The 230686-nt window shown below is 66.9% G+C and carries 186 protein-coding genes, 6 tRNA genes, 3 rRNA genes and 2 riboswitches (2 of these 197 only partly in view); of the genes, 92 read left to right on the top strand and 103 right to left on the bottom strand.

The window, feature by feature from the left end; translation table 11 throughout:
* Both AC4EEV_RS15315 and AC4EEV_RS15310 read left to right on the top strand, forming a co-directional pair.
* Window positions 1-2275: the 3' portion of a helicase-associated domain-containing protein gene (locus AC4EEV_RS15315; protein ID WP_491329356.1), read on the top strand. 203 nt of this gene lie to the left of the window's left edge; 2275 of the gene's 2478 nt are visible here — the last part of the coding sequence; its start codon lies beyond the left edge, outside the window; the stop codon is at window positions 2273-2275.
* A 13-nt stretch (window positions 2276-2288) separates the two neighbouring features.
* Entirely contained in the window at window positions 2289-3935 is a 1647-nt protein-coding gene (locus tag AC4EEV_RS15310) for a DNA repair helicase XPB (protein ID WP_018762145.1), read from the top strand.
* Between the two features lie 20 nt (window positions 3936-3955).
* Here the strand turns inward: AC4EEV_RS15310 and AC4EEV_RS15305 are convergent, their stop codons facing one another.
* Together AC4EEV_RS15305 and AC4EEV_RS15300 are read right to left on the bottom strand one after the other, a co-directional pair.
* On the bottom strand, window positions 3956-4825 hold the full coding sequence (locus tag AC4EEV_RS15305; RefSeq protein WP_109863863.1) for an FHA domain-containing protein: 870 nt from the start codon (window positions 4823-4825) through the stop codon (window positions 3956-3958).
* Between the two features lie 5 nt (window positions 4826-4830).
* Window positions 4831-5088 (bottom strand): hypothetical protein, encoded by a 258-nt coding sequence (locus AC4EEV_RS15300; RefSeq protein WP_026264693.1) that lies wholly within the window; start codon window positions 5086-5088, stop codon window positions 4831-4833.
* 165 nt (window positions 5089-5253) lie between these two features.
* Here AC4EEV_RS15300 and AC4EEV_RS15295 point away from each other — a divergent pair, with 165 nt between their 5' ends.
* From AC4EEV_RS15295 to AC4EEV_RS15280, 4 genes are all read left to right on the top strand, one after another.
* A complete protein-coding gene (locus AC4EEV_RS15295) occupies window positions 5254-5754 on the top strand; it encodes a DUF427 domain-containing protein (protein ID WP_133832526.1) in 501 nt (166 codons plus the stop codon).
* A 73-nt stretch (window positions 5755-5827) separates the two neighbouring features.
* Window positions 5828-6538 (top strand): response regulator transcription factor, encoded by a 711-nt coding sequence (locus AC4EEV_RS15290; protein WP_018762141.1) that lies wholly within the window; start codon window positions 5828-5830, stop codon window positions 6536-6538.
* Between the two features lie 2 nt (window positions 6539-6540).
* Entirely contained in the window at window positions 6541-8055 is a 1515-nt protein-coding gene (locus AC4EEV_RS15285) for a sensor histidine kinase (RefSeq protein ID WP_026264691.1), read from the top strand.
* Window positions 8056-8157: 102 nt separating this feature from the next.
* Window positions 8158-8445, top strand: coding sequence for a WXG100 family type VII secretion target (locus AC4EEV_RS15280; protein ID WP_018762139.1), 288 nt, complete (start codon window positions 8158-8160; stop codon window positions 8443-8445).
* Between the two features lie 4 nt (window positions 8446-8449).
* On the opposite strand, the gene AC4EEV_RS15275 is transcribed toward AC4EEV_RS15280, so the two are convergent.
* The gene (locus tag AC4EEV_RS15275) at window positions 8450-9565 is read right to left on the bottom strand and encodes a ribonuclease HI family protein (protein WP_133832527.1); all 1116 of its coding nucleotides are present in this window, start codon (window positions 9563-9565) and stop codon (window positions 8450-8452) included.
* A gap of 273 nt (window positions 9566-9838) precedes the next feature.
* On the opposite strand from AC4EEV_RS15275, the gene AC4EEV_RS15270 reads away from it, so the two are divergent.
* Window positions 9839-11149, top strand: coding sequence for an ABC transporter substrate-binding protein (locus AC4EEV_RS15270; protein WP_491329355.1), 1311 nt, complete (start codon window positions 9839-9841; stop codon window positions 11147-11149).
* Window positions 11150-11229: 80 nt separating this feature from the next.
* Here the strand turns inward: AC4EEV_RS15270 and groL are convergent, their stop codons facing one another.
* From groL to AC4EEV_RS15245, 5 genes are all read right to left on the bottom strand, one after another.
* Window positions 11230-12864 (bottom strand): chaperonin GroEL, encoded by a 1635-nt coding sequence (gene groL, locus AC4EEV_RS15265; RefSeq protein WP_018762136.1) that lies wholly within the window; start codon window positions 12862-12864, stop codon window positions 11230-11232.
* A gap of 289 nt (window positions 12865-13153) precedes the next feature.
* Complete coding sequence (locus AC4EEV_RS15260) at window positions 13154-14416, bottom strand: ABC transporter substrate-binding protein (protein WP_491329354.1); 1263 nt, start codon at window positions 14414-14416, stop codon at window positions 13154-13156.
* Window positions 14413-14619, bottom strand: coding sequence for a cold-shock protein (locus AC4EEV_RS15255; protein WP_123059240.1), 207 nt, complete (start codon window positions 14617-14619; stop codon window positions 14413-14415). Before AC4EEV_RS15255 ends, AC4EEV_RS15260 begins: the two co-directional genes overlap by 4 nt.
* A gap of 162 nt (window positions 14620-14781) precedes the next feature.
* Window positions 14782-15414 (bottom strand): LytR C-terminal domain-containing protein, encoded by a 633-nt coding sequence (locus AC4EEV_RS15250; protein ID WP_491329353.1) that lies wholly within the window; start codon window positions 15412-15414, stop codon window positions 14782-14784.
* Window positions 15415-15465: 51 nt separating this feature from the next.
* Complete coding sequence (locus tag AC4EEV_RS15245; RefSeq protein ID WP_018762132.1) at window positions 15466-15795, bottom strand: DUF3263 domain-containing protein; 330 nt, start codon at window positions 15793-15795, stop codon at window positions 15466-15468.
* A gap of 129 nt (window positions 15796-15924) precedes the next feature.
* On the opposite strand from AC4EEV_RS15245, the gene AC4EEV_RS15240 reads away from it, so the two are divergent.
* Entirely contained in the window at window positions 15925-16701 is a 777-nt protein-coding gene (locus AC4EEV_RS15240) for a uracil-DNA glycosylase (protein WP_491329352.1), read from the top strand.
* Window positions 16702-16710: 9 nt separating this feature from the next.
* Window positions 16711-17550, top strand: a complete 840-nt coding sequence (locus tag AC4EEV_RS15235; protein WP_491329351.1) for a siderophore-interacting protein — start codon at window positions 16711-16713, stop codon at window positions 17548-17550.
* Here AC4EEV_RS15235 and AC4EEV_RS15230 read toward each other — a convergent pair.
* The 3 genes from AC4EEV_RS15230 to AC4EEV_RS15220 all read right to left on the bottom strand — a co-directional run bounded on the left by AC4EEV_RS15230 (window position 17547) and on the right by AC4EEV_RS15220 (window position 21647).
* Window positions 17547-19034 carry a threonine/serine exporter family protein gene (locus tag AC4EEV_RS15230; protein WP_018762129.1) on the bottom strand — a complete coding sequence of 496 codons (1488 nt, stop codon included), beginning with the start codon at window positions 19032-19034 and terminating at the stop codon, window positions 17547-17549. The two genes, AC4EEV_RS15235 and AC4EEV_RS15230, sit on opposite strands and share 4 nt — an antisense overlap.
* 34 nt (window positions 19035-19068) lie before the next feature.
* Entirely contained in the window at window positions 19069-20385 is a 1317-nt protein-coding gene (locus tag AC4EEV_RS15225; RefSeq protein ID WP_491329350.1) for a peptidoglycan bridge formation glycyltransferase FemA/FemB family protein, read from the bottom strand.
* Between the two features lie 128 nt (window positions 20386-20513).
* Window positions 20514-21647 carry a lipid II:glycine glycyltransferase FemX gene (locus AC4EEV_RS15220; protein ID WP_133832532.1) on the bottom strand — a complete coding sequence of 378 codons (1134 nt, stop codon included), beginning with the start codon at window positions 21645-21647 and terminating at the stop codon, window positions 20514-20516.
* A 121-nt stretch (window positions 21648-21768) separates the two neighbouring features.
* On the opposite strand from AC4EEV_RS15220, the gene AC4EEV_RS15215 reads away from it, so the two are divergent.
* Entirely contained in the window at window positions 21769-22311 is a 543-nt protein-coding gene (locus AC4EEV_RS15215) for a TspO/MBR family protein (RefSeq protein ID WP_491329349.1), read from the top strand.
* 37 nt (window positions 22312-22348) lie between these two features.
* On the opposite strand, the gene AC4EEV_RS15210 is transcribed toward AC4EEV_RS15215, so the two are convergent.
* The 4 genes from AC4EEV_RS15210 to AC4EEV_RS15195 form a co-directional block, all read right to left on the bottom strand.
* Window positions 22349-23788, bottom strand: a complete 1440-nt coding sequence (locus AC4EEV_RS15210) for an L-serine ammonia-lyase (RefSeq protein ID WP_491329348.1) — start codon at window positions 23786-23788, stop codon at window positions 22349-22351.
* 70 nt (window positions 23789-23858) lie between these two features.
* A complete protein-coding gene (gene gcvT / locus AC4EEV_RS15205; protein ID WP_133832535.1) occupies window positions 23859-25007 on the bottom strand; it encodes a glycine cleavage system aminomethyltransferase GcvT in 1149 nt (382 codons plus the stop codon).
* A gap of 71 nt (window positions 25008-25078) precedes the next feature.
* Window positions 25079-27958 (bottom strand): aminomethyl-transferring glycine dehydrogenase, encoded by a 2880-nt coding sequence (gene gcvP, locus AC4EEV_RS15200; RefSeq protein ID WP_491329347.1) that lies wholly within the window; start codon window positions 27956-27958, stop codon window positions 25079-25081.
* Window positions 27959-28146: 188 nt separating this feature from the next.
* A riboswitch (glycine riboswitch) is annotated at window positions 28147-28243 on the bottom strand.
* Between the two features lie 109 nt (window positions 28244-28352).
* A complete protein-coding gene (locus AC4EEV_RS15195) occupies window positions 28353-28889 on the bottom strand; it encodes a TetR/AcrR family transcriptional regulator (RefSeq protein ID WP_109863889.1) in 537 nt (178 codons plus the stop codon).
* 83 nt (window positions 28890-28972) lie between these two features.
* Here AC4EEV_RS15195 and AC4EEV_RS15190 point away from each other — a divergent pair, with 83 nt between their 5' ends.
* Window positions 28973-30532: an MFS transporter gene (locus tag AC4EEV_RS15190; protein ID WP_491329346.1), complete on the top strand. Its 1560-nt coding sequence runs from the start codon at window positions 28973-28975 to the stop codon at window positions 30530-30532.
* A 75-nt stretch (window positions 30533-30607) separates the two neighbouring features.
* On the opposite strand, the gene AC4EEV_RS15185 is transcribed toward AC4EEV_RS15190, so the two are convergent.
* Window positions 30608-31087, bottom strand: coding sequence for a Dps family protein (locus AC4EEV_RS15185; RefSeq protein ID WP_018762120.1), 480 nt, complete (start codon window positions 31085-31087; stop codon window positions 30608-30610).
* Window positions 31088-31308: 221 nt separating this feature from the next.
* On the opposite strand from AC4EEV_RS15185, the gene AC4EEV_RS15180 reads away from it, so the two are divergent.
* Window positions 31309-32865, top strand: a complete 1557-nt coding sequence (locus tag AC4EEV_RS15180; protein ID WP_018762119.1) for an APC family permease — start codon at window positions 31309-31311, stop codon at window positions 32863-32865.
* Between the two features lie 154 nt (window positions 32866-33019).
* Here AC4EEV_RS15180 and AC4EEV_RS15175 read toward each other — a convergent pair whose 3' ends face one another.
* From AC4EEV_RS15175 to araB, 6 genes are all read right to left on the bottom strand, one after another.
* Entirely contained in the window at window positions 33020-33322 is a 303-nt protein-coding gene (locus AC4EEV_RS15175; RefSeq protein WP_018762118.1) for a DUF4193 domain-containing protein, read from the bottom strand.
* A 105-nt stretch (window positions 33323-33427) separates the two neighbouring features.
* Window positions 33428-33619 (bottom strand): hypothetical protein, encoded by a 192-nt coding sequence (locus AC4EEV_RS15170; RefSeq protein WP_109863891.1) that lies wholly within the window; start codon window positions 33617-33619, stop codon window positions 33428-33430.
* Window positions 33620-33700: 81 nt separating this feature from the next.
* The gene (locus tag AC4EEV_RS15165) at window positions 33701-34723 is read right to left on the bottom strand and encodes a LacI family DNA-binding transcriptional regulator (protein WP_491329345.1); all 1023 of its coding nucleotides are present in this window, start codon (window positions 34721-34723) and stop codon (window positions 33701-33703) included.
* Window positions 34724-34727: 4 nt separating this feature from the next.
* On the bottom strand, window positions 34728-36248 hold the full coding sequence (gene araA, locus AC4EEV_RS15160; protein ID WP_491329344.1) for an L-arabinose isomerase: 1521 nt from the start codon (window positions 36246-36248) through the stop codon (window positions 34728-34730).
* 26 nt (window positions 36249-36274) lie between these two features.
* Window positions 36275-37003, bottom strand: a complete 729-nt coding sequence (locus tag AC4EEV_RS15155) for an L-ribulose-5-phosphate 4-epimerase (RefSeq protein ID WP_491329343.1) — start codon at window positions 37001-37003, stop codon at window positions 36275-36277.
* A complete protein-coding gene (gene araB, locus AC4EEV_RS15150; RefSeq protein WP_491329342.1) occupies window positions 37000-38748 on the bottom strand; it encodes a ribulokinase in 1749 nt (582 codons plus the stop codon). Before araB ends, AC4EEV_RS15155 begins: the two co-directional genes overlap by 4 nt.
* A 269-nt stretch (window positions 38749-39017) precedes the next feature.
* Here araB and chvE point away from each other — a divergent pair, with 269 nt between their 5' ends.
* The 3 genes from chvE to mmsB all read left to right on the top strand — a co-directional run bounded on the left by chvE (window position 39018) and on the right by mmsB (window position 43059).
* Window positions 39018-40145: a multiple monosaccharide ABC transporter substrate-binding protein gene (chvE, locus tag AC4EEV_RS15145; protein ID WP_206073960.1), complete on the top strand. Its 1128-nt coding sequence runs from the start codon at window positions 39018-39020 to the stop codon at window positions 40143-40145.
* Window positions 40146-40244: 99 nt separating this feature from the next.
* Window positions 40245-41774 (top strand): multiple monosaccharide ABC transporter ATP-binding protein, encoded by a 1530-nt coding sequence (gene mmsA, locus AC4EEV_RS15140; protein WP_018762111.1) that lies wholly within the window; start codon window positions 40245-40247, stop codon window positions 41772-41774.
* Between the two features lie 4 nt (window positions 41775-41778).
* Window positions 41779-43059, top strand: coding sequence for a multiple monosaccharide ABC transporter permease (gene mmsB / locus AC4EEV_RS15135; RefSeq protein WP_285249049.1), 1281 nt, complete (start codon window positions 41779-41781; stop codon window positions 43057-43059).
* A gap of 114 nt (window positions 43060-43173) precedes the next feature.
* Here mmsB and AC4EEV_RS15130 read toward each other — a convergent pair whose 3' ends face one another.
* The 5 genes from AC4EEV_RS15130 to AC4EEV_RS15110 form a co-directional block, all read right to left on the bottom strand.
* Window positions 43174-44427, bottom strand: coding sequence for an MFS transporter (locus AC4EEV_RS15130; protein ID WP_018762109.1), 1254 nt, complete (start codon window positions 44425-44427; stop codon window positions 43174-43176).
* A gap of 42 nt (window positions 44428-44469) precedes the next feature.
* The gene (locus AC4EEV_RS15125; protein ID WP_491329341.1) at window positions 44470-46641 is read right to left on the bottom strand and encodes an elongation factor G-like protein EF-G2; all 2172 of its coding nucleotides are present in this window, start codon (window positions 46639-46641) and stop codon (window positions 44470-44472) included.
* Window positions 46642-46725: 84 nt separating this feature from the next.
* A complete protein-coding gene (locus AC4EEV_RS15120; RefSeq protein WP_285318381.1) occupies window positions 46726-47151 on the bottom strand; it encodes a ChaB family protein in 426 nt (141 codons plus the stop codon).
* Window positions 47152-47269: 118 nt separating this feature from the next.
* Window positions 47270-47343: transfer RNA gene (locus AC4EEV_RS15115), tRNA-Thr, on the bottom strand.
* Window positions 47344-47493: 150 nt separating this feature from the next.
* A complete protein-coding gene (locus AC4EEV_RS15110; protein ID WP_491329340.1) occupies window positions 47494-48381 on the bottom strand; it encodes a DsbA family protein in 888 nt (295 codons plus the stop codon).
* 178 nt (window positions 48382-48559) lie between these two features.
* Here AC4EEV_RS15110 and AC4EEV_RS15105 point away from each other — a divergent pair, with 178 nt between their 5' ends.
* The 4 genes from AC4EEV_RS15105 to AC4EEV_RS15090 all read left to right on the top strand — a co-directional run bounded on the left by AC4EEV_RS15105 (window position 48560) and on the right by AC4EEV_RS15090 (window position 53739).
* Entirely contained in the window at window positions 48560-50062 is a 1503-nt protein-coding gene (locus AC4EEV_RS15105; RefSeq protein ID WP_018762105.1) for an alpha,alpha-trehalose-phosphate synthase (UDP-forming), read from the top strand.
* Window positions 50052-50888, top strand: coding sequence for a trehalose-phosphatase (gene otsB, locus AC4EEV_RS15100; protein WP_018762104.1), 837 nt, complete (start codon window positions 50052-50054; stop codon window positions 50886-50888). The genes AC4EEV_RS15105 and otsB overlap by 11 nt, the downstream gene beginning before the upstream one ends.
* 219 nt (window positions 50889-51107) lie before the next feature.
* Window positions 51108-52190, top strand: coding sequence for an ABC transporter ATP-binding protein (locus tag AC4EEV_RS15095; RefSeq protein ID WP_018762103.1), 1083 nt, complete (start codon window positions 51108-51110; stop codon window positions 52188-52190).
* A 130-nt stretch (window positions 52191-52320) separates the two neighbouring features.
* On the top strand, window positions 52321-53739 hold the full coding sequence (locus tag AC4EEV_RS15090; RefSeq protein WP_285318377.1) for a DUF4032 domain-containing protein: 1419 nt from the start codon (window positions 52321-52323) through the stop codon (window positions 53737-53739).
* A 2-nt stretch (window positions 53740-53741) separates the two neighbouring features.
* Here the strand turns inward: AC4EEV_RS15090 and AC4EEV_RS15085 are convergent, their stop codons facing one another.
* Window positions 53742-55139 carry an FAD-binding oxidoreductase gene (locus tag AC4EEV_RS15085; protein WP_491329339.1) on the bottom strand — a complete coding sequence of 466 codons (1398 nt, stop codon included), beginning with the start codon at window positions 55137-55139 and terminating at the stop codon, window positions 53742-53744.
* Window positions 55140-55290: 151 nt separating this feature from the next.
* Here AC4EEV_RS15085 and AC4EEV_RS15080 point away from each other — a divergent pair, with 151 nt between their 5' ends.
* Both AC4EEV_RS15080 and AC4EEV_RS15075 read left to right on the top strand, forming a co-directional pair.
* Window positions 55291-57033, top strand: a complete 1743-nt coding sequence (locus AC4EEV_RS15080; RefSeq protein ID WP_491329338.1) for a glycoside hydrolase family 13 protein — start codon at window positions 55291-55293, stop codon at window positions 57031-57033.
* A 2-nt stretch (window positions 57034-57035) separates the two neighbouring features.
* The gene (locus tag AC4EEV_RS15075) at window positions 57036-58076 is read left to right on the top strand and encodes a LacI family DNA-binding transcriptional regulator (RefSeq protein ID WP_491329337.1); all 1041 of its coding nucleotides are present in this window, start codon (window positions 57036-57038) and stop codon (window positions 58074-58076) included.
* Here AC4EEV_RS15075 and AC4EEV_RS15070 read toward each other — a convergent pair.
* The 7 genes from AC4EEV_RS15070 to AC4EEV_RS15040 all read right to left on the bottom strand — a co-directional run bounded on the left by AC4EEV_RS15070 (window position 58073) and on the right by AC4EEV_RS15040 (window position 72285).
* On the bottom strand, window positions 58073-58576 hold the full coding sequence (locus tag AC4EEV_RS15070; protein ID WP_491329336.1) for an SRPBCC family protein: 504 nt from the start codon (window positions 58574-58576) through the stop codon (window positions 58073-58075). The two genes, AC4EEV_RS15075 and AC4EEV_RS15070, sit on opposite strands and share 4 nt — an antisense overlap.
* Window positions 58577-58824: 248 nt before the next feature.
* Window positions 58825-58941 (bottom strand): 5S ribosomal RNA (gene rrf / locus AC4EEV_RS15065).
* 170 nt (window positions 58942-59111) lie between these two features.
* Window positions 59112-62240 (bottom strand): 23S ribosomal RNA (locus AC4EEV_RS15060).
* Between the two features lie 529 nt (window positions 62241-62769).
* A 16S ribosomal RNA gene (locus AC4EEV_RS15055) occupies window positions 62770-64294 on the bottom strand.
* The 16S, 23S and 5S rRNA genes sit together here, the layout of an rRNA operon.
* A 491-nt stretch (window positions 64295-64785) precedes the next feature.
* Complete coding sequence (locus AC4EEV_RS15050; RefSeq protein WP_491329335.1) at window positions 64786-68451, bottom strand: 1,4-alpha-glucan branching enzyme; 3666 nt, start codon at window positions 68449-68451, stop codon at window positions 64786-64788.
* A gap of 1 nt (window position 68452) precedes the next feature.
* Window positions 68453-70246: a maltose alpha-D-glucosyltransferase gene (treS, locus tag AC4EEV_RS15045; RefSeq protein WP_018762301.1), complete on the bottom strand. Its 1794-nt coding sequence runs from the start codon at window positions 70244-70246 to the stop codon at window positions 68453-68455.
* Window positions 70243-72285, bottom strand: coding sequence for an alpha-1,4-glucan--maltose-1-phosphate maltosyltransferase (locus AC4EEV_RS15040; RefSeq protein ID WP_491330897.1), 2043 nt, complete (start codon window positions 72283-72285; stop codon window positions 70243-70245). Before AC4EEV_RS15040 ends, treS begins: the two co-directional genes overlap by 4 nt.
* A gap of 192 nt (window positions 72286-72477) precedes the next feature.
* On the opposite strand from AC4EEV_RS15040, the gene glgP reads away from it, so the two are divergent.
* Complete coding sequence (glgP, locus tag AC4EEV_RS15035; RefSeq protein WP_208294438.1) at window positions 72478-75096, top strand: alpha-glucan family phosphorylase; 2619 nt, start codon at window positions 72478-72480, stop codon at window positions 75094-75096.
* Between the two features lie 68 nt (window positions 75097-75164).
* On the opposite strand, the gene AC4EEV_RS15030 is transcribed toward glgP, so the two are convergent.
* The 8 genes from AC4EEV_RS15030 to AC4EEV_RS14995 all read right to left on the bottom strand — a co-directional run bounded on the left by AC4EEV_RS15030 (window position 75165) and on the right by AC4EEV_RS14995 (window position 82699).
* Window positions 75165-75521, bottom strand: a complete 357-nt coding sequence (locus AC4EEV_RS15030; RefSeq protein ID WP_491329334.1) for a barstar family protein — start codon at window positions 75519-75521, stop codon at window positions 75165-75167.
* A 7-nt stretch (window positions 75522-75528) separates the two neighbouring features.
* Window positions 75529-76017, bottom strand: a complete 489-nt coding sequence (locus AC4EEV_RS15025; RefSeq protein ID WP_491329333.1) for a guanyl-specific ribonuclease — start codon at window positions 76015-76017, stop codon at window positions 75529-75531.
* 32 nt (window positions 76018-76049) lie between these two features.
* A complete protein-coding gene (gene glgX, locus AC4EEV_RS15020; RefSeq protein WP_026264732.1) occupies window positions 76050-78158 on the bottom strand; it encodes a glycogen debranching protein GlgX in 2109 nt (702 codons plus the stop codon).
* Between the two features lie 92 nt (window positions 78159-78250).
* Entirely contained in the window at window positions 78251-79240 is a 990-nt protein-coding gene (gene rlmB, locus AC4EEV_RS15015; RefSeq protein ID WP_109044715.1) for a 23S rRNA (guanosine(2251)-2'-O)-methyltransferase RlmB, read from the bottom strand.
* Between the two features lie 104 nt (window positions 79241-79344).
* Window positions 79345-80811 carry a cysteine--tRNA ligase gene (gene cysS / locus AC4EEV_RS15010; RefSeq protein ID WP_491329332.1) on the bottom strand — a complete coding sequence of 489 codons (1467 nt, stop codon included), beginning with the start codon at window positions 80809-80811 and terminating at the stop codon, window positions 79345-79347.
* 9 nt (window positions 80812-80820) lie between these two features.
* Entirely contained in the window at window positions 80821-81321 is a 501-nt protein-coding gene (gene ispF, locus AC4EEV_RS15005; RefSeq protein ID WP_026264734.1) for a 2-C-methyl-D-erythritol 2,4-cyclodiphosphate synthase, read from the bottom strand.
* 8 nt (window positions 81322-81329) lie between these two features.
* On the bottom strand, window positions 81330-82109 hold the full coding sequence (ispD, locus tag AC4EEV_RS15000; RefSeq protein ID WP_018762310.1) for a 2-C-methyl-D-erythritol 4-phosphate cytidylyltransferase: 780 nt from the start codon (window positions 82107-82109) through the stop codon (window positions 81330-81332).
* A gap of 107 nt (window positions 82110-82216) precedes the next feature.
* A complete protein-coding gene (locus AC4EEV_RS14995; protein ID WP_011690592.1) occupies window positions 82217-82699 on the bottom strand; it encodes a CarD family transcriptional regulator in 483 nt (160 codons plus the stop codon).
* A 271-nt stretch (window positions 82700-82970) separates the two neighbouring features.
* On the opposite strand from AC4EEV_RS14995, the gene AC4EEV_RS14990 reads away from it, so the two are divergent.
* Entirely contained in the window at window positions 82971-83534 is a 564-nt protein-coding gene (locus tag AC4EEV_RS14990; protein ID WP_018762312.1) for a hypothetical protein, read from the top strand.
* A 105-nt stretch (window positions 83535-83639) separates the two neighbouring features.
* Here AC4EEV_RS14990 and AC4EEV_RS14985 read toward each other — a convergent pair whose 3' ends face one another.
* Complete coding sequence (locus AC4EEV_RS14985; RefSeq protein ID WP_026264738.1) at window positions 83640-84320, bottom strand: response regulator transcription factor; 681 nt, start codon at window positions 84318-84320, stop codon at window positions 83640-83642.
* On the bottom strand, window positions 84317-85558 hold the full coding sequence (locus AC4EEV_RS14980; RefSeq protein ID WP_491330896.1) for a sensor histidine kinase: 1242 nt from the start codon (window positions 85556-85558) through the stop codon (window positions 84317-84319). Before AC4EEV_RS14980 ends, AC4EEV_RS14985 begins: the two co-directional genes overlap by 4 nt.
* A 205-nt stretch (window positions 85559-85763) precedes the next feature.
* On the opposite strand from AC4EEV_RS14980, the gene phoU reads away from it, so the two are divergent.
* On the top strand, window positions 85764-86426 hold the full coding sequence (gene phoU, locus AC4EEV_RS14975; RefSeq protein WP_026264739.1) for a phosphate signaling complex protein PhoU: 663 nt from the start codon (window positions 85764-85766) through the stop codon (window positions 86424-86426).
* Between the two features lie 140 nt (window positions 86427-86566).
* On the opposite strand, the gene AC4EEV_RS14970 is transcribed toward phoU, so the two are convergent.
* On the bottom strand, window positions 86567-87313 hold the full coding sequence (locus AC4EEV_RS14970; protein WP_491329331.1) for a phosphoglyceromutase: 747 nt from the start codon (window positions 87311-87313) through the stop codon (window positions 86567-86569).
* A 101-nt stretch (window positions 87314-87414) separates the two neighbouring features.
* Between AC4EEV_RS14970 and AC4EEV_RS14965 the strand changes: the two genes are divergently transcribed.
* Window positions 87415-88269, top strand: a complete 855-nt coding sequence (locus AC4EEV_RS14965) for a class I SAM-dependent methyltransferase (protein WP_491329330.1) — start codon at window positions 87415-87417, stop codon at window positions 88267-88269.
* On the opposite strand, the gene AC4EEV_RS14960 is transcribed toward AC4EEV_RS14965, so the two are convergent.
* Entirely contained in the window at window positions 88254-88607 is a 354-nt protein-coding gene (locus tag AC4EEV_RS14960) for a DUF2516 family protein (protein WP_018762318.1), read from the bottom strand. The two genes, AC4EEV_RS14965 and AC4EEV_RS14960, sit on opposite strands and share 16 nt — an antisense overlap.
* A 9-nt stretch (window positions 88608-88616) precedes the next feature.
* Entirely contained in the window at window positions 88617-89807 is a 1191-nt protein-coding gene (locus AC4EEV_RS14955) for a trans-sulfuration enzyme family protein (protein ID WP_491329329.1), read from the bottom strand.
* 135 nt (window positions 89808-89942) lie between these two features.
* Here AC4EEV_RS14955 and tmk point away from each other — a divergent pair, with 135 nt between their 5' ends.
* The 5 genes from tmk to AC4EEV_RS14930 all read left to right on the top strand — a co-directional run bounded on the left by tmk (window position 89943) and on the right by AC4EEV_RS14930 (window position 94152).
* Window positions 89943-90635 carry a dTMP kinase gene (gene tmk / locus AC4EEV_RS14950; protein WP_491329328.1) on the top strand — a complete coding sequence of 231 codons (693 nt, stop codon included), beginning with the start codon at window positions 89943-89945 and terminating at the stop codon, window positions 90633-90635.
* A complete protein-coding gene (locus AC4EEV_RS14945) occupies window positions 90632-91795 on the top strand; it encodes a DNA polymerase III subunit delta' (protein WP_491329327.1) in 1164 nt (387 codons plus the stop codon). Before tmk ends, AC4EEV_RS14945 begins: the two co-directional genes overlap by 4 nt.
* Window positions 91792-93360 (top strand): alpha/beta hydrolase, encoded by a 1569-nt coding sequence (locus AC4EEV_RS14940; RefSeq protein ID WP_491329326.1) that lies wholly within the window; start codon window positions 91792-91794, stop codon window positions 93358-93360. The genes AC4EEV_RS14945 and AC4EEV_RS14940 overlap by 4 nt, the downstream gene beginning before the upstream one ends.
* 105 nt (window positions 93361-93465) lie before the next feature.
* Window positions 93466-93538: transfer RNA gene (locus tag AC4EEV_RS14935), tRNA-Thr, on the top strand.
* A gap of 113 nt (window positions 93539-93651) precedes the next feature.
* Entirely contained in the window at window positions 93652-94152 is a 501-nt protein-coding gene (locus AC4EEV_RS14930; protein ID WP_491329325.1) for a DM13 domain-containing protein, read from the top strand.
* Window positions 94153-94230: 78 nt separating this feature from the next.
* Here AC4EEV_RS14930 and AC4EEV_RS14925 read toward each other — a convergent pair whose 3' ends face one another.
* Window positions 94231-94968 carry a PspA/IM30 family protein gene (locus AC4EEV_RS14925; RefSeq protein ID WP_491329324.1) on the bottom strand — a complete coding sequence of 246 codons (738 nt, stop codon included), beginning with the start codon at window positions 94966-94968 and terminating at the stop codon, window positions 94231-94233.
* 383 nt (window positions 94969-95351) lie between these two features.
* Between AC4EEV_RS14925 and AC4EEV_RS14920 the strand changes: the two genes are divergently transcribed.
* Together AC4EEV_RS14920 and AC4EEV_RS14915 are read left to right on the top strand one after the other, a co-directional pair.
* A complete protein-coding gene (locus AC4EEV_RS14920; protein ID WP_491329323.1) occupies window positions 95352-96266 on the top strand; it encodes a polysaccharide deacetylase family protein in 915 nt (304 codons plus the stop codon).
* A gap of 123 nt (window positions 96267-96389) precedes the next feature.
* A complete protein-coding gene (locus AC4EEV_RS14915) occupies window positions 96390-97028 on the top strand; it encodes a hypothetical protein (protein ID WP_491329322.1) in 639 nt (212 codons plus the stop codon).
* Window positions 97029-97044: 16 nt separating this feature from the next.
* Here AC4EEV_RS14915 and AC4EEV_RS14910 read toward each other — a convergent pair whose 3' ends face one another.
* Window positions 97045-98286: an NAD(P)/FAD-dependent oxidoreductase gene (locus AC4EEV_RS14910; RefSeq protein WP_491329321.1), complete on the bottom strand. Its 1242-nt coding sequence runs from the start codon at window positions 98284-98286 to the stop codon at window positions 97045-97047.
* A gap of 128 nt (window positions 98287-98414) precedes the next feature.
* Between AC4EEV_RS14910 and AC4EEV_RS14905 the strand changes: the two genes are divergently transcribed.
* The 4 genes from AC4EEV_RS14905 (at window position 98415) to AC4EEV_RS14890 (ending at window position 102149) form a co-directional block, all read left to right on the top strand.
* Window positions 98415-99389 carry a hypothetical protein gene (locus AC4EEV_RS14905; RefSeq protein ID WP_491329320.1) on the top strand — a complete coding sequence of 325 codons (975 nt, stop codon included), beginning with the start codon at window positions 98415-98417 and terminating at the stop codon, window positions 99387-99389.
* Between the two features lie 181 nt (window positions 99390-99570).
* Complete coding sequence (gene gad, locus AC4EEV_RS14900) at window positions 99571-100971, top strand: glutamate decarboxylase (RefSeq protein WP_109044731.1); 1401 nt, start codon at window positions 99571-99573, stop codon at window positions 100969-100971.
* 18 nt (window positions 100972-100989) lie between these two features.
* Window positions 100990-101859, top strand: a complete 870-nt coding sequence (locus tag AC4EEV_RS14895; RefSeq protein ID WP_491329319.1) for a class II glutamine amidotransferase — start codon at window positions 100990-100992, stop codon at window positions 101857-101859.
* Between the two features lie 104 nt (window positions 101860-101963).
* Entirely contained in the window at window positions 101964-102149 is a 186-nt protein-coding gene (locus AC4EEV_RS14890; protein WP_491329318.1) for a hypothetical protein, read from the top strand.
* A gap of 180 nt (window positions 102150-102329) precedes the next feature.
* On the opposite strand, the gene AC4EEV_RS14885 is transcribed toward AC4EEV_RS14890, so the two are convergent.
* The 9 genes from AC4EEV_RS14885 to AC4EEV_RS14845 form a co-directional block, all read right to left on the bottom strand.
* A complete protein-coding gene (locus AC4EEV_RS14885) occupies window positions 102330-103175 on the bottom strand; it encodes an aldo/keto reductase (RefSeq protein ID WP_491329317.1) in 846 nt (281 codons plus the stop codon).
* Window positions 103176-103292: 117 nt separating this feature from the next.
* Window positions 103293-103736 carry a hypothetical protein gene (locus AC4EEV_RS14880; RefSeq protein WP_018762369.1) on the bottom strand — a complete coding sequence of 148 codons (444 nt, stop codon included), beginning with the start codon at window positions 103734-103736 and terminating at the stop codon, window positions 103293-103295.
* Between the two features lie 7 nt (window positions 103737-103743).
* On the bottom strand, window positions 103744-104370 hold the full coding sequence (locus AC4EEV_RS14875; protein ID WP_491329316.1) for a bacterial proteasome activator family protein: 627 nt from the start codon (window positions 104368-104370) through the stop codon (window positions 103744-103746).
* 78 nt (window positions 104371-104448) lie between these two features.
* Window positions 104449-104652, bottom strand: coding sequence for a YbdD/YjiX family protein (locus AC4EEV_RS14870; protein WP_018762371.1), 204 nt, complete (start codon window positions 104650-104652; stop codon window positions 104449-104451).
* On the bottom strand, window positions 104652-106949 hold the full coding sequence (locus tag AC4EEV_RS14865) for a carbon starvation CstA family protein (RefSeq protein WP_491329315.1): 2298 nt from the start codon (window positions 106947-106949) through the stop codon (window positions 104652-104654). The genes AC4EEV_RS14870 and AC4EEV_RS14865 overlap by 1 nt, the downstream gene beginning before the upstream one ends.
* Window positions 106950-107126: 177 nt before the next feature.
* A complete protein-coding gene (locus tag AC4EEV_RS14860; protein WP_491329314.1) occupies window positions 107127-109982 on the bottom strand; it encodes an FtsX-like permease family protein in 2856 nt (951 codons plus the stop codon).
* Window positions 109982-110719, bottom strand: coding sequence for an ABC transporter ATP-binding protein (locus AC4EEV_RS14855; RefSeq protein ID WP_461839186.1), 738 nt, complete (start codon window positions 110717-110719; stop codon window positions 109982-109984). Before AC4EEV_RS14855 ends, AC4EEV_RS14860 begins: the two co-directional genes overlap by 1 nt.
* Window positions 110716-111321 carry a PadR family transcriptional regulator gene (locus AC4EEV_RS14850; protein WP_018762375.1) on the bottom strand — a complete coding sequence of 202 codons (606 nt, stop codon included), beginning with the start codon at window positions 111319-111321 and terminating at the stop codon, window positions 110716-110718. Before AC4EEV_RS14850 ends, AC4EEV_RS14855 begins: the two co-directional genes overlap by 4 nt.
* A 118-nt stretch (window positions 111322-111439) precedes the next feature.
* On the bottom strand, window positions 111440-112423 hold the full coding sequence (locus tag AC4EEV_RS14845; RefSeq protein WP_109044737.1) for an NAD(P)H-quinone oxidoreductase: 984 nt from the start codon (window positions 112421-112423) through the stop codon (window positions 111440-111442).
* 109 nt (window positions 112424-112532) lie between these two features.
* Here AC4EEV_RS14845 and AC4EEV_RS14840 point away from each other — a divergent pair.
* Together AC4EEV_RS14840 and AC4EEV_RS14835 are read left to right on the top strand one after the other, a co-directional pair.
* Window positions 112533-112620, top strand: a tRNA-Ser gene (locus tag AC4EEV_RS14840).
* Window positions 112621-113041: 421 nt separating this feature from the next.
* Window positions 113042-117559, top strand: a complete 4518-nt coding sequence (locus AC4EEV_RS14835; RefSeq protein ID WP_491329313.1) for an ExeM/NucH family extracellular endonuclease — start codon at window positions 113042-113044, stop codon at window positions 117557-117559.
* An 87-nt stretch (window positions 117560-117646) separates the two neighbouring features.
* Here AC4EEV_RS14835 and AC4EEV_RS14830 read toward each other — a convergent pair whose 3' ends face one another.
* Complete coding sequence (locus tag AC4EEV_RS14830) at window positions 117647-119578, bottom strand: FAD/NAD(P)-binding protein (RefSeq protein ID WP_491329312.1); 1932 nt, start codon at window positions 119576-119578, stop codon at window positions 117647-117649.
* 83 nt (window positions 119579-119661) lie between these two features.
* Here AC4EEV_RS14830 and AC4EEV_RS14825 point away from each other — a divergent pair, with 83 nt between their 5' ends.
* The 4 genes from AC4EEV_RS14825 to AC4EEV_RS14810 all read left to right on the top strand — a co-directional run bounded on the left by AC4EEV_RS14825 (window position 119662) and on the right by AC4EEV_RS14810 (window position 124393).
* Entirely contained in the window at window positions 119662-121911 is a 2250-nt protein-coding gene (locus tag AC4EEV_RS14825; protein ID WP_491329311.1) for a prolyl oligopeptidase family serine peptidase, read from the top strand.
* Window positions 121912-122442 carry a GNAT family N-acetyltransferase gene (locus tag AC4EEV_RS14820; protein ID WP_491329310.1) on the top strand — a complete coding sequence of 177 codons (531 nt, stop codon included), beginning with the start codon at window positions 121912-121914 and terminating at the stop codon, window positions 122440-122442.
* Between the two features lie 135 nt (window positions 122443-122577).
* Window positions 122578-122666, top strand: a tRNA-Ser gene (locus AC4EEV_RS14815).
* 245 nt (window positions 122667-122911) lie between these two features.
* Entirely contained in the window at window positions 122912-124393 is a 1482-nt protein-coding gene (locus tag AC4EEV_RS14810; protein ID WP_491329309.1) for an MFS transporter, read from the top strand.
* On the opposite strand, the gene AC4EEV_RS14805 is transcribed toward AC4EEV_RS14810, so the two are convergent.
* Window positions 124317-126512: a RecQ family ATP-dependent DNA helicase gene (locus AC4EEV_RS14805; protein WP_491329308.1), complete on the bottom strand. Its 2196-nt coding sequence runs from the start codon at window positions 126510-126512 to the stop codon at window positions 124317-124319. The genes AC4EEV_RS14810 and AC4EEV_RS14805 overlap by 77 nt on opposite strands.
* Before the next feature lie 152 nt (window positions 126513-126664).
* On the opposite strand from AC4EEV_RS14805, the gene AC4EEV_RS14800 reads away from it, so the two are divergent.
* From AC4EEV_RS14800 to AC4EEV_RS14785, 4 genes are all read left to right on the top strand, one after another.
* Window positions 126665-128083 carry a phosphomannomutase/phosphoglucomutase gene (locus tag AC4EEV_RS14800; RefSeq protein WP_491329307.1) on the top strand — a complete coding sequence of 473 codons (1419 nt, stop codon included), beginning with the start codon at window positions 126665-126667 and terminating at the stop codon, window positions 128081-128083.
* A 6-nt stretch (window positions 128084-128089) separates the two neighbouring features.
* Entirely contained in the window at window positions 128090-128587 is a 498-nt protein-coding gene (locus AC4EEV_RS14795) for a hypothetical protein (protein ID WP_285247422.1), read from the top strand.
* A gap of 13 nt (window positions 128588-128600) precedes the next feature.
* Window positions 128601-129050, top strand: coding sequence for an RrF2 family transcriptional regulator (locus AC4EEV_RS14790; protein ID WP_491329306.1), 450 nt, complete (start codon window positions 128601-128603; stop codon window positions 129048-129050).
* 140 nt (window positions 129051-129190) lie between these two features.
* Window positions 129191-130351, top strand: a complete 1161-nt coding sequence (locus AC4EEV_RS14785; protein WP_491329305.1) for a globin domain-containing protein — start codon at window positions 129191-129193, stop codon at window positions 130349-130351.
* A 97-nt stretch (window positions 130352-130448) separates the two neighbouring features.
* On the opposite strand, the gene AC4EEV_RS14780 is transcribed toward AC4EEV_RS14785, so the two are convergent.
* Complete coding sequence (locus tag AC4EEV_RS14780) at window positions 130449-132275, bottom strand: phosphoenolpyruvate carboxykinase (GTP) (protein ID WP_491329304.1); 1827 nt, start codon at window positions 132273-132275, stop codon at window positions 130449-130451.
* A gap of 277 nt (window positions 132276-132552) precedes the next feature.
* Between AC4EEV_RS14780 and AC4EEV_RS14775 the strand changes: the two genes are divergently transcribed.
* From AC4EEV_RS14775 to AC4EEV_RS14755, 5 genes are all read left to right on the top strand, one after another.
* A tRNA-Arg gene (locus AC4EEV_RS14775) sits at window positions 132553-132629 on the top strand.
* A gap of 76 nt (window positions 132630-132705) precedes the next feature.
* The gene (locus AC4EEV_RS14770) at window positions 132706-134160 is read left to right on the top strand and encodes a dihydrolipoyl dehydrogenase family protein (RefSeq protein ID WP_491329303.1); all 1455 of its coding nucleotides are present in this window, start codon (window positions 132706-132708) and stop codon (window positions 134158-134160) included.
* Window positions 134161-134227: 67 nt separating this feature from the next.
* A complete protein-coding gene (locus tag AC4EEV_RS14765; RefSeq protein ID WP_491329302.1) occupies window positions 134228-134977 on the top strand; it encodes a P-loop NTPase family protein in 750 nt (249 codons plus the stop codon).
* On the top strand, window positions 134974-137010 hold the full coding sequence (locus AC4EEV_RS14760; RefSeq protein WP_285320561.1) for a YhgE/Pip domain-containing protein: 2037 nt from the start codon (window positions 134974-134976) through the stop codon (window positions 137008-137010). Before AC4EEV_RS14765 ends, AC4EEV_RS14760 begins: the two co-directional genes overlap by 4 nt.
* Window positions 137007-137651, top strand: a complete 645-nt coding sequence (locus AC4EEV_RS14755) for a TetR/AcrR family transcriptional regulator (RefSeq protein ID WP_285320560.1) — start codon at window positions 137007-137009, stop codon at window positions 137649-137651. The genes AC4EEV_RS14760 and AC4EEV_RS14755 overlap by 4 nt, the downstream gene beginning before the upstream one ends.
* Before the next feature lie 601 nt (window positions 137652-138252).
* Here AC4EEV_RS14755 and AC4EEV_RS14750 read toward each other — a convergent pair.
* On the bottom strand, window positions 138253-139257 hold the full coding sequence (locus tag AC4EEV_RS14750; protein ID WP_491330895.1) for an EamA family transporter: 1005 nt from the start codon (window positions 139255-139257) through the stop codon (window positions 138253-138255).
* 73 nt (window positions 139258-139330) lie between these two features.
* Here AC4EEV_RS14750 and AC4EEV_RS14745 point away from each other — a divergent pair, with 73 nt between their 5' ends.
* Entirely contained in the window at window positions 139331-140275 is a 945-nt protein-coding gene (locus tag AC4EEV_RS14745; RefSeq protein WP_491329301.1) for a LysR family transcriptional regulator, read from the top strand.
* Here the strand turns inward: AC4EEV_RS14745 and AC4EEV_RS14740 are convergent.
* The 3 genes from AC4EEV_RS14740 to AC4EEV_RS14730 all read right to left on the bottom strand — a co-directional run bounded on the left by AC4EEV_RS14740 (window position 140253) and on the right by AC4EEV_RS14730 (window position 143234).
* Window positions 140253-140780 carry a SixA phosphatase family protein gene (locus AC4EEV_RS14740; RefSeq protein ID WP_026264758.1) on the bottom strand — a complete coding sequence of 176 codons (528 nt, stop codon included), beginning with the start codon at window positions 140778-140780 and terminating at the stop codon, window positions 140253-140255. The genes AC4EEV_RS14745 and AC4EEV_RS14740 overlap by 23 nt on opposite strands.
* An 89-nt stretch (window positions 140781-140869) precedes the next feature.
* Window positions 140870-141733 (bottom strand): winged helix-turn-helix domain-containing protein, encoded by an 864-nt coding sequence (locus AC4EEV_RS14735; RefSeq protein ID WP_018762395.1) that lies wholly within the window; start codon window positions 141731-141733, stop codon window positions 140870-140872.
* A gap of 571 nt (window positions 141734-142304) precedes the next feature.
* The gene (locus tag AC4EEV_RS14730; protein WP_491329300.1) at window positions 142305-143234 is read right to left on the bottom strand and encodes a hypothetical protein; all 930 of its coding nucleotides are present in this window, start codon (window positions 143232-143234) and stop codon (window positions 142305-142307) included.
* Between the two features lie 229 nt (window positions 143235-143463).
* Here AC4EEV_RS14730 and AC4EEV_RS14725 point away from each other — a divergent pair, with 229 nt between their 5' ends.
* The 6 genes from AC4EEV_RS14725 (at window position 143464) to AC4EEV_RS14700 (ending at window position 152415) form a co-directional block, all read left to right on the top strand.
* A complete protein-coding gene (locus AC4EEV_RS14725; protein ID WP_387457721.1) occupies window positions 143464-144204 on the top strand; it encodes a response regulator transcription factor in 741 nt (246 codons plus the stop codon).
* A gap of 13 nt (window positions 144205-144217) precedes the next feature.
* A complete protein-coding gene (locus tag AC4EEV_RS14720; protein ID WP_109044753.1) occupies window positions 144218-145693 on the top strand; it encodes a sensor histidine kinase in 1476 nt (491 codons plus the stop codon).
* A gap of 82 nt (window positions 145694-145775) precedes the next feature.
* A complete protein-coding gene (locus AC4EEV_RS14715; protein ID WP_491329299.1) occupies window positions 145776-147203 on the top strand; it encodes a bifunctional glycosyltransferase family 2/GtrA family protein in 1428 nt (475 codons plus the stop codon).
* Window positions 147200-149314 (top strand): glycosyltransferase family 39 protein, encoded by a 2115-nt coding sequence (locus tag AC4EEV_RS14710; protein WP_491329298.1) that lies wholly within the window; start codon window positions 147200-147202, stop codon window positions 149312-149314. The genes AC4EEV_RS14715 and AC4EEV_RS14710 overlap by 4 nt, the downstream gene beginning before the upstream one ends.
* 6 nt (window positions 149315-149320) lie before the next feature.
* Window positions 149321-151396: a glycosyltransferase family 39 protein gene (locus AC4EEV_RS14705; RefSeq protein ID WP_491329297.1), complete on the top strand. Its 2076-nt coding sequence runs from the start codon at window positions 149321-149323 to the stop codon at window positions 151394-151396.
* Window positions 151397-151541: 145 nt separating this feature from the next.
* Window positions 151542-151702, top strand: a riboswitch (cyclic di-AMP (ydaO/yuaA leader).
* A 5-nt stretch (window positions 151703-151707) separates the two neighbouring features.
* On the top strand, window positions 151708-152415 hold the full coding sequence (locus tag AC4EEV_RS14700; protein WP_026264763.1) for an aggregation-promoting factor C-terminal-like domain-containing protein: 708 nt from the start codon (window positions 151708-151710) through the stop codon (window positions 152413-152415).
* A 67-nt stretch (window positions 152416-152482) separates the two neighbouring features.
* Here AC4EEV_RS14700 and AC4EEV_RS14695 read toward each other — a convergent pair whose 3' ends face one another.
* The 3 genes from AC4EEV_RS14695 to AC4EEV_RS14685 are packed head-to-tail and all read right to left on the bottom strand — an operon-like array spanning window position 152483 to window position 154380.
* Entirely contained in the window at window positions 152483-152884 is a 402-nt protein-coding gene (locus tag AC4EEV_RS14695; RefSeq protein ID WP_109044757.1) for a glyoxalase superfamily protein, read from the bottom strand.
* Between the two features lie 44 nt (window positions 152885-152928).
* Window positions 152929-153564, bottom strand: a complete 636-nt coding sequence (gene upp / locus AC4EEV_RS14690) for a uracil phosphoribosyltransferase (protein ID WP_109044758.1) — start codon at window positions 153562-153564, stop codon at window positions 152929-152931.
* Window positions 153565-153576: 12 nt separating this feature from the next.
* Window positions 153577-154380: a phosphatase PAP2 family protein gene (locus AC4EEV_RS14685; protein ID WP_243835555.1), complete on the bottom strand. Its 804-nt coding sequence runs from the start codon at window positions 154378-154380 to the stop codon at window positions 153577-153579.
* A 55-nt stretch (window positions 154381-154435) separates the two neighbouring features.
* On the opposite strand from AC4EEV_RS14685, the gene AC4EEV_RS14680 reads away from it, so the two are divergent.
* Window positions 154436-154942: a nucleoside deaminase gene (locus AC4EEV_RS14680; protein WP_285242263.1), complete on the top strand. Its 507-nt coding sequence runs from the start codon at window positions 154436-154438 to the stop codon at window positions 154940-154942.
* 78 nt (window positions 154943-155020) lie between these two features.
* On the opposite strand, the gene AC4EEV_RS14675 is transcribed toward AC4EEV_RS14680, so the two are convergent.
* The 4 genes from AC4EEV_RS14675 to AC4EEV_RS14660 form a co-directional block, all read right to left on the bottom strand.
* Complete coding sequence (locus AC4EEV_RS14675) at window positions 155021-156130, bottom strand: glycosyltransferase family 4 protein (RefSeq protein ID WP_491329296.1); 1110 nt, start codon at window positions 156128-156130, stop codon at window positions 155021-155023.
* Window positions 156131-156132: 2 nt separating this feature from the next.
* Window positions 156133-156528: a 6-pyruvoyl trahydropterin synthase family protein gene (locus tag AC4EEV_RS14670; RefSeq protein WP_491329295.1), complete on the bottom strand. Its 396-nt coding sequence runs from the start codon at window positions 156526-156528 to the stop codon at window positions 156133-156135.
* Window positions 156529-156542: 14 nt separating this feature from the next.
* On the bottom strand, window positions 156543-157571 hold the full coding sequence (locus AC4EEV_RS14665) for a zinc-dependent alcohol dehydrogenase (protein ID WP_491329294.1): 1029 nt from the start codon (window positions 157569-157571) through the stop codon (window positions 156543-156545).
* 163 nt (window positions 157572-157734) lie between these two features.
* The gene (locus tag AC4EEV_RS14660) at window positions 157735-159354 is read right to left on the bottom strand and encodes an HNH endonuclease signature motif containing protein (protein WP_491329293.1); all 1620 of its coding nucleotides are present in this window, start codon (window positions 159352-159354) and stop codon (window positions 157735-157737) included.
* Between the two features lie 241 nt (window positions 159355-159595).
* On the opposite strand from AC4EEV_RS14660, the gene AC4EEV_RS14655 reads away from it, so the two are divergent.
* Window positions 159596-159685: transfer RNA gene (locus AC4EEV_RS14655), tRNA-Ser, on the top strand.
* 135 nt (window positions 159686-159820) lie between these two features.
* On the opposite strand, the gene AC4EEV_RS14650 is transcribed toward AC4EEV_RS14655, so the two are convergent.
* Window positions 159821-160840 (bottom strand): zinc-binding dehydrogenase, encoded by a 1020-nt coding sequence (locus tag AC4EEV_RS14650; RefSeq protein ID WP_491330894.1) that lies wholly within the window; start codon window positions 160838-160840, stop codon window positions 159821-159823.
* Between the two features lie 248 nt (window positions 160841-161088).
* Here AC4EEV_RS14650 and AC4EEV_RS14645 point away from each other — a divergent pair, with 248 nt between their 5' ends.
* Window positions 161089-161448: a DUF7793 family protein gene (locus tag AC4EEV_RS14645; RefSeq protein ID WP_491329292.1), complete on the top strand. Its 360-nt coding sequence runs from the start codon at window positions 161089-161091 to the stop codon at window positions 161446-161448.
* A 29-nt stretch (window positions 161449-161477) separates the two neighbouring features.
* On the opposite strand, the gene AC4EEV_RS14640 is transcribed toward AC4EEV_RS14645, so the two are convergent.
* The 11 genes from AC4EEV_RS14640 to AC4EEV_RS14590 form a co-directional block, all read right to left on the bottom strand.
* Window positions 161478-162212 (bottom strand): hypothetical protein, encoded by a 735-nt coding sequence (locus AC4EEV_RS14640; protein WP_285320549.1) that lies wholly within the window; start codon window positions 162210-162212, stop codon window positions 161478-161480.
* Between the two features lie 76 nt (window positions 162213-162288).
* Window positions 162289-164568: a gluconokinase, GntK/IdnK-type gene (locus tag AC4EEV_RS14635; RefSeq protein ID WP_491329291.1), complete on the bottom strand. Its 2280-nt coding sequence runs from the start codon at window positions 164566-164568 to the stop codon at window positions 162289-162291.
* A gap of 31 nt (window positions 164569-164599) precedes the next feature.
* A complete protein-coding gene (gene manD, locus AC4EEV_RS14630) occupies window positions 164600-165829 on the bottom strand; it encodes a D-mannonate dehydratase ManD (protein ID WP_109044767.1) in 1230 nt (409 codons plus the stop codon).
* A gap of 36 nt (window positions 165830-165865) precedes the next feature.
* Window positions 165866-167278 (bottom strand): mannitol dehydrogenase family protein, encoded by a 1413-nt coding sequence (locus AC4EEV_RS14625; RefSeq protein WP_491329290.1) that lies wholly within the window; start codon window positions 167276-167278, stop codon window positions 165866-165868.
* Complete coding sequence (gene uxaC, locus AC4EEV_RS14620; RefSeq protein WP_285320546.1) at window positions 167275-168678, bottom strand: glucuronate isomerase; 1404 nt, start codon at window positions 168676-168678, stop codon at window positions 167275-167277. Before uxaC ends, AC4EEV_RS14625 begins: the two co-directional genes overlap by 4 nt.
* 3 nt (window positions 168679-168681) lie before the next feature.
* Complete coding sequence (locus AC4EEV_RS14615) at window positions 168682-169587, bottom strand: sugar phosphate isomerase/epimerase family protein (RefSeq protein WP_109044770.1); 906 nt, start codon at window positions 169585-169587, stop codon at window positions 168682-168684.
* A 4-nt stretch (window positions 169588-169591) separates the two neighbouring features.
* Window positions 169592-170752, bottom strand: coding sequence for a Gfo/Idh/MocA family protein (locus tag AC4EEV_RS14610; RefSeq protein WP_491329289.1), 1161 nt, complete (start codon window positions 170750-170752; stop codon window positions 169592-169594).
* Entirely contained in the window at window positions 170749-171597 is an 849-nt protein-coding gene (locus AC4EEV_RS14605; RefSeq protein ID WP_018762442.1) for a sugar phosphate isomerase/epimerase family protein, read from the bottom strand. The genes AC4EEV_RS14610 and AC4EEV_RS14605 overlap by 4 nt, the downstream gene beginning before the upstream one ends.
* Before the next feature lie 2 nt (window positions 171598-171599).
* The gene (locus AC4EEV_RS14600) at window positions 171600-172523 is read right to left on the bottom strand and encodes a carbohydrate ABC transporter permease (protein ID WP_018762443.1); all 924 of its coding nucleotides are present in this window, start codon (window positions 172521-172523) and stop codon (window positions 171600-171602) included.
* On the bottom strand, window positions 172520-173530 hold the full coding sequence (locus AC4EEV_RS14595) for a carbohydrate ABC transporter permease (protein WP_018762444.1): 1011 nt from the start codon (window positions 173528-173530) through the stop codon (window positions 172520-172522). Before AC4EEV_RS14595 ends, AC4EEV_RS14600 begins: the two co-directional genes overlap by 4 nt.
* 6 nt (window positions 173531-173536) lie before the next feature.
* Complete coding sequence (locus AC4EEV_RS14590) at window positions 173537-174895, bottom strand: ABC transporter substrate-binding protein (RefSeq protein WP_491329288.1); 1359 nt, start codon at window positions 174893-174895, stop codon at window positions 173537-173539.
* 218 nt (window positions 174896-175113) lie between these two features.
* Between AC4EEV_RS14590 and AC4EEV_RS14585 the strand changes: the two genes are divergently transcribed.
* On the top strand, window positions 175114-176166 hold the full coding sequence (locus tag AC4EEV_RS14585) for a LacI family DNA-binding transcriptional regulator (protein ID WP_491329287.1): 1053 nt from the start codon (window positions 175114-175116) through the stop codon (window positions 176164-176166).
* A gap of 92 nt (window positions 176167-176258) precedes the next feature.
* Here AC4EEV_RS14585 and AC4EEV_RS14580 read toward each other — a convergent pair whose 3' ends face one another.
* The 3 genes from AC4EEV_RS14580 to AC4EEV_RS14570 all read right to left on the bottom strand — a co-directional run bounded on the left by AC4EEV_RS14580 (window position 176259) and on the right by AC4EEV_RS14570 (window position 179779).
* Entirely contained in the window at window positions 176259-177137 is an 879-nt protein-coding gene (locus AC4EEV_RS14580) for a phosphotransferase (RefSeq protein ID WP_133832665.1), read from the bottom strand.
* A 115-nt stretch (window positions 177138-177252) separates the two neighbouring features.
* Window positions 177253-178500: an FAD-dependent oxidoreductase gene (locus tag AC4EEV_RS14575; RefSeq protein WP_491329286.1), complete on the bottom strand. Its 1248-nt coding sequence runs from the start codon at window positions 178498-178500 to the stop codon at window positions 177253-177255.
* The gene (locus tag AC4EEV_RS14570; protein ID WP_491329285.1) at window positions 178493-179779 is read right to left on the bottom strand and encodes an MFS transporter; all 1287 of its coding nucleotides are present in this window, start codon (window positions 179777-179779) and stop codon (window positions 178493-178495) included. Before AC4EEV_RS14570 ends, AC4EEV_RS14575 begins: the two co-directional genes overlap by 8 nt.
* Window positions 179780-179827: 48 nt before the next feature.
* On the opposite strand from AC4EEV_RS14570, the gene AC4EEV_RS14565 reads away from it, so the two are divergent.
* From AC4EEV_RS14565 to AC4EEV_RS14530, 8 genes are all read left to right on the top strand, one after another.
* On the top strand, window positions 179828-180634 hold the full coding sequence (locus tag AC4EEV_RS14565; RefSeq protein WP_491329284.1) for an IclR family transcriptional regulator: 807 nt from the start codon (window positions 179828-179830) through the stop codon (window positions 180632-180634).
* Between the two features lie 118 nt (window positions 180635-180752).
* Entirely contained in the window at window positions 180753-181883 is a 1131-nt protein-coding gene (locus tag AC4EEV_RS14560) for a cupin domain-containing protein (protein WP_491329283.1), read from the top strand.
* Entirely contained in the window at window positions 181883-182725 is an 843-nt protein-coding gene (locus AC4EEV_RS14555) for a fumarylacetoacetate hydrolase family protein (protein ID WP_491329282.1), read from the top strand. Before AC4EEV_RS14560 ends, AC4EEV_RS14555 begins: the two co-directional genes overlap by 1 nt.
* The gene (locus AC4EEV_RS14550; RefSeq protein WP_491329281.1) at window positions 182725-183477 is read left to right on the top strand and encodes a maleylpyruvate isomerase family mycothiol-dependent enzyme; all 753 of its coding nucleotides are present in this window, start codon (window positions 182725-182727) and stop codon (window positions 183475-183477) included. Before AC4EEV_RS14555 ends, AC4EEV_RS14550 begins: the two co-directional genes overlap by 1 nt.
* A gap of 232 nt (window positions 183478-183709) precedes the next feature.
* The gene (locus tag AC4EEV_RS14545) at window positions 183710-185305 is read left to right on the top strand and encodes a PucR family transcriptional regulator (RefSeq protein ID WP_491329280.1); all 1596 of its coding nucleotides are present in this window, start codon (window positions 183710-183712) and stop codon (window positions 185303-185305) included.
* On the top strand, window positions 185302-186261 hold the full coding sequence (locus AC4EEV_RS14540; protein ID WP_491329279.1) for a glutaminase: 960 nt from the start codon (window positions 185302-185304) through the stop codon (window positions 186259-186261). Before AC4EEV_RS14545 ends, AC4EEV_RS14540 begins: the two co-directional genes overlap by 4 nt.
* A 44-nt stretch (window positions 186262-186305) precedes the next feature.
* Window positions 186306-187823, top strand: a complete 1518-nt coding sequence (locus tag AC4EEV_RS14535; RefSeq protein WP_491329278.1) for an amino acid permease — start codon at window positions 186306-186308, stop codon at window positions 187821-187823.
* Window positions 187824-187861: 38 nt separating this feature from the next.
* Window positions 187862-189601, top strand: coding sequence for a thiamine pyrophosphate-dependent enzyme (locus AC4EEV_RS14530; RefSeq protein ID WP_491329277.1), 1740 nt, complete (start codon window positions 187862-187864; stop codon window positions 189599-189601).
* A gap of 100 nt (window positions 189602-189701) precedes the next feature.
* Here the strand turns inward: AC4EEV_RS14530 and AC4EEV_RS14525 are convergent, their stop codons facing one another.
* Together AC4EEV_RS14525 and AC4EEV_RS14520 are read right to left on the bottom strand one after the other, a co-directional pair.
* Window positions 189702-190481, bottom strand: coding sequence for an SDR family NAD(P)-dependent oxidoreductase (locus AC4EEV_RS14525; RefSeq protein ID WP_285320397.1), 780 nt, complete (start codon window positions 190479-190481; stop codon window positions 189702-189704).
* 95 nt (window positions 190482-190576) lie between these two features.
* Window positions 190577-190924 (bottom strand): hypothetical protein, encoded by a 348-nt coding sequence (locus tag AC4EEV_RS14520; RefSeq protein ID WP_018763796.1) that lies wholly within the window; start codon window positions 190922-190924, stop codon window positions 190577-190579.
* Window positions 190925-191156: 232 nt separating this feature from the next.
* Here AC4EEV_RS14520 and AC4EEV_RS14515 point away from each other — a divergent pair, with 232 nt between their 5' ends.
* The 4 genes from AC4EEV_RS14515 to AC4EEV_RS14500 all read left to right on the top strand — a co-directional run bounded on the left by AC4EEV_RS14515 (window position 191157) and on the right by AC4EEV_RS14500 (window position 198212).
* Window positions 191157-191366 (top strand): hypothetical protein, encoded by a 210-nt coding sequence (locus AC4EEV_RS14515; protein ID WP_133831432.1) that lies wholly within the window; start codon window positions 191157-191159, stop codon window positions 191364-191366.
* 197 nt (window positions 191367-191563) lie between these two features.
* Window positions 191564-192217 (top strand): DUF4232 domain-containing protein, encoded by a 654-nt coding sequence (locus tag AC4EEV_RS14510; RefSeq protein WP_026265151.1) that lies wholly within the window; start codon window positions 191564-191566, stop codon window positions 192215-192217.
* 99 nt (window positions 192218-192316) lie between these two features.
* Window positions 192317-197389, top strand: a complete 5073-nt coding sequence (locus AC4EEV_RS14505) for a DNA glycosylase AlkZ-like family protein (protein WP_491329276.1) — start codon at window positions 192317-192319, stop codon at window positions 197387-197389.
* Window positions 197382-198212 carry an Fpg/Nei family DNA glycosylase gene (locus tag AC4EEV_RS14500; protein ID WP_491329275.1) on the top strand — a complete coding sequence of 277 codons (831 nt, stop codon included), beginning with the start codon at window positions 197382-197384 and terminating at the stop codon, window positions 198210-198212. Before AC4EEV_RS14505 ends, AC4EEV_RS14500 begins: the two co-directional genes overlap by 8 nt.
* Window positions 198213-198234: 22 nt before the next feature.
* Here AC4EEV_RS14500 and yczE read toward each other — a convergent pair whose 3' ends face one another.
* Window positions 198235-198855 carry a membrane protein YczE gene (yczE, locus tag AC4EEV_RS14495; RefSeq protein WP_491329274.1) on the bottom strand — a complete coding sequence of 207 codons (621 nt, stop codon included), beginning with the start codon at window positions 198853-198855 and terminating at the stop codon, window positions 198235-198237.
* Between the two features lie 61 nt (window positions 198856-198916).
* Here yczE and yczR point away from each other — a divergent pair, with 61 nt between their 5' ends.
* Window positions 198917-200395 carry a MocR-like transcription factor YczR gene (gene yczR / locus AC4EEV_RS14490; protein ID WP_491329273.1) on the top strand — a complete coding sequence of 493 codons (1479 nt, stop codon included), beginning with the start codon at window positions 198917-198919 and terminating at the stop codon, window positions 200393-200395.
* 115 nt (window positions 200396-200510) lie between these two features.
* On the opposite strand, the gene AC4EEV_RS14485 is transcribed toward yczR, so the two are convergent.
* Window positions 200511-201203 (bottom strand): SRPBCC family protein, encoded by a 693-nt coding sequence (locus tag AC4EEV_RS14485; RefSeq protein ID WP_491329272.1) that lies wholly within the window; start codon window positions 201201-201203, stop codon window positions 200511-200513.
* Window positions 201200-201835, bottom strand: coding sequence for a helix-turn-helix domain-containing protein (locus AC4EEV_RS14480; RefSeq protein ID WP_491329271.1), 636 nt, complete (start codon window positions 201833-201835; stop codon window positions 201200-201202). Before AC4EEV_RS14480 ends, AC4EEV_RS14485 begins: the two co-directional genes overlap by 4 nt.
* Before the next feature lie 113 nt (window positions 201836-201948).
* Here AC4EEV_RS14480 and AC4EEV_RS14475 point away from each other — a divergent pair, with 113 nt between their 5' ends.
* Entirely contained in the window at window positions 201949-202929 is a 981-nt protein-coding gene (locus AC4EEV_RS14475) for an RluA family pseudouridine synthase (protein ID WP_491330893.1), read from the top strand.
* Here AC4EEV_RS14475 and AC4EEV_RS14470 read toward each other — a convergent pair.
* On the bottom strand, window positions 202901-203431 hold the full coding sequence (locus AC4EEV_RS14470; protein ID WP_491329270.1) for an O-acetyl-ADP-ribose deacetylase: 531 nt from the start codon (window positions 203429-203431) through the stop codon (window positions 202901-202903). The two genes, AC4EEV_RS14475 and AC4EEV_RS14470, sit on opposite strands and share 29 nt — an antisense overlap.
* A 119-nt stretch (window positions 203432-203550) precedes the next feature.
* Here AC4EEV_RS14470 and AC4EEV_RS14465 point away from each other — a divergent pair, with 119 nt between their 5' ends.
* On the top strand, window positions 203551-204174 hold the full coding sequence (locus tag AC4EEV_RS14465; RefSeq protein ID WP_043424487.1) for a DedA family protein: 624 nt from the start codon (window positions 203551-203553) through the stop codon (window positions 204172-204174).
* Here AC4EEV_RS14465 and AC4EEV_RS14460 read toward each other — a convergent pair.
* Window positions 204171-204476, bottom strand: a complete 306-nt coding sequence (locus tag AC4EEV_RS14460; RefSeq protein ID WP_109045907.1) for a hypothetical protein — start codon at window positions 204474-204476, stop codon at window positions 204171-204173. The genes AC4EEV_RS14465 and AC4EEV_RS14460 overlap by 4 nt on opposite strands.
* 345 nt (window positions 204477-204821) lie before the next feature.
* Complete coding sequence (gene ppc, locus AC4EEV_RS14455) at window positions 204822-207629, bottom strand: phosphoenolpyruvate carboxylase (RefSeq protein ID WP_491329269.1); 2808 nt, start codon at window positions 207627-207629, stop codon at window positions 204822-204824.
* A 191-nt stretch (window positions 207630-207820) separates the two neighbouring features.
* On the opposite strand from ppc, the gene AC4EEV_RS14450 reads away from it, so the two are divergent.
* The gene (locus AC4EEV_RS14450) at window positions 207821-208645 is read left to right on the top strand and encodes a DUF1684 domain-containing protein (RefSeq protein WP_491329268.1); all 825 of its coding nucleotides are present in this window, start codon (window positions 207821-207823) and stop codon (window positions 208643-208645) included.
* Window positions 208646-208660: 15 nt separating this feature from the next.
* On the opposite strand, the gene AC4EEV_RS14445 is transcribed toward AC4EEV_RS14450, so the two are convergent.
* Window positions 208661-209869 (bottom strand): acyl-CoA dehydrogenase family protein, encoded by a 1209-nt coding sequence (locus tag AC4EEV_RS14445; protein WP_491329267.1) that lies wholly within the window; start codon window positions 209867-209869, stop codon window positions 208661-208663.
* Complete coding sequence (locus AC4EEV_RS14440) at window positions 209866-210660, bottom strand: SDR family NAD(P)-dependent oxidoreductase (protein WP_133831089.1); 795 nt, start codon at window positions 210658-210660, stop codon at window positions 209866-209868. Before AC4EEV_RS14440 ends, AC4EEV_RS14445 begins: the two co-directional genes overlap by 4 nt.
* A gap of 136 nt (window positions 210661-210796) precedes the next feature.
* On the opposite strand from AC4EEV_RS14440, the gene AC4EEV_RS14435 reads away from it, so the two are divergent.
* Entirely contained in the window at window positions 210797-212116 is a 1320-nt protein-coding gene (locus tag AC4EEV_RS14435) for a glycoside hydrolase family 76 protein (protein ID WP_491329266.1), read from the top strand.
* 34 nt (window positions 212117-212150) lie between these two features.
* On the opposite strand, the gene AC4EEV_RS14430 is transcribed toward AC4EEV_RS14435, so the two are convergent.
* Both AC4EEV_RS14430 and AC4EEV_RS14425 read right to left on the bottom strand, forming a co-directional pair.
* Window positions 212151-213827, bottom strand: coding sequence for a glycoside hydrolase family 32 protein (locus tag AC4EEV_RS14430; protein ID WP_491329265.1), 1677 nt, complete (start codon window positions 213825-213827; stop codon window positions 212151-212153).
* 131 nt (window positions 213828-213958) lie between these two features.
* The gene (locus tag AC4EEV_RS14425; RefSeq protein WP_491329264.1) at window positions 213959-214561 is read right to left on the bottom strand and encodes a YdeI/OmpD-associated family protein; all 603 of its coding nucleotides are present in this window, start codon (window positions 214559-214561) and stop codon (window positions 213959-213961) included.
* 108 nt (window positions 214562-214669) lie between these two features.
* On the opposite strand from AC4EEV_RS14425, the gene AC4EEV_RS14420 reads away from it, so the two are divergent.
* The 10 genes from AC4EEV_RS14420 (at window position 214670) to AC4EEV_RS14375 (ending at window position 223957) form a co-directional block, all read left to right on the top strand.
* On the top strand, window positions 214670-215398 hold the full coding sequence (locus AC4EEV_RS14420) for a VOC family protein (protein WP_491329263.1): 729 nt from the start codon (window positions 214670-214672) through the stop codon (window positions 215396-215398).
* A gap of 9 nt (window positions 215399-215407) precedes the next feature.
* Window positions 215408-215947, top strand: a complete 540-nt coding sequence (locus AC4EEV_RS14415) for an NUDIX hydrolase family protein (protein WP_018763774.1) — start codon at window positions 215408-215410, stop codon at window positions 215945-215947.
* 88 nt (window positions 215948-216035) lie between these two features.
* Window positions 216036-217055 (top strand): DUF6707 family protein, encoded by a 1020-nt coding sequence (locus tag AC4EEV_RS14410; RefSeq protein WP_491329262.1) that lies wholly within the window; start codon window positions 216036-216038, stop codon window positions 217053-217055.
* Between the two features lie 72 nt (window positions 217056-217127).
* Window positions 217128-217856 (top strand): SRPBCC family protein, encoded by a 729-nt coding sequence (locus AC4EEV_RS14405; protein WP_491329261.1) that lies wholly within the window; start codon window positions 217128-217130, stop codon window positions 217854-217856.
* A gap of 66 nt (window positions 217857-217922) precedes the next feature.
* Window positions 217923-219218: a tRNA guanosine(34) transglycosylase Tgt gene (tgt, locus tag AC4EEV_RS14400; RefSeq protein WP_109045926.1), complete on the top strand. Its 1296-nt coding sequence runs from the start codon at window positions 217923-217925 to the stop codon at window positions 219216-219218.
* A gap of 34 nt (window positions 219219-219252) precedes the next feature.
* Window positions 219253-220002, top strand: a complete 750-nt coding sequence (locus tag AC4EEV_RS14395; RefSeq protein ID WP_491329260.1) for a dienelactone hydrolase family protein — start codon at window positions 219253-219255, stop codon at window positions 220000-220002.
* 185 nt (window positions 220003-220187) lie between these two features.
* Window positions 220188-221126, top strand: coding sequence for a type IV toxin-antitoxin system AbiEi family antitoxin domain-containing protein (locus AC4EEV_RS14390; RefSeq protein WP_491329259.1), 939 nt, complete (start codon window positions 220188-220190; stop codon window positions 221124-221126).
* Window positions 221127-221348: 222 nt separating this feature from the next.
* Entirely contained in the window at window positions 221349-222005 is a 657-nt protein-coding gene (locus tag AC4EEV_RS14385; protein ID WP_109045896.1) for a TetR/AcrR family transcriptional regulator, read from the top strand.
* A 28-nt stretch (window positions 222006-222033) separates the two neighbouring features.
* A complete protein-coding gene (locus AC4EEV_RS14380) occupies window positions 222034-222945 on the top strand; it encodes a TIGR01777 family oxidoreductase (RefSeq protein WP_491329258.1) in 912 nt (303 codons plus the stop codon).
* A 154-nt stretch (window positions 222946-223099) separates the two neighbouring features.
* On the top strand, window positions 223100-223957 hold the full coding sequence (locus AC4EEV_RS14375; RefSeq protein ID WP_133831098.1) for a hydroxymethylpyrimidine/phosphomethylpyrimidine kinase: 858 nt from the start codon (window positions 223100-223102) through the stop codon (window positions 223955-223957).
* 94 nt (window positions 223958-224051) lie between these two features.
* Here AC4EEV_RS14375 and AC4EEV_RS14370 read toward each other — a convergent pair whose 3' ends face one another.
* Together AC4EEV_RS14370 and AC4EEV_RS14365 are read right to left on the bottom strand one after the other, a co-directional pair.
* Window positions 224052-225800 carry a pyruvate dehydrogenase gene (locus AC4EEV_RS14370; protein ID WP_285320417.1) on the bottom strand — a complete coding sequence of 583 codons (1749 nt, stop codon included), beginning with the start codon at window positions 225798-225800 and terminating at the stop codon, window positions 224052-224054.
* A gap of 100 nt (window positions 225801-225900) precedes the next feature.
* Window positions 225901-226515: a TetR/AcrR family transcriptional regulator gene (locus AC4EEV_RS14365; protein WP_018763764.1), complete on the bottom strand. Its 615-nt coding sequence runs from the start codon at window positions 226513-226515 to the stop codon at window positions 225901-225903.
* Between the two features lie 99 nt (window positions 226516-226614).
* Between AC4EEV_RS14365 and AC4EEV_RS14360 the strand changes: the two genes are divergently transcribed.
* Window positions 226615-226920 (top strand): hypothetical protein, encoded by a 306-nt coding sequence (locus AC4EEV_RS14360; RefSeq protein WP_285320418.1) that lies wholly within the window; start codon window positions 226615-226617, stop codon window positions 226918-226920.
* A gap of 93 nt (window positions 226921-227013) precedes the next feature.
* Here the strand turns inward: AC4EEV_RS14360 and AC4EEV_RS14355 are convergent, their stop codons facing one another.
* Complete coding sequence (locus AC4EEV_RS14355; protein ID WP_491329257.1) at window positions 227014-228408, bottom strand: MFS transporter; 1395 nt, start codon at window positions 228406-228408, stop codon at window positions 227014-227016.
* A gap of 252 nt (window positions 228409-228660) precedes the next feature.
* Here AC4EEV_RS14355 and AC4EEV_RS14350 point away from each other — a divergent pair, with 252 nt between their 5' ends.
* Together AC4EEV_RS14350 and AC4EEV_RS14345 are read left to right on the top strand one after the other, a co-directional pair.
* Window positions 228661-229329 (top strand): response regulator transcription factor, encoded by a 669-nt coding sequence (locus AC4EEV_RS14350; protein ID WP_285320420.1) that lies wholly within the window; start codon window positions 228661-228663, stop codon window positions 229327-229329.
* Window positions 229326-230686 carry the 5' portion of a sensor histidine kinase gene (locus AC4EEV_RS14345; RefSeq protein WP_491329256.1) on the top strand. Its footprint extends 88 nt past the window's final position, so the window shows 1361 of its 1449 coding nt (coding positions 1-1361); its start codon is at window positions 229326-229328; the stop codon falls past the right edge of the window. The genes AC4EEV_RS14350 and AC4EEV_RS14345 overlap by 4 nt, the downstream gene beginning before the upstream one ends.

The raw sequence follows: 230686 nt of genomic DNA, 5'->3' as shown, positions 1-230686 counted from the left end.
GCACCTGTGCACCAACACCGACACCGGCCACAGCGCGTCCGCGGAAAGCCTGCAAAAACTGGTCCGGGGTTCGTCCCTGGCCACCATTCAACAGATCCTTGGCACCTTGCAGGAACTTGCCTTGGTGCACCCGGCCGCACCACCGCACGGCTCCCCGCCCGCAGCGTCCGGACATGTCTTCTACCTCCCGGCGGGCGCCCTGAAGGACGTGGTGGGAATCTACCCGGCCGGACTGGGCCGCAGCTACACGGAACTGGTGCGCCTGCAGCCGGCGTTCGCCCAACGGGCAGTACCGCTGGTTGCCGAACTGCACCGCAGCGGCTTCGCCGTCCACGAGGCCACGACCCCCATGGACGCGGCACTGGCCCTCCAGCACTGGACATCATCTCCGGAGGGGCTGCGGGACATCCTCGCCGGAGCCCCGGAACGGACGACGGCGCTGCTCGCCAGGTTCCGGAACTGGGCCATGGGTGCCGTCCCCCAGGCGCAACGGAAAGCCTCGGTCCTGACGGAACCGGCCGACGTCGGCCCGGTGGACTGGCTCCTTGCCCGCGGCCTGCTGGTCCCGCTCGACGCCGCGCACGTCGAATTGCCGCACAGCGTGGGGCTGGCGCTCCGCGGCGGTGCCATCATCGACGACTTCACCCTTGCGCCGCCTGTCCCCGAGCTCGGCCGGACCACCGCAGCGCTGCGAAGGAACGCGGCCCTGAGCGCGATTTCGGAGACCCTGAGGCTCGTCTCCGAACTGCTGCATGCCGTCCGGGACCAGCCGCTGGCCACCTTGCGCAGCGGCGGGGTGGGGGTACGCGAAATGCGCCGGCTCTCCGAACAGCTGCGGATCGACCAGGGCGCGGTGGGGCGGCTTCTTGAACTGTGTGGCCTGGCAGGCCTGATCCGCCTCGACGTCGACTCGTCGTGCTGGGTGCAGCCGCCCCAGCTCGAGTGGCTCCTCCTGCCGAGGCAGGAACAATGGCTGTGGCTGGTCAACGCCTGGCTGGCCAGCGAGCGCGTCCCCTCGATGGTGGGCCAACCGGTCAGTACCTCGCCCGGCACACCTGCTGCCCGGCCCGCGTCCGGCACCACCATCGCCGCGTTGTCCGCCGGAGCGCAGCGGCCCGATGCCCCGGTGGTCCGTAAACGCATCCTGGAAATCCTGCATGAACTCACGTGCGAGGCATCCGCCCCGGACGGCGCCGCCCCGGTACTCGATGCCGCCGCGGTCCTCCAGCGGGCGGAATGGTCACAGCCCCGGATGGCAAGGCGGTTCAGTTCCCTGATCCGCGGCGTCCTGGCAGAGGCCGAACTGCTGGGCCTCGTGGGATCCGGCGCGCTGAGCCAGCTCGGAAGCGCTTTCGCCGAAGACAATCCCGACGCCGCCCTTGCCATCCTTGGCGAGCACCTCCCGGCAGCGCTGAACCACGTGCTGCTGCAGGCGGACCTTACCGCCGTCGCGCCGGGCTACCTGGCCCCCGCGCTCACGGAAAAACTGCTGGTCATGGCCGATGCCGAAGGGCAGGGCCCGGCCACCATCTACCGGTTCTCCGCCGAGTCCATCAAACGGGCGCTCGACGACGGCTACGACGCCCCCGCCCTGCTGAGCTTCCTGCGTGAGCACTCGGCCACCGCAGTGCCGCAACCGTTGGAGTACCTGGTGGAGGACACCGCCTCCCGGCACGGCAGGCTGCGTGTGGGCCAGGCAGCGAGCTTCATCCAGAGCGACGATGAGGCGATGCTCGCCGGACTGCTGGCCGGCCCGAAAGCGGCGCAGCTTGGACTGGTCCGGCTTGCCCCCACCGTCGTGTCGTCCTCCGCCCCGCAACGCGACGTTGCCGCCGCGCTCCGCAGCCTGGGCCTGTCCCCCTCGGTGGACGGCACCGAGCCAGCCGGCCACCTCCGCCGCGCTCCCTCCGCGCAGGAAAGCCTCCGCCCTGTCTATACCGCTCCGCGGCTGGCGCCTGCGGCGGAGGACGTGGATGCCCAGCTGCACCTGCTGCGGCAGTCGCGTGACGCCGTCGGACACTCCCCGGGACCTGCCGCGGGCAGCGAAGCCGCCACGCAGCTGGGGCTGGAGGCGCTGCAGCGGGCCATCCGGCTGAAGCAGCGGATCCACATGAACGTGGTGGACAGCCTGGGGAATGCCAGCATGGAAGTGGTTGTTCCGCTGTCTGTCAGCGGAGGACGGGTCCGTGTGTTCGATCCCGCCAAGGAAACTGAACGGGTCCTGTCCGTCCACCGCATCATCGATATCGAAGCCGCCGAGGAACTGCGGCAGTAAAGGACTTCCCCGCGTGACCGACGGACCCTTGATCGTCCAAAGCGACAAAACCATCCTCCTCGAAGTGGACCACGAGCTGGCCACCGAAGCGCGGCACGCCATCGCGCCCTTCGCCGAACTGGAACGGGCTCCCGAACACATGCACAGCTACCGGCTGACCCCGTTGGGACTGTGGAACGCACGCGCCGCCGGGCTGGATGCGGAAAAGGTACTGGATGCCCTGCTGAAATACTCGCGTTTTCCGGTTCCCCATTCGCTGCTGGTCGACGTCGCGGAAACCATGTCCCGGTACGGCCGGCTGCGCCTGGAGAAAGACCCGCGCCACGGTCTGGTAATGCGGACCGATGACTACCCCGTGCTCGAGGAAGTCATCCGGGCCAAGAAGATCGCGCCGCTGCTGGGGCCTCGGATCGACGGCGAAACCGTGGTGGTGCACGCATCCCAGCGCGGCCAGCTCAAGCAGCTGCTGCTGAAGATCGGCTGGCCGGCCGAGGACCTGGCCGGCTACGTGGACGGAACTCCGCACCTGATTTCGCTCCACGAGGACGGCTGGAAGCTGCGCCCCTACCAACGACTGGCCAGCGAAAACTTTTGGGCGGGCGGCAGCGGGGTGGTGGTATTGCCCTGCGGTGCCGGGAAGACGCTCGTGGGGGCCGCGGCCATGGCCACAGGTTCCACCACCACGCTCATCCTGGTCACCAACACCGTTGCCGCGCGGCAATGGAAGGACGAACTGATCAGGCGCACGTCGCTCACGGAAGAGGAAGTGGGCGAATACTCGGGCGCCATGAAAGAGGTCCGTCCGGTCACCATTGCCACCTACCAGGTGCTCACCACCAAGCGCGGAGGCATCTATCCGCACCTGGAACTGGTGGACGGCCACGACTGGGGGCTGATCATCTACGACGAGGTCCACCTCCTGCCGGCACCGATCTTCAGGATGACGGCCGACCTCCAGGCCCGCCGCCGCCTTGGGCTGACGGCCACCCTGGTCCGGGAGGACGGGCGCGAAGGCGAGGTCTTCAGCCTGATCGGACCCAAGCGGTACGACGCGCCCTGGAAGGACATCGAGGCGCAGGGCTACATCGCGCCGGCGGACTGCGTCGAGGTTCGCGTCGACCTGCCGCAGGACGAGCGGGTTGCCTACGCCATGGCCGATGACGCCGACAAGTACCGGCTGTGCGCCACCTCCGAGTCCAAGACGCAGGTGGTGGAGCAATTGGTGGCACGCCACAGCGGCGAGCAGCTGCTCGTGATCGGGCAGTACATCGACCAGCTGGACGAACTCGGCGAGCGCCTGCAGGCACCGGTGATCAAGGGCGACACCTCCGTGAAGGTGCGCCAGAAGCTCTTTGACGCCTTCCGCGCCGGTGAGCTGCAGACCCTGGTGGTGTCCAAGGTGGCCAACTTCTCGATCGACCTGCCCGAAGCCTCGGTGGCCATCCAGGTATCGGGCTCCTTTGGGTCCCGGCAAGAGGAGGCTCAACGGCTCGGGCGCCTGCTGCGGCCCAAAAAGGACGGCCGGGCTGCCAGGTTCTACTCGCTGGTGGCCCGCGACACCCTGGACCAGGAGTTCGCCGCGAAGCGCCAGCGGTTCCTGGCCGAACAGGGGTATGCCTACCGGATCATGGACGCCAAGGACGTGGAGGCTGCCGGATAGGGTCCGGCAGCCGCACACCGTCAGCTCACGCCGTAGGAGCTGTCGCGTTCCATGGTTCCAGTGCGCGGATCGAACTGCGGACGCTCGTAGGCCAGTTCGCCGCCGCTGCGGCCGCCGTAAGGGCGGCCGTGGTCTGCGAATTCTTCCCGGAAGAACGCAAGGCACCATTGGCCCATCTGCATCCGGGCGCCGGTCCTGAGCAGGGAAGGACCGGAGGTGGCAACGCTTCCGCTGACGGGGCCATGCGGCACCAGGACATACTCATCCTGCTCGTCGTGCCTGATCTCTGCGTGCAGCCCCTCCAAGCCCTCAAGCCTGATATCGGACTCCGGGCTGCTGCCGATCGTGGTGACCTCGCCCGCCAACGCCACTTCACGCGGGATCTGGCCGGTCCAGGTGGTTGCGTCCTGGACAAAGATGAGCCGTGGCCGGCCGCTCCCCCGCGTGTAGTGGGTGGTGGTGATGCGTCGGGGAATACGCCGCCGCACCGTGGGGAGCAGTGGCAACGGCGTCGCCGGCGGAAGAAGGGGAATGCCGTTTGGCCGGCGCCGTCCCTGCCGGAGGAGCGGCAGGAGGGTTCCGAGTTTCCCGAGCTTGATATGCGGGGACCTGGTGACGAGCCGCTGCGATGCAGGACTCTCCACGGCTCCCAGGCTGATGAGGTTGCCCTGCGGACCGGAGATGTGGACACTGATGCCTTTCCTGGCCAGTACCTCGGCCAGGGGCTTCACTTCGTCCAGGGACGGGAGCCCGCCTCCCGACAACGGGGCCAGGTCCGCGAGTGATACCGTCAGCTCCGTGCCGGCGGCCTTGGCGCTTCCCCGGGTGACCGCCCCGGACTCGTCCGAGAAGGAGAAGTCAAGGTCCACATCCAACCGGTACTCAGCCATGTCTGTCAGCCGCGGTTCAGATCGGATCCGGCGGCATCCTTGTCGCTGGTGGTGACCCGCAGGCTGCCGTTGAGCTTCCAGGTGGCCCGCGGCGCGTCAGGACCAATGTCGCGGGGCACCTCGATGGTCATGTCCACGAACTGGTAGTTGATGGCAGCACCCTTGCCGGTGAGATACGACCACATTTCCTCCGCCAGGTCAGCCCAGTCGCGGATGCTGCGGTCCGTGGATGTGGTGTTTTCAGATGCGCTCAGATCAGTCATGATGGTCAATCCCTTCACATGGGTCAGGAGCGATGGAACCCTGGAATCAACACTGTATTCCCGAGCCCCTGACGGCGGAAGAGATCGGGCGCTGAACGTTCTCACCCTGATTTCGGTTCCCGCCGGAGTGTGCCGCACGCCACGGATCCGGGGGACACTGGATGTATGAGCATACGCATCATTCCCGCCGTCCCCGGGCCAGGCCAGGAATCGGTCTGGGACTACCCCCGCCCGCCCCGGATCGAACGCAATACCGAACACATCAGGATCTTCCTGGGCGGTGAACTGATCGCCGACACCACCGAGTCGCTGCGCGTCCTCGAGACCAGCCATCCGCCGGTCTACTACCTGCCGCGGTCGGCGTTCGTGCCTGGCTCGCTGGAACCGGCGGCAGGCAGCAGTTTTTGTGAGTTCAAGGGGTCCGCCGAGTACCTGACCGTGCGCGGCGGCGGGGAGGAAGCCGAGGGGGCCGCCTGGTCCTATCCGGAACCGTCGTCCGGATTCGAGGCCCTGGCAGGCCGGGTGGCCGTCTACGCGGGCAGGATGGATTACTGCGAGGTGGACGGTGAACGCGTGCTTCCGCAGCCAGGCCGCTTTTACGGCGGCTGGATCACCCAGCGGATCGTAGGCCCCTTCAAAGGGGAGCCGGGAACGATGGGCTGGTGAACACAAGCGCACCACCATCATGCTCACAACGAATATCCAGACAACTCCCAGAGACTGGGAGCATGATGGGAGCATGAACAAGAACGGTCCCGAAGCCAGGCTGCTCGTCGTCGATGACGAACCCAACATCCGTGAGCTTCTCTCCACGTCCCTCCGGTTCGCAGGCTTTGAAGTTGTCTCCGCAGCCAACGGGCGCGACGCGCTCGCCGCCGCGGACACCCAGGCGCCTGACCTGGCCGTATTGGACGTCATGCTCCCGGATATGGACGGGTTCACCGTTACCCGCCGCCTGCGCGCCGCCGGAAAGCACTTCCCTGTCCTTTTCCTGACAGCGAAGGACGACACGGAAGACAAGGTGACCGGCCTGACCGTTGGCGGCGACGACTACGTCACCAAGCCGTTCAGCCTCGATGAGGTGGTGGCCAGGATCCGCGCGGTGCTGCGCCGGACCCAGCCCCTGCTGGATGACGACGCGATCATCCGGGTTGACGACCTTGAGCTCGACGACGACGCCCACGAGGTCCGCCGCGGCGGCACGGTCATTGAACTTTCCCCCACCGAGTTCAAGCTGCTGCGCTACCTCATGCTCAACCCCAACCGGGTCCTGTCCAAGTCCCAGATCCTGGACCACGTCTGGGAGTACAACTTCAACGGCGATGCCTCCATCGTGGAGTCCTACATTTCCTACCTCCGGCGGAAGGTGGACATCGATCCCGAAGCCCCGGCCCTGATCCAGACCAAGCGCGGCGTGGGCTATGTGCTGCGGACGGCTGAAAAGCGCTGACCTTGTTGAAGCGGTGGAAGTCGGCCTCGCTCAGATCGCAGCTGGTGGCCATGATCATGGCCCTGCTCATCGTGGCCCTGACGGTCACCGGCGCCGTCACCCTCACGTTGCTGCACAGCTACCTCCAGGGCCAGGTGGACGACAAACTTAACGCCGCCGTCGACTCTGCCCGGCAACAGCGCTCGTTCACGCAGTTGCAGGCGCCCAGCCCCATTCCCACCGACTATTCGCTGATGCTCTTCGCCCCCGGCGAGCAGCCGTACACGTTCGGCGGCGACCCCGACGACCATCCGGACATCTCGTCCATCACTGTCGAGCAGGCCCAGGCCCGGCAACTTGCCCCGTTCCAGGTCCGCGGGACGGACGGGCAAAGCTGGCGCGTGGTGGCGGTGACCGTCCAAAACGGCCAAACAACTGCCGTGGTGGTCATCGGGCTGCCCCTGGCGAGCGTGGACGACGTCCTCAAGCACGCCACCCTGGTGGTCACCGGGGTGGGCCTGCTAACGCTGCTGCTGGCCTCCCTCATCGCGAGCTGGACAGTATCGCGCGCGTTCCGGCCGCTGGCACGGGTGGAGAAGACCGCCGCAGCCATCGCCGCCGGTGACCTCTCCCGCCGCGTTGAGGTGGAGAATCCTGCCACCGAGCTGGGCCGGCTGAGCAGCTCACTGAACGCCATGCTGGCCCACATTGAGACCGCATTTGCGGCCCGGACCGCGTCCGAGGCCAGGATGCGCCGCTTCGCCGCGGACGCCTCCCATGAACTCCGCACACCGCTGGTGACCATCCGCGGTTTCTCCGAGCTTTACCGCCATGGCGCCCTGTCCACGGACGAGGACGTGGCCACCGCGATGGGCCGGATCGAAAGCGAAGCCAAGCGCATGGGTTCCATGGTCGAGGACCTGCTCCTGCTGGCCCGCCTGGACGAGCAGCGGCCGTTGCAGCAAAAGCCCGTGGACCTGCAGCTGATCGCCCACGACGCCGTGGTGGACACCCAGGCCAGCGACCGCTCCAGGACCATCTCGCTGGCCGGCCTCAACGGCGGCCCGGCCACGCCTGCCCCGGTGCTTGGGGACGAGGCCAAGCTGCGCCAAGTGGTGGGCAACCTCGTGGGCAACGCGCTGCGCTACACCCCGGACGGCAGCCCCATCGAACTGGCCGTGGGAGTCCGCAGCACTAACGGTGAGGCCCGTTCCATCATCGAGGTACGGGACCACGGGCCCGGCATTTCGGAAGAGGACGCGGCCAAGGTTTTTGAACGGTTCTACCGTGCCGATACGTCCCGCACCCGGGAGACGGGCGGCAGCGGCCTGGGCCTGGCCATCGTGGCCGCCATCGTGGGTTCGCACGGCGGTTCAGTGCGGGTGGAGAAGACCGACGGCGGCGGGGCCACGCTGGTGGTCAGCCTGCCGCACCGTGACGAAGCACCCGCGGATGACGCAGCGGGTGCGGAGGAAGCGGCGGAGGGCGGCGCCGCCCAGCGTGGCGCGGGCAGCGGCAGCTCGGTTATCCACATATAGAGCTCAGGCCATGACTCCGCCCCGCGCGGCTTCCTAGGCTCGTCTCATCAGCCCGGAACCGCCGGGCCGGAGGCGCCTCCCGCCGTACCGAAAGGCATAGCCATGAGCATCATTTCCGTCGACACCGAGCTACTGCAGCTGAAGTCCGCGAACGTACAGTCAACCGTGGACAGGATCAGCGCTGACGTCCAGGCCATGAAGCGTGGCCTGGACGAGCTGCAAGGCTCGTGGCGCGGTGCGGCGGCCAGCAACTTCCAGGCGCTGGTCACCGAGTGGACCATCACCCAGGGCCGGGTGGAAGCGTCGCTGGCCTCCATCAACGCGGCCCTGGCCTCCGCCGCGGCCACGTATGCCCAGGCCGAGCAGGGCAACGCGCAGCGGTTCAGCTGACAGGTCAGGCTTCCGGGGTTCCTTGATGGAACCGCAGCCGCCACCGTTCGCCGTCGAGGACCCACAACGAGCTTCGCAGTGTGGTGCCGGCGCGGGCAAAGCTCCGATACGTCAGCAGGACAGCACCGGGGCCAATGCGCTCAGCGCCCAGAACCTCGATGTCGGTCCTTTCTCCGGGGTCCTCTTCGAGGGCCATCATCATGGCGTCCCGGGTCCACACCCTTCCCGAGCTGCCGATTTCCATGAAGTCCGGGTGGAGGAGGACTGCTGTCCGGCCAATGTCGCCGCGCACCAGCGGGCCCAGCAGTTCACGTTCGAGTTGCTCCACCAGGGCCTCGGGCGCGACCGCACCGGCCTGCTGCGCTGCCTCCGCATCCTCCTGGGCTTCCGTGTCCAATTCGCTGAACAGGTCAAGCTCGTCATAAGCCGATACCGGCTGGGGCATGGCCCGCTGTTTGCCGTTTCCCGCTGCAGGACCTTTTTGGCCGGCCGCTGCCGGGCGGCTGTCCGCACGGGTTGGGCCTGCCTCCGGGCGGCCGGCGGCGGCCGGGCGGGCGGGCGCAGGGGCGGGGATGTCGAGGGTGGCCGGCTGGAGGCCACTGCCGGCCTGAGGCTGCGCCTCAAAGCTGTGCCCGGAGGCGCCCGGATGGTGCGCCCCCGGAAATCCCGGACCAGACCGGGCGGCCACGCCCTGCTGGTAGGCGGTTGCCGCGGCCCGGGCGCGTTCATCGGCGGCCTCGTTCAGGCTGTGGCCGGCATGGCCCTTGACCCATTCGAAGGTATACGTCCGGCCTGCCAGTTCGCGGTCCAGTTCCTTCAGCAGTTCAACGTTCAGGACCGGCTTCCCGTCAGCTTTGCGCCATCCCTTGCGCTTCCACCCGGGCATCCATTTGGTAATGGAGTTGATGACGTACTGGCTGTCACAGAGGATGCGAAGGTCCTCCCCCGGAAGATGCGCGGTGGCCCGCAGCAGATCCAGGACAGCCATCAGCTCCCCTTGGTTATTGGTGCCGTGGGGCCAGCCGCCGGCCCGCCAACAGTTGTCATCCACGTACCAGGCCCAGCCGGCCGGCCCCGGGTTTCCCAAGGCCGAACCGTCAGCCGCTGCAGTAATCGTCACCGGTCCATCCTGCCAGAAGCCAACGACAATGGGCCGCCGCCGTGGCGGCTCAAAGGCCGCCCGGCGGTACGCCGGACGAAGTGCTGGTCCCGCAAGCGCCGGGGCAGCCGGCCCGAAAAACAGCTCAGAAAACGTTTACCGAAACTCTTGACGCAACCCTTCCGCTCACGAAACAATCGCAGAATCACACTGAGAAAGCGCTTTCCCGCAGAGTCGGGCTCCCGCAACGACGTGGGATCGACCCAGCGGCGACAAAATACGAAAGGAACATCAATGACGAGTCCAGTCTTCAGCCGGCGCAGTTTCCAGCTCGGCGCCGCCGCCTTGGCCTTTTCCTTGCTGGCGACAGGCTGCGGAGCTCCCGGCAGTTCCGGGGACAACGGGCAGGTGACCCTGCGGTTCGCATGGTGGGGCAACGAGTACCTGAACGCACAGACCCAGAAGGTCATCGCCGCGTTTGAAGCATCGCACCCGAATATCAAGATCAAGGCGGAGCCCGGAGAATGGGCCAGCTACTGGGACAAACTGGCCACGAAGACAGCTGCCAATGATGCACCGGACGTCATCCAGATGGACCAGAAGTACATTGCCGAATACGGCGGGCGCGGGGCGCTTATGGACCTGTCGAAGCAAAGCGGCATCGACACCTCGAAGCTGGACAAGGAGGCCTTGGCCTCCGGCCAGTACGGTGGCGCCCAGTATGGTCTCAGCACCGGCCAGAATGCCTACGTCATCATGGCCAACACCAAGGTGTTCGACGCTGCAGGCATTCCGCTGCCGGACGACAGGACGTGGACGTGGAAAGACTTCACGGACACCGCAGCCAAGATCAGCGCCGCTGGTGGCGGGAAGAGCTACGGCGCCGCCTACGGCAGCAACGAAGCAGACCTGATCATCTGGCTGCGCCAGCACGGACAGGACCTGTACACGGGTGACGGCGGGCTCGGTTTCGAGACGGCCACCGCCGCGTCCTTCTGGGCACGGCTCAAGGACCAGCGGGACTCAAAGGCCAGTCCCCCTGCCACCGTCGCCACCGAGGACGCCGGCGCGGGGCTGGAGGAGAGCCTGTTCGGCACCAACCGGGTGGCCATGGCCTGGTGGTGGACCAACCAGCTGGGCTCCCTGGAGTCCACCACGGGCAGCAGCATCAAGATGCTGCGGGCCCCGAGCATCAGCGGCGCATCGGCCGGCAACGGGATGTACTACAAGCCCACCATGTTCTGGTCGGCTTCGTCCCGGTCCAAGCACCCGCAGCAGGCGGCTGAATTCATCGACTACCTCACGAACAGTCCGGAGGCCGGCGGCATCCTGATGACGGACCGCGGTGTGCCCACCAACAGTGCGATCGTCGCGAGCATTACTCCCTCGCTCAAGCCGGCCGACACCACGGTGGTGGGCTTCCTCAAGGACATAGCACCGGACGTCAAGGGCGCCCCGCCGGTCCCGCCGGTGGGTGCGGGAAGCGTCCAGAACGTCATCAAGCGCTACACGGATGAAGTACTGTACGACCGCCTGACACCGCAGGCAGCCGCGGACGCCTTCAAGAAGGAAGTCGAAGGGATGCTGGCTTCCGCCAGGAAGTAGCCTTTGGAACATAAAAATGCGGCCCCCTCCCAAGGAGGGGGCCGCATTTCGTGTCAGCGGGACAGGTCCCGGCAGTGGGCTTAGAAGCCGCCCATGCCGCCCATGCCGCCCATGTCGTCTCCACCGGCGGGAGCAGAAGCCTTCTCGGGCTTGTCTGCCACTACGGCTTCGGTGGTGAGGAACAGGCCGGCGATGGACGCTGCGTTCTGCAGGGCAGAGCGGGTGACCTTGACCGGATCATTCACGCCGGCTGCCAGCAGGTCGACGTACTCGCCGGTGGCTGCGTTCAGGCCGTGGCCTGCGGGCAGGCCGCGGACCTTGTCGACAACCACGCCGGGCTCGAGGCCGGCGTTGAAGGCAATCTGCTTCAGCGGGGCGTCAATGGCAACGCGGACGATGTTGGCGCCCGTTGCTTCGTCGCCGGAGAGCTGCAGGTTGGCAAATGCCTTGGCACCGGCCTGGATGAGGGCAACACCGCCACCGGCGACGATGCCTTCTTCAACCGCAGCCTTGGCGTTGCGGACGGCGTCCTCGATGCGGTGCTTGCGTTCCTTGAGCTCAACCTCGGTGGCGGCACCGGCCTTGATGACTGCAACGCCGCCGGCCAGCTTGGCCAGGCGTTCCTGCAGCTTCTCGCGGTCGTAGTCGGAGTCCGAGTTCTCGATCTCGGCGCGGATCTGGGATACGCGGCCGGCGATCTGGTCGGCGTCGCCTGCACCCTCGACGATGGTGGTCTCGTCCTTGGTGACAACAACCTTGCGGGCCTGGCCCAGCAGTTCGAGGCCTGCGGTCTCGAGCTTAAGGCCGACTTCCTCGGAGATGACCTGGCCGCCGGTGAGGACGGCGATGTCTGCCAGCTGTGCCTTGCGGCGGTCGCCGAAGCCCGGGGCCTTGACGGCAACGGACTTGAAGGTGCCACGGATCTTGTTGACGATCAGGGTGGCCAGGGCCTCGCCCTCGATGTCTTCGGCGATGATCAGCAGCGGCTTGTTGGACTGCATGACCTTTTCGAGGACAGCAACCAGTTCCTTGACGTTGGAGATCTTGGAGTTGACGATCAGGATGTACGGATCCTCGAGGACCGTTTCCTGGCGCTCGGCGTCGGTGACGAAGTAGGCGGAGATGTAGCCCTTGTCGAAGCGCATGCCTTCGGTGAGTTCAAGCTCCAGGCCGAAGGTGTTGGACTCCTCGACCGTGATGACGCCTTCCTTGCCGACCTTGTCCAGGGCTTCGGCGATGAGGGCACCAATTTCGTCGTCACCGGCGGAGATGGAGGCGGTGGCCGCGATCTCTTCCTTGGTTTCGATTTCCTTGGCGGAGGCCAGGAGTTCGCGGGTGACGGCTTCAACGGCCTTCTCGATGCCGCGCTTGAGGGACAGCGGGTCGGCTCCGGCGGCAACGTTGCGCAGGCCTTCCTTGACCAGCGCCTGGGCCAGCACCGTCGCAGTCGTGGTACCGTCGCCGGCGACGTCGTCCGTCTTCTTGGCAACTTCCTTGACCAGCTCTGCGCCGATCTTCTCGTAGGGGTCGTCCAGCTCGATCTCCTTGGCGATGGAAACACCATCGTTGGTGATCGTGGGGGCGCCCCACTTCTTTTCGAGGACGACGTTGCGTCCACGCGGGCCGAGGGTGACCTTAACGGCGTCGGCGAGGGTGTTCAGGCCACGCTCAAGGCCGCGGCGTGCCTCTTCATCAAATGCAATGATCTTGGCCATAACGGCAGTAGTCCTTTCGGGACAGTCGTTAAGAATGAACCTTCGCTGCAGTGCCCGCGACGGACGATCCTTCGACAGCGGCCTCTGTATGCCTCCGCCTGGGGATCTCACTGAAGTGAGGTGTTTCTTTCGCTCTTCGACCGGTGCCTTGCGCGGCCGGCCGGAACCGGGCGTTGCTTAGCAGTCGGTACGTCAGAGTGCTAACTCCATAATTAGCACTCCCCCGGTGAGAGTGCAAGCGAAAAGACACCGGAGGGGCTGCTGGCGGCGGTCGCTTCGCCGAGGGCGATCAGCCCTGATGTCCGGCTGTCTCCCGGCCGCTCGGAGTGGGCAGGTTGTCCGGCCCGTATGTAAAGACGGAGAAGGACGCCACGGTGATATCCCCGTTCGCGTCGAAGGCAATGGGGCCCGACTCGCCGTCGTAATTGATGTCCGGGCCGGCAGCCAAACCGCCCAGGCACGCCTTGTAGGTCACGCACGGCGCAGCGGCCGTTCCGGCGCCTGGTGCCGCTGTTCCGCCCGATACCGGGATCAGGTTGGCGGCGATCGAGCGGCCGGCGTCGTCCTGCGCGCGGGCCGCTGCCAGCGCGGCCAGGGTCACGGCGTCGTAGGTCTCGGCAGCGTAGGAGACGTCCTTCAGCGACGGGTCCACCGCCAGGAGTTTTTGCTGGAAGGCGGCGGAAGGCAGCTGTCCCGGTACCACCGCGCGGGCGCCATCCAAGACCTTGGAACCGAGGCCTGAGCCGTAGCGGGCGAAAGCGCCGTCGCTCATGACGATGCGTGAACCGCCAACGCCGGTACCGTTCAGCGCGGCCAGTGCGCCTTGGGCGCCCTCACGGGCTATCAGGACGACGGCGTCCGGCTTGGCTTTGGCGATGGAGCTTGCCGCCGCGGCGTCCCCGGTCGTGAAGCCGGCACCGGGAAGGACGGTAAGCCCGGACTGCTTTGCCGCTTCCGTGACGGCGGCCTGCAGGTCCTTGCCGTAGGTGCCTTCCTGGTACAGCACGCTGACGGTGGCAGCCCCGGCGTCCTTGGCGAGTTTGGCCAACACAGGCCCTTGCGCGACGTCGGCCGCCGCGGTGCGGAAGTAGTAGCCGCCGCTGGCCATTCCGGTCAGGCCGGCAGCGGTGTTGGCCGGGGAGATGAGCGGTATGTGCGCGCGGGACAGGACGCCTACGGCTGCCTCCGCATGGCTGGAGTCGGTGGGTCCGATGACCACGTCCGCCTTGGCGGCGAGCAGGGCTTTTGCCTGCCCGGCGGTGTCCTGTTCCAGGTGTGCGGGCAGCAGTTCGACGGGACGGCCCTTGTGTCCCCCGGCTGCGTTGATGTCCTGGACGGCCAGCTTGGCGGCGGCGAGCTGTGGCTGGTTCAGGAAAGCGTTGCCGCCGGTGTTGTCCAGGACCAGGCCCACCCGGAGGACGCCGTCGCCGGATGCCTCGGCGGATTCCACCCGGGCGTTTCCGCCTGTCCCGGAGCAGGCTGTGGCGCCGAGAACGGCTGCCAGGGAAACGGCCAGGGCAGTGCGGACGGCGGGACGGTGCTTCGGCTTCACTCGGCGGGCCGGACGTTTTCCGCCTGCGGGCCCTTGTCGCCCTCGCCGACCTCCAGCTGCACCCGTTGTCCTTCCTCAAGGGCCCGGTAGCCTTCGCCCCGGATCGCAGACCAATGGACAAAGATGTCATCACTGGAGCCGTCAACGGTGATGAAGCCGTAGCCTTTTTCAGCGTTGAACCATTTGACGGTTCCCAGTGCCATGGTGACCAACTCTTTTCCGTTGCGGCCGGGTGGGCCGGTGCTGTTGCGTGCAGCCCCGCGGGCCGTGGCCTGGAATCACTCTAGCCAAAGGCCGCCACGGGCCGCAGGCTGCGGCAGGCCCCGGGCCGGGAACGTTATGCAGGCGTAACTGAGGCCGGCCGGTTACCGGTACCCGGGGCCCAGGACCACCACGAGCGGCACCTGGAACTCGGTGCTGCTGACGACCGTGGGGATGTTCAACAGTGCGGCGAGCTCCTGGGCACTGGCCAGTTGCTGGGGACCGGCGTAGTAGATCACGGAGGATTTCTGCGGTGCGCCGGACCAGTTGCCTACCTGTCCGAGCTTCCAGCCGTCAGCCTGGACTGTTCCGCCAATGCGGCTGGCCAGCCCGGCGGTACCGGCCGCGTTGTAGACGGCCACTGCCTGCGTCCGGTCGACGACGGCCTGCTGGGTGGCCGACTGCGTCGGCTCCGGGCTGCCGCTTGGGGACGGCCCGGCGGTGGCCGAAGGTTCTGAAGCGGCCGGGGGCGTGGGTGCCTGCGTGGTGGACGGGGTGGATCCGGTACCCGCCAACGCGGTGGATTCCACACTGGCAGAGTCCTCGGTTGCCGTGGCGTTGAACCCCAGCTTGGGGAGGATCAGGAAAGACACCAGCCCGATCGCCAGCGCCGCGACGCCCACGGCGAGGATGGGCCACAGCCGCACCCGGGACGGGGCCGAGGCCGTCCGGTGGACACCTTGTCGCGACGCGGCCTCGGGGACCTTGTCGAATTCATCGCGGGCGTATTTGGTCATGGTGGAAGGACATCCTTGTTGATTGCTGCCAGGGTCCCGGCCTGGGGCGTGCTAAGCGTCGGATCCCAGGCGGCGGGCGGTGCGTGCACGGTGGCGCGACGTACGTAGTCTACGCAATCTCTTGACCAGCATGGGATCGTGGGCCAGGGCATCCTCGCGGTCGATCAGGGCATTGAGGAGCTGGTAGTAATGGGTTGCGGAGAGGTCGAACAGCTCCCGGATGGCCTGTTCCTTGGCCCCCGCGTACTTCCACCACTGCCGCTCCAGCGCCAGCATCTGCTGTTCGCGCTCGGTGAGGGAGGAGTCACGGAGCAGAAAATCCGCCAGCAGGGAATTCCGTGGATCCTGCTCCGGCAGGTGTTCCCGGGCCGGTTCCGCCACGGCACACTCCTTCGCTGGTTACGGTAGATGTCTTACCCCCATGCTAGCGGGCGAATCACAGGAGTGTCATTCGGCCCGGCCGTCGACGCACGTTCCCGACCGGCGGGCTCCTGCTGCAAGAATGGACCGATGTTTGAATCGGATGCGTTGTTCGACCTGCAGCAGGACCCGGCGGACGCCACCAGCTTCAGCGACCTGGCCAAGCTGCCCCTGGCGGAGCTCATGGCGCCTGACTGGGCGGCGGCGCTGCAGGGCGTCGAAGCGAAGCTGCGGTCGGTGCTGGACTTCCTTGCCGGCGAAGAGGCGGCCGGGCACCAGGTCCTCCCGCCGCCGTCGAACGTCCTGCGCGCGTTCCGCCAGCCGCTCGCCGGCGTGAAAGTCCTCATTGTGGGGCAGGACCCCTACCCCACGCCGGGGCACGCCGTCGGCCTTTCCTTCTCCGTGGACGCGCGCACGCGCCCGCTCCCCCGCAGCCTGGCGAACATCTACCGTGAACTCGAATCCGACCTGGGCATTTCCCCTCGCGTCCACGGCGACCTGTCCGCCTGGGCGGATCAGGGAGTCCTGCTCCTGAACCGGGTGCTCACCGTCCGGGCGGGGTCCGCCGGCTCCCACCGCGGCAAGGGCTGGGAGGACATTACGACGGCGGCAGTCACGGCAGTGGCCGGACGTCGGGCCGCGGACGGGTCCAGGACGCCCCTGGTAGCCGTCTTGTGGGGCAAGGAGGCGGAGGGGGTAAGGCCCCTCCTTGCCGGTGCGCCCGTCTTCGCCAGCGCGCACCCCAGTCCGTTGTCCGCCTCGCGCGGCTTCTTTGGTTCCCGGCCATTCAGCCGTGTGAACGAGCTGCTGCGGGAACAGGGTGCGCCGGACGTAACCTGGGAGCTCCCGCCGGTGCCCCTGGCTTAGGCTTGCCTGATGAGCACTGTCCCCACCGCCACCAGCGCTACGAAAAACAACCGCCCCCAGGTCAACCTGACGGTACTGCGCAAAGAGCAGTTGTCCCCGCACATGGTCCGGGTCATCGCAGGTGGGGACGGATTCAGGGACTTCGTCAACAACGCATTCGTGGACCGTTATGTAAAGATCGTGTTCCCACAGCCCGGCGTGGACTATCCCTCCCCCCTGGATCTGTGGACGGTCCGGGAAACCATGCCGCGCGAGCAGTGGCCGTATACCCGCACCTACACGCTCCGCTGGGTGGATCCCGGGGCCAAGGAGCTCGCCATCGACTTCGTGGTCCATGGCGACGAAGGCCTGGCCGGTCCGTGGGCGGCCAACGCCCGGCCCGGCGAGACGCTCACCTTTACCGGCCCGGGCGGTGCGTACAACCCCAATCCCGAGGCTGACTGGTATCTGTTCGCCGGTGATGAGGCCGCCCTGCCGGCCATTGCCGCGTCCATCGAGGCACTTCCTCCCACCGCAGTGGGGCTGGCCTTCCTGGAAGTCGGGGCCGAGGCCGACATCCAGCCCCTGAACGCTCCGGCCGGACTCGAGGTCCGGTGGCTGGTCCGCGGCGAAGTCCCGGCGGGCTCGAGCACGTTGCTGGTGGATGCCGTGGCGGGCGCGGAGTGGCCTGCCGGCACCGTGGATGTCTTTGCCCACGGCGAGCGGGGCTACATGAAGTCCCTGCGCGAGGTCTTCTTCAAGCAGCGCGGCCTGGAGCGGCGCCAGGTGTCATTGTCCGGGTACTGGGCGCAGGGCCGCGTGGAAGACGTGTTCCAGGCAGAGAAGAAGTTGCCGGTAGGGCAAATCTAGCGCCGCCGGGCGCGGCGGCGCTCGTTGCTCGCCAGGCTGCGGGTCAGGGGCCTGGCCAGCACGTCGCCCAGGACGATCCCGCCGGCTGTTCCCAGCACGATGGCGCCGGCGCTGAGCATGCCGCCCGCGCCGTTCAGGATTTCCGATTCCTCGACCGTGAGCACATACATGGACCGGAAGATGGTGAGCCCTGGCAGCAGGATCAGCGCCGCGGGCACAGCCACCACCAGCTGCGGCGCGCCCATCCGCAGTGCCACCACACGTGCCAGGAGGCCGATGACAACGGCCGCCAGCGCCGGGGCGAAGCGGTCCCCGATCCCCAGCAGGCCGCCGCCCAGCAGCACCAGGTAGCCTGCCACGCCCACTCCCGCCGTTGGCAGCAGGAGCTGCCAGGTGGTCTGCTCGGTGATGCCGATGGCCATCACCGCAGCGGCCACGAACAGGATAAGGACCCACAGATCGTAGGCGGGTGGGAAGGTCTGCGTGACGTCGATCCGCTGCAGCCCTGTCAGCTCCCCCACCACGAAGGCCACGGCAATGCCGGCCACGATCGCACCGAAGGTCAGCAGGGTTGACAGGAACCGGCCCGCGGCGGTGACCGGGAAGCCGTTGATGGCGTCCTGTACGGACGAGACCAGCCGTCCGGTGGGCAGCAGCAGCAGGATGCCGCCCACCACCACGATCGACGGTGACGCGGTGAGGCCGAACTGCCAGAGCAGCAAGGCAAGGATGGTGACGACGAACGAGCAGCTGGCCGTGGTGAAGAAGTCCGGGACCCGCCAGCGGCCCAGTTGCCGGGCCAGCAGGCTGATCCCGATGTTGGCTACGAACGCGATGGCCGAGGACACCACGCCGCCGCCCAGCACACCGACGAACACGGCGGCGAAGACACCGAATGCGGCGGTGACCATCCAGCGCGGATACGGTTTGGGACTGGTGATGGCCTCGTTGAGCCTGCGGATGGCTTCCTCGCGGCCCACGCCGCCAGCCACGATGTCCGTGACCAGCTGGTGGACTTTGGCCAGGCCGGCGTAGTTGTTGGTCCAGGACCGCACCACGCGCAGCAGGGCGATGGGCGTCTGGTCCTTGGGGGCGTAATTGATGCCCACGGACTGGTTGGTGATGTCCACCTCGATGTTCTTCAGGCCCAGGGCGGCCGTAACGGCGATGATGCTGGTCTCCACCTCCAGGGCGCCCGCCCCATAGCGGAACATGGTCTCTGCCAGGTGGAGCGCGAAGTCCAGGGTCTTGCGGGCCGATGTGTCCACACCGCCCACCTGGATGGTGGGGTTGGCGTAGGGGCTGCCCGCCAGGCGGTCCACGATGCTCAAGGGGGCGGTGGGCGGGTTCTCGCCCTGCACCAGGCGCCGCAGCATCCTCCGGGCGGCTGCGTCCTGCCGCATCTGGGCAGGGGTCAGCGGCTCAGTCTTGGGCAGGCCGTCAGTCTTCGGCCTGGACCCTGGCCGTTCGTGCCGGTCGGTCATGCCCGGTTCCTCCCTCTGCGCGGCGTGTGGACGGTCAGGCTGCGCGCTTCAGTGGCAGCTTGCCAAGCAGGGTACGGGCAGCGGCGGCGGCTGATCTGGCCAGCCGGTTGGCATGGAAGACCGCGGGCCGTACGGGCATGGTGAAGTCGCCCACCAGCTGGACCACTTCGCCGCCGAATCCCTTCTTGAATTCGTAGCCGCCGTGCCCCTCCTCGTCCTGTCCGGAGATGCCGAACGTGCCGTAGAAGTTGTACCGCGGGTATTCCTTCTCCAGGGCGTGCAGCATCATGCCCCAGTACAGTGAGGTGGCGCCGTTGAAGTAGATGTAGTCCTGGACGGTGCCGCCGATCACGCACACCACCTCATCGCCGTAGCAGACGAAGTGGATGGCTGCCACGGTGGCGGTCCCGACCGAATCCGGGAACCTCTCGATGTCCTTGAGGCTCCGCTCGTAGCTGTCCACGAGGTCCTGGACCACTTTGAGCCGGTTGGCTTTCTTCTTGCTGCCCGTTTCTTCCACTTCACGCCGGAGCTCCGCGGCGGTGGCAGACTCAGCTGCCAGGCGCTCGGTGATGGATTTCCGGTACGCGGGGATGTCGATCTTGGCCATCATGAGCTTGGTGAATTCCGCCGAGGTGGTCCTGAGCAGGTGCTCGTAGTAGGCGCGCTCGCGGTAGGTGAATCCCTTTTCGTCCCCGGCCCGGCTCAACGCCCCGTAGAAGTCGTCCAGGGTTTCCAGCGTGGCCTGTTCCAGGAAGACGCCGTTCTTTTCGGCCTTGCGGATGGCCTTCCGGGTCCGGTAACTGGTGCCCATGATGAGTTCTTCGGCGTCCTGGATTCCGACGAGGCTCTTGATGAACATCCAGTTCACGTTGACGAAGTTCATATCCAGGCCCTGGTGCCGGAACCCGAGCCGCTCCAGGTCCGCCACGAGCGGACGGTTGTCCTCGACGTCCGGGTGCTCGGCGCCGTCGGCGTCCCGTGCGATGTACCTGATGTTCGGGGAGATCCGCAGTTCAGCGGCTTTGCGGCCGGCGGCGTGCTTGCGGAGGAGTTCGACGACGCCACTCACCAGGTTGCGGTCCTCGTAGTCCATGAGGGGGCCCTTGGCGCATTCGCAGATGGTGTAGCCAAGCCTGGTGGTCGAGTAGTTGAGCTTGCCGGCGGCGACGAGTTCGCCGCCGCGCCGGACGCCGAAGAGTTCCACCTGCTGGCCCCGGGCGCGCTGGAAACGGGCAAAGTCGATGGACTGCAGGAAGCTGTTTTGCGGGTGCTTTACGGCGAAGGCCTCAAACTCGGCGTCGCTGAGCGTGGCATATTCAAGTCCGGTAGCGGCGGAAACAGGATTCAAGGGGTGACCTTCTTCGGGACTCTTCGCGGCCTGGTGGGCACGCGCTGGGCGGACGGTGTTCGGGGCGGGCTGCACGGGACGTACGGTCCGGCCGTGGGCTGCGGTGGATGCATCCCACGGGATGCCGGTCAGTAGAACTGCTGGCCGGTCCGGGCGGTTTCAATCCGGCGGAGCACCTTTTCGCCGCCACTGGTCCAGAGCTTGTGGCGCAGCGGGGAAAGGACGTAGTCGTAGCAGCCCACAAAGTCGGTGACGGTCTTGGTGAAGCTGGTCTTGAACATTCCCATCCCGTACAGGTTGTGGGTTTTGTCCTTGATCCGGGCCGCAGGCGGGGTGCCGCAAAAGTCGTATTCGGTGCAGCCGAGTTCCTGCATGCGGCGGATGGCTTCCCACTGCACCAAATGCGAGTCGCCGTACTGCTTGCGGTTTTGGGTGGACCCGCCGTCCTTGTAGGTTGCCTTGGCACCGTAGTTGATCACGAAGGCTCCGACGCTGGGCCTTCCATCCTCATAGACGAAGAAGAAGTTGCCTTGGCCACGGTTGCAGAATTCGTCCCAGAACTTGGCGTAGTAGTCGTAGCTGCGCAGGGGCATGGAGCCCTTGGCGTTGACGGTGTCTGCCATCAGGTCGTAGAGGGCGCGGTAGGTTTCCGGGCCTTGTTCCTGCCGTACCACCTGGCAGCCTTCGCGTTCGGCGCGCCGGATGGCGTTCCGGGCGCGCGAGGAGATCGCTTTGAACACGTCCTCGCTGCTGCCGGAAATGTCCAGCAGCGCGGTGGAGTCGTTGGACTGGATATTGGGGGCTTTGACAAGGCCCGCGGCCTGGATGTCCCGGTGCGCCTCGGCGGTGTCGATGATGTCCGGTTCCACCTTGATGGTAAAGACGTTCAGTTTCCGGCTGCGGGCAAAGGCCGCGCAGGCTTCGAGGGCGGCTTTCAGGTCCGCGGCGGCGGCAACGTCAGGGCCTTTGATGAGATACCAGAGCCGACCCAGGACCGGAAATGACTTTTCCAGGACCAGGTTGTAACTGGAGTTTCCCGGGGCTTCCAGGACAAGGAAGCGGACTTTCCAGCCGGACCCGTTCTTGACCGATGCGTAGGCGGCGGACTGCAGCATGTTGCCGCCGTTGGGGTTGGCCGTGACGTGCTTGTCCCAGTTCTCAATTTCCTCGGCTGTGGCAAAACGTGCGGTGAATTCTCGCAAGGGGGCCGTGTCCAATCGGGTTTGTGCGCGGTTTCGGTGGGTCTGGATGCGTGCGGACATGCAGCATCAAGTCTAAAGCCTCAGCCGCTGGAGCCTTTCTCCCGGCGATGCCTGGCATGGCGCCGACCGTCCACGGGGCGGCGCCTTGACGGGGCTGCCCCGGGTCCGCAAGGGTTGGAGGATGAGGCCGGACCGGGACCAGAGCAGCACTTCCGCGGAGCGCGGACGGCCCTATGGCGCCGGGATCCAAATCGCCGGGCTCGCCGCCTTCCTGGTGGCGTCCTTGCTGGTGGCGGCGCTGGGCGGATTGGCGTCGGCCAGCAACGTCAACGGCTGGTATGCAACGGCGGACAAGGCGCCATGGTCTCCGCCCAACGGCGTGTTTGGCCCGGTGTGGGGAATCCTCTACACGGCGATGGCTGTTGCCGGCTGGCTGGTGTGGCGCAAACGGACGGAGCGGACCCGGAGCGCCCTCACCGCCTACGGGATCCAGTTGCTCCTTAACCTTGCCTGGACCCCTGCGTTCTTTGCCCTCTACCCCGTTTTTGGAACCGTTGCACTGTGGTTTGGGCTTGGCATCATCCTGGCGCTCATTGCCGCCGTCGGAGTCACCGTTCTCTATTTTGGTCCCATCAGCCGGACCGCCGGGTTACTCCTGCTGCCGTACATTTCCTGGCTGGTGTTTGCCGCCTCCTTGAACTGGTGGGCCGCCGCCTACAACTAGGGAGTGGGCGCCGGGTTCCGGGAAGAGGCGCCTGCGGTCAGCATTCGACGACGTTGACGGCGAGGCCGCCCATGGCGGTTTCCTTGTATTTGTGGGACATGTCCTTGCCGGTTTCGCGCATGGTGATGATGACTTCGTCCAGGGAGACCCGGTGGGTCCCGTCGCCCCAGAGCGCCATTTTCGCGGCGTTGATCGCTTTCGCGGCAGCGATCGCGTTCCGTTCGATGCAGGGCACCTGCACCAGCCCGCCGATCGGGTCGCAGGTCAGGCCCAGGTTGTGTTCCATTGCGATCTCAGCGGCGTTCTCCACCTGCGCCGGGGTGCCCCCCATGACCTCGGCCAGGCCAGCGGCGGCCATCGAGGACGCGGACCCCACCTCGCCCTGGCAGCCGACCTCGGCCCCGGAAATCGAGGCTTGTTCCTTGTAAAGGACTCCCACGGCGGCGGCGGCGAGCAGGAATTTGACCACGACGTCATCGCGGTCAGCGCCGGTGGCTTTGTCCATGCCGGGAGCGAAGTGCAGGGCGTAGAACAACACCGCAGGGATGATCCCGGCTGCCCCGTTCGTCGGGGCGGTGACCACCCGGCCGCCGGACGCGTTTTCCTCGTTCACGGCCAACGCCACCAAGTTAACCCACTCCTGCCAATACCGGGGATCGAACGGGCCCGCGTCCCACGCGGCGTCCTGGTCCGTGTCCTGCCCGTCGGCGCATTCCTTCTTCAACCGCTCAAACCAGTCAGGGGCGCGGCGGCGGACCTTCAAGCCGCCCGGCAACACCCCCTCACGCTTCAACGAGGCCGCCACGCAGGCTTCCATCACGGACCAGATGTGCAGCAACCCGGCCCGGATCTCCTCCTCCCCGCGGGAGGCTTTTTCGTTCACCAGCATCACATCAGCGATTCCCAGCCCGGTCGCTGCGCAGTGCTCCAGCAGTTCCGCGGCGGTCCGGAACGGCAGCGGAAGCTCCTTCTTGGACTCCTCCAGTTCCTGCCGGGCCGCGTCTTCCTCACCCTCCCGGACGATGAACCCGCCACCGACCGAGAAGAAGGTCGCGGTATGCACCACGGCACCGTCAGCGTCCGTGACGGTGAACGTCATCCCGTTCGTGTGCCGCGGCAGGACGGTTAACGGCCGCAACACCATGTCCTTCACCCCATAGGGCAGCGGGACGGCGCCGGCGAGGTTCAAGGTCCCGGTCCCGGCAATGCCGGCCAGCCGCTCCTCCACCTCCGCCGGGAGGATCAACTCCGGATGAAACCCCTCCAAGCCCAGCAGGATCGCGGTCATCGTCCCGTGCCCATGACCGGTGGCCGCCAACGAGCCATACAAATCCACCCGCAACGACGCCACGTGAGCCAGCACCCCCGAGGCCTTGAGTTCCTCCGCAAAAACGGCAGCAGCCCGCATCGGCCCCACAGTATGAGACGACGAAGGCCCGATCCCGATCGAAAACAGATCAAAAACGCCAACAGCCATGCGATTGGTTCCTAACTAAAACGGGTGGTGGGGCGGGGTTTCGACAAGCGAAACTCCCGGCTGTCCGGCGCTATTTTTGGCGCTTGTAGAACGGGAGGCCGACGACTTCGAAGGGTTCGGCCTTACCGCGAAGGTCGACTTCGAGGGAAGTTCCCGGCGCCGAATGCTCCACGTCGACGTAGGCCATGGCGATGGGGTAGCCCAGAGTGGGCGAAGGCTGGCCGGAGGTGACCTCACCGACGGTGGCGCCGTCTTTCAGGACCGGGTAGTGCGCGCGGCCGGCCCGGCGTCCCCGGCCCTTGAGCCCCACGAGGCGGCGGCCGGAGGTGCTGCCTGCACCGGCTTCCTTCTTGGCTGCCAGCGCGGCCTTCCCGACAAAGTCGCCTTCCTTGGACAGCGCGACGACGGCGCCCAGGCCGGCGGCGAACGGGTCGCCGTCCAGCGAGAGTTCGTTGCCGTAGAGCGGCATTCCCGCTTCGAGGCGGAGGGAGTCGCGGGACGCGAGCCCTGCGGGGGTGAGCTGGCCCTCGTCGGCAATGGCGATCAGCGCCTGCCAGAGGCCCGGGGCGTCCCCGTTGTCCACGAAGATCTCGAAGCCGTCCTCGCCGGTGTACCCGGTCCGGGCCAGCAGCAGGTCCAGGCCCGCACCGCCCACCAGGAAGGGGACCTCGACGGCGGCGTAGTACTTCAGCCCTGTCACCAGGGAATGCCGGGCTGCCGGAACCAGCCGCAGCAGGATCGATTCTGCTGCCGGGCCTTGGACGGCGATCAGTGACGTGCGGGCTGAGGCGTCCTCCACCTTCACGTCGAACCGGGCGGCACGTTCCTGCAATGCTGCCGCGACGGTGTCTGCGTTTCCTGCGTTGGGGACCACCAGGAAGACGTCGGTGCCGTCCGGCGCTGCCGGCCGGCGGTAGGTGATGAGGTCGTCGATGATGCCGCCATCGGCGTTGCAGATCAGCGAGTACTTTGCCTTGCCCACGGCCATGGCGGAGATCTTGCCCGCCAGGGCGTAGTCCAGGAACGCGGCGGCCTCGGGGCCGGTCACCCAGACTTCTCCCATGTGGGAGAGGTCGAACAGCCCGGCGGCCTTGCGGACCGCGTGGTGTTCGGCCAGTTCGGAGCTGTACTTCAGCGGCATCTGCCAGCCGCCAAAGTCCGTGAAGGAGGCGCCGAGCTTTTTATGCTCGTCGTAGAGCGCGGTGTACTTCTCAGTCATTGAAAGTCCTTTGGGAGCGGTGGTTGAGCTGGTCGAAACCGGGTGCCGGCCGGCTCAACCACCGGAGCGGTCTAGTTCTCGAACCCGGCTGTGCTGTCCTCGAACGCTTCGAGGGGCGGGCAGGAGCAGATGAGGTTGCGGTCGCCGGCGGCGCCGTCGATCCGGCCGACGGGCGGGAAGTACTTGTCCTGCTTGTGGTGGGCCGGGAACGCTGCCTGCTCCCGCGGGTAGGCGCGGTCCCAGTCAGAGGAGACGACGGCGGCGGCCGTGTGGGGTGCGTGCCGCAGCGGTGAGTCGGTGACGGCGAAGTCGCCGTTGGCCACCTGGTCGATTTCCTGGCGGATGGTGATCATGGCCTCGATGAAGCGGTCGATCTCGGCCAGGTCCTCGGACTCGGTGGGTTCCACCATGAGCGTGCCCGCGACGGGGAAGGACAGGGTGGGGGCGTGGAAACCGAAGTCGATCAGCCGCTTGGCCACGTCCTCGGCCGTCACGCCGGTCTTCGCCGTGAGTTCGCGCAGGTCCAGGATGCACTCGTGCGCCACCAGCCCGCCCTCGCCGGTGTAGAGGACCGGGAAGTACTCGTTCAGGCGGGACGCGACATAGTTCGCGGCCAGCAGCGCGGACTTGGTGGCCTCGGTCAGGCCCTGCCCGCCCATCAGCTTCACGTACGCCCACGAAATCGGCAGCACGCCGGCCGAACCGAACCGGGACGCCGAGATCGCCACACCGTGCCCGGGCTCGTGCGCGGCCTTGTTCGCGTCCCCCGGCATGAACGGTGCCAGGTGCGCCTTGGCGGCAACGGGCCCGACGCCGGGTCCCCCGCCGCCGTGCGGGATGCAGAAGGTCTTGTGCAGGTTCAGGTGCGAGACGTCCCCGCCGAACCGGCCCGGCTGGGCCAGCCCCACCAGGGCGTTCAGGTTCGCCCCGTCGATGTAGACCTGGCCCCCCGCGGCGTGGACGGCGTCGCAGACTTCGCGGACATCCCCATCGAACACGCCGTGGGTGGAGGGGTAGGTGATCATGATGGCCGACAGGACGTCCCGGTTCGCCTCGATCTTGGCCGTCAGGTCCTCGTGGTCGATCGTCCCGTCAGCGGCGGTGGCAACCACCACCACCTTCATCCCGGCCAGGACGGCGGAGGCGGCGTTGGTGCCGTGCGCCGAGGCCGGGATCAGGCACACGGTACGCTGCTGCTCGCCCCGGGAGTGGTGGTAGCCGCGGATCGCCAGCAGGCCGGCGAGTTCGCCCTGGGAGCCCGCGTTGGGCTGGATGGACACCTGGTCATACCCGGTGATCTCGGCCAGGTCCGCTTCCAGGCCGCCGATGAGTTCGCGCCAGCCCTCGGTCTGGGAATCCGGGGCGAACGGGTGGATCGAGGCGAACTCCGGCCAGGAAATGGCCTCCATCTCAGCCGTCGCGTTCAACTTCATCGTGCACGAACCCAACGGAATCATCGTCCGGTCCAGCGCCAGGTCACGGTCCGAGAGCTTCCGAATGTAACGCAGCAACTGGGTTTCAGACCGGTGCGTATTGAACACCGGATGCTGCAGGTAGGCGGAAGAACGCTCGACGCCGGCCTCCAGCCCAAAGCCCTGGCCCGCGCTGTGTCCCTCGGCAACCGGGGCGCCGAAGACGTCGGCGACCTGCGCGACGATGGCCGGCGTCGTGGTTTCGTCGAGGGAGATGCCTACGGTGTCGGAGTCGATGGGCCGCAGGTTGATGCCGCGGGCCTCGGCGTCGGAAATCACTGCTGACGCACGGCCGGCAACACGGACCGTCAGGGTGTCGAAGAAGGAAGTGTGCAGGACATCCAGGCCGGCGGCCTTGAGCGCCGCGGCGAGGGTACGGGCGTGGCCATGCGTCGTTTCCGCGATCGCCTTCAGCCCGTCCGGGCCGTGGTACACCGCGTACATGGACGCAACGATGGCCAGCAGCGCCTGGGCGGTGCAGATGTTGGACGTGGCCTTCTCGCGGCGGATGTGCTGCTCGCGGGTCTGCAAAGCCAGGCGGTAAGCGGGAACGCCGGCGTCGTCCTTGGACACCCCAACCAGGCGGCCGGGCAGGGAACGTTCCAGGCCCTTGCGGACAGCCATGTAGGCGGCGTGCGGCCCCCCAAAGAACAACGGCACACCAAAGCGCTGGGCCGAGCCAACGGCAATGTCCGCGCCCTGCTCGCCCGGAGGTGTGATCAGTGTCAGGGCCAGCAGGTCCGCAGCCACCGTAACCAGCGCGCCGCGGTCCTTGGCAGCGGTAATGACGGCGGACTGGTCCCACACCCGGCCGGAGACCCCGGGCTGCTGCAGCACGACGCCATTGATGGCGCCGTCGGGCAGGCCCTTGGACAGGTCGGCGACCTCCACCTCGAAGCCCAGCGCCTCGGCGCGACCCTGCACGATGGCGATGGTCTGCGGAAGAACGTCGATGTCGAGCACCGTCTTGCCGTCCTTCGCTGCCGCGGACTTGTTGGCGCGGCGCATCAGGAGCACGGCCTCGGCCACGGCGGTGGCTTCATCCAGCAGCGAGGCGTTGGCGATGGGCAGTCCCACCAGGTCCTGCACCATGGTCTGGAAGTTCAGCAGTGCCTCGAGCCGGCCCTGCGAGATTTCCGGCTGGTACGGGGTGTAGGCGGTGTACCAGGCCGGGGATTCCAGGATGTTGCGGCGGATCACCGGCGGCGTCACGGTGTCGTAGTAACCCTGGCCGATCATCTGGACTGCCGTCTTGTTCTTCGCGGCAAGCTTCCGCAGTTCCGTGAGGACTTCAACCTCGCTGAGGGCGTCCTGCAGGCGAAGGGCAGATTCCTGACGGATGACCTTGGGGACGGCGGTGTCAACCAGTGAGTCGACAGTGTCGTAGCCAACGGCTTTGAGCATGGTATCGACGTCGGCCTGGCGGCGCGCACCGATATGGCGGTCGACGAAAGTGGTGGAGGCTGGGCTAACCGGCACGAAGGAACTCCATTTACTCAGGCGGCGCAGGGTACGCCACAGCGATTCGGGTTCCTCCCCGCTCTGTATTGGACCTGAGAGTTTCCGCGGTGCCTGCCTGGCAGGACCCGCTTGCACCGTCGGTGAGCACACCGGCTCCGAATCCCCGATGGGGGTCATGGGAACCGCCTGCTGCTTTCCAGAGGCGCCTCGCCGCGGCGGTACGGGGGCCTGCGAGATTCCTGGGGAGGATTTGCTCCTACGGCGCCTGCCTGTACACCGGCAGAACTCTCCCGCCGCAGATCAAAGGCTATTCACTTGTAAACCAGCCATGGGCTGGATCATGCGGGCCGGTGACAGCCCTCACAACATTCCATTGTCCTATGCCGCAACCCTTCCCGGCAAATGGCGGAGGCTACCTGCGAAGCCGCTCAAGGGCCGCCAGGAGTTCCTCCACGTCAGCCGCCGCTCCCCCTTGCGGCGCCGGGCCCACGGACAACATGGCGTTGAAATACAGCCCGTCCCCCATATACAAGACCGCTTTGGCCAGCCCCGGCCCCACGTCGGCCGCGATCTCGTCCAGCCACCGCTGCTGGATGGCCGCGAAACGGCGCCGCGTTTCCTGGTGCGCCACTTCCGCCAGCCTGGTGGCGGCAACGATGGCCCGGTCCAGCGGAGTGTCCGCCCAGACGGAGGAGCGGATGAAGTAGGCCGCCGCCCCCTCGGCGGCCGCGGCCATGGCGTCGGCGTCCTCTTTGGCCAGCCCGTCCAGGCGGTCCAGCAGCACTTCGATGAGCGCTTCCTTGTTGGGGAAGTGGTACAGCAGTCCCCCCTTGGACACGCCTGCCTTTTTGGCCACCGCGTCGAGCGTGGCCGCCCGCTCCCCCACGTCGATCAAGAGGGTTTCGAAGGCGTCAAGGACCGCATCACGGGCTACAGGCTTTCGGGGCATGCTTCCCATCATGCCCTCCGCCGGCGTCGAAAAGGGAAACGGCAAGGTTTTAAACTGTACCGTCTGGACGGTATAGTTATTTTATGACGACTTCCCCTTCGACCTCGGCGCCTGCACGCAGCGGCGGAGCGGCCGGGCGGTCCCCGCGGCGCGACTGGCTCGCACTGGGGCTGCTGATGTTCCCGGTACTGCTCGTCGCCGTGGACAATACCGCCCTGACATTCGCCCTGCCCGCCATCACCCGCGCCCTGGAACCCTCCGGCGTGCACGTGTTGTGGATTATTGACGCTTATCCACTGGTATTGGCCGGTCTCCTGGTATCGATGGGAAGCCTTGGCGACAGGATTGGGCGGCGCCGGTTGCTCATTATCGGCAGCACGGGCTTCGCCGGATTGTCCGCCGCAACGGCTTTTGCGCCCTCCGCGGAGTGGCTGATCGCCGGACGGGCCGCACTGGGGTTCTTCGGGGCGATGCTGATGCCCTCCACCTTGTCGCTGATCCGCAACATCTTCCCGGAGCCCAACCGCCGGCGGATGGCCGTCGCCATCTGGGCTGCCGGATTCTCCGGCGGCGCAGCCTTGGGGCCGATCTTCGGCGGCTGGCTGGTGGAGCATTTCTGGTGGGGCGCCGTGTTCCTGGTGGCGGTGCCCCTGATGGTTCCCCTGCTGGCACTGGGCCGAACTTTGATCCCGGAATCCAAGGACCCGTCGCCGGGAAGAGTGGACGTCCCGAGCATCCTGTTGTCCATGCTGGTGATGGTCCCCATGGTCTACGGCATCAAGGATGTTGCCACCGAAGGTCCAGGCCTGGCGGGCCTTGGCAGCATGGCGTTCGGCATGGCGATGGGCGTGGTGTTCGTGCGGCGCCAGCACCGCCTGGAACACCCCCTGCTGGATATGTCGCTGTTCCGGAACCGGGTGTTCAGCATGGCCATCAGCGCCAACATCCTGGCCCTGTTTTCCTTCAACGGCTTCATCCTGTTCCTTGCCCAGCACCTCCAGCTCCTTGAGGGCCTGAGCCCGTCAGCCGCGGGCGTGGCGATGATTCCGGCGCTGGCAGCCACGGTGGTGGCCGGCTTGGTGGTGGTGCCGCTGGTTCGCAAGGTCCGCCCTGGGTACGTGGTGGCGGCGGGGCTGGCGTTCAGCGCCACGGGATACACCCTGGTGGCGTTTGGAAACCACGACGGCGGACCCGCGCTGCTGCTGGCAGCGCTCCTGGTCCTGGCGCTGGGCGTGGGCACGGCAGAAACCATTTCGAATGACCTCATCCTGGGCTCCGCGCCGCCGGAAAAGTCAGGGGCCGCCGCGGCGATCTCCGAAACCGGCTACGAGGTGGGCTCACTGCTGGGGACGGCCGTCCTTGGCTCCATCCTGACGGCCTCCTACCAGCACAATCTGCGCCTCCCGGCCGGATTGGATGGCATGCTCCCGGGCGCCTCGCTGCACAACGCCGGGGAAACGCTGGCCGGCGCCATGGAAGCGGCCGCCGTCCTGCCCGGCCCGCTGGCGGACGCGGTCCGGGACGCTGCGGCGGCGGCGTTCGATTCCGGCGTGCACATCACGGCGGCAATTGGGCTGGTACTGATGGCGACGGCGGCAGTCCTCGCCGCCGTCGTGCTGCGGAAGGTACCCAAGGCCACCTGACCGCACGGGGACCGCAAAGGGCGCCCGGTGCCGGATGAGTTCCGATACCGGGCGCCCTCGTGCGGGACGCTCGGCCTACTTGGAGTCGGCAGTGGTCACCTTGGCGGTTGGCTTCATGTTTTCAGCCTGCACCATCCAGGCAAACTGCTCGAGCCGGGCGATGAACTCGTGCAAAAGGTCCGCGGAGGTGGGATCTTCCTCATCCACCTCGTCGTGGACCTTGCGCATGGTGCCCACGGCGGCTTCCATGGCGGCAACGATCCGCTCAATGGCGTCCGCAGTGCTGATCAGCCCGTCAGGGAACTGGGCCAGGCTGGTGGTTTCGGCAACGGTGGAGCTGCGGCCGTCCGGGAGGGCGTGCAGGGCGCGCATCCGCTCGGCAGTATCGTCGGCGAACTGGCGGGCAGCGTCAACAATCTCATCGAGCTGGAGGTGCAGGTCGCGGAAGTTGGTGCCCACGATGTTCCAGTGCGCCTGCTTGCCCTGGATGTGGAGTTCGATCAGGTCGGCCAGGACTGCCTGCAGGTTGTTGGTCAGTGTCGGTGAAGCTTTCATGCATCCTCCTCAAGTGGTCCAATATGGCTGACGCTACCAGCCGTGGGCTGCCCCGCGGCCGGCAATCCGGAAATTTCTCAGTGAGCTTACTAATTGTGGAAATCAGTCATAAACGAATGTGGTTCATATTGCGTCTTGCATCACAGGGCCGGCAGCCCCATACTAAATGAACGCCATTCATATAGTGACCTCCGTCTCACAGCCTTTCAGAAAGTGGTGCCATGACAGAGACAATCCGCACCAGTACCTCCAAATCCGGCCCCCACGCCCACGCACCGTCCACGGGCGGCGTCAGCGCCAAGGGACTCAAGGGCGGGCAGCTCGGCCTGCTGGCCGTCGTCGTCCTGGGCATCTCAACCATTGCCCCCGCCTACACGCTTACCAGCGCGCTTGGACCCACCGTCAACGAAGCCGGGCTCCAACTGCCAGTCATCTTCCTGATCGGTTTCATCCCCATGATCCTGGTCTCGCTCGCCTACCGGGAACTCAACGCCGATTCCCCGGACAGCGGCACCACCTTTACCTGGGTCACCAAAGCGTTCGGCCCCTGGATCGGCTGGATGGGTGGCTGGGGCCTGCTGGCCGCCAACATCATCGTGCTGTCCAACCTGGCCGGCGTCGCCGTCGACTTCTTCTATCTCTTCCTGTCCCAGGTCACAGGCTCCGCCGAGCTGGCAGACCTGGCGGACAACAAGGCGCTCAACGTCGTCACGTGCTTCGTGTTCGTGGCACTGGCCGTCTGGGTCAGCTACCGCGGCATGCACACCACCAAAATGGTGCAGTACAGCCTGGTGGGATTCCAGCTGCTGGTGCTGGGCCTCTTCGTCGCCATGGCATTCGCCAACTGGTCCACCTCGGAGACCGCCATCCCGTTCAGCTGGGACTGGTTCGACGTCACCAAAATCGAGACCTTCGGCCAGGTTGCCGCCGGCATCTCCCTGTCGATCTTCGTGTACTGGGGCTGGGACGTCTGCCTCACGGTCAATGAGGAAACCGCCAACGGCAAAAAGACCGCCGGCGTGGCAGGCACCCTCACCGCGGTCATCGTCCTGGCCATCTACCTCCTGGTCAGCATCGCCACCATGATGTTCGCCGGCGTGGGAGATACCGGCAACGGCTTGAACAACGCCGAGAACCACGAGAACATCTTCACGGCGCTGGCCTCCCCCATCATGGGCCCGTTCGCCATCCTGATGTCCCTGGCGGTGCTCTCCAGCTCGGCCGCTTCCCTGCAGTCCACGTTCATGTCACCGTCCCGCAGCCTGCTGGCGATGGCCCACTACGGCGCCCTGCCGGAACCCTTCAGCCGGATCAGCCGGAAGTTCGCAACGCCGGGCTTCGCCACCATTGCTGCCGGCGTCGTCTCCGCCGGGTTCTACGCGGTGATGCATGTGGTCAGCGACAACGTCCTGAACGACACCATCCTGGCGCTGGGCCTGATGATCTGCTTCTACTACGGCCTCACCGCACTGGCCTGCACCTGGTATTTCCGGCACAGCCTGTTCAACAGCGTGCGCCACTTCGTGTTCAGGCTGGTCTGCCCGGTGGTGGGCGGCGTGGGGTTGTTCGTGGTCTTCGTCCAGACCGCCGTGGACAGCCTGGCGCCCGAGTTCGGCAGCGGTTCCGAGGTCTTCGGCGTGGGCCTGGTGTTCATCCTGGGCGTAGGCATCCTGGCCCTGGGCGCCGTCGTCATGCTGGTCATGTCCCGCACGCACCCGGGCTTCTTCCGCGGCGAAACGCTCAAGAAGGATACGCCCGCCCTGGTAGTCCCGGAATAGGGCGAAGCGTTCACGAAAAGGTGCCGTGCCCCCAACCGGGCACGGCACCTTTTCCGTTGTCACGGAGGGGTATTTTGGTAACGACGGCGGCCGGAGACACAGCAGCGCCGGCCGCCCCGGAGGGGCAACCGGCGCCGGGAAGAACGGGTGGGGCTCAGCCTTCGCAGTCGCGGCAGTACTTCAGGCCGTCCTTTTCGCGGGCCACCTGTGACCGGTGGCGGACCAGGAAGCAGGACGAGCAGGTGAACTCGTCGGACTGCTCGGGAACCACAATGACGGTGAGTTCCTCGTTGGACAGATCGGCGCCGGGGAGGTCGATGCCTTCAGCGGTGTCATTCTCGTCGACATCGATGACTGCGGTCTGCGCGTTGCCGCTCCGGGACGCCTGGAGGGCCTCCAGGGAGTCAGCGGGAGACTCCTCTTCCTGCTTGCGTGGAGCATCGTAATCGGTAGCCATTAGCATGTTCACTTTCGTTGCTGCACAGCGCCATTTCAGGCACCTCAGTGAAGCAGTTTAGGGCATCATCCGGGCCCCGGCGCAATAGTGTGGCCAAGCAGACATTCAGTTGCCGCCGGACACCCTTCCCAGGTGTTCGGAGCGGGCATGGTCGGCGCCGACGGAGACTCCACTCAAGGCGGGAAGCCACCCCCACCGGGTGGCATCGGCCATGGCGCCGGCGGCCTCGGACTCTGATTCGCAGGTAAAGGTAGCAATGGCCCAGTCGCGGAGCCGGGTGAGCAAGGTAGCCGTCATGCCTGAAACCTACGCAGCAATTGTTGTGGCCACGTTTCGCGGCGGTCTCCCCCGGATTAATTCCGGCGCCTTCCTGCTGCTTCAGCAGGGCGGGGCCGTGCTGCTGCGCAGGATGAGCTCAGGTTCCACCACCAGCGTCCTGGGCCCTTCCGCACCGCCGAGTACCCCGAGCATCATGTCCATGCAGCGCCGGCCCAGTTCTTCGAAGTCCTGCCGGACAACGGTCAGCGGAGGGCTGAAGTATGCCGATTCGGGCTGGTCGTCGAAGCCCACCAGGGAAACGTCCGTCGGCACCTCCAAGCCTGCTTCGTTCAGGGCGCGCAGGATCCCCAATGCCATCTGGTCGTTGCCCACGAAGAGGGCCGTGGCGCGCCGGTCAGCAGCCAGCCGACGGCCAATGGCGTAGCCGCTGCCCGCACTCCAGTCTCCCTCGACCAGGAGATCCGCCTCGAGCCCGGCGGCTTCCAGGGCGGAACGCCAGCCGTCGGACCGCGCCACGGCGTCAATCCAGTCCTGTGGCCCGGCGACATGCCCGATCCGGCGGTGGCCCTGCGCTATGAGGTGCCGGACGGCCAGTTCGGCTCCCTTGCGCTGGTCCACCCGGACACCGCCAACGGCGTCATTCCCGTCGGACCCCACGGCCACTACCGGCACTCCGATAGCGAGTTCCGCCAAGGCCGCCAACGTGGCCAGGTGCGGAACAATCACGACGATCCCGTCCACCGCTTGGTCCAGGAAGTGCCTGACCGCGTCCAGGATGGTGTCCCTGGTGACTTCCCGCAGCGCAGCGACGCTGACAAAATATCCCGCGTCCCGCGCGGCCCGTTCAACTCCCAGCAAGGTGTTGGCCGGGCCGTACTGCGACAACTCGCTGCCCAGGACGCCGATGGTCTGCGAGCGCCGGGTGACCAGGCTGCGTGCTGCTGTATTGCGGCGGTAGCCGAGTTCGGCAATCGCCGCTTCCACCTTGTGCCGGGTCTCCTTGCTGACGTTGGGGTGCTTGTTGACCACCCGCGAGACGGTTTGGTGCGAGACCCCGGCCAGCCCCGCCACGTCCTCAAGCCTTGGCAGCCGCCGCCGGGGCCGGTAGCCGGGCTGCGCCACGGAATCAGATCCCGCCGGCGAGTTTGTAGTAGGCGGCGTTCCAGTTGAGGTCCTTCTTGAACTGGCGGATGGTGGTGCCCTCGTCGATGGTCAGGAGTTCGGTCTTGGCGATCTCGGCGAAGTCCTCGAACACCTCCATGCCCACCTGGGTGGAGAGCACGGTGTGGTGGGCGGCGCCGGCGGTGAGCCAGGCGGCGGCGGACGTGGCGAAGTCCGGCTTCGGCTGCCAGAGCGCGCGGGCCACGGGGAGGTTGGGCAGCGGCTGGTCCAGGGGAACCACGTCGACGGCGTTGGCCACCAGGCGGAAGCGGTCGCGCATGTCGGACAGGGCGACGACGACGCCCGGGGAGGCATCGGCGTCGAACACCAGCCGGACCGGGTCCTCTTTGCCGCCGATGCCCAGCGGGTGGATTTCCAGGCGCGGCTTCGACGCCGTGAGCGAGGGGCAGACCTCCAGCATGTGGGCGCCCAGGATCTTCTCCGCGCCCGGTTCCAGGTGGTACGTGTAGTCCTCCATCAGGGAGGCGCCGCCGGGCAGGCCGGCACCCATCACCTTCGCGGCGCGCACCAGGATGGCGGTCTTCCAGTCGCCTTCGGCGCCAAAGCCGTACCCGGCGGCCATGAGCCGCTGCACGGCGAGGCCGGGCAGCTGGCGGAGGGCCCCCAGGTCTTCGAAGGAGGTGGTAAACGCGGCGGAGCCATTGGCTTCGAGGAAGCTGCGCAGGCCCAGTTCGATCCGGGCGCCGTACCGCAGCGATTCATGCCTGGCCGCGCCTGCGCGGAGCTCCGGCACCACGTCGTACAGGTCCTCGTACTCGGCCACCAGGGCGTCGACGTCGGCCTCCGCCGCGCCGTGCACGGCGTCCGCGAGCTCATTGACGGACCACGTGTTCACGGCGACGCCGAAGCGCAGCTCGGCCTCGGTTTTGTCGCCTTCGGTGACGGCGACGTTGCGCATGTTGTCGCCGAAGCGGGTGAGCTTCAGGGTCCGGACGGCGGCCCAGCCGGCCGCCGCGCGCTGCCAGGAACCCACTTGGCGTGCCACCTCGGGGTTGGAGACGTGCCCGACGACGGTCTTCCGGGCGATGCCGAGGCGGGACTGGATGTACCCGAACTCCCGGTCGCCGTGCGCGGCTTGGTTCAGGTTCATGAAGTCGAAGTCGATGTCCGCCCAGGGCAGGTCGCGGTTGGCCTGGGTGTGCAGGTGCAGCAGTGGCTTGCGCAGCAGGTCCAGGCCGGAGATCCACATCTTGGCCGGGCTGAAGGTGTGCATCCAGGCCGTCACGCCGATGACTGAGTCATCGGCGTTCGCTTCCAGCGCGGTCCGGCGGATGGCATCCGAGTCGGTCAGGACCGGCTTCCAGACGATCCGCACCGGGACGGCGGAATTGGCGTTCAGCTGGTTCGCGATCTCCTGGGACTGGGCGGCCACCTGTTTGAGGACTTCCTCCCCGTAGAGGTGCTGGCTGCCGGTGAGGAACCAGACCTCGTGGCCGTCCAGGGTGGTGTTTGCTGCGGTGTTCATGCGTACTCCTGTTAAAGGTTTGGGGATTACTGCCCGTAGACGTTCTGGTAGCGGGCGTAGAGCGAGTCGATATGGCCTTCGTCGATCGGTAGGGGTTCACCGAGCTGCCGCGAGATATGGACAGTGCGGGCCACTTCCTCGCACATCACGGCGGCCTTCACGGCGGAACGGGCGTCCTTGCCGATGGTGAAGGGGCCGTGGTTCTGCATCAGGACCGCCGGTGAGTTCGAGTTTTTCAGCGTCTCCACAATGCCGTGGCCGATCGAATCGTCGCCGATCAGCGCGAACGGGCCCACCGGGATGGAACCGCCGAACTCATCCCCCATCATGGTGAGCACACAGGGGATGGCCTCACCCCGTGCGGCCCACGCGGTGGCATAGGTGGAGTGCGTGTGCACCACCCCGCCCACCTCGGGCATGTGCCGGTACACATAGGCGTGCGCGGCGGTGTCGGACGACGGCGAGAGCGGCGGGTTGCCCCAATCGACCGTGCCGCCGCCACCAACATTGGTGCCCCTCACCGGCGTGCCGTGCAGGTCGGTCACGACCATTTGCTCCGGGGTCAGTTCCTGGTAGCTGACGCCGGACGGCTTGATGACCATCAGGTCGGTGCCGGGCACCCGGGCCGAGACGTTGCCCGCAGTCCACACCACCAGTTCGTACCGCGTCAACTCAGCGTGCAGGGCGCATACGTCTTCCCGGATCCGGGCGATGGTTTCCAGGAGGCCGGTTCCGGCGCCTGTTTCGGCGGTCATGCGGACACCCCCAGGGTTGCTTTGGCGGCGACGCCTGCTCCGGGCCGGGCCGCCTGGGCGGCCCGTCGCTGGATGACCTTAAGCCGGTGCATCACGTCGTTGCTGCCCCGGCCAAAGTAATCATGGAGGGTTTTGTACTCCTGGAAGAGTTCCTCGTATGCGGCCACGTTTTCCGGGATTGGAGTGTAGACCTCCCCGGGTTCGGCGCCCATGGCCGCTGCGGCATGGCGGATATCCGCATAGTGGCCGGCCGCGACGGCGGCGTGGATCGCCGACCCCAGGGCCGGGCCCTGTTCCGAGCCGATAGTGGAAAGCTGCAGGCCGGTGGCATCTGCGTAGATCTGCATCAGGAGCCTGTTCTTGAGCAGGCCGCCGGCCACGATGAATTCCTTGACCGGAACCCCGGCGTCGCGGAAGGCGTCCACGATGGTGCGGGTTCCAAAGGCTGTGGCTTCCAGAAGCGCCCGGTAGGTGTCCTCGGGCCTGGTGGCGAGCGTCTGGCCCACCACGATGCCGGAGAGCTCGTGGTCCACCAGGACCGACCGGTTGCCGGAATGCCAGTCCAGGGCTATCAGCCCGTGCTCCCCGATGGCCTGCCGCGAGGCCAGTTCGGTGAGGTATTCGTGGATCCCCAGACCCGCCGCCTTGGCCGCCTGGTGGTATTCGGGCGGGACTCCGTATTTCGTGAACCAGCCGAAGATGTCTCCCACGCCCGACTGGCCCGCCTCGTAGCCCCACAGGCCGGGAACGATGCCGCCGTCAACGGCCCCGCACATTCCCGGTACTTCACGCAGTTCCGTGCCGTTCATGACGTGGCAGGTGGAGGTGCCCATGATGGCCACCAGCTGGCCCGGTTCCACCGCCTTCGCTGCCGGGGCCGTCACATGGGCGTCAACGTTTCCCACCGCCACCGCGATGCCCTCCGGCAGCCCGGTCCAGGCTGCGGCCTCCGCGGTCAGTGTGCCGGCGGCGTCACCCAGCCGACCGATGGTGTGCTCGAGTTTGGAGCTGACGAAGTCCTTGAACTCCGGGTTCAGGGCGGCCAGGAAGTCCTCCGAGGGGTAGCGCCCGTCCTGGTAGATGCCCTTGTACCCGGCCGTGCAGGCATTGCGGACATACCTGCCGCACAGCTGCCAGACGATCCAGTCCGCCGCCTCCACCCAGCGGTCCATTGCGGCGTAGGCTTCGGGGTCCTCTTCCAGCAGCTGCAGCCCCTTGGCGAATTCCCACTCCGAGGAAATCAGCCCCCCATACCTGGGAAGCCAGTCCTCGCCCCGTTCGGCGGCGAGCCGGTTGATCCGGTCGGCCTGCCCCTGCGCCGCGTGGTGGCGCCACAACTTCACGTACGCGTGCGGCCGGTTGGCATAGCCCGGCAGTTCGTTCAGTGGGGTGCCGTCGGCCATGACAGGCACCATGGTGCAGGCGGTGAAGTCCGTGGCAATACCGACGACGGCCGCCGGGTCGATCCCGGCGTCGGCCACCGCTGCCGGGACGGCAGTGCGAAGCACCTCCCGGTAGTCGTTGGGCACCTGGAGCGCCCATTCCCCGGGAAGCCGGGCCCCGTCGTCGCCCGCTGTGTCACGTGGCAGGACGTCGGTGACCACGGCGTGCGGATACGCATGGACCGCGCTGCCGAGCTCCTTCCCGTCGCGGACACGCACCACCACGGCACGGCCGGAAAGTGTTCCGTAATCCACGCCGACGACGCAGTGGTCAGGGTTGGAACTGAAGGATGTATCTGGCATTCGGTTGCCTCCGCCCGGGAGGCAGGGGCCTCATTGCCGGGGTTGTCTAGGGGTCACGGTCGAGCTAAGCGCTGCAGCAAGTGTGAACGCTAACAAAGCAGAAGTCAATGAAATTGAAGCAGGTTCATGCACTTGATAGCCGCCTCTTGTTAGCGTTCACAAATCAGTCTATATTGAACCGACACATCAACAATGTGGCCAGGACCAGGGAGCATCGCTGCTGCCTCGTCCAATAACACTTCGCGGCAGTGCTGCCGCGGAAGGAGAAAATGGTGAGAATCAAAAAAATCGTGGGCGCGGTGGCCCTTGTCCTCGCGCTGACGGTGGGCGCCACCGGTTGCGGCTCACGTGGCGCGGCAACCGAATCCAGCGGCGCGGCGAAGCCCGCCGACTCGCTGGTTGGGATCTCGATGCCCACGCAGACATCCGAGCGTTGGATTGCCGATGGCGCCAACGTCGAGAAGTCGCTCAAGGACCTTGGCTACAAGACAGACCTCCAGTTCGCCAATGACGACATCCCAACCCAGGTCTCGCAGATCGAAAACATGCTGACCAAGGGCGCCAAGGCGCTGATCATCGCCGCCATTGACGGCACCACCCTGACCGATGTCCTGGCCAAGGCCAAGGAGCAGAACGTCAAAGTGATCGCGTACGACCGCCTCATCAACGGCACCCCGAACGTGGACTACTACACCACGTTCGACAACTACACGGTCGGCGTCCAGCAGGCCACCTCGCTGCTGACCGGCTTGGGACTCCTTGACGCCAGTGGCAAGAAAGTGGACGGCAAGGGTCCGTTCAACGTCGAACTCTTCGCCGGAAGCCCTGACGACAACAACGCCAACTTCTTCTGGACCGGCGCCATGGACACCCTCAAGCCGTACATGGATGCCGGCACCTTGAAGGTCCCCAGCGGCCAGACCAAGTTTGAACAGGCCGCGATCCTCCGCTGGCAAGCACCCGTGGCGCAGAAGCGCATGGAGGATATCCTCACGTCCGCCTACAGCTCAGGTACCAAGCTGAACGGCGTCCTGTCCCCCTATGACGGACTGTCCATCGGCATCATCTCGGCCCTCACCAGCACCGGCGGCTACGCCAAGGGAAGCCTGCCGGTCGTCACGGGCCAGGATGCCGAGAAGGGCTCCGTGAAGTCCATCGTTGCCGGCGAGCAGTACTCCACCATCTTCAAGGACACCCGGCAGCTCGGCGCCCAGGCGGTCAAGATGGTGGACGCCGTCCTCAAGGGCCAGGAACCGGAAACCAATGACACCAAGACCTACAACAACAAGGTCAAGGTTGTCCCGGCTTACCTGCTGAAGTCCGTGATCATCACCAAGGACAACTACAAGAAGGAACTGATCGACTCGGGTTACTACACCGACGCCGACGTCAAGTAGACAGCCGGGGGCTGCGGCCGGCCGTCCGGCCGCAGCCCCTCCCGCAACCTCCTGCAGCAGCAGGAAGGCCAAGATTCGACCAGTCAGTGGGAATTGACGATGAACACACCCATTCTTCAAATGCGAGGAATCACCAAGACGTTCCCGGGCGTGAAGGCGCTGCAGGATGTCACCCTTGATGTGAACCGTGGAGAAGTCCATGCCATCTGCGGTGAGAACGGCGCCGGCAAATCAACGCTCATGAAGGTGTTGTCCGGCGTATACGCGCACAACACGTTCGACGGGGAAATCCTGTTCGAAAACGAACCCTGCAATTTCGCCAGCATCTCGGACAGCGAGAAGCGGGGCATCGTGATCATCCACCAGGAACTCGCGCTGAGCCCGTACCTTTCCATCGCCGAGAACATCTACCTCGGCAACGAACAGGCCACCAAGGGATGGGTGGACTGGCGGAAGACCAACCTGGAGGCAGCAAAACTGCTGGCCCGCGTGGGACTCGATGAGAACCCGGTCACCCCGGTACAGCACATCAGCGTGGGCAAGCAGCAACTCGTGGAAATCGCCAAAGCGCTGTCCAAGGAAGTGAAGCTGCTCATCCTGGACGAGCCCACGGCCGCCCTCAACGATGAGGACTCCGGCCACCTGCTGGACCTGATCCTCCACTTGAAGGGCCAAGGCGTCACCAGCATCATCATCAGCCATAAGCTCAACGAGATCCGCAAGGTGGCAGACGCTGTCACCATCATCCGCGATGGCAAGACCATTGAGACCCTTCGGCTCGATGAAGGCCAGATCACCCAGGAGCGGATCATCCGTGGCATGGTGGGCCGCGACCTTGAGAGCCTCTACCCGGAACGCGAGCCGAACATCGGCGCGGAAGTCCTCCGGATCGAAGACTGGTCCGTCCGCCACCCGCAGGACCACGCCCGCATGGTAGTCAGCAACGCCAACCTGCACGTCAGGAAGGGCGAAGTCGTGGGCCTTGCCGGGCTCATGGGCGCCGGCCGGACGGAACTGGCCATGAGCGTGTTTGGCCGCACTTACGGCACGGCCACCTCAGGCAAGGTTTACAAGTACGGCGAGGAGATCAATACGTCCACCGTCTCGGACGCGATCAGGCACGGCATTGCCTACGCCACGGAGGACCGCAAGCACTACGGCCTGAACCTGATCGAGGACATCAAGCGCAATATCTCGCTGGCATCGCTGCGCAAGCTCGCGAAGCGCGGATTCGTCGACAAAAACCAGGAGACCGTGGTAGCTAACGGCTACCGCACCAGCATGAACATCAAGGCACCCTCGGTCGCCGCCATCACCGGAAAGCTCTCCGGCGGCAACCAGCAGAAGGTGGTCCTGAGCAAGTGGATGTTCTCCGACCCGGACGTCCTCATCCTTGATGAACCCACCCGAGGGATCGACGTCGGCGCCAAGTATGAGATCTACACGATCATTGCCAGGCTCGCGGCCGAAGGAAAGGCCGTCATCGTCATTTCCTCGGAACTTCCCGAGCTTCTGGGTATCTGCGACCGCATCTACACCCTCGCCGCCGGCCATGTCACCGGTGAAGTGCCCATCGCCGAGGCCACCCAGGAATCACTGATGCATTACATGACCAAAGAGAAGGAATAGCGAAATGTCAGCCCTAAGAGAGTCGCTCGGATTCCTCACAAGCCGCCTCCGCCAAGTTGGCATCTTCGTCGCCCTGATCCTGATCGTCCTCCTGTTCCAAGGACTGACGGGCGGGATCCTGCTCGAGCCGCAGAATGTCACCAACCTGGTGGTCCAAAACAGTTACATCCTCATCCTGGCCATCGGCATGGTGATGGTGATCATCGCAGGCCACATCGACCTGTCCGTCGGCTCCGTGGCGGGATTCATCGGTGCCGTCGCCGGCGTCATGATCGTGCACTGGGGCTGGCCATGGTGGGCCGCAATCCCTGCGTGCCTGCTGGTCGGCGCGCTCGTCGGGGCCTGGCAAGGGTACTGGATCGCATACGTGGGAATCCCGGCCTTCATCGTCACGCTCGCAGGCATGCTGATCTTCCGCGGCCTGACGCTCATCACCCTGAAGAACCAGCAGATCACGCCGTTCCCTGCGGAGCTGCGTGCCCTGGGCGGAGGCTTTCTCCCGGACATCTCCGGCGGCACGTCAGTACTGGAATGGCTCACGGTCATCCTTGGCGTGGGCGCCACCGTGGCACTCCTGATCCAGGCCCTAAAGGAACGCCGCATCCGCAAGAAGTTCGATCTCGAAAGCGAGCCTCTGGTCTGGTTCGTCATCAAAACCGCTTTCACCGCGTTGCTGATGCTCATCATCACCTTCCTGCTGGCGTCCTACCGGGGCACGCCGATCGTCCTGGTGGTCCTGGCTGTCCTGGTGATCGCGTACACGGCACTGATGAACAACAGCGTGTTTGGCCGGCACACCTATGCAATCGGCGGCAACCTGTATGCAGCTGAGCTGTCCGGGATCAAGACCAAGGCCGTGACGTTCCGCCTCTTCGTGAACATGGGCGTCCTCGCAGCTTTGGCGGGCCTGGTCTTCACGGCCCGGCTCAACTCGGCCCAACCGGCAGGCGGAACCGGATTCGAACTCGATTCGATCGCGGCGGCGTTCATTGGCGGTGCGGCCGTCACCGGCGGCATCGGCACCGTTGCCGGGGCCATGATCGGCGGACTCATCATGGGTGTGCTCAACAACGGCATGTCCATCCTGGGCCTGGGCACGGACTACCAGCAGCTGATCAAGGGCCTGGTGCTCTTGATCGCCGTCGGGTTCGACATCTTCAACAAGAACCGCAGCGGCGGCGGCAGCGACCTTGGAAGACGGTTCAGGCTGAAGACCACTCCTCCGCCCACCGCGGAGAAACTGACGCCGGTGGCCAGCGAACCGGTGGAGGCCGGCGTCAAGTAATACCGGCTTCTGCCACCGGCAGGCAGTTCTTCGAAGGCCCCTGGCCCCGGACGCATACCGTCCGTGGCCAGGGGCCTTCGCTGCATGTCGTCCGGTGTGTGCTTCCCAACCTGGTCAGGGCGCGGCCGGCAGGCCCGCCCCGGCATCGGCCGGCGAGCGCCGCCGCCGGCTCAGCAGGATGAATGGTGCCGCCAGCAACTGCACGACCCCGCTCATGGCCAAGGAGGCAGGGTAGCCGTAAAGGTCCGCCGCCCTGCCAAGCAGCGGTTGCACCACCACCCCGCCACTTGAGCCCATGAGCGATGCGAAGCTGAGGACGGTGGCCCGCTGCTGGGAGGCGATCATGTCATTGAGGTAGGCCTGGCGGACCGGGGTGCCGGCGGAAGCCACCACTGCCCAGAGGGCCAGAAGCACCAGCGCCAGCCAAAAGACGTTGGTTGCCAGCAGCACCACCAAAACCACCGAGCTGATGATGTTGGAGCCGATCAGCACGGTGGTGCGCCGGTGCACCAGCTTCCGGACCTGCGGCGCCAGCCAGCCGCCCACGATGTCGGCCCCGGCCACAATGGCTGCGGCCAGGCCCGCAATGGCGTAGGCCCTCGGATCGCCGAACAGTTGCAGCAGGTAGGGCTGGAGGGCATAGAAGACGTAAAAGCCCACGCCTTCGGTAAAGGGCGCGGCCAGCATCATGTACCTCACGGGCGGATTCCTCAGCCCGCCGTCGAGCGAAGCCCGGAGGACTGCCCGGGTGGCTTGCAACGGGTGGGCCGAGCGCTCGGGCGTGAAGCCGACGTCGTGCATGAGAAGGAACGCAACGGCAAACATGGCCACCAGGACCGCGACGCGCAGCAGGAACGGCACCCCCAGGTTGGTGGCCTGCGCGATCACCCCGCCTGCCACCGAACCGCCCAGCATGGCGATGCCGGAAACCATCTGGCCGCGGCCCAGGACCGCTTCGAGGGTGCCCTCGTAGCCGGTGAAGTGCAGAGCATCCACCAGCCAGGCCTCCACCGCGCCGGAGAAGAAGGTAAAACCGAGCCCCAGCAGCGCCGAAACGGCCGCCCACCACCAGAACGGCGCGTGCAACTGCCAGAGCAGGTAGTAAAGGAAGGTGGACCCGGCCAGGGTGACAGTGCCCAGCAGGAACGACACCCGCCGCCCCCAGCTGTCCGCGACCACCCCGGTGGGTACTTCGAAGAGCACCATGCCTGCCGTGAAGAAGGCGTTCGCGGCGAAGGCCTCAAAGTTGTTCAAGCCCGCATCGAGCAGGAACAGTGTGTTGATGCCCCAGATAAAGGACGCCGCGAGGGTGTTGCCCAGCGTCAACGTTAGGTAGATGTTTTGGATTTTTCGTGTAGCGGCGTTCACGGGCGGCCGGCGTTCCTTGGCGAAGTTCCTGCCCGGGCGGGATCAGGAGGGGCTGAAATTCGATGGCACCGGTTCATGGCGCAGGTAGTGCCGGCGGAACCTGCCGGTGCCGGCGGTCAAGGCGCGCAGTTCCACCGCGTACCTCAGGAGTTCCTGGTCCGGAACTTCGGCACTGATCTCGGTGAGGCCCTGGCCGGAGGAATTGGTGCCGGTCAGGCGCCCGCGCCGGCCGGACAAGTCGCTCATGACCGTCCCCACGTGCTCGTCCGACACAGTGATGGCCACCGCGGACACGGGTTCGAGGAGCTGGATCTTTCCCGCGGCCGCAGCCTCGCGGAGCGCCAGGGCCCCCGCCGACTGGAATGCGGCGTCGGATGAATCCACGCTGTGGGCCTTGCCGCCCACGACGGTCACGCGCAGGTCCACCACAGGGAAGCCTGCGGAGACGCCCCGCTCCATCTGTGCCCGGACGCCCTTCTCGATCGACGGGATGAACGTTCCCGGAATGACGCCACCCACGGTTTTATCCACGAATTCGAACCCCGCACCGCGTTCCAGGGGTTCCACTTCGATGTCGCATACGGCGTACTGGCCGTGACCGCCGGATTGTTTGACATGGCGGCCATGGCCTGCGGCGGGCGCGGCGAAGGTCTCCCGCAGCGGCGTCACCACGTCAACGGTGTGGAGTTTCACGCCTTGTTCGCGCAACCTGTCGAGCACTACCTCCGCATGCGCCTCACCCATGCACCACAGCACCAACTGGTGCGTTTCGGCATTCCGGTCCACCCGCAGGGTGGGATCGCCCGCCGCAATCCTGCCCAGGCTGCGGGCCAGCGCATCCTCGTCACTGCGGGAGTCCGCTTCCACGGCGACCGGCAGCAGCGGCTCCGGCATTTCCCAGGTGGCGAGCAGCAGCGGCATGTCCCGTGCGGAAATGGTGTCTCCTGTTTCGGCGCTCCCCAGCTTGGCCAGGGCGCAGAGGTCCCCCGCCACGCAGTAAGGCACGGGACGCAGGCTGGCCCCCAGTGGCGAGTAGATATGGGTCACGCGTTCGTCGGTGTCGTGGTCCTGGTGGCCCCGGTCGGCCAGGCCGTGGCCGCCCACGTGCACGGGCGAATCCTCACGCAGGGTTCCGGAGAAGACCCGCACCAGGCAGATGCGGCCCAGGAAGGGATCATTGGATGTCCGCACCACCTCCGCGGCAAGCGGACCGGACGGATCGCAGGACAGGGTTCCGGCAGGCTCTCCCGCGAGGTCGGTCAGGTCCGGCAGGCTCCGCTCCCCCGGCGGCGGGAAAGCACTGACCAGCAGTTCCAGGAGCTCGGCGGTACCGAGGCCGGTGACGGCGGATGTGGGCAGCACCGGGAAGAACGAGCCGCGGGCGACGGCGGTTTCCAGGTCGCTTGCGAGCGCTGCGGGGTCGACGTCCTCACCGTCCAGGTAGCGGTCCATGAGCGTCTCATCTTCGCTTTCGGCGATGATTCCCTCGATCAGGGTTCCGCGGGCCGGCCCTGCTGCGTCGAGCTCGGCAGGGTCAGCCGGGCGGGTTGCTGGCGATGGGTCACCCGACGAGTAATCGGTGACCTCGCGGGACAGCAGGCCCAGCAAAGAGGCGTCCGCCCCCTCCCCCTGCACTGGCACGCACAGTGGCAAAACGGCGTCGCCGAAGGCTTGTTGGCAGGCTGCCAGGGTCCGCCCGTAGTCTGCGCGCGGATGGTCCATCCGGGTGATCACGACGGCGCGCGGGAGCCTCACGTGTTCGCACTCGCCCCACAGCGCGGTGGTGGTGGCGTCGATACCATCCACCGCGGAGACCACGAACAGGGCAGCATCGGAGGCACGCAGCCCGGCCCGCAGTTCCCCGATGAAATCCGGGTAGCCCGGGGTGTCCATCAGGTTCACTTTGACGTCCTCCACCATCAGCGGCACCAAGGACAGCGTGACCGAGCGCTGCTGGTGCACAGCCGCCGGGTCGGAGTCGCTGACGGTTGTTCCGTCCACGATGGAGCCCTTGCGGGTGATCATGCCGTTTGCGGCGAGCAAGGCCTCGATCAGCATCGTCTTTCCGGCGCCGGAGTGCCCCACCAGGGCCACGTTGCGGATCCGGCCGGGGTCCGAGGCGGCAATGCCGGCGTTTTGATCTGCCCGGCGTGCATCGGGGCCGCTTCTGCCGCCGGCCGCCCGCACTGACTCCTTGGTGCTCTTCACCGACATGGGAACCTCCTGGCATCATTGCCGGCCGGACTGGACGTATCCTCTGATTCGACACCTTGGGCGGCGGGACGGCAAGAGCAGAGGCTATTTGCTGCGGGCTTTGCGGGTTGCCTTGGTGTTCGCCTTTTGGAGTGCCTCCACCAGTTGGGCCTTGTCCATCGTCGAGCGGCCCTTGACGTTCAGTTCCCTTGCCAGTTTGTAGAGGTGTTCCTTGGACGCGTTGGCATCAACGCCTCCGGCTGTGGGTTCGGTTGAGCGCAGGCCCTCCTCGGCGTGCTTGTCCGACGGACCGCGTTTTTCCTTGGGCTCCCAGTGGTCGCCCACCTTTTCGTAACTGTGTTTCACTGCCGCGTACGCCGTGCGGGCCGCCCGTTCCTCGTCATGGTCGTAGGACTCGAGGGCCGAATCGTAGGTCTTGGCGAACGTGTCCTGGGCTTTTCGCCCGGACCGCTGCAGGGTCGAAGGGAGTTCTTCCTTGCGGGCGTGGTCATTCTTTCCGGTCTTGGGCATGGCACCCATCCTCCTTTAGTCAGCAGGCTGATTATTGGGATGGGTCCAGCATAATCCCCGGGAAAGACAAGGCCCCGGCCGAAGTTCCTGGAACCTCGAACCGGGGCCGTCGCACCGGAGCCCCCTGTCGGATTCGAACCGACGACCCCCGCTTTACAAGAGCGGTGCTCTGGCCAACTGAGCTAAGGAGGCGTGACCCCTGGGGGCCTGCGCCGTCACGGCGCTAGATAAGGTTAGCCCAACTCCCGCCGGGGGTAAAAACGCCGCCACACCGGCAGCGGACAGCGAAAGGGCCCGCCCCGGATACGTTCCGAAACGGGCCCTTGCGAGGATTCCCGGCGTTTAGCCCTTGGCGGCGATGGCTGCCTGCAGGAAGTCCGGGAACGGCGTCTGGGCGCTGTCTCCCTTGCCCCACTGCTTGCCGTCAACGAAGACGGTCGGCGTCCCCGTGACACCGATGGCCGAGGCCTCCTTCGTCGCGTACTTCACGTACGGGCGGTAGGTCTTGTCATCTACGCAGGAACCGATGTCCACGCCCATGTCTGAGGCCATCTTCTTGAGGTCGTTGTCCGAGAGGCCGGCACTGCCTTCAGCCGGTTGCTGGGCGTACAAGGCACTGAAGTAGTCGGCGTACTTCTGCGGAGCCGTGTTGGCAACGCAGGCCGCCGCATTCGCCGCACGTGATGAGTAGTTGGTGGTGGACCGGCTGTCCAGGAAGCCGAGCGGCCGGTACTCCACGGTGATCTTGCCGTCGTTGCGCAAGGACGTGAGCTGGTCGTTGTACTGCGTTTCGAAGTTCTTGCAGATGGGGCAGATGAAGTCGACGTAGAGGACCACCTTGACCGGCTTGCCGGCCACCGCTTCCGCGCCGGGTGCAACGACTTCCGCCGGCGGAGTCTTCGGTGCATCCCCCACGGAATTGGCGTCCACCGTTGCCGGGTCGCTCTTGGCCACATCCGAGTTGGCAAGCAGGGTAACGCCGCCATGGATGTTGGCGTTGGCCGGTGTGGGCCCCTGATCCGCAATCGGGGCATTCTGCTTCAAACTGCTGGTGACCACCAGGGCCACCACTACCAGGATGGCCACCACAGCCGCGACAATGCCCCAGCCGATCAGCAGCTTGTTGCGCTTGTCCTTTTTTGCCTGTGCTTCACGGATCAGGCGCGCCTTTTCCCGCGCCTCCGCGGTTCGCTCAGCCTTGGACTTACGTACTTCGTTTGCGGGGCTCATGAATTCCTTGGGTCGGTCGACGAAGGGGGACCACTAGGTGGCACCCCCACATTTTAGGGGAGAAATCTGGGAGCTTGCGGTTTCAACCATTCCTCCGGGTTGACCAACGGACGAATAGCCCCGATGATTCCGTCCGGCTAGTGTGGCTTAGAGGCACAAGCAACCCCAGGGGGCCGCAATGCAAACACCCGTCCAGGAAAAACCCGCCGGCACGGCACAGGCCGCAGGTACGGATTCCAGCCATGCCGCGCACACGAAGTACGACTTCATGGTGGTCTCGAACCGGCTGCCGGTTGACCGCGTGGCGCCCGCCGACGGAGGTGACGACGGATCCGGCTGGCGGCGGTCCCCCGGCGGACTGGTGACTGCCCTCGCACCGATGATGACCAAGACGGACGGCGCTTGGGTTGGCTGGCACGGAGCACCTGACGAAACCGTCAAGCCGTTCAGCCATGGCGGGATGGACCTCGTCCCGGTACAGCTCAGCACGGACGACGTGGAGCTGTACTACGAAGGCTTCTCCAACGCCACCCTCTGGCCGCTCTACCACGACGTCATCGCCCCGCCGGAATTCCACCGGGCCTGGTGGGATGCCTACCGCAAGGTCAACCGGCGGTTCGCCGACGCCGTGGTGCGGTACGCGGACCACGGCGCCACCGTCTGGGTCCAGGACTACCAGTTGCAGCTGGTTCCGCGGATGCTCCGCGAAGCGCGGCCCGATCTCCGGATCGGGTTCTTCAACCACATCCCGTTCCCGCCGCCGGAAATCTTTGCCCAGCTCCCGTGGCGGCAGGCCATCATCGACGGGTTGCTCGGTGCCGACCTGGTGGGCTTCCAGCGCGTCAGCGACGCCGGAAACTTCATGCGGTCCGCCCGCCGGTTCCTCGGTGCCAGCGTCAAGCAGCAGCAGGTGCACGTCAAGGGCCAGGATGGCCTGATCACGCACATTGCGCGGGCGCAGGCCTTCCCGATCTCCATCGACGTCAAGCAGATCACCGAGCTAGCCGCCAGGCCAGAAATCATCGAACGGGCCCGGCAGATCCGGCAGGACCTGGGCAACCCGAAAACGATCCTGCTGGGTGTGGACCGGCTGGACTACACCAAGGGCATCCGCCACCGGCTGAAGGCCTTCGAAGAGCTTCTGGCGGACGGCCGGCTCACCGTTGGCGAGGCCACGCTGATCCAGGTGGCATCGCCCAGCCGGGAGCGGGTGGAACAGTACCGGCTGCTCCGCGAGGAGGTGGAAGGGACCGTGGGCCACATCAACGGCACCTACGACACCCTTGAGAACACCGCGGTCCGCTACCTGCACCACAGCTACCCGGTGGAGGAAATGGTGGCCCTCTACCTGGCCGCGGACGTCATGCTCGTCACCGCCCTCCGGGACGGGATGAACCTGGTGGCCAAGGAGTACGTCACCGCCCGGAACAATAACGACGGCGCCCTGGTCCTGAGCGAATTCGCGGGTGCAGCGGACCAGCTCAAGCAGGCGCTCCTGGTCAACCCGCACGATATCGCAGGACTCAAGAACACGATCATGAACGCGGTGGAACTGACGCCCCGGGAAGCCTCGCGCCGCATGCGGTCCATGCGCCGCCAGATCCTGGACCACGACGTCGACCACTGGTCCGCGGACTTCCTGCGCGCGCTGAACGAAAAGGTGGTTCGCGATGACTCCTGAAGGCCGCCCCACCAAGCGGCAGCTGGCATTGACCCCCGAGTTGAGGGAAGCGTTGCGCCGGATCGCCGGAACCGCACACCTGCTGGTGGCCATGGATTTCGACGGCACCATGGCTCCCATCGTGGACAGCGCTCAGGACGCGCGGCCGCTGCCACGCTCGGCAGCAGCCTTCGCCGGCCTTGCGGTGCTTCCACGGACGACGACGGCACTCATCTCGGGCCGTGCCCTCGCCAGCCTGCGGCAGGTTGCGTCGCCGCCGGTGGACACCCTTCTCATTGGAAGCCACGGCGCCGAAGCGTGGCTGGGACCCGGCTCCACTGAGCTGGCGCTGGAGGAGGACCAGAAAGCGCTTCTCGCCGACGTCCGGTCGGTGCTGGCCGAGATCGTGGCAGAGGCTCCCGGAACGTCCCTGGAGGACAAGCCCGCCGGCGTCGTCCTGCACACCCGCCAGGCTGACGACGACGTCGCCGAGGACGCCGTTGCGGCCGCCCGGGCGTCGCTGCAGGACCGCAAGGGGGTGTTCCTGAAGGAGGGCAAGCGTGTCCTGGAAACCTCGGTGGTGAACGCATCCAAGGGCGAAGGCGTCGCCTTCCTTCGGCAGGCCACCGGGGCCACAGCCGTCCTGTTCGCCGGCGACGACGTGACGGACGAGGACGCGTTCGGCCGGTTGGAGCCGGGCGACGTGGGGGTCAAGGTGGGCCTTGATTTCACCCAGGCCCAGTACCGGGTGGAAGCACCTGTGCACATCGCCGAACTGCTGGAGGTGCTGCTGCAGGAGCGAAGCATCGCCGTGGCTGAAGAAGACCCCGAAGCCGCCTCCGGCTAGGGCAGTGACCAACGCCGCATGTGACGTTCGTAACATTTACGCAAAAGACGGCCCACTCTGGCATACTCTTTGATGTGATGTGGCGCACAAACACCGTGCGGCGTCATTGGGTGCTCCGGGCAATGACCCGGAGCACTTTGCTGGAACACAACTGAATAAACATGAACCATTCACAACGGATCGTCCGGCACGTACCTGCCGGTGAAGGGATTGATAACTGTGGCTACAGTTACTTTTGATAACGCTACGCGTCTGTACCCGGGCACAGATAAGCCCGCCGTCGACAAGCTCAACATCGACATCGCCGATGGCGAATTCCTGGTCCTCGTTGGACCCTCCGGTTGCGGTAAGTCCACCTCGCTGCGCATGCTCGCAGGCCTTGAGGACGTCAACGCAGGCCGCATTCTCATTGGTGACCGCGACGTCACCGATGTGCCGCCGAAGGACCGCGACATCGCCATGGTCTTCCAGAATTACGCCCTGTACCCGCACATGACTGTTGCGGACAACATGGGCTTCGCCCTCAAGATCGCCGGCGTCTCCAAAGAAGAGCGCGCTGAGCGAGTCCGTGAAGCCGCCAAGCTCCTCGACCTTGAGCAGTACCTGGACCGCAAGCCGAAGGCCCTCTCCGGTGGCCAGCGCCAGCGCGTTGCCATGGGCCGCGCAATCGTCCGTAACCCGCAGGTCTTCCTCATGGATGAGCCGCTGTCCAACCTGGATGCGAAGCTCCGCGTCCAGACCCGTACCCAGATCGCATCGCTGACCCGCCGCCTGGGCGTCACCACCGTATACGTGACCCACGACCAGGTCGAGGCCATGACCATGGGCGACCGCGTGGCAGTGCTGAAGGACGGCCTGCTGCAGCAGGTTGACACCCCGCGCAACCTCTACGACCGTCCCAAGAACGTCTTCGTTGCCGGCTTCATCGGCTCCCCCGCCATGAACCTGCTGGAACTCCCGGTCGTCGACGGCGGCGTGCAGTTCGGCGGCACCGTGTACCCCGTGCCGCGCGACGTCCTCGAAGAGGCGCACGGCTCCACGGTCACCTTGGGCTCCCGTCCCGAAGACCTTGAAACCGCTCCGCAGGGTGAGGGCCTGAAGGTTGAGGTCGACGTCGTCGAAGAACTCGGCGCCGACGCCTACGTCTACGGACACACCACGCTCGACGGCAAGGACCACGACATCGTGGCCCGCGTCGACGGCCGCCGTCCTCCGATGAAGGGCGAGGTCATCTACGTCCGTCCGCAGTCCGGCCACGTGCACCTGTTCGACACCAAGACCGGCCTGCGCCTGGGCGACTAGTCCCCACCGGCACTCAGCGGCCTTAGCCACGGAACCGACGGCGGCCCGCACCCTTTCATCAAGGTGCGGGCCGCCGTCGGCCTTTAACGAAGATTTATCGTCCCTGCCCTGCGTACGGAAGAATTGACCCATGACCGAGGAAAACAGCGCCCAGTGGCACGACGAACCCACCGACTACGCGCAGATCGGCAAGCTGCCGCGGTTCGTGGCGGCCAGTGCCGACGACAACAAAGTGTCCTCGGTAGCGTCGTCGCTGAACATCACGGCCGCAGCGGCCGATCCGGAACTGCTGGACCTGCCGTGGCACATTGCCCTGGAGGAGTGGCCCGCGCAGTACCTGGCTGCACTCCCCCGCGGTATTTCCAGGCATATCGTGCGGTTCGCCCACCTGGGCGGCTCGGTCATCGCCATTAAGGAAACATCCGAGCACGTGGCCCGCCACGAGTATCACATGCTCCGCAAGCTGGCCCGGCTGGATGTCCCCTGCGTGGAGCCCGTGGCCGTGATCACCGGTCGCACCACCCCGGACGGGCGCCCGCTCAATCCGGTGCTGGTGACCCGTCACTTGAAGTTCTCCATGCCCTACCGGGCACTGTTTTCCCAGATGCTGCGCAAGGACACGCTGACCCGCCTCATCGACGCCCAGGCCCTCCTGCTGGTCCGGCTGCACCTCATCGGCTTCTATTGGGGCGATGTCTCCCTTTCCAATACCCTGTTCCGCCGTGACGCCGGCGCTTTCGCCGCCTACCTGGTGGACGCTGAAACGGGCGAGCTCTACCCGGACCTGTCCACGGGCCAGCGCGAATACGACCTTGAGATTGCCCGGGTGAACATCGCTGGTGAGCTCATGGACCTGCTCGATGGCGGGTTGATCGAGGAGAAAGTGGACCCGGTCGCCACCAGTGAGCTGATCATGGACAGCTACCGGCGGCTGTGGGCGGAACTGACGGAGAAGGAATCCTTCGAACTCGGCGAACGCTGGCGGGTGGGAGCCCGGATCCGGCGCCTGAACGAACTCGGCTTCGACGTCGAGGAATACGCCATCAAGACCACGCAGAACGGCTCGACCATCCAACTGCAGCCCAAAGTGGTTGATGCCGGGCATCACCAGCGCCGGCTGTTGCGGCTCACCGGCCTGGACGCACAGGAAAACCAGGCCCGCCGGCTCCTCAACGACATGGACTCCTTCCGGGCGGACAACAATCCGGAGATGGACGAGGAATACAGCGCCCACCTGTGGGTGAGCCAGATCTTCGAGCCCATTGTCCGCTCCATCCCGCGCGATCTTTCCGGCAAGCTGGAGCACGCCGAGGTGGTCCACGAAGTACTGGAACACCGCTGGTACATGTCGGAAAAGCAGGAACGCCACATCCCGCTGGCCGAGGCCGTACAGTCCTACATCGACTCGATCCTCCGGCACCGGCGGGACGAGGCCGCCATCATGCTGAACCCCGACACCGAGATGTTGAAAATCCTTGAGGTGGAAAGCGAGGAATCCCGGTACGGTGCCGATGAGTCCGACGAGGAATACCCGGACTCGGACGACTGACCCTAGATCGCCTTCCCCGGATTGAGGATTCCCGCAGGATCGAACAAGTCCTTGATCCGGCGCTGCAGTTCCCGGACCGGCTCGGGCTGCTCCTGGCCCAGCCAGCGCAGCTTGTACTGGCCTATGCCATGCTCCCCGGTGATGGTGCCGCCCATGGCCAACGCCGCCGTGATCGACTCATCCAAGGCAGCCTGGAGGCGTTTCATCGCATCGGCGTCAACAGTGTCCCCCTGCCGGTCGATCCAGAAGGTGGGGTGCAGGTTGCCGTCACCGGCATGCGCCACCACTTTGAGGTGCACCCGCTGGGTGGCTGCGAGGGCCTCGAGCGCCGCCACGTAGTCCACCAGCCGGGACCGCGGCACGGCAACGTCTTCACCCACCCGGAATTCATCGTCCACCTCGGTGCCCCGGCTGTGACGCCGGAGCTCCACCAGCCGTTCCGCTTCGGCGCTGGCCTCGGTGGTGACCGTGGCACCGCCTGCCTTGAGGACCTGGCGCACAACGTCTGCTTCGGCGGCAGCTCCAAACCCGTCTGTCTGAACCAGGAGCAGGGACTTTCCGCGTGCCGTGAGGTCCGATCCGTGGATGTCATCGAGCTGGGCCAGGGTGCCGCCGTCGAGCAATTCCATGATGGCGGGCTGGACGCGCGCCTTGCCCACGGCCAGGACCCCTGCGGCGGCAAGCCGGAAGTCCGGGTAGAACGCAGCAACGGTGTGGACTTCCCGGGGCAGGTACTTCAATCGCACCGTGACTCCGACGACGATGCCAAGTGTTCCTTCGGACCCCACGAAGAGGCCCGTGAGGTCGTAGCCCGCCACGCCCTTGAAGGTTTGGTGGCCGGTGTGGATCAGGGAGCCGTCAGCCAGCACGACGTCCAAGGCCAGGACCGAGTCCCTGGTGACCCCGTACTTGGCGCAGCGAAGGCCGCCGGCATTGGTGGCTACGTTGCCGCCAATGGTGGAGCTGCGGAAACTTGCGGGGTCCGGGGCGTACATGAGGCCGTGCACCGCGGCGGCCTCGTTGAGGACGGCATTGACGACGCCGGGCTCCACCACGGCCGTTTCGTCGTCCGGGCTCAGGGCAAGGATCCGGTTCATCCGCTCCAGCGAGAGGACAATGCAGTTCCTGGTGGCGTGCGCCCCGCCGGACACTCCTGTACCGGCACCGCGCGGTATGATCGCCACTCCCCCGGCCGCGCACGCCCGCACTACCGCCTGGACATCGGCCACTGACTCGGGGAACACGACGGCCAGGGGTAGCTGGAAGTCCAAGACCGGTGCCTGGTCAATGGCGTAGCGGTGGAGCGCAGCCTCGCCGCGATCCAGCTGCCCGGGCGCCAAGACGGCTTCCAGATCCTCAACAATGCTTCCCACAAACCCTCCACCCGTCGTCGGACACATCCACCAAGTCTAGGCGCCGTCCGCCGGACCGGTCCGGTATTCCGGGCTTTGAAATCGCTTCCAGACTATGGCGTGTTACGCGCTCTTCAGCCCCTAAACTGCGCGCCTGGACGTTATGGAAGCGTTTTCATTTAAATCGCTTCCAGCCGTTATGCTGACTGTCATGTCTGTCGAAACTGTGACCCAGGACACTGCAAGCGTTGCCGGTCCATTGACGCTTATCCACGCCGCTGACGCCATTCCCGGCTGGTGGCGGTCCGCCGTGATCTACCAGGTCTATCCCCGTTCGTTCCGTGACTTGAACGGCGACGGCGTGGGCGACCTGGCCGGGATCACCGAGGAACTGCCGCATCTGGCAAGCCTGGGCGTGGACGCCGTCTGGCTCTCGCCCTTCTACCGGTCACCGCAGCGCGATGCTGGCTACGACGTCAGCGACTACTGCGACGTGGACCCGATCTTCGGCACCCTGGGCGACTTCGACGTCATGATGGCAGAATCGCACCGGCTCGGGCTGCGGGTCATCGTTGACCTGGTACCCAACCACTGCTCGGACCAGCACCCGGCTTTCCAGGCAGCCCTTGCAGCGCCAGCCGGAAGCCCCGAGCGGGACATGTTCATCTTCCGGGACGGGACCGGCCCGGAAGGCCAGGAGCCTCCGAACAACTGGCAGTCCCACTTCGGCGGTCCGGCCTGGACGCGCGTGGTGGAACCTGACGGCGAGCCCGGCCAGTGGTACCTGCACCTCTTCGACTCCTCCCAGCCGGACTTCAACTGGGACAACCCGGCGGTCCATGCAGAATTCGAACGGGTGCTCCGGTTCTGGCTGGACCGCGGCGTCTCCGGCTTCCGGGTGGACGTGGCCCACGCGCTGGTCAAAGCACCGGGCCTGCCGGCATGGGGCGGACGTGCCGACGGCGGCAGCAGCGACGGCTACCCGGGCCATGAGGCACCCATGTTCGGTCAACCCGCCGTCCACGACATCTACCGGAGATGGCGGCAGATCCTGGACCAATACGGCCCGGACCGGATTCTGTGCGCCGAGGCGAGTGTTGACCTCCACCGGCTGGCCCACTGGGTCCGGCCGGACGAGATGCACCAGGCGTTCAACTTTCCCTACCTCCACGCCGGACTGGATGTCTACCGGCTGCGGTCGGTTATCACGGACTCACTGACCGTCCTGGAGGGCGTCGGCGCCCCGAGCACGTGGGTCCTCTCAAACCACGACGTAGTCCGGCATGCCAGCCGGTTTGGCTACAACGGCCACGGCCCGCGCGACGGCGACGGCATCGGTACCGGCGATCCCCAGCCGGACGAGGACCTCGGACGGCGTCGAGCAGCGGCCGCTTCACTCTTCATGCTGGGGCTTCCCGGGGCCGCCTACCTCTACCAGGGAGAAGAGTTGGGGCTGCCTGACGGCATCGACATCCCCGGCCATCTGCGGCAGGATCCGACCTTCGCCCGGACCAACGGCCAGCGCCTTGGCCGCGACGGCTGCCGCGTTCCGCTGCCCTGGCGGGCCGACGACCGGCACCTGGGATTCGGCTCCGGGAGCGATCCCTGGCTGCCGATTCCGTCGTCCTTCGCGGAACTTGCCCGTGACGTGCAGGCGGAGTCACCGTCGTCGCACCTGGCCCTGTACCGTGAAGCCCTGGCGCGGCGCCGGGAGCTCGATCTGGGCCGGGGATCCCTGTCCTGGGCGGAAGACTGGTGCACCGGATCCTCCCTCGGCTATGTGAACGGCACTACGCTGGTGCTTATGAACCTGATCCATGAGCCGCTGGAGATGCCGTCCGGCCACGTCCTCCTTCGCAGCCTGCCGGGGTCCACGGGCCATGCCCTCGCATCCGGCGAGACTGCCTGGTTGCAGCTTGGACCTGCCACCACGGCAGACTGACGTTGGCAGGCATCAAAGAAGTTGCCAGCCGTGCCGGCCTGTCCGTGGCCACCGTTTCGAGGGCGCTGAGTGGCAAGTCCAATGTGTCCTCAAGGAGCCGCCGGCTGGCGCAGGAGGCGGCCAAGGAGCTGGGGTTCGTTCCGTCTTACCACGCATCAAGCCTGGCGTCGGGCCGCAACCGCAATATTGGCCTGGTGGTGCCCAACGTACAGCGCTGGTATTTCTCTTCCGTGCTGGAAGGGGTTTCGGAGACCCTGCTGGACGCCGGGTACGACCTCACCCTGTACAACGTGGGGGAGCAACCTGAGCGACGCAGCAGCATCCTGAACGACTTCCTGCTCCGCAAGCGCCTGGACGCCGTCATCGCAGTGGCGTTGGTCCTTCGCGAGGATGAAATAGGCCAGCTGCTGGCGGTGCATCGTCCCATTGTGGGCATCGGCGGCGTCTTGCGGGGCGCCTCCACCATCCGCATCGACGACGAAGGCCTTGCCAGGGACGCGGCCGGCCACCTGATCCGGCTTGGCCATACCCGGATTGCGCACATCACCGGGGACGCGGGGCTGAACCGGGACTTCAAGCTTCCCAAACTCCGGCAGAAAGGCTTTGCCGCAGCCATGGCCGGGGCAGGCCTGCCTGTCCGGGACGAGTGGGTGGTCAATGCGGACTTCACCATCCAGGGCGCGTACGCCGTGGGACGCCGGCTCCTGGGGACAGCGGCAGAACGACCCACCGCTGTGTTCGCCGCGTCTGACGAGATGGCCATCGGGATTATGCTTGCGGCGCGCGACTTCGGCCTGCAGATCCCGCAAGATCTCTCGGTCGTGGGTATGGACGGTCACGATCTCAGCGAGACGTTTGGACTCACCACCATCAAGCAGGATCCGCGCGGGCAAGGCAACCTGGCGGCCACAACCGCCCTGGCGTTGCTGAACGCGGGCAAGGATTCCGACGGCGGCCAGCCGGCTGCACAGGTCCAGGACCAGGAGTACCCGACCGAGTTCCTGATCCGAACCAGCACGGCGGTACCGCCGGCCCTGAACTAGTTCGCCTGGTCTGCGGCGCCCATGAACCGGGCATACTTGTCGAGGATCACGGGCCAGGCCTGCAGGTAATGTCCCCTGACGGCAGCAGGGTCCTCAGCGCCCTCCCAGCCGTCATGGACGACCCGGACCTCCGTGCCCCCGTCAACCGCGCGGAAGGCCACCAGAAGCTCGGTGGACCACATTGCAGTGGTGCCGGGGTGCCATGTGGCGTGGAAGGAGAGCGGCGGCTGCCAGTCATCAAGGGTTCCCCAGATGCTGGTCCGTCCGTCGTCTGACGTCTCGAGAATCAGGTTCTCTTCGAATTCGACATAGGACCCTGCCCCGTAGACTCCGTACGGCTCCAGCGGCCACCAGAGATGGGTGTGATCTGTGAAACCGGCGAATGCCCGGGCGACGGGTCCGGGCACCACCACCGCGTTGACCACCGGGTCCAGGGAATCGGCACCGGGCTTTCCATCCGCCTCGAAGGGGTCCTGGGCATGGCTGAAGATGCTGCTCATGGGCAACAACTCTACCCGGGGGCTGTCAAAGGTGAGCGGGCGTTCCGGTTCTACTCGTCAGGTGTGAGGGGGCGTTACCGGAATACGCGCAAGAAGTGAGCGGGCGTTGCGGGGTTTCGTGTCGGGTGTGAGCGGGGGTTGGTGGGTTACGTGTGGGGTGTGAGCTGGCGTGGTCGTGTGGTGGGTGGGTGGTGTTTTTAAATGTGGGAGGCCCCAACCGTGTTGGTTGGGGCCTCGACCAAGTGTGTGTCCGGCGGTGTCCTACTCTCCCACACCCTCCCGGGTGCAGTACCATCGGCGCTGTGGGTCTTAGCTTCCGGGTTCGGAATGGGACCGGGCGTTTCCCCCACGCTATGACCGCCGTAACCTTGTTACCCGTCCCAACCCCTTTGTGGGGTTGGTGGGAAGACTGTGGTTACAACATGTGTGGTGTTGTTATTCAGTTGTTGGTTCCGTGCCGTATCAAACCCCGGGTGTTGGGGGTTGTTGGTTGGGAACCACATAGTGGACGCAAGCAGAATTTGTATGTATCTGTGTGGTGTAAGTTGTTGGCCTATTAGTACCGGTCAGCTTCACGAGTCGTTAGTCCTCGCTTCCACATCCGGCCTATCAACCCAGTGGTCTGGCTGGGGGCCTCTCACACATAAAGTGTATGGAAATCTCATCTTGAAGCGAGCTTCCCGCTTAGATGCTTTCAGCGGTTATCCCATCCGAACGTAGCTAATCAGCGGTGCACTTGGCAGTACAACTGACACACCAGAGGTTCGTCCGTCCCGGTCCTCTCGTACTAAGGACAGCCCTTCTCAAATTTCCTGCGCGCGCAGCGGATAGGGACCGAACTGTCTCACGACGTTCTAAACCCAGCTCGCGTACCGCTTTAATGGGCGAACAGCCCAACCCTTGGGACCTACTCCAGCCCCAGGATGCGACGAGCCGACATCGAGGTGCCAAACCATGCCGTCGATATGGACTCTTGGGCAAGATCAGCCTGTTATCCCCGAGGTACCTTTTATCCGTTGAGCGACGGCCATTCCACAATGTACCGCCGGATCACTAGTCCCGACTTTCGTCCCTGCTCGAGATGTCTCTCTCACAGTCAAGCTCCCTTGTGCACTTACACTCGACACCTGATTGCCAACCAGGCTGAGGGAACCTTTGGGCGCCTCCGTTACTTTTTAGGAGGCAACCGCCCCAGTTAAACTACCCATCAGGCACTGTCCCTGACCCGGATTACGGGCCGAAGTTAGATGTCCAAAGTGACCAGAGTGGTATTTCAACGATGACTCCACCCGAACTGGCGTCCGGGCTTCAACGTCTCCCACCTATCCTACACAAGCCACTCCGAACACCAATACCAAACTATAGTAAAGGTCTCGGGGTCTTTCCGTCCTGCTGCGCGTAACGAGCATCTTTACTCGTACTGCAATTTCGCCGAGTTTATGGTTGAGACAGCGGGGAAGTCGTTACTCCATTCGTGCAGGTCGGAACTTACCCGACAAGGAATTTCGCTACCTTAGGATGGTTATAGTTACCACCGCCGTTTACTGGGGCTTAAATTCTCAGCTTCGCCGTGAGGCTAACCGGTCCTCTTAACCTTCCAGCACCGGGCAGGAGTCAGTCCGTATACATCGTCTTGCGACTTCGCACGGACCTGTGTTTTTAGTAAACAGTCGCTTCCCCCTGGTCTCTGCGGCCCCGATCCCCTCCACACCGCGAAGGTGTATCAAGGTTGGGGCCCCCCTTCTCCCGAAGTTACGGGGGCATTTTGCCGAGTTCCTTAACCATAATTCTCTCGATCGCCTTAGTATTCTCTACCTGATCACCTGTGTCGGTTTGGGGTACGGGCGGCTAAAACCTCGCGTCGATGCTTTTCTCGGCAGCATAGGATCACCAAATCCCCCCAAACGGGGGTCCCATCAGATCTCAGGCACCATGAGTGGCGGATTTGCCTACCACTCGCCCTACATCCTTAGACCGGGACAACCATCGCCCGGCTCGGCTACCTTCCTGCGTCACACCTGTTAATACGCTTGCCTCCCAGGATCAGGTCCCGCGCTCCACCAAAACCCACAACACCACAAGGGTGAGCGGGCAGGTCTCGGGCGGTTAGTATCCCCTGTTCAACATGGACGGTTTTTCGCCGGTACGGGAATATCAACCCGTTGTCCATCGACTACGCCTGTCGGCCTCGCCTTAGGTCCCGACTTACCCAGGGCAGATTAGCTTGACCCTGGAACCCTTGATCATTCGGCGGACGGGTTTCTCACCCGTCTTTCGCTACTCATGCCTGCATTCTCACTCGTGTAGGCTCCACCGCTGGTTTACACCGCGACTTCACCGCCCACACGACGCTCCCCTACCCATCCAAACACCTGAACCACGAAGGCTTAGTAAATGTTTGAATGCCACAACTTCGGCGGTGTACTTGAGCCCCGCTACATTGTCGGCGCGGAATCACTTGACCAGTGAGCTATTACGCACTCTTTTAAGGGTGGCTGCTTCTAAGCCAACCTCCTGGTTGTCTGGGCAACTCCACATCCTTTCCCACTTAGCACACGCTTAGGGGCCTTAGTTGGTGGTCTGGGCTGTTTCCCTCTCGACTATGAAGCTTATCCCCCACAGTCTCACTGCTGCGCTCTCACTTACCGGCATTCGGAGTTTGGCTGACGTCAGTAACCTTGTAGGGCCCATTAGCCATCCAGTAGCTCTACCTCCAGCAAGAAACACGCAACGCTGCACCTAAATGCATTTCGGGGAGAACCAGCTATCACGAAGTTTGATTGGCCTTTCACCCCTACCCACAGCTCATCCCCTCCATTTTCAACTGAAGTGGGTTCGGTCCTCCACGACGTCTTACCGTCGCTTCAACCTGGCCATGGGTAGATCACTTCGCTTCGGGTCTAGATCACGCCACTGCAACGCCCTATTCAGACTCGCTTTCGCTACGGCTGCCCCACACGGGTTAACCTCGCGACGTAACACTAACTCGCAGGCTCATTCTTCAAAAGGCACGCCGTCACCAGAATCAGACTGGCTCCGACGGATTGTAAGCACACGGTTTCAGGTACTGTTTCACTCCCCTCCCGGGGTACTTTTCACCTTTCCCTCACGGTACTGGTCCGCTATCGGTCATTAGGGAGTATTTAGGCTTATCAGGTGGTCCTGACAGATTCGCACGGGATTTCTCGGGCCCCGTACTACTTGGGATACTCTCACAGGCGGCACAAACACATTACGGTTACGGGACTAACACCCTCTCTGGCCGGCCTTTCAAAACCGTTCACCTATGCGCGCACATCACACCCCACCAGCCCGGCAGAACTGGTATGGAAAGTCCCACAACCCCGACCATGCAACGCCCGCCGGCTATCACACATGGAACGGTTTAGCCTGATCCGCGTTCGCTCGCCACTACTAACGGAATCACTATTGTTTTCTCTTCCTGCGGGTACTGAGATGTTTCACTTCCCCGCGTTCCCCCCACGCACCCTATGTGTTCAGGTACGGGTCACCAAGTCACTCGCGCGCTTGGCGGGGTTTCCCCATTCGGACACCCTGGGATCACAGTCCGGTTATCGACTCCCCCAGGCTTATCGCAGATTCCTACGTCCTTCTTCGGCTCCTAATGCCAAGGCATCCACCGTGTGCTCTTAAAAACTTGACCACAAAGATCAAAAAAATTTCTCGAGAGAACCACGGAAACCAACCACACCCCAACACCCACAAAGGGCATCAACAGCGCAGCCAGATCCAGGTTCATATTCTTGGAAATTGCTTCTTATACAAGATGCTCGCGTCCACTATGTAGTTCTCAAACAACAACCCCAAACCACACACCCCACACACCACGCCCGCAACAGCAGACGCACCCATGCATGATCGATGCAGCCAGGAAACCAGAAACAAACAAACCCACCAACAACCCCCACCCAAACAGGCAGGGGCCGTCCGTGGCCCTGTTGCCTCAGGACCCAACAGTGTGCCAAACACTAAACCGCGCCATCACCCACCCACCGTTCCAGAACCATCACTGGCTCGTACTAAGACAAGCAGAAAACACCACGACCGCTATTTGTTGATATTCCACCCTTGAGCACCCGCCACGAAACACTCGTCCGCGAAACGGGCCTTTACTCCTGACAACACCACCACCCCGCATACACGGGACAGCAACCGTTGTAGGTGCTCCTTAGAAAGGAGGTGATCCAGCCGCACCTTCCGGTACGGCTACCTTGTTACGACTTAGTCCCAATCGCCAGTCCCACCTTCGACAGCTCCCTCCCACAAGGGGTTAGGCCACCGGCTTCGGGTGTTACCAACTTTCGTGACTTGACGGGCGGTGTGTACAAGGCCCGGGAACGTATTCACCGCAGCGTTGCTGATCTGCGATTACTAGCGACTCCGACTTCATGGGGTCGAGTTGCAGACCCCAATCCGAACTGAGACCGGCTTTTTGGGATTAGCTCCACCTCACAGTATCGCAACCCTTTGTACCGGCCATTGTAGCATGCGTGAAGCCCAAGACATAAGGGGCATGATGATTTGACGTCGTCCCCACCTTCCTCCGAGTTGACCCCGGCAGTCTCCTATGAGTCCCCACCATCACGTGCTGGCAACATAGAACGAGGGTTGCGCTCGTTGCGGGACTTAACCCAACATCTCACGACACGAGCTGACGACAACCATGCACCACCTGTAAACCGACCACAAAGTGGGGCACCTGTTTCCAGGTATTACCGGTTCATGTCAAGCCTTGGTAAGGTTCTTCGCGTTGCATCGAATTAATCCGCATGCTCCGCCGCTTGTGCGGGCCCCCGTCAATTCCTTTGAGTTTTAGCCTTGCGGCCGTACTCCCCAGGCGGGGCACTTAATGCGTTAGCTACGGCGCGGAAAACGTGGAATGTCCCCCACACCTAGTGCCCAACGTTTACGGCATGGACTACCAGGGTATCTAATCCTGTTCGCTCCCCATGCTTTCGCTCCTCAGCGTCAGTTAATGCCCAGAGACCTGCCTTCGCCATCGGTGTTCCTCCTGATATCTGCGCATTTCACCGCTACACCAGGAATTCCAGTCTCCCCTACATCACTCTAGTCTGCCCGTACCCACCGCAGATCCGGAGTTGAGCCCCGGACTTTCACGGCAGACGCGACAAACCGCCTACGAGCTCTTTACGCCCAATAATTCCGGATAACGCTTGCGCCCTACGTATTACCGCGGCTGCTGGCACGTAGTTAGCCGGCGCTTCTTCTGCAGGTACCGTCACTTTCGCTTCTTCCCTACTGAAAGAGGTTTACAACCCGAAGGCCGTCATCCCTCACGCGGCGTCGCTGCATCAGGCTTCCGCCCATTGTGCAATATTCCCCACTGCTGCCTCCCGTAGGAGTCTGGGCCGTGTCTCAGTCCCAGTGTGGCCGGTCACCCTCTCAGGCCGGCTACCCGTCGTCGCCTTGGTAGGCCATTACCCCACCAACAAGCTGATAGGCCGCGAGTCCATCCAAAACCACAAAAGCTTTCCACCAACCACCATGCGATGGAAGGTCATATCCGGTATTAGACCCAGTTTCCCAGGCTTATCCCAGAGTCAAGGGCAGGTTACTCACGTGTTACTCACCCGTTCGCCACTAATCCCCAGTGCAAGCACCAGTTCATCGTTCGACTTGCATGTGTTAAGCACGCCGCCAGCGTTCATCCTGAGCCAGGATCAAACTCTCCGTTGAAGAAAAACAGACACAACCAAGCAGGTGGAAATAACACCACACCCGGCTGCACAAAATTTGAAACCAGCTGTAAAAACCAGACCACACCACGGGGTGGCGGATCCAGTCAATTCAACCAATCCATAAAACAATTGGTATCAACAAACTTGGCACACTATTGAGTTCTCAAACAACAGACACACCCGGCACCACCACAACCAAAAACCAGTCGCAGATCGCTCCGGAGCAACTTTCCAAACTTACCGGCTGACTTCCAGCGTGTCAAATCGGCGTCCGCGATCTTCCTCAGCATAAGCTTGGGGGATCGGTTGTCCGCCTGACTCCGTGGAGCAGCGCGGAAATAAACTCTACCACCACTTATTCGGGATCGCCAGTCGGCGTGGAGCGGCTGCCTGGGCCGTCCTCGGCCGGCCGGGTTCGCCAACGCGAAGGGCCCGGAATCCTGCCGGATTCCGGGCCCTTCCGACTCACTGCGGAGTGTCCTTGGGTGATCAGGCCGACGTGGGTGCTCCCGGCTTGAAGTAGGATGCGCCCAGCGGAGGCAGCGTCACCGTCAGGGTGGCCGGTTGCCCGTCCTGTCCTTCGGCGGTGGCTGTCAGCCCACCACCGTTGAGGACGCCGGAGCCGCCGTAGGTGGTGTGGTCGGTGTTGAGGACCTCAGTCCAGGCGCCGGCCGATGGCACGCCCAAGGTGTAGCCGACATGCGGGCCGCCGGAGAAATTGATGGCGCAGACGATCGGTTCGCCGTCGGTGCCCCACCTGATGAACGAGAGGACATTACGGTCGGCGTCTCCCCCGTTGATCCACTGGAACCCGGCCGCGACGTTGTCCTGGGTGTAGAGCGCCGGCGTTGACTTGTACAACTCGTTGAGGTCCTTGGTCAGCAGCTGCAGTCCCTTGTGCGCCGGAATGTCTGCCAGCCACCAGTCCAGTCCGTGTTGTTCGGACCATTCTGCTTCCTGCCCGAATTCCGTACCCATGAAGATGAGCTGCTTGCCGGGGTGCGCCCACTGGTAGGCAAAGAACGCGCGAAGGTTTGCCAGCTGCTGCCAGCGGTCGCCGGGCATCTTGCGGAGCATGGAACCTTTGCCGTGGACCACTTCGTCGTGGCTGATGGGCAGCAGGAAGTTCTCTGTGAACGCATATACCAGGGAGAACGTCACCGTGCCGTGGTGCCACCTGCGGTTGTAGGGGTCCTCCGAGATGTACTTGAGCGAGTCGTGCATCCACCCCATGTTCCACTTCAGGCCGAAGCCGAGGCCGCCGTGGCTCGTGGGTGCAGTCACCCCCGGAAATGCCGTCGACTCTTCGGCGATCATGACGGCGCCAGGGTGTGTTTTGTAGACGGTGGCGTTGACTTCCTGCAGGAAGGAGATCGCTTCCAGGTTTTCCCGGCCGCCGAAGCGGTTGGGCCGCCACTCGCCTTCCTTCCTGGAGTAGTCGAGGTACAGCATTGACGCCACCGCATCCACGCGCAGGCCATCGATGTGGAACTCGTCCAGCCAGTAGAGCGCGTTCGCCACCAGGAAGTTCCGGACCTCGGTGCGGCCGAAGTCAAAGATCAGGGTCCCCCAGTCCGGGTGCTCGCCGAGGGCCGGATCAGAGTGCTCGTAGAGGGGCTCGCCGTCGAATCGTGCCAGCGCCCAGGCGTCCTTGGGGAAGTGGGCCGGGACCCAGTCCAGCAGTACGCCGATGCCGGCCTGGTGAAGCGTGTCCACCAGGTAGCGGAACTCGTCGGGGTGGCCGAACCGGGACGTCGGCGCGAAGTAGGACGTGACCTGGTAGCCCCAGGAGCCGCCAAACGGGTGTTCCGCCACCGGCATGAACTCCACGTGGGTGAACCCCAGCCATTTGACGTACTCCACCAGTTCCTTGGCCAGTTCCCGGTAGCCAAGTCCCAGCCGCCAGGAGCCCAGGTGCACTTCGTACACGCTCATGGCCGAGTTGTGCGGATCGCGCTGGGCGCGTGCTTCCATCCACTCGTCGTCCTTGAAAGCGTAGGACGGCTCCACCACCCGGGAGGCCGTGAGCGGGGGAACTTCGGTGCCGAACGCCAGGGGGTCGGCCTTTTCGACCCAGTATCCGCCGCGGGTCAGGATTTCGAATTTGTAGCAGGCGCCCGCTGCCACACCCGGGATGAAGACTTCCCACACCCCGGATGATCCCAGCGAGCGGAGCGAGTTTTCGCGTCCGTCCCAGGCGTTGAAGTCACCCTTGACGCGGACGGCCTGTGCGTTGGGAGCCCACACGGCAAAGGAAACACCGTTGACGTCCCCCAGCGAAGACTTGTAGTGCCGGACGTGGGCGCCGAGGACTTCCCAAAGTTTCTCGTGCCGGCCCTCGCCGATGAGGTGGAGGTCCACTTCTCCTACGGTGGGCAGGTAGCGGTACGGCTCATCAACCGTCAGCGGCTCTTTGCCCGGGTACGTGACCGAGAGCCGGTAGTCGGGGACATGACCCTGCTGCACGGGTTCCAGCACGGCAACCCACACGCCGTGGGCCTCGTGTTCCATGGGAACTTCGCCGGCCTGGGTGACGACGGTGACTGCTTCGGCCAGGTGCTTGACGGTCCGGACGGTGACGTGGCCGTAGTCGTCCAGGTGCGCGCCAAGGACGGAATGGGGCGCGTGGTGTTCACCGTTCGCGATCTTGCCCAAGGTGCCTTCGTCCACGTGCAGCGGCACCCCCGGGCGGTCAGTTTGTGCTGAGCCTGTCATTTCGTTACCTTCCGATGCTGCGCCGGCCTGATCGCCGGTGCCATTACCGCTCAGGAGCCGCCTGGAGGCATTCACGGGGATCGCCAGCCAGTCGGGCCTGTTACGCATTTCATAAACAACTTCGTACAGCGCCTTGTCCAGCCACAATGCCACAAACAAGGGCGAGGTCCGGTCCACCGTGCCGGGAATGACGGCCCCGTACCCTTCCAGGAAGGCGTCAGCGCAGTCATCCACCCAGGTGTCCGGGACCTGGGCGCCTTCCTGCTCGCGTTGGGCGGCGCCGGCCGCGTAGTCGAACGACCGCAACATTCCCACGACGTCGCGCAGGGGCACGTCGGGGACGTTCCGTTCGGCGATGGGCCGCAGCGGTTCGCCCTCGAAATCGAGGATGGCCCACCGGGAATGGCCACCGGGTTGCCCTGCGACCTGCAGGATTTGGCCCAGGTGGAGGTCGCCGTGGATGCGCTGCAGTGGGCCCGTGGGTGCCCCGTCAAGGCCGGCCAGGAGGGCACCCAATGCGGCGTCATAGGGGCCGACGGCGGCACGGGCTTCCGCCCAGGCACTGCGGACGCGGTGGGCTACGGCGGGTCCGATGCCCTTGCCGGCGCCGGGCTCCACTGATTGCCCCAGAGCCTCCGCCAGCCGCCGGTGCACGTTGGCCGTGGCGGCACCGAGGGCCCGTGCCTCCGCCGTGAAGTCGGCACCCTGGCGTGCTGCGTCCACTGCCAGCCGCCAGGCATCACGGCCGCCGGCCAGGAATTCGTGGGCTACCGCAAGCTCGCCCTGGACGGGCTTGCCCTGCCCAAGCCACTCTCCGCGGACCCAGCCAAGGGTTGCAGGCACTTCGGGCGTACCGGCGGTGGTCAGCGCCGCCCCGACTTCGATCTCCGGGTTTGTCCCGTCAGACAGCACCCGGAAAAATTTCACCATCGCCGCCGATTCGCCATCGTCCACAATGACTGAACTGTTGGACTGCTCTCCGGACAGCACTTTCACCACCCCTTTGGCGGTGGGAAGCCGGTATGGGCCGGCCACGCGGTGTCCGGTGGCGGTCCCGCTTGCAGCCTTGTCCTCCTGCCGGATGAGTTCCAGCCAGGCGCCGACGAAATCGGGATCGTGCACGGCGTCGTAGACCCAAGGGCGGGAGGGGTCGGTTCCTGCCGCTTCGCCCACGAGCGCCCGTTCCATGCCACCGGCCGGTGCCGGGCGGAAGCTCAACGGCACCTGGACCACGGTGGTGCGGCGGCCGCCGTCGGGCCCGTCCGTGATGGCACTGAGGAGGAACACGGCCCAAGCTGCGTGGCCGGTGGGGTCCGCCAGGCCCAGGCTGCCCACTTGGGACATGGCGAAGTCGGGAGTCTTGATGGGGAACCAACGCTGCTGCGGCAGCCATTCCTTGAGCAGCGCGGTCAGGGCGGGAGTGAGGATTGGCTGGTTCATCTCAGTTCTCTATCGACAGGATGGGCATGGCCTGGGTGTAGGGCGAAGACGGGTTCGACCCCGCCGTCCGCATCCGCAGCCAGAAGAAGTCATGGCTTCCGATGGTCAACGTGAGGCTTCCGTCATCACCGATGCCCGGGAAGGGTTGGCCGCCGAAAACATCGCGCAGCCCCCTCCCCGCGTACTCGGGAACGGCCAGTGTGGCGGCCACAGGATGCTGGGAAAGGTTGAAGGCGCACAAAATTGTTTCGGCCGGGGCCCCGGCCGGGTTGTTGGCCGGCAGCTCGCGCAGGTACGCCAGGACGGCGTCGTGGTCTGCTTGCACGTGTTTGAACCCGCCAAGGCCGAACGCGGGGTGGTTCTTGCGGACGCTGAGGATTTGCCGTGTCCAGCGCAACAGCGACCCGGAGTGGGCGGCCTCGGCTTCGACGTTGGCCATGCCGTAGTTGTACACCAGCGACTGGATGGGCGGCAGGTACAGCTTGCCGGGATCGGCGTGCGAGAACCCCGCGTTCCGGTCCGGGTTCCATTGCATGGGGGTCCGGACGGCGTCCCTGTCCTCGAGCCAGATGTTGTCCCCCATCCCTATCTCGTCGCCGTAGTAGAGGAACGGGCTCCCCGGAAGTGAGAGCAGGAGCGCGTTGATCAGCTCGATCTCGGCCCGCGAATTGTCGAGCAGTGGCGCCAACCGGCGCCGGATGCCGATGTTGGCACGCATCCGGGGGTCCGGCGCGTACCAGCCCAGCATGGCCGCGCGCTCGTCAGCGGTGACCATCTCCAGGGTCAGCTCATCGTGGTTGCGCAGGAAGGTCCCCCACTGGGCACCGTCGGGGATGTCCGGTGTGTCTCGCATGGTTTCGATGATGGGCGCGGCCTTCTGGTCCCTGAGGGCGTAGTACAGGCGGGGCATGATCGGGAAGTGGAACGCCATGTGGCATTCGGGTTCCTCCTCTGTCCCGAAGTACTCCACCACCTCATTGGGCGGCTGGTTTGCCTCGGCGATGATCACCCGGCCGGGGTAGCTTTCGTCCACCATGGCCCGCAGGCTGCGGAGGAACTCGTGGGTGGCGGGCAGGTTCTCGCAGTTGGTGCCCTCTTCCTCGAAGAGGTAGGGGATGGCGTCCGCACGGAACCCGTCGATTCCCTGGTCCAGCCAGAACCTGACGACGTCGAAGACGGCCTCGATCACCTTGGGGTTTTCGAAGTTCAGGTCCGGCTGGTGGCTGAAAAACCTGTGCCAGAAGAACTGCCGCCGGATGGGATCGAACGTCCAGTTCGATTCCTCCGTGTCGACGAAGATGATGCGTGCGTCCTGGTACTTCTCGTCCGTGTCGCTCCAGACATAGAAGTCGCCGAAGGGGCCGTCGGGGTCTTTCCGGGATTCCTGGAACCAGGGATGCTGGTCGGAGGTGTGGTTCAGCGGCAGGTCGATGATGACCCGGACGCCACGGGCATGGGCTTCCGCCACGAGCCGCTTGAAGTCGCTGATGGTGCCGAATTCGTCCAGCACGGAGTTGTAGTCCGAGATGTCGTAGCCGCCGTCGCGCAGCGGTGACTGGAAGAACGGGGGCAGCCAAAGGCAGTCGACGCCCAGCCACTGCAGGTAGTCCAGCCGGTCGATGAGTCCGGAGAAATCCCCGGACCCATCGCCGTTGGCATCCGCAAAGGCCCGGACCAGTACCTCGTAGAACACGGCCTTGCGGTACCACAGGGGGTCATGCTGAAGGCCGGGCGCATTTAGCTCGAACGTGCTTTTTGGGGTGAAGTGGCCGGAACTTTGCGGATTGAAACTCACGAATGCATTCTCCTCACGCTCAGGATGTGGGCCGGTTCCACGTGCGGGTCGAGCCGCACGTAGTTGTACTCGCCCCACTCCCAGCTTTGGCCGGAGATCAGGTCGTCCACGTAGAAGCCACCGCCTGCGGTGCGGTCCTGCGGGTCCAGTTCCAGGGCTGCCAGGTCCAGGAAGACGCTGCATTCCTTGGTGACGTGGGGGTCCACGTTCACCACGACAATGATGGTGTCCTTGGTCCCGTCGGGGAGGGTCTTGTGCTTGGAGTAGACCACCGTGGATTCGTCGGTGCTCTGGTGGACCGTCAGGTTCTGCAGGTCCAAGAGGGCCGGGTGGTCCCGCCGGATGTGGTTAAGCCGCGTGATGTACGGTGCCAGCGAGCGCCCGGACTCCGCGGCGGCTTCCCAGTCGCGCGCCTTGTACTCGAACTTTTCGTTGTCGATGTATTCCTCGGCGCCGGGCCGGGCAACGTGCTCGTAGAGTTCGTAGCCGGCGTAGACGCCCCACAGCGGGCTTCCGGTGGAGGCAAGCACCGCCCGGATCCGGAATGCCGCGGGCCCGCCGTACTGGAGGTATTCGGTGAGGATGTCAGGGGTGTTGACGAAGAAATTGGGGCGGAAGAACGCCGGGGATTCGTGGCTGACTTCGTCGAAGTACGCCTCGATCTCCTTCTTGGTGTTGCGCCAGGTGAAGTAGGTGTAGGACTGCTGGAAGCCTGCCCGGCCCAGGGCGTGCATCATGGCGGGCCGCGTGAATGCCTCGGCGAGGAATACGACGCCGGGGACGGCCTTATTCACCTCGGCGATAAGCCATTCCCAGAACCACACCGGTTTGGTGTGCGGGTTATCCACCCGGAAAATCTTTACCCCGTGGCTGACCCACAGCAGCACAATGCGGAGAATTTCGCGGGAAAGACCTTCCGGGTCATTGTCGAAATTCAGCGGATAAATGTCCTGGTACTTCTTCGGCGGATTTTCTGCGTAGGCGATGGTGCCGTCCACCCTGGTGGTGAACCATTCGGGGTGCGTCTGCACCCACGGGTGGTCGGGGGCCGCCTGCAGGGCCAGGTCCAGCGCAACTTCCAGGCCCAGTTCGTTGGCGCGGGCCACGAAAGCGTCAAAGTCCTCGAAGGAACCGAGATCGGGGTGGATGGCGTCGTGGCCGCCCTCCTTGGCGCCGATGGCCCAGGGCGAACCCGGATCATGCGGGCCGGCCACGAGGGTGTTGTTGGGCCCCTTGCGGTGCTGGACGCCGATGGGGTGGATCGGGGGCATGTAGAGGACGTCGAAGCCCATGGCCGCGACGGCGTCGAGGCGGCGGGCTGCCGTCCGGAAGTTTCCTGAGGTCCAGACGCCGGTGTTGTGGTCCTTGACAGCGCCTTCGGACCGCGGGAAGAACTCGTACCAAGCGCCCCGGCCTGCCCGGTCCCGCTCCACCAGAAGGGGGAACTTCTCCGAGACGGTCACCAGTTCGCGGATGGGCTGGCGGGCAACGATGTCCGCGATTTCCTGGCCGAACCCGGCCGCGAGGCGTTCCTCGGTGCTGCGGGACTGGTCAGCCAGGACCTCCGAGGCATGCCGGAGGGCCGCCTGGTCCACCTCGTCCCGGAAGTCTTCCGCGGAGGCTTCACCGAGCAGCTTGGCACCTTCGGCAAGCATGAGCTCGACGTCGATGCCGGCGTCGATCTTCACCTCGGCGTTGTGGTGCCAGGTGCCGTAGCGGTCGTGCCAGGCTTCGATGACGAAGGACCAGTCGCCGGTTTCCGACGGCGTGAGGACGCCCTCCCAACGGTCGGTCCCCATTCCGCGTTCCCCGCGGGGCGGGGAAAGCCGGACCCGCTGCCGCTCTGCACCCGTGGGGTCCAGGAGGACGGCGCTGACACCAAGTTGGTCATGGCCTTCCCGGAAGGCGGTGGCGCCCACAACGATGGCCTCGCCGGGGAGGGCTTTGGCGGGGACCTTTCCGCCGTCGACGACGGGCTGCACATTGGTGATGGGAAAACGCCCGAACCGCAGACCCTCGGTTATGCGGCGCTGGGGCATTTTGGTGGATGCGGCACTGGTTCCTGAGTTAGTCGTCACAGGCTCGACGTTAGCGAGAAATGCCCAGGATTGCTAAGGCTGCTCCCTAAAATCCATCGCGCCGCCGCCCAATTTCTTCACGCCCCTGTCATTTACCCAAAAGAAACCCAAAGCTTGTTCCGGCCCGGCAGGTTGTCGGTTAGTGTGGCGCAGGTGAAGGCAATCCGCAGGTTTACGGTCCGTACAGTCCTCCCCGAGCCCATCCGGCCGCTGGCCCGGTTGGCCAGCAACCTGCGGTGGTCCTGGCACCGCCCCACGCGCGAGCTCTTCGCCGGGCTGAACCCGCGCCTGTGGGAGGAAAGCGGGCAGGACCCCATCGGCTTCCTGGGCATGGTCAGCCGGGAGGAGTTCCAGCGGCTCGCCGCGGACCAGTCCGTCGTGGACCGGGTCCGCGCGGCCGAAGTGGACCTTGACCGGTATCTCGAGGAGCCGCGCTGGTACCAGGGCCTGGGGCCGGAGGCACCCGCCGCCATTGCCTACTTCTCGCCCGAATTCGGCATCACCGAGGTCCTCCCCCAGTACTCGGGCGGCCTGGGCATCCTGGCCGGCGACCACCTCAAGGCGGCCTCGGACCTGGGCGTTCCCCTGGTGGGTGTGGGCCTGCTCTACCAGGCCGGCTACTTCAAGCAGTCACTGTCCCGGGACGCCTGGCAGCAGGAGACCTACCCTGTCCTGGACCCCGACGGCCTGCCCCTCACACTGCTCCGCGAGCCATCCCCGGACGGCAACGGAAAGGCCTTGGAGGTAGCGCTCCCGCTGCCCAACGGACGCCGGCTCCTGGCACATATCTGGCGTGCCGACGTCGGCCGCGTCCCGCTGCTCCTGCTGGACTCCAACGTGCCCGGCAACGACGACGCCGCGCGGAGCATCACCGACCGGCTGTACGGCGGTGGTGGTGACCACCGGCTGCAGCAGGAGCTGCTGCTGGGCATGGGCGGTGTCAAGGCCCTGCGCGCATTCCAGAAACTGACAGGGTCCCCCGCCCCGGAGGTGTTCCACACCAACGAGGGACACGCAGGATTCCTGGGCATTGAACGCATCCAGGAACTGATGTCAGGGGAACAGGCCCTGACATTCGACGAGGCGTTGGCCGCCGGCCGCGCCTCCACGGTGTTCACCACCCACACCCCGGTCCCGGCGGGCATTGACAGGTTCGAGATCGCCCAAATCAGCCACTTCTTCCAGGCCGGCCTGGCACCCGCCGTCCCGCTGGACAGGATCCTGGAACTGGGCCGCGAAAACTACGCCGACGGAAACCCCGCCGTCTTCAATATGGCCGTCATGGGCCTCCGCCTGGCCCAGCGCGCCAATGGCGTGGCCAAACTGCACGGCGAAGTGTCCCGCGGGATGTTCTCCGCCCTGTGGCCGGGATTCGACCACTCGGAGGTCCCCATCACCTCCGTCACCAACGGCGTCCACGTCCCCACGTGGGTGGACAGCCGGATCTCCAAGCTGGCACGGGACCAGTTCGGCAGCGAAGCGGAAGCACTGGGCAAATGGGACCTGGCCTACAACGTCAGCGACGCCGACGTATGGGCACTTCGCCGCGAAATGCGGGCGGCACTGGTGGAGGATGTGCGCCGTCGGCTCCGTGCTGCATGGAAGAAGCGCGGCGCGGCCGACGCCGAACTGGGCTGGACGGACAACGTCCTGGACCCGGACATACTCACCATCGGGTTTGCCCGCCGCGTGCCCACGTACAAACGCCTGACCCTGATGCTGCGGGAACCTGCGCGGCTCAAGGCACTCCTGCTGCACAAGGACCACCCCATCCAGTTGGTCATCGCCGGAAAGTCCCACCCGGCCGATGACGCCGGCAAGAAGATGATCCAGGACCTGGTGCGGTTCACTGACGACCCCGAGGTCCGGCACCGCATCGCGTTCCTGCCCAACTACGACATCGCGATGGCCAGGACGCTGTTCCCTGGCTGCGACGTGTGGCTGAACAACCCGCTGCGGCCGTTGGAGGCCTGCGGTACATCGGGCATGAAGGCCGCCCTGAACGGGTCGCTGAACCTGTCCGTCCTGGACGGCTGGTGGGACGAGATGTACGACGGCGAGAATGGCTGGGCAATTCCGACGGCCAACAACGACGCATCCCCGGAAGAGCGGGACGACATCGAGGCCGCTGCCCTGTACGAACTGCTGGAAACCCAGGTGGCGCCGCGCTTCTACGGGAGCACGGTGTCCGATGGTGCGGGGGCGGCCGGCCCCTCCACGACCCGGAGCGAGACAGTTCCCACGCACTGGGTATCCATGATCAAGCACACGCTCTCGCATCTGGGACCCGCGGTCTCCGCCGAGCGGATGCTCCGGGACTACGTCAACATCCTTTACCGCCCGGCGGCTGACGCCGGGCGCAGCGCCACCGCGAATTCATATGCGCAGGCCCGGGCGCTGGCAGCCTGGTCTGCCAAGGTTCGCGGCACCTGGCCGCAGGTCCACGTGGAGCATGTTGATTCGGTGGGCGTTTCGGAGGATCCGCAGATCGGCGACACCCTCCAGGTCAATGCGTACGTGGCGTTGAACGCACTGACTCCGGAAGATGTCTGCGTCGAGGTGGCCTACGGAAGGGCCGAGGAGAATGACACCCTGGCTGACATCACCATGATGGAACTGCAGGTGAAGGAAGACCTGGGCAGCGGCCGCCACCTGTTCAGCGGCTCACTGCTGATCGACCGCTCCGGACCGTTCGGCTACACGGTCCGGGTGCTGCCCCGGCACGAGGCGTTGGCCTCGAAAGCGGAGCTCGGCCTGATCGTCAACGCCTGACCTGGTGTCCGGCCGCCCCCGGCCGGACACCAGGTGCCTGCGGAGCCCTCAGCTTGGAGCCAGGAGCCTCAGAGCAGGACAGCCGTGACGGCAAGGTCCTTGCCCGCGTACCGTTCTGCGTCCTGCAGGATCTCGCAGATGATCCCGAACGACCGGTCAGCGCGGAACGGGGCCGCAACCTGCCACAGGACTGTCACCGGCGGATTGCCGTTGTCCGTGATGTTGTCCGCGAAGTCGTGCAGCGAATCGTTCAGCGCATCCAGGTTCACACCGTAGTGCTCAGGAAAGTCCAGGACCTCGCCGAAGGTTTCCAGGACGGCGCGTTTGCTGTCGGCCGGCGGGACCACAAGGCTGCGGCGCCCGGTGTCCGCTACCTGCGCCTCCAGCTCTTCGAGGGTCCAGGTGTCGCCGGAAAGAATTTTCATGGGTGCGCTAGCTGCCTTCCGCTATGTACTTGAATGTCGCGTAGTGGTCTCCGGTGTAATACTTCTCCCCGCCGTTGCCTGCCACGATCCGGCGCGCGCCCCGGTCCGGTTCGCCGGGGGTTCGAACCGTGTACTCGCGGTAGTAACCCCGGTCCCGTGCAGGCAGGACGCGCTCAAAGTTGCCGAACACCTGGTCGTCCTGGCTGAACTGGTATGGGCCGCCGGCCCGGATCAGCGCCAGGACGCGGCGTCCTTCCACCGGGAGCGCGGACTCCTGGATTTCCGGCAGGCTGGACGGGTTGGCTCCCCGGTGTGGCGCCGCGCTCTTTCCCGGCGCCGGCGTACCCGGGCCGCCGGGAGCCGTACTCGCTCCGGAGGCCGCGCCCGGCGTCGTGCCTTCCCCTTGGCCGCCCAACAGCCCGGCCCCGCCGAATGCCACCAGCGCCAGCACCACCAGGGCGGTAAGGAGCAAGGGAAGCATGGAGCGGTTACGCATTGGGGTGTACCTGCCGGCCGGTTGTACTGGGTCTAGGTTCGGTAGATGCTGATGGAGTTGGCCTCGGCAACATCGGTCTCGCCCGAGGCAACCCGGATGCCCTGCCGCTGCTCATGGAGCGGCGATGTGGTCAGGCGCAGCTCGAAAAGGCTCGGCGCCGCCCGCCCGAGGTCCGGCAACGTGATTTGTACATCCGTGGCACCGCCGTTCACCACCACCAGCCCGGCGAGGGCGCCGCCGTCATCGCCCAGCAGGAGTTGCAGGACCCGGTGGTGCGGATCGTTCCAGCGTTCAGCGGACATCGGCTGCCCGAATTGGTCGAACCAGTAAAGGTAGGACTGCTCGTCCCGGACGGGGAAATCATGGGGCTGGGCGGCCAGGAATTCCTTGCGCAGCCGGATGTAGCGCTTGGTGCTGCGCAGCATTTCGTGCGCCTCCGGGGTCAAGGTCCAGTCAAGCCAGGTCATGGCGTTGTCCTGGCAGTAGGCGTTGTTGTTGCCCAGTTGCGTCCGGGCCAGCTCGTCACCGGCAGTGATCATGGGGACTCCGAGCGATACCATCAGTGACGCCATCAGGTTGCGCCGGGACTGCGCGCGCCTGGCCAGGATCAGGCCGTTCTCGGTGGGCCCCTCCACGCCGTGGTTGTAGCTGCGGTTGTCGCCGTGCCCGTCCCTGTTCTCTTCACCGTTGTCCTCGTTGTGCTTCCTGTCGAAGGAGACGAGGTCGTTCATGGTGAAGCCGTCGTGGGCGGTAACGAAATTCACGGATGCCAGCCGTGAGCGGCCGGATGCCTGGAAGAGGCCGGCCGAACCGGAGAGCGAATCGGCGAGTTTGGCCATGGTTCCGCCGTGGCCGCCCGCATCCATGGCTGCCCGGTCCGCCAGCCAGAACGTCCGGACGGCGTCCCGGAAGTGGTCGTTCCAGTCCACCCAGCCTGGCGGGAACCGCCCGGTTTGCCAGCCGCCGTAGCCAATGTCCCACGGCTCGGCAATCAGTTTGACGCCGGAGAGGACGGGATCCGCGGCGATGGCGGTGAGGAACGGGTGGTTGGGGTCGAACTCGTTCCCGGCGTTCCGGCAGAGGGTGACGGCAAGGTCGAACCGGAAACCGTCAACGTGGAACTCGTCCACCCAGTACCGCAGTGAATCGACCGCCAGTTGGACCACATGCGGTTCGCCGAAATTCAAGGTGTTGCCGCACCCGGTGGTGTCCACGTACTTTCCGTGGCTGTCCATCCGGTAGTACGCCTGCTCCCCCAGTCCGCGGAAGCTGATGACCGGACCGTCCTGGGTTCCCTCCGCTGTGTGGTTGTAGACGACGTCGAGGATGACTTCGAGTCCGGCGGCGTGCAGGGCCTTGACCATGCCCTTGAACTCGTCCTGGACAGCCTGCGGGCCCGCTTCCCGGGCGGCACGGGTGGCGTAGCCGGGGTGCAGGGCGAAAAACGCGGCGGTGTTGTAGCCCCAGTAATTGGTGAGCCCCAGGTCCTGCAGGTGCAGCTCGTCGAGGTGGAAGTGCACAGGCAGGAGCTGCACGGCAGTGATGCCCAGGCCGGTGAGGTGCTCCACCACGGCTGGGTGGCCCATGCCGGCGTAGGTGCCCCGTAGGTCCTCAGGCACGTCGGGGTGGAGCTTGCTCTGGCCCTTGACATGGGCTTCATAGAGAATTGTGTTGCGCCACGGCAGGGCCGGACGCTCGTCCGATCCCCAATCGAAATCGGGTGCGGTCCGGACGCTGGCCAGCAGTCCGTCCTGCTCGTCCACCCCCCGGCCGTACGGGTCCAGCAGCAACGGCGGGTTGCCGGCGTCGTCCCCGTTTCCCGAGGCGGAGGCGTGCGGCGGCAGGGGCCGGCGGTCTGAGGACGGGCGGAACCCGTACCGCGAACCAAAGGGCAGGTCCTCGACGATGCCGTGATGGACGCCGCGCGCCACGTTCGGCAGGGTCCGGGACCGCCACTGGCCGCCCGGAGGGCAGTACACGATGTCCAGGCTGGGCACGGCTGGCGCGAAACAGGCAACATTGGCGCGGCCGCCGGCGTGGTGGCGTGTACCGCCTGAATCAACGCGCGGGACACTGACACCGAGGGGAACAGCCGAGGAGGCGTCCATGGTGGATGCGGTGTCGAAAAGCGGCATGACCATCACCTAAATGATAGCCGCCCGGGGCGGTTGACCTGCCCCGTCACCCCGGCACTGCAAGGCAATCGTGCCCCCGCACCGGGGGCGGTGGGCCACTACCCCGCCGCGCGCTGGCGGGAGACCTCGTACAGCGAGATGCCCACGGCCATGGAGGCGTTCAAGGACTCCATGGCGGAGTCGATCGGGATGGAGACAATCTGGTCGCAGTTCTCCCGGACCAGGCGGCTCAGGCCCTTGCCTTCCGAGCCCACCACGATGCACACCGGCTCGGTGGCCAAAGTGAGGTCGGGCAGCGAGACGTCGCCGTCGCCGTCGAGCCCCAGCACGAAGATGCCCATGCCCTTGAACTGCTTCAGGGCGTTGTTCAGGTTGGAGGCGCGGGCAACGGGGACGCGGACCGCCGCGCCGGCGCTGGTCTTCCAGGCCGAGGCCGTGACACCGACGGAGCGGCGCTCCGGAACAATGACGCCGTGGCCGCTGAACGCGGAGACGGAACGGATGATCGCTCCGAGGTTCCGGGGGTCGGTGATGCCGTCAAGGGCGACGAAGAGCGGCGCGTTGCTGACGTGCCCCTTCTTCCACTTCTCCACCGTCTCCTCGGCCAGTTCGTACGCGTCCTGGTACTCATACGGCGGAATCTGGAGCACCAGGCCCTGGTGGACGGCGTCGTCGGTCATCCGGTCCAGTTCGGGCTTGCCGGTTTCGAGCAGCGGGATGCCGCGTTCGGCGGCGAGCTTCAGGGACTCCTTGACGCGGTCGTCCATCTCGATGCGGATGGCCACGTGCAGGGCCTTTGCCGGGATGCCCGCGCGGAGCGCTTCGACCACGGAGTTGCGGCCGGTGACCACTTCTTCGGTGGCGCGTCCCTTGGGGCCTGACTTGGCGGCACCGGCGCTGCGTGCACCCGGACTGCGCTTGGCTGCGGACCGTTCGGCCAGTTGCTTGGCCTTGTGCGCCTTGTGGTACGGACGGTCCTCGGCCTTGGGCGTCGGGCCCTTGCCTTCGAGGGCCTTGCGGCCATGGCCACCGGTTCCGATGGTTGGGCCCTTCTTCGCTTTAACCGATCGGCGACCATTGTTGGCCATGATGTTCCACCCTTGATTGTGCTGACTGAGTCTGCCTACCAGTCTACTGACCGAAGAAAAATCGACGCGCGGGGGCTGCGGGCGTGCTCAGGGGCAGTGGCTGATCAGTCCCGCTTGAGGCTCCAGGTGGCACCGTCCGGGCCGTCTTCCACCACGACGCCGGCCTGGTTGAGGGTGTCCCGGATGGCGTCGGAAGCAGCCCAGTCCTTGGCGGCACGGGCAGCGGCACGGGCCGCCAGCTGCGCCTCCACCAGGACGCCCAAGGCGTCGGCCTCCCGGCTGCCCGCCTGCCCGGAACCGGCGACGGCGTTGAGTCCCAGGACGTCGGTCATGGTGACGACGGCGTACATCGCTTTCCGGGCAGCGTCGTCGTCCCCGTCCGCCAGGGCCGTGTTCCCGGCCCGCACGGTCTCGTGCAGCGCCGCCAGGGCACGCGGAACATTCAGGTCGTCGTCCATCGCAGTTGAAAACGCGTCAAGTGCCTCAGCCGGGTCAGCGGAGCCGCCGGCCACCAACCCGAAATCGGCGCCGAAGCGCGCCACGGCCTTCGCCAGGAACCCGTCGATGCGTTCGACGGCGGCAGCGGCTTCCTGAAGGGACGTGGGCCGGTAGTCCAGGACGGAGCGGTAGTGGGCCTGGCCAAGGTAGTAGCGGACAACCCGAGGGGAAGCGAGTTCCAGCATTTCGGTGGGGCTGATGGTGTTCCCAACGGATTTGGACATCTTTTCGCCCTGGTAGGTCACCATGCCGTTGTGCATCCAGAAGTTGGCGAAGCCATGTCCCGCAGCCTGCGACTGGGCCATCTCGTTTTCGTGGTGCGGGAAACGCAGGTCCAGTCCGCCGCCGTGGATGTCGAAGGCAGTCCCCAGGTACTTGGTGACCATGGCGGAGCATTCCAGGTGCCAGCCCGGACGCCCCGCACCCCACGGCGAGGCCCAGCTGGCGGTGGCCGGCTCGCCTTCTTTGGAACCCTTCCACAACGCAAAGTCGCGGGGATCCTTCTTCCCGCGGGGATCGGCGTCGGGCGCTGCCTGCATGTCGTCGATGTTTTGCCGGGTGAGTGCCCCGTAGTTGCCCCAGGAACGGACGTCAAAGTACACGTCGCCTGATTCGTCCAGCGCGGGGTAGGCGTGGCCGCGGTCGATGAGCTGTTGGATCAGGGCGTGCATCTCGGGGATGTGCCCGGTGGCCCGGGGCTCGTACGTGGGGCGGGAGACGCCGAGGGTGTCGTAGGCCGCCAGGAATTCCCGCTCGTAACGGTATGCCAGCGCCCACCACTCCTCCCGCGGCACTTCTCCCGGCTCGGGGATGAAGTCCGGCGCGAATGATGCCTCGGATTTGGCGAGGATCTTGTCGTCAATGTCCGTGACGTTGCGGACCACAGTGACGCGAAGGCCCCGGTATTGCAGCCAGCGGGTCAGCTGGTCGAAGGCGATGGCGGAACGGATGTGCCCCACGTGGGGCATTCCCTGCACCGTGGCCCCGCAGTAATAGAGGCTGACCTTGCCCTCAACGATCGGGGTGAAGTTCCGGACTTCGGCGGAGGCGGTGTCATAGAAGCGCAGGGTCACCGCTCCAGACTAGCCGATGGTGCCGCTGGTCCGTGGGTAGACCAAGGCGGTAGCCACCGCGGAGATGCCCTCGCCACGGCCGGTGAATCCCAGGCCGTCGCTGGTGGTGGCAGTGACGCTCACCGGTGCACCGGCGGCCTCTGAGAGGACGTGCTGAGCTTCTTCCCGGCGGGGACCGAACTTCGGCCGGTTGGCCACGAACTGGACGGCGATATTGCCGATCTCGAAACCCGCAGCCCGGACGATCCGCGCCGCTTCGGCGAGCAGCGTCACACCCGACGCACCGGCGAATTCCGGGCGGTCGGTGCCGAAGTGGGTGCCAAGGTCGCCGATGCCGGCGGCGGAGAACAGCGCATCCGCTGCGGCGTGGGCCACCGGGTCGCCGTCAGAATGGCCGGCCAGGCCGCGTTCGCCGGGCCAGAAGAGTCCGCCGAGCCACAACGGGCGGTCCTTGCCGTGGGCGGCGTATGCATGGACGTCGATACCCACACCGGTCCGCGGCAGGATCATGTCCGCGCTCACCCTTCCACCCACCGGGCGCCAAGGGGACCCTCAAGGAGCCCTTCGGCGAAGATCAGGTCAAGCGGCGTGGTGATCTTCAGCGACTGGGTTGAGCCGCGGACAGCGTAGACCGGCGTCCCCAGCATCTCCACGAGCATTGCGTCATCGGTGACGGCCGCCGACTCCCGCCGGTCCAGGCCCTCGGCGGACCGGTGCGCCTGCACCAGCGTGTCGAGGGTGAATCCTTGGGGTGTCTGAACGGCCCGCAGTTCCTCGCGGCGGGCCGTTCCCGTGACCACCTCCGGCGCGAAAACGCTGTCCCCTCCGGACGTGGCTGCAACGGTCTTGATGGTGTCCACGACGGGGAGAACGGGAATGACGGCGGCAGCGCCGGCGGCAAGGGCTTCCGTTACGCGGTGGAAGACGGACTCGGGCGTCAGCGCCCTGGCGGCATCATGGACCAGGACCGCTTCCGTGCCGTCCATCAGGGCAGCCATACCGGCGCGGACGGAGTCAGCCCGGGTGGCGCCGCCGTCCACAAGGGTGAGGAGGGGGCCGCCGTCGGCCAGTTCGTCCCGGAAACTGCCGCAGAGACGGCGCAGGCCTTCGTCCCCTGCGGGCAGCACCACGCAGACCTGGCTCGCAACACCGGAGGCGACGATGCCCCGCAAGGCATGCATCAGGATCGGTTCGCCTCCGAGGGGGACAGCCGCCTTGGGCATCCCGTAGCCGAGCCGCTGCCCGGAACCGGCGGCCACCACGATGACTCCCGTGACCAGGGGCGTTGATTCACTCATGCGGACTAGCCTACGACGCCGTGGCGGCTGCGCCGTGCCCGGGACGCAGCCCGGTTTCGGGCAAAAAGAAGCCCCGGCGGCACGTTAGTGCTGCCGGGGCTAAATTCTTAGGAAGCCAGGACCTCGTCGAGAACGCTTGCGGCCTTCTCCTCGTCGGTCTTTTCAGCCAGTGCCAACTCTGAAATCAGAATTTGGCGGGCCTTGGCCAGCATTCGCTTTTCGCCTGCGGAAAGGCCCCGGTCGTGATCCCGGCGCCACAGGTCGCGAACGACCTCTGCCACCTTGATGACGTCACCGGAAGCAAGCTTCTCCAGATTTGCCTTGTACCTGCGTGACCAGTTGGTGGGTTCTTCGGTGAACTCGGCACGAAGCACATCAAACACGTGCTCCAGGCCTTCCTTGCCCACTACGTCCCGAACCCCAACAAGGTCCACGTTTTCTGCTGGAACTTCAATGGTCAGATCACCCTGAGCCACCTTGAGCTTGAGATACATCTTCTCTTCGCCCTTGATGGTGCGCATCTTGATTTCTTCAATCTTCGCAGCACCGTGGTGAGGGTAAACTACTGTCTCGCCGACCTCAAATACCATGTGGACATTTCCCCTTTCCCGCAGACCAGTTTATCACGATTCAGGCATATGACCGGCCGGAGAAAGGGCTCCCAACCGCGAAAATACGCGGAAAAACGGCCCAATCGACCTCCTCGACCCCCTTGACGGATGAGGATATTAGTGCATCAGGTGAGCGTTCCCACAGTCGATGTGACGGCCTCGAATCCTCGTTTGACCCCGTTTGCGGATAGGCTATGGCTGCAAAAGACTTCAAATTTCTCGAGGAGTACGTGACGTGCGTTCCACTGCGATGAACCGGGCCCAGCGCGGCAAACTGGCACTGACGGCTGCTGCCCTTGGCGTCAGCCTGCTGACTGCGGGCTGCGGTTACATCACGCCCCAGCAGACCAGCCACCAGTACTCCGCCTCGGACGGCATCCGCGCAGACCTCGGCCCGTTGCAGCTGCGGAACATCCTCATCGTTTCCAGCGGCGAAGACGGACCCGGCCGCCTGATCGGCGCGGTCTACAACTCCTCTTCCAAGGACGTGAAGCTCACGGTCAACGGCGCCAAGGGCTCACAGACCGAAGTTCCGGTGAAGGCGAACTCCTACACGTTGCTGAACGAAAACACCGACCCTGCCATCCTGAGCACCACCGGCGGAAAGCCGGGTTCGCTGGTGGACGTCAAGATCAGCGAGAACGGCACAAACGTCACCAGCACGGTCAAGGTGCCGGTCCTGGATGCCACATTGAAGGAATACAAGGACTACCTGCCCACTGCGAGCCCGTCGGCTTCGCCGTCGTCGTCCGCCGGCGCCAGCGCAACGGCCACCGCCACGCCAAGCGCAACGGCAACCGCCACCAGCCGCTAGCGGGGAGCCCGCCAAGGCGGGCGCCCGAGACGTACAGCAAAGGGAGGGCCGGTTGGCCCTCCCTTTGCTGTTGCGCTGGCCTGGACAGCCTTGGCTGCCCGGGGCCTAGGGTTCGAACTTGTAACCGAGGCCCCGCACGGTGACCAGGAACCGGGGTGCGGAGGGATCTGGCTCGATCTTGCCGCGGAGGCGTTTGACGTGGACGTCAAGGGTCTTGGTGTCGCCGACGTAGTCCGACCCCCAGACCCGGTCAATCAGCTGCCCCCGGGTGAGGACCCGGCCGGAGTTGCGCAGGAGCATCTCCAGGAGCTCAAACTCCTTCAATGGCAGCAGGACCTGCTCGCCGTCCACACTCACGACGTGGCGTTCGATGTCCATCCGGACCGGGCCGGCCTGGACCGTTGAGGAAATCAGTTCCTCCGGCTCGCCCTGGCGCCGCAGGACCGCCCTGACCCGGGCCACCAGTTCGCGGGAGGAATAGGGCTTGGTGACGTAGTCGTCCGCGCCGAGCTCCAGGCCCACGACTTTGTCGATCTCCGAGTCCTTGGCCGTCAGCATGATCACTGGAACGCTGGAACGCTGCCTGAGCTGGCGGCATACCTCGGTGCCGGACAGGCCGGGCAGCTGCAGGTCCAGCAGGACAAGGTCGGCGCCGTTGCGGTCGAATTCCGTGATCGCGTCGAGGCCGTTGTCCACCACCTCAACCTCGAATCCTTCCTTGCCCAGCAAATAGGACAAGGGATCGCTGAACGACTCCTCGTCCTCCACTATCAAAATCCTGCTCAAGCGCTAGCTCCTCGTTCTGTTGCGCCGGCGGCGCGGGGTACTTGGGTGGGTGCAGGCCGGCCGGCCGGCTGCCGCGCCGGCGACGGTGCCGGAGCGTCGGGGACCGGACGGTCGCTGTCCTGTCCTTCCATCTCGGGAAGCCGCAGCGTGAAGGTCGATCCTTGGCCCGGCTGGGACCAGAGCGTCACCTCGCCGCCATGGTTTGAGGCCACATGTTTGACGATGCTCAGGCCCAGGCCGGTGCCGCCGGTCTGTCGCGAACGGGCGGCATCGACGCGGTAGAAGCGTTCGAAGACGCGTTCCTGATCCTCGGGCGTGAGCCCGTCCCCTTGGTCGGTCACGGAGATGGACACCAGGCCCTCCCTGGAACGTACGCCGATTCCCACTCTGGTGTTGGCCGGTGAATAGCGGATGGCGTTGTCGATGAGGTTGCGCAGCGCGGTGACCAAAAGGTCCTGGTCGCCGAAGACCTTGCCCTCGGTGCGGCCGCCCACCACGATGCTGATGTTCTTGCTCTCGGCGGGCAGCTGCGACCGGTCCACGGCCTCGGCGATGACCGCGTTGATGTCCACGGGGCCGCCTTGCTGCGTCACGCTGGCGCCCTGCAGCCGGGACAGCTCGATGATGTCCTGGACCAGTGCGGCGAGGCGGGCTGACTCCTTGTGCATCCGCTTGGCGAACCGGCGGACCGCTTCTTCGTCGTCCGCGGACGACTCGAGGGCCTCGGCCAGCAGGGAAATGGCGCCGACGGGCGTCTTCAGTTCATGCGAGACGTTGGCGACGAAGTCGTTACGGATCTCTTCCGTGCGGGTGATCTCGGTCCGGTCATCGGCCAGGAGCAGGATGTATTCCTCACCCAGCATGGCTGCCCGGACCTGGACGATGATGGTCCCCTGCCCCAGCGGTCCGCGCGGGAGCTCCAGCTGCTTCTCCAGGATGACGCCATCGCGCCGCACACCCGCGGTCATGTCCAGGAGTTCCTTGTGGACCACGGTATGGCCGCGGACCAGGCCGTAGGCGTAGGCTGCCGGGCTGGCACGGACAACGCCGTCGACGTCATCCAGGACCACGAAGGCACGTCCGACGACGGCCAGCACCTCCGCCGCCCCGTCCGGCAGCGCAGGTTCCCCGGCGTCGACCTCCAGCAGCTCGCGCTGCTTCTCGCTGACCCGGAACGCCAGCACGCCGAACGTGCCAAGCGCCAGGCCGACGAGGCCTGCAACCAGACCAATGAGCATAGGATCCACAGCTCCACTTTATGCTCTTGCCCGGAGGCCACCGGCGCTTCGAAGCCCTCACCGCGAACGGTTCAACTAACGTTCACCTCCATGGGCATAATCGTTTACCGGGCGATGACAGAGTTAATGGTTAGAGCGCCCCATGGCGACACGATTCCTGCTGCCCTGGAGCGGCCGGCAGGAGTTCCAAGGAAAGGACGCCTACGTGCGTAAGGTTTTTCAGGAAGAGCTCACCCAGGTCGGTGACCAGCTGGTGGAGATCTCCCGGCTGGTCAGCGAAGCCATAGACAAGGCCACCACTTCATTCCAGGTCGCGGACGTGGACCTCGCCCAGGACGTCATCGCGGCGGATGCGCGCATCGACTTCCTGCAGAACAGCCTCGATGAGCGGGCCATCGACATCCTGGCTTTGCAGGGTCCCGTGGCGAGCGACCTGCGCATGATCGTGGGCTCGCTGCGGATGAGTGCCTCACTGGAGCGGATGGGCGACCTCGCGCGCCACATCGCCCAGCTGGCCCGCCTCCGGTACCCGTCCACGGTCATTCCGGAGTCCATGACCGGGACCTTCAACCGCATGGCCGAACTGGACCAGGAGATCGCCGACAAATTGACGGTGCTGCTGGAGAGCCGCGACCTCGAGGTGGCCAGGGACATCCTGAAGGCGAACACCGCCATCAATGACCTGCACCTGAGCGTCTTCAAGGCCATCGCCTCACCCGAGTGGACCGAGTCGCCGGCGACCACCGTGGACGTGGCCCTCGCCAGCCGCTACTTCGAGCGGTTCGCGGACCACGGCGTCTCCGTCGCCCAGAAAGTGACCTACCTGGTCACCGGCGCGTGGCAGCCCAACGCGACTGAACACAGCTAACCAGGCGGATAACGACGGCGGGCTGGTCACCCCAGGTGACCAGCCCGCCGTCGTCGTTTCACATTTGACGCAGCGCGTTCTTCGGCCGGAGTGCGTCTAAGGGAGGAACGACCGAGCACCCGGCGAAGAACCGCGAAGTCTTACTTCTTGCCCTGGTTGGCTACGGCCAGGATGGCCTGCTCAGCGGCCTCTGGGTCCAGGTAGGTTCCACCGGGCTTGATCGGCTTGAAGTCATCGTCGAGGTCGTACACCAGCGGAATGCCGGTGGGGATGTTCAGCCCGGCGATGGCCTCGTCACTGATGCCGTCCAGGTGCTTGACCAGCGCACGAAGCGAGTTGCCGTGGGCTGTGACCAGGACGGTCTTGCCTGCCTTGAGGTCTTCCTTGATGTCCGATTCCCAGTAGGGCAGCAGGCGTACCAGGACGTCCTTGAGGCACTCGGTGCGCGGGAGGGCGTCGCCGAGGCCGGCATAGCGGGGGTCGTGGGCCTGGGAGAACTCGGAGGCGTCATCCAGGGGCGGCGGCGGAGTGTCGTAGGACCGGCGCCATTCCATGAACTGCGCTTCACCGTATTCGGCCAGGGTCTGGGCCTTGTCCTTGCCCTGCAGCGCGCCGTAATGGCGTTCGTTCAGGCGCCAGTCACGCTTGACCGGGATCCAGCCGCGGTCGGCTTTGTCCAGCGCGATGTTGGCGGTGTTGATGGCCCGCTTCAGCAGGGAGGTGTACAGCACATCCGGGAGGATGTGGTTCTCCACCAGCAGCTCACCGCCCCGCGCTGCTTCCGCGCGGCCCTGGTCGTTCAGGTCAACGTCCACCCAGCCGGTGAACAGGTTCTTGGCGTTCCATTCGCTGTGGCCGTGGCGCAGCAGAATCAGCTTGTAAGTCATGATTTTCATCCTAGCCGAGCAGTGTTGCCGGCCGCCCAGCGTTACATGGCCGGGCAGGCTTTTGGACCCGCCTCCACCCCCGCGGGGATAGTGTTGGGGCCGTGGTTCAAAAGGCTGAACGGGTGAATACCCCACAACTTTCCGGCAGGACATCTGCCGGCCGGCAGGGCCGGCCGGTAGGCAACGTCACCCGGGGAACCACCAACCCCAACCGGATGCGGCGGGTGGACCGCTGGCTGACGGGACCGCAGGCGTGGCGGCTGCGGTCCGCGGCCGACCCCCTCGTGGTTGACCTGGGCTACGGCGCCACCCCGGCCACCGCCGTCGAACTCTTTGAGCGCCTTGCCACAGTGCGGGCGGACGTCCGCGTGTCCGGCATCGAAATCGAGCCCGGGCGCGTGCAGGCGGCGATCCCGCTCCAGCGTCCGGGACTGACCTTCCATGTGGGCGGCTTCGAGCTTCCCGTCCCCGGCCGTCCGGTCCTGGTCCGGGCCTTCAACGTGCTGCGCCAGTACGAGGAAGCGGATGTGCCGGGCATCTGGCGCCTGGTTCAGGACCGGTTGGCACCGGGCGGCCTGTTTATCGACGGCACGTGCGACGAAGTGGGGCGCCGGGTGACGTGGGTTGCGCTTGACCGTGAGCGGCCGCTGTCCTTGAGCATTTCGGTCCGCTTCGGCAGCTTCGACCTGCCCTCGGAGGTGGCCGAGCGCCTGCCGAAGGCCCTCATTCACCGCAATATTCCCGGTGATCGGGTCCACGACTTCCTGCTGGCGCTGGACCGGGCCTGGCTGGAATGCGCCCCCCTTGCCTCGTTCGGGAACAGGCAGCGCTGGGTGGGCATGTGCCGGAGCCTGCGCGACGCCGGGTGGCCGGTCCAGGACGGCCCGGCCAGATGGCGGCTGGGCGAACTAACCGTGGGCTGGGACGCCGTGGAACCTGGCTACCAGGGGCCGTAGGGCCCCGTGTTGCGGCTGCCGCCGCGGCCGGCGTCCTTCACGGCGGGGCGGACATCGGCGAGGTAAACGGAGGCGGCCACGACCGCGGCGAGCCCAAACAGGCCAAGGGTGCTGACAATCCCGCCGCCGGCGCCGAACAGCGAAATCACGCCCACCAGTGTGGCGCCGCCGGTCAGCGCGAGCCAGAAGGCCTTGGTCCGCTTGCCAGTCGCCTCGAACGCGTTGGCGCGGTGCCGGGCACAGTCCACCAGCGCCCACAATTCCAGTCCCAGGGCCACCAGGCCAAGGATAAAGAACACTGCCTGTTCTACAGGCCGAATAATCAGTTCACCGTCCACGAACCCAGCCTAGCCGCCCAGCGTGTCCAGCGCCTGCTTCAGGTCCGCCCAGAGATCCTCCACGTTCTCGACCCCCACGCTGAGGCGAACCAGGTTGTCCGGCACGCTGGCAGGTTCTGCTGCGTGCCTGCGACGGCGTTCGATCAGGGACTCGACGCCGCCCAGTGACGTGGCGGGGAGCCATAATGCGAGGGCCTCCACCACCTTGTCCGCAGCGTCGGCACCGCCCAGGCCGGCGGCCGGCGCCACCTGCACGCAGATGATGGAGCCGAAGCCCTTCATCTGGGCCTGGGCCCGCTCATGGCCGGGGTCCGACGGGAGGCCCGGGAAGCGGACGGATTCAATGGCGGGGTGGGCCGCGAGGCGCTCCGCCAGCAGCATCGCGGAGCTTTGGGACCGCTCCACCCGCAGTGCAAGGGTCCGCAGTCCGCGCAGCGCCAGCCATGCTTCGAAAGGTCCGGCGATGGCGCCGTGGATGATGCGGTGGTGCAGCAAGGCGGACCGGATGTCCGGGTTGGAGGTGACCAGCGCCCCAAGGACGACGTCGGAGTGCCCGGCGAGGTATTTGGTCACCGAGTGGAGCACGACGTCGGACCCGAGCCGGAGGGGCTGCTGCACCAAAGGGGTGGAAAAGGTGTTGTCCGTGACGACGATGGCTCCTGCGGCGTGGGCGGCCTCGGCGACGGCCGCCATGTCAGCGATTCCCAACATCGGGTTGGTGGGACTTTCCAGCCAGAGCATGGCCGCGGCCCGGGCCCCGGGACCGGTGGGCGCCAGGGCAGCTTTGACACCATCGGTATCAGCGATGTCCACGGTGCGGAGCTCTATGAAGCCCTTCTGGGCAAGTTCGGAGGCCATGACCAGCGAGCCCGAATAGCTGTGGTCCGGCATCACCAGCACTCCCCCGGCCGGGATCAGGGACAACGCCGAGCTGACGGCCGCCAGGCCTGAGGCGTACAGCAGGCCCGGCAGCGCGGAGCCCTCCAGCTGGCCCAGCGCCTCTTCGAAGGGATCCCACGTCGGGTTCGAATAACGGCCGTAACCCCGGTCCCCGTCGCCCAGCGGACCGGTGCCGAAGTAGGTGGAGGACAAGGTGATGGGCGGGTTGACCGGCTGGTCCCTTTCCCGGGGCGGACGTCCGGCCGCGACCACGACGGTCTCGGGGGAAAGGGACGCGGCCTGGTGCTCGGAAAGACTCATGTTCAACAGCGTACTGTCCGGCCGGGATCCGCCTGAAAGGGGTGCCGCCGTATGGACGCCTTGCGTTCACCGGCTATCCACACAGGGTGCGGCGACGGGTCAAAAAATGTCGGTCCGGCTCGGTAGGCTTGGGAGGTGAGCAAACAAAAGGCGGGCGTGTTCATCGCATTCGAAGGTGGCGATGGCGCCGGCAAGTCGACGCAGGCGGCCCGGCTTGCGGCTGAGCTGGAATCGCGGGGGTACACCGTGCGCCGCACCCGTGAACCCGGCGGCACCCCGGTAGGCGAAAAGCTGCGTTCGCTGGTTCTGGACCATGGCAACGGCGAGATCGATGCCCATACCGAGGCCCTTATTTTCGCGGCGTCCCGGGCCGCCCACGCCGCGCAGGTCATCCGGCCGGCACTCGGCCGCGGCGAAATCGTGCTGACCGACCGCTACATTGACTCGTCAGTGGCCTACCAGGGGGCGGGCCGCGACCTCGGCCAGGACGCCGTCAAGTCCCTCAACGACTGGGCCACCTCGGGCCTGCAGCCCCACCTCACAGTCCTCTTGGACGTCGACCCGCGGCTTGGCCGCAGCCGCCGCACGGCCGGCCAGGCGGCCGAGGACCGTCTGGAGTCCGAGGCTGATGACTTCCACACCAGGATTCGGAAGGCTTTCCTCGACCTCGCTGCCGGCCGCCCCGGGTCCTACCTGGTCCTGCCCGCGGAACTGCCGGCGGACGAACTCGCGGCGCAAATCCGCGACCGGGTCGACGCACTGCTGGCCGGCCCGGTTCCTTCCAATGGGTTGCCCTCCCGGCAGGGGACGGACGGTGGCGGCTCGTGACGGTGTGGGATGACCTCCAGGGCCAAACCGCCGTCGTCGAACAACTGCGCCAGGCGGCAAGCGGCGAAGGCCTGACCCACGCCTGGCTGTTTACCGGGCCGCCGGGCTCCGGTCGCTCCAACGCAGCCAAGGCCTTCGCTGCCGCGCTGAACTGCGACCAGGAAGACGTGGGCATGCGGGGCTGCGGCCAGTGCCAAGCGTGCCGCACCATCCTCGGGGAAACCCACTCGGACGTCACCTTCGTCCGCACGGAGAAGGTCACCATCACCATTGATGAGGCCCGCGAACTGGTGGCAACAGCGGGGAACCGGCCGTCCGCGGGGCGTTGGCGGATCATCGTGGTGGAGGATGCCGACCGGATGGCTGAGCGGACCACCAACGTGCTGCTGAAGGCCATCGAGGAACCCACCCCGCGCACTGTGTGGATGCTCTGCGCACCGTCCCCGGCCGACGTCCTGGTGACCATTCGGTCCCGCTGCCGCAGTGTTGCCTTGCGGCTGCCGCCTGCCGCGGAAGTTGCAGCCCTGCTGGTCAGGCGGGACGGCGTTGATCCTGAGCTCGCCGAACGCGCGGCGCGGGCAGCGCAAAGCCACGTGGGGATCGCCCGCCGGCTGGCCCGGGACCCCGCCGCCCGGGAACGCCGCCTGGAGACGGTGCGGTTCCCGCTCGGGCTCCGTGGCGTCACAGCCGCGGTGATGATGGCGGACAAGCTGGTGAAGATCGCAACCGCAGAGGCCACCAGCTCCAACGAGGAGCGCGACGCCGCGGAAAAAGCAGCCCTCCTGGCAACACTTGGCGCGCCCGAGTCCGGCACGCTCCCCCCGGCGATGCGCAGCCAGGTGAAACAGCTTGAGGACGACCAGAAGCGGCGGGCCAAGCGCTCCATCACGGACTCCTTGGACCGGACCCTCACGGACCTCCTGTCCTTCTACCGGGACGTGTTGATCATCCAGCTGGGGAACGCCGTGGAGCTGGTCAACGTTGAACTCAGGAGTGAGCTGGAGGAGTTCGCCGCCCGCAGTACTCCGGAAGGCACGCTTGCCCGGATGGATGCCATCAACAAAGCCCGCGAACGCATCACCACCACAAACGTCGCCCCGCTGCTGACCCTCGAGTCCATGGCGGCCAGCCTGATCCAGCCCTCCAAGGAGACCCGATGACTGCCCGCCCCCTGCCCGCACGCCACAGGTCCTTGCTGCCCGCCGTCCGCGCCGCGGGCGCCATGGCCCTGGTCATGGTCCTTGCCTCGTGCAGCCTCCTCAACGGCGGGGACAAGAACCCGCCGGAGGCGGCCACCGCCAAGGCCGACCCCTCGATCGTGGCGTCCGCGCCCGCCGGGCTGGAGAAGTTTTACTCGCAGGAAGTCGTCTGGCAGCCCTGCGAAGGCGAATTCCAGTGCGCCAAGGTGACCGTCCCGATGGACTACGCCAACCCGGCCGGCGACACCATCCAAATCGCGGCCCTGCGGGCCCCCAGCAGCGGCAAGAAAACGGGCAGCCTGCTGGTCAATCCGGGAGGCCCGGGCGCGTCCGGCTATGACTTCGTGAAGGACGCCGCTGCGACACACTTCTCGGCGGCCGTCCGCAATGCGTACGACCTCGTGGGCTTCGATCCCCGCGGCGTCAAGCGTTCCGCTCCCGTGACCTGCATGACCGACGCGGAGCGTGACGCGGCACGCGCCAAGACCTACGCCCTCGAAACCGACACCGGGCTGGCGGCGGCACTGGCGGACAACAAGGCAATCGCTGCCCAGTGCGCGGCGCAAACCGGCCCGGTCCTGGCGCATATCGACACCGTTAGCGCCGCCAAGGACCTGGACGTGCTGCGTGCGGTGGTCAATGACACCAAACTGAATTATCTCGGATACTCGTACGGGACCTTCTTGGGCTCCACCTACGCTTCATTGTTTCCGGACAACGTGGGCCGGATGGTCCTTGACGGCGCCCTCGACCCGTCCATCAGCAATGAGGACCTGACCAGCGGCCAGGCCCGCGCGTTCGAGAAGGCCATCCACACCTACGTCGCCAGCTGCCAGCGGCAGGGCAAGTGCCCGCTGACCGGCGACGTCGACTCCGGCGTGCAACAGATCCGGGACCTCATCGACGCCGTCCAACAGACCCCCCGCACCGCCAAGGACGGCCGCCTGGTCAACGCGACGACGTTCGTCAGCGGCCTGATCACCCCGCTCTACAACGACCAGAGCTGGCCTGCCCTCACCCAGGCGCTGGAGGCCGCCATGAACGGGGATGTGAGCCTGGTGCTGCGCCTCGCCGACATCAGCGCCGACCGTGCGACCGACGGCTCGTACACCTCCAATTCCACGTTCGCGTTCAACGCGATCAACTGCCTTGACTACCCCATGGTTTCGGACACCGCCGGCATGCGGGCGGAGGAGAAGCGCCTGGAACAGGACTCCCCCACCTTTGGCTACTTCTTCGCCTACGGCGGGACCAGCTGCGCTGACTGGCCGTACAAGAACGTCCGGACGCCGCAGGCGGTCGAATACTCGGGGAACTCCCCGATCGTGGTCATCGGAACCACGGGCGACCCCGCCACCCCGGTTGATTGGGCTGCCTCCCTGCGCAAACAGCTGGGGAACGCCTCGCTGCTGACTTGGAAGGGCGAGGGGCACACAGCCTACGGCCGGGCCAACAGTTGCCTCGAAGATTCGGTGGACAATTACCTGGTCGGGGGCAAAGTTCCGGCCGACAACACCGTGTGCTGAACGCCTCAGCGGCCTGCACCTGTCCCATTTTGACCGCGGCGCAGAGACTCTATTACAGTTGACTCTTGCATGAAGGGCCCGGTTCAGTCCGGGATTTTGTGCGGTGCTTCCTTAGCTCAGTCGGTAGAGCGTTTCACTCGTAATGAAAAGGTCATCAGTTCGATTCTGATAGGAAGCTCGGGATAAACCCCGGACAGCCCCTTGTTTTAGGGGTTTCCGGGGTTTTTCGCTGGTTAACGGGTGGCTGCCCACTCGCGGGCAGGGCGCCAAGGGAACGAATCATTTGGGGGAATGATGAAATTGATCCACGCTGCCCTGCTCGTTGCACTTCTGGCTCCGGTGCTCACCGCGTGTACTTACGAAGATGCGGACCATGACGACGCGGACCTTCACGTTGAGTCCCTCTCGACTCCAAGCAGCCACCTGCCCGAACGCAGGACCCTGACAGGCCAATTCCAGTCCGAGGGTGCGACCACAACCGGGACCGTGACGATCGACGTGAGCGAGACGGGCGCGAGCCTGCACCTGGAAGATCTGGTGACCGCACCGGGTGATGATCTGCGGATCATGTTGAGCCCGGGGACGATATCCCCCGGGACCGGCGGCCAATCCTCGGTGTGGGCAACCAGGATGGTCGAACTCGGACCACTGGGATCGGGCGCCAGCCAAAGATTCGACATGGACGCAGGCATGTGGAATTCCCTGCCGGATCCTGTCCGCAGCGTTGTCATTTACAACTACGCGTACAAGATCTCCTACGGCACTGCCAACCTGTCTGAGGCACTTAACTGACACACAAAAGTTGGTCAAGGCCGGTCACGATGGATCGGACAGCGAGGAGCCACACCGTGCCGGCTGACCCGCGGCCGCTTATGAGCCGTGGTTATCGATGGCTTTCCGGTCCATGGACTTGAGCGCCGCGAGCCGTGCCTCCACTTCGGTCTGCTCTCCAAGGTCCTCAAGAGAGGCGAACTGTGCATCCAGGGATGAGGCAGCGATTTCCTGCTGGCCGCGGACCGTCGCTTCCTGCCGGCGGATCCTCTCCTCGTAGCGTCCGATCGCCGAAGTTGGGTCCCCCCTGTCCAAGGCTTTGAGGGCGTCGTGGACCTGCGACTGCGCGGCGGCCACCGTTGCCCGGTTGACGAGCTGGTTGCGCTTGGCGGTCAGCTCACCGAGCTTGCCACGCATCTGGTCCAGCCCTTGTTTGAGCTTGTTGACGACCTCGTTTTGCGCTGCCAGGGCAGGAGCCTGCGCCTTGGCTGTCGCTTCGGCGGACATCTGCCGCTGCAGGGCGAGCTTGGCGAGGGCGTCGAACTTGTCAGCGTCCACGCTGTTTCCCGCGGCCCGGAATTCGTCCGCCTTGCGGGACGCGGCAACCGCCTTGCGGCCCCAAGTGCCGGCGTCCTCGACGGCGCGGGCGTAATCGTCCTCGGCCATCCGGAGATTGCCGATGGTCTGGGCAACAGCCGCCTCGGCCTCACGGATGTTCTCCGAGTAGTCCCGAACCATCTGGTCCAGCATCTTTTTCGGGTCCTCGGCGGAGTCCAGGAGGGCGTTCAGATTGGCCTTCGCGAGCTGCGCGACGCGGGCGAAAATACTCTGCTTCACAGTGCCTTTCTATCGGTACTGGTCGCCGGATTCAATGTGGACGGCACCAGCGAACGCAGAAGCTCCCTGCACGCCACCATGATTCGCCGGCAAGGACGGGCCCGGAGGTCGTGGTCCTCCCCGGGCTTTGCCGGTTACCGGCCACATTGGCGCGCAGGCGCACCGCCGCAGTTCCGTTTTCACGGTAGGCCAAGGCTGGCGCGGTATCATCCCGTCATGACCCCCTTCGTTCCGGCTGCAGTTCCGTGCGCCGTCGCACAACCGGCGCTGCCTTGCCCCGCCACGTCCAGCGCTCCCCGGTTCAGGGTCAACGGGGATCAGTCATGGGACGGCTTGAAGTCCCTGCGGGGTAACTGACCGTGGAACCACAAGGAGCACGCCACATGAGCCAGGACGGCAAAGGTCCCGGCCGCAGGACCGTACTGCTGGCCGCGGTGCTCACGCTGTCAGCTGCCGTACCGGATCTCCAGCCCGACCGGCGGCGGGCGGCTGACGCTGCAGAAACGGTCACGGAACCGTCAAGCGTTCCCTCACACGCGCCCGCCCGGATTGTCGACGTAAACCCGGACGATTCCTCGCCCCTCCCCGCCTCAATGCCGTCCGTGCCGTCCCGGGCCGACATTGTCGCCGCGTACGGAAAGCACCAGGCCCACTACTGGGGACTGGAAGCGCCCGGCGTCCTGACAAGGCTTCCACCCGCTTCACAGGGCATCTCGCTGACCTTTGACTTTTGCGGCGGACCCGGCGGCAGCGGCTATGACCAGGCGCTGCTGGACACCCTGCGCCAGCGGCACATCCCTGCCACGCTCTTCCTGAACTCGCGGTGGATCACCGCCAACCCCTCAACAGCACGGCAATTGGCAGCCGACCCGCTGTTCGAACTGGCCAACCACGGAACATCGCACAAGCCGCTGTCCACCACTGGAAACAACGCCTACGGGATCCCCGGGACAAAGAACGCCGGAGAAGTCTATGACGAGGTCATGCCCAACGACCTCGCGCTGGCCGGGATCACCGGCGCCCGTCCCCGCTACTTCCGCCCCGGCACCGCCTACATGGACGACGTCGCCGCCGACATCCTCCATGCCCTGGGTGTCAGGCCTGCAGGCTTCAGCATCAACGGCGACGGCGGTGCCACCTACACTGCCGCCGTCGTCGCCAAGGAAATCGGCAAGGCCAGGCCCGGGGATGTGGTGATCTGCCATGGCAACCACCCGAACGGCGGGACGGCTGAGGGCGTGGCCCACGCCCTCGACAAACTGCTGGCGGCCGGAATGTCCTTCACCCATCTCCCCTGACCACCGGCGCCACAGGCGCTGGCGGCCCCACCGCTGATCCGTTACGTTGGCAGGGACGCCCGCATCCACCGGCCCGGCAGGGCCGCGCGGGCAACGGTTGCACGCTGACGTTAGGACCCCCGAATGCCGGAACAGCACGAAGGCCCATCACTCGGCTGGGTCCCGGCCTGGGCCGACTTGCAGGGCCGCTCCGCCGAACCGGCCGGCGCCGGTTTCATCCTGGACGCTGCCCCCGGTACCCCCGACGAACCGGCGGAGTACGTGGCAAGCTGGCCCGGCCCGGACTGGGAAGAGCTTGCCGGCACGGCGGCGGCCAGGCCCGGGGCGCGGCTGACCCTGATCGTCGCCACAGCCGCAGCGCAGGCGCCCGCCCCGCCTGGATTCTCCCCGGCCGCCGAGAGGATTCTGCTGAACGCCCCGACATCCCAGCTGGACACCGGCGTCGACCTGCCCGAGAATTCCCAGGTGGCCCTGGCACCCATGGACAGCTACGACGCCGTCGAAATCACTGTCTTTGACCACCCGGTGGCCAGGGGCCGCGTCCAGGTGCGGGACGAAGCTGCGGCCGTCACCATCCTCGAAGTCCCGGAGGGCCCGGACAAAGAAGTCTTCACGCGGGCCCTGTTCGCGGCCATGGCTGAAGAAGCGTTCCTGCATGGCGCCGCGCACCTGCATATGGTGGTTGAACCGAATGCAGCCGCCGGCTTCCAGGAGTCCGGCTGGACCACCGCGGGCCGCGTCCTGGGTTACGCCACGGCATAACGACGGCGGCGAGCGCCTAGTCCGGCCGTCCCACCACCACCTGCGCCGGGCTGTGCGTGAGGTAACCATTCGCCCACGAGAACAGGGCCCGGATTTTCTGCTGGAATCCGGGCAGCAGGGCGAGGTGCACCGCGAGCCAGGACACGAATGCCAGCGGCCCCTGCAGTTGCAGCCGCCGGCGCCCCAGCTCCGCCACCGCGGCGCCCCGGCCCACCATGGCCATGTATCCCTTATCCCAGTAGCGGAACGGCTCGCGCGTGCCGCCGGTCAGGTCGGCATGGATGTTGCGCGCAGCCCATTTGCCCGATTGCTGGGCGACCGAGCCGAGCTGTGGCAATCTATCGCCGGCGGCATCGGTGATGTTGGCGGAGTCACCCAACACGTAGACGCCTTCGAAGCCGGAAACCGTCAGGTCCGGTTGGACATCCACGCGCCCGCCCCGGCCCTGCGGCAGCCCGGACTCCGCGATGATCCGGCCCGCCTGGAGTCCACCGGCCCACACCACGATCCTGGCAGGAATAACCGTCCCGTCCTTGAGCGTCACACCGTCAGGCCTCACCTCGCCCACGGCCTGGCCCATGTGCAACTGAACGCCGAGCTTGGTCAGTCGGTCCCGCGCGTAAGCCTGGGATTTCTCCGAGAAGGCAGCCAGGACGTTGGGAACCATATCCACCAAATGCACATGGCAGCGTGCGGCCAGCCCCGGAGAAAAATACTTTGGCACGACGTATTTGACGTTCTCGGCCAGTGCCCCCGCGGTCTCCACACCCGTGGGGCCGCCGCCCACCACGATCACGTCGGCCCCGACGGCCGGCTCCCGGTCGGCCTCGTCCAGCACTGCCGTGATGGCCACGCTGAGGCGGGTGGCGTCTGCCACGGAGTACAGCGGGTAGGCGTGTTCGTCAGCGCCCGGCGTGTTGAAGTAATTAGGTACCGCGCCGGTGGCGATCACCAGGGCACGGGCCCGGTAGCTGGATCCATCACGGGTTGTCACCGTGCGGTTGGCAGCATCGATGGCTGTCACCTCCGCAGTGAGGACCCGCACGCCGTTGATGCGCCGGAATTCGGAGCGGAGTGGCCGGGTGACCGCTGAGACGCCGATCTGGGACGCGGCGACCTGGTAGAGCAGCGGCTGGAACTGCTGGTAGTTGTTCGTATCCAGCAGCAGCACCCGGATACCCTTGCGGCCCAACTCCTCGGCTGCCGACTTTCCGGCGAAACCGCCGCCAACCACAATCACCTGGTATGAATCGTCCATTCGAGCAACATACCCCTCCCCGCCTACGAGTAACAGGGACTCCGGGCACGGGCCTCCGGAAGGACGCGGCCGGCCGACCAGCCCGGGAGCGCCCAGGACCTTCAGGAGCCGGCACCTAAGATGGCGGCATGGAAGACGAACCCCTGGCGGACATTGCGGACAGGCTCTATGCCGGGGACCTCGACGGTTTCATTGCGGCCCGGGCTGCCGCGGCCAAGGAGGCTGCGGGGCAGGACAAAGAGTTGGCTGCGGCGGTCCGGGCGCTGGCGAAACCGTCCGTGGCCGCGTGGGCGGTTAATATGCTGGCCCGGCAACGGCCTGGCGTCCTGGCTGACCTGGCCGCCCTTGGGGAAAGGATGCGCTCAGCGCAGGAATCGCTGGATGCCGGCGCCCTCCGTGCGCTGGCACGCGAGCGCCGCACCCTGCTGGCTGCCGCCGTCGACACCGCACGGACCGTCGCTGCGGAGCAGGGGCGCCCCATCAGCGGCCCCATGGCCGCGGACGTGGAGGAGACCCTGCGGGCGCTGACCGCAGACGAAGGAGCAGCCGCGGCCGTTGCGAGCGGCCGCCTGCTGAAGGTCCTGACCGCCGATGGCGTCAACCAGGTGGACCTGGCCGGAGCGGTTGCGCTGCCCGGAACGCTCCCCGCAGTGCCGTCTTCCCCCAGGCCATCGGCGTCCCCGGCTGCACCGGACACAACGGCAGCAAAGACGCGGACGACGCCGCAACGCACCTCCCAGCCCAAGCCCGCCAAACCCCGCCTTGAGGCCGTGCGCCAAACTCCCCGGCCGGCGTCGCCCCCGGCGCTGGAACGGGCCAAGGCTGCCCATGCCCAGGCCAGCGCCGCCGAGGAAGAAGCCGCCCGGCGTTCAGCGGACCTGCAGGCGGAGGCCGAGGAGGCACGAACCGAGATCGCGGAACTGCGCCAGGAGACGGCCCTGCTCCGGGAAAGGCTGAAGGCCGCCGAGGAACGGCTGGAGATGGTCCGCAGGAAACTGTCCGGCATGGACGCCGAAGCCAAGCAGGCGGCCCGAGCCGCCGACAAGGCGCGCCGTGCCGCCATGCTGGCGCATGAACGCGTGCTGCGCCTGGGCAGCAACTGACCAGGAGGCACCCAGAGCCGTTGCCGGTCATCAAGGGTGGATCACGGCCCCGCCTGCGGAATGGTCTGGTTCGCACCGCTTGGACGACATGCGCCCGCGGGGACAGCCGCGGCGGGCGTTCCTTTGTAACGTGGACACCAGCCGCACAGCCCGGCGTTCACGAGCTTGAAGGAACCCTGCAATGACAAGGTCACACCGGACACCGAAGCATGAGCCCGAAACAAGCGTTGAGCTGAACCCATTGTTCAGTCGGGCGGGTGAATCCACCCTCTTCCCCCGTTTCACGATGCCCGAGGGCGAATCCCTGCCCTCCACCGCCTACCAGGTGGTCCACGACGAGGCGATGCTGGACGGCAACTCGCGGCTGAACCTGGCAACGTTCGTGGGGACGTGGATGGAACGCGAGGCCTCACAGCTCTACGCGGAAACCTTCGACAAGAACATGATCGACAAGGACGAGTACCCGCAGACGGCGCTCATCGAGACCCGGTGCTGGCGGATGCTTGCGGACCTGTGGAACGCGCCGGATCCGGCGAAGACCGTTGGTACCTCCACCATCGGTTCCTCCGAGGCGTGCATGCTCGGCGGCCTGGCCCTGAAGCGCCGGTGGCAGCATCGTCGGCGCGCCGCCGGACAGCCGACGGACAAACCCAACATCGTTCTCAGTTCAGCCGTCCAGGTGTGCTGGGAAAAGTTCTGCAACTACTGGGAAGTGGAAGCGCGCTTCGTTCCCGTGTCAGCGGAACACCCCAAGCTGGACGGCCATGACCTGGAGCGATACGTGGACGAGAACACCATTGGGGTGGTGGCCATCATGGGCGTCACGTACACCGGGGCCTACGAGTCCGTGGCGGGAATCTCCGCGGCCCTGGACGCCATCCAGGCAAACCGCGGCCTGGACATCCCCATCCATGTCGACGGTGCATCCGGGGCCATGATCGCGCCCTTCCTGCAGCCGGAGCTTGACTGGGATTTCCGGCTCCCCCGCGTAGCCTCCATCAACACCTCCGGCCACAAATACGGGCTGGTGTATCCGGGCCTCGGCTGGATCGTGTGGCGGGACGAGGAAGCGCTGCCCGAGGACCTCATCTTCCATGTCAGCTACTTGGGCGGGGACATGCCCACCTTCGCCTTGAACTTTTCCCGGCCCGGCGCCCAGGTGCTTCTGCAGTACTACCTGTTCCTTCGGCTTGGCTTCGCCGGCTACAAGTCCGTTCAGGCGACCTCCCGCGACGTCGCGCTCTACCTCTCCCGGGAGATCGGCGCCATGGAAGCTTTCACCCTGTGGAGTGACGGCTCCGACATCCCGGTCTTCGCCTGGCAACTCGCCGAAGGCCACACCAAGAACTGGAACCTCCACCACCTGTCCGAGCGGCTCAGGATGAACGGATGGCTTGTCCCGGCCTACCCGCTGCCCGAGGGACTCAGCGACACCACCGTGCAACGGATCGTGGTCCGCAACGGCTTCACCCGCGACCTCGCCGCCAGCTTCCTGGACGACCTCAAGAAAGAAGTCGCCTACCTGGACGCACTGACTTCGCCCATGCCCTCGGAGGGGCAGACGCCCGCCTTCCACCACTAGCAACCGGGAGCACGAGCCATGTGCCGATTGTTCGGGCTGCATGCCGGTCCGCGGACCGTCCGGGCGACATTTTGGCTGCTGGACGCCCCTGACAGCCTCACTGAACAAAGCCGGCGGGAGCCCGATGGTGCGGGCATCGGGACCTTCGACGCGGATGGCCGGGCCAGGCTGAGCAAACGGCCACTGGCAGCCTGGGAAGACCATGCGTTTGCCCGCGAAGCCCGGGAGCTGCGGAGCACCACGTTCCTGGCCCATGTCAGGTACGCGAGCACCGGTGCACGCACCGTGGCCAACACGCACCCGTTCGTGCAGGATGGGCGGCTCTTCGCCCACAACGGCGCCTTCACCGGCCTCGACCGCCTTGACCGCCGCCTCGCCAGACTCGGCGTTGCGGACCTGGTGCGGGGCCAAACGGACAGTGAGCGGCTGTTCGCCCTCATCACGGCGCATGCCCGCACGTCAGGCGGCGACATCGGACAAAGCATCCTCCGGGCCGTCGAGTGGATCTCGGCGGAGTTGCCCGTCTACAGCCTGAACCTCATCCTCACCACTGCCACCGACCTCTGGGCGCTCCGGTACCCGGCCAGCCACGAGTTGTACGTCCTGGAGCGGAACCCGGCCGCCGAACCGGCCCCGGCTGCACCGCTGGATGCCCGAAGCCGGCGGATCCATTCCCGAAGCACCGATCTGTCAGTGTCTCCGCACGTCGTCTTGGCCACCGAACCGATGGACCAAAATCCGCGCTGGCGGGCCATGGGGCCCGGAGAGCTGCTCCATGTGGGCCCGTCGCTGGCGGTAACCTCCACTCTCCCGCTCCCGGTGGATCCTGCACACCTGCTGACCCTGGCCGACCTTGAACCAGCAGCTGCAGCGTCCCAAAAGCCGTGATGGCTGCCGGCGCCCAGGCCTGGACGCTCCCCCGGTTCCGGGCCGGATGGCAACACGCGGGCCGGATTCCAAAGAATGTCAGACCCCGGTTGCACACTGGATTCATGGAGAACCAAGCCGTACAGGAATTTCACGTCACCTACTTAGACGCTGATTGCGGCCGTGCCCGCGCCGAGGTCTTCGACACCCTGGTGGAAGCCGAGCGTTTTGCCAGCAGGCACTGCACGGGCGAGGACAGCTGGGCCGTGGTGGATGCCGTCACCGTGGAGCACGTCAGAATCGCTGCCTGACCGTCCGGCAGCGGGAACACGCAATGCAGTGATCCCGGGACCGGACCGCCGGCCGCGTTAAAGGCGTCAGCCCATGCGGCCTGGCGGTTGCCGGCAGCATGGGCTGACGTTGGAGTGGCGGGAGTCCACCGGCCGGGTGTGGCCGTGGGCCGCCGTCGCGGGTCTGTGGAACCCGCGGGCTTACTGGAAGTCGGAAACGGCGGGATCCGGTCCGATGCGGCCCTCGCCGCGGTCAGTCCGGTCCAGTGCGTTGATTGCCTCGACGTCGTCGACGTCCAGGGAGACCTCAAGGGCTGCGAAGTTCTCCTTGATGCGGGACTCGGTCACCGACTTGGGGATGACCACATTGCCGATCGCGAGGTGCCAGGCGATGACAACCTGCGCCGGGGTGGCCTGGTGCTTGGCCGCGATGGACGCCACGGCAGGGTCCTCCAGCAGCTCGCCGCCCTGGCCCAGCGGGGACCACGCCTGGGTCAGGATGCCCTTGTCGGCACCAAACGCCCTCAGCTCACGCTGGCTGAAGTACGGGTGAAGCTCGATCTGGTGAATGGCCGGAACCACTCCGGTTTCGTCGATAAGGCGCTGCAGGCCTTCGGCCGTGAAGTTGGAGACACCGATGGACTTGACCCGGCCGCGCTTTTGCAGCTCGATCAGCGCTTTCCAGGTATCGACGTACTTGTCCTGCTTGGGCTGCATCCAGTGGATGAGGTACAGGTCCAGGGTGTCCAGGCCAAGGCGGTCCATGGACTCCTCGAAGGCGGCGAGGGTCGACTCGTATCCCTGGTCCGCGTTCCACAGCTTGGTGGTAATGAAGACCTGGTCGGGCGAGAGGCCGGAGCTGGCGATGGCGCGGCCCACGCCTGCCTCGTTGCCGTAAATTTTTGCCGTATCGATGTGGCGGAAGCCGGCTTCGAAGGCCTGGCGGACAACCTTTTCAGCCACATCGTCCTCAACCTGCCACACACCGTAGCCGAGCTGGGGGATCGTGTTTCCGTCGTTGAAAGTCAAGGTAGGTGAAAGAGTCATAGGTTCATCCTGCCAAAGCCGCAGGCCCACACGGCCCTTTTTCCCGCCCTGTCAGCCAGACGCGTAACGACAATATTCGTTCGTCTGACCGGGAATAATTTCGTGCCCAGGGCGGGACTACTCCCCGCGGAGCCGGCGTTCGGCGTCGTCAACCTGCTCGTGGACCGCCTCGGCCCGGCGCCGGACGGACGCCGCCCCGACCGGCACCGGCCCCACAGCCAGCCGAAGCATGGCTGCAGCCTCCGCGGTGGTGGCCAGCGAGTTGCCCGCCTTGGACAAGGCCCGGTGCACATCCGCCAGTTCAGCCGGGATGTCCAGGCCATCACTGGGCGAACGGCGCTGGGCCTCCATGCACACTGCCCTGACCCGCTGCAACAGGGCCGCGAGCTCGTTGGCAATCTCTACCAGTTCGCCGTACAGCTGGTCATCCTCCACCCCTTCGAGCACCTGGTGGAAGCGGTCCAAACCCCGGTGGAAGCGGTCGTGAGCACGGCGCCACAACCCCTTGCCAAGTTCGGCATCATCTTTGCGCCCCTGCCTGGCGGCGCTGAAAAAGCCCAAGCGCAGCCTACAAGTACTGCCCGGGACCGTGGTCCGGGTCTTCACGCTGGTTGGGCGTGCCCTGCGCCGGCGGCCGCGCCCCGGCCGGCGCCCGCTGGGGCTCCCCGTTTTCACCGATGACGACGCCGGGCGCAATCATGGTGCCCGGCGGCAGCTGGCGTAGCTGCAGCTGTGCCGCAGCGTGTTCCCGGGCAGCGTTCTGTGCCGCGATGGCCGTCTGGATGCCATGGAACAGGCCCTCCAGCCAGCCCACCAGCTGTGCCTGGGCGATCCGGAGTTCAGCATCCGACGGGGTGGCATTGTCGGAGAACGGCAGGTTGATCCTGTCCAGTTCAGCCACCAGTTCGGGGGCGAGGCCGTCCTCGAGTTCCGTGATGGAACGCTTGTGGATGGCTGCCAGCCGGCCCCTCGCGGCGTCGTCCAGGGGTGCGGACTTTACCTCTTCCAGCAACTGCCTGATCATGGTGCCGATCCGCATCACCTTGGCCGGCTCGTCAACGAGGTCGTGCAGGCTGCTGCGCTGCGGCCTTCCGTCCGTTGCCCGCGGAGCCTGGAGCGGCGACGGGTCGTCCTCGACGGGGGTGCCTTCTACCGGGAGGTCCTCAGCTGCCTGAGTGTCATTGGGATCGCTCATGCGTTCATACTCTCATGCGCCATCGGGCCCCGGGACACTCCCTGAACGCCTCCGGGGCCTTGTCCGCTGCGGGCTCAATCAGCAGCACCGGCCCTGCGGGTTGCGGTCCTGGCGGTCCGTGCGGTCCCGCCAGAATTCCCGCTCACCCAAGGGTGGTTCCTGGTGCCCGGAGGCCTTGTGGTGCTCCAGGTACTTGGCGTAGGCATCCGCACCCATGACACCACCCAGGTACCGCGCAAACCCGCGGAAGCCATTCGTAACCGCCGTGATTCCGGCGCTCATCAGTGTCCGCCCCGTTCAAGACGGGCGTCGGCGGGCACCTTGTCCCACGCCGCACCCAGCGCGCGCTCGGCCGCTGTCGGGACCAATCCGGCGGGGGCGAACACACGCGAGGGAACCGCAGGGTCTTCGTTGTCCGTGGTGGCAGCCCCGGACGCACGGTCACGGAACGCCTTGACCGTGGCGAGCACCGCCGTGGCGATCACGATGATGCTCAGCACCACGAAGATCACTGACAGCCACCCTTGGATGGCCGTGTTGCGGACCACAGCTTCCATGGCGGCCACCGTCTTGGCGGTGCCGAACTCGGTCTTGCCATCTGCCAGTGCCTTGCTGAAGGCGGCGTTGTTCGCGAAGTACCCCACGGCCGGAACGGGCGAGAAGATCTTCTGGTAGCTGGCCGTAATGGTGACCACCGCGGCGAAGGCCAACGGCAGGGCAACAATCCAGAGGTACTTGAAGGTGCCGCGTTTGGCGACGATGGCCAGGCAGACAGCCAGCGCAATGGCCGCCAGGAGCTGGTTTGCGATGCCGAACAGCGGGAACAGCGTGTTGATGCCGCCGAGCGGATCGGTAACGCCCATCAGCAGCACGGCACCCCACGCTGCGACCATGACGGCGGTGCAGAGCCAGGCACCCGGGCGCCACGAAGCCTCCTTGAACTTTGGGACGAAGTTTCCGACTGAGTCCTGCAGCATGAACCGGGCCACGCGGGTGCCGGCATCCACGGCGGTGAGGATGAAGAGCGCCTCGAACATGATGGCGAAGTGGTACCAGAAGGCCATCATGGCCGTCCCGCCCACGAACTGGTGCATGATGTGCGCCAGCCCCACAGCCAGGGTGGGTGCACCGCCGGTGCGGGAGACGATGCTTTGTTCGCCCACGTTGGCGGCGGTTTCGCTCAGCAGCCCGGGGGTGATGTTCACCCCGCTCAGGCCCAGGCTGTTGACCCAGGCCGCTGCGGTTTCCACGGTGCCGCCGGTCAGTGCCGCGGGTGCATTCATGGCGAAGTAGAGGCCGCGGTCGATCGAGATGGCCGCAACGAGCGCCATGATGGCCACGAAGGATTCCATCAGCATTCCGCCGTAACCGATGTACCGGGTTTGCCGTTCCTTTTCCACCAGTTTGGGGGTGGTGCCGGAGGAGATCAGTGCATGGAAACCGGACAACGCACCACAGGCGATGGTGACGAACAGGAAGGGGAACAGCGCTCCGGAGAAGACCGGCCCGTTCTCGCGGCCGGCGAACTCGCTGAAGGCAGGGACGGTAATTTCCGGGCGGACCACCACGATGGCCAGCGCGAGCATCACGATCACGCCGATCTTCATGAACGTGGAGAGGTAGTCGCGTGGAGCCAGCAGCAGCCAGACCGGCAGGATCGCGGCGATGAAGCCGTAAATGATGAGGCCCCAGGCGATGGTCACCTTGTCCAGGTGGAACACGGCGGCGCCCCATTCGGTGTGCGCGACCATGCCGCCGCCGATGATGGCGGCCATCAGCAGGACGAAGCCGATGATGGAGACCTCCATCACCTTGCCGGGCCGGAGGTAGCGCAGGTACACGCCCATGAACAGGGCGATGGGGATGGTCATGCCCACGGAAAAGACGCCCCACGGGCTTTCGCCCAGGGCATTGACGACGACGAGTGCCAGGATGGCCACGATGATCACCATGATGAGCAGGGTGGCAATCAGGGCGGCGGTGCCGCCGATGACGCCGAGTTCCTCGCGGGCCATCTGGCCAAGGGACCGGCCGCCGCGGCGCATGGAGAAGAACATCACCAGGTAGTCCTGGACCGCGCCGGCGAAGACGACGCCGACGATGATCCAGATGGTGCCGGGCAGGTAGCCCATCTGGGCCGCGATGACCGGGCCCACCAACGGCCCGGCGCCTGCGATGGCGGCAAAGTGGTGGCCGAAGAGCACGTTGCGGTCGGTCCGGACGTAGTCCTTGCCGTCGGCCTTGTACTCGGCAGGGGTGGCGCGGCGGTCGTCAGGCTTGGTGATGTACCGCTCAATCACCTTGGAGTAGAAGCGGTAACCAATCAGGTAGGTGCACACGGAGGCAAACACGAACCAGATGGCGTTGACGGTTTCCCCGCGGACCACCGCCAGCATGAACCAGGCGACACCGCCCAGCAGGGCGATCGCCGCCCAGAGCGCGATCTTTCCGGGCGTCCATTTCCGGTCTTCGGCTTCGAGCGTTGCCTGGTCCACGGCGGGCGGGGGAAGGTCCGGGTCCGTCGCCAGCCCGCCCTCCGCCCGGGATCCGTAGTTCCGCTGGTCCGGTATTCCGGCCATGTCTCCTCCTTGAGAGTGTTCCCGCTTCTGCTAACCGGCACCCTACCAAGGCTCCGTCGGGCAGGAACGGCGGTGCGCGGCGCGCCTTGGGGCTGTGCGGTGAGCGGCGGCGAACCGGCGACGAACGAGCGGGAAACATGTGCGGGAAACGGGGTGGGCGGCTGCCGGCTCCGGCTCCTAACCCACGCTGCGCCGGGACATGGGATGCCTGGCACGGGTGAGGGCCCACGCGAGCGCCGCCCCCGTCAACGGCACCGCCGCCATGAGGACGGACAGGTGCAGCCACGGGACTTCGACGGCGGTCCGCAGGTCCGTGGAGAGCGCCAGGAGGACGGCGGGCACGGTTCCAGCCAGTGTTCCCAGCACCGCCCCGACGCCGCTGGTGAACAGTGCTTGGGACCCGGCCAGCGCCTTCCGCAACCGGGGCGCGGCGCCCACCCCGGCCAGCGTGGCATGGTCTGCGCGGGCGTCCGCCATTGAGAGGCCGGTGGTGATCCCCGCAGCGCTGAAGGTGATGAGCGCACTGACGGCGACAATGACCCAGGTGGTCCACTGGCTGCCCTGGGAGATGCCCGGTTCAGCCCGGAAGGTCATGCCCGGCAGCCCGTAGACCGATGCCGCCGCGGCGGACGCCGCATCCGTTTCCGCCTCCGACGGGGTGCCGGCCAACTGGACCAGCAGGGCCGCTGGTTCCGGGTGCAACTCGAGCCGCTGCGCCGTGGCGGGTGACACGATGCCGTAATAGGGGACGGGAACCACCGGCTCGAGCACTGCTGCGGCGAGCGGCGTGCTGCTGACCGTGGACGGGACCGTGCCGGGCCCTTGCACCGCCGCCTCATGGGTCCGCACGTCCTGTGCCTGGAGCAGGACGTGTCCGCCGCTGACGAAAACCGGGTTGGTCACCACCATCCCGCCGGCGTTCAGCACGGCCAGGGCCTCTGGGGTGGCGTCCCGGCCGAGCACGGCGCGAATATCCTTTTCGCCGCCCACCAGCACCGTCCCGTCGTAGGACGACCGAAGGGCCATCGAGCCGCGGCACCGCCAATCACCCGGATCCGCCACCCTCCCCTGCGGGGTTCGCGGACACGCGTTGGCCTCTGGCAGGGCCAGCGAATACTGCAGGCAGTTGGACGAGGACGTCCGGGCCGGCAGCCCGGGGCGGGCCTGGCCGTCCATGCAGGTTCGGGTGCTTTCCGGGGCGGTGATGGGGTGGCTCCATTCCACCGTGCCCAAAGCCCCGGCCACGGCAGCGGAAAGTGCGGACGCGTCCACGTGCACAGGCGGTTGCCTGCTGCCGCCGACACCCGTCGGCGGGTCCACCACCAGGGGCAGCGACGCCTGGTTCTCCAGGCCTCCCCACCAGTGCGATTGCCGCATCCCCGCTTGTTGGCTGGCCGAGAGCACCATGGCGGCGCTGGCCAGCGCCGCTGCTGCAAGTACTGCGGCGACGGCGGGAACGCTCCGTCCCCGGTTCCTGGCCGAGTCCCGTGCCGCCATCCGGAGGGACAGGGTCATCCACTGCGTGCGGGAGGTGAGGCTGAGGACCAGCCAGCCGGTGACCATGACCAGGCCGGCAACGCCAAGCACGGCACCGAGGATCAGGATAGTGACCACCAGGGGCAGCTCCGCGGCCCGCTGGTCGGGATCGGAGGTGGACGTGCCCAGGACCCAGCCGGCCAGCAGGAGGACCGCCGCAGCCACCAGGGCCACGGCACCTGCAACAGTGGACCGCCGCGCCGTCGGAGCCGGTGCCCGCCCCGATTTCAACGCGCCAAATACCGCCTGGCGTGACACCTGCCGGGCCGGCACCAGGGCTGCAATAACGCAGGCCACCAGGCCCATGGCCGCGGCGGCCAGGGTCATGGGGACGTCCGGGTGCACGCCCGCCAGCCGGACGGATCCGGCCAGTCGGACCAGATGGACGACGACGGCAGCGGCTCCCAGCCCCACCGCGGCCCCCGCGGCAACAGCGATGCCGCCAAGCCACAGTCCGCCTGCGGTGACTACCGCGCGGATGGTGGGGCTTTCCGCCCCGGAGGATGCCAGGAGTGCCAACTCCCGCACCTGCTGCTTGGCTCCCACGGCGAACGCGGCGCCGGCCAGCAGGCCAACTTCCAGGAGTGCGAGCGCGCCGACCAGGCCGAAGGTGGCGTAGACGGCCATCAGGGCCGAGGAGTCGTTGTGGGGCTGCGAACCCGGGACGACGCGCTGTTCGAGGGGCGGCGGGTCCAGGACCACGCTGCGGGACAACACGGCCACGCCTTTGCTGTTGGCGTCCTTGATGTAGTCCCAGGTCACTGGCTCGGGCCCTACCAGGTAGTACGACACCGACAGATGGGTCTGCGGTCCGGCGGCAAGATTCGCCGGCACCTGGCGGGACTGCAGGTACAGGAAGCTGTTGCCGTCCGAGGCCCCGGCATCGCGAATGGTGCCGACGGGCACGAAGGTTCCTGCCGACGTCGTGATTTCCTGGCCGAAGGCGAGGTTGAAGCGGGCCATGAGCCCGGGTGAGGCGAGGACCTCCGCCGCGCCGTGCGGGGGCCGTCCGTCCAGGAGCGTGAACTTGCCGGCAAAGGCCGGATTGAGTGCGTCCACTTCCCTGCCCTGCAGTGCTACCAGGGCTTCCCCAACCCCGGTGGTCAGCTGCAGCTGGCGCTGTGGCAGGACCTGGTAGCCGGCCGGCAGGACATCGCGGGGGTCGGCCGGCTTGAAGTCCGGGTCGTAGCGGCCGGTACTGGAGGCCACCATGGCATCGTTCAGCGGGTCCTGGAGCGAGTCGGCGCCGGGAACCGGGAGGGCGCTGAACCGGGCCTGCGTTCGGCCGAGTTCGTAGTCCACGATTTCCGCGGGCGTCCGCTGGGAGCTCTGGTAAAGGGTGGCTGCACCTGTCATCCCGGCCACCGGCACCATGACCAGCAGGATGATCAGCAGGGACCGTCCCTTGTGGCGGGCGATGTCGCGGCGCGCGAGCCGCACGGCAACGCGAAGGCTGCTCCGGCGGCCATGGGGCGCCGGAGCCACGTCCAACGGCATCAGAGTCCGGCCTGGGTGAGGAGCATGGTGGGGTCGTGCATGGCGGTGGCCTGGTCGATGATCCGGCCATCCCTGAGGAAGACCACCCTGTCAGCCCAGGCGGCATGCCGCGCTTCATGGGTGACAAGCATGACGGCGGCACCGGCGTCGGCTCGGGACCGCAGGACCTCCATGACCCCCTGGCCGGTGGTGGAGTCCAGGGCCCCGGTGGGTTCATCGGCCAGGATCAGCCGCCGTTGGCCCACGATGGCCCGGGCTATGGCCACGCGCTGCTGCTGGCCGCCGGACATCTGGTCCATGTACCGGGAGGCGAGCTCTGGTATCCCCACCTGCCGGAGCGCGTCGGCTGCCTGCCGGCGCGCCTTCCTGGCCGATGCCCCGTCCAGTTCCAGGGGCAGTGCCACGTTCTCCTCGGCCGTCAGCGTGGGAACCAGGTTGAAATCCTGGAACACGTACCCCACTGCACGGCGGCGCAGCCGGGCCAGCTCGTTCAGGCCCAGCCCCGCCAGGGGCGTGGACTCCACGAAGACAGCGCCCGACGTCGGGCGGTCCAGGCCGCCGGCCAGGGCCAGCAGGGAGGACTTGCCGGAGCCCGAGGGGCCCATGACGGCCACGAACTCCCCCGCGCCGATGGTGAGGTCCACATCGCGAAGCGCGGCGACCGCCGTCGCGCCCGCACCGAAGGTCCTGCCGACTTTGGCGAGCTCGAGGACCTGCTGCGGCCCCTGGACACTCACCGGCGGGCGTCCGCGTTCAGCGGGGAATCTTCCGTGGCCCCGTTGGATGCCTTCCGGGCAGTGGCCGCCGCGGCGGACTGTGCCTGCTGGACCATCCTGGCCTCGCAGAGGTCCAGCCAGCGGACCTCCGCTTCGGTTTGGAAGATCAGCGAGTCAAGCACCAGCAGCCAGGCGGTGTCCGCCGCGCGTTGGTTCGCCGCGGTGTCGCGGCGGGCCTTGGTGTAATCCTGCAAGGCCCTGATGGATGCCACGCGCTGGGCCTGGATGATGGCCTGGACGTCCACGCCGGGCAGCGTCACGGCGAGCGCGAGCTTGATGGCGAGCTCGTTGCGGGGCGGGTTGCTGCGTTCGACGGGCGCGGCGAACCAGCTGCGGACCTCGGCCTGGCCGGCCGGGGTGATGCTGTAGACGACGTGGCCCTCGCCGTCGTCGCCGTCCTTGGCTACCAGCGCATCACGTTCCAGCCGGTCCAGCGTGGTGTACACCTGCCCGATGTTCAAGGGCCAGGTGGCCCCTGTGCGGTTCTCGAACTCGACCCGCAGCTGGTAGCCGTAGCGCGGCTGGTCCTGCAGCAGGGCGAGGAGGCTGTGGCGTATTGACATTGTGCTCCCCCGGGCTGGCATCTACCGGTATGCACGAGCCCCCAAGACTCGTGCATACCGCGTATGGACCACACTAACGGGCAGGGCACGGTCATGGCAATACTGAGTATCTAGGCCCCTACATGACCAGAAGGACCTTGCCCACATGGTCCCCACTGTCGAAATAGCTGTGGGCCGCGCTGACCTGGTCCAGCGGAAAGGTCTTGGCAACGAGCGGGCGGATCCTGCCATCCACGATCAGCGGCCACACGGCGTCCCGGACGGCACTCATGATGGCCCCCTTCTCCGCCACGGGCCGGGGCCGCAACGCCGTGGCCACCACGGCCGCACGCTTCTTCAACAGCAGCCCCAGGTCCAGCTCCCCCTTGGTGCCGCCCTGCAGGCCGATCACCACCAGCCGGCCGTAGTCGGCCAGGGCATCCACATTCCGGGAAAGGTACTTGGCCCCCACGACGTCCAGGATGACATCGGCACCCTTGCCCTCATTTTGGCGGCGCAGGCTCTCGGGAAAGTCCTCTTCCTTGTAGTTGATGGCGATGTCCGCACCGAGGAACGCCTTGGCGGTGCCCACCTTCTCGTCCGTGCCTGCCGTAGCGGCAACCTTGGCGCCAAACGCCTTGGCCAACTGGATGGCCATGGTGCCGATTCCGCCCGTGGCACCGTGGATCAGGACCGTCTCACCCGGCTGCAACTGCGCTGTCATGACCAGGTTGGAATATACCGTCGCCGCCACCTCGGGCAGCGAGGCCGCAGTGACCAGGTCAACCCCGTCGGGCACGCGCAGCACCTGTTCGGCCGGGACCGCCACCTGCTGGGCGTAACCGCCGCCGGCCAGCAGGGCCACCACCTTGTCCCCCACCGAGAACGGCTTGCTGACGCCGGGGCCGAAACCTGAGATCCGGCCCGATACCTCCAGCCCGGGGATTTCGGAGGCACCGGGAGGCGGCGGGTAGAAGCCGCGGCGCTGCTGCACGTCCGCCCGGTTCAAGCCGGCAGCCACCACATCGATCAGCACTTCGCCCTGGCCGGGTACCGGCGCATCCACGTCGCGGACTTCCAGCACTTCCGGGCCGCCCGGTTCTGAGATGTAGACGGCTTTCATGGACCTCTCCCGTTCCTGATTCAAATCCTGGCTGCAACCAGTGTGCACCGGACTCCTGCCCGCGGCCTGTTTTGTTGCAGGCAAGTGCCTATGAAACACTACTAGCTGAGGAAGGTTGTCCGAGCGGCCGAAGGAGCTGGTCTTGAAAACCAGTGTGCGGTAACCCCGTACCAAGAGTTCGAATCTCTTACCTTCCGCAAGGGAACCCCTGGCAGCCGGCACCGGCCGCCAGGGGTTTTTTGCTTTAAGTCCCCGTGCCCGGCCGTGTTGCCGGTACGTAAATTCTTTGGATAAAGCCGCCGCAAACACCTGGACGCAATGCTACTGGCGGGTATCGTTTGTGACTGCCGGCACACCCCCGGGTTGTCGGCGAGCATCACTCCCGCCACCAGCATCTCCGGAACGGGCTTGGGGAAAAGCCCGTTCCGGACGGTGGGGCGCTCCGCTGGGGAACGCCCCACCGAATGCACGCGCCAGCAACCTTGCGTTCATTCAGTGCTGTTGTCATGTGCCTGGACAACCAACAGGCCAGGCACATTCCTGCCCAGTCCGTTCCATGAAGCATGGACGCACCCACCGGACCACCCACCCGGTACTCCTCAATGAAAGTAAGAGCGGATGCATCAAACACCCTGGAAGTCAGCGCTCGGCGCAGCATTGTCAGCGGGGCTCATCGCAGCCCCGCTGGCTGCTGTTCCGGCGGCCGCGGAGGTCTCAGCCGCGGCCGGCACATCCCCCGTTGTCATCAACGAGGCCTACCTGAGCGGCGGCAGCAGCGGCGCCGCGTACAAGAACAAATTCGTGGAACTGTACAACAGCTCCAACGCGCCCGTCTCCCTGGACGGCTGGTCGGTACAGTACCGCTCCGCCACCGGAACGGCCGCTCCCAGCGCAGTCGCCGCATTGTCGGGGTCCATTCCCGCCAAGGGCTACTACCTGGTGCAGGGCGGGAGCAACGGCGCCAATGGTGCAGACCTGCCCGCACCGGACCTCGTGGCCGGGGCGCTCAATTTCGGCGGCAGCGGAGGCACCATTGTGCTCGCCAAGCAGCCCACCGCCGTCGGACTTCCCACCGGGTCCGCGGTGGAGCCCGCAGGCGTGGCCGACCTCCTGGGCTACGGCAGCTCCAACACGTTTGAGACCAAGGCCGCCGCGGCACCCGCTTCCAACACCGACGTGAAGAGCCTGAACCGGACCGGAGGCGCGGACAGCAACAGCAATGCCGCTGACTTCACGCTCAGCGCCGCCATCACCCCCACGTCCTCCGGCGGTACCGCACCGGACCCCACACCGGTCCCGGACCCGGTCGACAAAACCATCGCCGAAATCCAGGGCACCGGCGTCGAAAGCCCGCTGGCCGGAGCCGCCGTCACCACCAAGGGCAAGGTCACCGCGGCCTTTCCCACGGGCGGACTGAACGGCTACTACATCCAGACTCCCGGCACGGGCGGCGACCTGAGCGCCACCAACCACTCCGCCTCCGACGGCATCTTCGTCTACTCGCCCGCCACGGCGGGATCGGTCCAGGCCGGAGACTATGTCCAGGTCACGGGCACGGTTGCCGAGTACTACGGAATGACCCAGCTGAATGTCACGGCGGCTACCGGCCTCACCAAACTGTCCGAGGCCGCACCCGAGGTCAAGCCCACCGTCTTCACTCTTCCGGCCGGCGAGGCCTTCCGCGAGTCGCTGGAAGGCATGCTGCTGGCACCCCAGGGCCCCATGACCGTCAGTGACAACTACAGCCTGAACCAGTACGGCGAGATCGGCCTGGCCGGCGGCACCACCGCGCTGGAACAGCCCACCGCCGTGGCACCCTACGGCTCAGCAGAGTACGCCGCCGTCGTGGCTGACAACGCCGCCCGCGGCATCAAGCTCGACGACGGGTCCAGCACCAACTTCCTCAAGGACGCCACCACCAAGGCCGAAGTGCTGCCCTACCTCACCACCGCCGATCCGGTCCGGGTGGGCTCACCCGTCAGCTTCACCACCAACGTGGTGCTGGGCTACGCCAACAACTCCTGGAAGTTCCAGCCGCTGACCCACCTGACGGAGGCCAACAAGGCCACCGTCCAGCCGGCCCGCTTCGGCGCCACCCGCACCGAGGCCCCCGCGGCCGTGGGCGGCAACCTGAAGCTCGCCTCCTTCAACGTGCTGAACTACTTCCCCACCACCGGTGACCAAATCGCCGGCTGCAAGTTCTACACCGACCGCGCAGGCAACCCCATCACCGTCAGCGGCGGCTGCAACGTCCGCGGCGCCGCCAACGCCGAGAACTTCAAACGCCAGCAGGACAAGATCGTGGCCGCCATCTCCAAGTCCGGCGCCGACGTCGTCACCCTGATGGAGGTGGAGAACTCCGCGCAGTTCGGCAAGAACCGGGACGACGCCCTGGCCAAGCTGGTGGAGGCCCTTAACATCCCCACCCCAGGCATCTGGGACTACGTCCGCACCCCCGCGAACGCACCCCCGCTGGCCGACGAGGACATGATCCGCACAGCGTTCATCTTCAAGAAGGCCGCCGCCGAGCCGGTGGGCGAATCCATCATCCACAACGACACGGTCGCCTTCGCCAGCGCCCGCAAGCCGCTGGCCCAGGTTTTCAAGCCCGTTGGCGCGCCTGATGACAAGAAGTTCATCGCGATCGCGAACCACTTCAAATCCAAGGGCTCGGCAGCCACACCGGACGACACCGACAAGGGCCAGGGCAATTCAAACCTCGCCCGTACCGCCCAGGCGCAGTCCCTGCTGGCCTTCGCCGACGAGCTGCAGAAGTCCAAGGCCACCGACAAGGTGTTCCTGATCGGCGACTTCAACTCGTACGGCAAGGAAGACCCGATCAACGTCCTCACCGGCGCAGGGTATGTCAACCAGGACGACAAGGCCAGGAATGCCGACGGCACGGCCAAGCACTCGTACCTCTTCGGCGGCCTGGTGGGCTCCCTGGACCACATCCTCGCCTCCCCGGCGGCCAACGCGGTGGTCACCGGTGCGGACATCTGGAACATCAACTCGGTGGAATCCGTGGCGCTGGAGTACAGCCGCTACAACAACAACGTCACCGACTACTACGCACCAGACCAGTTCCGCGCCAGCGACCACGACCCCGTGGTGGTGGGCCTGGACCTCCCGGCAGTCCCTGCCACCGTTGACCTGAACCTCCTGAACATCAACGACTTCCACGGGAGGATCGATTCCAACACCGTGCAGGTGGCCGGGACCATCGAGAAGCTCCGCGCCGCGGCAGCTCCGGGTGCCACGGCCTTCCTGTCGGCCGGGGACAACATCGGCGCCTCGCTGTTCGCGTCCGCGGTCGCCAAGGACCAGCCCACCATCGACGTCTTGAACGCCTTGGAACTGAAAGCGTCCGCCGTGGGCAACCACGAGTTCGACGGCGGCTGGGAGGACCTGCGCGACCGCGTCATCGCGGGCGGCGCCAACGCGAAGTTCCCCTACCTGGGCGCGAACGTCTACAAGAAGGGCACCACCGAGCCGGTCCTGCCGGAGTACACGGTGCTGGACCTGAACGGCATCAAGGTTGCCGTGATCGGCACCGTCACCCAGGAAGTCCCCTCCCTGGTGACTCCCGCCGGCATCGCCGACCTCGACTTCGGCGACCCGGTGGACGCCATCAACCGGGTGGCCGCCAGGATCACGGCGGAGAAGCTGGCGGACGTGATCATCGTTGAGGACCACGACGGCGCCGGTTCCGGGGTGGTGGAGGGCGCCACCCTGGAGCAGGAAGTGGCAGCCGGGGGTCCCTTCGCCAAGCTGGTCACCGAAACCTCCCCCGAAGTGGATGCGATCTTTACGGGCCACACCCACAAGGAGTACGCCTGGGACGCCCCGGTGCCGGGCGCCGCGGGCAAGACCCGGCCCATCGTGCAGACCGGAAACTACGGTGAGAACGTGGGCCAGATCCAGCTGACCGTGGACACGGCCACCAAGCAGGTGACCGGGTACAAGGCCGGTAACGTCAAGCGCACCACCGACGCCGCAGCGGGGCTGGTGGCCGCCTACCCGCGCGTGGCCGCCGTGGACGCGATCGTGAAGAAGGCCCTCGCGGACGCCTCCGTGGTGGGCAACCAGCCCATCGGCTCGGTCACCAAGGACATCACCACGGCGTTCACCACCGACGCCACCGGTGCTGCCAAGCGCGATGACCGCGGCAGCGAATCCACCCTGGGAAACCTGGTGGCCGATTCCCTGCTCTCTTCCCTGCAGCCGGCCGAGCTTGGCGGCGCGGAGATCGGCGTCGTCAATTCCGGCGGCCTGCGCAACGAGCTGTACTACGCACCGGACGGCACCATCACCTACGCCGAGGCCAACGCGGTCCTGCCGTTCGTGAACAACCTGTGGACCACGTCCTTGACCGGTGCGCAGTTCAAGACGCTGCTCGAACAGCAGTGGCAGACCAACCCGGATGGCACGGTTCCCAGCCGGGCCTACCTGCAGCTGGGCCTGTCAAAGAACGTCAACTACACCTACGATGCCGCCCGCCCGTCCGGTGACCGGATCACGTCCGTGCGGGTGAACGGCGACCTGCTGGACCCGGCCAAGTCCTACCGGGTGGGAACCTTCAGCTTCCTGGCCACCGGTGGCGACAACTTCCGGATCTTCACCGCGGGCACCAACACCCGCGATTCCGGGCTGGTGGACCGGGATGCCTGGATCGGGTACCTCCAGAAGAGCAGCCCGGTGTCCCCGGACTTCGCCCGGCGTTCAGTGGCTGTCACCAACACCACTGCCGCTGAGGTCAAGCCCGGCGGACCGCTCACGCTGACGGTGTCCAGGCTTGACCTGACGTCGCTGGGCAGCCCGGTGAACACGGCACTGGCGGCCTCGTTCACGGACTCCGCCGGCACGGTGACCCAGCTGGGTACGGTCCCGGTCGCCGCCGGCGCCGCCGCCGTGAACCTTGCCGTGCCGGCCGGCGCTGCAGCGGGGACGGGCACCTTGGTGCTCACCGCCGTCGAATCCGGCACGGTGGTCAGGACTGCGGTCCTGGTTGCGGCGGACACTCCGTCGCAACCGGTCTGCGTCCCGCCGGTCAAGCCCACCCGGCCCGCCGACCTCAGGGGCCAGGCAAACTACGGACAGGCCATGGCCGCGTACCGGGCCTGCCTGCGCGGCTGACACCAGGATGCGCCATCACTTCCGGATCCCTTCCTACGGTTTGGGGGCCGGAAGTGATGGCGCATCGGTGTTCAAGCCCTGGCCGGGTTATCCCCTGTTGAGGATGGCCGCCGCGATTTCGTCCGCATCGCGGAGGGTGCGCTGGCCGCTGCGGTAGGCGGGGCCGCCCTCCTGGAAAGCTTCGGCGGCGATGGCGGTGCCCCATTGTGCCGACGACAGCTGCAATCCCAGGACGAACAAGCCCTCCGTCACCGACCCGTTGGCCCCCACCGGCCGGTACGGGTGGGGCTCCACGTCCAGTCCGGTGGACTCCACCGGGGCGCCTTCGGCGGTCATCATCAGTTTGGAGCGGACCAGCCCGTCCGCCAGCAGCTGTTCCAAGACCGGGGACTCGTTGGCTGACACCCGGTTGCCGGGGGCCAGCGCTTCCACCATGGTCCGCGCCGTCGCGGGCGGCCCGGAAACCCACGGTGAGGAAGCGGCAAACCGCGCCGCCTTCCGGTCCACGCCGAATTTGGGGTCCGGCCCAACGAAGCTCACCACCCCGGCCCGGGCGAGCGCGGCGAGTTGTTCGGAACGCAGCGCAGGCGGACCGCTGGCCAGGCCTTCCACGAAGGACTCGAACCAGCCGCGCAGTCCGGCCACCCAGGATTCGTCGGTGATGCCGCCGTCGGCCACTGCCGTTTTGAGGACGGCGCGTCCATGGTGCAGGGCGCCGATGGCCATCTTGACCGGATCGTCCTCGCCGAGCGCGGAACGGCGTGCGTCGTCCAGCAGGAATTCCACCACGGCGGCGTCGTGCTCGGCCCGGGAACCAAACGAACGGCCCGCCAGCGGAGCGGCCAGTCCCAGCAGGTCCAGGCGGTGCCTGGGGCCGACGTGGACGGCAAGGACGCTGTCCACGCCGTCCTCCCATTTCACGGCGCTGTGCGCATGCGGCTGCAGGGCTTCCTCGAGCGCGGCAAGGAATGCCGGCGCGTCCGGGACCGCTCCCGGGTGCGAGCGCACCAGCGTGGAGTAGTAGGCCCACAGGGTGTCACGGTGCAGCAAGGGCCACAGGTCGTGGTCGAAGGAGGGCCGGATTCCTGCCTTGGCCAACCGCCCGATCGCGGCCTCGGTGAGGTAGCGCAGCCTGACGGAGGGGGCGTAGTAGCCGTCCAGGGCGGCCTTGGCGCGGTACGGGGTGCCGCGCCGGGAGGCCGCGATGATCAAAGGCTCCTGGCCGGAGGGTTCGTACTCGAGCCGGTTGCCGGTGGAGACGAATTTTCCGCCGCGGCCTTCGGTGAGCTGTCCCATGGTGTCAAAGAAGTTCAGTCCCATGCCGCGGACCAGGACAGGTTCGCCGGCCGGGATCCGGGACCAGTCCACATCCGCGGGCGCGGCGGGCGGAAAGTATTGCAAACCCAGCCGCGCGGCCGAATCCTGGAGGTCGCGCTGTTCCGGGTTCAGGCGGGACGGGATGTGCCCCAGGGCGAGCACAACGGAGTTGGCCCTGATGCTCTCCCCGGTGGCCAGCCCGACGTCGAACATTCCGTCCCCGGTGGGGCGCGCCCACAGCGCGGACGTTTCGTGGAATTCGATGGTGACGCCGTCGGGGGCCTTGGCGAGCACGTCCGCCAGGGTGCTGCGAAGGTACCGGCCGTACAGGGCACGGCTGGGGAAGTCCCGCGAACCCAGCACCGCGATTTCGGCCCGTTCGTCATCGGTGAGGGACGGCAGCGGATCCCTCTGCTGCATCAGCCGCCATTCATCGAACGTGATACCGGCAACCGGCGGCGGCAGCGACGGGTCCTGGGGAATCAGCGTGGGATAGAAGGACTGGGTGTTCATGAGGAACAAACGGGACTGCCCGGGCTGCCAGACATGGCCCGGGCCCGCCGGGTATGGATCCACGACGTCGATTCGCAGCCGCACGTGGTGCCCCGCCGCGGCCGTGTGGGCGAGCAGCCGCTCCAGCACACTGGTGCCCCGGGGGCCGGCGCCGATGATGACGGCCCGGGTGCTCTGCGATAATTCCACGCCATCCAGCGTACGGGCTCAGGCCAACCGGCGCCCGCACGCTTGACTTGCCAGCAGTGGGGGATGTTGTTTGGATGGGGCGCATGACCACCACAGCAGCTGATCACGCGTCCGTTCCCGGTCCTGGCCGGGACACCACCGCTACCCCGGCCCCGGGCTCCGCCCCCGAACCAGTCGACGAGAATGTGTGGCTGGAGGACATCTACGGCGAGGAGCAGCTGGCCTGGGTCAAGGAGCAGAATTCCCGCACCGAGGACCTGCTCGAGGGCGCTGACTACGCGGAACTGGAAGCGGGCATCCTCGAAGTCCTGGATTCCACCGACCGGATCGCCATGGTGGGCAAGCGCGGCGACTGGTACTACAACTTCTGGAAGGACCGGCAGAACCCCAAGGGCCTCTGGCGCCGCACCACCTGGGAGAGCTACTGCACCGATTCCCCGGAGTGGGACGTCCTGCTGGACATTGATGCACTGGCCAAGGCTGAGGACGAAGAGTGGGTGTTCCACGGCGCCACGTTCCTGCGTCCGGCCGCGGGCGAGCCCTACCGGCTGGCCCTGCTGGCCCTCTCCCCCGACGGCGGCGACGCGAACCGGTACCGCGAGTTCGACGTCGAAGCACGCGGCTTCGTGGATCCGGCGGAGGGCGGATTCGACCTCCCGACCGCCAAAGGCAACGTGTCCTGGCTGGACGCGGACACCCTGCTGGTTGCCTCCACCGCGGATGGCCTGCCCAGGACGGCGTCCTCGTACGCCCGGACCGCGGTGACCCTCAAGCGCGGCGATTCCCTGGCCGGCGCCCCACGCCTGTTCGAGGTGCCCGAGGACCACATGATGGCTATCGTGGCGCACGATTCCACCCCCGGCTTTGAGCGCACCTTCGCGGTGGACTACATCGACTTCTTCAACCGCACCAACCTGGTGCTGCGGGGCGACGAGTGGGTGCCGATCGATGTGCCCACGGACGTCAACGTGAGCGCCCACCGCGACTGGCTGCTCTTCCGTCCACAGCAGGACTGGACTGTGGACGGCACCACGTACCCGTCCGGCGCCCTGCTCGCGGCCGGGTTCGAGGACTACCTCGCGGGCAACCGGCAACTCACGGTCCTGTTCACGCCCGATGCCCACACCTCGCTGCAGTCCTGGAGCTGGACCCGGAACTTCCTGCTGCTCAACCTGCTCCGGGACGTTTCCTCCGAGATCCGGGTGCTGGATCCCTCCCGGCCGGCCGACGGCGGCTGGGCGGCCACGCCCCTGGACGCCTGCCCGCCGCTGCACGACGTGAACGCCTACGCCGTGGACGACGAGGACGACGAACCGGCCAACGGCGGCGCGGGCGATGACTTTTGGCTCATCGCCACGGGCTTCACCACCCCCACCACCCTCATGCGCGGCACCCTTGAGCGGAGCGCCCCGGACGGGGCAGGCGACGGAACGCCCGGCGTGGTGAGCCGGCACGCCGCCATCAAGGCCTCGCCGTCGTTCTTCGCTGACGGCGACTATGAGGTGGAGCAGCACTTCGCCGTGTCCGACGACGGCACCCGGGTCCCGTATTTCCAGGTAGCCCCGCGCGGGCTGGCCTTGGACGGGCAGAACCCCACCCAGCTCTCCGGCTACGGCGGATTCGAGGTCTCCCGGACGCCCGCTTACAGCGGCACGGTCGGCAGGGCCTGGCTGGAGCGGCGGACGGCTTTGTCGGACGGCACCGACGGGAAGGCGCCGCACTCGCGCGGCGGGGTGTACGTGGTGGCGAACATCCGCGGCGGCGGCGAGTACGGGCCGGCCTGGCACCGTGCCGCACTGAAGGAAAACCGGCACAAGGCCTACCAAGACTTCGCAGCGGTGGCCCGGGACCTGATCTCACGCGGAGTGACCTCTCCGCGGCGGCTCGGTTGCGTGGGCGGCTCCAACGGCGGCCTGCTGGTGGGAAACATGCTCACCCGGTATCCGGAACTTTTCAGGGCGGTCTCCTGCGGTGTGCCGCTGCTGGACATGCGCCGGTACACCAAGCTGTCCGCCGGGCACTCCTGGATCGCCGAGTACGGCGACCCGGATGTTCCCGAGCAGTGGGAGTACATCAGGACCTTTTCGCCGTACCACCTGCTCAAGGACGCGGTGGAGTACCCGGAAACCTTCATCTGGACGGCCACCTCGGACGACCGGGTGGGCCCGGTGCAGGCGCGGAAGATGGCCGCTCGGATGCTGGCCATGGGGATCCCGAACGTGTGGTTCCACGAAGCATTGGAAGGCGGCCACGCCGGCGCCTCCGACAACCGGCAGGCTGCCGCGCTCCAGGCCCGCAGCCAGCATTTCCTCTGGAAGGCGCTGGCGGGCTGAATGGCGGCCGGGGTGGCGGTCCGCAGGGCAGTGGCGGGGGACATCGAGCAGCTGGCCCAGGTACACATCCGCTGCTGGCGGGAAACGTACCGGGGCATGTTGACCGGTGCCTTCCTTGCCTCGGTGGATCCCGCAGGCCGGCTTGCCCTGTGGCGGCACCTGCTGGACCGCCCGGACCCCGCCGAGGCGTGGGTGGCCTGCGACGGCGCGACCGTGGTCGGTTTCGCCGGCCGGCGGCGGCTGCCCGCCCCGGGTTCCCCCGAGGGGCACCCGCCGCCGGCTTCCGGTGACCTGGAGCTGTGGGGGTTGTATGTGCTGGCCTCGCACCAGCGCATCGGCCTTGGCGGCCGACTGCTGACCGCTGCGCTGGGCACCCAGGCGGCGAGCCTGTGGGTGGCGGCGGCAAACAGCAACGCCATCGGTTTCTACCGCCGCTTCGGCTTTGAACCTGACGGCGCCGAGGATGTCCTGGCTGACTGGCAGGACCTGCCGGAAATCCGGATGGTCCGCGCGCAGCAACGCCTCCCCTAGGCCCTCCCTGCGCCGGCATCCCGGGCCCGGCTGCCGGGGGTGGCGCCGTTGCGGCCGGCGGGTTTGCCTGGCCGGGCACCGTTTTGCACTGCATGGCCGGATCTGCGTATCCTTGGTGGGCTAGGAATAGCAATTGGAGACGTGCCAGAGCGGCCGAATGGACTTCACTGCTAATGAAGGGTCGGGGTTAAACTCGACCGGGGGTTCAAATCCCCCCGTCTCCGCGTTTGGCCCCGGTCCCTGGACCGGGGCCTTTTGCGTTTCCGGGCCCGGCCTCGGGGCGCCCCTGGCCAGTCCTAAGCCCGTTCGCGCATCAGCACCTTGAAGGGTGCGCAGACGCGAACAAGCTTCTGATACGACGGACTTTGCGCCTCGCCCACTCGGAAAACCGCCCCGTCCACTCGGAAAACGCTGTCCGGCAGCCGGACGTGGCGAGCGGTGCCTGCCGCAGCGGTGGCAGGATTGGCCCATGGCGCCACGCAGCAACTTACCCCAGCCCGAGGGCACCCGGACGGCATGGAATCCCCGCCTGGCACTCCTGGTGGCGGCGACCTTCTTCATGGAGTTCCTTGACGGAACGGTCCTCACCACCGCCATCCCCAGCATTTCCGCGGACTTCGCCATCCCCGCAGCGGACGTGAACATCACCATGACCGCCTACCTGCTGACGGTGGCCATCGGCATTCCCCTCAGCGGCTGGCTGGCAGAACGGTTTGGTGCGCGCCGGATCTTTTGCCTGGCAATCGCCGTCTTCACCCTGGCGTCGCTCGCCTGCGCCCTCAGCCAGGACCTCACCACCCTGACCTTGAGCCGTATTGCCCAGGGGGCGGGTGGCGCCATGATGGTCCCGGTGGGCACCCTGGTGGTCCTGCGCGGCACACCGAAGTCGGAGTTGCTGCGCGCCACCGCGTTCCTGGTGTGGCCCGGGCTCCTGGCACCGGTCCTCGCGCCGCTGGTGGGCGGAGCGCTCACCACCTACCTGTCGTGGCACTGGATTTTCCTGGTCAACCTTCCGCTCGGTGCGGCCGCGTTCCTGGCCTCCCTCCGGCTGGTCCCGGTAGCGCCGGGCGACCCAGGGCGGCGCTTGGACTGGCCCGGCATGGCACTGACCACTATCGGGGTCGGGGCGCTCGTGGCCGGCCTGGAACTTGCCAGCAGCCACCCCGAACTGCCCTGGGCCGGGATCAGCGCCGCCGCCGGGGCCGCAGCGCTCACGGGGGCCGTGTTGTGGATGCGGCGCACCCCGCATCCGCTGTTCAACCTGCATGTCTTCCGCGCCCGCACGTTCCGGGCCATGGCTACCGGTGGTTTCGTGTACAGGGTGACCATCAGCTCGGTCCCCTTCCTGTTGCCGCTGATGTTCCAGACCGGATTCGGATGGACTCCCCTGCACGCCGGAGCACTCGTGGCCGCAGTGTTCATCGGCAACATCGGAATCAAGCCGGCCACCACGCCGTTGATCCGGAAATTTGGCTTCAAGGCGATGCTGGTGTTTGCCTCGCTGGCGTCCGCCCTGACGTTCGCCGCTTGCGCCCTGCTGACGCCTGAGACCCCGGAAGCATTGATGTTCGCACTGCTGGTCTGCAGCGGGGCGTTCCGCTCCATCGGCTTTTCGTCATATGCGTCCGTCCAGTACGCGGACATCCCGCCGGCCCAACTCACCTCCGCCAACACGGTGTCGGCGACCCTGGTGCAGCTTGCCACGGGATCGGGAATCGCCGTCGCAGCCCTGCTGATCCGGACGTTTGATGGGGTTTCCCTCGGGCACCAGGACGCCGCCGGACCATTCCGGGCCGCGTTCCTGGCCATGGCCGTCCTGATGCTGGCCAGCACCGCGGACAGCATCCTGCTGCCGCGGCACGCCGGGGCTGCCGTCAGCCGGCCTGGGCCAAAATCAGGGGAAGCACCGCTCCCGCCCCGGCCTGCCGAAGGGCGCGCCCGGCGACCGTAAGGGTCCACCGGCTGTCCGCGAGGTCGTCAATCAGCATGACCGGCTGGCCCTGGGCGGACTGCAGCGCGGCTTCAAGTTCCGGCCCTACCACCAGCCGGTCCCAGACTCCGGCCAGCCTGTACGCGCTGTTCCCGCCACGGCCGCCGGTGGGACCGCCGTGCGCCAACTGCAGCTCGCCAAGGTAGGGGATGCGCCCGATATCCGAGATCCCGCGGGCCAGCGAACCCACCAGTTGCGGTTTGCTGCGGGAAGGGATGCTGACGATCGCGGCCGGCCTGCCGGCTCCGCTCCATCCCGGGTTCCGGGAGTCCCCGGTGCCCCATTCGCGCAGCACCTGCACGCAGGCCTGGAGCATCCCGGGATCCACCGGCCGGTCCTGCGCGCCGGAGGCGAACAGCTCCCGCAAGGCCCCACCCCAGCCCAGGTCCGTCAGCCGGGCGAGGACCCGCCCGTCCGCAAGGCCTTCCCCGGGCTTGAGCTTGCCCTTCACCGGAACCCCCAGGCGGTCCATGCCGCTGGGCCACTGCAGGCGCGGCTCCAGGACTCCGCCTGCCCTGCTCAGGGTCTGGCCGGCGGCCGCCGTGGCCTCGGCCGCGACGTCGGCAGGGAACCATTGGCCTGCGCAGTTGTCGCACCGGCCGCAGGGCCGCGCCGTCTCGTCGTCCAGGACCGAGGTGATGTACTCCATGCGGCAGCCCGCCGTGTCCTGGTAGATCACCATGGAGTCCTGCTCGTCCACGCGCGCCTCGGCGATCCGGCTGTAGCGTTCGGCGTCGTAGGTCCAGGGCTGCCCGGTGGAGCGCCAGCCGCCGCCCACCCGTTCCACGGCGCCGTCCACGGACAGCACCTTCAGCAGCAGCTCAAGCGGGGTGCGCCGCAGGTCAACCCTGGCTTCGAGTGCCACCGTTGACAGGGCCGTTCCGGCCTCGGCCAGGGCGGTCAGGACGGCCCCGGCCTTCTCCTCGGACGGCATGGATGCGGTGGCGAAGTATTGCCAGATTTCGCGGTCCTCGGAGCCGGGCAGCAGCAGGACGTCGGCGTTGGCGGCGCCACGGCCGGCACGGCCCACCTGCTGGTAGTACGCCACGGGCGACGACGGCGCGCCCAGGTGGACAACGAAGCCGAGGTCCGGTTTGTCGAAGCCCATCCCCAGTGCCGACGTGGCCACCAGCGCCTTGACCTCGTTGTCCTTCAGCAGTTGCTCCGCCCGTTCCCGGTCGGCCGGATCGGTCCGGCCGGTGTAGGCGAGCACGTGGTGCCCGGCCTCGGCCAGCAGCCTGGCGGTGTCCTCCGCTGCGGACACCGTCAGGGTGTAGATAATGCCGCTGCCGGGGAGGTCTGCGAGGTGCGTCAGCAGCCAACCCAGGCGCGCTTTGGAATCGGGAAGTGACAGGACGCCGAGCCGCAGCGAATCACGGCCCAGCGCACCGCGGATGGTCAGGACCCCGGCCCCGAGTTGTTCCTCGATATCGTGCACCACCCGCGAATTGGCCGTGGCCGTGGTGGCCAGGACCGGCACCGAATCGGGCAGCCGCGTGATGAGGTCGGCGATGCGGCGGTAGTCGGGGCGGAAATCGTGGCCCCAGTCTGAAATGCAGTGGGCTTCGTCGATCACGAGCAGGCCGGTCCGGCGGAGGAGTTCAGGCAACTGGTTTTCACGGAACGCGGGGTTGGTCAGCCGTTCCGGGGAGACGAGGAGGACGTCCACTTCGTCGGCAGCCAGCTGCTCTCGGACCGTGTCCCACTCCAGCTGGTTGGCAGAGTTGATGGCCACGGCGCGGACCCCGGCCCTCGCAGCAGCGGCCACCTGGTCGCGCATCAGGGCGAGCAAGGGCGAGACGATCAGCGTGGGCCCGGCGCCCCGGCGCCGCAGCAGCAGGGAGGCCACGAAGTACACTGCTGACTTGCCCCAGCCGGTGCGCTGGACCACCAAAGCCCGCCGCCCGGCGTCGACCAATGCTTCAATGGCTTCAAACTGCCCGTCGTGGAACACTGCACCGGGATGCCCCACCAGGCCGCGAAGGACCTCGAGGGCCTCAGCGTGGGTGGCGGTTCCGGGGGCATCCGGACCTGCGGCAAGGGTAGTGGCGAGGGTGGACGTGTACTGGTTATCGGCCATTGATTCAGTATCCCAGCACCCCCTGACAGCGGGCACAGCCCGGTGCTGCTATGTGGAAAGCCCCGGCCGGTGCACCCGAATGCGCCCAGCTGTTACGAAAGTGCGCCCGGAACCAGCTTGGCTGCGCCCGCCGCCCACGTAAGATAAAGCCCGTGACTAGCGAACAGACAACGACATTTGATCTCTCGGCATCCTTCAAGGCCTACGACGTCCGAGGGATTGTGGGCGAATCGATCACCGCCGAAATCGTCGAAGCCGTGGGGGCCGCGTTCGTGGATGTCCTCAAGCTCGAAGGCCAGACCATCGTGGTGGGCGGCGACATGCGCCCCTCCTCCCCCGAGTTCACCAAGGCTTTCGCCAACGGGGCCGCAACGCGGGGCGCCAACGTGGAGCTGCTGGACCTGATCTCCACCGATGAGCTGTACTTTGCGTGCGGTTTCCTCAACCGCGCCGGCGCAACCTTCACCGCCAGCCACAACCCCGCCGCCTACAACGGCATCAAGATGTCCAAGGCCGGCGCCGTCCCGATTTCCTCCGAAACCGGCCTCAAGGAGATCCAGGCCCTCGCGGAGCAGTACCTAAACACCGGGTCCATCCCCGCCGCCGGCACCCGCGGAAACATCAGCGTCCGCGACGTCCTCAAGGACTACTCCGAGTACCTGCGCAAGCTGGTTGACCTCTCCGCATCCCGCCCGCTGAAGGTGGTGGTGGACGCCGGCAACGGCATGGCAGGCCTGACCACTCCCGCCGTGCTGGGCGACGCGTTGCTGCACAAACTCCCGTTCGACATTGTTCCGCTCTACTTCGAACTGGATGGCTCCTTCCCCAACCACCCCGCCAACCCGCTGGAGCCGGAGAACCTCCGCGACCTCCAGGCAGCGGTCATCAAGCACGGCGCGGACATCGGCCTGGCCTTCGACGGCGACGCAGACCGCTGCTTCGTCATCGACGAGAAGGGCGAGCCCGTGTCGCCGTCCGCCATCACCGGGATGGTGGCGCGCCGCGAGATCGCCCGCGCCAAGGCGCAGGGCGAGGAAGAGCCCACGATCATCCACAACCTCCTGACCTCCCGTGCCGTCGCGGAGCTGGTGGAGCACGACGGCGGACGTGCTGTCCGGACCCGCGTTGGCCACTCGTTCATCAAAGCGGTCATGGCCGAGGAAGGTGCCGTGTTCGGCGGCGAACACTCCGCGCACTTCTACTTCCGCGATTTCTGGAATGCTGACACCGGCATGCTGGCGGCCATGCATGTCCTGGCAGCACTGGGCGAGCAGGACGGCCCGCTGTCCGACCTGGCACGCGAATACGAGCCCTACGTCAGCTCCGGCGAGATCAACTCCGAGGTGGAGGACAAGCCGGCGGCGGTGGAGCGGGTACGGCAGGCTTTCGCGGACGAGGACCTCACCATCGACACCCTGGACGGCAGCACGTTCACGGCCAACGACGGCAGCTACTGGTTCAACCTCCGCCCCTCCAACACCGAACCGTTCCTGCGGCTCAATGCCGAGGCGACGGACCGGGCCACCATGGAGCGCGTCCGCGACCGCGTCCTCTCGCTGGTACGGGCCTAGCAGCAGATGGCAAAGCACACCGGGCAGCCAACGGAGGGCTCCGGCGGCCAGGAGGGCTGGCGCGATTCTGTTCCGGAAGCCACGGCAACCGACCTGGAGAACCTCCTTGGCACGGGTGTGAGCGCGGCCCAGGAGCAGCTCCAGCGCAACGGCGGCTTTCTGCCCTTCGCGCTCACTGTCCAGAACGACGGCGAGGTGCGGCTGGTTGCCGTCTCCCCGGCGGAGGCCGGGGAGGACACGGACGGGGATTTCGACGCCGAGGCCATGATCCAGGACCTCCAGGCGCTCCTGCGGCAGAACCGGGACGACTTCCGCGCCGCCGCCGTCGTGTGCGACATCCTGCTGGTGGAAGAGGATTCCGACGCCATCCACGTGGCCGCGGAGCACCGGGACGGTTCCCTGTTCGCAGCCGTCCTGCCTTATGCCGCCAACCCCAGCACCCAGTCCTGGGATTTTGGCGAGCTGGGCGCGGATGCCAGCGAGCCGGCCATCTGGGTGGACTAGACCAGCGGCAGCCGTGAAGATCAACGCCTTCGCCGACGTCAGCCTGCGGGCACTCATGGTGCTCGCAGCGGTCCCGGACGGCACCCTGCTGACCACCCAGAGCATCGCGGACTCGGTGGGGACGCCCTACAACCACGTCAGCAAGGCGATGGCCAAGCTGCGGAGCCTGGGGCTGATCGAGGTTGTCCGGGGCCGCTCCGGCGGGTCCCAGCTCAGCCATGCCGGGCGCATCGCCAGCGTGGGGCAGATCCTGCGGCAACTCGATTCCCGGGCAGATCCGGCCGATTGCGTATCACCGGCCGGCAACTGCCCTTTGATCACCGAATGCCGGCTCCGCAGCGCCCTGGCCCGCGCAAGGGAAGCCTTTTACGCGGAACTCGACTCCGTGGTGATCGCGGACCTGCCCCAGGCCCGCCAGATGGCGCCGGTATTCCAGCTGATCGGCCTCCGCCCGGGCTTGTAGCCCAACCCATCCGGGTGTCACCTACCAGTTTGATTTCAATCTTCTACGCAGTGTAGAACTGAGGCAGAAATACTTGTATTTGAAATACAAGTTTTCATCCGGCCGGACGAAGGCCCCGGCCATAACCTCAGGAGTTTCAGATGCTCTCGGACAAGTCCCGCCCCGTCATTGAGGCCACCCTGCCGCTGGTCGGCTCCAGGATCGGATCCATCACCCCGAACTTCTACGCCCGTCTTTTCGCGGCCCACCCCGAGCTGATGGATGGCCTGTTCAGCCGCTCCAACCAGCGCTCCGGGAACCAGCAGCAGGCCCTCGCCGGGAGCATCGCAGCCTTCGCCACCCACCTGGTCAACAACCCGGGCACCCTGCCGGAGACGGTCCTTTCCCGCATCGCCCACCGGCACGCCTCCCTGGGCATCACCGAACCGCAGTACCAGGTGGTCTACGAGCACCTCTTCGCGGCCATCGCCGAAGACCTCGCCGAGGTCATCACCCCCGAGATCGCCGAAGCCTGGACCGAGGTGTACTGGCTGATGGCGGACGCCCTGATCAAGCTCGAAAAGGGCCTCTACGCCGCGCAGGCCAACGACAAAATGTGGACGCCCTGGCGGGTGGCAGCCAAGGCACCGGCAGGAACCGGGTCCATGACCTTCACCCTGGAGCCGGCCGACGACACCCCGGTCACCGCAGCCCTGCCCGGGCAGTACATCAGCGTGAAGGTGGCGCTCCCGGACGGCCTGCGGCAGGTGCGGCAGTATTCCCTCTCCGGCGGTGCCGGCACCAGCCGGACCTTCACCACCAAACTCGACGACGGCGGCGAGGTTTCCCCCGTGCTGCACCACACCGTCCAGGTGGGCGACGTCGTCGAGATTTCCAACCCTTACGGTGAGATCACCCTCAAGGACGGCGACGGCCCGGTGGTCCTGGCCTCCGCGGGCATCGGCTGCACCCCCACGGCGTCCATCCTGCGGTCGCTGGCCGAGTCCGGCTCTGACCGGCAGGTGCTGGTGCTGCACGCGGAAAGCACCCTGGACAGCTGGGCCCTGCGCAGCCAGATGACCAGCGACGTCGAGCGCCTGGACGGCGCAGAACTGCAACTCTGGCTGGAGCAGCCGGTGGACGGCACCAGGCAGGGCTTCATGTCCCTGCGCGAAGTGGACCTCCCGGCCGATGCGTCCCTCTACCTCTGCGGCCCGCTGCCGTTCATGAAGAACATCCGCAACGAGGCCATCAACGCGGGCATTCCCGCCACCAGGATCCACTACGAGGTCTTCGGCCCGGACATCTGGCTCGCGAGCTGAATCCACCGCGCGGCCCGCTCCCGGGCCCACGGGACGACGACGGCCCCGCACCTTCCGGAAAACGTGCGGGGCCGTCGTAGTACTTATGAAGGGCAGGTCAGCCCAAGCGGGCCTTCAGGCCTGCCAGTTCGGACTGCAGGGCTTCGGGCAGCGAGCCGCCGAAGTTGGCGAACCAGTCTTCAATGGAGGCCAGCTCGGTGGCCCACTCGGCAGGATCGACCTTGACGGCCTCCTCAACCTGGGCAGCCGTCATGTCCAGGCCTTCGAGGTCGATGGCCTCGCCGGTGGGTACGTAGCCGATGGGGGTTTCGACGGCGTCTGCCGTGCCTTCGAGGCGCTCGATGGCCCACTTGAGGACGCGGGCGTTGTCGCCGAAGCCGGGCCAGGCGAAGCCGCCCTGGGAGTTCCGGCGGAACCAGTTGACCAGGAAGATCTTGGGCAGGCGCTCCGGGTTTGCCTTGGCGGACAGGTTTACCCAGTGGTTCAGGTAGTCGCCTGCGTCGTAGCCGATGAAGGGCAGCATGGCCATGGGGTCGCGCCGGACCACACCGACCGCGCCGGCGGCGGCCGCGGTGGTTTCGGAGGAAAGGGTGGAGCCCATGAAGATGCCGTTGGACCAGCTGCGGGCCTCGGTGACCAGGGGAATGGTGGTCTTCCGGCGGCCGCCGAACAGGATGGCGGAGAGCTCCACGCCGTCCGGGCTGAAGTACTCCTCGGCCAGCATGTCGATCTGGTCGATCGGGGTGCAGAAGCGGGAGTTCGGGTGGGCTGCGGGCTTGTCCGAGTCGGGCGTCCAGGAGTTGCCCTGCCAGTCGGTGAGGTGCGCCGGGGTTTCCTCGGTCATGCCCTCCCACCACACGCCGCCGTCGTCGGTCAGCGCCACGTTCGTGAAGATGCTGCTGCCCTTGGCGATGGCCCGCATGGCGTTGGGGTTGGTGCCCCAGCCGGTACCGGGTGCCACGCCGAACAGGCCGGCCTCGGGGTTGACGGCCCGCAGCTCGCCTTCCTTGCCGAACCGCATCCAGGTGATGTCGTCACCGAGGGTTTCAACCTTCCAGCCCTTGATGGTGGGATCCAGCAGGGCGAGGTTGGTCTTGCCGCAGGCGGAGGGGAAGGCCGCGGAAATGTGGTACGTCTTCTGCTCGGGGGAGGTCAGCTTGAGGATGAGCATGTGCTCTGCCAGCCAGCCTTCGTCGCGGGCCATGACGGAGGCGATGCGCAGGGCGTAGCACTTCTTGCCCAGCAGCGCGTTTCCACCGTAGCCGGAGCCAAAGGACCAAATGGAGCGCTCTTCGGGGAAGTGGACGATCCACTTGTCCGGGTTGCACGGCCACGGGACGTCATCCTGGCCCGGTGCCAGCGGCGCGCCCAGGGAATGCAGGGCCGGGACGAAAAAGGCGTTGGTCTCGGTGATCCGGTTCAGGACATCCGTGCCAATGCGGGCCATGATGCGCATGGAGGCAACAACGTAGGCGCTGTCAGTGATTTCCACGCCAAACTTGGGGTCCTCGGCATCCAGGTGGCCCATGACGAACGGGATGACGTACATGGTGCGGCCGCGCATGGAACCGGCGAAGAGCCCGCGCAGCTTGTCCTTCATCTCGCGCGGGTCCATCCAGTTGTTGGTGAAGCCGGCGTCACGCCTGTTTTCCGAGCAGATGAAGGTCTGCTCCTCGACGCGGGCAACGTCGGCGGGATCCGAGAACGCGGCGAAGGAATTGGGGAACAGGTCCTGGTTGAGGCGCGTGAGCGTTCCGGCAGCGACGAGCTCGTCGGTCAGGCGGGTGTTTTCCTCTTCGGACCCGTCAACCCAGTAGATGCGGTCCGGCTGCGTAAGCTCAGCAACCTCTTCGACCCATGCCAGCAAGCCGGCATGTGTGGTGGGTGCTTTCTCAAGCAGCGGCTTCTGCGCCAGATCGCCCATTGCAGTTCCCTTCCTCGGGTTCATCGGTGTGAGCTAAATGCTATGGTCCGGACCACTGGAGTTTTTTGGGAGCTTGACTGACATCTCCGGTCACGAAAAGTGAATTCCGCGGAAATTCAAGGAATTTTTACCGCAGAATCGCGAATTAAGTGACAAAGGTCACCTATACCGGTCTAGTTGCCGAGATTACAAGGGTTTCGATTTGGCACTACGGCCCCGGCTCGCGTAAAGTAATTCGAGGTTCGGGGAGAGCGGTTCTTCACCCGGGACACGGAATGCGCCCATAGCTCAGCTGGATAGAGCGTCTGTCTACGGAACAGAAGGTCAGGGGTTCGAATCCCTTTGGGCGCACCAACAAGGTCCGCACCGGCTCGCCGGTGCGGACCTTTTTTGTACCCTCCAGTCGCCGCGTCCCGGCTAGGCTGTGCACATGATGCCCGAGGCCGCTGAGCGCGAATTTGATGTTGTTGTTATCGGCGCAGGCGCCGTAGGTGAAAACGTGGCGGGCCGCGTGGTCCAGGCGGGCCTGAGCGCCGTCATGGTGGAAGCGGAACTTGTTGGCGGTGAATGCTCCTACTGGGCATGCATGCCATCCAAGGCACTGCTCCGGCCCGGCACCGCCCTGCATGGGGCGCAGACCACCCCCGGCGCCAAGGAAGCCGTCACCCGAACCCTGGACGCCGCCGCCGTCCTGGCCCGCCGCAACTACTTCACGTCCAACTGGCAGGACGACAGCCAAGTCAGCTGGGCGAAGGACACCGGCATCGAGCTGGTGCGCGGCCACGGCTGGCTGACCGGGCCCAAGGCGGTTGAAGTGGCGGGCCTGGATGGGGCGCAACACCTGCTGCGGGCCAGGCACGCGGTGGTCCTGGCCACCGGGTCCACCCCCAACAACCCTCCCATCGAGGGGCTGGAGGACGTGCAGGTCTGGGGCACCCGGGAAGCGACCTCCGCGGCTGAGATCCCCGAACGCCTCACGGTCCTGGGCGGCGGAGTGGCCGGCACGGAGCTCGCGCAGGCCTTCGCCCGCCTGGGCTCGAGCGTTACCCTGGTGGCGCGCAGCGGCCTGCTGGGCACCTTCCCGGAGGAAGGGGCGGCGCTGGTTGCGGCGGGATTGCGGGCAGACGGCGTGACCCTCCGGCTGCATACGGCCACCGAACGGATCAGCGCAAACGAGGACGGCACGCTCACCGTCAGCCTGGGCGACGGAACCACCGTCACGGCAGAAAAGGTCCTGGTCTCCACCGGCCGGCACCCGGCGCTGGAAGGCCTCGGCCTGGAAAGTGTCGGCTTCGAGCCCGGAGAATCGGGCCACCTGAGCCTGTCCACGGACACCACCGGCCTCGTCGAAGGGACCCCCGGCGACGACGACTGGCTGTACGCCGTGGGGGACGCCGCCGGGAAGAACCTTTTCACCCACCAGGGCAAGTACGAGGCCCGCGCCACCGGTGACGCCATCGCCGCCCGGGCCACGGGCGGGCTCAAGGGAGCCCCGGGCGACTGGACCAGCTGCGCCCAGACGGCCAACCAGCACGCCGTACCCAGCGTCGTCTTCACGGATCCGGAACTGGCGAGCGTGGGGCGCACGCTGGAATCTGCCAGGAAGGACGGCTACAACGCCTCGTCCGTGGAGCTGCCCATCCAGGTGGCCGGTTCCTCCCTGCACTCCGAGAACTACGAGGGGTGGGCGCAGCTGGTGGTTGACGAAGACCGCAAAGTCCTCCTGGGCGCCACCTTCGCCGGGCCCGATGTGGCCGAGCTGCTCCACGCGGCCACCATCGCGGTAGTGGGCGAAGTTCCGCTGGACCGGCTATGGCACGCAGTCCCTTCCTACCCGACCATCAGTGAGGTCTGGCTGCGGCTGCTGGAGAAGTATGGCCTGTGAGTCTTATTTGAACTGACCGGTCAGTTTGGTTAGTCTTGATGCAGACTTCTTCTGCGAAAGGCAAGCCTTGCTCTCAGCACACCAGCTCCAGGCCAAAGGACGCCGGGACCCGCTGCTTCCTCCCACGTCCCTGACGGTTGCGCGTGGCGAGCTGCTGCTCGTTGCCGGCGGCCGGCAGGACCAGCGCACCGCGCTGGCACTCCTGCTCAGCGGCAGGATGAAGGCCACTGGCGGCGGGCAGCTCAGCTGGGACGGCAACTCCCGGACCAAGCAGCTCCGCCTCGCCGCGGCCCTGGTGGACTCCCCCGGCGTCAATGAGCCGGAGGAACACCTCAGCGTCCGCGACCTGGTCACCGAGGACCTGGCCCTGATCCCCCGCCGCTACCGTGGCGCCCTGCTCAGCCGGCCCTGGCTCAAGGTCAACCGGTTCGAGGACATCGCGGACCTGTGGACCGAACAGCTCGAGCCGCGGCGGCGGCTTGAGCTGCTCACGGCGCTGGCCCTCGCCAACCCGGGCACCGACCTGCTGGTGATCGACTCCCCTGACCGGCACAGTGCGGATGACCTCACCTGGCTGCCGCGCCTCCAGGCGTTGGCATACGACGCCGGGCGCCCCCTCGCCGTCGTAGCGGCCGTCAGTGCCGTCCCCGCCTCGTGGGACGGACCGGTCGCCCACATCGGCAACGAGGCACCCGAACCCGCGCCGGAACGGATACCCGAAACCGAACCCGATACCCCGGGCGGCAAGCACTCAGCGGAGTCCGCGCCTGACCGGGAAAACCAGGAAACCGAACTCGAAACCGAGGTTGCCAAGTGACTGTCCTGCGGCTGGCCCGCTCCGAACTCAAGCGCATGACCGGCGGTCTGCTGCCCAAGCTGACCATCCTGGCGCTGACCATGGTCCCGCTGCTCTACGGTGCGGTGTACCTGTACGCGAACTGGGATCCTTACGGGCACCTCAACAGCCTCGACGCCGCACTGGTGGTCGAGGACTCCGGCGCCACCGCTGCCGACGGCACCCGGCTGGAGGCCGGAACCAAAGTGGCGGACAGCCTGGTGGAGGGCAACGTGTTCCACTGGGTTCCGGTGTCCAGCTCAACGGAGGCCGACGCCGGAGTCAGCAGCGGCCAGTATGCCTTCGCCCTGAAGATCCCCAAGGATTTCTCGGCAAACCTGGTCTCGCCGGGCAGCTTTGATTCCGCGAGCCAGGCCATGCTGAACGTCACCACGAACGATGCCAACAACTACCTGTTGAGCACCATCGTGGACAAACTGACCACGGCCGTCCACACCACGGTGGCCAAGGAGGTTGGGGAGGAGACCGCCAACCAGCTGCTCACCGGCTTCGGCACCATCCACAGCAAGATGGTTCAGGCCGCGGACGGCGCCGCCCAGTTGGCCGACGGAGTGGCCACCCTCAGGGACGGAACGGTCACCCTCCACGAGGGCACCACGGCCTTGAGCAGCGGCGCCGACCAGTTGTACGCCGGCCAGCTGAAGCTGCGGGACGGCGCCAACCAGCTGACCGACGGCGCGGGGCAGCTCAGCAACGGATTGTCCACGCTGAAGGACAAGACCGCCACGCTGCCCTCCGATACCCAAACGCTTGCCTCCGGCGCGGCCCAGGTGGCTGCCGGGAACGCCCAGCTGAACACCAAGGTCCAGGATGTGGCGTCCCAGCTGGAAGCAGCCGACCAAGGACTGCGCGCCCGGGTGGTGGAGTCCAACAGCAGGCTGGTCGCCTCGGGTGTCCTGACCCAGGAACAGGCTGACAAGGTATTGGCTGATTTCGATGCCGCCGCAGCGTCCAGCCCTGTGGCAGCAGCCAAGGCCAAGATCCAGACGGACGCCGAACAGGTCCAGCAGCTGGCCGACGGCTCCCAGGCGGTCAGCGTCGGCGCAGCCCAGCTGGCTGCCGGGATGCCGGCCCTGAAGGACGCCATCGGGCAGGCATCGGCCGGGGCGAACCAGCTGCACACAGGGGCCGCAGCGCTGGCGACCGGTGAGCAGTCTGCCGTCGACGGCGCCTCCGGCCTTGCGGACGGGGCGCGGAAAGTGGACGCCGGCGCGGCCCAGCTCGCCGATGGTGCGGGCCAGGCCGCCACCGGCTCCCGTACCCTGGCCGACGAGATCGGAAAGGGTGCCGGCCAGGTTCCCAACCCGGACGACACACAAAAGAGCAACCTCTCCCAGGTGATGGCCGATCCTGTGGCGGTCAGCAATGTCTCGCAGGCCAAGGCCGGTTCCTACGGCGCAGGGCTGGCACCGTTCTTCCTCACGCTCGCCCTGTGGATCGGGATCTTCATGCTGATCCAGGCGATGCGGCCCATCACCCAGCGGGCCCTGGCCTCGAACGCGCCCTCGTGGAAGATCGCGCTGGGCGGCTGGCTGCCGTTCCTGCTGGTCTCGGTGGTGCAGGCGTCCCTGCTGACCCTGGTGGTGGATGTGGCGCTGGGGTTGAACCCGGCGCACCCGGTCCTGATGTGGCTGTTCCTGCTGGCCGCGGCGATGGCGTTCAGCGCCCTCATCCAGGGGATCGTGGCCCTGTTGGGCTCCCCGGGCAAGCTCGTGGTGCTGATCCTGCTGGTCCTGCAGCTGGTGTCCTCCGGCGGCACGTTCCCGTGGCAGACCACCCCGGAGCCGCTGCATGCTGTGCACCAGGTCCTCCCCATGGGTTACGTGGTGACCGGGATGCGGCACCTGATCTACGGCGCGGACCTGTCCATGATTGTTCCCACCCTGGTTGGCCTGCTCGGGTACACAGTACTGGGCGCCGCCCTGTCCACCCTGGCGGTGCGCAAGAACAAGTACTGGACACTCAAGACGCTGAAACCGGAGATTGCCGTATGACCACCGAACCCCAGGCCGGGGCAAAAGCGCTCCGGCCTGCCCGGACCAACGCCACCCGCCAGAAACTCTTCGACGCCTCCATGGAGCTCATTGGCGAACGCGGGGCGGCCAACGTCACGGTGGACGAGATCGCCGCGGCGGCCGGAGTGTCCAAGGGCACGGTCTATTACAACTTCGGCAGCAAATCCGAGCTGATCGCCCAGTTGCTGCGGCACGGGGTGGACATCCTCAAGGCACGCCTGCTTGAGGCCGCTGACGGCGGCAGCGGCCGGGACCCGCTGCTGGCCATGGAAGCGATGATTGGCCAGGCCATGGACTTCATGGCCGAATACCCTTCCTTCGCCCGCCTGTGGGTCAGCGAGAACTGGCGGATCCCCAGTGAATGGCAGGGCACCTTTGCGGTCCTGCGCGGGGAGCTCCTCGCGGTCATCGGCCAGGCCGTGGAAAGCGTGGCCGCGGCGTATCCGGTGGATGGCTCGGTGTCCCGGGGCAGCCTGGAGACAGCCATCTTCGGCGCCTGCTTCGTGGTGGGCCTGGACCGGCAGACCTACAATCCTGAGCGCACCCGTGACCAAAGTGTTGCAGCAATCATGGCTATCATGCGCGGCTACGTCCTGGGGGAGGCCGCTCCTCGGGGATGATGGAGCACATGCGCCATACCGGAAAGAGCGGAAAATTTGCGGTGATCTGCGGCGTCGTCGCCGCCGGGCTCCTGGTGCTCACGGGGATGACCCTTGCGGAGCCGGTGTTCGTCGCGTTCCTTGGCGTGCTGGCGCTGGCGTACCTGGCTGCGGTGGCCGAAATCGTGGTCCGCCGCCGGCGCTTCGCCCTGCTCGCTGCGGGGACCGGAACTGCCCTTGCCCTCGGCTTTTCCCTGGCGTTCCTCAGCACTTGGACGCTGGCGTACGACGACCAGTCCTCCTTCCTGGGCACCCCGCTGCCCACCCGCGACCCGGACAACTACTTCCTGGGCGCCGGGGTTGCGGCCGTCGCGACTTTCGGAATCCTCTTCCTGGGCGCGCTCTGGCCGGGCCGGCGGCGTGCAGCACCGGTCCGCAGGCCGGCCGGAACCACCAGGCGCCCGGCGGCCGCACCACGGACGGGCACCCGGGCCACATTGCAGGGCACCGCACCGCAGCGCACCCCCTCACAGCGGTCCGGTCCGCCCCGCAGCCCACGCGGTGCCGCACCACGGGCCGGCCAGGCGTCCGGGGCACAATCCGGCGCCCAGGCGTCCCCCGGTCAGCGGACGTCCGCCTCCCGCGCTCCCGTCCGGGGGACGTCGGCGGCAGCCAAGCGGCCGTCGTCGTCCGTGTCTCCGGCGCCCAAACCGGCACCACGGCCCGGCAGCGGCTCAGCCCCGCGCCGCTGACGGCGCCCGCCCGCTCCGGTAATCACCGCCGTCGCGACGCCGCCCAGGAGGAGCAGGCCGCCCGCCAGTTCCGTTGCCGACGGCACCTCGGCGAGGACCAGCCACGCCGTGCTCATGCCCACCACCGGGACCAGCAGCGTGAAAGGCACCACGGCCGACGACGGGTGGCCGGCAAGGAGCCGGTTCCAGATGCCGTAACCCACCAGCGAGGCAAAGATTGCCGTGTACAACGCGCTGAGCACGGTGGGCATCTGCAGCGTTGCCAGTGATTGCCACACCGTATCCGGCCCGTCCACCAGCAGGGACAATGCCCCCAGCGGAAGCGGGACCACAGCCCCGGACCAGACCACCAATCCCAGGCCGGAGGCGGCTTTGGCCTTCCGGGCCAGGACATTCCCGGCGGCCCATGACAACGCCGCGGCCAGGACAATCACCAGCGGGAGGAGCGGTGCCACGGCGCTGCGTCCTGCCGCCACGACGGCGAGCCCGGCGACGCCCAGCACCACGCCCGCCAGTTGACGCCGGCTGGGGCGTTCGCCCAGGAAGCCCGCGGCAAGGAGGACGGTCAGCAGGACTTGCGCCTGCAGGACCAGGGACGCGAGCCCCGCGGGCATGCCCAGTGCCATGGCCAGGTACAGGAGGCCGAACTGGCCCGCGCTCATGAAGAGGCCGACGCCGAGGATAGCCTTCCAGCTGATGTCCGGTTTCCTGATGAAGAAGATCCAGGGGAACACCACCAGGACGAAGCGCATGGCGACGAACAGCAGCGGCGGGAAGTCGTGGCCGCCGGCATGCAGCCCGAGGTCGATGGCCACGAAATTCAGGCCCCACAACAGGGCGACAAGGACGGCAAGCAGGGAATCGCGCAGGTTCACATCCCATACTCTGACAGCACAGCGGATGAAGCACCAGCGCTGGTTTGTACCGTAAATCATGTACCTTTGCTTCATGATTGATATCGGTTCCCTGCGGGCCCTCGCAGCGGTGGAGCAGCACGGCTCCGTCATTGCAGCTTCGGAAGCCATGGGGTTCAGCCCATCGGCCGTGTCCCAACAGGTGAAGAAGTTGGAGAAGGAGGCCGGCTTCGCGGTGTTGGAGCGCCGGGGCCGTGGCGTCCTGCTCACGGAACGCGGACTGGCCCTGGCGGCATACGGGCGGCGCATCCTGGCCGAGCTGGAGGAACTGCAGTCCACGCTCCTGGCAGATCCGGCCAAGCCCAGCGGCAGCCTCCGGGTGGTGTCTTTTTCCACGGCCTGCCGCGGACTGGTGGGCCCGCTGCTGGCACAGCTCGAAGAGTCAGGCGCGGCGCTGAGCGTCGCCGTCCTGGCCGAGGATCCGCGGGAAGCCGTGGCCCGGGTGGCCAACGGGGAGGCGGACCTCGGCCTGGTGCACAACTGGAATTCGGTGCCGCTGGTGATCCCGGAGCATCTGACGCTCGAGTGGCTCTGCGAGGATGTGGCGGACGTCCTGGTGCACCGCAGCCATCACCTTGCGGGGCGCCCTGCGGTTGCCCCGGCGGAGCTTGTTGACGAAAGGTGGATCAGCACGCCGGCGGGGGCCATCTGCAACGAAGCCCTGCTGCGGATTTTTGCGGATTTGGGCCGGGTGCCGGACATCCGGGTTTACGATCCCGATTTCGCGACGCATATTGCGATGGTGGAGCAGGCGGTGGCGGTGGCGCTTGTTCCCCGGCTGGGGCGGCCGGCACTCCCCCGGGATGTGGTGGCCGTTCCGGTGGTCAACCCGGTCCAGGCCCGCCAGGTTGGGCTCATCCATCGCAAGACCATGACGGCCAGCCCCGGCATCAGGCACGTTGCGGGCCTGCTGCGGGAGATTGCCGGCAGCAGGGTGACCACGGGCGCGGTTGCCGCTAGTGGGCCCGGGGAACTTTGAACCGGGTAATCCGGGCATCTTGCCCATCCAGTTCCGCCCAGGGCTTTTCCGTCTCCAGCACGGTCAGCGCATTGGTGGGGAAGCGGGTGGCGGCGTCCATGTAGGCGTCGTGGTCGGAGTCCCGCGAGGCGAGGTGCATTGCCAGGTCCTGCACGCCGGGCAGGTGCGCGATCAGCATCAGTGTGGTCACGGTGTCCGGCACGTGGTTGACCACGGTGAGCATCCGCTGCGCTGAGGCCGCATACAAGCCGTCTTCAAGCTTGGGCGTGGGTGCCTTGTCCCCCAGCTCGGAGCAGACCCAGGTGCACGTCTGCCGGGTGCGCAGGGCGCTGGAGCACAGGATGAAGTCGGGGACAATGTTGTGCTTGAGCAGCCACCGCCCGGCGAGCGGCGCTTCCCGGTGTCCGCGCTCCTCGAGCGGCCGCTCATGATCGGCCACCCCGCCCGGCCAGTCGGCCTTGGCATGGCGCATGATCACGAGGCGTCGAACATGGTGCGAACTCATGGCCCAAGCCTATCCAAACCAGCAGGCCACGAAGGATGTCCTGCGAAAGCGTGCCCGCCGCACTGGGCAGGCACGTTTGGGTCCGGGAGCTAGATCGAGTATTCCGGAGCGGCCCAGACAACGACCTCGGGGTGCTCGTAGAACCGGTAGCCCTGGCCGCGGACCGTGCGGACGGTATTGGCAAGGCGGCCCAGCTTGGAACGGAGGCGCCGGATGTGGACGTCGATGGTGCGCTCGTTGGGCACCTCTTCGGCGTTGCGCCACAGCCCTTCGAGCAATTCGTCGCGGCCCACGGTGCGGGTGCCGTTCTCGACGAGGTAGTTCAGGAGTTCAAACTCCTTGAATGTGAGGTTCAGGGATTCACCGTCGAGGTGGACTTCGCGGCGCGCGAGGTCGATCAGGACACCGGAGGGGCGCGGTTCCTGCGGCTGGGCAGGACGGGCGGCCTCGGTGCGCTGGCGGGAGTTGACCGTGGGGTCGCCGAACGTGGAACGGACGACGTCGAGCGCGGAACCGGGGGTGCCGGCCGGAGCTACCGCAACGGCGGCGTAGCTCTCGGCGCCGGAGACCAGCGACTGGGCGTAGGCACGGATTTCCTGGGCGAGCTTGGCGATGGAGGTACCGGCTGCTGCCGCGGTCTCCTCATCGATCCCCATGTACAGGACGAACCCGCGGGCCACGTTGTCATTGGCCACCGGGCGGACAGCATTCGGGCCGGCCACCACGGGCGTGGGGGCCGTGACCGGAGCGGCCTCTGCAGGCTGCACGGCGCGGAGCTGGCCGTAGGAGTTCGGGTTGTATCCCTGCGGGGCGTAGCCCTGCGCGGGGAAGGCGCTTCCGGAAGTGGGAGCAAGCGACGGGCGGGGCCCGAAACCGGGGCGCAGGCCCGAGGGCTGGCCTGCCTTGGCGGCGTTACGGACGGAGATGTGGACGTATCCGGATGCAACTGACATGGAATGCTTACCTCAATGTGAATGGCCGTGTTCGCGGCTCGAATGCTGGATTCCCCGTAGACGCGGACCGGGGAGGGGCGCCCGACGCTGGGCTGGGGGGCGAATGCCTAAGAACTTCAGGGGTGCGAAGGTCAGGCGTGCATTCGACAACAGCGCATGTCGGCAGCAGCGGATGTGCTGGGCCAATATTCTGCGGCTGCAGGTGCTGTTGAGTTCTTGTTCACATTGGAAGTGTGCAGCGTAACAATGCCAACTTGCAAGTAACAATGGACCAATTCGTCCACATGGTGAGACAAAACTGCCGATTGTGCTTTAGATCACTATTTCGAGATGGGGAAATAATAACGTTCGTTATCCGGAGAAGAGTCTCGGTTAGCCGGTCATTCGGAAGATAATTCGATAGAGGGCTAATTCTCCGAATCTCCCCGAAATTCAATCGCTTGACATAGAATCGGCCGGACGACTGCGCGCCATGTCCAGTCCCGGCCCTGCCGGCGGCAGATTTTTTTGCCCGGACGGCGGGCGTGGGCCGGCGGCAGGACCTGCCTGGGAGTGGTACGGCATGCTTGGGTCAGTTGCTGCTGGTTCCGGTGCCGGCCGAGGTACCGGCACCTGCGGTGGCAAGCTGGATGGCCTGGGCGGTGTAGGAGTCACCATCCTTGAGCGCGGTCACGCGAACGCTGGCCCCTGCGGTCACGTTGGACAGGCTGAGGGTGCTTCCGGTGGATGTGCCCCCGCGCTGCCTCATCCCCTGTGTGACCTGCACATCGGAGCCCACGGCATAGGTGCGGGCGAAGCCGTCCTCGCTCTTGACCGTCAGCGACGTGGCCGATACATCCGTCACGGTGCCCGCCTGGCCGGCCATGGTCACATAGTTGGAACCTTCCAGGACCACATACTCGGAGTGGATGGCAGCGGTTAGGCCGGCCGCCCCCATCCCCAAGCCCCCTGGGCCCCCGTCCATGCCCATGCCGCCGGCCGCGCCGCCGTTGGTACCGGACTGGGTGCCCGGCCCGACCATGCCGTTCTGCCCGCCGGGTCCGAACTGGCTGGCCGCGCCCGCGCCCTGGGCGTTGGCTGCCGTGCCCGAGCCGTTTCCGGCCGCGTACGCGCCGGCGCCGGCCGCTGCACCCAGGACCACGGCCGCGCCGCCGACCAGGAGTCCCTTCTTCGCCGTCCAGGCGCCTTTCGGCCCGCGGGACGCCGAGGCGGAAGCGTACTGCTGCGGTGCGCCCCAGCCAGTGCCTGCGCTGTACGCGTGGCCGGACGCGGGCGGAGCACCCCATCCTGCCGACGGCGGACCTTCGGGCGCTCCCCAGCCCTGCGCAGGCTGCCCCTGCCCGACCGTTTCGTAGTCTCCCCTGCCCTGGTTGCCCGGGACGTCCCGGTCGTGGGCCGCCGCGCCGTGGCCGCTGCCCTCTGGTGAGCCTCCCCAGACGGGGGCCGGCTGCCCGTTCTGCCCTGACCTGCCCGGGGCTGGCTGGTTGTTGTGCTCGTCCATTGTCATTCTCCAAAAAAGTCGAAACTGATGGTGGTGATGCTGGTTGTTCCAACAGGTTCTGCCGAATTGCTGTGCAGAGGCTGTGCAGCAGGCCACCTCCGCCTGTGACCTGCACGCTTTCCCCTGCCTGGTTAGCCTGGCCGCGGGTCCAGGTGGCTAGGCTGGAGCTCACAGCTGGAACACAGCAACGGCAAAGCACCGGCACACCGGTAGATCGGAGAGTTGTCCCATGGCATCCCCGCACTCCATGACCAACAACCTGCCCCAGCTCACCCACCCCGACGGCTCTCCGATCCGGGCCCTGGTGGTGGATGACGAACCCAGCCTGTCGGAGCTGATGAGCATGGGACTGCGCATGGCGGGCTGGTCCGTGGCCGTAGCCGGGGACGGACCCACGGCGGTCAAGCTTGCCAAGGACTTCCATCCGGACGTCCTGGTGCTCGACGTCATGCTGCCGGGGTTCGACGGCGTGGAACTGCTGGGCAGGATCCGCGCCTTCGCGCCCGAGGTGCCCGCACTGTTCCTGACCGCAAAAGACGACGTCCAGGACCGGATCGTGGGGCTGGCCGCCGGCGGCGACGACTACGTGACCAAGCCCTTCAGCATGGAGGAAGTCCTGCTGCGTCTGCACCGCCTGGTCCAGCGCTCCGGCGTGGCCGCCATGGATACGGCCGAACTGGTGGTGGGCGACCTGGTCCTCAACGTGGACACCCGGGAGGTCACCCGGGCCGGGGAGGAAATCCAGCTGACGGCCACACAGTTTGAACTCCTCCGCTACCTCATGGAAAACCCCAAGCGCGTGGTGAGCAAGGCCCAGATCCTGGACCACGTGTGGGACTACGACTTTGGCGGCCAGGCGAACATCGTGGAGCTGTACATTTCCTACCTGCGCAAGAAGCTCGAAGCCAACCATCCGCCCATGATCCATACCGTGCGCGGCGCCGGCTACGTCATCAAACCCGCAGACTAGCCAAAGGAAACGCGTGTCTCTTTCCGGTGTTCCCCGGCCCACCGGCCGCTCGTGGTTCAACCCGGCCACCTGGCATCTTCGGACCCGCCTGATCCTGCTCTCGATGGCCCTCCTGGTGGCCATCTCGAGCGCAATCGGCGTGGTCAGCTACGCCTCAATGGACGTCGTCCTTTCCAAGCAGTTGGACGAGCAGCTGACCATGGCGTCACGCGGCCGCCCGCCCGAAGGCAATCCCTCGGGCCGTCCGGATCCGCTCGACGCGCGGGGTCAAAGCGTGGGAACACTCAATGCCAGGGTGGTGGGTGGCCAGATCACGCGGGAAGCAGGTTTCCTGTCCGCGGATTTCACCCGCACGCCGCTGACTTCCCGGGACACAGCCACCCTGCAGGCCCTACCCCGTGACGGCAGCCCGGTTGACCGGGAGCTGTCCAACGGCGACTACCGGCTCATGGCAACACAGACCCCGTACGGCGACGTGGTGATCACCGGGCTGCCGCTGGCAACCAAGGAAAGCACCGAGGCCTCGCTGGTGTTGACGATGGTGCTGGTGTCACTGGGCGGCCTTGTCCTGATCGGGCTGGCCGGCACGGCCTTGATCCGCCGGACCATGCGGCCGCTGGAGCAGCTCTCCGACGTCGCCACCAAGGTTTCCAAGCTGCCGCTCGACGCCGGCGAGGTAGCCCTGGCGGTGCGTGTCCCGCCGTCGGCAGCGCATCCCACCACGGAAGTGGGCAGCGTGGGGCACGCGCTGAACCTCATGCTGGACAACGTCTCCAGCGCTCTCGAAGCCCGGCAACGGAGTGAGATGAAAGTGCGCCAGTTCGTGGCGGACGCCTCCCATGAGCTCCGGACCCCATTGACCGCCATCCGCGGATACACCGAGCTGATGCGCATGACCGAAACCCTCACCGAGGACGGCCAAAAGTCGCTGGGCAGGGTGCAAAGCCAGTCTGAGCGCATGACCGCCCTGGTGGAGGACCTGCTGCTGCTGGCCCGGCTGGATGAGGGCAAGGCGACCGAAACCACCGATGTGGACCTCACCCAGCTGGTGATCGAAACCGTCAGCGACGAAAAGGTCATGGCACCGGACCACACCTGGCAGCTGACGTTGCCCGATGAACCGGTAACCGTCCGCGGCGACACCACCCAGCTCCACCAGGTCCTGGCCAACCTGCTCTCCAACGCCAGGAAGCACACGCCGGCCGGCACCACCGTCACCACCGGGGTCATGCGCTCCGCCGACGGCAGCGTGGTGGTCACGGTCACCGACGACGGCCCCGGCATTCCCGCCGAGTTCCAGGGCAACATCTTCTCCCGGTTCACCCGGGCCGATGCCTCCCGCTCAGGCTCCGAAGGATCGTCCGGGCTGGGGCTTTCGATCGTCGAATCCATCGTCGCGGCCCATGGCGGCACCGTGGAACTCGCCTCCCGGCCGGGCAGGACCGAGTTCGCCGTCCGCCTGCCGGCAGCGGCAACCGCCACCTCCTGACTGCGAGCGCCGGCCGCACTTACACAGGCACGTCACAGGTTGCGCCTAAAGCCCTCAAATACGGCGGCGCCACTCTTGATTCATGACGCTCACCGACTCCACTTCAGGAACCCTGCCGGACGCCGCGGTGGCGCCGGTGGGCATTCCATCACGGGGGCGCGCCGGACGGCGCGCCCCCGTGGACACCCGCACCACCGCGCCGGTCCTCGACGTAACCATCCCGGTCTTCAACGAGGAACGCGACCTGGAGGAATGCCTCCGCAGGCTTCACGCCCACTTGCTCGATTCCTTTCCGCACGCGTTCCGGATCACCGTGGCGGACAACGCCAGCACGGACGGCACCTTGAAGATCGCCGAACGCCTGGCCCGGGAGTTCCCCGAACTCGCGGTGGTCCACCTCGACGAAAAGGGCCGCGGAAATGCACTGCGCAAGGTGTGGCTGGCGTCGCCGTCGCCGGTCCTGGCCTACATGGACGTGGACCTCTCCACCGACCTTGCGGCCCTGGCACCACTGTTGGCGCCGCTGATCTCCGGCCATTCGGACCTTGCCATCGGCACCCGGCTGACCCGCAACTCCCGCGTAGTCCGCGGACCCAAGCGGGAATTCATCTCGCGCGGCTACAACCTGATGCTGCACTCCTTCATGGGTGCCCGGTTCAGTGACGCACAGTGCGGGTTCAAGGCGATCCGCGCAGACGTGGCCCAACAGATCCTTCCGTACACCGTGGACAACTCCTGGTTCTTCGACACCGAGCTCCTGGTCTTGGCGGAGCGGTGCGGCCTGCGCGTCCATGAGGTTCCCGTTGACTGGATCGACGACCCTGATTCAAGCGTTGACGTGCTGCGGACGGCGCTGGCGGACGTCCGGGGCATGGCACGGCTCACCCGCGACCTGCTCTACGGCCGCATCCCGGTTCCGGAGCTGCGGGCAGCCCTGGCGCGGGGGCCGCTGCCCGCCTCGTCCCGGGCGGCCGAGCAAACCCGCGGCAGCAGCCTGTTTGGCCAGTTGGTGCGCTTCGCCGCCATCGGTGCCGCGTCGACCCTGGCCTACCTGGCGATCTTCGCGTCCTGCCGCAGCTTCATGGATCCCCAACTTGCCAACTTCCTGGCCCTGCTGATCACGGCCGTGGCCAACACGGGAGCCAACCGGCGCTTCACGTTCGGCATCCAGGGCGGCAACCCGGTCCGCCACCACTTTGAGGGGCTGATCGTGTTCGGCATCGGCCTGGTGCTCACCTCGGGTGCGTTGGCACTGGTGCACAGGACGACGACGCCGGACCGGTGGGCGGAAATCCTCACCGTCGTGGCGGCGAACCTCGCCGCCACCGCCGTGCGGTTCCTGCTGTTCCGGCTCTGGGTCTTCCGGGAGCGGGCGCCGCGTACAGCACCCTCCACGCGCCCCGGTCCTTGGACAGGCCCTGGACCGGCAACACCATCCGCCGGAACCCCCGCAGCTTCGTCCGCCGACGACACGACCGCCACCGCCTCCACAGAAACGGCAGCATCATGACCTCCACCTTTTCCCCGGCAGGCGCCGGATCGACCACCGAATCAACCGCCGGTCCACAGCACCGGTCAGGTTCCGCAGTTTCCTCTGCCGGCCCCGCACAGCCTGGATCGCGCTGGGCCCGCTACGCCTTCGGCGGCCAGCCCCGCTGGGTGCGGCCCTCGGCCGCAGGCCTCCTGGTGGCCACGGCAATCCTGTACCTCTGGAACCTGGCCGCCACCGGCTTCGGAAACTCCTTCTATGCCGCTGCCATCCAGGCGGGCACCAAGGACTGGACGGCACTCCTCTTCGGATCGCTCGACGCCGGAAACGCCATCACCGTGGACAAGCCGCCCGCCGCGCTCTGGATCCCGGCCCTGGCGGGCCGTATCTTCGGCTTCTCGTCACTGAGCATGCTGGTGCCCGAAGCGCTCATGGGAGTGGCCGCCGTCGGCTTCCTGTACCTCGCTGTGAAGCGGGTTTCCGGTCCGGTGGCAGGCCTCCTGGCCGGCGGCGCCCTCGCACTGACGCCCGTGGCGGCGCTGATGTTCAAATTCAACAACCCGGACGCCATGCTCACCCTCTGCCTGGTGCTGGCGGCGTACTTCACCACCCGGGCCATCGAACGGGCCGGATGGAAGTGGCTGGTGGCGGCGGGGGCCGTGATAGGCCTGGCGTTCCTCAGCAAGATGCTGCAAGGCTTCCTGGTGGTTCCCGCGCTTGGACTTGCCTACCTGTGGGCTGCCCCCACACCGCTGGGACGCCGGCTGGTCCACTTGCTCGGCGCGCTGGGCGGGATCATCGTGGTGGCCGGCAGCTACGTTGCCCTTTTCCAGCTGACGCCGGCCTCCGAACGGCCGTACATGGCCGGGTCCACCACCAACAGCTTCCTGGAACTGACCTTCGGCTACAACGGCCTGGCCCGCATCACCGGTTCGGGTGAAGGGATGCCCGGAGGTGGAGCCGGCGGCCCGGGCGGCGGTGCGGCGGGCGGCTTCGGCGGCGGAAATGCGGGATTCGGCGGCGCGGCCGGCCTGCTGCGGATGTTCGGGAGCAGCTTCGGCGGCGAGGTGTCCTGGCTGCTGCCTGCCGCCCTGGTGCTGCTGGTGGCAGGCTTGTGGTTCACCCGCCGCGAAACGCGCACGTCCCGGAGCCGCGCGGCCTTGATCCTGTGGGGCGGCTGGCTGCTGGTCACCGCGGGCGTCTTCAGCTTCATGAGCGGCATCGTCCACCCCTACTACTCGGTGGCACTGGCACCGGCCATCGCCGCGCTGGTGGGCATCGGCGCGGCGGAACTCTGGCGCGGCCGCGCGTACTGGCCGGCACGGACCACTCTTGCCGTCGTGGTCTTAGGCACCTCCATCTGGTCCTCGGTGCTGCTGGGCCGCGACGCGTCGTGGCTGCCGTGGTTGCGCATCGCCACCATCGTCCTTGGTGTCCTTGCCGCGGCCGCCATCCTCCTCCGCCTTGACGGCAAGGGCGCTGCGGGACGGTTCCGGCGCTCCGGGACGGCTGCCGTCGTCGTCCTCTCCTTGCTGGCCGGGGGCCTTGGAACGGCTGCCTGGACCTTGGCCACCGCCGCGTCCGCCCATTCGGGATCCATCCCGACGTCGGGGCCCGCAGGTTCGTCGGCGGGCGGTTTCGGCAACAGGGCTGCCGGCTTCCGGGACGACGCCGCGCTCCGTGGCGACCGGACCGACGGAACGGATGCGGCAGCCGGTGCCGGCGGTTTTGATCCCGCGAACGGAGCCGGCGGCTTCACCGGGGCCCCCGGAGCCGGCGGGGCGGGTGGTCCCGGCGAAGGCACCGCCGATGCAGCCGTGACCGCACTGCTCACCGGCACCACCACGAAGTGGTCGGCGATTGTCTCCGGGGCCAGCCAGGCCGCCAGCCTGGAACTGGCCACGAACACCAGCGTCATTGCCCTGGGCGGCTGGAACGGCGGCGACCCCTATCCCACGCTCGCCGAGTTCCAGGCCATGGTGGCCAGGGGTGAGATCAGCTACTTCATCGAAGGCGGCATGGGCGGCGGCATGGGCGGCCGGGGCGGCAACTCCGAGGTGGCCGCCTGGGTGCAAGCCAACTTCCAGGCCCAAACCGTGGGTAACTCCACGGTGTACCAACTCACCAAGTAGGACCCCATGGCCAGATCTAACTCCACTCCGGTGCAGGCTCCCTCCGCTCCCGCTGCCCCCGGCCCTGCTGCCTCCAGCCCTGCTGCCGCGGCCGGCGTGCGGCGGGAGCCCCCGGCCCTCCGGCACCGCCTGGAACTGGCAGCCGTGCTGGCAGCTACCGCCGTGCTGTACCTGTGGAACCTCGGGGCATCGGGCTGGGCCAACGCTTTCTACTCCGCCGCCGCCCAGGCCGGATCGCAGGACTGGGCGGCCTGGTTCTTCGGTTCCTCGGACGCCGCCAACTCCATCACGGTGGACAAGCCACCGGCGTCCCTGTGGATCATGGGGTTGTCGGTCCGGATTTTCGGCCTGAGCTCCTGGAGCATCCTGGTTCCTGAAGCCCTGATGGGCGTCGGCACCGCCTGGCTGCTGTACCTGGCCGTCCGGCGGGCCGCGGCACCGGCCACCGGTGACCCGCGCCTCGCCCACCGGGCAGGGCTGCTGGCCGCCGTTGCGCTGGCACTGACGCCCGTGGCCACGCTGATGTTCCGGTTCAACAACCCGGACGCCCTGCTGGTGCTGCTCATGACCGCCGCGGCCTATGCGGTGCTCCGCTCCGTGCAGGAGGACAGGCTGCGCTGGCTCCTGCTGGCAGGGGTTTTCCTGGGCTTCGGGTTCCTTGCCAAGCAGCTGCAGGTCCTGCTGGTGGTTCCCGGGTTTGCCCTCGCCTACCTGGTCGCGGCACCCGCCAGGCTGGGTCGGCGGCTGCTGCACCTGCTCGCCACCGGTGCCGCGATGCTTGCCGCGGCCGGCTGGTGGCTGGCCGTCGTGGAGCTCATCCCGGCTGCGGACCGTCCGTTCATTGGTGGTTCGCAGGACAATTCCATCCTGGAACTGACCCTCGGCTACAACGGCCTGGGCCGGCTGACAGGCGACGAGACAGGGAGCGTGGGCGGCGCCAACGGCTGGAGCGTTCCGGGGCTGCTGCGGATGTTCAACAGCGAATTTGGCGGCCAGATCGCGTGGCTGCTGCCCTCCGCACTGATCCTTGCTGCCGGCCTGCTGTGGGTGGGACGCCGGGCGCCGCGGACTGACGCCGTCCGGGCGTCGGTGCTCATCTGGGGTTCCTGGGTCCTGGTGACCGGCCTGGTCTTCAGTTTCATGGCGGGCATCATCCACCCCTACTACGCGGTGGCATTGGCACCGGGGATCGCAGCCCTGGCCGGCCTGGGCCCGGTACTTCTCTGGCAGCACCGGCGGCAGGCCGCCGCGGCGGTCTTCCTGGCCGCCGCAGTGGCCGCGGCAGCCCTGATGGCATTCACCCTGCTGGGAACCACATCCGCCTACGGCCCGTGGCTGCGCTGGGTGGTGCTGGCGGCAGGCCTTGCGGCCGCAGCAGGAACAGGGTTGAACAGGTTCATCCGCCTGCGCTCCGTGCAACGGACGACGACGGCGCTCGCCATTGCGGCATCGCTCGCCGGCCCGCTGGCCTTCTCCATGTCGACGGCGGCGACGGCGCACAGCGGGGCCATTGTCAGCGCCGGACCGGCGCCGTCGTTCGGCGGCCCGGGCGGGTTCGGCGGAAACCGGACCGGCGGGTTTGGCGCGGGCGGCACGTCCCGGCAGTTCAACGGCCAGGCCGGACAAGGCCAGGGTGCCGGCCAGGGCGGACAAGGCCAGGGGGCCGGCCAGGGCGGGGCAGCGCAGGGCGGTCAGGGTGCCACCGGTGGCCGCGCCGGCGGGATGGCCGGCCTTCTGGGTGCGCCCACGCCGTCGGCCGGGCTCGTGGCCGCGTTGAAGGACGGTGCCTCAAACTACACCTGGGCAGCGGCAGTAGTCGGTTCGAACAATGCCGCAGGTTACCAACTGGCCACGGAACTGCCGGTGATGGCCGTGGGCGGCTTCAACGGCACCGACCCCTCCCCCACGCTGGAACAGTTCCAAGCGCTGGTCTCCCAAGGCCGGATCCACTACTTCATTGCCGGCGGGACCATGATGTCCAGCAGCGGCTCTGACGCCTCCACCCGGATTGCACAGTGGGTGGAGTCCACGTTCCCGGCGCAAAACATTGGCGGGACCACGGTCTATATCCTGGCGGGATAACCCGGCGCCGGGGATCCGCCTGCAGCAAATCGACGCGCCATGATTCGTGACTTCCGTTACCCAAATGTGACTAATGCGCAATCTTCCTGTACCGTCGATTGGGTGCGGTCCCCGTTCGGGCCGCATATCCCGGGTTGACGCCAAGCTCTGCCGCTTCCCGGATTCCGCTTGAGCAACGGCAGAGGCGGGGGACCCACCGTCCCGGGCAATGATTGCCCTTGGGGTTAAGCCAGCACGTGTTTTTTCCGTGCGGCCGGATGCCCTCATCCGAACCCGACAGCTAACTCCGCAGGTGTGAGAGGCGATCAATCATGTCTAAATCCATGGCAAAACCATGCCTGCAAACCAAGGCAAAACATCGGGCCAAACCCCAGCCCGCCAAAAAGACCACCGTGGGCCGGCGTGTTGCGGTCCTCGCTGCATCATGCGCGGTGCTGGTTGGCGTTGGCGCGGCAGGCCAGGCGACCAACAGCATGACCCAGGCGTCGTCCACCGGGTCAAGCGCTTCCACGTCGGCGGCGGATGCCCAGATGAGCATCGAGAAGAGCGAAATCCGGTCCAACCCGGCCGCAAATCCTGCTCCTTCCGCCATCAGCGTGGCACCGCAGGCCGCGGAGCCGGCCCCCGCGCCCGCTCCCGCCGCCCCGCCGGCTGAAGCACCCGCACCTGCGCCGGCCCCCGCGCCTGAGCCTGCTCCCGCCGTCGCGGTTAACGATCCCGCGGGCGCCCAGGCCTACGCCGCCAGCCAGCTGTCCTCCTTTGGCTGGGGACCGGACCAGATGCAGTGCCTGCAGACGCTGTGGACCAAGGAATCCGATTGGACCACCACCGCCACCAACGCCAGCAGCGGCGCGTACGGCATCGTCCAGTCGCTGCCGGCGGAGAAGATGGCCAGCGCAGGCGCCGACTACCTGACCAACTACCGCACGCAGATCAACTGGGGCCTGGACTACATCAAGAAGAGCTACGCCTCGCCCTGCGGTGCGTTGAACTTCCACCTGGCACACAACTGGTACTAGGCACCACCAGCACCGGGCGCAACGCAAACCGCGGGCCGCATCATGTCGATGCGGCCCGCGGTTTGCGTTAACCGGCGCCCTGGACGTCGCCCGGCCCGGCGTTCCGCCAGGGGATGTACTGGACAGACCACTTGTTGCCGTCCGGATCGGCGAAGTACAGGAAGTGGCCCCACTGCTGTACATCCACGTCGCTGACGTCCACGCCGTTGCCCTTGAGCTGGCGGTGGGCAGCCTCGATGTCGCTGACCACCAGCTGGAGGTTGGATCCTGTGCCGGGCGGAGCGTCGGTGAGCCCTTCGCCGATGCAGATGGAGCAGGCGGAGCCGGGTGGCGTCAACTGCACGAAGCGGATCGACTCCGACGGGCGTTCGTCGTAGTCGGCGTTGAAGCCAACCTTGTTAACATAGAAATCCTTGGCGCGGTCCACATCGGATACAGGGACAAAGACGAGTTCAAGTTTCCAGTCCATCCGCACAGGCTAGCGGCGGGAACGGTTTTGAAAAAGGGTGGAACCTACCCGGCGATCCCGTACAGGCGGTCGCCGGCGTCGCCGAGGCCGGGAACAATGTAGGACTTCTCGTTGAGCTTCTCGTCGATGGAGGCCAGGACGATGTGCACGTTCGCGTCGCCCAGTTCCTCCTCCAGCTTGGCCAGGCCCTCCGGGGCTGCCAGCAGGCAGATGCAGGTGACGTCGGAGGCGCCGCGCTTGAAGAGGAACTTGATGGCCTCACGCAGGGTTCCGCCGGTGGCCAGCATCGGGTCCAGGACGAAGACCTGGCGGCCGGTGAGGTCCTCGGGGAGGCGCTCGGCATACGTGATGATGTCCAGGGTTTCCTCGTCCCGGGCCATGCCCAGGAAGCCCACCTCGGCGGTGGGCACCAGCTTGGTCATGCCTTCCAGCATGCCCAGGCCGGCGCGCAGGATGGGAACTACCAGCGGCGTGGGCTTGGTGAACGCGGTGCCGACCGTGGTGCTGACGGGCGTTTGGATGGTGACGGGCTCGGTGCGGACCTCCCGCGTGGCCTCATAGGCCAGGAGGGTCACCAGCTCCTCCGTCAGCTGGCGGAAGACCGGCGACGGCGTGTTTTTGTCCCGCAGGACGGTGAGCTTGTGGGCGACCAGGGGGTGGTCAACAACGAGAGTGCGCATCCCCTAAAACTATCATCCGGCGCTGCCTTTGCCGGGTCCGGAGTGTTCGCCGTCGTGCAGCTCCTCGGCCACCACGTCCCGGACGATGGGACGGTCGAACGACGGCGCCGCACCCACGTGTTCCCGCCTGCGGACAATGTGGAACAGCCGGTGGGCCATAATCACCACACCCACCCAGGTGAGCCCCAGCAGCCAGCCCGCCATGACATCCGTGAGCCAGTGGTGGCCCAGGAAAACCCTGCTCAAACCCATGGCGATGATGAACACCGCGCCCGCCGTGATGGCCAGGACCCGGACGCGCATGGCGTGGAACTGGAGGCAGATCAGGTACACCACCAGGCTGATCACCACGGTGGTGTTCAGGGTGTGCCCGCTCGGGAACGACGGGGAATCCTCATACGGCGGAACGGCGTCTGCGTGATCCGGGCGCGTGCGTCCCACCAGCTTCTTGCCGAAGGTGGTGGCGGTAATGGACACGGCAGCGGCTCCACCGATCAGGACCAGCGGACGCCAGTTGCGGCTGAGGAAGGTCAGCCACGCGGTGAGGATGCTGGCCAGGATGGGCATTCCGATGCCACCGCCGATATTGGTGAACCCGGTAACGAACGCGTCGAGCCCGGGGCTGCGGAGGCTCTCGGACAGGGCCAGCGCCGGCTTGTCCAGGTTGGCCAGCCCGGCGGAGTCCACCACGTCGTCATACACCTCGGCGCCCAGCAGGGCGAGGGAGACGATGACAACACCGCCCACGAGGATGGTGAGGACCAGCGCCGCGTAGGGTTTGAACCAGGTCCCCAAGCGGTCCCGAAGCGTATCCATGGTGCCTCCCGGCATCGGTAAGTAACCTGAGTATCCCCGAAACTATCATTGAGCCATGCCGTTGCCCGAAAAGAAACACGACGCCTGGATGGGCCTTGCCCTCGCGGAGGCGCACCGCGCCCTCGCCACGGAGGACGTGCCCATCGGCGCGGTGGTCATTGGGCCCGACGGCGGGGTGCTGGGTTCCGGCCGGAACCAGCGGGAGGAGCTGGGTGACCCCACAGCCCATGCCGAGGTGGTGGCCATCCGGGAAGCTGCCGCCCGGTTGCAGGAACGGGCCAGGCTCGACGGCGGCCGGGGCGACGGCTGGCGGCTCTCCGACTGCACGTTGGTGGTCACCCTGGAACCCTGCGCCATGTGCGCGGGCGCGATCGTCCTGGCCAGGATCCCCCGGGTGGTTTTCGGGGCGTGGGACGAGAAAGCCGGTGCCGCAGGATCCGTGTTCGACATCCTGCGCGAACGGCGGCTCAATCATTGGGTTGAGGTGTACCCGGGCGTCCGCGAGGAAGAGTGCGCCCGGTTGCTGCGCGAGTTCTTCGCGGCGCACCGCAGCAGCCTTTAGCGCGTCCGGCGGCGGGCATCTTTACCGCGGCCGGCTTCGGACAGTCCGCGGCCCGTTTCAGGCAGTCCGCGGCCCGTTTCAGGCAGGCCGCGGCTGCCCGTTCCCTCGGTCGCCCGCTGCCACTACGGCCAGCAGGCCCTGGGCCGTGCTGCTCCAGCCGGGGAGGTCCCTCCGCGCCTCGGCTGCGGCTGCGCGCCAGCCCTCGCGGACCCGTGCGTCCCCGAGCCACCGCCGCAGGACCGCAGCCAGCCGGCCGGGACTCTCCTGGCCCCCGACGGGCAGGGGAACCGCTGCCCCCGGAAGTCTTGGCCCGCCGTCGGACGTTTCCAGTCCGGCGAGGGCAAGCGCCTCCACCGCGCCCGTGCCTGCCCTGACCAGCGCTGGGATGCCGTGGGCCAAGCTCTCGGTGACGGCCATCCCAAACGCTTCCGTCCGTGACACCAGCAACGTCAGGTCGGTCCGGGCCCACTGTGCTTCCAGCGGCTCGCCGGTGAGTTCGCCGGTCAGCCACACCCGCTCCTGCAGACCGTTCCCGGCAACCGCAGCCTGGACTGCCTGCGCATACAACGGATCGGCCCGGTCCGACCCCACGAACGATGCAGTCCAGTCAAGATCCCTGATCCGGCCCAGGGCCTCGACCGTGAGCAGCTGGTCCTTGTTGGGCAGGAGCGCCGCAACGACCGCCAGGTGGGGCGGCGTGGAACCGGCCGCCAAAGGTGCCGGCTCCACGCCGGGGAGTACAACCCGCGCTTGCGGGAGCCCCCGTTTGCGGAGCACGTTTGCCACCGACGTGCTGGTGCAGATGACCCCGGTTGCGGCGCACAAAGCCCTGGCTTCGCGTTCAAGGGCCTGCGTGCCTGCATCTTCCGGCACGGGCATATGCACCAGGACCCACGTTTGCCGGCCGGCTTTCGCAGCGAATTCCAGTTCGTCCGGAGCGCCCACGGCCACCAGTCCATCTACGATCGCCACCGGCTGCCCGGGATGTGTTTCCGGGTCCCACGCCCCGAGGAGGTCGCCCAGCCAGCGTCGTTCGTGTGCGCCGGCATCCGGCCAGGTGCCCTCCACGGCAATGACCTCAACCCCTGCACCCAGGGCCTGGAGGCCGGCAACCAGGCGCGCGTTGTAGACATTGCCGCCCGAGCTGTGGCGGATATTGCCCGGGACGAGCAGCCGAAGGGGGCGCATGGTCAGTCGGACAGGTCCAAGGCGTAGGTGGCCCAGGCGTCCGGATTTTCCCGGAGGGTGACGTCGATTCCCGCCAGCTCGGGGCCGTCTGGCGTGTCCTTGATCCTGTCAGCCACCTTCCGGGCGATGTACTCGGCCAGCGCCTCCGTGGTGGTGAGCTTGTCCTCGAAATCCGGGTGCTCGTCCAGGTTTCGGTAGTTCAGGCCGCCCAGCACGTCCTCGATGATGGTCCCGGCGGCTCCAATGTCCAGCACAATCGCGTCCGAGTTCAGGGCAGGACGCCGGAAGCCCACCTCGGCGACGAAAGTTGCGCCGTGCAGTGCTTGCGCAGGCCCGAATGCTTCGCGCGGAAGGCTGTGGGCGATCATGAAGTGGCGGCGGACGGTCAAACTGAACATTGGTTACCTTACGTTTAGGAGTTGTGGGTGGCTTGGCTGGGGGCCGGGCTGCCGGAAGGGTATTCGACCACGTGGCACAGGGCTTCGAGAGTGCCGTCGGCCAGGCGCTGGACCACCTCGGGAAGGTCCTCGAACCGGGATGAACCGGTCAGGAAGGCATCGAACACGGGGTCCTTGAGCAGCGATACGGCAAGATTGAGGCGGTCCGCGTTGGTGCGTCGGTGGCGCCGGGACCGGGCCACCATGCCTACCTGGCTGGCCCTGATGGACAGCCTGCGCGCATGGAAATCCTCGCCCAACGGTATGGTCACCGTCCGGTTGGCGTACCAGGACATCTCGATGACATCGCCGTCGTCGCCGACGAGCTGGAGGCTGCGTCCCAGCCCTTCCTGCGAGGCCGAGCAGTGGATGACAATGTCGCAGTCGGCCAAGGCATCATCGGGGTGGGCGAAGTCGACGCCCAACGCGTCCGCCAACTGCTTCCTGCCCGGATCCAGATCCACCAGTTGCAGGCGCTGCAGCGGGAATGTGCGCAACAGGGTGGCGACCATGCCGCCCACCAGGCCCGCGCCGACGACCGCCACCCGGTCCCCCAGGCGCGGCCCAGCCTCCCACAGGGCGTTGACTGCGGTTTCGACCGTGCCAGTCAACACCGCGCGCCGGGACGGGACATCGTCCGGGATCCGCGTCAGGGACTCCACCGGCACCACATAACGGTCCTGGTGCGGGCTCAGGCAGAACACGCGTGCGCCCATCCAGTCCTGGGGCCCTTCCTCCACAACGCCAACGGAGAGGTAGCCGAATTTTACGGGCCCGGGGAACTCTCCTTCCTGGTGCGGGGCGCGCATCTGCTCAGCGACCCGGGGCGGAACAGCGCCGGCGTGGACCACCATTTCGGTGCCCCTGCTGATGCCGGAGTAGAGGGCACGGACCAACACCTCGCCGGGACCGGGTGCGGGCATTTCTTCGGGCCTGAGCTCGCCGTGCTGCTTTGCGGTGGTCCAGTATGCGGTTGCGTGGATCGGAGGCTGTGGATTCATCATCTTGCTGATGAATCTAGCCCGACGTGCATGCGCCGGGAAAGTCCGACGGCGGCCGGCGGCGTTTCCGGTCACCGTTGCGTTTGGGAAGAGGCGGGTGAACGGCCCGGCGGACCGAGTGCGCACAGAGTGCGCACCGCAGCTTGAGCGTGGGGCTTCATGCAGCCTAAGCAGAGGGCGGGTGGAGAATGCGGTCCAGGCACGCTTCGGCCAGCGAGTAGTCGATTCTGCTCAGGTCCGCGACGCTGAAGGGCACTCTTTGCAGGGGCCTTGGCTCTGCTCTTTCCAGCTCCGGCGCCGTCCTGTCGTGGTCGACGAATCCCGGTGGCCACACGGGTGGTTGCCAGTCCTGGTGTTCGCTGGTGTAGTGGCGGCCGGCCGGTGAGGTCCAGCCCGGTGGTTCGGTTTTGCTGGCCGGGGTGGGTTTCCAGCCGGTGGTGTGCCGGAGGCGGTGGTGTTTCGGGCAGGGCTGTCCCAGGTTGCTGATCCCGGTGGTCCCGCCGTTGGCCCAGGCGAGGATGTGATCGGCTTCGGTATCCAGTGAGCTGTTGCTGCAGCCGGGGAACGGGCACTTACCGTCCCGGAGCCGGAGCCAGTTCCGCATCGCCTTGCCCACCCGGTAGCTGTTCCTGCCGATCTCCAACGGTGCCCCGTCCCGCGGGTCCACGAGCACCCGGTAAAACGAGCCCGCCCCCTCCGCGACCAATCGGCGCGCCATCGAAGCCGGGATCGGCCCATACCCATCCAGCACCGCCGCCTCATCCGTCAACCCCAGCAGCGAAAACACCGGCACCGTCACCAACACCTGCGCCCGGACCGAGGATGACAAGCCAGCCCCAGACCCGACCCGGTTCAAGGCATCAACCCCGTTCCCGCCGCCGTCCCCGGTCCCGGCGTCGAACTCTCCGCCCACGCCCTCAGCACCACCTCCGCCACCGCCCCCGGTACCGCCTCCTGTGGCGCCGCCGGGAGCGAGCCTGTTGCTCAGGATCGCTGCGGCAAACACATCGGCCCGGAGCTGGGTGAGGGTCCTGGCCTCGCCGGGTCCCTGCACGCCCCGGGCCACAGCGGTCAGCCGGTTCCAGCCCGCTGCCGCCTGGTCCGCGGGCAGATACGCACCCAGCCAAGCCATCCCGTCCCGGTCCGGCCGGAACTCCACCCGCCGGTCCACCACCCCCTTGGCGTGACGCTGCTCGATGCTCCCGGCATGGCGGCGCTCCCGCCAAACCCTGGCCTTGGCACGGAACCGGTGCGCCGGCAACTCCCCCACCGCACACCCCCGCACCGGATCCGGTGCACCGGGGTCCAGGAAATGGGCCTCCAACCCCGCCGCCCCCGCAGCATCCAGCCCGGCCGTTTCATCGGCCAACACCGTGGCGTGCTGCCAGGAGATCACCCCCGCCTGCAACGCCGACAAGGTCAACGGCAACCCCTTGACCACAGCCTGCGAGGTGGCCAGGAACGAAGACGCAGCCCGCGGACCAAGCGCCAGCACACACCCAACCTCCGCCGCGACCGCCATCTCCTGCGCCACCACCGGCACCCCCGGCCCCGCCACAACACCCGCAGCATCCGCAAACGCCACCGCAGCCCGCGCCTTCAAACCAGCGACCCGGGCCTCCACCTCACGGACACCGGCCAGAACATCAAGGCAACCATCCGCCAACCCAGCCAACGGATCAGCCACCGAAAACGGCTCCGCGCCACACCCGTCCACCTCGGCAACCAACACGGCAAGGGCAGCACGAATATCCGCCAACGCCCCCACCACCGCCGCTTTCCCCATAAACCCATCATCACAAGGGGGTACGACATTTAAGGTCCGAGATTTAGGGGCCGGCCACGACAACCGGTCACCCAAAGAAGGCAGATTGAGTTTCGACAAACCAAACCACCGGCAGGGCCGGCCACCGACAAGCCCACCCACCGGCGGGCTCAACCACCGACCAGCCCGGCCACCCGGCAAACAGCCTGGCTCCGGCCTCGTTTTGGGGATGACGGCCTCGCTCCGGTACCCTATTGAGGTTGGTGACGTGTCCGAGCGGCCGAAGGTGCAACACTCGAAATGTTGTTTGGTGTAAAAGCCAACGTGGGTTCAAATCCCACCGTCACCGCCACGTAAAAAGGCCCGGGTTCCCTGGAAACAATGGAACCCGGGCCTTTCGCTTGCCCCGGCCGGGAGGGGGTTCAAATCCTCCGGCGGGAACGACTCACCCGTACCGGCAGCTGAAGCTCCGCACCCCGAAAAAGCGTCAGCGGCTCGGATCGATCATGGTCATGCCCGCGACGTTTGCGCTGTCCAGCCGGGGCAGCATCTCTGCGGCCTCTTCCAACCCGATGACGCGTTCAATAAGCTTCTGCGGCTGGAGTGCGCCGGATTCGATCAGGGCGAGCATTCCAGGGTAATCCGCCGCGGCCATCCCGTGGCTTCCGAAAACGTCCAATTCCCACGCAATAACCCGGGCCATCTGAACGCGCGGGTGGCCCTCAACCGGCGGCAGTAGCCCGATCTGGACGTGCCGGCCACGTCGCCGGAGGCTCAGGATCGCGTCGGCGCAGGTCTGCTCGCTGCCGACGGCGTCGATGGAGACATGGCTTCCTCCCGTCAGGGCCTGTACCTTCGACGGAATATCAGAACCATCGGCGACCACTACGTGATCGGCCCCGAGGGAAGCCGCCACATCAAGGGCGGCCGCGTTCCGGTCCACGGCAATGACGTTGCCGCCCAGTGCCTTGGCGATCATTACGGCGCTGAGGCCAACACCGCCCACGCCAACAATGGTGACCCATTCACCGGCGGCCAGGCGTGCCCGGCTTGTCAGGGCCCGGTAGGCGGTGGCAAAACGACAGCCCAGGCTGGCCGCCGCTTCAAAGCTGACCCCCTCGGGGATCGCCACGAGATTGGTGTCCGCCGCATGGATCACCACGCGCTCAGCGAACGACCCCCAATGCGTGAAGCCCGGCTGCTGCTGGTCCGGGCATACCTGTGCATTGCCGCCCAGGCACCACTCGCAGGTCCCGCAACCCTCCACGAAGGGCGCCGTCACCCGGTCACCCACCGCCCAGCCGGTTACTCCGGGACCGACCTCAACGACGACGCCGGCGAACTCGTGCCCGGGAACGTGCGGCAGGGCGATGTCATCGTGTCCGGCCCACGCGTGCCAGTCGCTGCGGCACAAGCCCGTGGCGATGACGGAGATCACCACGCCTCCTACCGGGGCCTCAGGCTGGTCTACGTCCTGGACGGTCAGCGGTCCGGCGATCTGGCGCATGATAAGGGAACGCACGGGCTCTCCTTCGGTTTGATTGTCCAGCCCAGTCTAGGTGGGGGCGAGGGTGAACCGGGCGCGCCTTCATCGTTGCGCCGTAGGCCCCTGTGGCCCCCTCCCAACGGCCGGTACGCGTCCCGCGACTGAAGCGAACCGCCAGGAGATGTGCGTTGTGCAACATTCATGCAGAACAGGGTTTCAATCAAGCATCTGCGCCTGGAAAACAGGCCTAAGAGCGGAGCCGGGCACGGATGAACGAGTTTTTCGCGGCGTCCTGCGAGCGCGGGGTTCTGCGGCTGCGTTGGGCCCGGGACGTCCACATAACGTACGAGATTGCCGTTCGGGCGGCGCGGGCCCTGGAAGGCTTCAGCGACGGGTGGGTCCTGCCACTCCTTGTTGACCTGAACGGAGTGGCAGGTTTGACGCCCGAGGCCAGGGCGGGCATGAATGCTTACCGGGGATTCTCGGCGGTGGCCCTCATCGGCGACGGACCCATGGGCAAGGTCGTGGCGGCGTTTTCCCAACGGTCGCTGACTCCCACCGCGTACTTCACGAACGAGAGCGAAGCCCTTGATTGGTTATCGGGCCAGGGCAGCAGGGCCGCGAAGTAGCGCAGAGGCCAACATTCGGGCCGTTCCCTTCAGTGTGGGGCGGACGACGGCGGCCCGTTGGCTCCCCCTTCGGCGCGCTTTTTGATGCCCAGCAGCATTGCCCGGTCCATCACGAGATAGCCGGGCCGGAGCAGGAAGTCCATCACGCGCAGCCCGGCAGGCCGGCCCGCGCCGTACCGCGTCCTGAGCAGGAGCCTGGTACCGGAAGGGCCGGCGTCGTGCAGCACGAACTGCCACGTACCGGTCACTGTTCCGGGCGGGGCTCCCGGGCTGGAATCCAGGACGAGGTGGCGGTCCTGCGCCAGGTCCACGACGCGCGGCCCCCGCCTACCGCCAGGGTAGCCACCAGGTGTGAAAGCGATGATGTCTCCCACCTTCAGGTCCTGCCACTCGGGATGGATGCGGTCCGCGTTGGTGACCCCCAGGCGGAGCAAGCCGTTCTCCACCGCCGTGTAGGAATACAGGCCGGCCCGGTCTACTCCCATTTGCACGAGCCATGGCCAGACCTGGCCGGGGCGTGCGGCGACGGTAACCGCCATGGTCCAGACGTCGTCGGCGTCGGGAATCAGTTCGTCGCCCGGAAGCGGCGCAGTCTTTTCGGGCCCGGTGGCACCCCATGTCCGCAGCACCCGCGGCAAGAGGCCATGCGTGGACAGACCGGCTGCGACGGCGGCCGCAAGGAAACCGCGAAGCCGGCGCCGCCGGGGGCCAGGCCCGGATTGTGGACCGGAACGGACACCGGGACCCGACGCTGTGCCACCCATGGCACACCTCCTCCTGGTTCCAGGGATGCCTCGAGGCTACAAACCGACACCCCGAGGCCCCCAGAGTCCAAAGCCCCTACAGCCGCGTGTCGAAGGATCCGCAGAAAACGTTCTCGTTGAAGGTGCCTTGGAAGCCGGACTTGCCTTGGATCTTCTCCACGGTGGCCCGGATGGCCTCCCGGGTCCCGGCGTGCGCGTGGATTGCCGTCTTGACCATGGGCACGTCGATGAGGTGGTTCGGCTGGTTCAGGGACACGAACACGGTGGGCACCTCGGTGACGTACCAGGGGATTTCCGCCGCCATGGGCGAGGACCACTTGATCCGGATGGCGGCCTCCTGCGCGAAGCCCTTCACGTTGGCGAACACGAAGGCGGCGTCGTACTTCTCCGCATAGTCCCCCGTGGCCTCCTCGGAGATGACGGACATGAAGTTGACCCCGGTCTCCCCGGCCGCCTCGCGCTGTTCAGCCGTCCGGTACAAGAACACCTGGAAGCCGGCAGCCTCGAGTTCCTCCTTCACCACATCCAGGTAGGCCAGCGGATCAGCCCGCGTGAAGTCGGCACCGCCGGAGATGCCGTAGAGGCGGATCCGCGGATGGGTTTCGGGTGTGATGGGCAGGTTCCCCGCGGTGTCCTTGACCAGGGTCACGGTCTTGTCGGCGATCTCCGCAGCCACCGAACGGTGCGCAGCGGATCCAATGGCGGCAAGCGCCTCGGCAGGCGGCACCAGTTGGTCTGCAGCCTTCAGGTGCAGCCCCAGCGATGCCTTCAGGCCGAGGATGCGCCGCAGCGCGTCGTGCAGCCGCTGCTCGGTGATGACGCCCGACTTGTAGCCGTCCAGCATGTACTGGAAGTCCTCGGCCGGGTTCCGGAAGAAAAGGAACATGTCGCAGCCGGCGGCGATCGTTGCCGGGACCAGGTCCTTCCGCTTCTTCGCCTGCGTCAGGCCCACCATCTGCGAGGCATCGGTGAGGACCAGCCCGTTGAAGCCGAGCTCCCCGCGCAGCAGGTCCTGCAGGAGCTCCGGGGACAACGTGGCCGGCAGGATCTCTGCGTCGGCCAGGCCGGGCCGGAAATGCCGCGAAACTTCCGGCGCTCCAATGTGGCCCACCATGATCGACTGGACCCCGTGGGCAATCATCTCCCGGTACACGTGCCCGTAGGTACGGTTCCATTCCTCGTACCCAAGGGTGTTGTAGGAGGTGACCACATGCTGGTCCCGCTCATCGATGCCGTCCCCCGGGAAATGCTTCATGGCGCAAGCCGTCGGTGATTCGCTGATGCCGTCGAAGTACTCCTTGGCCCGTTCCACCACGATCTCCGGGGTGTTGCCGAACGAGCGGGTGGAGATCACGGTGTTCCGCCAGTTGTAGTGGATGTCCACGATCGGCGCGAAGGCCCAGTTGCAGCCCAAGGCCGCGGTCTCCACCCCGGCCACCTGCCCCATTTGCCGGGCAATATTCTTGTCCGGGTGGGAACCGGCCTGCAGGTGCGTGGAGACAAACGTGCCGTCGTCGCAACTGCCTGCACCGCCCATTTCCGGGTTGGACGCAACCAGCAGCGGAATCCTGGACCTGGACTGGGCGTAGCGGATGTGTTCCTGCACGGCGGCTGACGGTCCGGGCCGGTAGCGCATGCCGCCCACGTGATAGTTGTCCAGCACGCCGTCGAGGTAGCCGGGCGAGTAGTCGTTGTTGTGGTTGATGAACAGTTGCCCGATCTTTTCCTCGAGCGTCATCCCCGCAAGGGTGCCCTCCACCCAGGCGATGGCCCCGGCGTCGAGGTTGAACGGCGCGGCCGCAAGGTCGACGTCGAACTGCCGCGGCGGGGTGCCCCCGGCCGTCCGCTCGGGAGGTACGACGCCGACGATCCCCTTGAGTGCCTGGGCCACGACGTCGGCGACGGGCACGGCAATGTCCACCACCACGCCGGTCTCGTCGTCCTGGAGCGGCTCAAGGGTGGCGAGCTGGGAGTCCAGCAGCGCGGGTGGCATGAAGTGGCCGCTGCGGCCTTCCGTCCGCGCCTTCAGGACTTCCTTGCTGCCGTTCAGGTGCAGGAAGACCGTGTCCGGCGCCTGGGCACGGATGGCGTCGCGGTACGAGCGGCGCAGCGCCGAGCAGGCCAGGACCAGGCCGCCGTCGGCCGCGCCGGCAAGCCTGCTGCCCACGGTGGCCAGCCAGGGCCAGCGGTCCTCGTCCGTCAAGGGCGTGCCGGCAGCCATCTTGGCGACATTTTCCACCGGGTGCAGGGAATCGCCGTCCAGGAACGGGACGCCCAGTTCGCGGGCCACGAGATCGCCGATGGTGGTCTTGCCGCAGCCGGAGACGCCCATCACGACGATTCGGATCTTGCTCATCGGGTGCTTTCCTTACCAGTCGTGGCCCGCCTCACCAGTCATGCACCGTGCCGTCGACCAGGCGGTTGTAGGGCAGGTAGGCCTGCTGGTAGGGGTAGGCGGCGGCTGCTTCCTCGTTGAATTCGACGCCGATGCCGGGCTTGTCGCCGGGGTGCAGGTAGCCGTCGGTGAACGTCATGGACTGTTCGAAGACCTCGTTGGTCTTGTCCGAGTGCTGCATGTACTCCTGGATGCCGTAGTTATGGATGGCAAGGCCCACATGCAGCTGCGCGGCGAAGCCCACGGGCGAAATATCCGTGGGGCCGTGGAAACCGGACTTGATCTGGTACTGCGCCGCGAAGTCCATGACCTTCTTCAGCGGCGAAATCCCGCCGAAGTGCGTGGACGCTGCCCGGACATAGTCGATCAGCTGTTCCTTGATCAGCGTCTGGAAGTCGAACACGGTGTTGAAGATTTCACCGATCGCCAGCGGTGTGGTGGTGTGCTGGCGGACCAGGCGCAGGCCCTCCTGGTTCTCCGCCGGAGTGCAGTCCTCCAGCCAGAACAGGTCGTACGGCTCCAGGGCCTTGCCCAGTTTCGCGGCCTGGATGGGCGTCATCCGGTGGTGCCCGTCATGCAGCAGCGGGATCTCGGGGCCGAACTCGTTCCGGACAGCCTCGAAGACCGTGGGCAGGTGCCGTAGGTAGGCGCGGGTGTCCCAGTCCTCTTCCTGCGGGAACGCTCCCCGGCCGGCGGGCTCGTAGTCATACCGCTCCCCCGATGCCTGTGCCTGGGCAGCCACGCCGTAGACGGCTTTGATCCCCGGGATGGCGGTCTGGATCCGGATGGACTTGTAGCCGAGCTCCAAGTGCTCCCGCACGGAATCGAACAGCGACTCGATGTCCGAGCCGGACGCGTGGCCGTAGGCGCGCAGCCCGTTCCGGGACGCCCCGCCCAGCAGCTGGTACACGGGAAGCCCGGCAACCTTGCCCTTGATGTCCCACAGCGCCATGTCCACGGCGGCGATGGCCGCCATGGTGACCGGGCCACGGCGCCAGTACGCGCTCCGGTACAGGAACTGCCAGGTGTCCTCGATCCGGTGCGGGTCCTTCCCGATCAGCAGCTGCGCGACGTGTTCCTTGAGATAGGCGGCGACGGCGAGCTCGCGGCCGTTCAGGGTGGCGTCGCCGATACCCGTCACGCCGTCGTCCGTGGTGATCCGGAGGGTCACGAAGTTTCGGGTGGGGCTGGTAACGAAGACGTCGGCGGCAATGATTTTCATGGGACTAACTGTTCCTTCCGGAAGTAAAAGCGTGATTCAGGTACGTGCGGGGCTGGCGGCCGGGGCCATTGCGAAGGATCCGAGCAGCCGGGAAACAAGGGCGACAACGTCAGGGTCCTCTGCGAGGGCAGCGCTGACGAGGCGAAGCAAACCCTGTACCCGATTGGTTCCGTCAAGTGCCACGGCAGCCTGGATGTCGGCGGCGAGCGGATCCTGGAAGTCGTTTCCCGCGGTGACGTAGTCAATCCAGGCGGCAAGCATCAAAGCGCTGCCTGCGCCACTGCGGCCGTCGGCCCGTTCCGCCGCCATCACGGGTACCGCGCGCATGCGCAGCTTGGTGGTGGCATCGGCCGCGATCTGTGCGAGCCGGTGGGCGATACGCGCGTTTCCGAAGCGGTCCAGCAGGGCCCGGCGGTACGTCGGAATGTCCAGCCCTTCCCCCTGCAGGTGACGGGCTGCCTCGTCCCAGAAGTCCTCCACCGCTTTCCGGCAGAGGGGGTCTGCCAGGGCGTCCGCCACGGTGGCATGCCCGCGGAGCTGTCCCGCGTAGGCCAGGATGGAATGCGAGCCGTTGAGGAGCCACAGCTTCCGGTTCTCATAGGGCTCGATGTCACCGACCACGACGGCGCCGGCCTCCTCCCAGCGGGGACGCCCGGCCGGGAAGTCCCCGCTGAGCACCCAGTTCCGGAAAGGTTCAGCCACCACCGGCGAATTGTCGCTGTAACCGCATTGCTCTTCCACCTCTGCGATGTCCGCCTCGGTGGTCCGCGGCGTAATCCTGTCCACGGACGTGCTGACAAAGCTGACGTTCGCCTCGATCCATCCGGCCAGCCCGGAACCCCATCCGGATGCCAGTCCCAGGACGGCCCGGCGGGCAACTTCACCGTTTGCGGACAAGTTGTCGCAGCTGACGACGGCGATGGGTCCCGCGCCGCTGTCCCGGCGCCTGGCAAGGGCCAACACCAGGCGGCCCAGCGGAGTGCCGGGCACTCCGGCCTCCCCGGACGCTGCTGCCGACAGCGCCCGGAGGTCATCCGCCGCGCCTGGGGCGCCGGCGTCGAACGTTCCATCCGCGGCCAGCCCGTAGGCTGCCTCGGTGATGGTCAGCGTGACCACCGCTGTCTCCTTCGCCGCGACAAGCTCGCAGAGCCGTGCCGTGTTGGCGCCATCCACCGCTTCCACAATGCTGCCGATGACTTCGAAGCTGTCCCCGCGGGCCGACCGCTCCACCAGCGTGTAGAGGCAGTCCTGGCGGGACAGCGCTGCCGCGGCGTCGGGCCGGCGCCCCGTGAACGCCGCGATCCCCCACTCCGCCGCGTCCGGGGCGTGCTGGGTATACCAGGCCTGGTGGGAGCGGTGGAACGCCCCCAGCCCAAGGTGCACGATGCGCACCGGAGGCTTGGGCAGCGGCTTCAGGCTGCGGTTGAGTGCAGGCAGCGCGGCGTTCACAGCTTGAACACCCTCCGTGGCGACCCGTCCACGATGTCCACGATAAGTTCGTGTGCCCGTTCCTCGGTGACCCGGTGTTCGGCCACCAGGCGGGCCAGGAAGGACGCCTCGATCCGCCGGGCCGTGTCGTGGCGGGCCGGAATGGAGCAGAAGGCGCGGGTGTCATCGATGAACCCGGAGGACCGCGAGAAACCCGCGGTCTCCGTCACCGCGGACCGGAAGCGCAGCATGGCGTCCGGGGCGTCCAGGAACCACCAGGGCGCACCGAGGTAGACCGACGGGTAGAACCCGGCCAGCGGCGCCAGTTCGCGGGAGAAGACGGTCTCATCCAGGGTGAACAGGACCAGGTGGAAGTCCTTTGCCGTGCCAAAGTCCTGGAGCAGCGGCCGGATGGCTTCGGTGTAGTTCACGGCCACCGGGATGTCGTGCCCGGTATCGGCGCCGAAGGCTTCGAACGTGGGTGCGTGGTGGTTCCGGAAGGAGCCCGGGTGGATGGTCATGACCAGCCCGTCCTCCACCGACATCCTGGCCATCTGGTACAGCATGTGGGCTTCGAAGGCGTCCCTGTCCCGGGCGCTCGCCTGGCCCGTCCTGCCGCGCTCAAAAAGCCGCTCGGCCTCGCCGTCGTCCAGTTTCAGGGTGGCAGGCGTGAACACCCCGTGGTCGGCGGAGACGGCGCCGCGCTCCACGAAGTGCCGGCGCCGCGACTCAAGTGCCTTGATGTAGCCGGCGTAGCCGGTGGCACCCTCCCCCGCAGAGCCGAGGAGGCGTTCCACGTTCTCCTGCCAGGCCGGATGTGCCATGTTCAAGTACTGGTCCGGCCGGAAGGTGGGCAGCACCCGGCCGGCGAACGCGGGGTCCGCGTGCAGCGCAGCGTGGCTGTCCAGCGAATCCAGCGGGTCATCCGTGGTGGCGAGCACCTCGATGTTGAATTCCTTGAACAGTTCCCGTGGCCGGAAACCGGGCTCGGACAATTTGGCCTGCAGGGCATCATAGAGCTGGTCGGCGTTCTGGCCGGACGGTTCCTCGGCCAGGCCGAAGACATGGGCAAACTCCTGCCGGATCCAGTACCCGGAGGCGGTTCCCTCGAAAGCCGGCCATGCTTCACAGAAGTGCCGCCAGACCTGCCGCGACTCTGCGGGCTGGTTGCCCAGGCCCAGCTGGTCCATGGTCACCCCGCCGGCGTGGATCAGGCGGGTGACGTAATGGTCCGGAGTGACCAGGAGCGCGGCCGGGTCAGGGAACGGCGTGTTCTGTTCGATGACCGCGGCGTCGACGTGCCCGTGCGGGGAGATGATGGGGAGCCCTTCCACCCGGGAGAAGAGCGAGCGGGCAATGTCCCGGACCGCGGGATCGGCGGGCAGGAGCCGGTCCGGGTGGTCCGCTATGGTCTGCGCCATGGCTCAACGCCTCCCGGCTGCGACATTGAGCCCAGCCAAGGCGGCCGTGGCGCGGAGGTACTCGAGGTTCCCGGCGGTCCGTTCGGCCAGCGGGAGCTCAGTGGAAAAGTCCTCCACGGTCACCCAGCCGTCGTATCCGAAGGCGGCGAGCGCCTTGAAGTACTGCAGGACGCTACCCTGGCCCGCGCGCAGGGGCGCCCACTCGTTCTTGAAAATGGCTGCCCCAGACTCGTCGGTCTCGCCGCTGTCCACCCACACCGCGTTCTTCACGTGCACGTGCGCCAGGTAGTCGCCGAGGAGCTCGAAGGCGGGCAGGTAGTCTTCCTGCCCTTCGATCAGCAGGTTGCCCAGGTCGTGGATGACGCCGACGTGCCGGGGGTCCAGGCCGTCCAGGAGCCGCAGCGCCGATGATGCCGACGCGGTGATGGTGCGGTGGTGCAGCTCCACGAGCGCCTTCACTCCGTGGTGCGCCGCCCGCTCGGCGATCCATTCGAAATCGCGGCGGGCAGCGGCGAAGAGTTCCGGGTAGGGGGTGCCGCTGGCCGGTTCGTTGCCCCAGGCGGCGGTTCCGAGCGGCGGCGTGGTCACCCGCACCTGGCCGGCGCCGAGCTTGGCGGTGGCGGCGAGCATGCGGTCCACATCGTCATGGTTGTCGCACCGCGCATACCCGCCGACGCCGGAGAACTCCAGGCCGGCGTCGCTGGTAATGGCGGCGATCCGGTCCAGGTGGTCTTCCATTCCGGCCAGCGGCACGGTTGCTTTGTTCCCGGCCCAGAAGCCGGGCTCGGGGGCGTCCCCCTGGTCCGTGATGCGCCATTCGACGCCGTCCCAGCCCTGTCCGGCAAGCTGCTGGACGGCCTCCTCGGGGGTCCACTCGGGGGTTGATGCGGTAAATACTGAAAACTTCATGGTGTCAGGCGCTTTCTGCCGTGCTGCCGGTGTGGACTTCGAGGTCGTTGTACTTGCCTGCCAAAACATCCTCGAAGAGGACTGGCTGGCCGAGGGTGGCCGAGACGTATACCGAACGCACCGCGGCAAGGGCATTGACGGCGTCGCTGACCGTGACTCCTGGCTGCTTCCCACCGGCGATCGCGGCCAGGATGTCCCGGTACTGACGGACGTGGCCGGCCGGGTACACGGTGGGATCGGCTGCTTTGTAGTCTTCCTCGGGGTACTTGGCCAGTTCTTCCTCCGACTGGTTGCCGCCGCCCTGGAGTCCCATGTCCGCCGAGGCGCCGCCTGCGGCCCTGCTGTGGAAGTACTCCAGCCGGTCGTTGTCCACCACGGCCGAGCCCTCGGAGCCCATGAGCTGCACGCGCACGGTCAACCCCGGGTAGGCGGCAGTGGTGGCGTGAAGGACAGCCAGGCCGCCGTTCTCGAAGGTCACGGTGGCTACCGCCGTGTCCTCCACTTCGATGCGTTCGTGGGCGAGGCGGGCGGTGTGCGCAAAGATTTCCACCGGCCGTCCCATGAACCACAAAAGCAGGTCCACGGTGTGCACGCCCTGGTTCATGAGGGCGCCGCCGCCGTCCATCGCCCACGTGCCGCGCCAGTCGCCGGAGTCGTAGTAGCCCTGGCTGCGCCACCATGCCACCGAGGCGATGGCGGAGGTCAGCTTGCCGAACCGGCCATCGGCGATGGCGCGGGACACGGCGACGCTGGACTGGTCGAACCGGTGCTGGCTGATGACCGAGGCAACGATGCCTTTGCCCGCCGCTTCCTTCGCGGCTGCCTCGATTTCCTGGGCGCGGCTGAGGTCCACGTCGAGGGGCTTTTCGATGACCACGTGCTTGCCTGCCGCCAGCACCTCCAGGCTCTGCTGGATGTGCAGGCCGCTGGGAGTCGCCAGTGCCACGAGGTGGATGTCTTCGGCGGCGAAGGCCTCCGCCTGGGTGCTGTACAGGGCCGGCCGCGTCCCGCCCTGCTGTTCGATGAAGTCCGCGAGTGCTTCGGCGGCCGCCGGGATGGCATCGATGAGGGCGACAATGCGGACTTCCGGGAATTCGCGGAGGGCTACGGCGTGCGTGCGGCCAATGACGCCGCACCCGGTGATGGCTGCATTCAAGGTGCTCATGCGGTCTGGACTCCTGCTTCTGCGGTGACTTTGGCGAAGGCGCGGGCTGCGATTCCGAAGGCCGTGGGGCCAGAGAATCCGCCCAGGCCGTGGGCACCGGCGAGGTGCGGCTCAAGGGAAGCGAAGCCTTCGTAGCCGTCCGCCTTGAGCGCCTCCACGGTCTTCAGGACGTCCCCGTCGCCCTCGCCCGCAGGCACCACGTGGCCGTTGGCGAAGAGGGCATCCTTGACCTGGAGGTATTCCAGGTGCGGGCGCAGCTTGGCGTATCCCTCGTCGAAGGGCTTGACGCCCACCTGGACGAAGTTTGCAGCGTCCCAGGCCACTTTCAGGGCGGGCGAGTCCACGGTCTCGATGATGTCCAGGACACGGTCCGGGACGTCTCCGAAGATGTCCTTCTCGTTTTCGTGCAGGAGGATCACGCCGGCTTCCTCGGCCACGCCGGCCAGGGCGCGCATGCGCTCGATGACGTCATCGCGGATGCTGTCCACCTGGACTGACTCGCCGTAGTAGAAGGAGAAGATGCGGATGTAATTCGCGTCCAGGACCTTGGCGGCATTGACCGCACGGCGCAACCGCTCCACCTCATGCTCCACCGGGAGGCTGACGTCCACTTTTCCTATGGGCGAGGCAATGGCCGAAACCTTCATGCCTTTATCTGCCAGCAGGGCGGCAAGTGCCTGGAGCTGCTCGTCGCTGAGGTCCACAATGTTGGTTCCCCATGCGCTGCGGACCTCGATGTGGTTGGCGCCGAGGGCCTGCAGCACGGCGATCTGGACTGCGGGGTCGTCGTCGATTTCGTCGCCGAAACCTGACAGCTGCCACGTGACCTGGGTGGTCGAGACCATGGTTATTTAACTCCTCCGGCGGTCAGCCCGCCTACTAGGTAACGCTGGAAAATCAGGTAGAGAATGACCACTGGTGCTGCACACACCAGGGCTGCGGCCATCATCTGGCCGTAGTAGGGAATGGCGCCGCCTTCCTGCGAGGCACCAAAGATTTGCAGGGCGACGGCGGCGGTCTGGCTTTCGGGGCGCGTCATCACCGAGGCGAAGAGCACGTCGTTCCAGCCGAGCAGGAAGGCGAAGATGCCGGAGACGACGATGCCGGGCCAGCTCAGGGGCAGCACGATGCGGAAGAGGACGCCGAGGTTTGACGCGCCGTCGATCTTGGCTGCTTCCTCCAGTTCCTTGGGGAGCCCGCGCAGGTAGGTGACCATCACCCAGGTGGAGAACGGCATGGCGAAGGTCAGGTAGGTCACGAACAGGCCCCACTGGGTCCCGATCACCTGAATGCCAAGGTAGGTTGCCGCCGAGGAAAAGAGCACGAACACCGGCAGCACCATCAGGGTTCCCGGGACGGACTGCAGGGCGAGCAGGCCGCGCAGGATGCTCAGCCTTCCACGAAAGCTGTAGCGGACCAGGACGAACGCGGTGGAAACGGACAAGGCCGCGGATACCACGGCGGTTGATCCGGCCACCAGGACACTGTTGGTCAGGCCGGTGGCCAGGCCCACGCTGGTCCAGATCTTCGAATAGTTCTCGAAGGTCACCGACGACGGCCAGAACTCGCCGTTGGCAACGCCGATGTCCGAGTTCACCGAGGCCAGGAAGATATAGAGCACCGGAATCAGGACGAGTGCACCCAGGAAGACAAGGATGATGACCAGCAGGGGGCCTGGCAGGAGCCGCAGCACCTCGTGCTGGCGGTGCGAGCCCGGGCGGTCGACGTCCGCGGTAGGCGCACTGCGGCGACCGGCGATGGTGGCGCTCATTTCTTCGCTCCTGGGGTGTCGGCGTCGTCAAGCTTCACGGCGCGGAGGTAGACGAACAGCGGGATGGCGATGAGCACCAGGGAAATGAAGGCCATCGCAGCACTCAGGCCAAAGCGGAAGCTCTGGAAGCTGGTGACGTAGGTCAGGATGGGGAGGACTTCCACGTCCGACGGCGCCGGGACCCCGAACAGCACGAACGGAAGCGTGAAGTTGTTGATGTGGTGCAGCATTCCGATCAGGAAGGCCAGGGCCAGCGGGCCCTTCAGGTACGGGAAGATCACGTAGCGGAGCTTGTTCCACCACAGCGCCCCGTCCAGGGCTGAGGCCTCGTGCACCTCATGGTCCACTGACTGCAGGCCGGACAACGCCAGCAGGTAGATGAACGGCCAGGAAGCCCAGATCTGGACCAGGACCAGCGTCCAGAACGTTTGTGGTCCGTTGAGCCAGAGTCCCACGTGGATTCCCACGGTGGCCAGGGCCTCGTCCACGATGCCGCCGGGCTGGAGCATGGTCCGCCAGACGGTGGCCACCACGAAGGACGGCAGGACATACGGGATGAGGAACACCGAGCGGATCAGCGCGCGGCCCTTGAAGGCATTCTGGGTTGCCACTGCCGCGGCAATGCCCAGCGGCAGGGTCACCACCATCGCAAGCAGCGAGTAGCTGACGCTGAGCCACACGGCGTGCAGCAGCGGCGAGTTGGTGACGGCTTCAACGAAGTTTTCGACTCCGATGATTGGTGCACTGACCCACTTCCGCAGCGTGTACTGGTCCAGGTTGAGGATGGACATGTAAATGCCCAGCAGCAGCGGCACCACGATGATGATGATCATCAGGACCCCGCCGGGGATCAGCATCCAGAGCGGACGGTTCCGCTCGCTCAGGCCCTTGCGCCGCGGGCCGTCCTTGGGGCCGGGCTGCTGCCCGGCGTCATTGGCGGTCCGGGGCGCCCGGCCTGCGGCGGATTCCACCGCAGGCCGTACTTCATGAGAGGCGTCGGTTGACATCAGGACTTATCCTTTGGAGGCCCGGTCCAGGGAAGCCTGGCCCTTGTTTTGGGCGTCTTTGATCCGCGTATCGAGGGCGGATCCGTCCACCTTGCCGGCGGCCAGGTCCGGGATCGACTGGACAGTGACGTTGAGCAGGCCCAGCTGGATATCGCCCCAGGCGCCCGTGAACGGGGTGGCCTTGGACTTGGCGGCGGCATCTGCCAGTGGCTTGAGCTTGGCATCGGTCAGGGTGGCGAGGGCCTCGGCGTTGGCCGGGAGGTCACCGAAGACCTTCTGGTAGTTCAGCTGTTCGTCCTTGGAGGTGATCAGCTTGATGTAGGCGAAGGCCAGGTCCTTCTGCTTGGAGTAGTCGGCCACCACCAGGTTGTCGCCGGAGAGGATGCTGGCGGCGTCGCCGTCGGACTTGGACTGGGTCTGGCCCGGAGCGATCGTAGGCATCAGGGCGTATTCGTACTTGCCGGCGACGGCTGACTTGTCCAGGGTGGGAATCGAGCTGGACGTGGTCATCATCAGGTACCCGGCCTTGCCGCTGGCGAAGGCGGCCACGGCGTTGCTGTTGCTCCAGCCAATCGATGCGGGGTCAACCACTTTGTCGTTGGTGAGCCAGCCGAAGTACGTTTCGTAGGCCTTCTTGACCGTGGGGTCATCCATCTTCAGCTTGTTGCCGTCCACCAGCGGGTTTCCGGCCTGGACGGACATGGCCCAGATGAACTTCCAAGGATCGAAGCTGTCCTTGTATCCCGTGGCGATGCCGTAAGTGCCGTCCTTGGTCATCTTTTTCGCCTGCGCGGCCAGGTCATCCCAGTTGGTGGCAGGCTTGTCGATGCCTGCCGCAGCCAACAGGTCCTTGTTGTACGCCATGACGAACGGCCGGCTGACGAACGGGATGCCGGCAAGGTGGTCCTTGTCCGGTCCGGAGATTCCCAGGGTTGCCGGGTTGAAGCGGTCCTTGCCGCCCACCTTCGTCCAGTCGTCGTCGGAGAGGGTCACGAAGGCCTTGGTGGCATATGCCGTGGGGGTGAACGTGGTTCCCAGGCTGTAGACGTCCGGGCCCTGGCCGGAGACCACGGATGTTTGGATGCGCGTGAGTTCATCGTTGGCCGAAGCGAAAGTTTCGAACTTCACGTCGGCGCCGGTCTCGGCCTTGAACTTCGCGGCAATATCGGACTGCCACTGCTTCTGCTGTTCCGGGTACTGGCTGGAAACGTTCACCAGGACGCTCAGCGTCTTGCCGGTGCCGTCCACTTTGCCGTCCGAGCTGGTTGAGCCGCCCCCGTTGCCGGAGCTCGATCCACACCCGGTCAAGGCGAGCGCTGCAGCCGTGACGATCGCCGCAAGCCCAGTAGTCGATTTAAACCTCATTGTTTTTTCTCCTCTAGGACACCCGCATGGCCACATCCGTCTTGTGGCGGAAATCACTGCAGGCGACTCGAGAGTCAGTCTAGGAAATTGGAAAGCTTGCGGCAAGCGGTTGCCAAAAGTTGCCAAGAATGGTGTCATTGGATCATCCAAAGTCGGGGAAACGCCGGTCGGAATGCTGCCGGCGGATTCCCCAAGCCAGCGATGAAAGGTCGGCAACTATGGCTAATCCATCGGTGGGAGCCGCTCCGCAGGGTGCCGGGGACGCGAACGCCCGGCGGGACCGTCCGCCCACCATCCGGGATGTCGCCGAGCTCGCCGGCGTCGCCACGTCCACGGTCTCCAGGGCCCTCTCTCGGCCCGAGCGGGTGAATCCCCGGACGCGGGTCCGGATCGAAGAGGCAGCCGCTGAACTCAACTACATTCCCAGCTCCCAGGCGCGCGGCCTCAGCTCGGGGCGGACGAACGCCGTGGCCGTACTGGTGCCCGACATCACCAACCCGTTCTACTTCGACATCATCCGGGGTACCCAGCACCAGCTCAAGGCAGCCGGCGTGACACAGCTCCTGGTGGACACGGAGGAGTCCAGCGAGATGGAACTGGATGCGCTGCACAAAATGCGCAAGTCGGCCGATGGCTTCATCCTGGCAGCGTCCCGCCTGACCGACGCCCAGCTGACGGAGGTCTCCCAAACACAGCCCCTGGTCACGTTCAACCGCGCGTCCACCAGCGCTCCCACCGTGATGATCGATACGCCGTCGGCCATCATCCAGGCGCTGGAGCACCTGGCATCGCTGGGCCATCACAAGGTCTGCTACGTTGCCGGGCCTCCCACCTCCTGGTCAAACCAGATGCGATGGAAGGTGTTCGAAGAGGACGCCACGAAGCGGGGGATGGAAGTCCACCGGATTGGCCCCTACGCGCCAAAGACAACGTCCGGGGCGGCCGCGGCGGATGCCGCTGTCCGCACCGGGGCCACTGCCTGCATCGTGTTCAACGACCTGCTCGCCATCGGCATGCTCCAGCGCCTGAAGGCCCGCGGGATCCGGGTGCCTGCGGACATGAGCATCATCGGCTCGGACGATATCTTCGGCGCCGATTTCTGCAATCCGCCGCTGACCACCATCTCCAGCCCCATCGAGCAGGCGGGCAGGGTGGCGGTGTCCATGCTCCTGGCCCAGCTCAATCCCCTGCCGGGAAGCGCCACCCGGAAACTCGCCGTCATGCCCACCCACCTGACGGTCCGGGAATCGACGGGACCGGCCCCCGCCTGATCAACCCACGGTAAACGGCAGCACCAGCCGGTGTCCCGGGGTGAAGGCATTAAGTAATTGCTAAAGGCGCACCACATACGACTCGACGAAGGCTAGTCAAGCTGGAAGCGGTCCAGGGCCTCCCGAAGCATGCGGTGGCCTTGGCGTTCAAAGTTCCCATCCCCCACCTGGTACGCCCAGACCGCCGTGCCGATCGCTTCCCGAAGCAAGTCGATGCGCCACACCTCCATGGACCTGGGGTCAGTTCCGTATCCCTCCAGGAAGGCCTTCTCCAGCTCTGGCCTTCCCCGCCATTGCTGCACCGCCAACCGGCACAGATCAGTGGCGGCCGGCCTGAAATCGAACCTGCCGAAGTCGATAATCCGCAGCTCGCCATTGCGGATGAGCCAGTTCCGCGGCTGCCAGTCACCATGGGTGGGAACCACGGTGATGGGGGCAGGCCGGTACTCCGCAAGGCGACTCCGTGCCTCCAGCTCGATTGATGGATCGACGCGATGGTCACGGTCCAACCACGCAAACGCCTTCGCCGTGGCCCGCGCTTCGCAGGTGTCATCGCAGCGGCGCTCCTGGCTGTGAACCACCTTCAACAATTCGCCGGCCTGGGCGTAGGTCTCCGGGACCTGCTCGGCCGGGGTTCCCTCCACCAGAACGCCCTCAAGGTACTCAACCACCAGGATGTTGGCGTCCGGGTCTGAATGAAGCAGGCGGGCTGCCCGGCCGAGCCCGGCAAGCGGCCGTGTGTAGGCGTTGTGGGCCGCGACCTCGCGGCCCAAGTGGTGGTTCGAAGGTCCGGCAGCCTTGATGATTACCTGCCCGGTGGCCGTCCGGACCTTGAGGACCTTGGTGTCCACGATCCCCCAGGACAGGTCGGCGACAAGTTTCGGCGAGCCAAGCCACCCCTCAGCCAGCCTGGACTGTTCGGCGCTCAGCAGCCCGCCATCCCACTGCCCTGCCCCCGAACGTTGCCCCATGATCTGAAGCCTAGCAACGGGCGGTCCACGGAGGATCCGGCTGACCCGGCATAAAGGCGCGCGTACGACGCCGGGAGCCACCCGTCGTCGTACGCGCGCCTTTATATCGCGCTGCTTAGGCTTCCACGAGCTTGGCCCCGGCCGGCACCTCCGCCGGAACGCCGGGCTCGCCGCGGCCGTACAGCCAGTCGTTGTACTGGAAGTTGTTGTCGCCGCGGCTCTTGAACAGCATGTTCCGGAGCACCCGGGCCACGCCGCCCACGTGCCAGGACTCGCCCCAGGTCCTGGCGGTGCGCTGCACACGGGCCGTCCGGGCTGCCCGGGCCTCGTTGAACTCCCGGAACGCAGCTTCCCAAGCGCCGGCGTCGATCCCCTCGGGGGTGAAAACCTGGTTCCGGGACACATCTTGGAGCACTGCCGCGTCCTCCAGCGCCTGGCACGCACCCTGGGCCAGGTACTGCAGCATCGGGTGGGCGGCATCGCCGATCAGCGCCATGCGGCCGGACACCCAGTTGTCGATCGGGTTGCGGTCGTACATGGGCCAACGGATGCCGGTGGCCAAGTTCTTCAGGGCCTCCTGCACCGCGGGGACGCAGCCGGCGTAGGCCGCCTCGAGCTCGTCCACGCCGCCGTATTGCTCTTCGCCGCGCTCGAAGGATGCCGACTTGAACACGGCAACCGTATTGAGCAGTTGGCCCTTCCGCAGCGGGTATTGCACCAGGTGGCAGTCCGGCCCGAGGTAGACGATGACGTCCTCCAGGTCCGCTGCCGGGGTCTCCTCCGTGATGGGCACGGTTCCCCGGTATGCCACGTAGGCCGAGTTCACCGGGCCGTCGCTGGCAACGGTCCCGCGCAGGGTGGACTTGAGCCCGTCCGCGGCCAGGATGGCGTCGGCTTCGAAGACCTCGCCCTTGGCGGTGTAGGCACGGGCCCGGTCGCCGTCGGTTTCCACCTTCTGCACCAGGACATCGTTCACCAGGGTGACGCCCGCCGCCTGGCAGGCCTCGAGCAGGATCCGGTGCAGGTCGCTGCGGTGGATCACCACGTAGGGCGCCCCGTAGCGCTCCTCGAACTCGCCGCCCAGTGTCTGGCGGGTCAGTTCCTCCCCCGTAACCGCATCGCGGAACACCAGGTGCTTGGGCTGGACGCCGATTTCCAGGGCTTTCTCCAGCAGTCCCCAGCGCTTGAGGACCCGGGAGGCGTTGGGGGCCATCTGCAGCCCGGCTCCCACTTCGCCGAAGGCCGGTGCCACTTCAACCAGCGTGACGTCGGCGCCGTTTTCGCGCAGGGCGAGCGCTCCGGCCAGTCCGGCCATGCCGCCGCCCACCACGAGGACATCGGTGGACTCTTTGACGTTAGACATTGGTAGCTCCTACTGCTGTTGATTTCTTGATTTTGGTGCCGACGGCTGCGATCAGGACCGCCGCCGCGGCTGCTGCTCCGGCGAAGGCCAGGAAGTTGGAATTGACGCCCAGCCCCGCCGCGAGCAGGAGCCCGCCGGCCTGCGGCGCGGCCACGGCGCCAATCCGGCCGACGCCCAGCGCCCAGCCGAGGGCGGTGCCGCGCAGGTGCGCCGGGTAGTGGCTGGCCACGGCGGCGATGATCAGGCACTGGGTGCCGTGCGTTCCCACGCCGGCCAGCACCAGCATGAAATAGACGACGGCGACCGGCGGTCCGGTCACCAGCACCACCAGGGCGACGGCGGCCACGCCCGCTGCCGCGATGGCCGTGGGAATGGGACCGAACCGGGTGCCTGCCCAGGCCGTGAGCACTGACCCGGCCACGGCGCCCAGGTTGAGCGCCAGGGCGAAGGTCAGCGCAGAGCCCAGGTTGTAGCCGGCCAACTGCATCAGGTTGGGCAGCCACGTTCCCAGGCCGTACCAGGCAAACAGGGTCACCAGGGTGGCCACCGCAAACAGCAGGCTGGTGCCGAGGTAGGGCGCCCTCAGCAGGCTCCCAAATCCCGCGGACTCATGCGCGGTGCTGCCGGCGGCTGCCTTGGGTGCCAGGGTTTCCGGCAGGTAGCGGAGCCCCAGCGGGATCACCACCACCAGGGCCACGACGGCCACCAGGAACATAGCCGGCCAGCCGAAGGCCGGGATCAGCGGAATACCCACGAGCGCGGCGATCGAGCCGCCAATGGGGACACCGGACATCATGAGGGTGGCGATGGTGGACCGCCACTTTTCCGGAACGAGCTCGGCCACCAAGGCGTTGGCCGATGGCACCAGGCCGCCCAGGCCAATGCCTGCCAGCAGCCGGAGGCCGCCGAACACCGGCGCGCTCGGCGCAAAGGCACAGAGGATGGTGAAGAGGGAGAACACCACGGCGCAGCCGATGATGGTGCGGCGGCGGCCCCAGGTGTCGGCCATCCGTCCGGCAAAAACGGCTCCGATCATCATGCCCACGAAGGCCATGGATCCGATGGTCCCAGCCGTCGCCTTGGTCAGGCCCCAGCCGGTGTCGCTGATGAGCGAGCCTTGGACGGTGCCGTAGACGATCAGGTCGTAGCCGTCGAAAACGACCAGCAGCCAGCACACCAGGACGGCGAGCATGGAACGCCGGGGAAACCCGGAAAGGCCTGCGCCCGGGGCGGGGGCGGCCGTGCGCTGCGGCACTGCAGCGGAAGTTGTGTGATTCATCCCACCACTGTGCTGGCAGTCATACCAGCGCGCCCATAAGATTCTGTCATGCAGAATCTTCCTGCCCGGCGGAAACCCACCTACTCAATCGAGGCGGTGGACAACGCCCTGCAACTCCTCCAGTTGCTGCGGGACGTGGGGAGCCTGCGGCTCAAGGACGCAGCGGCGGAGCTCGGCGTGGCACCCTCCACGGCACACCGGCTGCTGGCCATGCTGGTGTACCGGGGCTTCGCGGTGCAGGACGAAACGCGGCGGTACGTTCCCGGTCCCGCCATGGGGGCGGGGCCCGCAGGGTTCAGCTGGACAAGGCAGCTGCGCGACATCTCCCGGCCGCACATGGAACTGCTGTGCGCCCGCACCAACGAGACCGTGAACCTCATGATCCGGGTGGGCACCAAGGTCCGTTTCCTGGACACGGTGGAAAGCAGCAACATCCTCCGCGTTGGCGACCGCCAGGGCACGCTCCTCCCGGCACACAAGGCCTCCGGCGGCAAGGCCATCCTGGCCGAAATGGATCCCACCATGCTCGAGCAGCTGTTCCACAGCCCGAATGCTGAGCTCGCCGGCGACTACATCCCCAGGTCCGAGTACCCGGCGTTCCTGCGCGAGCTTGAATCCGTGCGCGCCAACGGCTTCGCGGCCAACTTCGAGGGCACGGAGGAGGGCATCAGCGCCTTTGGCATGGCACTGCACAACGGGAAGGGAATGGTAGTGGGTGCGCTGAGCGTAGCCACTCCGGTAGCCAGGTTCCGGCCACTGTTCGACGCCGGGCTGGTGGGCGTCATGATGGAAACCCGGCGCCAGCTGGAGCTGGACATCGCTGCCAACCCGGCGGATGGCGCAGCGGGGAGCTGACCCGGGCGCACGCCACTCCGAGGAATATTCTGCCTGCCAGAATATGCTGGGGATCACAGCCCGCTTTCCCTAAGGTCGAATCCACGCCGCAGTCAGTCCGCACGCAAGGAGAAGGCCAGTGTCGATCAGCGCTGAAAACCAAACACATGAATCCGTGGCCCGGGAGCACCATGTCCCCGAGCCCACTCCGGAAGAGGCCGCCCAGTTGGAGCAGCTGTACAAGGATTTCGATAAAGAGAACCTGATTCCGTTGTGGACGGAGATCGCGGACCTGATGCCCATGGTCCCGTCCCCGAAGGCGGTTCCGCATGTGTGGCGGTGGGAGGACCTGTACCCGCTGGCCGCCCGCGCCGGGGACCTGGTGCCCGTGGGCCGCGGTGGGGAACGCCGCGCCATCGCGCTGGCCAACCCCGGCCTGGCCGGCACCCCGTACGCCACCCCCACGCTGTGGGCCGCCATCCAGTACCTGGGCGGCCGCGAGACCGCCCCGGAGCACCGCCACTCCCAAAACGCGTTCCGGTTCGTCGTCGAAGGCGAGGGCGTGTGGACCGTGGTGAACGGGGACCCGGTCCGGATGTCCCGCGGCGACTTCCTGCTCACCCCGGGCTGGAACTTCCACGGCCACCACAACGACACCGACCAGCCCATGGCGTGGATTGACGGCCTGGACATCCCGTTCGTGCACTACGCGGACGCCGGGTTCTTCGAGTTCGGCACCGAGCGCGTCACCGACGAGGCCACCCCCGACATCTCCCGCTCCGAGCGGCTCTGGGCCCACCCAGGGCTGCGCCCGCTCTCCGGGCTCGATGACACCACCAACTCCCCCATCGCCGCATACCGGTGGAAGTACACCGACGCCGCGCTGCGCGAACAGTTGCTCCTCGAGGACGAGGGCCACCCGGCCACGGTGTCCCAGGGCCACGCCGCCATCCGGTACACCAACCCCACCACCGGCGGGGATGTCATGCCCACCATCCGGGCCGAGTTCCACCGCCTCCGTGCCGGCGCCACCACCGAGCCCGTCCGCGAGGTGGGCTCCAGCGTGTGGCAGGTCTTCGAAGGCACGGGCACCGTGACCCTGAACGGCGAAACCAAAGTCCTGGCCAAGGGCGACCTGTTCGTTGTCCCGTCCTGGCAGCAATGGTCCCTGGAAGCCGGGACTGAGTTCGACCTTTTCCGGTTCAGCGACGCGCCCATCTTTGAGCGCCTGAACTTCAACCGCACCTACATCGAAGGACCCACCAAGTAATGAAACTCCTCACCCTCCGCCTGGATAACGGCACAGGCAACGGCAAGAGCACGACGGCGGTCCGCCAGGACGGCGACACCCTCACCGAAATCCCGGGGTTCGCCGACGTCGGGGCCCTCCTGAAGGACCCCGCCTGGGAAACCACCGCCAAGGAAGCCAACGGCGCAACCCACGCGCTGGCCGGCGCCGACCTCGCCGCCGTCGTGCCCTCCCCCGGCAAGATCATCTGCGTGGGCCACAACTACCGCAACCACATCAAGGAGATGGGCCGCGAGGTTCCCGAGTACCCCACCCTGTTCGCCAAGTACGCCGAATCCCTGATCGGACCGAACGACGACCTGGCCCTGCCGCAGGAGTCGGACACCGTGGACTGGGAGGCCGAACTCGCCGTCGTCATCGGCAAGGCCGGCCGCCGCATCCCCGAAGCCGAAGCCGCGGACCACATCGCCGGGTACGCCGTCCTGAACGACATCTCCATGCGCGACTACCAGTTCCGCACCATCCAGTGGCTGCAGGGCAAGACCTGGGAAAAGTCCACCCCGTTCGGCCCGGCCCTGGTGACCAAGGACGAGTTCACGCCCGGCCCGCTCATGACCTCCGCCGTGGACGGCGACGTCCAGCAGTCCACCCCCACCTCGGACCTGGTCTTCACCCCCGAATTCCTGGTGTCCTACATCTCCACGATCATCACCCTGAACCCGGGCGACGTGATCGCCACCGGCACCCCCGGCGGCGTGGGCCACGCGCAGGACCCCAAGCGCTACCTGCAGGAGGGCCAGGTCCTGGTCACCAGCATCGAGGGCCTGGGCCGGCTGGCCAACCGCGTGGTCAAGGAAGCCTGATGGTTGCCCGGCACGACCAAGCCACCGATCCCGTCCTACTGGACGGGCTGCTGCAGGCCCGGCGCGGCACCGCGTTCTTCGCCCGCAAGCTCAACGAGCTCACGGACGCGGAACTGGACGCAGACTCGCTGCTGCCGGGCTGGACCCGCCGCCACGTTGTAGCCCACGTGGGCTACAACGCCCGGGCCATCGCCCGCCTGGTCGAGTGGGCCGCCACCGGGGTGGAAACAACCATGTACCCGTCCGTTGAGGTCCGCAACCATGAGATCGACTTCGGCGCGACGCTGTCCCCGATCGCACTGCGGAACCTCTTCGACCACTCCGCCGTGCACCTGAACGTCGAATGGCGCGACCTGCCCGCCGACAACTGGCACCACAAGGTCAAAACCGTCCAGGGCAGGACCGTCCCGGCCGAGGAGACCGTCTGGATGCGCACCCGCGAAGTCTGGGTCCACGCCGTGGACCTGGACAACGGGGCCACCTTCAAGGACATTCCCGCCCCCGTGCTGGAACGCCTCCTCACGGACATCACCGGCGCCTGGCATGCCCGCGGGACCGACGCGGGGCTCCTGGTCACCGTGGACGGCACGGACTTGTCGTTTGGGGACACTGCTGCCCCGTCCCCCACCGTGGTGTCCGGTTCCCTCCCGGCAATCGCGCAGTGGGCCACCGGCCGCGGCACGGTGGGAACCACGGCAAGGCACGACGCCGGATCGGTCACCCCGGTGCCCACGGCACCGGGGTGGATCTAGACGCCCCGGGGCACACCGCCACACCGCGCCAATGGCGGGCCAGCCCTGCCGGCCCGCCATTCGGCGTTGCCGCGCGGGCACGCTGTTTCGGCGACAGCGCGTCCGCCTCAGACCGGAAACCAAAAATGGGCCAGTGGACTTGGAACAGATTCCATAATCCTGCCTCCTGCCGCTGGATAGCATGAGGTGACCGGACAGAGCCGTCCGGCGGGATCAACGCAAAAGGACAACCATGGCCGCGGTTACGGTGGATGACATCCTCTCGGATCTTCCCCTCGGCTTCGCCAGCCTCATCCTCCGGCCCGGCCCTTCGGCGCCGGCCATCGAACGGTTCCTGATCGTCGACGCCGACGATGAGGCAGTGGAGGCCGCCAAAGCCTTCGTCCTGCTCATCGGGGTCCGCGGCCGGTCTGCCCTGCCGGCACTCCGGCGCCTCCTGGCGGATCCGCCCCCGGTGGTCGCACTGAAGGGCCGGCGGGACGACCTCGCCGAAGCCGAGGAGCTCCTGCGCGCAGCGGGGGCGGGGCTGCTGCTGGTGGATCCTGCCGCAGACTGGGACCGCCTGCTGTCGATTGCCAAGGACCGGATCCAGCCGCGCAGCTACCAGAGCGAAGTCCTGACATTGCTCGAGGAAGACCTGTTTGCGATCGCCCAGACCACGGCACGGCTCACGTCCAGCCACGTGCTCATTGAGGATGCGGCCAACAAAGTCCTTGCCTATTCCACGGTCACCAATGACATCGATGAGCTCCGGAAGGCGTCCATCCTGGCCCGCCGCGGCCCACGGAAGTACGAACTGCTGCTCAAGGACCTGGGCGCCTACCGGGAACTCCACCGCACCCGGCAACCTGTCCGCGTCCCGGCGAGGCCGCAGGACGGGCTGCGGGAGCGGGTTGCCATCGCGCTCTTTGCCGGCGAGCGGATCATGGGATACATCTGGCTCCAGGAGACCGGTGCAGGCTTCGGGCCCGACGTCGAATATGTCCTGACCGGGTCCGCTGCCCGCGTCTCGGCCGAACTGATCCGCTACCGCAACCAGCAGTCGGTCCACATGCGGGAAGACCGGATTGCGCGGATCCTGTCGGGTCCGGCAGAAGCCGCCGCCGGTGCGCACAGCGGAAAAATCCCGTCCGAAGCTCCTGCCGCGCTCATCCTGATGGGCATGTCCGACGCCGATTCGCGTGCCGACGACGCCGCCCTCAAGCACGGCGAACTGGCCAACCTCGCCTCCATCCACGCCGCCGCGTACAAGGCCTCCGCCGTCGTGGGCCAGTTCAACGGTGACACGGCCATCATCGTGCCGGACCTGCAGTCCAGCACCGCCGAGCCGGGGCTTCGGTCCCTGGCCGAGGCAATCGTCCGGGACGCCCGAAAACACCTCGGCATCACCCCCTTCGCCGCCGTCGGCCCCCTGGTGCCGGACCTGCTGTCCCTCCACACGGTCACCCGGGTGACGGAGGCGCTGCTGGCCTGCGTGGGCACCGCAGAACCGGGCACGGTGGCGGGGGTTACCGATTTCGAAGCGGAAATCCTGTACCGCGAGGCGGTCCGCAACTTCCAGGCCTCGCCCTTCCGGCACCGCAGCCTGGCCGCGCTCCTGCAGGAGGACGCCGAGCTCGCCGCCACCCTCCGCGCCTACTTCGACGCCGCCTTCGACGTCGCCGAGTGCGCCAGGGGCATGAACCTCCACAAAAACACGGTCTACTACCGGGTGGCCAAGGCCGCCCGGGTGACCGGCCTCAACTTCGGCAGTCCCCGGGACTCACTGGTGGCACTGCTCCACCTCCAGGAGTGGGCCGCCGCCAACAACACTTCAGGCAGGAAATGACCACGACACTCAGCGCACCGCCCCTGGACATCCTCCTTGAGGAAATCGTCCGGGAACACCGGCCCCGGAAGGAAGCCGGTGCCGTACCCGGCAACATCCCGGTCCTGGCCGCCGTCCCCTTCAACCGCTTTGGCATCGCCGTTGCCACCACCTCCGGCAAGGTCTTCAGCTCCGGCGACGCGGACGTCCCGTTCTCCATCCAGAGCATCTCCAAGGTGTTCACCCTGGCCATGGCGCTGCAGGGCGGCCGGTCCGGCCTGCTGTGGTCACGGGTGCTCCGCGAACCATCCGGATCGGCTTTCAACTCACTGGTCCAGCTCGAAGCCGAGCACGGCATCCCGCGCAATCCCTTCATCAACGCCGGCGCCCTGGTGGTCACGGACCACCTGATGGAAGAGACGCCCGACGCCGCCGGGCACCTCCTGCAGTTCCTCACCCGGCAGGCGGGTACGGGAGGACAACCAGGCCGGGAGGGAGATCAGGCACCGTACATTGACGAGGCGGCTGCTGCCGGTGAACTGGCCGGCAGCAGCCGCAACCTGGCCCTTGCCCACTTCCTGAAGGACTTCGGCAACCTCACCCAGCCGGCCGCGGCCGTGGTGGAGAACTACGTCCGCCAGTGCTCCGTCATGATGACCTGCGTCCAGCTGGCCAAGGCGGGCCTGTTCCTTGCCAACGACGGCCAGGGAGCCCCGGGGGCCGTGTTGTCCCCGAGCGAGGCCAAGCGGATCGGCTCCATCATGCTGACCTGCGGCATGTATGACGCCGCGGGCGAGTTCGCGTACCGCGTGGGCCTGCCCGGCAAGAGCGGAGTGGGCGGCGGCATCCTGGTCATCGTCCCGGGCCAGTGCGCCATCTGCGTCTGGAGCCCCCGCCTGGACGCCAAAGGCAATTCCCTCGCCGGCACGGCGGCCCTTGCCGACCTCTCCGACCGCACCGGCTGGTCGGTCTTCTAAGTTCCCCAACCAACAAGATCTTTTCCGGATCGAAAGGAATCCCCATGCCCAACAACCCCAATGACGAGGTTGAGCCGGACCATGTAATTGATGGTGGTCACGCGCATGCGTCCGAGACTTCCCTGCACGCGGAGGACAAGGGTTACCACAAGAACCTCAAGCCGCGGCAGATCCAGATGATCGCGATCGGCGGTGCGATCGGTACCGGCCTGTTCCTGGGCGCCGGCGGCCGGCTGAACGCCGCGGGCCCGTCCCTGGTCATCGCGTACGCGGTCTGCGGGTTCTTCGCGTTCCTGATCCTGCGCGCCCTGGGCGAACTGGTCCTGCACCGGCCCTCCTCAGGCTCCTTCGTCTCCTACGCCCGTGAATTCTTCGGCGAGAAAGCCGCGTTCGTCTCCGGCTGGTTCTACTGGATCAACTGGGCCACCACCACCATCGTGGACATCACCGCCGCCGCCCTCTACATGCACTTCTTCGGCAACTACATCCCCTGGATGGCCGATGTCCCGCAGTGGGCCTGGGCCCTGACCGCCCTCCTCGTCGTCCTCGCCCTGAACCTCGTCTCGGTCAAGGTCTTCGGCGAAATGGAATTCTGGTTCGCCCTGATCAAAGTCGCCGCCCTCGTCGCGTTCCTGATCATCGGCACCTACTTCGTCATCTTCGGCACCCCCGTGGACGGCCAACAAGTCGGCATCAGCCTCCTGTCCGATCACGGCGGGATCTTCCCCACCGGCCTGCTGCCCATGATCATCCTCATGCAAGGGGTCCTGTTCGCCTACGCCTCCATCGAACTCGTCGGCACCGCCGCCGGCGAAACCGAAAACCCCGAAAAAATCATGCCCAAAGCCATCAACTCCGTGGTCTTCCGCATCGCCGTGTTCTACGTCGGCTCCGTGATCCTCCTCGCCCTCCTGCTCCCCTACACCACCTACCAAAAAGGCGTCAGCCCCTTCGTGACGTTCTTCGGCTCCATCGGCGTCCAAGGCGTAGACGTCATCATGAACCTCGTCGTCCTCACCGCCGCCCTCTCCTCCCTGAACGCCGGACTCTACTCCACCGGCCGGATCCTGCGCTCCATGTCCGTCAACGGCTCCGCCCCCCGCTTCGCCTCCCGCATGAACAAAGCAGGCGTCCCCTACGGCGGCATCGCCATCACCGCCACCGTCTCCCTCCTCGGCGTCCCCCTGAACTACCTCGTCCCCGCCGACGCCTTCGAAATCGTCCTCAACATCGCCTCCGTCGGCATCATCATGACCTGGGCCACCATCGTCCTATGCCAAATCCAACTCAAACGCTGGGCCGACAAAGGCTGGGTCCAACGCCCCACCTTCCGCATGTTCGGCGCCCCCTACACCGGCTACCTCTCCCTCCTCTTCCTCATCGGCGTCCTCATCATGGTCTTCATCGACTCACCCCTGACCATGCTCGTCACCGCCATCGCCTCCATCCTCATGACCGCCGGCTGGTACGCCTGCCGCACCCGCATCCGCCACATCGCCGAAACCCGCGACGGCTACACCGGCACCTCCCCCGTCATCGCCAACCGGACACCCATCACCTGACCCGGACCTTCCGCCACCCTTCGAACCAAAGAAAGAACATGACTCCAGAGCCGCAGCCCTCCCTGACCGCATCCCGTTCCCAGCCCGCCGCCGTCGTCGATGACCGGCAGGACCTCCGCCCACACGTGCCGGAGAACGCGCAGCCAACCCTGAAGTCCGCCGGGCACGTCATTGTCGATTCCCTGGTGGCGCATGGCGTGGAGCGCACCTACGTTGTTCCCGGCGAGAGCTTCCTTGACGTGCTCGATGGCCTGCACGGGTCCGCCATCGAAACCATCGTCTGCCGCCATGAGGGCGGCGCCGCCTACATGGCCGAGGCCGACGGCAAGATGAACCAGCGTCCGGGGGTGGCGATGGTGACCCGCGGGCCGGGCGCGGCCAACGCCCATGTGGGACTGCACACCGCTTGGCAGGATTCCACCCCCATGCTGCTCTTCGTGGGGCTCATCCCGTTCGCCCACCGGGACCGCGAGGCGTTCCAGGAGTTCGACATCAAGTCCTGGTTCGATACCGGAGCCAAAAGGGTCATGGTCCTTGACCACCCGGAGCGGGCCTCCGAAATCGTGGCCGAAGCGATGTTCGCGGCCATGAGCGGACGGCCCGGCCCCGTGGTGGTCGGCCTGCCGGAGGACGTGATCCGGCGGCAGGTCAGCCCGGCCCTGCATCCGGCGATTCCCGTGGCAGCCGGCGGCATGGGCAGCACGGATTCCGCAGCCCTTGAAGCCGCCCTTGCCAGGTCCAGCAAGCCGCTGTTCGTCACTGGCGGCAACGACTGGACCCAGGAAGCCGCCCTCCAGCTCACCGGGTGGCTGGAACGGCACCACATCCCGGCCGCTGCCGAGTGGCGGACCCAGGGAACGGTTCCCTTCGATTCGCCGTCCTACGTGGGCCCTATCGGGTACGGCCGCCCCCGGCCCACCTACGACCTGTTGGAGGAAACCGACCTGCTGGTCTTTGTGGGCACGGTCCCAGGCGATGTCATTACGGATGGCTTCGTCTGCCGGCAGGACTGGACCAAGGAGAACTTCCTGGTCACGGTGGACCCGTCGCTGCGCGGACGGTCCGGCCCGGTTTCCCGGCAAATCCTGGCCAAACCGGAGGCGTTCGTGCGCGACCTCCAGGGCGTCGCGCTGCCGGTCAAGGACGAGTGGCGTGACTGGACGGCCCGGATGCGGGCGGAACAGGAACGCTTTGCCGCGCTGCCGCCCGCTGCCCCGGGGGCCGGCCAGGCCAGGATGGACACCCTGATGGCCAACCTGGTGCCCCGGCTTGCTGAGGACGCCGTGGTGACCTTCGGGGCCGGCGAACACACCAACTGGGCGCACCGGTACTTCCCCACCCGCCGCTATGCGTCCATGCTCAGTGCCCGCAACGGCTCCATGGGGTACTCCATCCCGTCCGCCATTGCCGCATCGCTGGCCGAGCCGCACCGGCGCGTCGTGACCATCGCGGGGGACGGCGAATTCCTCATGAACGGCCAGGAATTGGCGACCGCCGCCCAATATGGCGCCACACCCTTGGTGGTGGTCATGGACAACCAGGAGTACGGCACCATCCGCACGCACCAGGAACGGCATTACCCGCAGCGGGTCTCCGGCACCCAACTCAAGAACCCGGACTTCGGGTTGATGGCCACGGCGTTCGGTGGCTTTGGCATCACGGTCAGGGATGACCGCGACGTGCCGGCGGCCCTGGACGCCGCCTTAGCGGCCATCGACCGGGACCGCACGTTCGCGCTGGTCCACCTCGTGGTGGACCAGCGCGTCAAGGCGTACTAGGCCGCACTGCGGGGTGCTGCCCGGGTGGGCGGACGACGACGGGCCGCACCCGGCGTCGTCCGCTTGGCTTTAAGGTGCCTGCCGGCAGCGGTGCTGCCCGCTACAGTGCCGACCAGCCGCCGTCGGAAGCGAGCACGGCGCCGTTGACGTTGGTGCCGTCGTCGCTGAGCAGGAAGGTGATGGACGCGGCGAGCTGCGCGGCGGTGGCGGGTGTCGGGATGTTCGCCTGCATCAGCGGACCCAGCCGACCTGCCGCCAGCTCCGAGCCCCAGTTCGCCTCGATATTGGTGATGGTGGCGCCCGGCGCCACGGTGTTGAAGCGCAGCCCCAACGGGCCGTACATGACGGCAGAGTTCCTGGTAAGGCCCACCACTGCATGCTTGGAGGCCGTGTAGGCCGCACCCGCGGCGGAACCCCGCAGCCCGGCCTCCGAGGAGACATTGACCACGGAGCCGGTGCCCGCCTGCAGCATCAGCGGCACCACCGCACGGGTGAGTCGCATCAGCGCGGTGACGTTGATCCGGAAGACCCGCTCCCAGACTTGGTCGTCCACCTCGTGGATGGGGGCGAAGTTGTCCATGATGCCGGCAACGTTGGCCAGCGCATCCACCCTGCCGCCGGCGGCCGCCACCACTGCCGCCACGGCCTCTTCGGTGGAGATGTCACCGGCAACGGCAACCAAATCCAGGCCGGGGTTCCCGGCCACAAGCTCATCCAGCCGTTCCTTGCTGATGTCCGCCGCGATCACGCGGCCGCCTTCCTTGGCGACGCGCAGCGCGGTTGCCAGCCCGATGCCCGAGCCTGCACCGGTGACAATGACGGTCCTGCCGGCGAACCGGCCCGCGGTTGTGGTTTCCTGCCATGCAGCTTCGTTGCCCATGATGTTCCTTCCAACAGAGATGTGGTGCATTGGGCGTCCCAAGCACTGATGGCCGGCATCGAAAACGATGCCGGCCATCAGCCAGGTTTCCGGGGCTACAGCCGGTCGGTCCGGTCTTCGCCGCCCTTGTGGCCGGTCCCGCGGAGGTTCTCCTGGACCTTGCCGAACAAATCCTTGATGGTGGATTCGGCGTTGGTGATGACGTCCACGGGAACGAAGACCTCGTGGGCAGCCGGCAGGTCGTACTCATCCTTCAGGTGCGTGCCGTTCCCCACCCCTGTCAGGGAGATGTAAACCATGGCTTCCGTCCGCGCGATTCCTGCGAGCTTGCCGAAGACCACCGTGAATTCATTCGGCTGGAAGCTGATTGTCTGCCCGATGTGGCTGCGGCCCAGTTCACCGGCTGTGACTGCCTTTTCCGACTGGCTTCCGGTGTAGTCCATGAACTTCTCCTTCGATCGCCGACGCTTACGCAGGCAGTCTAACCCCGCCCTTCCCGATGGCACACGGGCCTTCCGGACCCCTGCACCAGCCTGCTGGAGGCCTGCACAAAGAAGGAGCGTGGAGCGTGGTCACTCCTCCATTGAGTTGGGCGGCAGCGTCCCTGTTTGATGGCTTCATTGGGCGGCAGCTGCCGCCGCAACCACGCCGTGCAAAGGAATGCCCGTGACTTCAATGACGAGCCGCGTAAAAAGCCCTGTCCGCTGGGACCCGGTCGAGACCGGCGACCTGGTGGAACTCCGCAGGAACGGCCGGGTGGCCTTCAGCGGCGTGGTGGATGACAGGACGGACGACGGCGGCATCGTGTGGGTGACCGCGCCCGCGGGGGGCCGCCGGCTGTTCCACGTCGCAGACGGCCTGGACCTGGCGGTGGTGCCGGCATGACGGAGTGCCCCGAGGACTGCCCGTACTGCACGGGACCTGAGACGGACTGAGGATGGCCGCTCCCGGCCGGGGTGCGCCGCCGCATGCCATCCCACGGAAGCCTTCCAGTGGCCGGATCATCACGATCCGGGCATCAAATTGCCGCCAAAGCAGGTGGCATCGTTGACGCGGGCAACCGGTACGGCGAAGGTGGTGCCATGAGGTCTCAGATAATTTCCCAGGCGATTGCCCTGACGACGGCGGCCGCAACGGCAACGCTGTTGCTCACCGCGTGCGCTCCAAGCCAGCCGCAGTCCCAAACGACGACGACGCCCGCCACCGGGCAGGCCAGCCAGTCGCCCACGTCGTCGGCATCCTCGGCCCCGCCGTCGTCCTCCGCACCTGCCACGACGCCGGACTCCCCCGCCCCCGGCACCACCGCCGCCGGAGCGCCTGCCCTGTGCAAGGCGGCCGGACTCACGGCCGCCACCGATGCCTCCGGCGGCGGCGCGGCGGGCAGCGTCTACATGAAGCTCAACCTCACCAACAAGGGAACCGAACCCTGCATCCTCAAGGGATTCGCCGGCGTCTCCCTGGTTGCGGACGCCGCAGGCGCCCCGATCGGAGCCCCGGCCGCGCGCGACGACTCCACGGGAGTGGTTGACGTCCTGCTGGCCCCCGGCCAGACCGGCACCGCGGTACTGCGCTACACGCAGGCCGGCAACTACATGGACTGCTCGCCGGTGGATGCCGCCGGCTACCGGGTCTACCCGCCCGAGGACACCGACTCCCTGTTCCTCCCGCAGCCCACCAAGGCCTGCGGCAACGCGCAAATCACCTTGCTCTCCATCGGGGCGTTCCAACCGGCCTGACCGCGCACGGCCCGGCGGACCTGGCCGCGACCCGGCACCCACGCCGGGTCGCGGCGGCCGTCGAAACCCAGTGTCGGTGCCTTGGGGCATGATGGAGGCATGAACCAGGAACAGCGTCCTGCCGGCAGCGCTCCCGGCTCCGCTGCGCCCATGGCCCAATTCAGCCGCGCCACCAGGGACTGGTTCCTAGGCGCCTTTTCCGAACCAACACCGGCCCAGGCCGGGGCCTGGACTGCCATCTCGTCAGGTTCGCACGCACTGGTGGTGGCGCCCACCGGGTCCGGCAAGACCCTCGCCGCCTTCCTGTGGGCCCTGGACCGCCTCCTCGGCACGGCCCCGCCGCCCACCGATCCCGCAGCGGAAACCCCGGCCAAAGGCAAGCGGTCCCGGGCACCCAAACGCAAAACCCGCGTCCTCTACATTTCGCCCCTCAAGGCGTTGGGCGTCGACGTCGAACGCAACCTCCGCTCGCCGCTGATCGGCATCACGCAAACAGCCAAGCGGCTGGGGCTCCCGGCACCGCTGATCACCGTGGGCGTCCGGTCCGGGGACACCCCCACAGCGGACCGCCGGGCCCTGCTCAGCAACCCGCCGGACATCCTCATCACCACCCCCGAATCGCTGTTCCTCATGCTCACCTCCAGGGCCCGCGAAACCCTCACCGAGGTGGACACCATCATCATCGACGAGGTCCATGCCGTGGCCGGAACCAAGCGCGGCGCCCACCTTGCGGTGTCCCTGGAGCGGCTCGATGCGCTGCTGCCCAAACCTGCGCAACGCATCGGGCTTTCCGCAACCGTGGAGCCGCGGGAACTCGTGGCGCAGTTCCTGGCCGGTTCCGCGCCCGTGGAAATCGTCGCGCCGCCGGCCAGCAAGAACTGGGACCTTACGGTGTCGGTGCCGGTGGAGGATATGTCGGACCTGCAGGGCGCTGCGCGCGCGTTCGACTCCGGGCCCGCTTCCGGCCTCCAGCCGCAGGCATCCATCTGGCCCCATGTGGAGGAAAAGATCGTTGACCTGGTGCTGGCCAACCAGTCCACCATCGTCTTCGCGAACTCCCGGCGCCTCGCCGAACGCCTCACCGCCCGGCTCAACGAAATCTACGCCGAACGCCAGCTGGTGGCCGTGGGCGGCGGCTGGGACGACGCCGCCCCGGAAGGGCTCGACGCCGGGCCGGGCACCCCGGGGGGACCGTCGTCGGGCCTTCCCGCGTCAACGGCCACACCCGCGCACATGATGGCGCAAGCGGGCAGTTCCGCCGGCGCAGATCCGGTACTGGCGCGGGCGCACCACGGTTCCGTTTCCAAGGACCAGCGGGCATTGATCGAGGACGACCTCAAATCCGGGCGGCTGCGGTGCGTGGTGGCCACGTCATCGCTGGAACTTGGCATCGATATGGGTGCCGTGGACCTGGTGGTCCAGGTCGAATCGCCCCCGTCGGTGGCCAGCGGCCTGCAGCGGGTGGGCCGTGCAGGCCACCAGGTGGGCGAGGTCTCCCAAGGCGTCCTGTTCCCCAAGCACCGGGCGGACCTGGTCCACACGGCCATCACCGTGGAACGGATGCTGGATGGCAAGATCGAGCGGCTGGCCATCCCGGCCAACCCGCTGGACATCCTGGCCCAGCAGACGGTGGCGGCAACGGCCCTTGGGAGCATCGACGTGGAGGAATGGTTCAGCACCGTGCGCCGTTCCGCTCCCTTCGCGTCCCTCCCCCGCTCCGCGTTCGAGGCCACCCTCGACCTGCTGGCGGGACGGTACCCGTCCGACGAATTCGCCGAACTCCGCCCCAGGATCATCTGGGACCGGAATGCCGGCACCATCGAGGGCCGTCCCGGCGCGCAACGGCTGGCCGTCACGTCCGGCGGCACCATCCCGGACCGCGGACTGTTCGGCGTCTACATCATCGGCACGGAGGCGGAAGGCTCGGCGTCCCCGGCCGAGGACGGAAAACCGGCGCGTGCGCCCAAGGGTGGGCGGCGTGTGGGCGAACTCGACGAGGAAATGGTCTACGAGTCGCGGGTGGGCGATGTCTTTGCCCTCGGCGCCACCAGCTGGAAGATCGAGGACATCACCCACGACCGCGTCCTGGTCTCCCCCGCGTTCGGCCAGCCCGGCAAGCTGCCATTCTGGAAGGGCGACTCCCTGGGCCGCCCGGTGGACCTTGGCCGCGCCCTGGGCGCGTTCGTCCGCGAACTGTCCGCGTCCGATCCCGGCCCGGCCACCGAACGGTGCAAAGCCAGCGGCCTGGACGACTTCGCTGCCAACAACCTCATCCAGTACCTCAGCGAGCAGAAGCAGGCCACCGAGGTGGTCCCCAGCGACACCACGCTCGTGGTGGAGCGGTTCCACGACGAACTGGGCGACTGGCGCGTGATCCTGCACAGCCCGTTCGGCATGCCCGTCCACGCGCCGTGGGCCCTCGCGGTGGGCCAGCGGCTTCACCAGCGGTACGGGCTGGACGGCTCGGCCATGGCGGCCGACGACGGCATCGTCCTGCGGGTGCCCATGATGGAAGACGAGCCCCCGGGCGCCGAACTGTTCCTCTTCGACCCGGAGGAACTGGAGCAGATCGTCACCGCCGAGGTGGGCGGCAGCGCCCTCTTCGCCTCGCGTTTCCGCGAGTGTGCGGCCCGCGCGCTGCTGCTGCCCCGGCAGACCCCCGGCAAGCGCCAGCCGCTCTGGCAGCAGCGCCAGCGGTCGGCCCAACTGCTGGACGTGGCCAGGAAGTACCCCACGTTCCCCATCGTGCTCGAAACGGTCCGGGAATGCCTGCAGGACGTCTACGATCTGCCGGCCTTGAAGGACATCGCCGCCTCCGTGGAAAGGCGCGAGCTGCGGATTGTGGAGACCACCACCCAGCAGCCCTCGCCATTCGCCAAGTCCCTGCTCTTCGGTTACGTCGCCCAGTTCCTCTACGAAGGCGACTCCCCGCTCGCGGAACGCCGAGCCGCGGCCCTGGCCCTGGACTCCACGCTGCTCAACGAACTGCTGGGCCGGGTGGAACTGCGCGAACTCCTGGACGCCAAGGTCATTGAGGCCACCGAACGCGAACTGCAGCGGCTGACCCCGGACCGGCGTGCGCGGGGCATGGAGGGAGTGGCCGACCTCCTGCGGCTGCTGGGCCCGCTCGCGCCGGAAGAGGCAGCCGCGCGGTTGCAGGGCACGGCGCCGCCGGTTGAGGCTGCCGAGACCTCTCCGGCCGTGGAACCTGCCGAAACCTCTCCTTCGGTTGAGGCCACCGAAACCGGGCAGTCCGACACCCCCGCCGCCGTCGCCGACGCGGCCGCCCACCTTGCCGCGCTCCAGCGGGCCAATCGCGCCATCAAGGTCAACATCGGCGGGTTTGAGCGGTTCGCCGCCGTCGAGGATGCCGCCCGCCTCCGCGATGCCATCGGCGTGCCGCTGCCCATGGGTGTGCCATTGGCCTTCATCGAACCCGTTGCCGATCCGCTGGGCGACCTCGTGTCCCGGTATGCCCGGACACACGGTCCCTTCACGGCAGCCGAGGCCGCCACCCGGCTGGGCCTGGGCGTTGCCGTGGTGGGCACGGCACTGAAACGGCTGGCAGCGGACGGACGCGTCGTGGAAGGAGAGTTCCGGCCCCACGCCACCCCGCCCGAGGCCCCACCGCTGGAGCCGGGCGGGCAGGAATCGGGGTCGGGGGATCAAAGCCGGCCGGCTGATCAGCCGGCACCATCGGGCAGCTCCTCACCTGTCGGCCAGCAGGCGGTCGCCAGCGAATGGTGCGACGCCGAGGTGCTGCGCAAGCTCCGCCGCCGCTCCCTGGCCGCGCTGCGCGCCGAAGTGGAACCGGTGGACGCCGCAGCCTATGGGCGCTTCCTGCCGGCCTGGCAGCATGTCAGAACCCCCGGCGGCGGGCGCGGCCAACCCTCCCTGCGCGGCCTGGACGGCATCATCACCGCCATCGACCAGCTCTCCGGGGTCCCCGTTCCCGCCTCGGCCTGGGAGCCGCTGGTCCTGGCAAGCCGGGTATCCAACTACCAGCCCGCCATGCTGGATGAACTCATGGCGGCAGGTGAGGTCTTGTGGTCGGGCGCCGGATCCCTGCCGGGAAACGACGGCTGGATCAGCCTCCACCTCGCTGACTCCGCGGAGTTGACGCTCAATCCTGCCCCTGACTTCGAGCCCGGAGATGCCGGCCGGCGCCTCCTGGACCACCTGCGGAACAACGGTGGCGGGTACTTCTTCCGGCAGCTCACCGAAGTGGCCGGCGGCATGGACGCCGTCCTCAGCGACCAAGAGGTGGTCACCGCGCTGTGGGAACTCGCATGGGCCGGCAGGATTACCGGCGACACATTCGCCCCGGTCCGGTCCCTGATCGCCGGCGGGCATACAGCGCACCGGCAAGTGGCCCGTGCCCCGCGCGCCCGGGCACCGCGGTTGAGCCGGCTGGGCCGCTCCCACGGCACCGGCCTGATGGGCTCCCCCGGGCTGGCCGGCGGCCGGTACGGAGCGCAGGGAGCTTCAACGCCTGCTACGGCAGCCGGCCGCTGGTCCGCCCTTCCCGAGCCCGAACTCGATGCGACCATCCACGCCCGCGCCACTGCTGAACTCCTGCTGGACCGGTATGGCGTGGTCACCAGGGGCTCGGTCATGGCCGAACAAATCCTCGGCGGCTTCGGGCTCATGTACAAGGTACTGGCGCGGCTGGAGGAAGCGGGCCGGTGCCGGCGCGGCTACTTCATCGAACACCTCGGCGCGGCCCAGTTCGCCGTTCCCGCCACCGTGGACCGGCTCCGTTCCTACTCGGAGGACACGCAACTGGCCAAGGCGGAACCGGTGGCCCTGGCCCTTGCCGCCACCGATCCCGCCAACCCGTTCGGCGCGGCCCTCCCCTGGCCCGCACTGAGGGACGACGCCGGCACCGGCCACCGCCCCGGCCGGAAGGCGGGTGCCCTGGTAGTGCTGGTGGATGGCGCGCTGGTGCTGTACGTGGAACGCGGTGGCAAGACTCTTTTGGCGTTCAGCGATGACGCCGCCGTCCTGGCGGCTGCCGGCGCTGCCCTGGTCGGGGTGGTCACCCGGGGAGCCGTGGACAAACTGATCATGGAGAAGGTGAACGGGCAGGGAATCCTGGACACCCCCGTTGCCGCAGCCCTCAGCGCCGCCGGCGCCTACTCCACGCCAAAGGGATTGAGGATCCGTGCCTGAGGGGGATTCCGTCTGGCGGGCCGCCCGTCAACTGCACCAGGCCCTGGCAGGGCAGGCGCTGCTTGCCTCGGATTTCCGTGTGCCGCGGTTTGCCACGCTGAACCTTGCAGGGTGGACCGTCGAGGAAGTGGTCCCGCGCGGCAAGCACCTGCTGATGCGGGTGGTGGGCCCGGAGGACAAACGGCTGACCATCCACTCGCACCTGAAAATGGACGGGGCCTGGCAGGTCTACCCGCCGGGCGGACGGTGGCGGAAGCCCGGATTCACCGCCCGGTGCGTACTGCGAACGGCCGCTGCGGACGCCGTCGGCTTCTCCCTGGGAATCCTGGAAGTGGTGGCCACGGCCAATGAGGACTCCGTCGTGGGATTCCTGGGTCCGGACCTCCTGGGCCCGGACTGGGACCTGGATGAAGCCGAACGCCGTGTCCGGTCCCGCCCGGAGGTACCGATCGGCGTGGCATTGCTGGACCAACGGAATCTCGCGGGCATCGGCAACATCTACCGCTGCGAGGCGTGCTTCCTGTCGGGAGTGCATCCCGCCACGCCCGTGGCCGACGTCGTGGACGTGCGGACCATGATGACCGACGCCAAACAATTGCTGGAGGCCAACCTCGGCCCCGGCCGCCGCGTTACTGTCCTCAATGCCCGCGGCCTCCCTGTAGGCAGGATGGCCGGCAGGCCCGGCTATTGGGTGTACGGCGGGGAACGACGACCGTGCCTCAAGTGTGGGACTCCCATCCAGCGAGGCCTCCTGGGCAAGCCCAACGGCGAGGAGGAACGGGACATTTACTTCTGCCCCACGTGCCAGCCGGTGCCGGACTGACAGCAGCAGGCCTGGCGGGGACTCAGCAGTTGGCGGGAGCCGGCTTGCTTGCCGCTTTCGGCGTCGCCGCAGGGACCATGAAGCGCGGCAGCAGGACATGGACCAAGGGGCCGATGGCCAAGGCATAAACCACGGTGCCCACGCCCACGGAGCCGCCGAGCAGCCACCCGATGGCCAGCACGGCCACTTCAATGAGGGTGCGGGACAGCCGGACCGACCAGCCGGTCCGGCGGGCCAGGCCGGTCATCAGCCCATCCCGTGCGCCCGGCCCGAAGCGTGCCCCGATGTAGCAGGCGGAAGCGATGCCGTTCAGCACGATGGCCCCGCCGAGGAGGCCGATCTGGCCGGCCAGGAGGGAAACCTGCGGGATCACTGCCAGCCCGATGTCCGCGAACACTCCCACCAGTACCGCATTGCACAGGGTGCCGAACCCCGGCCACTGCCGCAACGGAATCCACAGGAGCAGCACCAGGAAACTCACCGCGATAACCACCACCCCGATGCTCAAACCGCTCCGGTTGGCAACGCCCTGGTGGAACACATCCCAGGGGTCCAGGCCCAGGCCGGCACGGATGAACATGGCCAGCGAGATGCCGTACATGGCCAGGCCGGTAAAGAGTTGGAGGAGTCTGCGGGTCATCATGAGAACAACCATTCCACGCAACTGGCATTGGAATACATAGCCAGTTTGAGATACTGGCTCTATGGCTGTCCTCACTCCCCAGGCTTTGTCCCGCCTCCTCGGCCCGTGGAACAGCGGCACCGGGCCGGCCTACCGCGAGTTGGCGGACGTGGTACGGCTCCTAATCCTGGACGGCCGGATTGCCCTGGATACCGCCCTGCCCAGCGAGCGCTCGCTCAGCTCCGTCCTCGGGGTCAGCCGGACAACCGTTACGGCGGCGTATGCCACCCTCCGGGACCAGGGCTTCCTGAGCACCGGCCAAGGCAGCCGGGGCAAGACCCGCATCCCGGAACTGACCCCGTTCGGGCCGGCGCTTTTCGGCCCGCAACCCCAATCCGCTTCCCCGCTGGCGGCGCCAGGCCTGACCGCCCCTGAAGGGCTGATCGATCTGGCCTATTCAGCATTGCCCGCCAGCGGCGAAGTGGTGCACCGGGCCTTTGCCGCGGCGCTGACGGAGCTGCCTGCCCTGCTGCCGGGTTTTGGCTATGACGCCTTGGGACTGCTGCCGTTGCGCCAGGCAGTTGCGGACCGGTACACGGCTGCCGGTGTACCCACCCAGCCGGGGCAGGTCATGGTCACGTCCGGAGCGCAGCACGCCTTGACCATCATCATCCGGACCCTGGCCGACCGGCAGGACAGGATCCTGGTGGAGCACCCCAGCTATCCCCACGCACTGGATGCCATCCGTTCCGCCCGCTGCCGCCCCGTCCCGGTGGCTTTCGCCGAGTCCGGCTGGGACCTGCCGGCCCTCGAATCGGCCCTGGTCCAGCAGCGGCCCAAGCTCGCCTACCTGGTGCCGGACTTCCACAACCCCACTGGGATGATCATGCCCGACGAACAACGGCGCCTGCTGGCCCGCGCGGCGGCCGCATCCGGAACAGTGCTGGTGGCGGATGAAACGCTGCGCGACCTCAACCTCGACGGCATCGCCACCACTCCGCTGGCCGGCTTCGGCAGCGGAATCGTATCGATCGGCTCGTTGAGCAAGTCGCATTGGGGCGGCCTGCGCACCGGGTGGATCCGCGCCTCCGAACCGATGATCCAGCGCTTCGCCGCCGCGCGCACCACGCTGGACCTGGGCGGCCCCGTCATGGAGCAGCTGGCTGCAGCCCACCTGGTGCGGGCACTTGAGGAGCCGCTGCCCGCACTGTTGCACACGCTGCGGGGCAACCGCTCAACCCTGCTCGGCCTGCTCGCGGAACACCTGCCCACCTGGCAGACGACTCCTCCCGCCGGGGGCCTCTCCGTCTGGTGCAGGCTTCCCGCCCCCATCAGCACGGCCCTCACGGTCTTGGCGCCGGAATTCGGCATCAGGCTCGCGGCCGGCCCCAGGTTCGGGATCGGGGGCGCCTTTGAACGCAACCTGCGCCTGCCCTTCACGCTCGCACCGGACAAACTGGAGGCGGCGGTGCTGGGACTCCGCGCCGCCCAGGACCGGCTGGACGCCGCTCCCCAGCTGCGCCGGTCACTGATCCACGCCCCCGCCGTCGCCATCGCCTGATCCGGCCACCGGCTGACCCGAGCCACGGAAATCGCCGGAGGTGTGCGTAACCGCCGGAGCGGAACGGCGATCCCGCACCGCTCCGGCGATTTCGCGCGCCAAACGGGAGTCGTGGCTACGCGTACACGTGCTCCAGGAACCCGGCCCATGCCTTGGCCGTGGTCTCGGAGTCGCCGGCGCCGCCGAAATCGTGAACCGTCATGCCCACCGGGGCGCCGAAGGCGTTGCGGCCGAAGAACCGGTACAAGGCGTTTTGGGTACGCAGGCCCAGGAAGTGCTCGTTCGAGAAGTCCACCTCGCCCGCCAGCCGCCCCACGCCGTCGAGCTCCACGTCAAAGCTGTCCCCCTGCCCGGCGGTTCCCAGGCCCAGCGCTTCCCGCAGCTTGGCGAACCCGTCCGGTGCCTGCGAAGCCGGGGGAGCCTGAATGTCGGTGAACACCACGGGACTGCCGTCGAAGTACTGCAGGTATTGGCCCAGCGTGTGCAGGTAGAACTCGGTGTGGCGGCTGGCGCCGTCGTACTGCTCATCCCAGTTGTCGGCGAAAATGCCGCTATGGACGTAGTGCAGGCGTGCGCGGCCGCCGTCCAGCGGCTCCAGGACGTGTTCCAGTTGGTTGAACCAGCCGTCCGGGCCTTCCATCCTGGATACCAGGTGGCTGGGGTACTCTTCCACGGTCCTGACCGCTGGCCACTGGTCCGTGGGGAACATCCAGGCCGGGGTTCCGGCGGTGACGGCTTCCCACACCCGCTCGGGCGTGCCGGGAAGCTCAGAGTCGTGGACGATTTCAAAGGAGCGCTTGTTGTTCATTTGTCCTGTTCCTTGCCTGGAGTGGATTCGTTGGTTGCCTTGGGGGCATAGGTTTCTTTGAGGACCGGGTGCAGGGCCACAACCAGCCGGTGCCGCCGCCCCTGTGGGGGCCGGTCGTCGTGGTACTTGTCCACCAGCCGGGTGACCTCCACGCCGAGCTCCTCGGCGAAGGCTGCCCGGTCGGCGGCGGTGCGGAAAGTAATCTCGCCGTCGATGGCGAATGTGGCCAGTTTCTGCCGGGCAGCGGCGGCACCGGCTATCAGTTTTCCCACTTCCCGGACCATCCGGCCGGCGAGCGCCAGCAGCCAGAATGCGGAGAAACGGTCTGAGAAACGGTGCGGATCCGGCGAGATCGAGGCCAGCGCGGACGGCGAGATCAGATAGGAAGCTGCGGTGGCTTGGAGCACGCGCTCGGTGACGTTCCCTTTGCGGCGCTCCTCCACCAGCTCCACCAGTCCATGCCGCTCCAGCGCCTTGAGGTGGTAGTTGACCTTTTGCCTGGGCAGGCCCACCCGAACCGCCAGCTGCGTTGCGGAGCCGGGCCGGGCCAGCTCCCGCAGGATGCTGGTGCGGATGGGGTCCAGCGACGCTTCGGCCGCGGCCGGGTCCTCGATGACTGCAATTTCCTGCATGCCACCATTCTCGCTACCGACAACTTTTATTGTCAAGAACTTTTTTGTCGTCGGTGGTCCGCGTGATCCTGGCCCCGCTGGCCGCCCAAGGGCACCGGTAGAATAGGGCGGTGATGCAATCCCCCCTCCCCGTGCGCGACGGCGTCAACGCCACCCGCCTCCGCCTCCCGGACGAGGGCCCCTGGGACACCGCGATGGACTACATGATGCACCGCTGGGGGCACATCGATCCGCAGGGCATCGAGGACCGGTTCGACGCCGGCGAGATCGTGGGCGAGGGCGGCATCCCCCTGGACCGCAGCACCCCGCTCCAGGACCACACCTTCATCTGGTACTACCGCACGCTGCCGCCTGAGACCCGGCTGCCCGTCGAGCTGTCCATCCTGCACCAGGACGAGCACCTGCTGGTGGTGGACAAGCCGCACTTCCTCCCCACCACCCCGGGCGGGACCTACATCCAGGAGTCCGCCCTGGTCCGGCTGCGGAACCAACTGGACCTGCCGGACCTGATTCCCATGCACCGGCTGGACCGCATGACGGCCGGGGTCCTGCTCTTCTCCACCAACCCGCAGACCCGCGGCAAGTACCAGGTGCTGTTCGAGAAGCGGCAGGTGCAGAAGGAGTACGAGTGCGTCTCCGCCGCGGAGCCCGCTCCGGGACATCCCGCCGTCGAATTTCCCGTGGTGGTCCGCAACCGGATGACCAAGTCCCGAAGCTACCTGCTGGCGGAAGTCATTGACGGCGAGCCGAACGCGGAAACCAGGATAGAGCAGCTGGAAACGTTCGACGACGGTGGCCCGGAGGGTGCCGCGGGTACCGGTGGCAGCGGCACCGGCAGGCGCCGCCTTGCCAGGTACCGGCTGGAACCACACACCGGCAAGACCCACCAGCTGCGGGTGCACATGGCCTCGCTGGGACTTGGGATCGTCAACGACGCCTTCTACCCTGACCTGCTGGACAAAGCCCCGGACGACTACGCGAAACCGCTGCAGCTGCTGGCCCGCGGCATCCGCTTCGTCGACCCGATCTCAGGCCGGCCAGTAGAGTACCGCAGCGCCCTGGACCTCAGCGAAGCTGTCCGAACACGTCCCTGAACACCTCTTCAACCCCGGACGTGTGGAGCACGAACTCCACCACCTCCAGGTCGCTGGCCGGGTGCAGCGCCTGGAACCCGGCCACGGCGTCCAGGGCCGCCTGGGCGACGGCATCCGCCGCCCAGCCGTAAGCGCCCGCACCCACCGCCGGGAACGCCAGTCCGCGGGCGCCCAGGGAGTCCGCCAGCCGCAGGCTTTCGCTGAAGCAGGACACCAGGAGGGCCCGGTTGGTCTGCCCGGCATGCCGGTTCGGGCCCACCGTATGGATGACCCAGCGGGCCGGCAGCTGGAACCCCGCCGTTGCCACGGCGGCGCCGGTCTGCAGTCCGTGCGGGAGGTCCGCTGCCCGCAACTGACGGCACGCAGCCAACAGTTCCGGACCGGCTGCCCGGTGCAGCGCCCCGTCCACTCCCCCGCCGCCGAGCAGCGACGAATTCGCGGCATTGACCACCGCATCCACCCGCCGCTGCGTTATGTCGCCCTGCAAAACCGTGATCCGCATGCCGCCAGTTTCCCACTCCACCGTGCGTTCCGGGCACGCACGGCCTCTGCGGTATCCCTCCCCGGGTGGGTGCCGTCACGGGCACCGCCGGGCCGGCAAAAGTGCGGTACCTTGTGGCAATGGACTTCGGCAGCGCTGACAGCTGGGGAGCGGCCCTCTATTTCTGGGTCATCCCGCTGGTGGTTGGCGACGCCATTTTCCCGCCCATCCCCTCGGAGATGGTGGTGATTACCGGCGGCGCATTGTCCGCGGACGGCCGGGCCAACGTGTTCCTCGTCCTGGTGCTCGCCGCCCTGGCGTCCTGGATTGGCGACATGGTGGTGTTCCACCTGTTCCGCCGCCGGCTCAGCCACGTACTGGACCGCTGGAAATGGGGGCGCCGGGTGCACGCCGGCATCCATGCAGCCCTGGCCAAGGCCGGGCGGTCGTCCACCTATGGCACCATCATCGGCGCACGGTTCATCCCCGGCGGCCGGCTGGCAACCTCAGCAGCGTCAGGGGTCGCAAATGTCTCGGTGCGCGGCTTCGGACTCTGCGCCGGGCTGGGGGCGGTCCTCTGGGCCTGCTGGCTCGTCGGGCTGGGGTACTTTACGGGGTCAACCACCAGGCTGCCGTTCTGGGCCAGTTCCCTCATCGGGGTGGCCGTGGGCCTGGTGATCGGCGCCGTCGTGGGGCTGATCGTCACCCGCCGGCGCGGCGACAGGTCCCCCGTGGAGGACGAGCCCATTCCGGACGCAGGCTAGACGGGCAGCCACTTGCCGCGGCTGCGCCGCAGCACGCTGAGCGCACCTGTCAGCGCAACGCGTTCGACGGCGTCGCGCATCATGCTTGCCGACTCCAGCGCCTGCTGGTTCTCACCGGAGTACTCGGTGGCTTCCACAAGGAATCGAAGGTTGAGTTGCGGCACTCCGCCGGCAATCTGCAGCTGGTGCGCCTCCACGTGGTGGCGGGTGCCCAGCGCCTCCACGGCGGCGTCCATGACGGACTCCGGCGGATTCCCCGGCCGCAGCCCGGTGATCTTGAGGCGGGTCTGGAAGGAAGGCATGCCCTCCACCCTATCCAAACCCCCGCTCACATCCTGTCCCCGAAAACCCAACCCCCACTCACATCCTGCCGCCAAGAACCCAACCCCCGCTCACATCCTGTCCCCCAAAACCCAACCCCCGCTCACATCCTGTCCCCAAAACCCAAACCCCCGCTCACATCCTGTCCCCAAAAACCCAACCCCCGCTCACTCTCTTCAAGAGAGTGAGCGGGGGTTGGGGTTGGAATGGTAAAACGTGAGCGGGGGTTTGGGTTGGAACCGCAAAACGTGAGCGCGCGTTGGGATGCCAACGGCAATAGGTGAGCCCGCGTCGGAAGAAAAGCCGCCGGAAGTGAGCGGGCGTTCCTAGCCGGTGTTGCGCAGGCCTGCGGCAACACCGTTCACGGTGATGAGCATGGCCCGCTGGAGGCGCTCGTCGATCTCGGCCCCGCTGATTTCCGCCTCGGTCCGGATACGGCGCATCAGTTCGACCTGCAGGTAGCTGATGGGATCCAGGTACTGGTCGCGGATCTCCAGGGAACGCTTCAGCGTGGGCTGGGCGTCCAGGAGGATGTCCTCGCCGGTGAGCTTCCGGACCTCGGCCACCGTGAGTTCGTATTCCTCCCGGATGGTGCGGAACAGGTGGTGCAGTCCCTCCGGGACCAGGGTGGACACGTAGTAGCCGGCGATGTCCATGTCCGTCTTGGCCAGGGTCATCTCCACGTTGGACAGCACGGACCGGAAGAAGTTCCAGTGGTCCATCATCTCCACCAGCTGGGCGGAGTGACCGGCTTCCCGGGCAGCCTTCAACCCCGAGCCCACGCCGAACCAGCCCGGCACGATCTGCCGCGACTGCGTCCAGCCGAACACCCATGGGATGGCGCGCAGGCCGCCGAGGCCCGCGCCCGAATCCGGACGCTTGGACGGCCGGGAGCCGATGTTGAGCGACCCGAGCTGTTCCACCGGCGTGGACGCCATGAAGTAGGCGGGCAGGTCCGGGTGGTCGATCAGCTTGCGGTAGCGGTCGAACGCGGCATCCGAGATGGACTCCATGACGTGTCCGTATCGCTCCCGCTGGTCCTCGGAAGTCCGGGGGGTGCGGTGCAGGGCCGAACCCTGCAGCACCGCAGCGAGTGAGAGTTCCAGGTTCTCCCGGGCCAGTTCGGGCAGGGAGTACTTGTCCGAGATGACCTCACCCTGTTCCGTGAACTTGATTTCGCCTTCCAGGACGCCGTTGGGCTGGGCCAGGATGGCGTCATAGGTGGGTCCGCCGCCACGGCCCACGGAACCGCCGCGGCCGTGGAACAGGCGGACGCGGACACCGTGCTTGGCCGCGATATCGCGCAGCTTGCGCTGGGTCTTGTGGATCTCCCACTGGCTGGTCATGACGCCGGATTCCTTGTTCGAGTCCGAGTAGCCCAGCATCACTTCCTGGACGTCCCCGCGCAACCGCACCAGCTCCCGGTAGGAGGGATCGGACAGCAGCTGGTCGACAATCTCGGCCGAGGCCCGCAGCTCCTCCACCGTTTCCAGCAGCGGGGCGAAGCCAAGCTTGGCGTAAGGCTTGTCGCCGAACAGGTTCACCAGGCCGGCTTCGCGGGCCAGGACGGCAGCGGCGAGGACGTCGTCGGCGCCGCGGGTCATGGAGATGATGTAGGTTTCGATGACGTCCGGCCCGTACATGCGCAGGGCCCGCCGGATCTCCCGGAAGACGTCGTAGGTGCCGTCGGCGGCGCCGTCGAGCTTGATCGGGTGGCCGGAGAGCGGGCGGCGGGACGCCAGTTCGGAGCCCAGAACCTCGAAGCGTTCCTCGCGGCTCAGCTCCGCGTAGCGCAGCCCGGGGCCACCAATCCGGTCCATCAACTGCCCGACGGCGTCGTGGTGGTGGTCGGCGTGTTCGCGGATGTCCAGCGTGGCCAGGTGCAGCCCGAACGAGGCGATGGCGCGGCGCACCCGTGCCAGCGAACCGTCTGCGGCCAGGGCTGCCGAGTGGTTGCGGAGCGAGAGTTCGAGCAGCTGCAGGTCGGCCATGAGTTCATCGGTGGCGTTGTAGTCGCGCCCGTGCTCGTGGTTCGAATTGACTGCCACCCGCTTGCCCGTGTTGATGAGCTTGGCCTTGATGCAGGTGAGCTTCAGCCGGTAGGGCTCCTGCGCATTCAGTTCCAGGACCCGCTTGTCCAGGCCCGGCAGGTTCTTCAGGTCCGTTTCGATTGATTCGAGCAGCGCGCGGTCGGCACCGGCCAGGGCGGTGGAGTTGGAGAGCACGGAGATCAGTTCATCGATCATGCCGATGCTGATGCGGATGGCGCTCTGGTTTTGGATCTGGAGGATTTCCCGGGTCACGGCCGCGGTGACGTTCGGGTTGCCGTCGCGGTCACCGCCGATCCAGGAACCGAACCGGATGGGTGCGTCCTTGGCGGCCAGGCTGACACCGTGCTCACCCAGGAGGTCGGCGAGTTCGGACAACATCTGCGGCATGGCGTCGGTGAGGATGCCGCCCAGGTAGTAGATGGCGTTCCGGGCCTCATCCACGGGCGTGGGCCGGACCTGGCGCAGTTCGTCGGTCTGCCACATCTGGTCGATGATCTCGGCCAGCTGCCGGTCCTGCCTCCGCCGCGCCGTTGACCCCTCGGCCGTGGAGTGGGACAGGACGTCGGAGATCTTGCGGATCTTGTCCAGGACCGAGCGGCGGGACGCTTCGGTGGGGTGTGCGGTGAAGATTGGGCGGACGTCCAGCCCGTTGACCACTTCCTGGAGGACGTCCGGGCCCGCCTGCTCGGCGATGTCCGCCACGGTCTTGGCCAGCCAGCCGTCCTTTTCCGCCCGGTTTCGCAGGCCGCGGACCCGGTGGACCTGCTCGGCGGCGTTGGCCAGGTGGAAGTAGAACGCGAAGGCGCGCACCAGGTCGGTTGCCTGCTCAATCGGCAGGGAGCCGAGCAGTTCGCGGACCTGGGCGACGACGTCGTGCGCGCTCCAGGGGCCGGTGGCGTCCGCGCCGCCGCGCGCCGCTTCCTTGGATTCCTTGGTCAGCAGCCGGACCTGTTCCACGAGGTCCAGGAGTTCGGGCCCATGCTGGCGGACCAGGGATTCGCCGAGGAGGGTGGAAACACGGCGGACGTCTGCCCTCAGTTCGGAGGCCAGGTCTGTTTCGGGATGTGCTGCAGTGTGAGCCATGGAAGCTATCTTTCGAGGGTTTCGGACTTGGCTCGTACACTGCGCTGGATACTGTGAGCCACGTTACTAGCTAAAGATGCTACCCCCGGTCCGGCGCCACAGTGGAATCTGTCTCAAAAGATGTCGCCACCGGCGGAATGAACAGGAAATACCCGTGGTTGTAGCGTGGGCACACGCAACCGGAAGGAACCATGTCCACCACCACCGCAGCCAAGTTCGAGCGCTGGCAGCGCTTCCGCACCAATCGGGACAGGGCGCTGGCAGCCCCGCACGGCTGGCTCACCCTGACCTCTTTCCAGTGGCTCGAGGACTCACCTGCCGGCGTCGACCTCGCCCCGGGCCTCTGGTCCGTGGACGGCACGACGGCGGTACTCACCGCGGTCCCGGCGGACGGGCTCACGCTGGTGGAGACGGGCGGAAAGGTGGACGGCACCGTGTCCGCTGTCCTCGCGGACGAGGAGTCGCTGATGTGGGTCCGGTTCGGCGGCCCGGACGGGAACCAGGTGGTGGTGGAACTGGCGATGCGCGGCGGGAAATACGCGATCCGCACCCGGGATTCGGCCTCGCCGGTGTTCACCGAGTTCGACGGCGTCCCCACCTACCCGTACAACCCGGAGTGGGAAGTCACCGGCCGGTTCGTGCCCTACCCTGAGCCGGTGGAGGTACCGATCGGAACCGCCAACCCGCTGGTGGACGGTGTGCACCGCAGCGTGGGTGAGGTGGTCTTTGGCCTCCCCGGCAGCAGCCACGAGTTCCGGCTGCAGGCCGAGGAGGAGAAACTGGGCGCGCTGACCGTCACCTTCCACGACGAAACGAACGGCGAGACCACGGACGACTGGCGGAAGCTTTCGCTGCCCCGGCCCCGCCCGGACGGCTCCGTGGTCCTGGACTTCAACCGTGCCATCAACTACCCCAGCGCCTTCACCCCCTACGGCACCTGCCCCATGCCCGTGAAGAACAACAGCCTGGACATCCGCGTGGAGGCAGGAGAGATGCAGCCGTACCCGGGCGCGTGACCGGTTTCGACAGGCTCAACCCCCGAACGCTGACACCCCTGTGATGGCCCGGCCCACGATCAGGGTGTTGACCTCGAACGAGCCCTCGTAGGTGTAGATGGCCTCGGCGTCGGCGAAGATCTTAGCCATCCGGTAGTCGGTGACAATGCCGTTGCCGCCAAGGATGGACCGGCCCAGCGCCACGGTTTCGCGCATCCGGGCGCTGAGGTAGGACTTGGCCAGGGCCACCTGCGGCATGCCCGCGGCGCCCTGGTCCTGGAGCCTGGCGATCCCTGCCATCATTCCCATGCTGGCCACGGTGTTGCCCAGCATGGTCACCAGCTGTTGCTGGATCAGCTGGAAGTGCGCCAGCGGCCGGCCGAACTGCTTCCGCTCCACGGCGTACTGCCGGGCTACGTCGAACGCCGCCAACTGCTGGCCCACCGTCTGCCAGGCCACCATGATCCGCGAACTGCGCAGCAGCTCCTTGGTGTCCTCGAAGCTGCTGATGCCGCTGAAGCGGTCCGCCTCCGGCACCCGCACGTCGCTGAAAACGATGTCCGCGTTCTGGACGGTCCGCAGCGCGATCTTGTTCTCGATCCTGCTCCGGCTGACGCCGGGCAGGCCGGCGTCCACGATGAAGCCCCGGACTGAACCGTCGGCTTCGTCGCGCGCCCAGACCAGCATGTAGTCGCAGAACGTCCCGTTGCCGATCCAACGTTTGGCGCCGTTGAGCACCCACGTGTCGCCGGCGTCGTCCGCTTCTCCGGTGCCGGAGGAAATCCGCCGGGCACGTGTCTCCATGCCGCCGGCGACGTCGGAGCCGTGCAGGGGTTCGGTGAGGGCGAAGGCGCCGGTGATCCGCAGGTTCGAGGCGTCGGCCAGCAGCCGCCGTTTCTGGTCCGGCGAGCCGAAGGCGTGCAGGGATTCGACGAAGAGGTCGTGGTGGACCAGGAAGAACGTGGCCAGGGAGGTGTCCACGCGGGTCATCTCCGCGATGACCAACCCGGCGAACAGGTTGCTGTAGCCCCGGTGCGCCGGCGTGCTCAGTTCCAGGGCGGCCAGCTTGGGCAGGATGTGGGCAGGGAACTCGGCTTTGTTCCACCAGTCGCCGGCGTAGGGTGCCACGTCGGCGGCAAGGAAGTCCCGCAGCTCCGCCAGCTTGTTGCGCTCGGCCTGTCCCAGCATGGATTCGACGGCGAAGAAGTCCGCCGCCGGCAGGTCCGGGATGTCCGGGGAACTCATCGCGGCCCCATCCGGATGGCGCCGTCCAAGCGGATGGTCTCCCCGTTCAGCATGGCGTTATCGACGATGTGCGCCACCAGGTTGGCGTACTCCGCCGGCTTCCCCAGCCGGGACGGGTGCGGTACCTGGGCGCCCAGCGAGTCCTGGGCCTCCTGCGGCAGGCCTGCCATCATGGGCGTTTCGAAGATGCCCGGGGCGATGGTGACCACCCGGATCAGCGAGCGTGCCAGTTCCCGGGCGATGGGCAGCGTCATGGCGGCCACGGCCCCCTTGGAGGCTGAGTAGGCGGGCTGGCCGATCTGCCCGTCGAAAGCGGCCACGGATGCCGTGTTGATGATGACGCCGCGCTCCGGGCCGCCCAACCGGGTGGCGACGGGTTCGGTGGCCGCCATGGCCTCGGCCGCCAGCCGCAGCACGTTGAAGGTGCCGACCAGGTTGACCTGGACAACGCGGCTGAACGCTTCCAGCGGCAGGACGCCAGCACGGCCCAGCACCTTGCCGGGAGTGGCAATTCCTGCGCAGTTCACTACGATCCGCAGCGGGCCCAGCCCGGCGGCTGTTGCGACGGCGGCCCGCACCTCGGCTTCGCTGGTCACGTCCGCCGCAGCGAAGACGGCGGACTGCCCGGCTTGGGCGCGGCCGTTGAGGTCGTCCGCCACCGCCTGGCCGCCCGAGGAGGCGAGGTCCAGGAGCACCACCGAGGCGCCGTCGTCGAACAACCTGCGTGCGGTGGCCGCTCCCAGCCCGGAGGCCCCGCCTGTGACCAGGGCGACGCTGCCTTTGATGTCCATACATCCTCCTTGATGCGCGTGCCTCCGGCCGCGGCGCGGCCTCGGGCAACAGTTAATGAATGTTAACTGAAATACGGCGCCGCCGCACTCACCCCTGCGGAGCCGAGGACCCGGCACCGCCGCTAGGGTGGACGGCATGACCTCCAGCAGCACCTCCTTGGCCACTTGGCAGGACCGTGCGGACCACGCGGCCCGCTCCGTGACCGGGCTGTTCGGCCGGAACCTCGTGCTCCTTCCCGGAACGCACCTCGCTGCCGTGGTGTGGCAGGGCAGGCACCCGGCCGGGAAGGACGCCCCCGAGGCGGGGCAAGAACCCGTTGCGGGGCAAGAACCCGGCCGGCCGCGGGAGCGGTGGCTCGCCGCACTCCGCGGCGCAAGGCCTGCCGCGGGTCTGCTGTCCCCATGGCACTACTGGTGGCAGGCGCATTACGTGGACTGCCTGGTGGACACCGGCCTGCGAGAGCTGGCCGGCGGAGCCACGCCGGCTGCTCGGTTCAACGGGCCGGACCGTCCCAGCGCAGGGCATCTCGCCTCACGGCTGGTCACCGGTATGAGGCTCCGCAATGCCCTGACGCTCGTGAACAGCTACTACGACGACATGGCATGGCTGGCCCTGGCGACCCTGCGGCTGGACAAGCTCGCAGAAGAAGCGCAGCGGCCCGGACGCCGGCGCAACGCCCGGGTGCGTTCCGCACTGGCCCTGCAGTTCGACTCCGCCTGCACCGACGATTTGGGCGGGGGGACGTTCTGGAGCAAGAAGCGCGATTTCAAGAACACCCCGGCCACGGCACCTGTGGCGTTGTTCTATGCCCGCACCGGCCGGCGCGGCATGGCACAGACGCTGCTGGACTGGCTGGACGCCACCCTCTTCGACCAGGACCAGGGACTCTACCTCGACGGTGCACGGCTGGGTCCTGCCGGGGATGTGCTGGTGGAACGGTCGCTGTACACCTACAACCAAGGCCCGGTCCTGGGCGCCCTCCTGGAACTGGGCGGCGACGCCAACCTGGCCCGGGCCGCCGCACTGGTGGACTCCGTCCAGCGGCTGCTGACCGTTCCGGCAGCCGGCGGCAACGCCAACGCCGGCACGGTGCTGCGCTGCGAAGGAACGGGCGACGGCGGTCTCTTCACCGGGATCCTCTGCAGGTACCTCGCGCTTGCCGCGGCGGACCGGCGGCTACCCGGGCCTGCCCGCGCTGCGGCCGCTGCGTTGGTGCTGGACACCGCCGAGGCGTTCTGGGCCGGACGGCGGCCGGTGGGCGCCGGTGAAGCAAAGGCGCCCCTGGCCGGCAGGAGCATCTTCTCCGTTCACGCCTGCCAACCCGCGGACCGGACCTATCCGCCGGGAGTGCCGGTGGAGCTCGCCACCCAGCTGCAGGCCTGGATGACGCTGGAGGCAGCGGCCACGGTCATGTCCGCCGGCCGGGCCACTGAACAGCCCGGTCCGGCCGTATGACAGGCAAGCCCGGCCAAACCGGCAGGGCCTGCGCTCAGCGGATACCGGACAGCGGCGTGACTGTTCCGGCTTTCAGCGTCAGGGGCACGTCAGCGGCCAACCGGACCTCTTTCGGACCTGCCGGCGGGAACATGAGGGACGTCAGGGACTGTCCGTCCACGAAAACCTCCACGGAGGACCGGTCCACGTAGGCGGTCAGCTGCACGGTCCCGCCGGCGGTGCGCGCCTCCACCGAACGGGCCTGGCGGTACTCGCCGCTGCCCTCGGAGGGTCCCTTCCCCTGGCCGCCGGCCGCGGCGTCCCCGTCCCGGGTGATGAAGGCCCGGCCGGCCGCGAAGTCGTAGCCGATGGTGGCGTAGGTGGTGCCACCGCTTTGCAGGAGCAGGGTGGCTTTCCCGGTGCCGTCGGCGGGTTTTTCCAGCTCGACGTCGGCCTTGAACGCTCCGGTGTCCGGGATGGGCAGGGTACGGGCATCCCGGATCGGGCCGGCGGGCACCTGGACAGGCGTCCCTTCCAAGGACTGGAGCGCAGGGGTGGGCGCCTGCACCAGGGCGGGGCGGCCGGCGCCGGACGCGAGCCGGATGTCGCGGACCACCGAAGCCGCCCCGAACCAACCGTCAGTGGGCAACTCCCGGGCATAGGCCCAGTTGTTCATCCAGCCGATGGCGTGCCGGGATGCCTTCCGCTGGCCATCGCTTTGGCGCGGATCATCCCAGGTGACGGCCGCGTAGAAGTCCGCCCCGCCGTCGAGCCACTGGTGGCCGCCGTCCGCCGTGAAGGCCTTGCCGTCGAACCCGCCGGTCCAGTAGGCCAGGCCGGTGGTGCGGCCTTCTTTGGAACCGTTGGCGCTCGCGGCCAGGACCCAGGTGCGTTTGGCGGGGTCGCCGTCGATGTCCATTTGGAAGAAGTCCGGGCACTCCAGGATTCCCAGCCCGTCCTGCTCGAACCCGGACACATAGGTCCACCGCTTAAGGTCGGGGGAGGTATAGAACCCGATCTTGTGGCCCTCAGCGAGGAGCATGAGCCACTGGTTGTTGGCGTCGTCGCGGACAATGCGCGGGTCCCGCCAGTGCTCCGCGCCGGGGTTTTCCATCACCGGGTTCTGTCCATAGCTTTGGAAGCTGTAGCCCTGGTCCGTGGAGTAGAAAAGGGACTGGCGCTGCACGCCGTCGAGCTGCTGGGTGAGCACCGCGATGACCGCCCCCTTGCCAAAGCCCGCGTCGCCTTCCGTGTCCACCACGGCGGAGCCGGTCTCGATGTCCCCCAGTCCGTTGCGGAACTTGGGGATGGCCACGCCCCGGTTCTCCCAGTGCACCAGATCGGTGCTGGTGGCGTGGAACCATTCGGTCCCGTTCCCCTCCGGATAGTCGGCGTTGTAGAGGTAGTAGTAATGCCAGAGACCATCCAGGAAGAACGGCCGCTGGGGATCATTCATCCACCGCTGGTCCGGGGTGAGATGGTAGGCAGGCCGGTAGCCGGTTTGGCCAGCCGGTGGCGCCTGCGGCCCTGGGGGTGCCGTTGATGCTGGGGGTGCCGTTGATGCTGGCGGTGCCGTGGGTGCCGCACCATCGTGCTGTCCGTCGACCGTCCGCGTGTTTCCGGTAATCACCAGGGCCGCCGCCACCAGGAGCACGGCCACGGCTGCGGCCGTCCACAGAAGGGGGCGGCGCCGAAGGGCGGCATACGCCGGTCCGAAAATTTTGGGGAGCATGGGGTCATCGATCCGTCGCTGAACGCACAAGTGCCGTCCCCCGGGTCGGGGAACGGCACCAGCGCAAGTGAACCGTCAATTTTACCCGGCGGGCCGCCCGGAGCCGAATCCGGCGCGTCATGCGGCCGCAGCTAGTCACGGCCTGCGGGGCGCTTCTTCTGCGCATACGGCGTCTCGCCCCGTGCCAGCATCTCCACGAAAGCGGCGATCCGGCGTTCCCGGGTGGCTGCCTGCTTGGCCGTGTTGGTTCGGAACACCAGGGCGAACAGGTTGGTCTTGGTCAGGACATCGAACATCTCCTGCGCGGCCGGGTTCGCGGCGATCGCTGCCGCAAGGTCCGGGGGGACCTCCACGTCGGCCTGGCCGCCGTAGGCTGCTTCCCAGCGGCCGTCCGCCTTGGCCGCGGCAACTGCCGCCCTGCCGGCGTCGGTCATTTTTCCCTCCGCTTCCAGCCGGGCGACATGCCCCACGTTGCGGGCCGACCAGATACTCCTGGGCCGCCGGGGTGTCATCCGCTGGAACGAGCTTTCATCATCGCGGCGCCGGAGCTGACCGTCGATCCAGCCAAAGCACAGGGCCTCATCCAGGGCCGCCGGATAGTCGAGGCCGGTCACCGTGCCGCCCTTCTTATGCAGCACCAGCCAGACGCCGGGGCTGGTGCTGTGGTTCGCTTCCAGCCAGGCGCGCCAGGCAGCGGCGTCGGGCACCAGCAGTTCCTCGAGGTCATCGGCCATGGCCCCATTCTGCCGGGAAAATGACCTGCCGCAAGCCCCTGCGCACCGGCCGGCCACGTGGCATCATGGCCATACAGCCGCACACCACCCAGCACCAAGGACAACGCCATGCTCCGAGTCCGCCCCGTCCACTTCACCTCGCGCACCGACACCTGGAAGCAGTTCCTTACCGTACTGGGGATGGCACAAACAGAGGACGACGACGGCTGGCAAGTTTTCGATTCGGCGTCGGGCCGCCTGGCGCTGCACCCGGCCGAGGCCGGTTCGGACCGCGACGGCCGCACCGTCTTTGCGGTGGAAGTGGGCGACGTCGCCGAATTCGCCCGCCGCACCAACGACTCGGCGCAGGAGGAGGCAACCCTGCCGGCCGAACTGGTCACCGCCGACCACGGCGAAGCCTGCCGCATCAGCGCGCCGGACGGCTTCAGCTTCCTGGCGGACAAGGCCGTCCACGGCGCCCAGTGCGCCGACGCCGACCCCGCCCTGGCCGTCGTCGCCGTCTGGTACACCGCAGATCCGGAAGCCGCCGTCCGCACCATGCTGCATATCGGCGCCCGCCCCCGGCCCGTGCCCGACGACGACGAAACCGCCGACTTCACGGCCAAGAACGGCGGCGTCCTGCTGGTTCGGGCGGCATCCGGGCCGTCCCGCTCCGGCCTGGGCTTCGAGTACGGCGGCCCGCTGGAACCGTTGCGGGAGCGCCTCGCGGCCGCCGGGATCGCCGCCGGCATCACCGAGGAGGCCTTCGGAAGCACCCTCCACGTGGCCAATCCGGACGCGGGCAGCCCCAACGCGCCCGCCACCGTCTGGATCTCGGAGCGCCGCCCCATGGGGTAGAACTTAACCATGAACGTGCGCACACCTGACCCGAATCCCGGCTGGCTCTCCGAAGAAGACCTCTTTGAGGCGCGCGGGCGGCTGCCCATGGTGTACGTGGAGGCAGTTCCGGTCAGGCTGGACCCGCTGGGCTACGTCAACGAGGTGGGAACACTGCTGCAGGCCGATGCCGACGGGACCATGGTGCGCTCCCTGGTGTCCGGCCGGGTCATCTACCGCGAGACCATCCGCGCCGCACTGCTGCGGCACATGGAAAAGGACCTGGGCCCCCTCGCCTTCCCCCAGCTTCCCCTCAGCCCGGTGCCGTTCACGGTGGCCGAATACTTTCCGGCACCGTCCCAGACGGGGTTCACCGACGAGCGGCAACACGCCGTGTCGCTGGCGTACATCATCCCGGTCACGGGCGAGTGCGAACCCCGCCAGGACGCCCTGGAACTGACCTGGATGACCCCGGAGGAAGTGCTCAGCCCGGGCGTCCAGATGGAGTTTTCCGGCGGCCGCGGCGGCCTCATCCGGCAGGCACTGGCATTCGCAGGCGTGGGCTTCTGACATCCCCGCCGGGACGTGGGGGTCCCCGGTTTTAGGTGCCCGCCTTTGTAGACTGTAGGGCGGACCGCAAGAGAACTTAAGGACTCCCATGACCGAAACACCAGCCGCCAGGCACCACCGTGAACAGCAGGCTGGATCTCTGACCACCGGCACCCACATCCTCCTTCCGGACGGCCACCGCACCGCCGAAATCGACCAGGTGGAGCTTGAGCGGGACGACTACGGCTCCCCGGCCTTGGTGCTGGCGAGCCTTTCCGGCGGCGGAACGCTGAGGGTTGCCGTGGGCGCCACGGTCACCGTTGTGGATGGAGCGCACGACGACGTCACGCAGCTTCCGCTGCCGGCGGACCTTCCTGAGGCCGCGCCCTTGGCCGAGGCAGGGGCCGTGCCGGCCCAGCCGGCCGCCGGGACGGGCCCCATTGCGGTGGCGCCCGCCGTCGTCCTTCCCCCGCTGCCGCCCGCGCCGCCCGCCGTGAACGGGCCCAGCGAGGAGGAGCTCGCGCTCATCCCGGCACCGGACGGCACGCCCGAATCCGTGGTGGAAGCCGCCGCGGAAGCGCACCCTGATGCGGAGGGTGTCCTGCTCCTGGCCGACCGGCTGTCCAAAGGCGTCAACTTCAAGTCCGGCAGCTGCCTGAAGGACCTCAGCGACCTCGCGCACGAACTGTTCGTCACGCTCAAGGACGCAGACGCCGCGCTGTCCGTCGCGGACCTCCTCACCGTGCTGCCCTACGACGGCAACCCGGGCCGGTGGACCTCCGTGGAAGCGTCCCTGGCACTGGCCAGCTACATCTGCCGGCAGGACGGCCAGGACAAACGCGCCGACGTCTACGAGAAACTGATCCGTACCCCGGAAAACCAGGAAACGGATCCGTTCAAAGCGCGCATGGCCGCCAAGGTTCGGCAGCGTTCACTCAACGAGCCCAACCTGTACGACAAGGAAATCTTCCGCTCGATCGACAATTCCAACCACGACGCAGAACGCGAATGGCGGCTCCTCCGGCTGGAGTCCCTGCTGTTCCTGCGAGCCCACGGCGGCTCGGAAACCATCGGCATGACCGAACTTGAACGGCGCATCAGCAACGAGCTGGAGGCAGTCCGCGCCTGAGCCCGGCGGTGCCCCTCCGGCGGTAAAAATTCCCCCTACCCGGGGCGAAGCCGGAGTTGTACATTCGGGGCTATGACGAACAATCTCAGCGTAGTGATCAACGCCGACGCGCCGCAGGTCTGGACCATGCTGCGTGAACCGTCCAAGGTGGCCCAGTGGCACGGCTGGCAGGCCGAGGACCTGGAGTCCGAGATCAAGCAGATCTATTTCTCCGGCGACGAACAGGAATCCGCGGACCATACCAGCCTGACGGTGCACGGCGGGGACACGTTCGAACTCCACCCGGTGCCGGAAGGGACAAGGGTCAGCGTCACACGCGGGGCGCTGGACCACAATTCGGAGTGGGCAGCCTGGGACGAGGACATCACCCAAGGGTGGCTGACGTTCCTGCAGCAGCTCCGCTTCGCGCTGGAACGCCACCCGCACGGCAAGCGGCACACCCTGTTCCTGCACCTGACGGGCGGGAAGGGCTCGGCCATCGAAAAACTCGGACTGAAGGACCTTCCGGCCCCGGGCGAGCCGTACCAGGTCACTTTGGATACCGGAGAGGAAATCAGCGGCAAGGTCTGGTACCGGACCAGCCACCAAGTGGGCCTCACCGTGCACAGTTACGCCGAGCACGGCGAAGGGCTGCTGGTGGTTGCGGACCACCCTGCCATCAAGGACGTCCGTGCGGAGGGCGACGGTTCGCTGGTGGTGGTTTCCACCTATGACCTTGGCGCCGCAGCCTTCGACGCCGTGCGTTCCGCCTGGGATTCTTGGCGGGAGGCCAACTACCCCGGGACGGACCCAGCCAGCTGACGCTCCGCCGCCGGCCTGCCCGGGGCCGGTTGCCGGCGTCGTAAGGTTTGCTGGCAGACTGGTGTGGTGCCTGCCAACCCTGCCTTCGCCCTGCCTGAAACCCAATCGCAGTTCTCTTTCACAGTAGGCACGCGGCTGGCGGACTCCTGCCCGCCGTCAGCGGCCCAAGAAAGGGAAAACGGCGGCGAGTTCCTGGGCCGCACCGGCACCATCACCACCCCGCACGGTGAGATCCAGACGCCGGCGTTCATCGCCGTCGGCACCAAAGCAACGGTCAAGGCGGTACTGCCGGAATCGATGGCGGACCTGGGCGCGCAGGCCCTGCTGGCCAATGCCTACCACCTGTACCTTCAGCCCGGCCCGGACATCCTGGACGAGGCCGGCGGCCTGGGCGCCTTCATGAACTGGTCCGGTCCCACGTTCACGGACTCCGGCGGTTTCCAGGTGATGAGCCTGGGGTCCGGGTTCAAGAAGGTCATCGACATGAAGACTGTTGCTGCCGCGGGCGCACCCGGCCCGGATGACGCCGTGGCCCCCGGCAAGGAGCGCCTGGCGCACATCGATGACGACGGTGTCTGGTTCAAATCCCACCTCAATGGCGACCGCCACCGCTTCTCCCCGGAAATTTCCATGCAGGTCCAGCACCAGATCGGCGCGGACATCATGTTCGCGTTCGACGAGCTCACCACCTTGCAGAATTCCCGCCGCTACCAGGAAGAGTCCCTGGAGCGCACCCGGCTGTGGGCGGTGCGGTGCATTGAGGAGCACTTCCGCCTGACGGAGGACCGCGCGGGCAAGCCGTACCAGGCCCTGTTCGGCGTGATCCAGGGGGCACAGTACGAGGACCTCCGCCGGAAGGCGTGCCGGGACCTTGGTGCCATGCCGTTCGACGGTTTCGGTATTGGCGGGGCCTTGGAGAAGGAGAACCTGGGCACGATCGTCCGCTGGTGCAACGAGGAACTGCCGGAGGACAAGCCGCGCCACCTGCTGGGGATTTCCGAGCCGGACGACATCTTTACGGCCATCGAAAACGGCGCCGATACGTTCGACTGCGTCTCCCCCACCCGTGTGGCCCGGAACTCGGCCTTCTACACGCCTTACGGCCGGTTCAACCTTTCCGGCGCCAAATACAAGCGCGATTTCGGGCCCCTGCAGGAAGGCTGCGACTGCTACGCGTGTGCCAACTACTCCCGGGCATACATCCACCACCTGTTCAAGGCCAAGGAAATGGTGTCCGCCACCCTCATCTCCATCCACAACGAGCGGTTCGTGGTGAAGATGGTGGACGACGCCCGGCTGGCCATCGAGTCCGGCACGTTCTTCGACTTCAAGGCGGAAACCCTGGGCCGGTACTACTCCTGAGCGTACTCCCGGCAGCCTCCGCTATCCTGACCAGATGCTCATTGAGATCCAGGCCGCAGCAGGCCCTGCCGAAGCCCTTGTCGTCCGTCCGTCCAGCGGTACCGGCCCGTTCCCCGGCGTGATCCTCTACATGGACGCCTTTGGCCTGCGCCCCCGCATCGAGGAGATGGCCCAGCGCATCGCGGACTGGGGCTACGTGGTGCTTGCGCCCAACGTCTTCTACCGTGACGGAACCGTGGAGCAGCTGGCCCCGGCCGTTGACATGTCCACCCAGGAGGGCCGGGAGGCGGCCGGCAAGGCGGCGTTCCCGCGGGTCGGCCACCTGACGTCGGACAAGGCGCTGCCAGACATCGATGCATGGGTTGCCGCGCTGGCCGGACTCGACGGCGTTGCACCGGGCCCGATCGGAGCCACCGGCTACTGCATGGGCGCCCGCCTTGCCGTCCGGACCGCCACCGCGCACCCCGAGGCGGTGGCGGCCTGCGGCGGCTTCCACGGCGGCGGCCTGGCCACGGACGAGCCGGACAGCCCGCATCTTGGGCTGGGGAAGGCACGGGCCCGCTTCGTGTTCGGCCACGCGGACAACGACAGGAGCATGGCCCCGGATGCGGTGGCCCGCCTCGGCGACGCGCTGCGTGACGCGGGCTTGGAGGCGTCCAATGTCGTCTACGAAGGGGCGCCCCACGGGTACACGATGGCGGACACGTCGGCCTTCCACCCTGAAGCCACGGAACGACATTTCCGTGAGCTGCGGGCCCTCCTGGACGGGACGCTGAAGGCCTGACCCGGCCGGCCGCCGTCGAACTCGCCGGAACGCTGCCGGATCGCCGGAACGTTGCGGCGAGCTGGACGGCTTGCGGCGAGCTGGACGGCTTGCGGCGAGCCCGGGGGCAGGGCGGCCCTGGCAGGTTTTCCACATGACGACGGCGGCGCCTTCCTGAGTTGCCGCAGCGGCAGGATCCTGTCCGGATGACACTCCAGCCGCCTTTCCGTCTCCCCTCCCTTCCGAGCACCGGCAACCTATGGCGGACGGCGCAGTTGCACGAGAGCGGCCTCAATTCCCGGGCCATCAAGGCATTGGTCCTCCACGGGAAGCTGGTACGGCTTCGCCACGGCTGCTACATCCGCGCCGAGCTGTGGGAGAAGCAGACAAATCCCGTCCGCAGCAAGCAGTTGATTCGCGCCCACGCGTACGGGACCCTGACCACCTCATCGGGCGGCTATGTGTACAGCCATACCTCTGCGGCCCGGATGCACGCTCTGCACCTGTGGGCAGTCGATGACACGATCCACCTTCTGCTGCCGCGGAATCCTTCCAGCGAGCGGCTCGGCAAGGATGTCCAAGGCCATACCCGGCCGTGGACAGCGTCGGAGGTGGTCACCCTCGGCGGCCTCAGGGTGACCTCGCTGGAGCGGACGGTAGTTGATTGCGCCATGATGCTGGGTTACCGGCAGGCACTGGTACTGACCGATCATGCCCTCCGGCTTGGGGCCGACAAAACCCTCCTCGAAAGCATGGCCGAGGGGCTGGAGGGGCGCCGCGGGATCCGGACCCTCCGGCGCGCCCTTAACCATGCAGATCCACGTTCGGAGTCAGCCGGCGAAACACTGACCCGGGAACTCCTGATGCGGCTGAAACTTCCCCTGCCGGAGCCCCAGGTGTTGGTAGCAACTCGTGCCGGCCGGTACCGGCTGGATTTCGCCTGGAAGGACAAGAAGGTGGCACTCGAATTCGACGGGAAAGCGAAGTACTTCGACTACCGGCCAACGGCTGAGGTGCTGTTTCAGGAGCGGCAGCGCGAGAAGGACCTCACCGAGAATGGCTGGACCTTCCTTCGCCTGACCTGGGCCGACCTCTTCCGTGAACATGAGTTCAAAGCCCGTGTCCTGGCCGCACTTGGGCGGTAGCCAAACCGCCGCGTGGAGCGCCAGATCGCCGGAACGGGACCAGGTCGCCGGTTCTTTCCGGCGACCTGGCATCTTTCCGGCGACCTGACATCCATGCGGCGTGGAGCGCCACACCCGGGGCGTTGCCGGACCACAGCGGATATCGGATCCCAACCAGTCTTTGAACACGTTCAGTTTTGTGTCACACTCATTTTTGAACACGTTCAAGAGTGGGGAGACGCGGTGGTAGCCAAGAGCGAACAGACGCGGCAGCGGGTGGCGGACACTGCGCTGCGCATGTTCCGTGAGATCGGCTTCGAGAAGACCACCATGCGCGCCATCGCTGCCGAGGCAGGCGTTTCCGTAGGCAACGCCTACTACTACTTCGCGTCCAAGGACGATCTTGTCCACGAGTTGTACATCCAGGTGCAGGCCGAGCACGCTGCTCTGGCCTCCGAAGCGCTGGAGCGGACCGCCGGATTCGCTGAGCGGCTGAAGGCCACATTGCATGCCGGCCTTGACGTCATGGCCCCGTACCACCGCTTCGGAGCGGACTTCGTGGCCACCGCCATCCGGCCAACATCGCCGGTGAACCCGTTCTCCGGGGGCTCAACCCTCGCTCGGGAAGCATCCCTGGATATCTTCAGGAACACGGTGGACGGGACCCGCCCTGCCGTACCGAAGAAGGTGCGGGACGACCTGCCGGAACTGCTCTGGCTCTGCTACATGGGCATCACCCTGTTCTGGGTCTACGACACCTCCGAGGGCCAGCGGCGGACCAGGAAACTGGTGGACGGAGCGGCTCCACTGGTGGCCCGCGGACTGGCACTTGCCCGCATCCCGGGAGTCGGCAAGGTGCTGGACGACGTCCTCGACCTGAGCCGCAGCATCCGCGGTTAAGAAAGACAACAACCATTGGGGGGAAAAGGTGGACAGCACACGGACAGTTGTACTGGCAGGCGCTTCGGGCTTCATTGGCACCTACCTGCGCCGGCGTTTCCAGGAGGACGGCTGGATGGTGCGGACCATAGGACGAAAGGGAACCGGCAGTGCCGGGGCAGCATGGGCCGACGACGCCGGCATGGCCCGGGTGCTCAACGGCGCCGAACTGGTGGTGAACCTCGCCGGACGCTCCGTCTCGTGCCGTTACAGCGAGCGGAACAAGGGGGTGATCATGGACTCGAGGGTGTCCACCACCAAGGCACTCGGCCGGGCCATCGCGCGGTGCCAGGAGCCGCCGTCGACCTGGCTGAATGCCAGCACCGGAACCATCTACCGCGACGCCCGCGATCGTCCCCAGTCCGAGGCCGACGGCGAGCTGGGCACCGGCTTCTCGGTGGACGTGGCCAAAGCTTGGGAAGCCGCCCTTGAGTCGGCGGTCACACCGGGAACCCGGAAGATCCCCCTGCGGATCGCTATCGTGCTGGGCCGCGGCGGCGGTGCACTGGCTCCGTTCGCCAACCTCGCACGGCTGGGGCTGGGCGGCCACATGGGTGATGGCTGGCAGAAGTTCAGCTGGGTCCATGTGGAGGACCTGTACCGCAGCATCCGCTTCCTGCACGCGCGGACCGGCATCGCAGGGCCGGTAAATGTGGCTTCACCGGAAGTGGTGAGCAACCGGGAGATGATGCATTTGGTGCGCCGGGCCTACGGCGCGCGCTTCGGCATACCTACCCCGGGATGGCTCCTTCGGGCAGGCGCCATCCTGATCCGCACGGAGACCGAACTCGTTCTGAAGAGCAGGTGGGTACAGCCGCAGAAACTGCTCGACGCGGGCTTCGTTTACAGCCAGCCGGAGCTGGGGCAGGCCTTGCTTCAGATCGCCCGGTCGCGGCCGTGAACCGCCCGCTCCACGTCCCCTTTGGACCAGGGGCATTCCTGCCCGGCGCCGCACTGGCAGGCTCTGAACCGCTGGATTCCTGACCATATGACGTCCCGATGCCCTGTACGTCACCACATGGAAAGCGCCCGACGCCGGGTGGCAGGATGGGGGCATGACTTCCGCTACCCCTGATGCAACGCTGTCCGTCAACGGTCCCGCCGTCGTCCTCACCATCGCAGGTTCCGAGGCAACCGGCGGTGCCGGCGCCCAGGCCGACCTGAAGACATTCCAGGAGCTGGGCGTCTTCGGCATCGCGAACCTGACCTGCATCGTCTCCTTCGACCCGAAGGACAGCTGGAACCACCGCTTCGTGCCGGTGGACCAGCAGGTGATCGCTGACCAGCTGGAGGCGACGACGGCGGCGTATGGTCCGGCGTCCGGCGCACCGTCCGCGCTGGACACGGTGAAGATCGGCATGCTGGGCAGCCCGGCAACGATCAGCACGGTGGCCTCCGCGCTGCAGGAAAACAGCTTCGCCAACGTGGTCCTGGATCCGGTGCTGATCTGCAAAGGCCAGGAACCGGGCCACGCGCTGGACACGGATCAGGCCCTGAAAGCCCAGATCCTGCCGCTGGCAACCTTCGTGACGCCGAACCACTTCGAGGCGGAGTCCCTGTCCGGGCTGGAGATCACCGACGTCGAGTCCCTGAAGGCCGCCGCCGTCCGCATCCACGAACTCAGCGGTGCAGCAGTCCTGGCCAAGGGCGGGGTGCGGCTGGAAGGCCCGGACGCCGTCGACGTCTTCTACGACGGTGAGACCCTGGAAGTCCTCACAGCCCCGAAGGTGGGCGAAGTTGCCGTCTCCGGTGCCGGCTGCTCGCTCGCCGCAGCCGTGACCGCGGAGCTGGCCAAGGGCGCCACACCATTGGATGCAGCCCGGACCGCCAAGGACTTCGTCACCGCCGGTATCCGCAACCGCGTAGCCTCGGGCGCCCCGTTCGATGCGCTCTGGCAGGGCGGAGCCCGGTAGAACCTCTTCTCCCCGCGCCGGGTTCGCTGGAAACCCTCGAGCTCGCCGGGAGTTTCCGGCGATCCCGGGAGTTTCCGGCGAACTCGACGTGTTCCTAGCGCCGCGGGATGTTGCGCAGGTTGCTGCGGGCCATGCTCACGGCCTCGCCCGCTCCCCGGTTCAGGACCACCTTGGACATGGCGGTGGCGAACCCCAGCACCTGTGACCCGGAGATCTTGGGCGGGATGGACAGTGCTTTGGGATCGGTGATCAGCTCCACCAGGGAGGGACCGGGGTGTGCAAAGGCCTCCCGGTACGCCGTCTCGATCTGTGCCGGATCCGTCACGCGCACGGCGTGGAACCCCAGGGCCTTGGCCACGGCGGCGTAGTTGGCGTCCGGCACGTCCACGCCGAAGTCGGGCAGGCCATCCACCAGCATCTCCAGCTTCACCATGCCCAAGGTGGAGTTGTTGAAGACCACCACGTTGACCGGCAACCGGTGCGCCGCCACCGTAATCAGCTCCCCCAGCAGCATGGACAGGCCGCCGTCGCCCGAGACCGAGACCACCTGCCGGCCGGGATAGGCCAACTGTGCGCCGATGGCATGCGGCAGGGCGTTGGCCATGGACCCGTGCAGGAAGGACCCGATCAGCCGCCGGGTGCCCAGCGGGTTGATGTAGCGGGCGGTCCAGACGTTGCACATGCCCGTGTCCGCGGTGAAAATGGCGTCCTCTGCCGCCACCTGGTCCAGGAGCGAGGCCGCGTACTCCGGGTGGATGGGCTGCTTCTTCTCCACCTTGCGGGTGTAAGCGCCCACGGCCTTGTTCATCAGCCGGTCGTGCTTCTTGAGCATCTGGTCCAGGAACCGGCGGCTCTTCTTGGCCTTCACCAGCGGCAGCAGGGCCCGCAGGGTGGGGAGGACGTCGCCGTGGACGGCAATGTCGACGTCGGTCCGCCGGCCCAGCCGCTGCGCCGCCCGGTCCACCTGCGCGGTCCTGGTGTCGGGCAGGAACTGGTCGTACGGGAAGTCCGTGCCGAGGAGGATCAGAAGGTCGGCGTCTTCGATGCCCTCGGCGGCGGCGCCGTAGCCGAGCAGGCCGGTCATGCCGATGTCGAAGGGGTTGTCGTACTGGACGAAGTCCTTGCCGCGGAGTGAGTGCCCCACCGGCGCCTTGGCCAGCTCAGCGAGCGCCATCAGCTCTGCGTGTGCCCCCTCCACGCCGGCGCCGGCGAAAATTGCCACCTTGCCGGCGTCGTTGATGGCGTCCGCGAGCGCTTGGACGCTGGCCGGATCCGGGACCAGGCTGGCGGGACGGAAGGCGGCCGGCAGCGGGGTGGGTGCCGTTGCCTCGAGTCCGGCAATGTCGCCGGGAAGGGTCACGACGGCGACTCCCCCGAGGCCCACGGCGTGCTGGATGGCGCTGTGCATGACCCGCGGCGCCTGCTCGGCGGTGCTGACCAGTTCGGAGTACACCGAACATTCGTTGAAGAGCCGGTCCGGGTGGGTTTCCTGGAAGAAGCTGCTGCCGATCTGCTTGCTGGGGATGTGGGAGGCGATGGCCAGCACGGGCGCGCCGGAGCGGTTGGCGTCGTACAGGCCGTTGATGAGGTGAAGGTTGCCGGGGCCGCAGGAGCCGGCGCATACCGCGAGCTTGCCGGTGAGCTGAGCTTCGGCGGCTGCGGCAAAGGCGGCGGCTTCCTCATGGCGGACGTGGATCCAGTCGATCCCACCCTTCGCGGCCCCGCCTGTTTGCCGGACGGCGTCCACGATCGGGTTGAGGCTGTCACCCACAATCCCGTAGATCCGCTGCACGCCGGCAGCCTGGAGTTGTTCGATGAGCTGGGTGGCAAGTTCCTTGGCCATGAGTGCAGACTCCCGCGTTTGTGGTGCTGTGCTGACATGGCCCAATATAGTCCGCCCGCGCCCGGCGGACCGCCCGCCGCCAGCGGCCGAGGTGGTGCAGCTAGCCGGGCGCGTTTGCCAACGCTGCCTGCGCCTCCGCGAGGAGCGCGCCGGCGAGCAGGGTGGCGGTCCGCACAATGAACGCACGACGCCGGGCGGTGCGGTCAGGGCCGCTGCCCGCCAGGAGGGTGTCGATCTGGGGCAGGACGGGCCAGCCGTCGCAGAGGGTGATGACGGTGATCAGCAGGTCCGCGGCGTCCGTGCGGTCGATCCCGGGCAGGACGTCAAGCACCTGGCCCACCTTGATGGCGCAGTGGTCGGACCGGGTGGCACGGCTGACGGTTTCCTTGCCGCGTTCAAGGCCTTCCCAGAACAGGAGCCGGGGCAGGACGCCGTCGGTGGTGTGCCGGTCAAAGAGGCGGCCGGCGTATTCTCCAAACGCTTCCGGCCCGCTGCCGCTAATGGGTACCTCGGTCATGACCCGGACCATTTCGGCGGCCAGGACGGCGTCGAAGAGCTCATCCTTCTTGCCGAAGTACTGGTAGATGCGTTCCTTGTTCACGCCCGCGGCAGTTGCGATCCGGTCCACCCGGGCCCCCGCCAGGCCCTTGGCACTGAACTCCTCCGTGGCAGCAGCGAGCAACAGTTCCTTGGTCCGCTCCGTGTTCCACGCCATGACACAAGTCTACACAATTCCAACCAGGTAGTTGCAATTGTTGCAGGCCGCGGTTTATTGTCATTGCAAACAAAAAGCAACTAACTAGTTGGAGTTTCCATGGACACGGTGACACAGCCCGCCTCCCCCGCCATTGCCAATTCGACAACCCCCACGCCACCGGAGCCCGCGGCGCTGCCCATTCCGCCGTCCATCCACGTCCGCGCCGCCATCACCTGGCTGGCCATCTTCCCGCTGGTGGCCATCGGAATGATGGCTTCCGCCCCGTTGATGGAAAGCTGGCATCCCATCTTCCGGGCGATGGCCCTGACCATGGTGGTGGTGCCGACTGCGGTGTACGTGGTACTGCCCCGCCTGTTCGCCGCCCACGGCTTCCTGGCGCGGCGGCGGACTGCCCGGCGCTAAGGACCCCCAGCGCATAAAGGAGGCGTACGACGACGGCCTGGCAGCCGTCGTCGTACGCCTCCTTGGGAACCAGGCACCCTGGTGCCTCCCGGACTAGACGCCGAGCGGATCCTTGTCCTTGCCGCCACCCACCGGCGTTTGTTCCCAAGCGTGGCCCTGCTCGTCATCGAGATGGGTGGCCTTCTTGTTCTTCAGGGCGAAGATGTAGACCAGCAGCGAGATGCCGATAGCCACGGTGACGTAGGTGAAGAGGAGCTCAACCTGTCCGGCCTTCTGCAGCGCGGCACCGATCAGCGGCACCGTCCCGCCGAAGAGGGAGTTCGCGATCGCGTAGCCCAGGCCGACACCGAGGGCGCGGATGGAAGCCGGGAACAGTTCGGCCTTCACCAGTGCGTTGATGGAGGTGTAGCCGCCCACGATCAGCAGGCCGCCCATCATCAGCATGAAGGCCACGAAGGGATCCTTCGTCCCGGCGAGCGCGGACATCAGCGGCCAGGTGAACAGCACGCCGGTGATGCCGAACCAGAGCAGCAGGGGCTTGCGGCCCACCTTGTCCGAAATGATGCCGTAGACGGGCTGGAGCAGCATGAAGATGAACAGCGCCCAGAAGTTGATGACCGAGGTCGTTTCCTTGGCGATGCCGCTGGTGGTGTTCATGAAGCTGAGGATGAAGTTGGTGTAGGTGTAGAACGCCACCGTTCCGCCCAGGGTGACGCCGATGCAGATCAGCAGCGCCTTCCAGTGCTTGGTGAAGAGCAGCCTGAGCGTTCCAGGCTGGGGTTCCCCGGATGCCTTGGCGTTTGCCGCGGCCTCGACCTGGCTGGCGGAGACGGTTTCCTCCATGGAACGCCGCAGCCACAGCACGACCAGTGCGGCCACGCCGCCGATGGCGAACGGGATGCGCCAGCCCCACCCGGCCAGGGCCTCCTTGTCCAGGACGTTCTGCAGGACCACCAGCACCAGCAGTGCCAGCATCTGGCCGCCGATCAGCGTGACGTACTGGAAGCTGGAGAAGAACCCGCGGCGTTTGGCGGTGGCCGCCTCCGACATGTAGGTGGCGCTGGTGCCGTATTCGCCACCCACCGAGAAGCCCTGGACCAGGCGCGCCAGCACCAGCAGGACCAGCGCCCAGACGCCGATCACGTCCTTGGTGGGCAGGATGGCGATGAAGAATGAGCCCGCGGACATCATGGTCACGCTCAGCGTCAGGGCCGCCTTCCTGCCCTTGCGGTCGGCGAACCTGCCGAAGAACCAGCTGCCGATGGGCCGCATCAGGAACGTGACGGCAAAGACAGCCATGCCTTCCAGTGCGCCCTGCAGCGGATCCTTGGAGTTGAAGAAGTGTGGCTGGAAGTACGCCAGGAACGCCGTGTAGATGTAGACGTCGTACCATTCCACGAGGTTGCCCGCGGAGCCCTTCAGGATGTTGCCCACCGCCCGGCGGGTCTGGGCTGCCTCCGACTGGGGCGCGGCTTGTTGGGTGCTCATCGGTGAGTTCCTCCTGTAGTAACCTCGGCCTCCTGCGGCGGAGGGCCTCATCCACGGTATGGGTGATCCACCGCACAACCAACGAGGAACGCACTTTCCTAACACTTCCTTAGGTTTCGCGGCGCCCCGCTTTCCCCCTGCCCGACCTCCCGCCGTCGGGCAAATTTTGCCGCCACGCGGTAGTCTCACGGGGGCGGGAATGAACCGGCAACTGGACCTGGAAACAGTGGAAACGCGGCAAGGAAGATGGCCATGGACGTGCTGATCGTCGAGGACGACGACGCCATGGCCGGCGCGCTCACGGCCGCCGTCGAAAGCGCCGGGCACCACCCGCGGCGGTTGTCCCGGGGCGCTGACGCGCTGCTCTCCCACCGGAATTTCCAGGTGATCCTGCTGGACCTGGGGCTTCCGGACATGGACGGCCTGGAGGTGCTGCGCAAGCTCCGGCAGGTCACCGATGTGCCCATCCTGATTTTGACGGCGCGCGACGACGAACGCAGCGTGGTGCTCGGGCTCCGCTCCGGCGCGGACGACTACCTGGTCAAACCGGTGAAGCTGGTGGAACTGCTGGCCCGGATAGAAGCTGTAACGCGCCGGGCCGGGCGCAGCAGGGGGACGCCGCAGGAGGTGATCGTGCTTGGCGACGTGGAGATCGACCTGGCCAAGCGCACCGCGTCCAGGGCAGGCGAACCGGTGCCGCTGACCGCCACGGAATTCGAACTCCTCGCCTTGCTGGCCAGCCATGCAGGCTCGGTGGTCACCAGGGAACAGATCCTGGACGCCCTCTGGGGTGACGCCTTCCTGGCCTCGTCCCGGTCCCTGGACGTGCACCTCACCGGGCTGCGGGCAAAACTCGGCAAGCCGGGATTCATCATCAATGTCCGCGGCGTGGGCTACCGCGTCGAGGCGGCTGCCGGATGAGGCTGCGGGTGCTCGGGGTCCTCAGCGTGCTGTGCCTGGTGGTGGTCTTCCTCATCTCGGGCACCATCCTGACCTCCGCCTCCCGGGAGCTGACCCAGGAACTGCAGATCAATCGGGCGGCCTCCTTGAACCGGCTGGCACAAGTGGCCTTTGACGCCGCGAACGACGGCGACACCGTGCGCCTGCAGCGGGAAATGGACACCTATTCCGGGCTGTATGGCGAGGGGATGGTGGTCCGCGTCCAGCAGGCCACGCTGCGTTCGGGGGACCTGGACGCGGGCCGGCCCGATGTGCAGGACGCGCTGTCGATGGCCCGGCTGAACGTGAGCAACATGTCCCTGGAACCGCTGGAGCCCTTCGGCGCGGGGTCGCACGTCATATTCCGGCCCTTTGGCAGCGCCAGCCAGGTGCTCGGTGCCGTGGTCCTGGACGTCCACGCGGAGACGGCCCGGCAGAAGCTCCAGCAGCGCTGGCTCGGAGTGGGCCTTGCCGCCCTGGCGCTGGCAGCAGTGCTGCTGCTGGGGGCGGCCAGGGTCACCGGCTGGGTGCTGCGGCCCGTCCTCCGGCTTGATTCGGCGGTGCACGAGCTGGAACGGACCGGGCGCACCGAGCAGCTTCCGGAGGAAGGTCCCCCGGAGCTGCGGGAACTGAGCCGGTCGTTCACGGCGATGGCCAGGACCGTGAGCGCCAGCATGGAAGCGCAACGGCAGCTGATCGCGGACACGTCCCACCAGCTGCGCAACCCTGTGGGCGCACTCCGGCTGCGGCTGGACTTGCTCCAGCTTGAGCTGAAGTCCGCCCGCGAACACGACGCAGCGGACCGGGCCGTGGCGGAGCTTGAGCGGGTGGAGGACATCCTTGACGGGGTTTTGAAACTTGCCGCCGCGGAGCACCGGGCCTCGGAAGGGTACCTGCGGGCATCTGGCTCTTCCGCAGACCATGCGGCCGCCCCGCCCGTCGATCCGTTCCCCGTCCTTCAGGGGGAAATCGAAAGGGCGGCACCCCTGGCGGACCAGGCCGGGTGCCGCCTGGTGCTCGTGCCGGCACCCCATCCTGCGGCCCTGATTGCGTGCCGGGCCGCCGAGCTGGCCCAGATGCTGGACGAACTCCTCGGCAACGCCTTCAAGTACGCGCCCGGGGCCACCGTCACCGCTGCCGTGCGGACGGAGATGGACGCGGTTGTGGTGGAAATTTCCGACGACGGCCCGGGGCTTTCGGCGTCCGAACGCGCCTCGGCTGCCACCAGGTTCTGGCGGTCCCCCCGGCACTCCTCGGTTCCCGGGACCGGGCTGGGTATGACCATCGTGGGTGAGCTTGCCGCCGCGAACGGGGCCCGGCTGGTGCTGGCCGAAGCAGT

This window comes from Pseudarthrobacter sp. MOO14 (genome assembly GCF_058267675.1).
This window is presented reverse-complemented; position numbering and strand designations above follow the sequence as displayed.

Bases quoted from the DNA above. Each gene is read 5' to 3' on its own strand.
- AC4EEV_RS15195 (WP_109863889.1), bottom strand. From the start codon at position 28,889: ATGCCCCGAAAGCCTGTAGCCCGTGATGCGGTCCTTGACGCCTTCGAA.
- AC4EEV_RS14700 (WP_026264763.1), top strand. From the start codon at position 151,708: ATGTCTAAATCCATGGCAAAACCATGCCTGCAAACCAAGGCAAAACAT.
- AC4EEV_RS15290 (WP_018762141.1), top strand. From the start codon at position 5,828: ATGAACAAGAACGGTCCCGAAGCCAGGCTGCTCGTCGTCGATGACGAA.
- AC4EEV_RS14875 (WP_491329316.1), bottom strand. From the start codon at position 104,370: ATGAGCGATCCCAATGACACTCAGGCAGCTGAGGACCTCCCGGTAGAA.
- AC4EEV_RS14795 (WP_285247422.1), top strand. From the start codon at position 128,090: ATGGCAAAGCACACCGGGCAGCCAACGGAGGGCTCCGGCGGCCAGGAG.
- manD (WP_109044767.1), bottom strand. From the start codon at position 165,829: ATGAAAATCATTGCCGCCGACGTCTTCGTTACCAGCCCCACCCGAAAC.
- AC4EEV_RS14820 (WP_491329310.1), top strand. From the start codon at position 121,912: ATGGCGGCCGGGGTGGCGGTCCGCAGGGCAGTGGCGGGGGACATCGAG.
- AC4EEV_RS14885 (WP_491329317.1), bottom strand. From the start codon at position 103,175: ATGACTCTTTCACCTACCTTGACTTTCAACGACGGAAACACGATCCCC.
- AC4EEV_RS14835 (WP_491329313.1), top strand. From the start codon at position 113,042: ATGCATCAAACACCCTGGAAGTCAGCGCTCGGCGCAGCATTGTCAGCG.
- AC4EEV_RS14870 (WP_018762371.1), bottom strand. From the start codon at position 104,652: ATGAGCGCCGGAATCACGGCGGTTACGAATGGCTTCCGCGGGTTTGCG.
- AC4EEV_RS15050 (WP_491329335.1), bottom strand. From the start codon at position 68,451: ATGAACCAGCCAATCCTCACTCCCGCCCTGACCGCGCTGCTCAAGGAA.
- AC4EEV_RS14530 (WP_491329277.1), top strand. From the start codon at position 187,862: ATGACTCCAGAGCCGCAGCCCTCCCTGACCGCATCCCGTTCCCAGCCC.
- AC4EEV_RS14600 (WP_018762443.1), bottom strand. From the start codon at position 172,523: ATGAGCGCCACCATCGCCGGTCGCCGCAGTGCGCCTACCGCGGACGTC.
- AC4EEV_RS15155 (WP_491329343.1), bottom strand. From the start codon at position 37,003: ATGACCGCCGAAACAGGCGCCGGAACCGGCCTCCTGGAAACCATCGCC.
- AC4EEV_RS14375 (WP_133831098.1), top strand. From the start codon at position 223,100: ATGACTTCCGCTACCCCTGATGCAACGCTGTCCGTCAACGGTCCCGCC.
- AC4EEV_RS14780 (WP_491329304.1), bottom strand. From the start codon at position 132,275: ATGGGCGATCTGGCGCAGAAGCCGCTGCTTGAGAAAGCACCCACCACA.
- AC4EEV_RS15240 (WP_491329352.1), top strand. From the start codon at position 15,925: ATGTTTGAATCGGATGCGTTGTTCGACCTGCAGCAGGACCCGGCGGAC.
- araB (WP_491329342.1), bottom strand. From the start codon at position 38,748: ATGCCAGATACATCCTTCAGTTCCAACCCTGACCACTGCGTCGTCGGC.
- AC4EEV_RS14395 (WP_491329260.1), top strand. From the start codon at position 219,253: ATGCTCATTGAGATCCAGGCCGCAGCAGGCCCTGCCGAAGCCCTTGTC.
- AC4EEV_RS14545 (WP_491329280.1), top strand. From the start codon at position 183,710: ATGGCCGCGGTTACGGTGGATGACATCCTCTCGGATCTTCCCCTCGGC.
- AC4EEV_RS14755 (WP_285320560.1), top strand. From the start codon at position 137,007: ATGACCACCGAACCCCAGGCCGGGGCAAAAGCGCTCCGGCCTGCCCGG.
- AC4EEV_RS14670 (WP_491329295.1), bottom strand. From the start codon at position 156,528: ATGTTCAGTTTGACCGTCCGCCGCCACTTCATGATCGCCCACAGCCTT.
- AC4EEV_RS15305 (WP_109863863.1), bottom strand. From the start codon at position 4,825: ATGGCTGAGTACCGGTTGGATGTGGACCTTGACTTCTCCTTCTCGGAC.
- AC4EEV_RS15255 (WP_123059240.1), bottom strand. From the start codon at position 14,619: ATGGCACTGGGAACCGTCAAATGGTTCAACGCTGAAAAAGGCTACGGC.
- gad (WP_109044731.1), top strand. From the start codon at position 99,571: ATGACAAGGTCACACCGGACACCGAAGCATGAGCCCGAAACAAGCGTT.
- AC4EEV_RS14355 (WP_491329257.1), bottom strand. From the start codon at position 228,408: ATGAGCACCCAACAAGCCGCGCCCCAGTCGGAGGCAGCCCAGACCCGC.
- AC4EEV_RS14995 (WP_011690592.1), bottom strand. From the start codon at position 82,699: ATGGTATTTGAGGTCGGCGAGACAGTAGTTTACCCTCACCACGGTGCT.
- mmsA (WP_018762111.1), top strand. From the start codon at position 40,245: ATGAACACACCCATTCTTCAAATGCGAGGAATCACCAAGACGTTCCCG.
- AC4EEV_RS14595 (WP_018762444.1), bottom strand. From the start codon at position 173,530: ATGTCAACCGACGCCTCTCATGAAGTACGGCCTGCGGTGGAATCCGCC.
- AC4EEV_RS14525 (WP_285320397.1), bottom strand. From the start codon at position 190,481: ATGGGCAACGAAGCTGCATGGCAGGAAACCACAACCGCGGGCCGGTTC.
- AC4EEV_RS14845 (WP_109044737.1), bottom strand. From the start codon at position 112,423: ATGAAAGCCGTCTACATCTCAGAACCGGGCGGCCCGGAAGTGCTGGAA.
- rlmB (WP_109044715.1), bottom strand. From the start codon at position 79,240: ATGGCCAACAATGGTCGCCGATCGGTTAAAGCGAAGAAGGGCCCAACC.
- AC4EEV_RS14810 (WP_491329309.1), top strand. From the start codon at position 122,912: ATGGCGCCACGCAGCAACTTACCCCAGCCCGAGGGCACCCGGACGGCA.
- AC4EEV_RS15070 (WP_491329336.1), bottom strand. From the start codon at position 58,576: ATGAGCAGCATCTTCAGCCATGCCCAGGACCCCTTCGAGGCGGATGGA.
- AC4EEV_RS14770 (WP_491329303.1), top strand. From the start codon at position 132,706: ATGATGCCCGAGGCCGCTGAGCGCGAATTTGATGTTGTTGTTATCGGC.
- groL (WP_018762136.1), bottom strand. From the start codon at position 12,864: ATGGCCAAGATCATTGCATTTGATGAAGAGGCACGCCGCGGCCTTGAG.
- AC4EEV_RS14550 (WP_491329281.1), top strand. From the start codon at position 182,725: ATGGTTGCCCGGCACGACCAAGCCACCGATCCCGTCCTACTGGACGGG.
- AC4EEV_RS14430 (WP_491329265.1), bottom strand. From the start codon at position 213,827: ATGCTCCCCAAAATTTTCGGACCGGCGTATGCCGCCCTTCGGCGCCGC.
- AC4EEV_RS14970 (WP_491329331.1), bottom strand. From the start codon at position 87,313: ATGACTTACAAGCTGATTCTGCTGCGCCACGGCCACAGCGAATGGAAC.
- AC4EEV_RS15105 (WP_018762105.1), top strand. From the start codon at position 48,560: ATGCAAACACCCGTCCAGGAAAAACCCGCCGGCACGGCACAGGCCGCA.
- AC4EEV_RS14605 (WP_018762442.1), bottom strand. From the start codon at position 171,597: ATGGTCTCGACCACCCAGGTCACGTGGCAGCTGTCAGGTTTCGGCGAC.
- AC4EEV_RS14505 (WP_491329276.1), top strand. From the start codon at position 192,317: ATGAACCAGGAACAGCGTCCTGCCGGCAGCGCTCCCGGCTCCGCTGCG.
- araA (WP_491329344.1), bottom strand. From the start codon at position 36,248: ATGAACACCGCAGCAAACACCACCCTGGACGGCCACGAGGTCTGGTTC.
- AC4EEV_RS15110 (WP_491329340.1), bottom strand. From the start codon at position 48,381: ATGAGCCCCGCAAACGAAGTACGTAAGTCCAAGGCTGAGCGAACCGCG.
- AC4EEV_RS14920 (WP_491329323.1), top strand. From the start codon at position 95,352: ATGAGCCAGGACGGCAAAGGTCCCGGCCGCAGGACCGTACTGCTGGCC.
- AC4EEV_RS15190 (WP_491329346.1), top strand. From the start codon at position 28,973: ATGACGACTTCCCCTTCGACCTCGGCGCCTGCACGCAGCGGCGGAGCG.
- AC4EEV_RS14465 (WP_043424487.1), top strand. From the start codon at position 203,551: ATGGACTTCGGCAGCGCTGACAGCTGGGGAGCGGCCCTCTATTTCTGG.
- AC4EEV_RS14420 (WP_491329263.1), top strand. From the start codon at position 214,670: ATGCTCCGAGTCCGCCCCGTCCACTTCACCTCGCGCACCGACACCTGG.
- ispF (WP_026264734.1), bottom strand. From the start codon at position 81,321: ATGATCCTGCCGCGGACCGGTGTGGGTATCGACGTCCATGCATACGCC.
- AC4EEV_RS15090 (WP_285318377.1), top strand. From the start codon at position 52,321: ATGACCGAGGAAAACAGCGCCCAGTGGCACGACGAACCCACCGACTAC.
- AC4EEV_RS14980 (WP_491330896.1), bottom strand. From the start codon at position 85,558: ATGCTCATTGGTCTGGTTGCAGGCCTCGTCGGCCTGGCGCTTGGCACG.
- AC4EEV_RS14685 (WP_243835555.1), bottom strand. From the start codon at position 154,380: ATGGATACGCTTCGGGACCGCTTGGGGACCTGGTTCAAACCCTACGCG.
- AC4EEV_RS14415 (WP_018763774.1), top strand. From the start codon at position 215,408: ATGAACGTGCGCACACCTGACCCGAATCCCGGCTGGCTCTCCGAAGAA.
- AC4EEV_RS15220 (WP_133832532.1), bottom strand. From the start codon at position 21,647: ATGTCCGCACGCATCCAGACCCACCGAAACCGCGCACAAACCCGATTG.
- AC4EEV_RS14425 (WP_491329264.1), bottom strand. From the start codon at position 214,561: ATGGCCGATGACCTCGAGGAACTGCTGGTGCCCGACGCCGCTGCCTGG.
- AC4EEV_RS15300 (WP_026264693.1), bottom strand. From the start codon at position 5,088: ATGACTGATCTGAGCGCATCTGAAAACACCACATCCACGGACCGCAGC.
- AC4EEV_RS14370 (WP_285320417.1), bottom strand. From the start codon at position 225,800: ATGGCCAAGGAACTTGCCACCCAGCTCATCGAACAACTCCAGGCTGCC.
- AC4EEV_RS14645 (WP_491329292.1), top strand. From the start codon at position 161,089: ATGAACGAGTTTTTCGCGGCGTCCTGCGAGCGCGGGGTTCTGCGGCTG.
- AC4EEV_RS14990 (WP_018762312.1), top strand. From the start codon at position 82,971: ATGAACCGGGCCCAGCGCGGCAAACTGGCACTGACGGCTGCTGCCCTT.
- AC4EEV_RS14710 (WP_491329298.1), top strand. From the start codon at position 147,200: ATGACCTCCACCTTTTCCCCGGCAGGCGCCGGATCGACCACCGAATCA.
- AC4EEV_RS14440 (WP_133831089.1), bottom strand. From the start codon at position 210,660: ATGGACATCAAAGGCAGCGTCGCCCTGGTCACAGGCGGGGCCTCCGGG.
- AC4EEV_RS14535 (WP_491329278.1), top strand. From the start codon at position 186,306: ATGCCCAACAACCCCAATGACGAGGTTGAGCCGGACCATGTAATTGAT.
- AC4EEV_RS14485 (WP_491329272.1), bottom strand. From the start codon at position 201,203: ATGAACAACAAGCGCTCCTTTGAAATCGTCCACGACTCTGAGCTTCCC.
- AC4EEV_RS14510 (WP_026265151.1), top strand. From the start codon at position 191,564: ATGAGGTCTCAGATAATTTCCCAGGCGATTGCCCTGACGACGGCGGCC.
- AC4EEV_RS14585 (WP_491329287.1), top strand. From the start codon at position 175,114: ATGGCTAATCCATCGGTGGGAGCCGCTCCGCAGGGTGCCGGGGACGCG.
- AC4EEV_RS15080 (WP_491329338.1), top strand. From the start codon at position 55,291: ATGCTGACTGTCATGTCTGTCGAAACTGTGACCCAGGACACTGCAAGC.
- AC4EEV_RS14785 (WP_491329305.1), top strand. From the start codon at position 129,191: ATGCTCTCGGACAAGTCCCGCCCCGTCATTGAGGCCACCCTGCCGCTG.
- AC4EEV_RS14470 (WP_491329270.1), bottom strand. From the start codon at position 203,431: ATGCGGATCACGGTTTTGCAGGGCGACATAACGCAGCGGCGGGTGGAT.
- AC4EEV_RS15125 (WP_491329341.1), bottom strand. From the start codon at position 46,641: ATGTCGGTGAAGAGCACCAAGGAGTCAGTGCGGGCGGCCGGCGGCAGA.
- AC4EEV_RS14705 (WP_491329297.1), top strand. From the start codon at position 149,321: ATGGCCAGATCTAACTCCACTCCGGTGCAGGCTCCCTCCGCTCCCGCT.
- AC4EEV_RS14635 (WP_491329291.1), bottom strand. From the start codon at position 164,568: ATGAGCAAGATCCGAATCGTCGTGATGGGCGTCTCCGGCTGCGGCAAG.
- gcvT (WP_133832535.1), bottom strand. From the start codon at position 25,007: ATGACTGAGAAGTACACCGCGCTCTACGACGAGCATAAAAAGCTCGGC.
- AC4EEV_RS14580 (WP_133832665.1), bottom strand. From the start codon at position 177,137: ATGGGGCAACGTTCGGGGGCAGGGCAGTGGGATGGCGGGCTGCTGAGC.
- AC4EEV_RS14895 (WP_491329319.1), top strand. From the start codon at position 100,990: ATGTGCCGATTGTTCGGGCTGCATGCCGGTCCGCGGACCGTCCGGGCG.
- AC4EEV_RS15170 (WP_109863891.1), bottom strand. From the start codon at position 33,619: ATGACGGCTACCTTGCTCACCCGGCTCCGCGACTGGGCCATTGCTACC.
- AC4EEV_RS14390 (WP_491329259.1), top strand. From the start codon at position 220,188: ATGACACTCCAGCCGCCTTTCCGTCTCCCCTCCCTTCCGAGCACCGGC.
- AC4EEV_RS15180 (WP_018762119.1), top strand. From the start codon at position 31,309: ATGACAGAGACAATCCGCACCAGTACCTCCAAATCCGGCCCCCACGCC.
- AC4EEV_RS15215 (WP_491329349.1), top strand. From the start codon at position 21,769: ATGAGGCCGGACCGGGACCAGAGCAGCACTTCCGCGGAGCGCGGACGG.
- AC4EEV_RS14940 (WP_491329326.1), top strand. From the start codon at position 91,792: ATGACTGCCCGCCCCCTGCCCGCACGCCACAGGTCCTTGCTGCCCGCC.
- AC4EEV_RS14825 (WP_491329311.1), top strand. From the start codon at position 119,662: ATGACCACCACAGCAGCTGATCACGCGTCCGTTCCCGGTCCTGGCCGG.
- AC4EEV_RS14640 (WP_285320549.1), bottom strand. From the start codon at position 162,212: ATGGGTGGCACAGCGTCGGGTCCCGGTGTCCGTTCCGGTCCACAATCC.
- AC4EEV_RS15040 (WP_491330897.1), bottom strand. From the start codon at position 72,285: ATGCCCCAGCGCCGCATAACCGAGGGTCTGCGGTTCGGGCGTTTTCCC.
- AC4EEV_RS14515 (WP_133831432.1), top strand. From the start codon at position 191,157: ATGACGAGCCGCGTAAAAAGCCCTGTCCGCTGGGACCCGGTCGAGACC.
- AC4EEV_RS14575 (WP_491329286.1), bottom strand. From the start codon at position 178,500: ATGTCTAACGTCAAAGAGTCCACCGATGTCCTCGTGGTGGGCGGCGGC.
- AC4EEV_RS14475 (WP_491330893.1), top strand. From the start codon at position 201,949: ATGCAATCCCCCCTCCCCGTGCGCGACGGCGTCAACGCCACCCGCCTC.
- AC4EEV_RS14650 (WP_491330894.1), bottom strand. From the start codon at position 160,840: ATGCGCCAGATCGCCGGACCGCTGACCGTCCAGGACGTAGACCAGCCT.
- AC4EEV_RS14715 (WP_491329299.1), top strand. From the start codon at position 145,776: ATGACGCTCACCGACTCCACTTCAGGAACCCTGCCGGACGCCGCGGTG.
- uxaC (WP_285320546.1), bottom strand. From the start codon at position 168,678: ATGGCGCAGACCATAGCGGACCACCCGGACCGGCTCCTGCCCGCCGAT.
- chvE (WP_206073960.1), top strand. From the start codon at position 39,018: ATGGTGAGAATCAAAAAAATCGTGGGCGCGGTGGCCCTTGTCCTCGCG.
- AC4EEV_RS14745 (WP_491329301.1), top strand. From the start codon at position 139,331: ATGATTGATATCGGTTCCCTGCGGGCCCTCGCAGCGGTGGAGCAGCAC.
- AC4EEV_RS14910 (WP_491329321.1), bottom strand. From the start codon at position 98,286: ATGGACGATTCATACCAGGTGATTGTGGTTGGCGGCGGTTTCGCCGGA.
- AC4EEV_RS14565 (WP_491329284.1), top strand. From the start codon at position 179,828: ATGCAGAATCTTCCTGCCCGGCGGAAACCCACCTACTCAATCGAGGCG.
- AC4EEV_RS14480 (WP_491329271.1), bottom strand. From the start codon at position 201,835: ATGCAGGAAATTGCAGTCATCGAGGACCCGGCCGCGGCCGAAGCGTCG.
- AC4EEV_RS14740 (WP_026264758.1), bottom strand. From the start codon at position 140,780: ATGAGTTCGCACCATGTTCGACGCCTCGTGATCATGCGCCATGCCAAG.
- AC4EEV_RS15230 (WP_018762129.1), bottom strand. From the start codon at position 19,034: ATGACCGACCGGCACGAACGGCCAGGGTCCAGGCCGAAGACTGACGGC.
- AC4EEV_RS14680 (WP_285242263.1), top strand. From the start codon at position 154,436: ATGCCGTTGCCCGAAAAGAAACACGACGCCTGGATGGGCCTTGCCCTC.
- AC4EEV_RS14725 (WP_387457721.1), top strand. From the start codon at position 143,464: ATGGCATCCCCGCACTCCATGACCAACAACCTGCCCCAGCTCACCCAC.
- AC4EEV_RS14610 (WP_491329289.1), bottom strand. From the start codon at position 170,752: ATGAGCACCTTGAATGCAGCCATCACCGGGTGCGGCGTCATTGGCCGC.
- upp (WP_109044758.1), bottom strand. From the start codon at position 153,564: ATGCGCACTCTCGTTGTTGACCACCCCCTGGTCGCCCACAAGCTCACC.
- AC4EEV_RS14615 (WP_109044770.1), bottom strand. From the start codon at position 169,587: ATGAAGTTTTCAGTATTTACCGCATCAACCCCCGAGTGGACCCCCGAG.
- AC4EEV_RS14735 (WP_018762395.1), bottom strand. From the start codon at position 141,733: ATGTCAGTTGCATCCGGATACGTCCACATCTCCGTCCGTAACGCCGCC.
- AC4EEV_RS14850 (WP_018762375.1), bottom strand. From the start codon at position 111,321: ATGTCAATACGCCACAGCCTCCTCGCCCTGCTGCAGGACCAGCCGCGC.
- otsB (WP_018762104.1), top strand. From the start codon at position 50,052: ATGACTCCTGAAGGCCGCCCCACCAAGCGGCAGCTGGCATTGACCCCC.
- AC4EEV_RS14695 (WP_109044757.1), bottom strand. From the start codon at position 152,884: ATGGACTGGAAACTTGAACTCGTCTTTGTCCCTGTATCCGATGTGGAC.
- AC4EEV_RS14360 (WP_285320418.1), top strand. From the start codon at position 226,615: ATGGACACGGTGACACAGCCCGCCTCCCCCGCCATTGCCAATTCGACA.
- glgX (WP_026264732.1), bottom strand. From the start codon at position 78,158: ATGGTCATGCCGCTTTTCGACACCGCATCCACCATGGACGCCTCCTCG.
- AC4EEV_RS14675 (WP_491329296.1), bottom strand. From the start codon at position 156,130: ATGCGCCCCCTTCGGCTGCTCGTCCCGGGCAATATCCGCCACAGCTCG.
- AC4EEV_RS14450 (WP_491329268.1), top strand. From the start codon at position 207,821: ATGTCCACCACCACCGCAGCCAAGTTCGAGCGCTGGCAGCGCTTCCGC.
- AC4EEV_RS14915 (WP_491329322.1), top strand. From the start codon at position 96,390: ATGCCGGAACAGCACGAAGGCCCATCACTCGGCTGGGTCCCGGCCTGG.
- AC4EEV_RS14930 (WP_491329325.1), top strand. From the start codon at position 93,652: ATGATGAAATTGATCCACGCTGCCCTGCTCGTTGCACTTCTGGCTCCG.
- AC4EEV_RS14955 (WP_491329329.1), bottom strand. From the start codon at position 89,807: ATGAGTCTTTCCGAGCACCAGGCCGCGTCCCTTTCCCCCGAGACCGTC.
- AC4EEV_RS14905 (WP_491329320.1), top strand. From the start codon at position 98,415: ATGGAAGACGAACCCCTGGCGGACATTGCGGACAGGCTCTATGCCGGG.
- AC4EEV_RS15235 (WP_491329351.1), top strand. From the start codon at position 16,711: ATGAGCACTGTCCCCACCGCCACCAGCGCTACGAAAAACAACCGCCCC.
- AC4EEV_RS15085 (WP_491329339.1), bottom strand. From the start codon at position 55,139: ATGTGTCCGACGACGGGTGGAGGGTTTGTGGGAAGCATTGTTGAGGAT.
- AC4EEV_RS14805 (WP_491329308.1), bottom strand. From the start codon at position 126,512: ATGGCCGATAACCAGTACACGTCCACCCTCGCCACTACCCTTGCCGCA.
- AC4EEV_RS14460 (WP_109045907.1), bottom strand. From the start codon at position 204,476: ATGCCTTCCTTCCAGACCCGCCTCAAGATCACCGGGCTGCGGCCGGGG.
- AC4EEV_RS15295 (WP_133832526.1), top strand. From the start codon at position 5,254: ATGAGCATACGCATCATTCCCGCCGTCCCCGGGCCAGGCCAGGAATCG.
- AC4EEV_RS14405 (WP_491329261.1), top strand. From the start codon at position 217,128: ATGACGAACAATCTCAGCGTAGTGATCAACGCCGACGCGCCGCAGGTC.
- AC4EEV_RS14445 (WP_491329267.1), bottom strand. From the start codon at position 209,869: ATGAGTTCCCCGGACATCCCGGACCTGCCGGCGGCGGACTTCTTCGCC.
- AC4EEV_RS15185 (WP_018762120.1), bottom strand. From the start codon at position 31,087: ATGAAAGCTTCACCGACACTGACCAACAACCTGCAGGCAGTCCTGGCC.
- AC4EEV_RS14730 (WP_491329300.1), bottom strand. From the start codon at position 143,234: ATGGACGAGCACAACAACCAGCCAGCCCCGGGCAGGTCAGGGCAGAAC.
- AC4EEV_RS14570 (WP_491329285.1), bottom strand. From the start codon at position 179,779: ATGAATCACACAACTTCCGCTGCAGTGCCGCAGCGCACGGCCGCCCCC.
- yczR (WP_491329273.1), top strand. From the start codon at position 198,917: ATGGCTGTCCTCACTCCCCAGGCTTTGTCCCGCCTCCTCGGCCCGTGG.
- ppc (WP_491329269.1), bottom strand. From the start codon at position 207,629: ATGGCTCACACTGCAGCACATCCCGAAACAGACCTGGCCTCCGAACTG.
- AC4EEV_RS15175 (WP_018762118.1), bottom strand. From the start codon at position 33,322: ATGGCTACCGATTACGATGCTCCACGCAAGCAGGAAGAGGAGTCTCCC.
- AC4EEV_RS14890 (WP_491329318.1), top strand. From the start codon at position 101,964: ATGGAGAACCAAGCCGTACAGGAATTTCACGTCACCTACTTAGACGCT.
- AC4EEV_RS15280 (WP_018762139.1), top strand. From the start codon at position 8,158: ATGAGCATCATTTCCGTCGACACCGAGCTACTGCAGCTGAAGTCCGCG.
- AC4EEV_RS15030 (WP_491329334.1), bottom strand. From the start codon at position 75,521: ATGAAAATTCTTTCCGGCGACACCTGGACCCTCGAAGAGCTGGAGGCG.
- AC4EEV_RS14435 (WP_491329266.1), top strand. From the start codon at position 210,797: ATGACCTCCAGCAGCACCTCCTTGGCCACTTGGCAGGACCGTGCGGAC.
- AC4EEV_RS15210 (WP_491329348.1), bottom strand. From the start codon at position 23,788: ATGGCTGTTGGCGTTTTTGATCTGTTTTCGATCGGGATCGGGCCTTCG.
- AC4EEV_RS15270 (WP_491329355.1), top strand. From the start codon at position 9,839: ATGACGAGTCCAGTCTTCAGCCGGCGCAGTTTCCAGCTCGGCGCCGCC.
- AC4EEV_RS14410 (WP_491329262.1), top strand. From the start codon at position 216,036: ATGACCGAAACACCAGCCGCCAGGCACCACCGTGAACAGCAGGCTGGA.
- AC4EEV_RS14350 (WP_285320420.1), top strand. From the start codon at position 228,661: ATGGACGTGCTGATCGTCGAGGACGACGACGCCATGGCCGGCGCGCTC.
- AC4EEV_RS14860 (WP_491329314.1), bottom strand. From the start codon at position 109,982: ATGCCGTTGGACGTGGCTCCGGCGCCCCATGGCCGCCGGAGCAGCCTT.
- AC4EEV_RS14555 (WP_491329282.1), top strand. From the start codon at position 181,883: ATGAAACTCCTCACCCTCCGCCTGGATAACGGCACAGGCAACGGCAAG.
- ispD (WP_018762310.1), bottom strand. From the start codon at position 82,109: ATGAGTGAATCAACGCCCCTGGTCACGGGAGTCATCGTGGTGGCCGCC.
- AC4EEV_RS15250 (WP_491329353.1), bottom strand. From the start codon at position 15,414: ATGACCAAATACGCCCGCGATGAATTCGACAAGGTCCCCGAGGCCGCG.
- AC4EEV_RS14365 (WP_018763764.1), bottom strand. From the start codon at position 226,515: ATGGCGTGGAACACGGAGCGGACCAAGGAACTGTTGCTCGCTGCTGCC.
- AC4EEV_RS14520 (WP_018763796.1), bottom strand. From the start codon at position 190,924: ATGGACTACACCGGAAGCCAGTCGGAAAAGGCAGTCACAGCCGGTGAA.
- AC4EEV_RS14865 (WP_491329315.1), bottom strand. From the start codon at position 106,949: ATGGCCGGAATACCGGACCAGCGGAACTACGGATCCCGGGCGGAGGGC.
- AC4EEV_RS14540 (WP_491329279.1), top strand. From the start codon at position 185,302: ATGACCACGACACTCAGCGCACCGCCCCTGGACATCCTCCTTGAGGAA.
- AC4EEV_RS15120 (WP_285318381.1), bottom strand. From the start codon at position 47,151: ATGCCCAAGACCGGAAAGAATGACCACGCCCGCAAGGAAGAACTCCCT.
- yczE (WP_491329274.1), bottom strand. From the start codon at position 198,855: ATGATGACCCGCAGACTCCTCCAACTCTTTACCGGCCTGGCCATGTAC.
- AC4EEV_RS14660 (WP_491329293.1), bottom strand. From the start codon at position 159,354: ATGGGGAAAGCGGCGGTGGTGGGGGCGTTGGCGGATATTCGTGCTGCC.
- mmsB (WP_285249049.1), top strand. From the start codon at position 41,779: ATGTCAGCCCTAAGAGAGTCGCTCGGATTCCTCACAAGCCGCCTCCGC.
- AC4EEV_RS14590 (WP_491329288.1), bottom strand. From the start codon at position 174,895: ATGAGGTTTAAATCGACTACTGGGCTTGCGGCGATCGTCACGGCTGCA.
- AC4EEV_RS15025 (WP_491329333.1), bottom strand. From the start codon at position 76,017: ATGCGTAACCGCTCCATGCTTCCCTTGCTCCTTACCGCCCTGGTGGTG.
- AC4EEV_RS14665 (WP_491329294.1), bottom strand. From the start codon at position 157,571: ATGATGAATCCACAGCCTCCGATCCACGCAACCGCATACTGGACCACC.